This window comes from Caballeronia sp. GAFFF1, from assembly GCF_023630705.1.
Taxonomy (GTDB): domain Bacteria; phylum Pseudomonadota; class Gammaproteobacteria; order Burkholderiales; family Burkholderiaceae; genus Caballeronia.
The window spans coordinates 1-225,279 of sequence record NZ_JALQEM010000012.1; the positions used below are offsets into that span (position 1 = coordinate 1).

226 protein-coding genes and 5 tRNA genes are annotated in these 225,279 nt (G+C 64.6%); 138 read left to right on the forward strand and 93 right to left on the reverse strand.

The features are described 5' to 3' along the window. A partial coding sequence (locus NCR37_RS04965; RefSeq protein ID WP_250472034.1) for a hypothetical protein occupies positions 1-401 on the reverse strand: 401 nt, incomplete at its 3' end. 259 nt (positions 402-660) lie between these two features. Here NCR37_RS04965 and NCR37_RS04970 point away from each other — a divergent pair. Further along, complete coding sequence (locus tag NCR37_RS04970; RefSeq protein ID WP_250472035.1) at positions 661-879, forward strand: hypothetical protein; 219 nt, start codon at positions 661-663, stop codon at positions 877-879. Positions 880-980: 101 nt separating this feature from the next. Here NCR37_RS04970 and NCR37_RS04975 read toward each other — a convergent pair whose 3' ends face one another. Further along, positions 981-2,180 carry an amino acid aminotransferase gene (locus NCR37_RS04975; RefSeq protein WP_250472036.1) on the reverse strand — a complete coding sequence of 400 codons (1,200 nt, stop codon included), beginning with the start codon at positions 2,178-2,180 and terminating at the stop codon, positions 981-983. Positions 2,181-2,554: 374 nt separating this feature from the next. Between NCR37_RS04975 and uvrB the strand changes: the two genes are divergently transcribed. From uvrB to NCR37_RS05005, 6 genes are all read left to right on the forward strand, one after another. After that, the gene (gene uvrB, locus NCR37_RS04980) at positions 2,555-4,651 is read left to right on the forward strand and encodes an excinuclease ABC subunit UvrB (RefSeq protein ID WP_250472037.1); all 2,097 of its coding nucleotides are present in this window, start codon (positions 2,555-2,557) and stop codon (positions 4,649-4,651) included. 280 nt (positions 4,652-4,931) lie between these two features. Next, the gene (locus NCR37_RS04985; RefSeq protein ID WP_502800046.1) at positions 4,932-5,477 is read left to right on the forward strand and encodes an iron transporter; all 546 of its coding nucleotides are present in this window, start codon (positions 4,932-4,934) and stop codon (positions 5,475-5,477) included. Positions 5,478-5,554: 77 nt separating this feature from the next. Beyond that, on the forward strand, positions 5,555-5,884 hold the full coding sequence (locus NCR37_RS04990) for a cupredoxin domain-containing protein (protein WP_250472039.1): 330 nt from the start codon (positions 5,555-5,557) through the stop codon (positions 5,882-5,884). 72 nt (positions 5,885-5,956) lie between these two features. Then, positions 5,957-6,808: an FTR1 family iron permease gene (locus tag NCR37_RS04995; RefSeq protein WP_250472040.1), complete on the forward strand. Its 852-nt coding sequence runs from the start codon at positions 5,957-5,959 to the stop codon at positions 6,806-6,808. A 71-nt stretch (positions 6,809-6,879) separates the two neighbouring features. Further along, on the forward strand, positions 6,880-8,232 hold the full coding sequence (locus NCR37_RS05000; RefSeq protein ID WP_250472234.1) for a 4Fe-4S binding protein: 1,353 nt from the start codon (positions 6,880-6,882) through the stop codon (positions 8,230-8,232). A 24-nt stretch (positions 8,233-8,256) separates the two neighbouring features. Then, on the forward strand, positions 8,257-8,670 hold the full coding sequence (locus NCR37_RS05005) for a GlcG/HbpS family heme-binding protein (protein WP_250472041.1): 414 nt from the start codon (positions 8,257-8,259) through the stop codon (positions 8,668-8,670). 231 nt (positions 8,671-8,901) lie between these two features. Here the strand turns inward: NCR37_RS05005 and hemP are convergent, their stop codons facing one another. The 4 genes from hemP to NCR37_RS05025 form a co-directional block, all read right to left on the reverse strand. After that, entirely contained in the window at positions 8,902-9,147 is a 246-nt protein-coding gene (hemP, locus tag NCR37_RS05010; RefSeq protein ID WP_250472042.1) for a hemin uptake protein HemP, read from the reverse strand. A 125-nt stretch (positions 9,148-9,272) separates the two neighbouring features. Further along, positions 9,273-9,761: an SRPBCC family protein gene (locus NCR37_RS05015; RefSeq protein ID WP_244848375.1), complete on the reverse strand. Its 489-nt coding sequence runs from the start codon at positions 9,759-9,761 to the stop codon at positions 9,273-9,275. Positions 9,762-9,794: 33 nt separating this feature from the next. Further along, the gene (locus NCR37_RS05020) at positions 9,795-10,202 is read right to left on the reverse strand and encodes an OsmC family protein (protein WP_250472043.1); all 408 of its coding nucleotides are present in this window, start codon (positions 10,200-10,202) and stop codon (positions 9,795-9,797) included. Positions 10,203-10,352: 150 nt separating this feature from the next. Further along, a complete protein-coding gene (locus NCR37_RS05025; RefSeq protein ID WP_250472044.1) occupies positions 10,353-11,219 on the reverse strand; it encodes a pirin family protein in 867 nt (288 codons plus the stop codon). 166 nt (positions 11,220-11,385) lie between these two features. Here NCR37_RS05025 and NCR37_RS05030 point away from each other — a divergent pair, with 166 nt between their 5' ends. Further along, positions 11,386-12,348, forward strand: a complete 963-nt coding sequence (locus NCR37_RS05030) for a LysR family transcriptional regulator (RefSeq protein WP_250472045.1) — start codon at positions 11,386-11,388, stop codon at positions 12,346-12,348. A 323-nt stretch (positions 12,349-12,671) separates the two neighbouring features. Here the strand turns inward: NCR37_RS05030 and NCR37_RS05035 are convergent, their stop codons facing one another. The 9 genes from NCR37_RS05035 to NCR37_RS05075 form a co-directional block, all read right to left on the reverse strand. Further along, positions 12,672-13,094, reverse strand: a complete 423-nt coding sequence (locus tag NCR37_RS05035) for an ExbD/TolR family protein (protein WP_250472046.1) — start codon at positions 13,092-13,094, stop codon at positions 12,672-12,674. A gap of 12 nt (positions 13,095-13,106) precedes the next feature. After that, a complete protein-coding gene (locus NCR37_RS05040; RefSeq protein WP_250472047.1) occupies positions 13,107-13,853 on the reverse strand; it encodes a MotA/TolQ/ExbB proton channel family protein in 747 nt (248 codons plus the stop codon). A gap of 28 nt (positions 13,854-13,881) precedes the next feature. Then, positions 13,882-14,634 carry an energy transducer TonB gene (locus NCR37_RS05045; RefSeq protein WP_250472048.1) on the reverse strand — a complete coding sequence of 251 codons (753 nt, stop codon included), beginning with the start codon at positions 14,632-14,634 and terminating at the stop codon, positions 13,882-13,884. Positions 14,635-14,880: 246 nt separating this feature from the next. Next, positions 14,881-15,105 carry a (2Fe-2S)-binding protein gene (locus tag NCR37_RS05050; RefSeq protein WP_244848381.1) on the reverse strand — a complete coding sequence of 75 codons (225 nt, stop codon included), beginning with the start codon at positions 15,103-15,105 and terminating at the stop codon, positions 14,881-14,883. Positions 15,106-15,297: 192 nt separating this feature from the next. Continuing rightward, on the reverse strand, positions 15,298-16,152 hold the full coding sequence (murI, locus tag NCR37_RS05055) for a glutamate racemase (protein WP_250472049.1): 855 nt from the start codon (positions 16,150-16,152) through the stop codon (positions 15,298-15,300). A 13-nt stretch (positions 16,153-16,165) separates the two neighbouring features. Continuing rightward, complete coding sequence (bfr, locus tag NCR37_RS05060) at positions 16,166-16,639, reverse strand: bacterioferritin (RefSeq protein ID WP_244848383.1); 474 nt, start codon at positions 16,637-16,639, stop codon at positions 16,166-16,168. 211 nt (positions 16,640-16,850) lie between these two features. Continuing rightward, complete coding sequence (locus tag NCR37_RS05065; RefSeq protein WP_250472050.1) at positions 16,851-18,374, reverse strand: fumarate hydratase; 1,524 nt, start codon at positions 18,372-18,374, stop codon at positions 16,851-16,853. 47 nt (positions 18,375-18,421) lie between these two features. Then, positions 18,422-19,039, reverse strand: a complete 618-nt coding sequence (locus tag NCR37_RS05070; RefSeq protein WP_250472051.1) for a TIGR00645 family protein — start codon at positions 19,037-19,039, stop codon at positions 18,422-18,424. Positions 19,040-19,268: 229 nt separating this feature from the next. Then, positions 19,269-20,186 carry a DMT family transporter gene (locus tag NCR37_RS05075; protein WP_250472052.1) on the reverse strand — a complete coding sequence of 306 codons (918 nt, stop codon included), beginning with the start codon at positions 20,184-20,186 and terminating at the stop codon, positions 19,269-19,271. Positions 20,187-20,567: 381 nt separating this feature from the next. Between NCR37_RS05075 and acs the strand changes: the two genes are divergently transcribed. The 5 genes from acs (at position 20,568) to NCR37_RS05100 (ending at position 25,864) form a co-directional block, all read left to right on the forward strand. Continuing rightward, positions 20,568-22,550, forward strand: a complete 1,983-nt coding sequence (gene acs / locus NCR37_RS05080; protein ID WP_250472053.1) for an acetate--CoA ligase — start codon at positions 20,568-20,570, stop codon at positions 22,548-22,550. An 80-nt stretch (positions 22,551-22,630) separates the two neighbouring features. After that, positions 22,631-22,987 (forward strand): DUF4212 domain-containing protein, encoded by a 357-nt coding sequence (locus tag NCR37_RS05085; RefSeq protein ID WP_502800484.1) that lies wholly within the window; start codon positions 22,631-22,633, stop codon positions 22,985-22,987. Continuing rightward, positions 22,984-25,014, forward strand: coding sequence for a sodium:solute symporter family protein (locus NCR37_RS05090; protein WP_250472055.1), 2,031 nt, complete (start codon positions 22,984-22,986; stop codon positions 25,012-25,014). Before NCR37_RS05085 ends, NCR37_RS05090 begins: the two co-directional genes overlap by 4 nt. Positions 25,015-25,057: 43 nt before the next feature. Next, positions 25,058-25,147: transfer RNA gene (locus NCR37_RS05095), tRNA-Ser, on the forward strand. Between the two features lie 327 nt (positions 25,148-25,474). Continuing rightward, entirely contained in the window at positions 25,475-25,864 is a 390-nt protein-coding gene (locus tag NCR37_RS05100) for a DUF3597 domain-containing protein (protein WP_250472056.1), read from the forward strand. 265 nt (positions 25,865-26,129) lie between these two features. On the opposite strand, the gene NCR37_RS05105 is transcribed toward NCR37_RS05100, so the two are convergent. From NCR37_RS05105 to NCR37_RS05115, 3 genes are all read right to left on the reverse strand, one after another. Continuing rightward, a complete protein-coding gene (locus NCR37_RS05105; RefSeq protein WP_250472057.1) occupies positions 26,130-26,495 on the reverse strand; it encodes a hypothetical protein in 366 nt (121 codons plus the stop codon). 66 nt (positions 26,496-26,561) lie between these two features. Beyond that, on the reverse strand, positions 26,562-26,936 hold the full coding sequence (locus NCR37_RS05110) for a hypothetical protein (RefSeq protein ID WP_250472058.1): 375 nt from the start codon (positions 26,934-26,936) through the stop codon (positions 26,562-26,564). A 205-nt stretch (positions 26,937-27,141) separates the two neighbouring features. Beyond that, entirely contained in the window at positions 27,142-27,420 is a 279-nt protein-coding gene (locus NCR37_RS05115; RefSeq protein WP_250472059.1) for a hypothetical protein, read from the reverse strand. Between the two features lie 213 nt (positions 27,421-27,633). Here NCR37_RS05115 and NCR37_RS05120 point away from each other — a divergent pair, with 213 nt between their 5' ends. Both NCR37_RS05120 and NCR37_RS05125 read left to right on the forward strand, forming a co-directional pair. Then, positions 27,634-28,215 (forward strand): hypothetical protein, encoded by a 582-nt coding sequence (locus tag NCR37_RS05120; protein WP_250472060.1) that lies wholly within the window; start codon positions 27,634-27,636, stop codon positions 28,213-28,215. A gap of 272 nt (positions 28,216-28,487) precedes the next feature. Further along, on the forward strand, positions 28,488-29,225 hold the full coding sequence (locus NCR37_RS05125) for a DUF2968 domain-containing protein (RefSeq protein ID WP_250472061.1): 738 nt from the start codon (positions 28,488-28,490) through the stop codon (positions 29,223-29,225). A 27-nt stretch (positions 29,226-29,252) separates the two neighbouring features. Here the strand turns inward: NCR37_RS05125 and NCR37_RS05130 are convergent, their stop codons facing one another. Further along, positions 29,253-29,495, reverse strand: coding sequence for a hypothetical protein (locus tag NCR37_RS05130; RefSeq protein WP_350029048.1), 243 nt, complete (start codon positions 29,493-29,495; stop codon positions 29,253-29,255). 122 nt (positions 29,496-29,617) lie between these two features. On the opposite strand from NCR37_RS05130, the gene NCR37_RS05135 reads away from it, so the two are divergent. Beyond that, positions 29,618-29,863: a hypothetical protein gene (locus NCR37_RS05135; RefSeq protein ID WP_175940026.1), complete on the forward strand. Its 246-nt coding sequence runs from the start codon at positions 29,618-29,620 to the stop codon at positions 29,861-29,863. Positions 29,864-29,900: 37 nt separating this feature from the next. On the opposite strand, the gene NCR37_RS05140 is transcribed toward NCR37_RS05135, so the two are convergent. Then, a complete protein-coding gene (locus NCR37_RS05140) occupies positions 29,901-30,428 on the reverse strand; it encodes a PRC-barrel domain-containing protein (protein ID WP_250472062.1) in 528 nt (175 codons plus the stop codon). 173 nt (positions 30,429-30,601) lie between these two features. Here NCR37_RS05140 and NCR37_RS05145 point away from each other — a divergent pair, with 173 nt between their 5' ends. Continuing rightward, positions 30,602-31,330, forward strand: coding sequence for a ribonuclease HI family protein (locus NCR37_RS05145; protein WP_250472063.1), 729 nt, complete (start codon positions 30,602-30,604; stop codon positions 31,328-31,330). Between the two features lie 3 nt (positions 31,331-31,333). On the opposite strand, the gene NCR37_RS05150 is transcribed toward NCR37_RS05145, so the two are convergent. Next, the gene (locus tag NCR37_RS05150) at positions 31,334-32,077 is read right to left on the reverse strand and encodes an SDR family oxidoreductase (protein WP_250472064.1); all 744 of its coding nucleotides are present in this window, start codon (positions 32,075-32,077) and stop codon (positions 31,334-31,336) included. Between the two features lie 205 nt (positions 32,078-32,282). Here NCR37_RS05150 and NCR37_RS05155 point away from each other — a divergent pair, with 205 nt between their 5' ends. The 4 genes from NCR37_RS05155 to NCR37_RS05170 all read left to right on the forward strand — a co-directional run bounded on the left by NCR37_RS05155 (position 32,283) and on the right by NCR37_RS05170 (position 36,044). Further along, the gene (locus NCR37_RS05155) at positions 32,283-33,461 is read left to right on the forward strand and encodes a porin (RefSeq protein ID WP_250472065.1); all 1,179 of its coding nucleotides are present in this window, start codon (positions 32,283-32,285) and stop codon (positions 33,459-33,461) included. A 47-nt stretch (positions 33,462-33,508) separates the two neighbouring features. Next, positions 33,509-34,135 (forward strand): LysE family translocator, encoded by a 627-nt coding sequence (locus tag NCR37_RS05160; protein ID WP_250472066.1) that lies wholly within the window; start codon positions 33,509-33,511, stop codon positions 34,133-34,135. Between the two features lie 249 nt (positions 34,136-34,384). Further along, positions 34,385-35,911, forward strand: a complete 1,527-nt coding sequence (locus NCR37_RS05165; protein ID WP_250472067.1) for a peptide MFS transporter — start codon at positions 34,385-34,387, stop codon at positions 35,909-35,911. 56 nt (positions 35,912-35,967) lie between these two features. After that, a tRNA-Met gene (locus NCR37_RS05170) sits at positions 35,968-36,044 on the forward strand. Positions 36,045-36,523: 479 nt separating this feature from the next. Here the strand turns inward: NCR37_RS05170 and rpsU are convergent. From rpsU to NCR37_RS05190, 4 genes are all read right to left on the reverse strand, one after another. Further along, positions 36,524-36,736 carry a 30S ribosomal protein S21 gene (rpsU, locus tag NCR37_RS05175; RefSeq protein WP_006999077.1) on the reverse strand — a complete coding sequence of 71 codons (213 nt, stop codon included), beginning with the start codon at positions 36,734-36,736 and terminating at the stop codon, positions 36,524-36,526. Between the two features lie 175 nt (positions 36,737-36,911). Then, the gene (locus NCR37_RS05180) at positions 36,912-37,244 is read right to left on the reverse strand and encodes a 2Fe-2S iron-sulfur cluster-binding protein (RefSeq protein WP_502800485.1); all 333 of its coding nucleotides are present in this window, start codon (positions 37,242-37,244) and stop codon (positions 36,912-36,914) included. Further along, positions 37,241-37,834: an IMPACT family protein gene (locus NCR37_RS05185; protein WP_250472068.1), complete on the reverse strand. Its 594-nt coding sequence runs from the start codon at positions 37,832-37,834 to the stop codon at positions 37,241-37,243. Before NCR37_RS05185 ends, NCR37_RS05180 begins: the two co-directional genes overlap by 4 nt. Before the next feature lie 31 nt (positions 37,835-37,865). Continuing rightward, entirely contained in the window at positions 37,866-38,420 is a 555-nt protein-coding gene (locus NCR37_RS05190; RefSeq protein WP_502800486.1) for a GNAT family N-acetyltransferase, read from the reverse strand. A 294-nt stretch (positions 38,421-38,714) separates the two neighbouring features. Here NCR37_RS05190 and NCR37_RS05195 point away from each other — a divergent pair, with 294 nt between their 5' ends. The 13 genes from NCR37_RS05195 (at position 38,715) to NCR37_RS05255 (ending at position 52,705) form a co-directional block, all read left to right on the forward strand. Beyond that, on the forward strand, positions 38,715-40,307 hold the full coding sequence (locus NCR37_RS05195) for an EAL domain-containing protein (protein WP_250472070.1): 1,593 nt from the start codon (positions 38,715-38,717) through the stop codon (positions 40,305-40,307). Between the two features lie 12 nt (positions 40,308-40,319). Then, a complete protein-coding gene (locus NCR37_RS05200; protein ID WP_250472071.1) occupies positions 40,320-40,718 on the forward strand; it encodes a hypothetical protein in 399 nt (132 codons plus the stop codon). Between the two features lie 271 nt (positions 40,719-40,989). Then, positions 40,990-41,679, forward strand: a complete 690-nt coding sequence (locus NCR37_RS05205) for an ABC transporter permease (RefSeq protein WP_250472072.1) — start codon at positions 40,990-40,992, stop codon at positions 41,677-41,679. A gap of 11 nt (positions 41,680-41,690) precedes the next feature. Further along, positions 41,691-42,404 (forward strand): ABC transporter permease, encoded by a 714-nt coding sequence (locus NCR37_RS05210; protein ID WP_250472073.1) that lies wholly within the window; start codon positions 41,691-41,693, stop codon positions 42,402-42,404. Between the two features lie 33 nt (positions 42,405-42,437). After that, positions 42,438-43,253: an ABC transporter ATP-binding protein gene (locus NCR37_RS05215; protein ID WP_250472074.1), complete on the forward strand. Its 816-nt coding sequence runs from the start codon at positions 42,438-42,440 to the stop codon at positions 43,251-43,253. Between the two features lie 70 nt (positions 43,254-43,323). Beyond that, positions 43,324-44,292, forward strand: coding sequence for a GlxA family transcriptional regulator (locus tag NCR37_RS05220; protein WP_250472237.1), 969 nt, complete (start codon positions 43,324-43,326; stop codon positions 44,290-44,292). Between the two features lie 129 nt (positions 44,293-44,421). After that, complete coding sequence (locus tag NCR37_RS05225) at positions 44,422-45,651, forward strand: aspartate aminotransferase family protein (protein ID WP_250472075.1); 1,230 nt, start codon at positions 44,422-44,424, stop codon at positions 45,649-45,651. A gap of 34 nt (positions 45,652-45,685) precedes the next feature. Beyond that, positions 45,686-46,732: an arginine/ornithine succinyltransferase subunit alpha gene (gene aruF, locus NCR37_RS05230; protein WP_250472076.1), complete on the forward strand. Its 1,047-nt coding sequence runs from the start codon at positions 45,686-45,688 to the stop codon at positions 46,730-46,732. After that, positions 46,729-47,757, forward strand: coding sequence for an arginine N-succinyltransferase (astA, locus tag NCR37_RS05235; protein ID WP_250472077.1), 1,029 nt, complete (start codon positions 46,729-46,731; stop codon positions 47,755-47,757). Before aruF ends, astA begins: the two co-directional genes overlap by 4 nt. 12 nt (positions 47,758-47,769) lie before the next feature. Next, positions 47,770-49,242 carry a succinylglutamate-semialdehyde dehydrogenase gene (gene astD, locus NCR37_RS05240; protein WP_250472078.1) on the forward strand — a complete coding sequence of 491 codons (1,473 nt, stop codon included), beginning with the start codon at positions 47,770-47,772 and terminating at the stop codon, positions 49,240-49,242. A gap of 15 nt (positions 49,243-49,257) precedes the next feature. Continuing rightward, positions 49,258-50,634: an N-succinylarginine dihydrolase gene (gene astB / locus NCR37_RS05245; RefSeq protein WP_250472079.1), complete on the forward strand. Its 1,377-nt coding sequence runs from the start codon at positions 49,258-49,260 to the stop codon at positions 50,632-50,634. After that, positions 50,618-51,631 carry a succinylglutamate desuccinylase gene (gene astE, locus NCR37_RS05250; protein ID WP_250472080.1) on the forward strand — a complete coding sequence of 338 codons (1,014 nt, stop codon included), beginning with the start codon at positions 50,618-50,620 and terminating at the stop codon, positions 51,629-51,631. Before astB ends, astE begins: the two co-directional genes overlap by 17 nt. Before the next feature lie 261 nt (positions 51,632-51,892). After that, positions 51,893-52,705, forward strand: coding sequence for an ABC transporter substrate-binding protein (locus NCR37_RS05255; RefSeq protein ID WP_371826406.1), 813 nt, complete (start codon positions 51,893-51,895; stop codon positions 52,703-52,705). 64 nt (positions 52,706-52,769) lie between these two features. Here NCR37_RS05255 and NCR37_RS05260 read toward each other — a convergent pair whose 3' ends face one another. From NCR37_RS05260 to NCR37_RS05280, 5 genes are all read right to left on the reverse strand, one after another. Next, complete coding sequence (locus NCR37_RS05260; RefSeq protein ID WP_250472081.1) at positions 52,770-53,054, reverse strand: type II toxin-antitoxin system death-on-curing family toxin; 285 nt, start codon at positions 53,052-53,054, stop codon at positions 52,770-52,772. 328 nt (positions 53,055-53,382) lie between these two features. Further along, positions 53,383-54,246 (reverse strand): efflux RND transporter periplasmic adaptor subunit, encoded by an 864-nt coding sequence (locus tag NCR37_RS05265; protein ID WP_250472082.1) that lies wholly within the window; start codon positions 54,244-54,246, stop codon positions 53,383-53,385. Positions 54,247-54,295: 49 nt separating this feature from the next. After that, positions 54,296-54,496, reverse strand: a complete 201-nt coding sequence (locus NCR37_RS05270; protein ID WP_206467971.1) for a DUF1656 domain-containing protein — start codon at positions 54,494-54,496, stop codon at positions 54,296-54,298. Further along, a complete protein-coding gene (locus NCR37_RS05275) occupies positions 54,486-56,666 on the reverse strand; it encodes an FUSC family protein (RefSeq protein ID WP_250472083.1) in 2,181 nt (726 codons plus the stop codon). The genes NCR37_RS05270 and NCR37_RS05275 overlap by 11 nt, the downstream gene beginning before the upstream one ends. A gap of 11 nt (positions 56,667-56,677) precedes the next feature. Continuing rightward, entirely contained in the window at positions 56,678-58,147 is a 1,470-nt protein-coding gene (locus NCR37_RS05280; RefSeq protein WP_250472084.1) for an efflux transporter outer membrane subunit, read from the reverse strand. A gap of 252 nt (positions 58,148-58,399) precedes the next feature. On the opposite strand from NCR37_RS05280, the gene NCR37_RS05285 reads away from it, so the two are divergent. Both NCR37_RS05285 and NCR37_RS05290 read left to right on the forward strand, forming a co-directional pair. Further along, positions 58,400-59,338: a LysR family transcriptional regulator gene (locus NCR37_RS05285; protein ID WP_250472085.1), complete on the forward strand. Its 939-nt coding sequence runs from the start codon at positions 58,400-58,402 to the stop codon at positions 59,336-59,338. Between the two features lie 133 nt (positions 59,339-59,471). Further along, entirely contained in the window at positions 59,472-59,636 is a 165-nt protein-coding gene (locus NCR37_RS05290) for a hypothetical protein (RefSeq protein ID WP_250472086.1), read from the forward strand. Here NCR37_RS05290 and NCR37_RS05295 read toward each other — a convergent pair. From NCR37_RS05295 to wrbA, 5 genes are all read right to left on the reverse strand, one after another. Continuing rightward, positions 59,633-60,343, reverse strand: a complete 711-nt coding sequence (locus NCR37_RS05295; RefSeq protein WP_250472087.1) for an SOS response-associated peptidase — start codon at positions 60,341-60,343, stop codon at positions 59,633-59,635. The two genes, NCR37_RS05290 and NCR37_RS05295, sit on opposite strands and share 4 nt — an antisense overlap. 20 nt (positions 60,344-60,363) lie before the next feature. Then, positions 60,364-61,167 carry a metallophosphoesterase gene (locus NCR37_RS05300; RefSeq protein WP_250472088.1) on the reverse strand — a complete coding sequence of 268 codons (804 nt, stop codon included), beginning with the start codon at positions 61,165-61,167 and terminating at the stop codon, positions 60,364-60,366. Beyond that, positions 61,164-62,621: an FAD-binding oxidoreductase gene (locus NCR37_RS05305; protein WP_250472089.1), complete on the reverse strand. Its 1,458-nt coding sequence runs from the start codon at positions 62,619-62,621 to the stop codon at positions 61,164-61,166. The genes NCR37_RS05300 and NCR37_RS05305 overlap by 4 nt, the downstream gene beginning before the upstream one ends. A 164-nt stretch (positions 62,622-62,785) precedes the next feature. After that, positions 62,786-63,172: a DUF2069 domain-containing protein gene (locus tag NCR37_RS05310; RefSeq protein ID WP_250472090.1), complete on the reverse strand. Its 387-nt coding sequence runs from the start codon at positions 63,170-63,172 to the stop codon at positions 62,786-62,788. A gap of 7 nt (positions 63,173-63,179) precedes the next feature. Then, positions 63,180-63,797: an NAD(P)H:quinone oxidoreductase gene (gene wrbA / locus NCR37_RS05315; RefSeq protein ID WP_250472091.1), complete on the reverse strand. Its 618-nt coding sequence runs from the start codon at positions 63,795-63,797 to the stop codon at positions 63,180-63,182. Between the two features lie 119 nt (positions 63,798-63,916). Between wrbA and NCR37_RS05320 the strand changes: the two genes are divergently transcribed. Then, positions 63,917-65,224: a YihY family inner membrane protein gene (locus NCR37_RS05320; RefSeq protein WP_250472092.1), complete on the forward strand. Its 1,308-nt coding sequence runs from the start codon at positions 63,917-63,919 to the stop codon at positions 65,222-65,224. A 7-nt stretch (positions 65,225-65,231) separates the two neighbouring features. Here NCR37_RS05320 and NCR37_RS05325 read toward each other — a convergent pair whose 3' ends face one another. From NCR37_RS05325 to NCR37_RS05335, 3 genes are all read right to left on the reverse strand, one after another. Next, positions 65,232-65,552 (reverse strand): Mpo1-like protein, encoded by a 321-nt coding sequence (locus NCR37_RS05325; protein ID WP_175940062.1) that lies wholly within the window; start codon positions 65,550-65,552, stop codon positions 65,232-65,234. A gap of 96 nt (positions 65,553-65,648) precedes the next feature. Then, the gene (locus NCR37_RS05330; RefSeq protein ID WP_250472093.1) at positions 65,649-66,479 is read right to left on the reverse strand and encodes an alpha/beta fold hydrolase; all 831 of its coding nucleotides are present in this window, start codon (positions 66,477-66,479) and stop codon (positions 65,649-65,651) included. Further along, entirely contained in the window at positions 66,476-67,810 is a 1,335-nt protein-coding gene (locus tag NCR37_RS05335) for an O-acetylhomoserine aminocarboxypropyltransferase (protein WP_250472094.1), read from the reverse strand. The genes NCR37_RS05330 and NCR37_RS05335 overlap by 4 nt, the downstream gene beginning before the upstream one ends. 230 nt (positions 67,811-68,040) lie before the next feature. On the opposite strand from NCR37_RS05335, the gene NCR37_RS05340 reads away from it, so the two are divergent. The 3 genes from NCR37_RS05340 (at position 68,041) to aroC (ending at position 71,791) form a co-directional block, all read left to right on the forward strand. After that, positions 68,041-68,508, forward strand: coding sequence for a CBS domain-containing protein (locus NCR37_RS05340; RefSeq protein WP_175940065.1), 468 nt, complete (start codon positions 68,041-68,043; stop codon positions 68,506-68,508). A 157-nt stretch (positions 68,509-68,665) separates the two neighbouring features. Next, positions 68,666-70,618 carry an MFS transporter gene (locus NCR37_RS05345; protein ID WP_250472095.1) on the forward strand — a complete coding sequence of 651 codons (1,953 nt, stop codon included), beginning with the start codon at positions 68,666-68,668 and terminating at the stop codon, positions 70,616-70,618. Positions 70,619-70,684: 66 nt separating this feature from the next. After that, complete coding sequence (aroC, locus tag NCR37_RS05350; protein ID WP_250472096.1) at positions 70,685-71,791, forward strand: chorismate synthase; 1,107 nt, start codon at positions 70,685-70,687, stop codon at positions 71,789-71,791. A gap of 42 nt (positions 71,792-71,833) precedes the next feature. On the opposite strand, the gene NCR37_RS05355 is transcribed toward aroC, so the two are convergent. Beyond that, entirely contained in the window at positions 71,834-73,507 is a 1,674-nt protein-coding gene (locus tag NCR37_RS05355) for an electron transfer flavoprotein-ubiquinone oxidoreductase (RefSeq protein ID WP_250472097.1), read from the reverse strand. 213 nt (positions 73,508-73,720) lie between these two features. Here NCR37_RS05355 and NCR37_RS05360 point away from each other — a divergent pair, with 213 nt between their 5' ends. Both NCR37_RS05360 and NCR37_RS05365 read left to right on the forward strand, forming a co-directional pair. Next, entirely contained in the window at positions 73,721-74,494 is a 774-nt protein-coding gene (locus tag NCR37_RS05360) for an SDR family oxidoreductase (RefSeq protein WP_175940069.1), read from the forward strand. Positions 74,495-74,549: 55 nt separating this feature from the next. Next, positions 74,550-75,008 (forward strand): acyl-CoA thioesterase, encoded by a 459-nt coding sequence (locus tag NCR37_RS05365; RefSeq protein ID WP_250472098.1) that lies wholly within the window; start codon positions 74,550-74,552, stop codon positions 75,006-75,008. A 9-nt stretch (positions 75,009-75,017) separates the two neighbouring features. Here NCR37_RS05365 and NCR37_RS05370 read toward each other — a convergent pair whose 3' ends face one another. Further along, positions 75,018-75,563, reverse strand: a complete 546-nt coding sequence (locus NCR37_RS05370) for a LuxR C-terminal-related transcriptional regulator (protein WP_175940071.1) — start codon at positions 75,561-75,563, stop codon at positions 75,018-75,020. A gap of 187 nt (positions 75,564-75,750) precedes the next feature. Between NCR37_RS05370 and NCR37_RS05375 the strand changes: the two genes are divergently transcribed. The 15 genes from NCR37_RS05375 to NCR37_RS05445 all read left to right on the forward strand — a co-directional run bounded on the left by NCR37_RS05375 (position 75,751) and on the right by NCR37_RS05445 (position 90,036). Further along, complete coding sequence (locus NCR37_RS05375; protein ID WP_250472099.1) at positions 75,751-76,455, forward strand: CoA transferase subunit A; 705 nt, start codon at positions 75,751-75,753, stop codon at positions 76,453-76,455. A gap of 2 nt (positions 76,456-76,457) precedes the next feature. After that, positions 76,458-77,099 (forward strand): CoA transferase subunit B, encoded by a 642-nt coding sequence (locus NCR37_RS05380; RefSeq protein ID WP_250472100.1) that lies wholly within the window; start codon positions 76,458-76,460, stop codon positions 77,097-77,099. Between the two features lie 152 nt (positions 77,100-77,251). After that, positions 77,252-78,172 carry an alpha/beta fold hydrolase gene (locus NCR37_RS05385; RefSeq protein WP_250472101.1) on the forward strand — a complete coding sequence of 307 codons (921 nt, stop codon included), beginning with the start codon at positions 77,252-77,254 and terminating at the stop codon, positions 78,170-78,172. A 62-nt stretch (positions 78,173-78,234) separates the two neighbouring features. Further along, positions 78,235-78,588: a RidA family protein gene (locus tag NCR37_RS05390; RefSeq protein ID WP_175940075.1), complete on the forward strand. Its 354-nt coding sequence runs from the start codon at positions 78,235-78,237 to the stop codon at positions 78,586-78,588. A 35-nt stretch (positions 78,589-78,623) separates the two neighbouring features. After that, positions 78,624-80,846 (forward strand): RelA/SpoT family protein, encoded by a 2,223-nt coding sequence (locus NCR37_RS05395; protein WP_250472102.1) that lies wholly within the window; start codon positions 78,624-78,626, stop codon positions 80,844-80,846. 117 nt (positions 80,847-80,963) lie between these two features. Further along, a tRNA-Val gene (locus tag NCR37_RS05400) sits at positions 80,964-81,040 on the forward strand. 301 nt (positions 81,041-81,341) lie between these two features. Next, the gene (thrS, locus tag NCR37_RS05405; protein ID WP_250472103.1) at positions 81,342-83,249 is read left to right on the forward strand and encodes a threonine--tRNA ligase; all 1,908 of its coding nucleotides are present in this window, start codon (positions 81,342-81,344) and stop codon (positions 83,247-83,249) included. A 47-nt stretch (positions 83,250-83,296) separates the two neighbouring features. After that, entirely contained in the window at positions 83,297-83,824 is a 528-nt protein-coding gene (gene infC / locus NCR37_RS05410) for a translation initiation factor IF-3 (protein ID WP_175940639.1), read from the forward strand. A 241-nt stretch (positions 83,825-84,065) separates the two neighbouring features. Then, the gene (rpmI, locus tag NCR37_RS05415) at positions 84,066-84,263 is read left to right on the forward strand and encodes a 50S ribosomal protein L35 (RefSeq protein ID WP_004191477.1); all 198 of its coding nucleotides are present in this window, start codon (positions 84,066-84,068) and stop codon (positions 84,261-84,263) included. A gap of 25 nt (positions 84,264-84,288) precedes the next feature. Next, a complete protein-coding gene (gene rplT, locus NCR37_RS05420) occupies positions 84,289-84,648 on the forward strand; it encodes a 50S ribosomal protein L20 (protein ID WP_008350196.1) in 360 nt (119 codons plus the stop codon). Between the two features lie 215 nt (positions 84,649-84,863). Continuing rightward, positions 84,864-85,877, forward strand: coding sequence for a phenylalanine--tRNA ligase subunit alpha (gene pheS, locus NCR37_RS05425; protein ID WP_250472104.1), 1,014 nt, complete (start codon positions 84,864-84,866; stop codon positions 85,875-85,877). 77 nt (positions 85,878-85,954) lie between these two features. Continuing rightward, complete coding sequence (gene pheT, locus NCR37_RS05430) at positions 85,955-88,387, forward strand: phenylalanine--tRNA ligase subunit beta (RefSeq protein WP_250472105.1); 2,433 nt, start codon at positions 85,955-85,957, stop codon at positions 88,385-88,387. A 47-nt stretch (positions 88,388-88,434) separates the two neighbouring features. Then, complete coding sequence (locus tag NCR37_RS05435) at positions 88,435-88,842, forward strand: integration host factor subunit alpha (protein ID WP_159835930.1); 408 nt, start codon at positions 88,435-88,437, stop codon at positions 88,840-88,842. Positions 88,843-88,925: 83 nt separating this feature from the next. After that, positions 88,926-89,309 (forward strand): MerR family transcriptional regulator, encoded by a 384-nt coding sequence (locus NCR37_RS05440; protein WP_250472106.1) that lies wholly within the window; start codon positions 88,926-88,928, stop codon positions 89,307-89,309. A gap of 127 nt (positions 89,310-89,436) precedes the next feature. Continuing rightward, complete coding sequence (locus NCR37_RS05445; RefSeq protein WP_250472107.1) at positions 89,437-90,036, forward strand: short chain dehydrogenase; 600 nt, start codon at positions 89,437-89,439, stop codon at positions 90,034-90,036. 6 nt (positions 90,037-90,042) lie between these two features. Here the strand turns inward: NCR37_RS05445 and NCR37_RS05450 are convergent, their stop codons facing one another. The 6 genes from NCR37_RS05450 to NCR37_RS05475 all read right to left on the reverse strand — a co-directional run bounded on the left by NCR37_RS05450 (position 90,043) and on the right by NCR37_RS05475 (position 93,919). Next, positions 90,043-90,366: a hypothetical protein gene (locus NCR37_RS05450; protein ID WP_250472108.1), complete on the reverse strand. Its 324-nt coding sequence runs from the start codon at positions 90,364-90,366 to the stop codon at positions 90,043-90,045. 190 nt (positions 90,367-90,556) lie between these two features. Further along, positions 90,557-90,633: transfer RNA gene (locus NCR37_RS05455), tRNA-Pro, on the reverse strand. A 95-nt stretch (positions 90,634-90,728) separates the two neighbouring features. Continuing rightward, positions 90,729-91,184, reverse strand: coding sequence for a hypothetical protein (locus NCR37_RS05460; protein WP_250472109.1), 456 nt, complete (start codon positions 91,182-91,184; stop codon positions 90,729-90,731). Positions 91,185-91,221: 37 nt separating this feature from the next. After that, a complete protein-coding gene (locus NCR37_RS05465; RefSeq protein WP_250472110.1) occupies positions 91,222-92,112 on the reverse strand; it encodes a LysR family transcriptional regulator in 891 nt (296 codons plus the stop codon). 43 nt (positions 92,113-92,155) lie between these two features. Next, a complete protein-coding gene (locus NCR37_RS05470; protein ID WP_250472111.1) occupies positions 92,156-93,079 on the reverse strand; it encodes a LysR family transcriptional regulator in 924 nt (307 codons plus the stop codon). Between the two features lie 21 nt (positions 93,080-93,100). Further along, the gene (locus NCR37_RS05475; RefSeq protein ID WP_250472112.1) at positions 93,101-93,919 is read right to left on the reverse strand and encodes an IclR family transcriptional regulator; all 819 of its coding nucleotides are present in this window, start codon (positions 93,917-93,919) and stop codon (positions 93,101-93,103) included. A 219-nt stretch (positions 93,920-94,138) separates the two neighbouring features. On the opposite strand from NCR37_RS05475, the gene NCR37_RS05480 reads away from it, so the two are divergent. The 6 genes from NCR37_RS05480 to pcaC are packed head-to-tail and all read left to right on the forward strand — an operon-like array spanning position 94,139 to position 99,302. After that, positions 94,139-94,840 (forward strand): 3-oxoacid CoA-transferase subunit A, encoded by a 702-nt coding sequence (locus NCR37_RS05480; RefSeq protein WP_250472113.1) that lies wholly within the window; start codon positions 94,139-94,141, stop codon positions 94,838-94,840. 12 nt (positions 94,841-94,852) lie between these two features. Beyond that, a complete protein-coding gene (locus NCR37_RS05485) occupies positions 94,853-95,509 on the forward strand; it encodes a 3-oxoacid CoA-transferase subunit B (RefSeq protein ID WP_244848463.1) in 657 nt (218 codons plus the stop codon). A gap of 27 nt (positions 95,510-95,536) precedes the next feature. After that, positions 95,537-96,739: a 3-oxoadipyl-CoA thiolase gene (pcaF, locus tag NCR37_RS05490; protein ID WP_250472114.1), complete on the forward strand. Its 1,203-nt coding sequence runs from the start codon at positions 95,537-95,539 to the stop codon at positions 96,737-96,739. 4 nt (positions 96,740-96,743) lie between these two features. After that, positions 96,744-98,114 carry a 3-carboxy-cis,cis-muconate cycloisomerase gene (locus tag NCR37_RS05495; protein WP_250472115.1) on the forward strand — a complete coding sequence of 457 codons (1,371 nt, stop codon included), beginning with the start codon at positions 96,744-96,746 and terminating at the stop codon, positions 98,112-98,114. Positions 98,115-98,118: 4 nt separating this feature from the next. Then, entirely contained in the window at positions 98,119-98,913 is a 795-nt protein-coding gene (gene pcaD, locus NCR37_RS05500; protein ID WP_250472116.1) for a 3-oxoadipate enol-lactonase, read from the forward strand. Then, positions 98,910-99,302, forward strand: coding sequence for a 4-carboxymuconolactone decarboxylase (gene pcaC / locus NCR37_RS05505; RefSeq protein ID WP_250472117.1), 393 nt, complete (start codon positions 98,910-98,912; stop codon positions 99,300-99,302). The genes pcaD and pcaC overlap by 4 nt, the downstream gene beginning before the upstream one ends. A 55-nt stretch (positions 99,303-99,357) precedes the next feature. On the opposite strand, the gene NCR37_RS05510 is transcribed toward pcaC, so the two are convergent. Together NCR37_RS05510 and NCR37_RS05515 are read right to left on the reverse strand one after the other, a co-directional pair. Next, complete coding sequence (locus tag NCR37_RS05510) at positions 99,358-100,644, reverse strand: DUF3443 domain-containing protein (RefSeq protein WP_250472118.1); 1,287 nt, start codon at positions 100,642-100,644, stop codon at positions 99,358-99,360. A gap of 17 nt (positions 100,645-100,661) precedes the next feature. Continuing rightward, positions 100,662-101,120 (reverse strand): DUF2844 domain-containing protein, encoded by a 459-nt coding sequence (locus NCR37_RS05515; protein WP_250472119.1) that lies wholly within the window; start codon positions 101,118-101,120, stop codon positions 100,662-100,664. Between the two features lie 420 nt (positions 101,121-101,540). Between NCR37_RS05515 and bamC the strand changes: the two genes are divergently transcribed. Further along, positions 101,541-102,743, forward strand: a complete 1,203-nt coding sequence (bamC, locus tag NCR37_RS05520) for an NlpB/DapX family lipoprotein (RefSeq protein ID WP_250472120.1) — start codon at positions 101,541-101,543, stop codon at positions 102,741-102,743. A gap of 480 nt (positions 102,744-103,223) precedes the next feature. Then, a complete protein-coding gene (locus NCR37_RS05525; RefSeq protein WP_250472121.1) occupies positions 103,224-103,514 on the forward strand; it encodes a putative quinol monooxygenase in 291 nt (96 codons plus the stop codon). Between the two features lie 9 nt (positions 103,515-103,523). Here the strand turns inward: NCR37_RS05525 and NCR37_RS05530 are convergent, their stop codons facing one another. From NCR37_RS05530 to NCR37_RS05540, 3 genes are all read right to left on the reverse strand, one after another. Further along, positions 103,524-103,784, reverse strand: coding sequence for a DNA-binding protein (locus NCR37_RS05530; RefSeq protein WP_250472122.1), 261 nt, complete (start codon positions 103,782-103,784; stop codon positions 103,524-103,526). 153 nt (positions 103,785-103,937) lie between these two features. Next, on the reverse strand, positions 103,938-105,548 hold the full coding sequence (aceB, locus tag NCR37_RS05535) for a malate synthase A (protein WP_250472123.1): 1,611 nt from the start codon (positions 105,546-105,548) through the stop codon (positions 103,938-103,940). A 42-nt stretch (positions 105,549-105,590) separates the two neighbouring features. Further along, on the reverse strand, positions 105,591-106,400 hold the full coding sequence (locus NCR37_RS05540; protein WP_250472124.1) for a haloacid dehalogenase type II: 810 nt from the start codon (positions 106,398-106,400) through the stop codon (positions 105,591-105,593). A 140-nt stretch (positions 106,401-106,540) separates the two neighbouring features. Between NCR37_RS05540 and NCR37_RS05545 the strand changes: the two genes are divergently transcribed. Together NCR37_RS05545 and NCR37_RS05550 are read left to right on the forward strand one after the other, a co-directional pair. Beyond that, positions 106,541-107,455, forward strand: coding sequence for a LysR family transcriptional regulator (locus NCR37_RS05545; protein ID WP_250472125.1), 915 nt, complete (start codon positions 106,541-106,543; stop codon positions 107,453-107,455). Between the two features lie 103 nt (positions 107,456-107,558). Then, positions 107,559-107,993, forward strand: coding sequence for a universal stress protein (locus NCR37_RS05550; protein ID WP_159835955.1), 435 nt, complete (start codon positions 107,559-107,561; stop codon positions 107,991-107,993). A 101-nt stretch (positions 107,994-108,094) separates the two neighbouring features. Here NCR37_RS05550 and aceA read toward each other — a convergent pair whose 3' ends face one another. From aceA to NCR37_RS05565, 3 genes are all read right to left on the reverse strand, one after another. Continuing rightward, positions 108,095-109,402: an isocitrate lyase gene (aceA, locus tag NCR37_RS05555; RefSeq protein ID WP_175940102.1), complete on the reverse strand. Its 1,308-nt coding sequence runs from the start codon at positions 109,400-109,402 to the stop codon at positions 108,095-108,097. Between the two features lie 384 nt (positions 109,403-109,786). Beyond that, entirely contained in the window at positions 109,787-111,433 is a 1,647-nt protein-coding gene (locus NCR37_RS05560) for a DEAD/DEAH box helicase (RefSeq protein WP_250472126.1), read from the reverse strand. 436 nt (positions 111,434-111,869) lie between these two features. After that, the gene (locus tag NCR37_RS05565; RefSeq protein ID WP_250472127.1) at positions 111,870-112,139 is read right to left on the reverse strand and encodes an acyl-CoA-binding protein; all 270 of its coding nucleotides are present in this window, start codon (positions 112,137-112,139) and stop codon (positions 111,870-111,872) included. A 186-nt stretch (positions 112,140-112,325) separates the two neighbouring features. On the opposite strand from NCR37_RS05565, the gene tsaB reads away from it, so the two are divergent. From tsaB to NCR37_RS05585, 4 genes are read left to right on the forward strand one after another with little or no spacing between them, the layout of a single operon-like run. Beyond that, the gene (gene tsaB / locus NCR37_RS05570; protein ID WP_250472128.1) at positions 112,326-113,138 is read left to right on the forward strand and encodes a tRNA (adenosine(37)-N6)-threonylcarbamoyltransferase complex dimerization subunit type 1 TsaB; all 813 of its coding nucleotides are present in this window, start codon (positions 112,326-112,328) and stop codon (positions 113,136-113,138) included. Continuing rightward, positions 113,135-113,626, forward strand: a complete 492-nt coding sequence (gene rimI / locus NCR37_RS05575) for a ribosomal protein S18-alanine N-acetyltransferase (protein WP_250472129.1) — start codon at positions 113,135-113,137, stop codon at positions 113,624-113,626. Before tsaB ends, rimI begins: the two co-directional genes overlap by 4 nt. Next, a complete protein-coding gene (locus NCR37_RS05580; RefSeq protein ID WP_250472130.1) occupies positions 113,613-114,797 on the forward strand; it encodes a uracil-DNA glycosylase in 1,185 nt (394 codons plus the stop codon). Before rimI ends, NCR37_RS05580 begins: the two co-directional genes overlap by 14 nt. Next, a complete protein-coding gene (locus NCR37_RS05585) occupies positions 114,794-115,768 on the forward strand; it encodes a DUF1853 family protein (protein WP_250472131.1) in 975 nt (324 codons plus the stop codon). The genes NCR37_RS05580 and NCR37_RS05585 overlap by 4 nt, the downstream gene beginning before the upstream one ends. 136 nt (positions 115,769-115,904) lie before the next feature. Here NCR37_RS05585 and thiD read toward each other — a convergent pair whose 3' ends face one another. Genes thiD through lplT form a run of 4 tightly spaced genes read right to left on the reverse strand, consistent with a single transcriptional unit; the run spans position 115,905 to position 119,549 of the window. After that, complete coding sequence (gene thiD / locus NCR37_RS05590; protein ID WP_250472132.1) at positions 115,905-116,717, reverse strand: bifunctional hydroxymethylpyrimidine kinase/phosphomethylpyrimidine kinase; 813 nt, start codon at positions 116,715-116,717, stop codon at positions 115,905-115,907. Between the two features lie 8 nt (positions 116,718-116,725). Further along, positions 116,726-117,373, reverse strand: a complete 648-nt coding sequence (gene thiE / locus NCR37_RS05595; RefSeq protein ID WP_250472238.1) for a thiamine phosphate synthase — start codon at positions 117,371-117,373, stop codon at positions 116,726-116,728. A gap of 2 nt (positions 117,374-117,375) precedes the next feature. Then, a complete protein-coding gene (gene thiM / locus NCR37_RS05600) occupies positions 117,376-118,191 on the reverse strand; it encodes a hydroxyethylthiazole kinase (RefSeq protein ID WP_250472133.1) in 816 nt (271 codons plus the stop codon). A gap of 50 nt (positions 118,192-118,241) precedes the next feature. Next, positions 118,242-119,549 carry a lysophospholipid transporter LplT gene (lplT, locus tag NCR37_RS05605; protein ID WP_250472134.1) on the reverse strand — a complete coding sequence of 436 codons (1,308 nt, stop codon included), beginning with the start codon at positions 119,547-119,549 and terminating at the stop codon, positions 118,242-118,244. 290 nt (positions 119,550-119,839) lie between these two features. Between lplT and alr the strand changes: the two genes are divergently transcribed. The 3 genes from alr to NCR37_RS05620 all read left to right on the forward strand — a co-directional run bounded on the left by alr (position 119,840) and on the right by NCR37_RS05620 (position 122,765). Next, positions 119,840-120,910, forward strand: a complete 1,071-nt coding sequence (gene alr, locus NCR37_RS05610; RefSeq protein WP_250472135.1) for an alanine racemase — start codon at positions 119,840-119,842, stop codon at positions 120,908-120,910. Positions 120,911-120,954: 44 nt separating this feature from the next. After that, positions 120,955-122,343 (forward strand): DNA repair protein RadA, encoded by a 1,389-nt coding sequence (radA, locus tag NCR37_RS05615; protein WP_250472136.1) that lies wholly within the window; start codon positions 120,955-120,957, stop codon positions 122,341-122,343. A gap of 158 nt (positions 122,344-122,501) precedes the next feature. After that, on the forward strand, positions 122,502-122,765 hold the full coding sequence (locus tag NCR37_RS05620; RefSeq protein ID WP_241269851.1) for a DUF2866 domain-containing protein: 264 nt from the start codon (positions 122,502-122,504) through the stop codon (positions 122,763-122,765). Between the two features lie 161 nt (positions 122,766-122,926). Here NCR37_RS05620 and NCR37_RS05625 read toward each other — a convergent pair whose 3' ends face one another. After that, positions 122,927-123,958: a CaiB/BaiF CoA transferase family protein gene (locus NCR37_RS05625; protein ID WP_250472137.1), complete on the reverse strand. Its 1,032-nt coding sequence runs from the start codon at positions 123,956-123,958 to the stop codon at positions 122,927-122,929. Between the two features lie 21 nt (positions 123,959-123,979). Next, positions 123,980-125,926: an ATP-binding cassette domain-containing protein gene (locus tag NCR37_RS05630; RefSeq protein ID WP_250472138.1), complete on the reverse strand. Its 1,947-nt coding sequence runs from the start codon at positions 125,924-125,926 to the stop codon at positions 123,980-123,982. Between the two features lie 169 nt (positions 125,927-126,095). Here NCR37_RS05630 and NCR37_RS05635 point away from each other — a divergent pair, with 169 nt between their 5' ends. Next, positions 126,096-126,587, forward strand: coding sequence for a glutathione peroxidase (locus tag NCR37_RS05635; RefSeq protein WP_250472139.1), 492 nt, complete (start codon positions 126,096-126,098; stop codon positions 126,585-126,587). 5 nt (positions 126,588-126,592) lie between these two features. Here NCR37_RS05635 and cls read toward each other — a convergent pair whose 3' ends face one another. The 6 genes from cls to dapC form a co-directional block, all read right to left on the reverse strand. Next, positions 126,593-128,086, reverse strand: coding sequence for a cardiolipin synthase (gene cls, locus NCR37_RS05640; RefSeq protein WP_250472140.1), 1,494 nt, complete (start codon positions 128,084-128,086; stop codon positions 126,593-126,595). 122 nt (positions 128,087-128,208) lie between these two features. After that, positions 128,209-129,093, reverse strand: coding sequence for a 50S ribosomal protein L3 N(5)-glutamine methyltransferase (prmB, locus tag NCR37_RS05645; RefSeq protein ID WP_250472141.1), 885 nt, complete (start codon positions 129,091-129,093; stop codon positions 128,209-128,211). Between the two features lie 32 nt (positions 129,094-129,125). Then, entirely contained in the window at positions 129,126-130,265 is a 1,140-nt protein-coding gene (gene dapE, locus NCR37_RS05650) for a succinyl-diaminopimelate desuccinylase (RefSeq protein WP_250472142.1), read from the reverse strand. A 111-nt stretch (positions 130,266-130,376) separates the two neighbouring features. Beyond that, positions 130,377-130,748 (reverse strand): ArsC family reductase, encoded by a 372-nt coding sequence (locus NCR37_RS05655; RefSeq protein WP_250472143.1) that lies wholly within the window; start codon positions 130,746-130,748, stop codon positions 130,377-130,379. A 2-nt stretch (positions 130,749-130,750) separates the two neighbouring features. Continuing rightward, positions 130,751-131,578 carry a 2,3,4,5-tetrahydropyridine-2,6-dicarboxylate N-succinyltransferase gene (dapD, locus tag NCR37_RS05660; protein ID WP_244848491.1) on the reverse strand — a complete coding sequence of 276 codons (828 nt, stop codon included), beginning with the start codon at positions 131,576-131,578 and terminating at the stop codon, positions 130,751-130,753. A 49-nt stretch (positions 131,579-131,627) separates the two neighbouring features. Next, positions 131,628-132,854 carry a succinyldiaminopimelate transaminase gene (dapC, locus tag NCR37_RS05665; protein WP_250472144.1) on the reverse strand — a complete coding sequence of 409 codons (1,227 nt, stop codon included), beginning with the start codon at positions 132,852-132,854 and terminating at the stop codon, positions 131,628-131,630. 203 nt (positions 132,855-133,057) lie between these two features. Here dapC and NCR37_RS05670 point away from each other — a divergent pair, with 203 nt between their 5' ends. The 5 genes from NCR37_RS05670 to def all read left to right on the forward strand — a co-directional run bounded on the left by NCR37_RS05670 (position 133,058) and on the right by def (position 141,836). Further along, positions 133,058-134,014, forward strand: coding sequence for a DMT family transporter (locus NCR37_RS05670; RefSeq protein ID WP_250472145.1), 957 nt, complete (start codon positions 133,058-133,060; stop codon positions 134,012-134,014). Between the two features lie 123 nt (positions 134,015-134,137). Beyond that, on the forward strand, positions 134,138-137,653 hold the full coding sequence (gene smc / locus NCR37_RS05675) for a chromosome segregation protein SMC (protein WP_250472146.1): 3,516 nt from the start codon (positions 134,138-134,140) through the stop codon (positions 137,651-137,653). A 125-nt stretch (positions 137,654-137,778) separates the two neighbouring features. Further along, positions 137,779-139,047: a cell division protein ZipA C-terminal FtsZ-binding domain-containing protein gene (locus NCR37_RS05680; RefSeq protein WP_250472147.1), complete on the forward strand. Its 1,269-nt coding sequence runs from the start codon at positions 137,779-137,781 to the stop codon at positions 139,045-139,047. Between the two features lie 180 nt (positions 139,048-139,227). Next, positions 139,228-141,306, forward strand: coding sequence for an NAD-dependent DNA ligase LigA (gene ligA, locus NCR37_RS05685; RefSeq protein WP_250472148.1), 2,079 nt, complete (start codon positions 139,228-139,230; stop codon positions 141,304-141,306). Next, positions 141,303-141,836: a peptide deformylase gene (gene def, locus NCR37_RS05690; RefSeq protein ID WP_175940128.1), complete on the forward strand. Its 534-nt coding sequence runs from the start codon at positions 141,303-141,305 to the stop codon at positions 141,834-141,836. Before ligA ends, def begins: the two co-directional genes overlap by 4 nt. A 60-nt stretch (positions 141,837-141,896) precedes the next feature. Here def and NCR37_RS05695 read toward each other — a convergent pair whose 3' ends face one another. From NCR37_RS05695 to map, 5 genes are all read right to left on the reverse strand, one after another. Further along, entirely contained in the window at positions 141,897-142,133 is a 237-nt protein-coding gene (locus NCR37_RS05695) for a hypothetical protein (protein WP_250472149.1), read from the reverse strand. 216 nt (positions 142,134-142,349) lie between these two features. Further along, entirely contained in the window at positions 142,350-143,081 is a 732-nt protein-coding gene (locus NCR37_RS28500) for a pseudouridine synthase (protein WP_350029049.1), read from the reverse strand. Beyond that, positions 143,000-144,343, reverse strand: coding sequence for a hypothetical protein (locus NCR37_RS28505; protein WP_350029050.1), 1,344 nt, complete (start codon positions 144,341-144,343; stop codon positions 143,000-143,002). Before NCR37_RS28505 ends, NCR37_RS28500 begins: the two co-directional genes overlap by 82 nt. A gap of 244 nt (positions 144,344-144,587) precedes the next feature. Further along, positions 144,588-147,173: a [protein-PII] uridylyltransferase gene (locus NCR37_RS05705; RefSeq protein ID WP_250472151.1), complete on the reverse strand. Its 2,586-nt coding sequence runs from the start codon at positions 147,171-147,173 to the stop codon at positions 144,588-144,590. A gap of 89 nt (positions 147,174-147,262) precedes the next feature. Then, positions 147,263-148,072 (reverse strand): type I methionyl aminopeptidase, encoded by an 810-nt coding sequence (gene map / locus NCR37_RS05710; protein ID WP_250472152.1) that lies wholly within the window; start codon positions 148,070-148,072, stop codon positions 147,263-147,265. A 399-nt stretch (positions 148,073-148,471) separates the two neighbouring features. Between map and rpsB the strand changes: the two genes are divergently transcribed. The 16 genes from rpsB to NCR37_RS05790 all read left to right on the forward strand — a co-directional run bounded on the left by rpsB (position 148,472) and on the right by NCR37_RS05790 (position 164,404). Next, positions 148,472-149,224 carry a 30S ribosomal protein S2 gene (rpsB, locus tag NCR37_RS05715; protein WP_087043768.1) on the forward strand — a complete coding sequence of 251 codons (753 nt, stop codon included), beginning with the start codon at positions 148,472-148,474 and terminating at the stop codon, positions 149,222-149,224. A gap of 134 nt (positions 149,225-149,358) precedes the next feature. Continuing rightward, positions 149,359-150,240, forward strand: a complete 882-nt coding sequence (gene tsf / locus NCR37_RS05720) for a translation elongation factor Ts (protein ID WP_175940133.1) — start codon at positions 149,359-149,361, stop codon at positions 150,238-150,240. 250 nt (positions 150,241-150,490) lie between these two features. Beyond that, the gene (gene pyrH / locus NCR37_RS05725) at positions 150,491-151,204 is read left to right on the forward strand and encodes a UMP kinase (RefSeq protein ID WP_159835987.1); all 714 of its coding nucleotides are present in this window, start codon (positions 150,491-150,493) and stop codon (positions 151,202-151,204) included. A gap of 104 nt (positions 151,205-151,308) precedes the next feature. After that, positions 151,309-151,869, forward strand: coding sequence for a ribosome recycling factor (frr, locus tag NCR37_RS05730; RefSeq protein ID WP_159835988.1), 561 nt, complete (start codon positions 151,309-151,311; stop codon positions 151,867-151,869). An 84-nt stretch (positions 151,870-151,953) separates the two neighbouring features. Beyond that, the gene (gene uppS / locus NCR37_RS05735; RefSeq protein ID WP_250472153.1) at positions 151,954-152,736 is read left to right on the forward strand and encodes a polyprenyl diphosphate synthase; all 783 of its coding nucleotides are present in this window, start codon (positions 151,954-151,956) and stop codon (positions 152,734-152,736) included. Continuing rightward, complete coding sequence (locus tag NCR37_RS05740) at positions 152,730-153,542, forward strand: phosphatidate cytidylyltransferase (protein ID WP_250472154.1); 813 nt, start codon at positions 152,730-152,732, stop codon at positions 153,540-153,542. The genes uppS and NCR37_RS05740 overlap by 7 nt, the downstream gene beginning before the upstream one ends. A 19-nt stretch (positions 153,543-153,561) precedes the next feature. Further along, positions 153,562-154,779 carry a 1-deoxy-D-xylulose-5-phosphate reductoisomerase gene (locus NCR37_RS05745; RefSeq protein ID WP_248322102.1) on the forward strand — a complete coding sequence of 406 codons (1,218 nt, stop codon included), beginning with the start codon at positions 153,562-153,564 and terminating at the stop codon, positions 154,777-154,779. A gap of 7 nt (positions 154,780-154,786) precedes the next feature. After that, positions 154,787-156,169: an RIP metalloprotease RseP gene (gene rseP, locus NCR37_RS05750; protein ID WP_250472155.1), complete on the forward strand. Its 1,383-nt coding sequence runs from the start codon at positions 154,787-154,789 to the stop codon at positions 156,167-156,169. Between the two features lie 77 nt (positions 156,170-156,246). Then, positions 156,247-158,559: an outer membrane protein assembly factor BamA gene (gene bamA, locus NCR37_RS05755; protein WP_250472156.1), complete on the forward strand. Its 2,313-nt coding sequence runs from the start codon at positions 156,247-156,249 to the stop codon at positions 158,557-158,559. Positions 158,560-158,632: 73 nt separating this feature from the next. Further along, a complete protein-coding gene (locus NCR37_RS05760) occupies positions 158,633-159,172 on the forward strand; it encodes an OmpH/Skp family outer membrane protein (RefSeq protein ID WP_250472157.1) in 540 nt (179 codons plus the stop codon). A gap of 30 nt (positions 159,173-159,202) precedes the next feature. After that, complete coding sequence (lpxD, locus tag NCR37_RS05765; protein ID WP_250472239.1) at positions 159,203-160,294, forward strand: UDP-3-O-(3-hydroxymyristoyl)glucosamine N-acyltransferase; 1,092 nt, start codon at positions 159,203-159,205, stop codon at positions 160,292-160,294. 119 nt (positions 160,295-160,413) lie between these two features. Continuing rightward, on the forward strand, positions 160,414-160,878 hold the full coding sequence (fabZ, locus tag NCR37_RS05770) for a 3-hydroxyacyl-ACP dehydratase FabZ (protein ID WP_175940140.1): 465 nt from the start codon (positions 160,414-160,416) through the stop codon (positions 160,876-160,878). A gap of 57 nt (positions 160,879-160,935) precedes the next feature. Beyond that, a complete protein-coding gene (gene lpxA, locus NCR37_RS05775; protein WP_175940141.1) occupies positions 160,936-161,724 on the forward strand; it encodes an acyl-ACP--UDP-N-acetylglucosamine O-acyltransferase in 789 nt (262 codons plus the stop codon). 11 nt (positions 161,725-161,735) lie between these two features. Then, positions 161,736-162,902 carry a lipid-A-disaccharide synthase gene (lpxB, locus tag NCR37_RS05780; RefSeq protein WP_250472158.1) on the forward strand — a complete coding sequence of 389 codons (1,167 nt, stop codon included), beginning with the start codon at positions 161,736-161,738 and terminating at the stop codon, positions 162,900-162,902. Further along, positions 162,899-163,603, forward strand: coding sequence for a ribonuclease HII (gene rnhB / locus NCR37_RS05785; protein ID WP_250472159.1), 705 nt, complete (start codon positions 162,899-162,901; stop codon positions 163,601-163,603). Before lpxB ends, rnhB begins: the two co-directional genes overlap by 4 nt. Positions 163,604-163,627: 24 nt before the next feature. After that, complete coding sequence (locus NCR37_RS05790; RefSeq protein WP_250472160.1) at positions 163,628-164,404, forward strand: TrmH family RNA methyltransferase; 777 nt, start codon at positions 163,628-163,630, stop codon at positions 164,402-164,404. A 12-nt stretch (positions 164,405-164,416) separates the two neighbouring features. Here NCR37_RS05790 and ppsR read toward each other — a convergent pair whose 3' ends face one another. Then, positions 164,417-165,235 carry a posphoenolpyruvate synthetase regulatory kinase/phosphorylase PpsR gene (ppsR, locus tag NCR37_RS05795; protein ID WP_248322109.1) on the reverse strand — a complete coding sequence of 273 codons (819 nt, stop codon included), beginning with the start codon at positions 165,233-165,235 and terminating at the stop codon, positions 164,417-164,419. 440 nt (positions 165,236-165,675) lie between these two features. On the opposite strand from ppsR, the gene ppsA reads away from it, so the two are divergent. The 3 genes from ppsA (at position 165,676) to NCR37_RS05810 (ending at position 169,582) form a co-directional block, all read left to right on the forward strand. Next, complete coding sequence (gene ppsA, locus NCR37_RS05800; protein WP_250472161.1) at positions 165,676-168,093, forward strand: phosphoenolpyruvate synthase; 2,418 nt, start codon at positions 165,676-165,678, stop codon at positions 168,091-168,093. Between the two features lie 93 nt (positions 168,094-168,186). Beyond that, positions 168,187-168,615, forward strand: coding sequence for an NfeD family protein (locus tag NCR37_RS05805; protein ID WP_250472162.1), 429 nt, complete (start codon positions 168,187-168,189; stop codon positions 168,613-168,615). 40 nt (positions 168,616-168,655) lie between these two features. After that, on the forward strand, positions 168,656-169,582 hold the full coding sequence (locus NCR37_RS05810) for an SPFH domain-containing protein (protein ID WP_206468039.1): 927 nt from the start codon (positions 168,656-168,658) through the stop codon (positions 169,580-169,582). 50 nt (positions 169,583-169,632) lie between these two features. Here the strand turns inward: NCR37_RS05810 and smpB are convergent, their stop codons facing one another. Beyond that, entirely contained in the window at positions 169,633-170,082 is a 450-nt protein-coding gene (gene smpB, locus NCR37_RS05815) for an SsrA-binding protein SmpB (RefSeq protein WP_175940149.1), read from the reverse strand. 130 nt (positions 170,083-170,212) lie between these two features. Here smpB and NCR37_RS05820 point away from each other — a divergent pair, with 130 nt between their 5' ends. Then, positions 170,213-170,650 carry a type II toxin-antitoxin system RatA family toxin gene (locus tag NCR37_RS05820; protein ID WP_175940150.1) on the forward strand — a complete coding sequence of 146 codons (438 nt, stop codon included), beginning with the start codon at positions 170,213-170,215 and terminating at the stop codon, positions 170,648-170,650. After that, positions 170,647-170,976 (forward strand): RnfH family protein, encoded by a 330-nt coding sequence (locus NCR37_RS05825; protein ID WP_250472163.1) that lies wholly within the window; start codon positions 170,647-170,649, stop codon positions 170,974-170,976. Before NCR37_RS05820 ends, NCR37_RS05825 begins: the two co-directional genes overlap by 4 nt. Positions 170,977-170,988: 12 nt before the next feature. Here the strand turns inward: NCR37_RS05825 and NCR37_RS05830 are convergent, their stop codons facing one another. Then, complete coding sequence (locus tag NCR37_RS05830) at positions 170,989-171,963, reverse strand: DMT family transporter (RefSeq protein WP_250472164.1); 975 nt, start codon at positions 171,961-171,963, stop codon at positions 170,989-170,991. 195 nt (positions 171,964-172,158) lie between these two features. Here NCR37_RS05830 and guaB point away from each other — a divergent pair, with 195 nt between their 5' ends. From guaB to ltaE, 21 genes are all read left to right on the forward strand, one after another. Further along, complete coding sequence (guaB, locus tag NCR37_RS05835; RefSeq protein WP_159836006.1) at positions 172,159-173,619, forward strand: IMP dehydrogenase; 1,461 nt, start codon at positions 172,159-172,161, stop codon at positions 173,617-173,619. Between the two features lie 55 nt (positions 173,620-173,674). Next, on the forward strand, positions 173,675-174,505 hold the full coding sequence (locus NCR37_RS05840) for a hypothetical protein (RefSeq protein WP_250472165.1): 831 nt from the start codon (positions 173,675-173,677) through the stop codon (positions 174,503-174,505). 161 nt (positions 174,506-174,666) lie between these two features. After that, on the forward strand, positions 174,667-176,250 hold the full coding sequence (gene guaA, locus NCR37_RS05845; protein ID WP_250472166.1) for a glutamine-hydrolyzing GMP synthase: 1,584 nt from the start codon (positions 174,667-174,669) through the stop codon (positions 176,248-176,250). 35 nt (positions 176,251-176,285) lie between these two features. Next, a complete protein-coding gene (gene thpR, locus NCR37_RS05850) occupies positions 176,286-176,846 on the forward strand; it encodes an RNA 2',3'-cyclic phosphodiesterase (protein WP_250472167.1) in 561 nt (186 codons plus the stop codon). An 84-nt stretch (positions 176,847-176,930) separates the two neighbouring features. Beyond that, the gene (gene ddpX, locus NCR37_RS05855) at positions 176,931-177,494 is read left to right on the forward strand and encodes a D-alanyl-D-alanine dipeptidase (protein ID WP_250472168.1); all 564 of its coding nucleotides are present in this window, start codon (positions 176,931-176,933) and stop codon (positions 177,492-177,494) included. A 15-nt stretch (positions 177,495-177,509) separates the two neighbouring features. Further along, positions 177,510-179,099 (forward strand): ABC transporter substrate-binding protein, encoded by a 1,590-nt coding sequence (locus NCR37_RS05860; RefSeq protein ID WP_250472169.1) that lies wholly within the window; start codon positions 177,510-177,512, stop codon positions 179,097-179,099. Positions 179,100-179,103: 4 nt separating this feature from the next. After that, positions 179,104-180,174: an ABC transporter permease gene (locus NCR37_RS05865; protein WP_250472170.1), complete on the forward strand. Its 1,071-nt coding sequence runs from the start codon at positions 179,104-179,106 to the stop codon at positions 180,172-180,174. Between the two features lie 19 nt (positions 180,175-180,193). Continuing rightward, positions 180,194-181,132: a nickel transporter permease gene (nikC, locus tag NCR37_RS05870; protein WP_250472171.1), complete on the forward strand. Its 939-nt coding sequence runs from the start codon at positions 180,194-180,196 to the stop codon at positions 181,130-181,132. A 1-nt stretch (position 181,133) separates the two neighbouring features. Then, positions 181,134-182,003 carry an ABC transporter ATP-binding protein gene (locus NCR37_RS05875; protein WP_250472172.1) on the forward strand — a complete coding sequence of 290 codons (870 nt, stop codon included), beginning with the start codon at positions 181,134-181,136 and terminating at the stop codon, positions 182,001-182,003. Further along, positions 182,000-182,749 carry an ABC transporter ATP-binding protein gene (locus NCR37_RS05880; RefSeq protein ID WP_250472173.1) on the forward strand — a complete coding sequence of 250 codons (750 nt, stop codon included), beginning with the start codon at positions 182,000-182,002 and terminating at the stop codon, positions 182,747-182,749. Before NCR37_RS05875 ends, NCR37_RS05880 begins: the two co-directional genes overlap by 4 nt. A gap of 252 nt (positions 182,750-183,001) precedes the next feature. Beyond that, positions 183,002-183,400, forward strand: coding sequence for a DnaJ family domain-containing protein (locus NCR37_RS05885; RefSeq protein ID WP_159836014.1), 399 nt, complete (start codon positions 183,002-183,004; stop codon positions 183,398-183,400). After that, positions 183,397-183,996 carry a tRNA adenosine(34) deaminase TadA gene (gene tadA / locus NCR37_RS05890; protein ID WP_250472174.1) on the forward strand — a complete coding sequence of 200 codons (600 nt, stop codon included), beginning with the start codon at positions 183,397-183,399 and terminating at the stop codon, positions 183,994-183,996. Before NCR37_RS05885 ends, tadA begins: the two co-directional genes overlap by 4 nt. A gap of 2 nt (positions 183,997-183,998) precedes the next feature. Then, a complete protein-coding gene (gene ldcA, locus NCR37_RS05895) occupies positions 183,999-184,922 on the forward strand; it encodes a muramoyltetrapeptide carboxypeptidase (protein ID WP_250472240.1) in 924 nt (307 codons plus the stop codon). Positions 184,923-185,220: 298 nt separating this feature from the next. Continuing rightward, the gene (locus NCR37_RS05900; RefSeq protein WP_250472175.1) at positions 185,221-185,976 is read left to right on the forward strand and encodes a GntR family transcriptional regulator; all 756 of its coding nucleotides are present in this window, start codon (positions 185,221-185,223) and stop codon (positions 185,974-185,976) included. 324 nt (positions 185,977-186,300) lie between these two features. Continuing rightward, positions 186,301-187,803 carry an NCS1 family nucleobase:cation symporter-1 gene (locus tag NCR37_RS05905; RefSeq protein WP_250472176.1) on the forward strand — a complete coding sequence of 501 codons (1,503 nt, stop codon included), beginning with the start codon at positions 186,301-186,303 and terminating at the stop codon, positions 187,801-187,803. 69 nt (positions 187,804-187,872) lie between these two features. Next, complete coding sequence (locus NCR37_RS05910) at positions 187,873-188,607, forward strand: aspartate/glutamate racemase family protein (protein ID WP_250472177.1); 735 nt, start codon at positions 187,873-187,875, stop codon at positions 188,605-188,607. 135 nt (positions 188,608-188,742) lie between these two features. Continuing rightward, positions 188,743-189,699: an allantoinase PuuE gene (puuE, locus tag NCR37_RS05915; RefSeq protein WP_250472178.1), complete on the forward strand. Its 957-nt coding sequence runs from the start codon at positions 188,743-188,745 to the stop codon at positions 189,697-189,699. Further along, a complete protein-coding gene (uraD, locus tag NCR37_RS05920) occupies positions 189,696-190,217 on the forward strand; it encodes a 2-oxo-4-hydroxy-4-carboxy-5-ureidoimidazoline decarboxylase (RefSeq protein ID WP_250472179.1) in 522 nt (173 codons plus the stop codon). Before puuE ends, uraD begins: the two co-directional genes overlap by 4 nt. 34 nt (positions 190,218-190,251) lie before the next feature. After that, on the forward strand, positions 190,252-191,262 hold the full coding sequence (gene alc, locus NCR37_RS05925; RefSeq protein ID WP_175940172.1) for an allantoicase: 1,011 nt from the start codon (positions 190,252-190,254) through the stop codon (positions 191,260-191,262). Then, positions 191,262-191,762 (forward strand): ureidoglycolate lyase, encoded by a 501-nt coding sequence (locus tag NCR37_RS05930; RefSeq protein ID WP_250472241.1) that lies wholly within the window; start codon positions 191,262-191,264, stop codon positions 191,760-191,762. The genes alc and NCR37_RS05930 overlap by 1 nt, the downstream gene beginning before the upstream one ends. Before the next feature lie 117 nt (positions 191,763-191,879). Beyond that, a complete protein-coding gene (gene ltaE, locus NCR37_RS05935; protein ID WP_250472180.1) occupies positions 191,880-192,899 on the forward strand; it encodes a low-specificity L-threonine aldolase in 1,020 nt (339 codons plus the stop codon). Between the two features lie 56 nt (positions 192,900-192,955). Here the strand turns inward: ltaE and NCR37_RS05940 are convergent, their stop codons facing one another. After that, positions 192,956-194,149 carry a urate hydroxylase PuuD gene (locus NCR37_RS05940; RefSeq protein WP_250472181.1) on the reverse strand — a complete coding sequence of 398 codons (1,194 nt, stop codon included), beginning with the start codon at positions 194,147-194,149 and terminating at the stop codon, positions 192,956-192,958. Between the two features lie 76 nt (positions 194,150-194,225). Next, positions 194,226-194,579: a hydroxyisourate hydrolase gene (gene uraH / locus NCR37_RS05945; RefSeq protein ID WP_250472182.1), complete on the reverse strand. Its 354-nt coding sequence runs from the start codon at positions 194,577-194,579 to the stop codon at positions 194,226-194,228. A gap of 466 nt (positions 194,580-195,045) precedes the next feature. Between uraH and NCR37_RS05950 the strand changes: the two genes are divergently transcribed. Beyond that, entirely contained in the window at positions 195,046-196,416 is a 1,371-nt protein-coding gene (locus tag NCR37_RS05950) for an 8-oxoguanine deaminase (protein ID WP_250472183.1), read from the forward strand. A 213-nt stretch (positions 196,417-196,629) separates the two neighbouring features. Here NCR37_RS05950 and NCR37_RS05955 read toward each other — a convergent pair whose 3' ends face one another. Further along, entirely contained in the window at positions 196,630-197,562 is a 933-nt protein-coding gene (locus tag NCR37_RS05955; protein ID WP_175940178.1) for a LysR substrate-binding domain-containing protein, read from the reverse strand. A gap of 271 nt (positions 197,563-197,833) precedes the next feature. On the opposite strand from NCR37_RS05955, the gene NCR37_RS05960 reads away from it, so the two are divergent. The 4 genes from NCR37_RS05960 (at position 197,834) to NCR37_RS05975 (ending at position 202,743) form a co-directional block, all read left to right on the forward strand. Then, positions 197,834-199,405, forward strand: a complete 1,572-nt coding sequence (locus NCR37_RS05960) for an ABC transporter ATP-binding protein (RefSeq protein WP_250472184.1) — start codon at positions 197,834-197,836, stop codon at positions 199,403-199,405. 2 nt (positions 199,406-199,407) lie between these two features. Beyond that, positions 199,408-200,514 carry an ABC transporter permease gene (locus tag NCR37_RS05965; RefSeq protein WP_250472185.1) on the forward strand — a complete coding sequence of 369 codons (1,107 nt, stop codon included), beginning with the start codon at positions 199,408-199,410 and terminating at the stop codon, positions 200,512-200,514. 22 nt (positions 200,515-200,536) lie between these two features. Then, positions 200,537-201,466: an ABC transporter permease gene (locus NCR37_RS05970; protein ID WP_250472186.1), complete on the forward strand. Its 930-nt coding sequence runs from the start codon at positions 200,537-200,539 to the stop codon at positions 201,464-201,466. A gap of 191 nt (positions 201,467-201,657) precedes the next feature. Beyond that, positions 201,658-202,743, forward strand: a complete 1,086-nt coding sequence (locus tag NCR37_RS05975; RefSeq protein ID WP_250472187.1) for a BMP family ABC transporter substrate-binding protein — start codon at positions 201,658-201,660, stop codon at positions 202,741-202,743. A gap of 159 nt (positions 202,744-202,902) precedes the next feature. Here the strand turns inward: NCR37_RS05975 and NCR37_RS05980 are convergent, their stop codons facing one another. The 7 genes from NCR37_RS05980 to NCR37_RS06010 form a co-directional block, all read right to left on the reverse strand. Further along, on the reverse strand, positions 202,903-203,385 hold the full coding sequence (locus NCR37_RS05980) for an OmpA family protein (RefSeq protein ID WP_250472188.1): 483 nt from the start codon (positions 203,383-203,385) through the stop codon (positions 202,903-202,905). Between the two features lie 5 nt (positions 203,386-203,390). After that, positions 203,391-204,044, reverse strand: coding sequence for a M35 family metalloendopeptidase (locus tag NCR37_RS05985; RefSeq protein WP_250472190.1), 654 nt, complete (start codon positions 204,042-204,044; stop codon positions 203,391-203,393). Next, a complete protein-coding gene (locus tag NCR37_RS05990; protein WP_284506791.1) occupies positions 204,037-204,564 on the reverse strand; it encodes a PAAR domain-containing protein in 528 nt (175 codons plus the stop codon). The genes NCR37_RS05985 and NCR37_RS05990 overlap by 8 nt, the downstream gene beginning before the upstream one ends. A 615-nt stretch (positions 204,565-205,179) precedes the next feature. Next, positions 205,180-205,389, reverse strand: coding sequence for a dodecin (locus tag NCR37_RS05995; RefSeq protein ID WP_175940183.1), 210 nt, complete (start codon positions 205,387-205,389; stop codon positions 205,180-205,182). A 107-nt stretch (positions 205,390-205,496) separates the two neighbouring features. After that, positions 205,497-205,988, reverse strand: coding sequence for a hypothetical protein (locus NCR37_RS06000; protein WP_250472191.1), 492 nt, complete (start codon positions 205,986-205,988; stop codon positions 205,497-205,499). A 339-nt stretch (positions 205,989-206,327) separates the two neighbouring features. Beyond that, complete coding sequence (gene mscL / locus NCR37_RS06005) at positions 206,328-206,771, reverse strand: large conductance mechanosensitive channel protein MscL (protein ID WP_250472192.1); 444 nt, start codon at positions 206,769-206,771, stop codon at positions 206,328-206,330. A 223-nt stretch (positions 206,772-206,994) separates the two neighbouring features. After that, positions 206,995-208,380: a DUF2252 domain-containing protein gene (locus NCR37_RS06010; RefSeq protein WP_250472193.1), complete on the reverse strand. Its 1,386-nt coding sequence runs from the start codon at positions 208,378-208,380 to the stop codon at positions 206,995-206,997. A gap of 191 nt (positions 208,381-208,571) precedes the next feature. Between NCR37_RS06010 and glgX the strand changes: the two genes are divergently transcribed. Then, on the forward strand, positions 208,572-210,785 hold the full coding sequence (glgX, locus tag NCR37_RS06015; protein ID WP_250472194.1) for a glycogen debranching protein GlgX: 2,214 nt from the start codon (positions 208,572-208,574) through the stop codon (positions 210,783-210,785). A gap of 298 nt (positions 210,786-211,083) precedes the next feature. Here glgX and NCR37_RS06020 read toward each other — a convergent pair whose 3' ends face one another. The 3 genes from NCR37_RS06020 to NCR37_RS06030 all read right to left on the reverse strand — a co-directional run bounded on the left by NCR37_RS06020 (position 211,084) and on the right by NCR37_RS06030 (position 213,754). After that, positions 211,084-212,316: a tetratricopeptide repeat protein gene (locus NCR37_RS06020; protein WP_250472195.1), complete on the reverse strand. Its 1,233-nt coding sequence runs from the start codon at positions 212,314-212,316 to the stop codon at positions 211,084-211,086. A 122-nt stretch (positions 212,317-212,438) separates the two neighbouring features. Next, entirely contained in the window at positions 212,439-213,119 is a 681-nt protein-coding gene (locus NCR37_RS06025) for a PspA/IM30 family protein (protein WP_250472196.1), read from the reverse strand. Between the two features lie 224 nt (positions 213,120-213,343). Next, on the reverse strand, positions 213,344-213,754 hold the full coding sequence (locus tag NCR37_RS06030; RefSeq protein WP_250472197.1) for a plasmid mobilization protein: 411 nt from the start codon (positions 213,752-213,754) through the stop codon (positions 213,344-213,346). A gap of 543 nt (positions 213,755-214,297) precedes the next feature. Here NCR37_RS06030 and NCR37_RS06035 point away from each other — a divergent pair. After that, positions 214,298-216,859 (forward strand): penicillin-binding protein 1A, encoded by a 2,562-nt coding sequence (locus NCR37_RS06035; RefSeq protein WP_250472198.1) that lies wholly within the window; start codon positions 214,298-214,300, stop codon positions 216,857-216,859. A 64-nt stretch (positions 216,860-216,923) separates the two neighbouring features. On the opposite strand, the gene NCR37_RS06040 is transcribed toward NCR37_RS06035, so the two are convergent. The 3 genes from NCR37_RS06040 to NCR37_RS06050 form a co-directional block, all read right to left on the reverse strand. Then, positions 216,924-217,373, reverse strand: a complete 450-nt coding sequence (locus tag NCR37_RS06040) for a copper chaperone PCu(A)C (RefSeq protein ID WP_250472199.1) — start codon at positions 217,371-217,373, stop codon at positions 216,924-216,926. A 7-nt stretch (positions 217,374-217,380) separates the two neighbouring features. Then, the gene (locus NCR37_RS06045) at positions 217,381-217,743 is read right to left on the reverse strand and encodes a copper resistance protein CopC (RefSeq protein ID WP_250472202.1); all 363 of its coding nucleotides are present in this window, start codon (positions 217,741-217,743) and stop codon (positions 217,381-217,383) included. Positions 217,744-217,826: 83 nt separating this feature from the next. Further along, positions 217,827-218,189 (reverse strand): DUF2946 domain-containing protein, encoded by a 363-nt coding sequence (locus tag NCR37_RS06050; protein ID WP_250472203.1) that lies wholly within the window; start codon positions 218,187-218,189, stop codon positions 217,827-217,829. 228 nt (positions 218,190-218,417) lie between these two features. Between NCR37_RS06050 and NCR37_RS06055 the strand changes: the two genes are divergently transcribed. Together NCR37_RS06055 and NCR37_RS06060 are read left to right on the forward strand one after the other, a co-directional pair. After that, positions 218,418-218,494: transfer RNA gene (locus NCR37_RS06055), tRNA-Met, on the forward strand. 188 nt (positions 218,495-218,682) lie between these two features. Further along, positions 218,683-219,180, forward strand: a complete 498-nt coding sequence (locus NCR37_RS06060) for a heme-degrading domain-containing protein (protein ID WP_250472204.1) — start codon at positions 218,683-218,685, stop codon at positions 219,178-219,180. 70 nt (positions 219,181-219,250) lie between these two features. On the opposite strand, the gene NCR37_RS06065 is transcribed toward NCR37_RS06060, so the two are convergent. After that, positions 219,251-219,568: a hypothetical protein gene (locus NCR37_RS06065; protein WP_502800487.1), complete on the reverse strand. Its 318-nt coding sequence runs from the start codon at positions 219,566-219,568 to the stop codon at positions 219,251-219,253. Positions 219,569-219,894: 326 nt separating this feature from the next. On the opposite strand from NCR37_RS06065, the gene NCR37_RS06070 reads away from it, so the two are divergent. The 6 genes from NCR37_RS06070 to NCR37_RS06095 all read left to right on the forward strand — a co-directional run bounded on the left by NCR37_RS06070 (position 219,895) and on the right by NCR37_RS06095 (position 223,230). Next, on the forward strand, positions 219,895-220,167 hold the full coding sequence (locus NCR37_RS06070; RefSeq protein WP_250472206.1) for a hypothetical protein: 273 nt from the start codon (positions 219,895-219,897) through the stop codon (positions 220,165-220,167). Continuing rightward, positions 220,167-220,526: a hypothetical protein gene (locus NCR37_RS06075; RefSeq protein WP_250472207.1), complete on the forward strand. Its 360-nt coding sequence runs from the start codon at positions 220,167-220,169 to the stop codon at positions 220,524-220,526. The genes NCR37_RS06070 and NCR37_RS06075 overlap by 1 nt, the downstream gene beginning before the upstream one ends. 176 nt (positions 220,527-220,702) lie before the next feature. Next, on the forward strand, positions 220,703-220,990 hold the full coding sequence (locus NCR37_RS06080; protein ID WP_248322148.1) for a DUF1488 family protein: 288 nt from the start codon (positions 220,703-220,705) through the stop codon (positions 220,988-220,990). A gap of 200 nt (positions 220,991-221,190) precedes the next feature. Further along, positions 221,191-221,379 carry a hypothetical protein gene (locus NCR37_RS06085; RefSeq protein ID WP_250472208.1) on the forward strand — a complete coding sequence of 63 codons (189 nt, stop codon included), beginning with the start codon at positions 221,191-221,193 and terminating at the stop codon, positions 221,377-221,379. Between the two features lie 72 nt (positions 221,380-221,451). Then, positions 221,452-222,078 carry a TetR/AcrR family transcriptional regulator gene (locus NCR37_RS06090; RefSeq protein WP_250472209.1) on the forward strand — a complete coding sequence of 209 codons (627 nt, stop codon included), beginning with the start codon at positions 221,452-221,454 and terminating at the stop codon, positions 222,076-222,078. Between the two features lie 39 nt (positions 222,079-222,117). Further along, a complete protein-coding gene (locus NCR37_RS06095; protein WP_250472210.1) occupies positions 222,118-223,230 on the forward strand; it encodes an enoyl-CoA hydratase/isomerase family protein in 1,113 nt (370 codons plus the stop codon). A 41-nt stretch (positions 223,231-223,271) separates the two neighbouring features. On the opposite strand, the gene NCR37_RS06100 is transcribed toward NCR37_RS06095, so the two are convergent. After that, entirely contained in the window at positions 223,272-223,697 is a 426-nt protein-coding gene (locus NCR37_RS06100; protein WP_175940213.1) for a hypothetical protein, read from the reverse strand. A gap of 93 nt (positions 223,698-223,790) precedes the next feature. Continuing rightward, the gene (locus NCR37_RS06105) at positions 223,791-224,033 is read right to left on the reverse strand and encodes a hypothetical protein (protein WP_250472211.1); all 243 of its coding nucleotides are present in this window, start codon (positions 224,031-224,033) and stop codon (positions 223,791-223,793) included. Positions 224,034-224,176: 143 nt separating this feature from the next. Between NCR37_RS06105 and dusA the strand changes: the two genes are divergently transcribed. Then, complete coding sequence (gene dusA / locus NCR37_RS06110) at positions 224,177-225,181, forward strand: tRNA dihydrouridine(20/20a) synthase DusA (RefSeq protein ID WP_250472212.1); 1,005 nt, start codon at positions 224,177-224,179, stop codon at positions 225,179-225,181. Positions 225,182-225,279 lie beyond the last annotated feature (98 nt).

The window sequence follows — 225,279 nt, forward strand, 5'->3', positions numbered from 1 at the left end:
GCCTGCGGCAGCGGCGCGCCGCCCCCGCCATGCGGTGCGCCGCCCGCCTGGGGATTGCCACCGCCGCCGTGCTGGGGCGGACCGCCGGCCTGGCCCTCGTGACCCGGCGGCGGACCGCCGCGGTGGTGGCCGCCGTCATTCCATCCGCGCGGAGGGGCGTGGCGCCAGCCGGGGCCGTCGTCCCAGTAGCGTCCGGGGCCGGGGTAATAGCCGCCGCCGCCGTAATAGCCGCCCTGGACCACGACGCCGGGCTGCACCACCGGGCCGCCGTATCCGTAGGCATCGTAACCGGGCTCGCCGTACGGGGCGGGATAGCCACCGTACGTAGGACCATCGGGATAGGCTGCGCAGCCGCCGAGCAACAGCGCAGACGAGAAAACAAGCAATCCAGCGACTTTCATGACCGTTGAGTGTTTCGTTGCAAGCATGTTTCATGAGACATCAGCGCGACGCCAATGTCCCTAAGAACTTTGTAAGGTTTTATGACGGCCGTTGCACTTTTTCGCACACCGGAGCGTCAGGCCGGCGCCTTGCTTGTTGTCCTTTGCGCAACGGACTTTCGCTCATAGCCGGCTTTTTAAGAGATGGACGATTCCGTACTATTCGTAGCGTCGATAAGTGGGCGATCTGCCCGCTCCGGCATCCAATGAAGGTAGTCCCATGAGAAAGAGAATATCGACCTACTGGCCTCTCGCGGTGTTGGTACTCGCCGCGCTGACCGTTTGCATGCACGCGCAGGAGCGCGAGTCCGCCGCCGTCCGTCACAAGCAGCCGGGCGTCGCGAGCGTGAGCGCGGAGTTGGCCCGCGCCATTTCCTACGGTCTCGTCGAATCGGACGAAGCAGCGCCCGCTGTCGGCCCGGCCTCGCGCGCGCTCTGACCGCATCTGACTGCTCTGACCGTCCACGCGGCGCACAAAAAATGGCGTCTTTCATGCGAAAGACGCCATCTGTGTTTCTAGCGATCGCGCGATAACGCCGCTTACTTCAGCACGCTGGCCACCGCGTTGGCGACGACATCCAGATTGCGCGTGTTCAGCGCGGCCACGCAGATGCGGCCCGTGCTCACTGCATAGATGCCGAACTCTTCGCGCAGGCGGTCGACCTGAGCGGCGGTCAGCCCGGAGTAGGAGAACATGCCGCGCTGCTTGTCGACGAACGAAAAGTCACGGTCCACGCCCGCCGCCTTCAGACGTTGCACGAGGCCGTTGCGCATCGCGCGAATGCGCTCGCGCATCTCGCCGAGTTCCTGCTCCCACGTCGCGCGCAGTTCGGGCGATGCCAGCACGGCCGCGACGATCGAGCCGCCGTGCGTCGGCGGGTTCGAATAGTTGGTGCGGATCACGCGCTTCAGTTGCGACAGCACGCGCGCCGATTCTTCCTTGCTCGCGGTGATGATGCTCAACGCGCCGACGCGCTCGCCGTACAGCGAGAACGACTTCGAGAACGACGACGACACGAAGACGTTCAGTCCGGCCGCGGCGAAGAGGCGCACGGCGGCGGCATCCGCCTCGATGCTTTCGCCGAAACCCTGATAGGCAATGTCGAGGAACGGTACCAGATTGCGCGCCTTCACCACTTCCACGACCTGCGCCCACTGCGCGTCGGTCAGATCGACGCCCGTGGGGTTATGGCAGCACGCGTGCAGCACGACCATCGTGCCCGCCGCATAGCCGTTGAGCGCGGCCAGCATGCCTTCGAAGTTCACGCCGTGCGTCGCGGCGTCGTAGTACGGATAGTTGACGACCTCGAAGCCCGCGCCTTCGAACAGCGCGCGATGGTTTTCCCAGCTCGGATCGCTGATCGCGACGATCGCATTCGGGTTCATGCGTTTCAGGAAGTCCGCGCCGATCTTCAGCGCGCCCGTGCCGCCGAGCGCCTGCGCCGTGACGACGCGGCCGTCTGCGATCAGCGGCGAGTCCTTGCCGAGCAACAGCGATTGCACGGCGGCGTCATACGCGGCGATGCCGTCGATCGGCAAATAACCACGCGGCAGCGCAGCCTCGATGCGAGCTTTTTCCGCCTCGCGCACGGCGCGCAGCAGCGGAATCTTGCCTTCTTCATTCGTGTACACGCCGACGCCGAGATTGACTTTGGTCGGGCGCGGATCGGCGTTGAAGGCTTCGTTGAGGCCCAGAATCGGGTCGCGGGGGGCGAGTTCGACGGCAGAAAAAAGGGACATGATCTATCGGCAGTGTGGAAAGGACAGGCTGCGGCAAATGCGGACGGCGGTCGCGCGGTGACGAATGCGGCGCGTGGACGTCGACGGCGGTGCGCGGTTCAAAGAACGCTCACGTGCCGTTCAGTCCAGTCGCACATTGTATCCAATCCGTCGCATCTTTTCGGCGCGCAGTGGCGAGAACGCGCGTGCTTTTTACCGGTTCAGTCGCAAGGCGCCCGACGAGCGCGGAGAAAGCGCTTGAGTTCGCCCGGACGAGCCCAATGTGCCTTTTCATGCGCGTCATTCCGACGCCTTTTCGCACTCGTCCGGGCGCAGCGCCAGTTTTGCGGCAGCCGCTAGAATAGGTGTTTGTCCCGGCGAAGACTCCGTTTCCCATGTCCGATACCCTCATCGAAGCGCCCGACGCACTGGACGAGTCGAAGTTCGTCACCTTCGACGGCTCGCCGTTTCAGCTCTATCAACCGTATCCGCCCGCCGGCGACCAGCCCGCCGCGATTGCGACGCTCGTCGAAGGCGTCGAGGACGGCCTCTCGTTCCAGACGCTGCTCGGCGTCACGGGCTCGGGCAAGACCTTCACGATGGCCAATGTCATCGCGCGGCTCGGCCGGCCGGCCATCGTCTTCGCGCCGAACAAGACGCTCGCCGCGCAGTTGTATGCGGAGTTCCGCGAGTTCTTCCCGCGCAACGCGGTGGAGTACTTCGTCTCGTACTACGACTACTACCAGCCGGAAGCGTACGTGCCGCAGCGCGATCTTTTCATCGAGAAAGATTCGTCGATCAACGAGCACATCGAGCAGATGCGGCTCTCGGCCACCAAGAGCCTGCTGGAGCGGCGCGACGTGGTGATCGTCGCGACGGTGTCGGCGATCTACGGTATCGGTAATCCGTCTGAATATCACAGGATGATTCTGACGCTGCGCACGGGCGACAAGCTCGGCCAGCGGGACATCATCGCGCGGCTGATCGCGATGCAGTACAACCGCAACGAAGCGGACTTTCAGCGCGGCACGTTCCGCGTGCGCGGCGACACCATCGACATCTTTCCCGCGGAACATGCCGAAATGGCGGTGCGCGTCGAGCTTTTCGACGACGAGATCGAGGCGATGCAGCTCTTCGATCCGCTCACCGGCCGCGTGCGCAACAAGATTCCGCGCTTCACCGTGTATCCGTCGTCGCATTACGTGACGCCGCGCGACACCGTGATGCGCGCCATCGAGACGATCAAGGAAGAACTGCGCGACCGGCTGGAGTTTTTTCACCGCGAGGGCAAGCTCGTCGAGGCGCAGCGACTCGAACAGCGCACGCGTTTCGATCTGGAAATGCTTCAGGAGCTCGGATTCTGCAAGGGCATCGAGAACTACTCGCGGCACTTCTCGGGCGCCGCGCCCGGCGAGCCGCCGCCGACGCTCGTCGATTACTTGCCGCCCGACGCGCTGATGCTGCTGGACGAATCGCACGTGCTGATCGGCCAGTTGAACGGCATGTACAACGGCGACCGCGCACGCAAGGAGAACCTCGTCGATTACGGCTTTCGCATGCCGTCCGCGCTCGATAACCGGCCGCTCAAGTTCAACGAGTTCGAGCGCAAGATGCGTCAGGCGATTTTCGTTTCCGCGACGCCCGCCGACTACGAGCAGAAGAAGGCAGGGCAAGTCGCCGAGCAGCTCGTGCGCCCCACCGGCCTCGTCGATCCGGAAATCGAAGTGCGGCCCGCGCGCTCGCAGGTTGACGACGTGCTCTCGGAAATCAACGCGCGCGTGGCCGCAGGGGAGCGCGTGCTCGTCACCGTGCTGACCAAGCGCATGGCGGAACAGCTGACCGAATTCCTCTCGGATCACGGCGTGAAGGTGCGCTATCTGCATAGCGACATCGATACGGTGGAACGCGTCGAGATCATCCGCGATCTTCGGCTCGGCACCTTCGACGTGCTCGTCGGCATCAACTTGCTGCGCGAGGGGCTCGATATCCCCGAAGTGTCGCTCGTCGCGATTCTCGACGCCGACAAGGAAGGCTTCCTGCGCGCCGAGCGTTCGCTGATCCAGACCATCGGCCGCGCGGCGCGCAACGTGAACGGCAAGGCGATTCTCTATGCCGACAACATGACCGACTCGATGAAGCGCGCCATCGACGAAACCGAGCGGCGGCGCGCGAAGCAGATCGCGCATAACCAGGCGATGGGCATCACGCCGCGCGGCGTGGAAAAGCGCATCAAGGACATCATCGACGGCGTCTACAGCGCGGACGAAGCGCGCGCCGAGCTGAAGGAAGCGCAGGCGCGCGCCAAGTTCGAGGACATGAGCGAGAAGCAGATCGCGAAGGAAATCAAGCGCCTCGAAAAGCAGATGATGGATCACGCCAAGAACCTCGAATTCGAGAAGGCGGCGCAGACCCGCGACCAATTGGCGCTCCTGCGCCAGCGCGTGTTCGGCGCGAACGTGGGCGATCACGTAAGCGGAATCGACGGCAAATGAGCGACCGGGAAGGCGGCGAACTGGAATTCGCCGCCTTTCGGCACCGTCCGTGAAAGCCGGCCGACAGCCGAAAAGCCTTACCAGCGTTAGTCTCATTCACTCCGTCAAATTGTTCGCCGCATCAAACGATGCTAAACTGACAAACATTGAGAATGGTTCGCATTAACGTTACGCCGCCACCCGTCCGGGTCACGGAAAACAGAGATGCAGCCGTCTCGTGGCAAGGCCGCGCGAAGCAACGCCGCACGCGCCGACCGATAACAAGAAAGGAGTGTGTTTGATGGTTTCAACGTTGACGCGCGGCCTCGTCGCCGCCGCTGGTCTCACGGCGATGATGGCGGCCTCGGCTGCCGAATATCCGATCGGCAAGCAGCACATCGAAGGCGGCATGGAAACGGGGGCCGTCTATCTCCAGCCGATCACGATGGCGCCGGAAGGCATGATGCGCAAGGCGTCGGATTCGGACATCCATCTGGAAGCCGACATCCACGCGGTCAAGAACAATCCGACCGGTTTCGCGGAAGGCGACTGGATGCCGTACCTCAACGTCACGTACGAACTGAGCAAGGTCGGCACGACGCAGACGATCAAGGGCGACCTGATGCCGATGGTGGCGAGCGACGGCCCGCACTACGGCGACAACGTGAAGCTGTTCGGGCCGGGCAAGTATCACCTGAAGCTGCATATCGCGCCGCCGTCGGAGACCGGCCACATGGCGTTCGGCCGTCACACCGACAAGGAAACGGGCGTCGGCGCGTGGTTCAAGCCGTTCACGGTGGAGTACGACTTCCCGTTCGCGGGCATCGGCAAGAAGGGCGGCTACTAAGCAGTTTCAAGCAGTTCGCTCGATTTGCGCGCCTGGCGTTTCGGTGAAGCGGGCGCGTGCATCTTCGGGAAGAAAGAATGAACTCGAAAATTCAGGCAGTCGCGCTCGCGCTGTCCGTGATGGTCGGCACGGCGAGCGCGGCCGATCTGCCGACGTTCAAGCTGGAAATGAACGACGGCAAGCTCAACCCGGCGCGCATCGAGGTGCCGGCGGGACAGCGCATCAAGATCGAAGTGCATAACGTGGGCAAGGGCGCGGCCGAGTTCGAAAGCGTGCAGCTGCGTAAAGAGAAAGTGCTGGCGCCGGGCGCGGATTCGTTCGTGGTAATCGCGCCTCTCGATCCGGGCGAGTACAAGTTCTTCGACGATTTTCATCAGACGGCGCAAGGCGTGATCGTCGCAAAGTGATGATTGAGCCGCGCGGCGCTTCACGATAGGCATCGCGCGGCCGATAAAGCAGAACGGGCAGGGAGTTTCGATATGGGGCAGGTACTTTTCATCGTGTGGCGGGAAAGCGTCGAGGCGCTTCTCGTCGTCGGCATTCTGTACGCGTGGCTCAAGAACGGCGATCATCAGGCGCGTCGGGGCCTGCCTTATCTGTGGTTCGGCGTCGTGGCGGGATTGCTCGCGGCGGTCGGTCTCGGGGCAGCGTTGATCGGCTTCACCGAAGTGCTGTCCGGCAATGCTCAAGACTACTTTCAGACAGCGATGGTGCTCGTCGCGTGCGTGCTGATCGTGCAAATGGTGCTGTGGATGAAGCGCCACGGACGCACGCTCAAGCGCGACATGGAAACGTCGCTGCAAAAGACCACGCAGGACGGCCACTGGTGGGGCATCGCGCTGCTCGTGGCGCTCGCCATCGCGCGTGAAGGCAGCGAAACCGCCGTGTTCCTGTACGGCGTCGGCTTCGGGCAATCCGGGCACGTCGCGGCTTCGCAGTACGCAGCCATCATCATCGGATTTGGACTCGCGCTCCTGACCTTCTACGTGCTTCAGCTCGGCGGCAAGGTGTTCTCGTGGCGCGCATTCTTCCGCGTCACCGAAATCATGCTGCTGTTCCTCGCCGCGGGTCTGTTCGAGACAGGCGTCGACAAGCTGATCGACATGGAAGTGCTGCCCGTCATCGTCAATCAGATGTGGAACACGTCTGCGATTCTCGACGACTCCAGCACCTTCGGCTCGCTCGTCGCGACGCTCACGGGGTATCGCGCGCATCCGGCGGGCATGAACATCGTCGCGTATGCGGTGTACTGGATCGTCATCTATCTCCTGTTACGCCGCTCGAATAGCCAGATGGCGCAAAAACAGAAGGCGGCCGGACGCCCGGCATGAGCTCCTCGATGCAACAAAGCGTGCAGCCCGATACGCAGGCCCAGAGCCGGCTCCAGCAAGCCGGCCACTGGATGCAACGGCACGGCAGCGTGATCCGCGGAATTCAGTGGGTCGTCGTTGCCGTGTATGCGTTTCTGATCATCGTTCCGGCCGTGCTGCCGCTGCCCGACGGCTCCGCGCATCTCTGGAACAACCTGACGCTCGCGGCGCAGTTCGTGTTCTGGGGCATCTGGTGGCCGTTCGTGCTGCTGTCGATGGTCATGCTTGGCCGCGTGTGGTGCGGCGTGCTGTGTCCGGAAGGCGCGCTTACCGAATTCGCGAGCCGCTTCGGCCGCGGGCGCGCGATTCCGCACTGGATGCGCTGGGGCGGCTGGCCGTTCGTGGCGTTCGGACTCACGACCATCTACGGCCAGATGGTCAGCGTCTATCAATATCCGAAGGCCGTGCTGCTCGTGCTCGGCGGCTCGACGGTCGCGGCGATCATCATCGGCTTGCTGTACGGCCGGGAAAAGCGCGTGTGGTGCAAGTATCTGTGCCCGGTCAACGGCGTGTTCTCGCTGCTCGCGCGTCTTGCGCCGTTCCACTACAAGGTCAGCGAAGACGCGTGGCGCCGCTCGTACAAGCAGGGCGAACACGGCCATCGCGTCATTCCGATCAACTGCGCGCCGCTCGTGCCGCTGCGAAACATGAAGGGCGCCGCGGACTGCCATATGTGCGGGCGTTGCAGCGGCCATCGCGATGCGATCGCGCTGACGTGGCGCTCGCCCGCCGAGGAAGTCGTGAAGCTCGGCGACAAGGCGGCGAATCCGTGGGACACGGCGCTGATTCTCTACGGCCTGCTCGGCATTGCCATCGGCGCGTTCCACTGGACGGTGAGCACGTGGTTCGTCGATCTGAAGCAGTTTTTCGCGGGCTGGCTGATCGATCACAACATCCTCTGGCCGCTCGACACCAACGCGCCGTGGTTCCTGTTCACGCACTATCCGGATCAGAACGACGTCTTCTCGTGGCTCGACGGCACGATGGTCGTCGGCTACATCCTTGCGACGGCGCTCGTCTATGGCACGGCGCTGCTCGCGCTCATCGCAATGGGCGCGCGCATGCTCGGGAAGCTGAACGCGATGCGCGTGCATCATCTGACGCTCGCGCTGATTCCGATTGCGGGCGTCGGCGTGTTCCTCGGTCTTTCGGCGACCACGGTTTCGCTTCTGCGCGCCGAGCACGTGCCGTTGTGGTGGGTCGCGGACTTGCGGCTCGCGCTCCTGGCCATCGCGAATGTGTGGAGCGCGTGGCTCGCGTGGCGCGTGAGCGGGCGCTATGCGTCGACGCCTGGCCCCCGGCTCCTTTCGATGATATGGTTGATCGCGGCGCTGGCCGTGGTGGACAGCGCCTGGTACCTGATGTTCTGGGGCTTTTCCCGATAACGCCAGCACGCGAGGGCGCGCCAAGTGAGAACGAAACCCGCACTGACCGACGATGACGTGTTAGCCATGGCCGCCGCCGCCGAAGCGCACGCGAAGCATCACAACTGGAACGTGACCATCGCCATCGTCGATGACGGCGGGCATCTGCTGCATCTGCACCGGCTCGAAGGAGCGGGCGCGAGCACGGTGGAAATGGCGACGGGCAAGGCGCGCACGGCCGTGCTCGGCCGCCGCGAGACGAAGGTCTACGAAGACACCATCAAGCAGGGGCGTACCGCGTTCCTCTCCGCGCCGATGACGGCCATGCTCGAAGGCGGCGTGCCGATTTTCGTCGGCACGGATATCGTCGGAGCGGTCGGCGTCTCGGGCGTGAAGTCGGATCAGGATGCGCAGGTCGCGCGCGCGGGTATCGCGGCGCTGGGAATCGAGAACGTCTGAATCGACGGCCATCGCAGATAGAAAAACGGCGCGCTCTCGCAAGAGAGCGCGCCGTTTGTTTGAAGCGTTGGAGCGGCAAAAAAAACGGCTTCGCTGGCTATCGACGACTGGCTGGTGTTTGCACGAAGGGGTCTAAATTCTCGCGTGCAAGTCGTCCTTGCTGGCTAAGGCCAAACACCTCTTGGCGAGGTGGTCCCCACAATACCCGGTACGTCCTGCTGTTCTTTCGCGCTACTTCGTCAGGATGAGCTTGCCCAGACGCGTGGCGCGCAATTGATACGTTTCCCCGTTATGCACGATGGCGACATGACTGCGGCCTTGCAACAGCGCGTCGCTGCGCAGCGACCGTTCGCCGTTGGCATCGTTGGCCGAGACGCGCTCCGTCGTTTCTGCCGCAGTCTTCGGGCGGGTGATCGCCGCGTCGCGAGCAAGCGGGCGGCGCAGCCTGAGCGTGGAGGATCGCAGCGTGTCGGTCATGTTGTCGGTTGTAGGTGCCGTCGTTGATTCGATGGATCGATAGTAAATGATAACCATTCCTATTTGCAACTAAGGCTTTTCGATGGGAACGCGGCGTTCGATAGCCGCGCTTCATCCATCATGCGTCAATGCAGCGGACTTTCGCCCGTGCGCCCGTGCGCGTACTGACGAATGAGCCGCACGGTGTCGATATCCGACTCGCGATACGCCGATTTCACGATTTCCTGCGTCTGCCGCTCGTCGGGCGTGGAGTTCTCGCTCTCGGGCAGCGTCGTGCTGTAGGTAAAGCGCAGGAAAAGCTGCATGGCGTCGGGCTGCTCGATAGCCATCGTGAGCGAGCCGCCGACGTGTTCGGCAGTCGGCAGGATGTCGTAGCGCACGCTGTTATGCGGATCGAGCGTCACGCGGTCTCGCACCACGGCCTGACCATAGTGCAGCTCGCGCTCCATCACATCGCCTTCGCGGAAGAGGATCGCGCAGCTATCGAGGCCCAGCACGAAAAGCTGCGGCTGTTCCGCGCGCAGCACGAGGCCTTCCCACAGCTGCTCGCGCGTCAGTGAGTCGACGAGCGGGTTCGTCGGATCGTTAATCTGGATCAGGTGTTCGAAATTCAAGACGACGTTTCCTTGGACGTTCGTGACGCCCAGTCACACCGGTTCGGCGGGAATGAGCCCCGAGTCGATGCGAACGGCACCGACGAGAACCTTGTGCATCGGGCAGGCATTGGCAATTTGCAAGAGACGTTCCCGTTGCGTTTGGTCGAGCGGGCCGTCCAGCGAGATGCGGCGGTCGATCACGGTGCCGTCCGCCGAGGTGTTCATCGACAGTTCGACGCGCAGTGACGTGAGCGGCCAACCCTTGCGCTTCGCGTACATGCGCAGCGTGATGGACGTGCATGCGCCGAGGCTCGACAAGAGGAGCGACGAAGGCTGCGGCGCCGAATCGGCACCGCCGAGACTGGCCGGCTCGTCGGCGAACCACGTATGCGTGCCGTCTTCGAGGCGGGTTTCGTAATCGGCGCTGCCGATGGTGGCGGTCACGACGGGAGCGGACATGCGCGTTTCCTCGGATGTATCAATGACGAACGGACAGCGTGACGACAGACGAGCGCGAAAAAAACGGCGCCGGCCGAACGGTCATTGTGACGCAATGTACCCGTTCTTGCCGCGCCGTCGCGCATTATTTCAACACTACGATACGCCCGCTCAGTGCGTGATCGCGCCCATGCGGCCCGCCTGAAAGTCGATCACGGCCTGACGAATCTCGTCTTCCGTGTTCATCACGAACGGGCCATAGCGCACGACCGGCTCCTTCAGCGGCACGCCGCCGAACAGCAGCACTTCAGCGGGCTCGTCTCCTGCGGCGAGCGTGATCGTATCGGCGTCGTCGCGGAAGATGATCATCTGCTGCGCGCGCACCGGCTGGCGCTGCGGACCGTACAACGCGGTGCCCGACAGGCTGTACGCGAAGACGCGGAAATCGCGCGGCACGCGATGCTCGATAGTCGCGCCCGGTTGCAGCGAGAAGTGCTGATAAAGGATGGGCGTGCGCGTTTCAATCGCGGCCTTCACGCCGAGCGCTTCGCCCGCGATCACCTTCACGCGCACCTTGCCGTCCTCGCTCGTCGCCACAGGTATGCGCTCGGACGGGATCTCCTGATAATGCGGCGCGACCATCTTGTCGCGCTTGGGCAGGTTCACCCACAGTTGCAGCCCGTGCACGCGGCCGCCGCGCTGCGCGAACGCTTCGCCCGGCATTTCGCTATGCACGACGCCCGCGCCGGCGGTCATCCATTGCACGTCGCCCGGACGCAGCGTGCCGGAATGCCCGGCCGAATCCTTGTGGCCGAACTCGCCTTCGAGCATGTACGTCACCGTTTCGAAGCCGCGATGCGGGTGATCCGGCGCGCCTTTCGCCTCGCCCGGCGCGTAGTCGACCGGGCCCATCTCGTCGAGCAGCAGGAACGGATCGAAGTCCATCAGAAGGCGCGTCGGAAACGGGCGATGCACGACGAATCCGCCGCCTTCGACGGTGCGCATGGCAGGAATGATGCTCGAAATAGTGCGGCTCATGATGTTTGCCTCGCTTCGCCATTAGGGGAATAGCGATAAATGTGAAACACGAAGCTATTATATGAGCCGTATTTGTGGGTAAAAGACGCCGCAGCGCAATGGATTGTCCTGCTGCGATAAACAAACCGGCCTCGCGCCGGCGACAACAGCCAAAGCCGCACACGCCATGACATCCGACTCGCACGATCTCAACGATCTGATGTACTTCTCGCACGTAGTCGAACACGGCGGCTTTTCCGCAGCCGAGCGCGTGCTGGGCATTTCGAAGTCGCGGCTGTCGCGGCGCGTGTCGGAACTAGAGGCGTCGCTCGGAGTACGGCTCTTGCAGCGTTCCACGCGCAAGCTCGCGCTAACCGAAGCAGGACAACTCTTCTACCAGCATTGCCAGGCGATGCTCGCCGAGGCGCAGGCCGCCGTCAATGTCGTGCAGAGCCTGCGCAATTCGCCGCGCGGCACCGTGCGCGTGAGCGTGCCCGTGACCATCGCGCAGACGTTCCTTGCGGCCGTCATGCCCGACTTCATGCATCGCTACCCGGAAGTGCGCGTCGTGTTGCGCGTGACGAACCGCGTCGTGGATCTGTTCGAGGACGCCATCGACGTCGCGCTGCGCGTGCGCTCCGAGCCGCCCGCGAGCTCGAACGTCGTCGCGCGGCCGCTGTGGCGCACGCAGCAGATGCTCGTTGCCGCGCCCTCGCTGCTCAAGCCCAACGCGCCGCCGATGAGCGTCGCGGACCTCGCGCAGTACGACACGCTCGACATGCCATCGGCGGACGGGCGGCACGTGTATCGCCTCATCGCGCCCGACGGCACGCGTCACGAATTCGAGCACGAACCACGGCTCGTGACGGCCGACCTTTCGATGATTCGCGAAGCCGTAATGCGCGGCGTCGGCATCGCAGCGTTGCCCGAGATGATGTACGGCGCGCCGCTCCGAAGCGGGCAACTCTCGCCCGTGATGCCCGGCTGGACGTTTCCGACGCCGCAGCTTTACGCCGTGTTCCTGTCGCGGCAGGGCATGGTTCCGGCCATTCGCGCGTTCGTCGATTTTCTCGTCGAATGCATCGACGATGGCAAGCGCTTTCCGGGCGAGTGCCCGGTGATCGAGCCAGCCGAGCAGGAAACGGTTTAGCATCGCTTCAGACATTGAAGCACGCGCTTGCGATGCAGAGATTCAATCGCGCCAAATCTTGTACGGCAAAATCGGCGGCGTTATATTGGGATCTCTTTCGCTAAGGAGCTTCTTATGCGAAAACTGACGGCTACTTTGATAGTTAGCCTGATAGGGCTGATCGCGCTGTCCGTGTCGACCACGGCTGCCGCATGTGACGGTTCTGGCGGCTCAGGGTATTCGAGCCCGAAGTAATCGTCTCGCCCGAATGCGCCGAGTGCGCACGAAAAAAGGCCTTCATCTGACGATGAAGGCCTTTTACTTTGCTACATGCTTCCCGACATCTACTTCGCCGCCTTCGGCTGCGTCACGAAGCCGATTTTCGATAAGCCGCCCGCCTGCGCGGCGGACATCACATCGGCGACGCGCTCATACGATACCTTGCGATCCGCGCGCAGGTGCAATTCCGGCTGCGGCGCCTCTTTCGACGCCTGCGCGATGCGCGCGTCGAGCGCCGCGTCGTCGATCTTCTGGTCGTTCCAGAGAATCGTGCCGTCGGCCTGAATCGCGACCTCCACGTGCGCGGGCTTTTCGTCCTGCGGCTGGCTGCTCGCGTGCGGCAGGTCGATCTTCACCGCGTGATGCATCGCGGGAATGGTCACCAGAAAAATGATGAGGAGAACGAGCATGACGTCGACGAGCGGCGTCATGTTGATTTCGCTCATCATGCCGTCGTCTTCGTCGCCGGCGAATGGGCTCATGGCCATGCGAACCTCCGTTTAGCTCGCGCGCGTCGCAAGACGCAGGCTGTCGGATTGCGCAGCCGTCGCGCGCTTGGTCGACGACAGCTTCGAGCCCGTGACGAAGAACGCGTGCAGGCCGTGCGCGAAGCGGTTCAGCTTGGTCACGATGCTCTTGTTCGCGCGGGTGAGGGCGTTGTAGCCGAGCACCGCCGGTATCGCGACGAACAGGCCGAACGCGGTCATGATGAGCGATTCGCCGACCGGGCCCGCGACCTGATCGATCGACGTTTGCCCCGTCGCACCGATGGTCAGCAGCGCGTGATAAATGCCCCACACCGTGCCGAACAGTCCGACGAACGGCGACGTGCTGCCGATCGACGCCAGCACCGCGAGCCCCGCCTGCATCCGGCCGACGCTTTCGTCCATCACGTCCTTCAGGCAGCGCGTGATCCAGTCGGAGACATCCATGCGATCGTGCAGATGCGGCTGCGTCTGGTGATGATGGTCCGCCGCTTCCTGGCCGGCGAGCGCGAGCGCGAGGAACGGGTTGTCCGCTGCGCTCGACGACTGCGCGCCCAGTTTCTGGATGCCGTCGTTGAAATCGTCGGAATGCCAGAACGCCTGCTCTGCGTTCTTCGTCAGGCGCTTGAGCCGCACGACGTTCCACGCCTTCACGACGATCACCGTCCACGAGAGTACCGACATGATGACGAGCGCGAGCGCGATGCCGCGCGTCACGAAATCGCCCTGCGCCCAGACGTGCGCAATTCCGTAGTTTTGCATTGCTGTTTCCTTGTTTCCAAAAAACCGGTCAGTCGTTCAGGCTGAATACGAACGGGACGGTGGCCGTGGCGCGGATCGCCTCGCCATTTTCCTTGTAGGGTGTGCATGCGCTGGAACGAACGGCGTCGAGCGCGGCGTCGTCGAGGCGCGAGGAGCCGCTGCTTTTTTGCAGCGTTACGTTTTCGATCTTGCCCGACAGGCCGACTGTCAGCTTGACCAGCGCCGTGCCCGTCTCGCCCCGGCGGCGCGACATGGCAGGATAGTCCGGCTGCGCGATATTGCACGACAGGCGCGCGACGTTCTTCGGCGCGGCGAGGTCCATCGTTGGCTTTCCGATGGCGGGCGCGGCGGGCGCGGGCGCGGCAGGCGCGGGCGCGGGCGGCGGCGGAGCGGGGGGAGCCGGCGGCGTCGGCTCGGGCGCGGGCGGCGCAATCGGCGACGGCGCTGGCGTGACCGGCATCGGCGCGGGCTTCGGCTCGGCCTTGGGCTTGATTTTCGGCTGCGGCTTCGGCTGCGGGACGGGTTTCGGCGGCTGAGGCGTCGGCGGGGACTGGACGGCAACCGGCTGGGGCGCGGGCTGCGGGGTCTCGCTGATCAACTGCGCGGTGATCGCCTTGGCTTCGACGGGGCGCGGCGGCGCTTCGTGCCGCATCGTCAGCGCGACGCCGAGGAGCGCCGCATGGATCGCAAGCACCAGCGCGCACGCGGCCAGCAAGCGAGGATTGATGCTCAATGACGACGCAGGCGAAAAGGCGGCGGAAGACGTGGTCGGGGACTGCATTCTTAGCGTTATTCGAGAGTCTGCTTGCCTGACGGCTCATGACACTGACATCCCGAACATAAGCTGGCCCGAAAAGCGAAGGGCGAAGTCATCGACGAAATATCAGCAGCGAAATAAATAGCGTGGCCACGAAACCGATCAGCAATTCCATCGTTCTCTCCGGCACAGGACTGACGGCTTGCAGAAGGTACCCCGGTTGGCTTCGGCGCGGCGCAACCGGATGGCGCGGCCGGTGGCGCGGATGCGTCAGGCCGCCTGGCGTTCGTAGAAGGTGACCGGTGCTGCCTGCACGCCGCAATGCGAGGCGCAGACGCCGCTTTGCGCCATCACATCGCGCACGCTCTCTTCGCACTTCCCACAGCACATGGCGACGCCGAGTTCGAACTGGAGCTCGTCGAAGGTATCGACGCCCTCCGCGATGGCGGCGCGAATCTTTCTGTCGGACACTGACTTGCAGACACAGACGATCATGATTGTTCGCGATAGCTTCCGTTAATGCGAATTATTATCATTCAGTGTCGCGTCCTTGGCAAGCGAGGAGCGGGGATTTTTGTAACTGCGTGCGTGAGCGAGCCGGCTTTTCCAGCGGAGCCTTGCGTGGCGGGGCAATGCGGCGGCCTGCGACGCCGAGGCGAGCGAAGAACCCCTCGCGCGGTGTGGTGATTAAGCGGTCGGAATAACGACGTGCCGCACATCTGCCTGGATTTGCAGCAAGGAGGCGGCGAGTTGCCGCTGCGGTTCGCCGTCGGCGGTGGAGTAGAAAAGCGGGGTCGTCGACACCGAAGCATCAGCGTTTCGGAGTCCGCTCGCGTCGAGCAGACGTTCGAGCTGCCGCGCGACCGCGACGCTCGTATCGACGATATGCAGCCGCTCGCCTGCAATCTCGCGGATGGCGCGGTCGAGGAAAGGGTAGTGCGTGCAGCCGAGCACGAGGGTGTCGGCGCCTGCGTCGAGCATCGGTTTGAGATAGCTTTCGAGCAGCGCCATGAGTTCGGGCGATGACGTGTCGCACCGCTCCACCGCCTGCACCAGCCCGTGCCCCGGCTGGCAGATGAAGCGGCAATTGCCGGCATAGCGGTCCAGAAGCGACTGAAAGCGCGCGCTTCGCAGCGTCGCCTGCGTGGCCAGCACGCCGACCACGCCGGTTTTCGACACCGCCGCGGCCGGCTTCACGCCGGGCTCGACGCCGACGAGCGGAATCGCCAGCCGCTCGCGCACATGCGCGATGGATTGCGCGGTCGCCGTGTTGCATGCGACGACGAGCGCCTTCACGCCCTGTCCGACGAGCCATTCGCCAATGGCCGTGGTGCGCCCGGTGATGAATGTGTCGTCGCGCTCGCCGTAGGGCGCGTGCAGCGAGTCCGCCACGTAGATCAGCCGCTCGTGCGGCAACAGCGCGCGCACCGCGCGCAACACGGACAGACCGCCCAGACCGGAATCGAAGATGCCGACGGGCGCGTCTGCGCCGGCCGGCGCGCGTACGTTCGTGGCGGGGGAGGATGCGACGACAGCGGACATCGGTTGAAACGGCTTATTGCTCGCCCATCATGCTCTGCTGATAGTTCTGGATGCCGACCTTGTCGATCAGATCCAGTTGCGTTTCCAGCCAGTCGATGTGCTCTTCGGTGTCGTTCAGAATCTTGTCGAAGATATCGCGCGAAACGTAGTCCCGCACGGACTCGCAATACGCCATGGCTTCCTTGCAGGTGGACTGCGAAATCTGTTCGAGCTTCAGATCGCACTCGATGATTTCCTTGGTCTCTTCGCCGATCAGGAGCTTGTGCAGGTCCTGCAGGTTCGGCAAGCCGTCAAGCATGAACACGCGCTGGATCAGCCAGTCGGCATGCTTCATCTCGCCGATGGACTCGTCATATTCGTGCTTGTTCAACTGCTCGAGGCCCCAGTGCTTGTACATCCGGGCGTGGAGGAAGTATTGATTGATCGCGGTCAGTTCGTTCTTCAACTGCGCGTTCAGATATTCGATGACTTTCGCGTCGCCTTTCATGGGTGTCCTTGTTCCGGGCGTGTGAGCATGGGGGAAAGATAAACCTTGGGACTGGGGCCTGCCAAGGTTGAGAGGGAATTTTTTGTCGCGGCCGAGAATGAGAATGGAAGGCGCTATCGGCAAATGCGGCTTCCAAAGAAAAGCCGGGCGCGCGGCCCGGCTTTCCGACCGCGCCGCGCAGGTCATGCGCGATGCGGTCCGCGTCTCATGCTCACGCCGTCGCGACCGGAATCTTGCCGATCTTCGCCTGCCATTCGGCGGGGCCGGTCTTGTGAACCGACGTTCCGTTCGAATCGACCGCGACCGTGACCGGCATGTCCTTTACGTCGAACTCATAAATGGCTTCCATGCCGAGGTCTTCGAACGCGAGCACCTTAGCCTCGCGGATCGCCTTCGACACGAGGTACGCCGCGCCGCCGACCGCCATCAGATACGCGGCCTTGTGCTTCTTGATCGCCTCGATGGCGACCGGACCGCGCTCGGCCTTGCCGATCATCGAGATCAGGCCGGTCTGCGCAAGCATCATTTCCGTGAACTTGTCCATGCGCGTGGCTGTCGTCGGGCCTGCCGGACCCACCGCTTCGTCGCGCACCGGATCGACCGGGCCGACGTAATAGATCACGCGGTTCGTGAAATCGACCGGCAGCTTCTCACCCTTGGCGAGCATGTCGGCGATGCGCTTGTGCGCGGCGTCGCGGCCCGTCAGCATCTTGCCCGACAGCAAGAGCGTCTGGCCCGGCTTCCACGAGGCGACTTCTTCCGGCGTCAGCGTGTTGAGGTCGACGCGCTGGCTCGTCTCGGTGTTCGGCTGCCACGTGACCTTCGGCCACGCGTCGAGCGGCGGGGCGTCGAGCTTGGCGGCGCCCGAGCCGTCGAGCGTGAAGTGCGCGTGGCGGGTCGCCGCGCAGTTCGGGATGATCGCGATGGGCTTGCTCGCCGCATGCGTCGGCGCGGCCATGATCTTGACGTCGAGCACGGTCGACAAGCCACCGAGACCCTGCGCGCCGATACCGAGCGCGTTCACCTTCTCGTGCAATTCGACGCGCAGTTCTTCGATCCAGTCCTGCGGCCCGCGGGCGATGATGTCCTGAATGTCGATGGGGTCCATCAGCGATTCCTTCGCCATCACCATCGCCTTTTCAGCCGTGCCGCCGATGCCGATGCCGAGCATGCCCGGCGGGCACCAGCCGGCACCCATCGTCGGCACCGTCTTGAGCACCCAGTCGACGATCGAATCGGACGGATTGAGCATCGCGAACTTCGACTTGTTCTCCGAGCCGCCGCCCTTCGCCGCGACCTGAACATCGACCTTGTCGCCCGGCACGATCTCATAATGGATCACGGCCGGCGTGTTGTCCTTCGTGTTCTTGCGCGCGCCTTCGGGCGGGCTCACGATCGACGCGCGCAGCACGTTGTCGGGGTTCAGATAGCCGCGGCGCACGCCTTCGTTGATCATGTCGGTGACGCCCATCGTCGCGCCGTCCCATCGCACGTCCATGCCCACCTTCACGAACACCGTGACGATGCCCGTGTCCTGACAGATCGGGCGCTTTCCTTCGGCGCACATGCGGCTGTTGGTCAGGATCTGCGCGATGGCGTCCTTCGCGGCCGGGCTTTCCTCCAGCTCATAGGCGCGGCCGAGCGCCTGAATATAGTCGAGCGGATGGTAGTAGCTGATGTACTGCAGAGAATCGGCGATGCTCTGGATCAGGTCTTCTTGCTTGATGACGGTCATGGCTTGGGCTCTGGGGACGAAAGACTGCGTGCGTTCTCTTCGACGCTCTATTCGACTGCGCTGCGGGCTGTCGCGCTTCGGGGCGACGCGTTGATGTTCGTTGGGGCGACGCTGTGGAAATGCCGCGGATGCGTATGCGTGGTCAACCGGTCGACATAGGCCATGACGAGCGCGGACACGAGGAACGCGACGTGAATCACGACTTGCCACAGCACCGTATGGAACGTGTGCTGATCCGGATTGATGAAGGTCTTCAGCAGATGAATCGACGAGATGCTGATGAGCGCCATCGAGAGCTTCACTTTCAGCACGCCCGCATTGACGTGATCGAGCCACTCGGGCTCGTCGGGATGGCCTTCCACGCCGAGACGCGACACGAACGTTTCGTATCCGCCGACGATCACCATGATGAGCAGGTTCGAGATCATCACCACGTCGATCAGGCCGAGCACGACCAGCATGACGTTGGTTTCGTCGAGCGTCATCGCGTGCGTGACGAGATGCCAGACTTCCTTCAGGAACAGGACGACGTAGACGCCCTGCGCGATGATAAGTCCGAGATAGAGCGGTACCTGAAGCCAGCGGCTCATGAAGATGAATCTGGGCAGCGCCTTCATCGTGCCGGGGCGAGCGGGCGAGTCGGGGAAGTGCTTCTGAGCGGACATGGGCGGCGTGTCGGTCGGGCGGCGGAGAATAGGGGCGCTAAAGAGGGCGCTAAAAAGGTCGCACGGGCGGTGCCGCGGCGTTCCGCGGGCGCCAAGGGCGCGGCTCATGCGGGAAAGCCCGGTATTGTAGCGTGTCGCCGCGCGAGGCTGCCTGAACGCAGCGGCAAGCACTGTTGTGCCAATTGAATGGAATGCGCGCCTACGTGCCGCCACGTGCCGCCACGTGCCGCTACACGTTGCTTTCGCGGCTGCCACGCTCGTCACGCGGCGCGGGCGCGCGGCGCTTGAGGCTTGCGAGGACGATGCCCGCCATCACGCACGCGAGCGCGATGCCATGCGCGAGCGTCGGCCGCTCTCCGAGGAACGCGATGCCGTAGAGCGCCGCCGCGATCGGCAGGACGGCGGAGAATACGCCCGCGAGGCTGCCCGCGACGTGGCGTATGCCTTTCATCCAGAGCCAGAAGGAGAAGACGCTCGCCGAAAGCGCATACCATCCGACGAGCGCCCACGTCACCGCGTCGACGCCGCGCCATTCGAACGCGAGCGCGGTCGGCAGGCCGAGCGGCAACATCAGCAGAAAGCCTAAGCCGTGCGTGTACGCGCAGATGTCGATGGCGGGCAGCGTCTGCGTCAGCCGCCGCGACAAGATCACATAGAGCGATTCGCAGCAGACCGCGCCGACCACCATCAGATTGCCCGCGAGCGACCCGCCGCCGTGATCGCCGCCGCCGCTCTGGGCGACGTTGATGACGACGACGCCGACGACCGCCAGCGCGATCGAGGCGAACGCTCGTCCGCCCGGTTTTTCCTTGAGAAAGAGCCAGGCGAAGAGCGCGACGACGGCGGGCATGGTGCTCGTGATGACGCCCGCCGCGACCGCGCTCGTGCGCGCGACGCCGTTCAGCATCAGCAGCGTGAAGCCGAACGTGCCGAAGAGCGCCTGCAAGAAGAGGTTGATCCACTCGGCGCGCGCCACGCGCTTCATCTTCGACGGACGCAACAGCGGCCAGAGCACCGCCAGCGCGATGACGAAGCGCAGCAGCGCGAAGAGCGGCACCGGCACGAACGCGACGATCGACTTGCCGATGCCGACGTTGCTTCCGACAAGCAGCATCGACGCGATGAGATAGAGGGCGTAGCGATTCAAGCTGTGATTTCGGCGTCGAGCGCACGACAAGCGCGCGGCGAGTTCAGTTAGGATTGTGGGGACGCATTGTAGAAGCCGCGCCGACTCCGTGTATACCCCGTGCCGCAGCCGTCGGCCGCGTAAGAAGCGGGTAAGTTGCGCGGCATATCTTGATCTTCATGCAGGCTGCAATGAGTCGGCAAGCGCGTTTCGCAAACGGAGCGCGCTGGCAAGGTTGCAAGTGGCCGGTAATCCGCGAGACGGCGAACCGGTCGACAGGAGACAGGGTTCGGCGAGAACGCCCGCGCGCGTGACGCTTTCGAACCTCAATAACATGCGGCGTGCCCGCCTTAAGCGTCGAGCGCGCCGCCGGCTTTTGGAACACCATCGGAGGGGTTGTCGATGTCTGCGATCGAATCGGTTCTTCAGGAAAAACGTGTATTCCCGCCGTCAGCCAAGGCTTCGTCCGGCGCGACGATTTCGGGCATGGATGCGTACAAGGCGCTCGTCGCCGAAGCAGAGCGCGACTACGAAGGCTTCTGGGCGCGGCTCGCGCGGGAGACGCTCGCGTGGCACAAGCCGTTTTCGAACGTGCTCGACAAAAGCAACGCGCCGTTCTATACGTGGTTCGCGGACGGCGAACTGAACGCATCGTATAACTGCCTCGACCGGCATGTAGAAGCGGGGCGCGGCAACGAGAACGCGATCATCTTCGAAGCCGACGACGGCACCGTGACCAACGTCACGTATCAGGACCTGCTCGAACGCGTGTGCCGCCTCGCCAACGCGCTCAAGAAGCGCGGCGTGAAGAAGGGCGATCGCGTCGTGATCTATCTGCCGATGTCCGTCGAAGGCGTCGTTGCGATGCAGGCGTGCGCGCGCATCGGCGCGACCCATTCGGTGGTGTTCGGCGGCTTCTCGTCGAAGTCGCTGAACGAGCGGCTCGTCGATGTCGGCGCGGTTGCGCTCATCACCGCCGACGAGCAGATGCGCGGCGGCAAGGCGCTGCCGCTCAAGAGCATCGCCGACGAAGCACTTGCGGCGGGCGGCTGCGACGCGGTGAAAGACGTCATCGTGTATCGGCGCACGGGCGGCAAGATCGCGTGGAACGAAGGCCGCGACGTGTGGCTGCACGAGATCGTCGAGAACGAACCGGCGCAGTGCGAGCCCGAGTGGGTCGGCGCGGAGCATCCGCTTTTCATCCTGTACACGTCCGGCTCCACGGGCAAGCCGAAGGGCGTGCAGCACAGTACGGCCGGCTTGCTGCTGTGGGCCGCGCAGACGATGAAGTGGACCTTCGATATGAAGCCCGGCGACATCTTCTGGTGTACGGCCGACATCGGCTGGATCACGGGACACAGCTATATCGCCTATGGGCCGCTCGCGATCGGCGCGACGCAGATCATGTTCGAAGGCGTGCCGACGTATCCGAACGCGGGCCGCTTCTGGGACATGATCCAGCGTCACAAGGTCACCATCTTCTATACCGCGCCAACGGCCATCCGCTCGCTTATCAAGGCGTCGGAAGCGGACGCGAAGGTGCATCCGAAGAGCTACGATCTCTCGACGCTGCGCATTCTTGGCACGGTCGGCGAGCCGATCAATCCGGAAGCGTGGATGTGGTACCACGAGAACGTCGGCGGCGGGCAATGCCCGATTGTCGATACATGGTGGCAGACGGAAACCGGCGGCCACATGATCACGCCGCTGCCGGGCGCGACGCCGCTCGTGCCGGGATCGTGCACGCTGCCGCTGCCGGGCATCATGGCCGCGATCGTCGATGAAACCGGCCAGGACGTGCCGAACGGGCAGGGCGGCATTCTCGTCGTGAAGCGGCCGTGGCCGTCGATGCTGCGCAACGTCTGGGGCGATCCGAACCGCTACAAGACGAGCTACTTCCCCGAAGAACTCGGCGGCAAGCTGTATCTCGCCGGCGACGGCGCGGTGCGCGACAAGGAGACCGGCTACTTCACGATCATGGGCCGCATCGACGACGTGCTCAACGTGTCCGGCCATCGTCTTGGCACGATGGAGATCGAGTCGGCGCTCGTCGCGAATCCGATCGTCGCGGAAGCCGCAGTGGTCGGACGTCCCGACGACACGACGGGCGAAGCGGTGGTCGCGTTCGTCGTGCTCAAGCGCGCGCGTCCGGAGGGCGACGAAGCGAAGCAGGTCGCCAACGACTTGCGCGCGTGGGTCGCGAAGGAGATCGGGCCGATCGCGAAGCCGAAGGACATCCGCTTCGGCGAGAACTTGCCCAAGACGCGCTCGGGCAAGATCATGCGGCGTCTGTTGCGCTCGCTCGCGAAGGGCGAGGAGATTACGCAGGACGTGTCGACGCTTGAGAATCCCGCGATTCTTGATCAACTGGGCGAAGCGCGCTGAGCCTGCTGCAAGCGACCGCCGCCCGATAAGCGGCGGTCGATCCCAATTGCCGATGCCACGCGGTTTTGGTACATAACCGCATGGTCATGCCCGCCGATCCGCTCACTCCCACGCTTGCCCCGCCGCCGCGCGTATCGGCGGCCGCGGCGCGCGCGCATCGCGCGTACTGGCGCTTCAATGTCGCGCTGATCGCGGTGCTGCTTGCCGTCGGATTCGTCGTGTCGTTTTGCGTGCCGCTTTTCGCGGAGCGCCTGCAGCACGTGCGCATCGCCGGGTTTCCGCTGCCGTTCTTCTTCGGCGCGCAGGGCGCGATTCTCGTCTATGTGACGCTGATCGCCGTCTATATCGTGCTGATGCAAGTCGCGGATGCGCGGCTCGCGCGCGCGGTCGATGAAGCCAGCGCGGACGATGGCGAGCAGGACGACGCCCCGCGATGAGGCTCACCAACCGGCTCATCGTCACCTACGCGCTCTACACGCTCGGCTTTCTGCTGTTCATCTTCGTGATGGAGCGCATCGAGCGCACGGCCGGCGCGGGCATGTGGGTCGGCTATGTGTTCCTGTTCGTGCCGATCGCCGTGTATGCGGTCATCGGCCTGCTCTCGCGCACGTCCGATCTCGTCGAATACTACGTGGCCGGGCGGCGCGTGCCATCCGCGTTCAACGGCATGGCGACGGCGGCGGACTGGCTGTCGGCGGCGTCGTTCATCGGACTGGCCGGCTCCATCTACGCGAGCGGCTACGACGGCCTCGCCTACATGATGGGCTGGACCGGCGGCTACTGCCTCGTCGCGTTCTTGCTCGCGCCCTACGTGCGCAAACTCGCGCGCTACACGATTCCCGACTTTCTCGGCACGCGCTTTTCGAGCAACCTCGTGCGCGGACTCGCGGCCATCGCGGCCATCCTGTGCTCGTTCGTCTATCTGGTCGCGCAGATTCAGGGCATCGGACTAATCGCGTCGCGCTTCATCGGCATAGAGTTTTCGATCGGCATCTTCTGCGGGCTCGCGGGCATTCTCGTGTGCTCGTTTCTTGGCGGCATGCGAGCGGTCACGTGGACGCAGGTTGCCCAGTACATCATCCTGATCAGCGCGATGCTGATTCCGGTCTCGATGATCGCGCACCGCGACGGGCTCGGCTGGTTTCCGCAGTTCAACTATGGCCGCGTCATGGAGCGCGTCGAGACGCTCGAACGCGCGCTCGCCGTCTCGCCCGACGAAGCCCGCGCGCGCGCCGATCTGGCGCGTCAGGCGGCACGCGCCCAGGAACGCATCGATGCGCTGCCGCGATCGTTCTTCGACGAGCACGCGCGGCTTATCGCCGAGATCGCCGATTTACGCCGGCACAACGGCCCGCTGCGCGAAATCAGCGAACGCGAGCGCGAACTCGCGTCGTTTCCGCGCGATCCCGCCGATGCGCAGGCGAAGTGGTCGCGCGAACGCGATGCGTTGAGCGAACGCATTGACGCTCCCGTGCCGCTGACCGATGCGTTCGCGCCTTCCTCCGGCATGGCGGAGCAGGGCAGCGCGCGGGCGCACCGGTTAAACTTTCTCTCGCTCATCCTGTGCTTGTCGATCGGCACGGCGAGCTTGCCGCACATTCTCACGCGCTATAACACGACTACGTCCGTGGCATCGGCGCGGCGCTCAGTCGGCTGGACGCTCTTTTTTGTCGCGCTGTTCTATCTGACCGTGCCGGTGCTCGCCGTGCTGATCAAGCACGAGATTCTAACGGGGCTCGTCGGACATCGCTTCGCGGAGTTGCCGCAATGGGTCACGCAGTGGCGGCATATCGAGCCGTATCTGATCCGTATCGGCGACATCAACGGCGATGGCGTCGTGCGCTGGGCCGGCATTCAGATGCAGCCGGACATGGTGGTGCTCGCCGCGCCCGAGATTGCGGGCCTGCCTTACGTGATGTCCGGACTGATTGCGGCGGGCGCGCTCGCCGCGGCGCTTTCGACGGCCGATGGCCTGCTGCTTACCATCGCGAACGCGCTGTCGCACGACGTGTATTACTGCATGGTGGATCGCCGGGCAACGAGCCAGCGGCGCGTCACGATTTCGAAAATACTGCTGCTCGGTGTTGCGCTCTTCGCGTCGTACGTCGCGTCGCTCAATGCGGGGAACATTCTGTTTCTCGTAGGCGCGGCGTTTTCGCTGGCGGCGTCGAGTCTCTTTCCGGCGCTGGTGCTCGGCGTGTTCTGGAAGCGCACGACGCAGCGGGGCGTCGTCGCGGGGATGATCGCGGGGCTGATCGTGTGCGTGTACTACATCGTGTCGACGTATCCGTTCTTCACGCACCTGACAGGCTTCGGCGGGCCGCGCTGGTTCGGCATCGAGCCGATCAGCTCGGGCGTGTTCGGCGTGCCGGCCGGCTTCGCGGTGGCGATTGCGGTGAGTCTCTTCGACCGCAAGCCGGACGAGTACACGCGCGCGCTCGTCGACTACATTCGTCACCCGTAGGGGCTAGGCGGGCGGCGGGAACTTGGTATAATCGCAGTCTTCCGGAGAGATGGATGAGTGGTTTAAGTCGCACGCCTGGAAAGCGTGTATAGGGTAAAACCTATCGGGGGTTCGAATCCCCCTCTCTCCGCCAGAACGATTCCCGAATCCCGCACAGCCCATCGGCTTGCGGGATTTTTGCTTTTGTCGATGCTCGGCAAGGGCATGACGATCTCGCAAGCGTGGTCGCAACGGTCCCGGGAAAGAATCGCCTTCGTCATTCAGCGACGCGCACGCGCGTCCAGCATCAACGGGACTCCTAATCACCACTGCAACTATTCATCAAAATCCGCCCCGTTTTGTCCCAGCGAGTCAACTCACCGAAGCGCCCGGCGTTAAAGCCCCGGTAGCCATCGCCGCGTCTCGTCGCTGACCGGCAAGCGGCCGGCACTTCCGTAGCTAACTCGCAAAGGACACACACATGAGCATCTTCGGTGACATCGTAGGCAAGATCTTCCACAAAGCGAAACCCGCCGACCCGGCACCCGTCGCCGCGCCGGACCCGGCGCCGCAGGCAAGCGTCGAGGCCGCCGCCGCTCCCGCGCCACTGTCGGACATCGACGTTGCCGCCGTGATGGATCAACTGGCGAGCGAGAGCAGCCAGCAGCTGAACTGGCGCGTTTCTATCGTCGACATGATGAAGCTGCTCGACGTCGACAGCAGTCTCGATCATCGCAAGCAGCTCGCCACGGAGCTCAAGTACAGCGGCGACATGAACGATTCCGCGTCGATGAACATCTGGCTGCACAAGCAACTGATGCAGGCGCTCGCCGCGAACGGCGGCAAGTTGCCGGCCGATCTCATCGGCTAAACGCGCGCGCAAAAAAGAAAACCCGCGATCCAGCCGTTCATTGCTGGTCGCGGGTAAATTTTTGCGTTAATCGGTGATCGCGCTGTTGCCGTAATAGGGCGTCGCAAGAGATCGCCTACCTGAACGTCCGCGCCTCTGATAATGCGCAAACCGTCGCGCACATGGCAGGGCGGGCGATGTCAGAGCGCCTCCTGCGACACCGCGCAAGATTAACCGAGCGCGCGGAGGCGGAGAATCGGACGATTCGTGCTTTCTTGTTGCAGCATCAAAGATGGTTGCGTCTCGACCGAGGACGCGCGAACTCGGCGATCGGATCGTCGGCATAAGCGGCGATCGGATCCTTGTCGAACGGCGAAGCTGTCTGCGGCGTTTTCGGCCGACCCGGTTGGGCGGGCGCACGTGAGGCTGCGGCGCTCGGCGCGGCGGTCGCTTTCTCGCCGGCGCGCGGCGCCGCCTGCGAGCGCGTGACGTTCCCGCTTTCGATCCACTCTTCGGTGTACTTGGCAAGTGCGGGCGTGGTCAGCGTCAGAACCGTAAAGGGAAGCAGCAGAGCGAAGCAGGCTTTTCGTGCAAGCATGATGTTTGTTCTTGTCGTTTTCGATTTCCAAGCGCGATGCGGTGAAGGCCGCACGACATGAGGCGTGCGGCTCGATTCATCACCGATTGAATAGCGCGTTCGACGCGACGAACGCGTCGCTCAGTGCGCGATGACCATCTGTTCCGGCTGGTGGTTTTCGGCGTCGAAGTGCAGCGCGGAATTGGCTGCCTGCTCCTGCACGAGGAACTCGCGCGCGGCCTGGACGCCGCGGTCGTACGACGCGCGCGCGGTGTGCTCTTCCAGCGCCGAGATGAGCGGAATTTGTTCTTCGGCGACCGAGTGCAGAAGACTCAGAATGTCGCGGCGCATCGACTCGGGGTAAGAGCAGAAGTGCTCGAAGCCGCCGGGCGCCGCGACGATATTGACGAGCGACGTCAAAAGACGCGCACGGTTCAGGCAGTGCTCCTTGATGTGCATGGAGTGCGACAGCGTTGCGCGGCCATTCGCGTCGACGGAAATGTGCAGGTCTTTCATATGCGAGCCTCATTTGTGCAGAAGAATCTGGCATTTAATCGGCTCGCCGGACAAAATACAGCAGGACTATTCCTATTCGCGCAGTCGGCAACGATCCTTTACGTTTTACGTCGATGAGGCAGAGATTCGGCGCCCCAACCGGCGCGCAACGGCCCCGGTTCGCCGTCCGGCGTCGCTGCGCTTGCTTGGTAGAACGGCGGGCGCGTTATTGCTTCATCGTCCCGGTGGACTTGGAGCCGCGCGCCGGCGGTTGCGACGTGTCCGGCGACATGCCTTGCTCGCGCTTTTGCATTAGCGTGCCGCTTCCGGACGTGCCCGAAGGCGCGCCGCCCTGCGCCTCATCGTTGGCGCCGCCCGGCGAGGCGTTCTGTCCCTGCTGTGTTGGCGGGCGTTGATTCATCTGGTCGCGCGTCATGTCTTGCGCAAGGGAGGCGGTACTGGCAAGCGCGAGAAGGGCGCCTGCTATCGCTGCGGTCGCTTTCATGGCTGTCTCCTGGTTCGAGGCGCGAGGCGCGCCTTGCAAACGTCCCAGCATCGGCTGTGCCGCGCTCTACAGACGAAACATGCCGGTTATCTCAAAACCATCTACGATGAATATGGCGCTACCAAACAGATGCCGATTCATTACAATTCGCGCTCCAAACGAACTTGAGCCGCCCGGATTCGATTCAATGAGCCCAATGCAACGGAGTGTTTCATGTCGATCACACTGAACGATCTATTGGCATGGAGCGACAGCTTGCCCGATCGCAATAGCGACGAAGCGAAAATGCTCGACGCTCTCATCGAAAAACGCGAAAAGGAATTGAGATCGCGCATTGCCGATCTGATTGCCGCTGTAAGTCAGCAAGAAGACTGGAAACTGCATCGGTGCGCGGCGACGGCGCGGCGCATCGAACAGACTCCCACCGCGCATCTCGAGGCGGTTTATGACTATTTTCGGGATCGCAATGAAGGGCGCCTGCATTTCGAAGCGCCCGAGATTCTCGCCGATTCCTTCGTCGACGGTCAGGCCGGCCCTGACCGGCTGTGCGCGCCCGTCGTGACGAACGGCGATGCCAACTACGCCATTAGAGAAGGAACGCCGGCCGAGCCAATCGTCAATCTGTACGGGCGCATGAAGAATCTCGAATCGCGGCTCGCCGATACGCCCGGCATCGCGTGCGGCATTCAAGGCATCCGGATCATGCGAATGGTGGCGCTGATGTCGAAAGCTCGCTCGGCGCAACTCGCCAATTTGCGCATGAGCGGATTGCAGGCCGTTTACCGGCACATGTAATGATTTGTGCGCGCGAAACGAAAGACCGGGTTACGCACGATTTAGCGCATCGACATGCAGCCGATTATGTTTGCTTCCTGTGATTGATTGCATCTGAAAATCCCTCGCCTATACTGAATTTCGTCAGCCGAAAGTTCGTTCTTTTCGTATGGTCGCTTGTTCGTCATCCAGAATAATCAGCTCGAATATTCAGAATATGCGACAGGCATAACGCACCCTGGGTTCATCAGGGAACTTCAGAAACGCAGCCGTAAGTCAACTACGGAGTCATCGTGAAAAGCCTGCTCAGCAGACGCGGCACATTGCTCGATAACGCGCCGTCGTTCCTTCTCCGCCAGAAGGGAAGTGCTCCGGTCCGCTTCGCTGCGCAAAACAGGGCCGACGCACCGGAGTCGTCCGAAGAATCCGAACCCGCTGCGCCTTCCACCGCCACCCGCGTCACGCCGCTGCGCCCGGCCGGCGCGTCGGCGCCGTTCGCCACGCACGCTTTACAGGCGGCGCAGATCGCCGAAGTCGAGTGGCTGATCCAGCAATCGACGCTCGCCATTTTCCGGACATTTCAAAGTTTCGCGTATAGTGCGAGCCTGCTTTTCTATCCGCGCGATCTCACTTACTATGCCGTGCTCTATCATGAGGACGCCGTATGGCGTGTGCTGAAAGCGGGCGATATCGACGCCGCCGAGCCCGCATTCCGTCATTTCGTCGAGCAAGCCGTGCGGCTCGCGGAAGCAGAATTGCGGCGCGCGCACCTGCAGGCGCAAAACGAGCAGTTCGCACGGCTGATTGCCGAGTCCGAGGCGCAGGTCGAACGTTCCCGCGTGGATCTCCAGCGCGGCAGTACGCAGGACCAGGAAGTTGCGCTCAGGCAACAAGAGGTGCGCAAGGACCTTGCGCAACTGGAAGTGCGGCGCGTGGCCGCTCAGGCGCAACTGAACAAGCTGCAACGGCAAATGCACCAGCTTGCCGCGACCAGCAACGAAACGGTGCCACATCTGCCATCGGGGCGTTGAGGCAGAATCTCGGGCGCGCTCGCGCCGTCAAGCGTCGCTCCGCTCGTCCTTGTCGGCGTACGGAACGTGAGTCTGCGAAATGTAGCTGCTGAGCCCGCGACCGGCGCGGGCGCGCTGCTTCATTTGCTCGACGTGCGCGCGGCCCGAGTGGCGGTAGGTGTAGAGATACGTCCGCCCGTCGGCGAAGCGCACTCGAATGCCGTCGCGCAGAATCTCGTATGCCGACACGCCGGAATTGCCCGCGACGTTCCGATAGGGCTGCATAAGCATTTTCTCCGCTCGTTCTCGCCGCGGGGCGGGCGGGAAGCATTTAAACAAAGCCGGTACTAAAGAATTTCCGGTTCCGGCCGATATCGTTGTTATGTGTCAGCGGCCGGGGCCAGAAGGGTGTCATGGATAAAGATCAATTGCCGTTTCTCGATTCAAACGATCCGCACTTCCAGCACGCGCGCGCGCTGAGTCTGTCCGTAGGCGCGATCCGTCGCGCTCAGGGCAAGTGCAGCCCGAACGACTTCCCGGTCGGCTCGCTCGAATGGCATTTTGCGGTGGAAGAGTTCGCAACCGACGTCCTTCGCGTGCTCATGGGCGACGACGCGCAAGACGTCGACTTGCCGCTCGGCGAGCGTCCGCTCGACTGATTGCCGCGCATGCGTGCGCCGTCCGGCGTGCGTTTCGCTACAGCTTCACGCCGCCGGCTTCCGGCGCGTCGACGCCGCCGGGCGGAATCGCGCCGGTGTCGGTCACGTCGTTTGTGCCCGGCGCGCTGGGCCCGCTGGACCCGCTCGACCAGTACGGCTCGCGTCCATAGTGCTGATGCACCGAGCTGGCCCAGACGGGATCGGCCATCGACGGCCACGCGTCCTTGTCGAAACCCGGCGAATTGCGCACCTGATCGGCCGTCGCGGCCAGGCGAAAGCAGCGGTTGTCCGTGTCGAGCGTCAGCGCGCTCCAGGGCACGGCCAGCAGCTTGTCGCCGATGCCGAGAAAGCCGCCACTCGACAGCACCGCGTACGCCACGCGGCCGCTCGTCACGTCCAGCATGATTTCCTTGAGCGAGCCGACGTCGTGTCCGTCGCTGCTTAACACTGCGTTGCCATCCAGCGTGCTCGCCGCCATGACGTCGGGGCCGGGGCCGGCGGCTGTCGCGGCGCCCTTGCCGATGATCTTTACACCACCGGAAGATTCCTCCATCGGTCGGTTCATGATCTGCTCCTTGGCGTTTCCTGGATGTTCAGGCGTGTGTCTGGCTGACCGTTCCCCGTTGCCCGGTTTGTTGCGTCGATTCATGTTCGGGCTCCTCTCGATGAGCAATTCCCGCGCCCGTGCGCCCGCTGCGTTCTGCTAAGCTGCGGGCTCGTTCATCCTTCGTGCCGCCCATGATCGAATTCGAGGAACTGCTCGCCGTTGCCTACAAGAAGGAACGTCTGAAAAGCCGCCGGCTGGTGAAGAGCGCGGCGTTTTCGGAGCACGCGGCGCTTGTGATGACGCTGACGAAAGCGGCGGGCACGCAGTCCTTGAGGGAATTGGTCGATGCACGGCGCGCCGCGCACGCGAGAGCCGCTGACGCGCTGCGCCTGCGCAGGCTTGCGCGCGCGAGCCGTCCGCCGCGGCCGCCCGCGTCCGAGCCGCGACTGAGCGATGCCAGCGCGTGGACAGGCTGGTTCGACGGTTCCGCGCTGCCGAATCCGGGGCGCATCGGCATAGGCGCGGTGCTCAAGAGTCCGGAGGGCAACACGCTGCAAATCAGCGCGACGGCCGGACACGGCGACAGCAGCGTGGCCGAATATCTCGCGCTGACTGCGCTCCTTGAAGCGGCGCTGCGCGAAGGCGCCGCCAATCTGACGATCTATGGCGACAGCCGCGTCGTCATCGACGACGTTCGCGTGGGCGTATCGGGCGGCGAATCGGGCGGTGAATCGGGCGGCGAAGCAGGCGGCATCCGCTCGCTCGCGGATCACGCGGCGCGCGTGCGGGCGCTCATCGCGCAAATCGGCGAAGTCCGCCTGCAATGGATTCCGCGCGCCCGCAACGCGCACGCGGACCGGCTGTCGCGTGAGGCGCTCGCCGTCGCCGATGCGCCTGCGTGCGCGGTATCGGCGGCCTGACGGTCAGCCGAGTTCGCGGATATCGGCGGTCGGCGTGCTGCCGAAGGCATCACTCAGCAGGAAATCGACGAGCTTGCTTGCCGACTGCTCGGGCGTCGCGAGCTGGCCCTCGCGCTTGAGCGTGTCGAAGCGCTCCCGCAGCGGGAAACGCTCGAGCGCGGTGCCGCGAATCTCGGCTTGCATGTCCGTATCCACGACGCCCGGCGCGACGCTGCAAATGCGCAAGCCGCGATTGTCGTCCAGCGCCACCGCCCGCGCGTGATGGTCGAGCGCCGCCTTCGTCGCGCAGTAGATGCTCCAGCCGGGATACGCGTTGCGCGCCGCGCCGCTCGAAATATGGGCGACGCGCCGGTCCGCCGCGTGCGCGCTCGCGGCGGCGAAGGCAGCGGCAAGCATCAGCGGAGCCGCGACGTTCACGCTGACTGCGCGCGCGACCGCACCCGCATCCTGATCCGCGAGCGGCCCGACGGGCGCGAGCATCCCCGCATTGTTGACGAGCAGCACCCGATCGGCGCGCGCCAGGAAGCGACCCAGCGCGCCGTCCGCCAGACAGGCGCCGAGCGCGGACAGATCGGCGAGATCCAGCTCGGCTTCGTGCAGCCGGCCGGGATAGCGCGCGGCAAGCGCCGCATTGCGCTTGCGCGAGATCGCGAGAATCTCGGCGTCGCGCGAGAGCAGTGCGTCGGCGAGCGCCGCGCCGAGGCCGCGCGTGTGGCCGGTAACGATCGCGAGAGTGGTCTGTGGCATGGAGAGATCCGGTGGCATGAAGGGAGTCGATGTCTTTCGATTCTAGCGGCGCTCGCCTCAATAGCGCCGAAATGCCGACTTGGGAAGGGGCTCGCGCTCATCCGTTGGTAATGGGTCACATCCGTGCGCCGAGCGCTTTTTTACCTGACAAGATGCCCTGCAGAATCGACAATCGTCAGCCGCGAAACGAGTCTGGAGTTCTTTCATGCCCATCCGTCCAACCGCGCGCAAGGTCGCGCCCTCTGTCACCCGCGCCCGGCGTGCAGTTTCTCCCGCAGCCGCCCGGCCGAACTTCGTGGCTGCGCTCGCGGCGTGCATCGGATTCATCGGCGTGCCGGGCGCGGCATGGGCGCAAAGCTCCGTGCAACTTTACGGCGAGCTGGATGCGGGCCTAGCGTATGTCAGCAATGTCGGCGGGCATGCGCAATACCGGCTGACGACCGGCACCATCGACGGCAGCTATTGGGGGCTGCAAGGCAGCGAAGATCTGGGTGGCGGCGCGCGGGCGATCTTCCGGCTCGAGCGCGGCTACGCGGTGTCGACGGGGCAGGGCCTCAACGATCACCCGATGTACGTCGGCCTCGGCACCGACGCGCTCGGCACCCTTACGTTCGGCCGTCAGTACGACTCCATCCACGACTATTTCGCGCCCTTCACACTGACGGGCGGCACGGGCGGCACGGCCTTCGCGCATGTGCTCGACAACGACAACGCGAACAACTCGTTCCTCGCGGCCAACTCCGTCAAATACACGAGCGCGACGTACGGCGGCTTCAGCTTCGGCGGCCTCTACGCGTTCTCGAACGCGGCGGGCGGGTTCGCGAATAACCGCGCGTACAGCATCGGCGCGAACTACACGCTCGATTCGTTCAGCGCCGGGGCGGCCTATCTGCACAACGACGGACGCGGCAACACGACCGGCGGCGCGTACGACGCGCTCGCGCTCCCGGGCAACGCGCCGGGCGCCGTCATTGCGGCGAACGTGCAGCGGCAGAACACCTTCGGCGTCGCGATGAGCTACGGCATCGGCGACTTCCAGCTTGCCGGCGCGTTCTCCCGCTCGATCAATTCCGGCGTGAACGACGTGGATACCGGCGCCGCGCTGCCATCGCTCGCGCTCAATAACTACGAGATCAACGGCATCTACAAGCTGACGCCCGCGATTCTGCTCGCCGGCATGTACGTGTACACGAACGGCGGCGGCGCGCACTGGCACGAAGGCGCGTTGCAGGTGGACTATCTGTTGGGCAAGCGCACGGACGTGTATGTCGAGTCCATCTATCAGCGCGCGTCGTCGGACGCGCCTGCTGTCATCAACACGAACGACCCGTCGAGCGGCCGCAATCAGTTGATGTTCACAACAGGCATTCGCCACCGCTTCTGAATCTGGTAGTTTGGCGGGAATCCGTTGCTCGCCTCGAAGGGTGTCCCATGTCGATCCAGACGTTCTCGCTGTTCGTGCCCGCGTGTTTCGCCATCAACATGGCGTTCGGCCCGAACAACATGCTTTCGCTTTCGAACGGCGCGCGTCGGGGCGTGCGCATGTCTGTGCTTGCGTCGTTCGGACGGCTCGCCGCGTTCGCCGTCATGATCGCGATTGCCGGCTTGGGACTCGGCGCGTTGCTGCTCGCGTCCGAGACGCTTTTCACGGCGATCAAGCTCGTGGGCGCGGCTTACCTCGTGTGGATCGGCATCAAGCTGATCCGCTCGGGACCGCAAACCGTTACGGGCGAAGAGGGCGCGGGCGCTGCCGGACTCGCGCGGCTCACGAAGCAGGAGTTTCTCGTCGCCGCCGGCAATCCGAAAGCGATTCTCGTCTTCACTGCCTTCTTTCCGCAATTCGTCGACCGCAGCGCGTATGCGGCGAGCTTTGCGATTCTCGGCGCGATATTCCTGCTGTTCGAGCTTGTCGCAATCGTCATTTACGCGGCGCTCGGCGCGCGACTCGGTTCGCTTTCGCGCGGCGCTCGCGGGTTCAGGTGGTTCAATCGCGTGAGCGGCGCGTTGATGATCGGCTTCGGCGTGATGCTCGCGCTGGTGCGCCGTCCGGCGGCCTGACAACGCGCCTCGTCCGCGCGCCGGGATGTTTGTCATTTTTCTTTTCGCGATTTTCTCCGCTCGCACGTTTGAAAGCTCGGCGGCTTGATTCGGAATAAGTCGTTGCGGCTTATGCACGCCTTCTCGGTCGGCGATAAGCGATAATCACGTGCTTTTGCTTAGTGGCCGTCCGTTTTAGGACGAGTTCGTTTCAATCTTTTCGCATATTCGCAGGCGTCGTACCGCTTCTGTGGTTGAAGGAATGTCCCCATGAATAATCAATCGCCCGCCGTGTCGCAGACGCGCGCGTTTGCGACCGTCTTTCTGATCGAAATGTGGGAGCGTTTCGGTTATTACGGCATGGCCGCGCTGCTCGTGCTGTTCATGATCGATAAAGTCGGTTTTGCCGACGACTACGCCAATCTCACATGGGGCGCATTTTCCGCGCTCGTGTTCTCGGCGCCATCGATCGGCGGCTGGATCGGCGACAAGGTGCTCGGCGCCCGCCGCACGATGACCTTCGGCGCGATCGTGCTGTCGCTCGGTTACCTCATGCTCGCGCTGCCCTACGACGCGCTCGGCTTCATGTATGCGTCGCTCGGCGTGATCGTCGTGGGCAACGGGCTCTTCAAGTCGAACGCGGCGAATCTCGTGCGCCGCATCTACGAAGGCGACGAAGCGCGCATCGACAGCGCCTTCACCATCTATTACATGGCGGTGAATATCGGATCGACGTTCTCGATGCTCGCGACGCCGTGGATCAAGGACCACTGGGGCTGGCACGCGGCTTTCGCCGTATGCTGCGGCGGCATGGTGCTCGGACTCGTGAATTTCGCGCTGATGCACCGCACGCTTGCCCATGTAGGCTCCGCACCGGACGATCAGCCGATGCGCTGGGGCCGGTTTGTCGCGGTCGCGGCCGGCGGTGCCGTGCTCGCGGCGGCGACGGTGTTCATCCTCCAGCATCAGACGGTAGCGAGGGTCTGCGTCTGGGCCGCAGCGCTCGGCATTCTCGCGATCTTCGGCTATATGCTCGTGCGCTGCGACCGCAGTGAGCGGGCCGGCCTTTGGGCGGCGCTCATTCTGACGCTGCAAGTCATCTTGTTTTTCGTGTTCTATCAGCAGATGTCGACGTCGCTCACGCTGTTCGCGCTGCGCAATGTCGATCCTGCTTTCTCGGTTGCCGGCGTCCGTCTCTTCACCTGGAGCGCGGCGCAGTTTCAGGCGCTGAACCCGATCTGGATCATGATCTTGAGTCCGCTGCTCGCCGTCGCTTATGCGGGGCTCGCGAAGCGCGGCCGCGACGTGTCAGTGGCCGCGAAATATGCGTTCGGCTTCGTGGTGGTCGCGGTGGGCTTCTTCGTGTTCGGCCTGAGCGGACGCTACGCGGTAGAGGGCCGCGTGTCGTCGTGGTTCATGGTGGCGGGCTACGGCCTCTATTCACTGGGTGAATTGCTGGTGTCCGGACTCGGCCTTGCGATGATCGCGCGCTACGTGCCCGCCCGCATGGGCGGCTTCATGATGGGCGCGTATTTCGTGGCGACAGGGGTGTCGCAGTATCTGGGCACCGTCGTGGCGAATGTCGCACGCATGCCGCCGGGCCATCTCGATCCGCTTCAGTCCTTGCCGCTGTACACGCATCTTTTCGTGTCGCTCGGATGGCTGGCGACAGGCGGGGCGGCGATCGCGCTCGTGCTGTTGCCGCTGCTCGGCAGACTGTCGCGCGCGCATCATCGCGCGGCAGGCTCGGGTGCGAGCACCGATGCCGGGCGCATGACGCCGGTTTCGACGTCTTGAGCGAAAACCGTGTTTGACGACGCCCAGCGGTTCAGTCTATAATCTAATTCTTCAGACGCGGGGTGGAGCAGTCTGGCAGCTCGTCGGGCTCATAACCCGAAGGTCGTAGGTTCAAATCCTACCCCCGCAACCAGAATTCAAAATCGCGTTTCCGGCGGCCGTTGTATCAAGCCGCTTGGGGACGCTGTCTCAGTGGCGTTAGCGCCATTCAGGTTTTTCTAAATCGACGCGTCGTAACAAGGCAGTTGCGTTGCTTGTTATCCGTATATCGTCAAAGTCTCCACTGTTTCCATTCCGTCACTAGGCGAGTGCATACGTTCGTCGGCTCGACTGACTAAGTTCGTCTCAAGCCCTCGCTGCGCTGTGAACCAAACGACCACCCCAAACACGAAAAGCCTGCATGAGCACCAACTCATGCAGGCTTTCTGCGAATCCTTCGACCGTCATCCGACCGGGCGCACGCGCTAGACGTGCTATCAGCGAGCTTTCGCGTCCGGCGTTCTCAACGCCGCTTCCGCAAAACCGCGACCCGTTCGAATTCAGACCGCCGACCTACCACGCAATGCAAAAGACGAGGGCGTCACACCCACCGTCGATAGCTTTGCGCAGCGATCAATAAAACTTCTTCGGCAGTTGTGCGCGGCGGATCTGCTTGCGAAGACGAGCGACAGCAGCAGCTTTCTTGCGCTTGCGCTCAGTCGTCGGCTTTTCGTACGCCATGCGCGACTTGAGTTCTTGAATCAGGCCCGTGCGTTCGACGGTACGGCGAAAACGTCGCATGGCGACGTCGAAAGGCTCATTCTCTTTCAACAGTACTTTAGTCATTGAAATCTCGGTTGATCTGGCCCTGCCAGAATTTGGGGCAAAGCGCAATTGTACACTTTCTGAGAGGCGCGCTGCATCCTCTTTGCGCGAGAATCTGTGCGGCGCGGCTCGGGATTCACATCGTAGGTCGTTGAATCGAGACGACAAATCCTGACTAACCCGGCCTCGTGCTGGCTCAGAAGCCGCGAGAACGGCGCGGACGGTCTTCCGGCTCGCGCGGTCCCGCGTCCGGCTGATGGATGGTCACGTCCGAACGCGCGCGCGCCACGCACGGCAGAATCCAGCCGTCCGCCTTCTCCTCCGCCGTGAGCCCCGGCCACTCGATGCGATAGTCCACGTCGCCCGATTCCAGCCTGCACATGCATGTCCGGCACGTCCCGTTACGGCACGAGCGGGGCAGCGACAGCCCCGCGCGCCAAGCCGCGTCGAGCAGGGATTCGCCCGGCTGCACAGCGACGACATCGCCGCGCGGCGCGACGGTCATCGCGAAGACGCGCGGCTCGCTCACGGGCGCACCTCGACGTTCGCGCGCCCGTGCGTGAGATCGCGCAGTTCGGCGGCCGCCGATTCGCGCGCGGCGGCGGCCATGCGCGCGACGAGCCGCACTGTCATCCCATAGGCGCTGTCGACCAGCTCGGCTTCGTGCTGCTCGATCCAGCGGCGCACACGCGCTTCGTCGGCGTAGTCGATTTCGATGGCGAGCAGGCCGCGCTCGATGCGCTCGATGCGCTCGGCCGACTGCATCGCGGTGGCGATGGCGTCGGTGTACGCGCGCACGAGTCCGCCCGCGCCCAGCTTGATGCCGCCGTAGTAGCGCACGACCGCCGCCAGCACGCCGTCCACTTCGTGATGCCGGAGCACTTCGAGAATCGGGCGGCCCGCGGTGCCGGAGGGTTCGCCGTCGTCGGACATGCCCGACTGGCCGCCTGCCAGCAGCGCCCAGCACACATGCGTGGCCGTCGGATGCTCGGCGCGCAGGCGGCCGAGTTCCCGCATGGCGGCGTCGCGGCCGGAAACCGGAACGGCGAGCGCGATGAAGCGGCTCTTGCGCACGTCGATTTCGGCGCTGACGGTAGAGGCGAGCGTATAAGTGGGCAAGGCGGGCAGCGTCTACTAAAACAGAATGGAATCAGGCCGAGGCGCGAAGCGCGCGCTGCATGAGCACGGTATCGACCCATCGGCCGAACTTGAAGCCGACGTCGCGCAACACGCCGACATGCTCGAACCCGAGCCGCGCATGCAGCGCGATGGACCCGGCGTTGCCGCTGTTGCCGATCACCGCGATCATCTGTCGCCACGGGCCGCGCTCGCATCGCTCGACGAGCGCCGAAAGCAGCGCGAGCCCGATGCCGCGTCCGCCGAAGCCGTCGGCGACATAGACGGAATCTTCGATCGTATGCCGGTAAGCCGAGCGCGCGCGATACGTCGAGGCATACGCGTAACCCGCGATCTCGCCGTCGAGTTCCGCGACCAGATAGGGCAGGCCCGCCGCGCTGTGGCGCGCGCGCATCTCATCGGCCGTCGGCGGCGCCTCCTCGAAGGTCGCCAGCGCGTGGAGCACATAGTGCGCATAGATGCGCGCGATGGCGTCGAAGTCGCCGGACGCGGCGTCGCGAATGATGGGCGCTGGCGCGCCGCTCGATGTCATGGCGGGTTCTCGGATGGCGGTCGAAGCAGCCCGCATCGGCGGGCAGTGCAGCCGCGATTTTCGCACGGCGCGCCGGGACCGGGAAATCGCTTGCGGCCGTGCGCCAGCCCACTCAATGCGCGACTTTCTGGCTAAATAAGCGTTGAGTCGCGCGCTGGCCGCCCTCTACACTAAGGCGCCTGTCGACCGACCGGCGCATGCGCCTCGTGCGGCGTCCCGTTCCCCGCTTCCAGTGCAGCCGTCGCAACGCAGGCACGTCAGCGCGAAGAGCGCACGCGGCGCGGCAACGCGCCCGAGCGTCCTGCCTTGCGGCGCACGACCACAATACGAATGAACAAACCTGAACGCGGGGCGCTGGCGGCGCTCCTGATCGTCGTCGTGATGATCGCGGCGCTCGCGCCGGCGGGGATCGGCTTGACGCTTGCCGCCCGCAGCGAGCGGCAGGCGCGCGTCGAGCGGCTCGGCAAGCTGGCCGATGCCGCGCTCCTTCGGGCGGAGGACTTGACGCGGCGTCTGTCGGGCGCGCTGGGCGAAATCGGCAACGTGAGCGACGCGCCGTGCTCGACGAGCTACCTTCGGGCGCTGCGGCGCATCGCGCTCACGAGTGCGCCGCTGCGCGATGCGGGCGCCTACGACCGCGACGGCCGGTGGCAATGCTCGTCGTCGCTCGGCGCGGTGTCGGCGGGCGCGTCGGACAGTCTCGCCTTGCCGCCGCCCGACTGGCGTTCTCGCGATGGCGTGAGCGCGTGGTACGGGATGGCGCGGCTGCCCGGAGGCAAGGATTCGCTCGTGATGGGGCGCGGCGGCGTCTACATTGCCGCCGATCCGTCGCTCTACCTTGACGGCATCGACGCGAACATCGGACGCTCGCCGGAGGTCGCCGTCATCAACACCGAGGCGCGGCGCGTGATCGCCGGCACGCCGGCCACCGATGTGTCCGCGGTCCTCGCCGTTTATCGCAGCTCGCCGTCGCTGCTGGATTGCGCGTCGGTGGCCGTGCGCCGCTCGGCGACGATGCCGCTCGCGGTCGTCGTCAGCACGCCGCGCGAGACGTGGCGCACGCGCGCGCGCTCGCTGCCGTGGGAGTGGTTGCTCGCCGGGATCGCGACGGGCGTGCTGTGCGCGGGCTGGGCGGCCTATGTCATCGTGCGCAGGCTCTCGCCGCGCGGTCAGTTGCGCGACGCGGTGCGCCGCCACCAGTTCATCGTCGCTTATCAGCCGATCGTCGATCTCGCGACGCGCCAATGCGTCGGCGCCGAAGCGCTGGTGCGCTGGAAGCACCACGACCGCATCGTGCGGCCGGACCATTTCATTCCGCTCGCCGAGCATCGCGGGCTCATTCAGGCGATCACCGATCAGGTGCTCGACACCGTTCTGCTGGAACTGGGCGACTTTCTCAGGCGCTACGCCGACTATTACATTTCGGTGAACGTGTCCGCGCCGGACCTGACGACGCATCGCTTTGTCGGCGTGATCGGGCCCGCGCTCGCACGGCAGGGTGTCCCGCCGCAGCAGATCCGCATCGAGGCCACCGAGCGCGGCTTTCTCGACGCCGACGCGGCGAAAGAGGTCATCAGCGCGTTTCGGGCGGCGGGCCACGCCGTCTATCTGGACGATTTCGGCACCGGCTATTCCAGCCTGTCGCACTTGCAGACGTTTCGCGTGGACGGCCTGAAGATCGACAAGTCGTTCGTCGATACGGTCGGACAGGACGCGGCGTCGAGCAGCGTCGCTTCGCATATCATCGAGATGGCCGCGACGCTCGGCGTGCAAGTGATTGCCGAAGGCATCGAGCGCGAAGAGCAAGCGGCGTATCTGCATGCGCGCGGCGCGCAGTTCGGGCAGGGCTGGCTCTTTTCGCCGCCGCTCACGGCCGCCGAATTCATTCGCTACGCGGGCGCGACACGCTCGCTAATGCCCTAACCGGACGCCTTCATGGACGATCAAACCGCCGTTTCCTTTCTCCGCGATGTGCGACATCCGCTGCTCGCGCTGCATCGCGCGGTGCTCGCGCATTTGCGCCATGCGCACGAGGCCGAGTTCGGGCCGGTGTCGCCGGGCGAATTCCTGCAGATCGTGATCAACGGCAGCGCGTATCGCTGGCTTTCGCCGCTGTCGACGCTCATCGCCGCCCTCGACGACGTGCTCGACGACGACGAAGCCACGCCCGATGCGCGCGTCGGGCACGCGAAGGCGGTCATCGGGATGTTCCGCGCCGAAACGCGCGATCCCGTCTTCGCTGAACGCTTCCTCCCGCTTTTGCAAGCGAGCCCGGAGATCGCGGTCGCGAATGGCCACGTGGTGCAAGTCGTGCGGGGCGTGTCTGCGGGCTGACGGCGCCGCGTCCTTCGCTATCGAAAAAGCGACGCAAAAGCACGAATTCCGCACGACGCGCCCATGCGGGTTTCTACGGCTGTCGCGCGTGGGCGACGTTGCGGCGCGGGCGCATGAACCGCGCGCCGCGCCTGCGCACCGGATGCTGCATTGCAGCAAGCCGACGCCTTTTCTTTGAGCGATTGCTTTTCGCTTGCGACTATCCGCGCCAATCCGGGAGGCGCGCATCGGCAGGATCGCCGCCTCGTTCAGACGAAAACAGGAGGCGCTCATGTCGCTGTACGGCTTCGGCCCGCTGCTCTGGGCGGGCGCAAAGGAAACGCTCGCGCTCGCGCTGCTTTCGCTCGCGGTGTCGGTGTTGCTCGGACTGGCCGGCGCGTCGGCGAAGCTCTCGCGGCACGGACTCTTGCGCGGCATCGCGACCGCGTACACGACGCTCATCCGCTCCGTGCCCGATCTCGTGCTGATGCTGCTGCTGTTCTACAGCATCCAGATCGCGATCAACCACGTCACCGATGCGTTCGGCTGGAATCAATTCGATATCGATCCGTTTACGGCGGGCGTCCTCACGCTCGGCTTCATCTACGGCGCGTATTTCACCGAGACGTTTCGCGGCGCGTTTCTCGCGGTGCCGCGCGGGCAGCTGGAAGCGGGCAGCGCGTACGGCATGAGCGGCATGCGCGTGTTCGGCCGCATCCTGTTTCCGCAGATGATGCGCTTCGCGCTGCCGGGCATCGGCAACAACTGGCAAGTGCTCGTGAAGGCGACGGCGCTCGTGTCGATCATCGGCCTCGCGGATGTGGTGAAGGCCGCGCAGGATGCGGGTAAAAGCACGTTCAACATGTTCTTCTTCATTCTGATCGCCGCGCTCATCTATCTCGCGATCACCACGGCGTCGAACTTCGTGCTGATGGCACTGGAACAACGCTATTCGACGGGCGTGCGCCACGCCGATCTTTGAGGACAGAGACCATGATGTCGATCTTCGCTGAATACTGGCGTCCGTTTCTGTATTCCGACGGCATGCGCGCGTCGGGTCTTGTCGTGACGCTGTGGCTGCTCGCGGCGTCAATCGCCATCGGCTTCTGCGCGGCCGTGCCGCTCGCCTGCGCGCGGGTCTCGAAGCGCCGCTGGCTCTCGACGCCCGTGCGCCTCTACACGTACGTGTTCCGCGGCACGCCGCTCTACGTGCAACTGCTGCTGCTCTACACGGGCATGTACAGCCTGGAATTCGTGCGCACGCATTCCGTGCTCGAAGCGTTCTTTCGCAGCGGCTTCAACTGCGCGGTGCTCGCCTTCGCGCTGAACACCTGCGCCTACACGACTGAGATCTTCGCCGGCGCGATCCGCGCGATACCGCACGGCGAAGTGGAAGCCGCGCGCGCCTACGGCATGGGCACGTTCACCATGTATCGCCGCGTGATCCTGCCGTCCGCGCTGCGCCGCGCCTTGCCTTTGTACAGCAACGAAGTGATCCTGATGCTGCACGCGACCACCGTCGCGTTCACGGCGACGGTGCCGGACATCCTGAAGGTCGCCCGCGACGCAAATTCCGCGACGTATGAATCGTTCGGTTCGTTCGGCATCGCGGCGCTTTTGTATCTGGCGATTTCGTTCGTGCTCGTCGCGGCGTTTCGACGCGCGGAGCGCCGCTGGCTCGCGTATTTGCGCCCGTCGCGCGCCTGACGAGCGGTAAAATTCCAAGCCGTGCGGAGAATCATGTCATCACCCGAGGAGATTGCGTTGGAGCCGAAAGCCAAAGACGTCGCGACGAAGCTCGTCGCCGAGGACATTCACAAACGCTACGGCGACAACGAAGTGTTGAAGGGCGTGTCGCTCGCGGCGCGCGCGGGCGATGTCATCAGCATCATCGGCGCGAGCGGCTCGGGCAAGAGCACGTTCCTGCGCTGCATCAACTTCCTGGAAAAGCCGAACGCGGGGCAGATCGTCGTGGATGGCGAAGCCGTGCGCACGAAGACCGACCGCAACGGCGCTCTCGAAGTCGCCGATCACAAGCAGCTTCAGCGCGTGCGCACGAAGCTCGCGATGGTCTTTCAGCACTTCAATCTCTGGTCGCACATGACGGCCATCGAGAACGTGATGGAAGCGCCCATTCACGTGCTCGGCATCTCGAAGAAGGAAGCCGAGGAACGCGCGCGCGAGTATCTGGAGAAAGTGGGCCTGCCGCCGCGCGTGGAAAAGCAGTATCCGTCGCATCTTTCCGGCGGGCAGCAGCAGCGCGTCGCCATTGCCCGCGCGCTCGCCATGCACCCGGACGTCATGCTCTTCGACGAACCCACGTCCGCGCTCGACCCCGAACTCGTCGGCGAAGTGCTCAAGGTCATGCAGCGGCTCGCCGAAGAGGGCCGCACGATGATCGTCGTGACGCATGAAATGGGTTTCGCGCGCAACGTGTCGAATCACGTGATGTTTCTGCATCAGGGACGCACGGAAGAGGAAGGCGCGCCGTCCGAGGTGTTGAGCGCGCCGAAGAGCGAGCGCCTGAAGCAGTTCCTGTCGGGCAGTCTCAAGTAACGTGGCGAGTGCTTCGGGCCCGGCGCGCGGGCCGCTGCAAGTGGCGATCGTCGCGCTGCCGCCGGTATCGATGAGCGGCATCGCGCCCATCATCGACAGTCTCACGCTCGCCAACGAAATCGACGGGCATCGTCTCTACGACTGGCGCGTCTGTTCGTGGGATGGCCGTCCGGTGCCGCTTTCGGGCGGCGCGCAGCTTCCCGCCGACTGCGCCTTCAACGACGCCGTTCATTGCGACTGGCTGATCGTCGTTTCGGAACGCTATCAGCAGTTCGCCGACTACCGGCTCTTCCTCGCGAGCCTCGCGCGCGTCGCGCCGCGCACGCCGCTCGTCTCCGGCATCCATCACGGCGTCTGGTGGCTCGCGATGGCCGGACAGCTCGCGCAATATCGCGTGGCCGTGAACTGGGAGACGTACCAGCAGTTCACCGAGCAGTTCGAGCGGGCGATCGTCTCGCAGCAGATCTTCGAGATCGACCGCGACCGCGCGACCTGCGCCGGCGGCCAGGCGAGCATCGACTTCATGCTCGCGATGATCGCTCGCGATCACGGCCAGGATCTGGCGGAGCGTATCGCGGATTCGCTCGGCGTCGGCGCGTTGCGCGCGGGCACGGAGCGGCAGCGCATTCCGTTCGTGACCGCGCCGGGCGAGCGGCATCCGCGCCTGAACGACGCGCTGCAACTGATGGAAGCGAATATCGAAGATCCGCTGTCCACCGATGACATCGCGAATCTCGTCGGTATTTCGCGCAGGCAACTGGAGCGGCTCTTTCGTCAGTATCTCGGCGCGATGCCCTCGAAGTATTACCTCAATCTGCGTCTGACCAAGGCGCGCACGCAGTTGCAGCGCACGAGCAAGTCCGTCGTGCAGATCAGTCTCGCGTGCGGGTTTTCATCGGCGGCGCATTTTTCCAATGCATATCGTGACCGCTTCGGCGTGACGCCGCGCGAGGAGCGGCGCAACTGGATCGAAAAGCAGCGCGGCGCGCTCGACGAACCGCGCGGCGGGGCGTTGATCGAGCCGCCCGAGTCGCGTTGAATCGACACTTAACCGTAGCGTGAAAGCGCATGAAAGCATGTCGCGAACGCGCAAGACGGAACGCACGCAAGCGCCTAATATCGAAAGCATTGCAATACGACGCAGCAAGAACCCGTAGAGGAGTGGCACATGACCGACATCAATGTGAATCGCGGTACGTTCGACGAAGTAATGGTTCCAGTGTTTTCGCCCGCCAATTTTGTGCCGGACAGAGGCCGCGGCTCGCGCGTATGGGACACCGAAGGCCGCGATTACATCGACTTCGCCGGCGGCATCGCGGTGACGGCGCTGGGCCACGCCCATCCCGAACTCCTCAAGGTATTGCACGATCAAGGCGAGAAGCTCTGGCACATCGGCAACGGCTATACGAATGCGCCGGTATTGCGTCTCGCTAAACGCCTGACGAACCTGACTTTCGCCGATCGCGCGTTCTTCGCGAACTCGGGCGCCGAGGCCAACGAAGCGGCGTTGAAGCTCGCGCGCCGTTATGCCATCGACAAGTTCGGTCCCGAGAAGATCGAGATCATCTCGTTCACGCAGTCGTTTCATGGCCGCACGTTCTTCACGGTGAGCGTCGGCGGCCAGCCAAAGTACGCGGAAGGCTTCGGGCCGCAGCCGCAGGGCATCCGCCATCTGCCGTATAACGATCTCGCGCAGGCGCTCGCAGCCATCGGCGACAAGACGTGCGCGGTGATCGTCGAGCCGGTGCAGGGCGAAGGCGGCGTGCTGCCCGCCGATCCGGCGTTCCTGAAGGGCTTGCGCGAAGCGTGCGACAAACACGGCGCTTTGCTGATTTTCGACGAAGTACAGACGGGCGTCGGCCGCACGGGCACCTTCTACGCGTACATGCAATACGGCGTGACGCCCGACATTCTCACGACCGCGAAGGCGCTCGGCAACGGCTTTCCGATCGGCGCGATGCTGACCACGGATGACATCGCGCAGCACTTCAAGGTCGGCGTTCACGGCACGACGTACGGCGGCAATCCGCTCGGCGCGTCCATCGCGGAGAAGGTGGTCGAACTGATCAGCGATCCGAAATTGCTGGAAGGCGTCGGCGCGCGCAGCGAAGCAATCAAGGCGCATCTTGCGCGCATCAACGAGCGGTTCGGCCTGTTCAGGGAAATTCGCGGCCGCGGTCTCTTGATCGGCGCGGAACTCGCCGACGCCTACAAGGACCGCGCGAAGGACGTGCTCAACGCGGCGGCGGCCAACGGCGTCATCATGTTGATCGCCGGGCCGAACGTGCTGCGCTTCGCGCCGTCGCTCATCATGCCGATGGCCGATCTCGACGAAGGCTTCGCGCGCATCGAGAAGGCGATCGAGCAGGTCGTGGACGCGACGGCCGTCGCGCGCTGATTCATCGTTGACCAACGCTTTACAGGAAACGGCGATGCTATTCGTTCGTCCGGCAAGACTCTCCGATCTCGACGAGCTGGAGCGCATGGCGCGCTCGGCCGCGCCCGTGCTGCACTCGTTGCCGCGCGACCGGCGCGCGCTGGAAACGCGCGTCGCGCTCTCCGAAGATTCGTTCCGCGCCGAAGTCGATTTTCCGGGCGAGGAGTTCTATCTCTTCGTGCTGGAAGACGCGCGCACGGGCAAGCTTTACGGCACGTCGAGCATCGTCGCGTCGGCGGGCTATTCCGAGCCGTTCTATACGTTTCGCAACGACGCGCTTATCCACGCATCGCGCGAACTCAAGGTGAACCGCAAGATTCACGCGCTCACCATGTCGCACGAATTGACGGGCAAGAGCCGGCTCACGGGCTTTTACATCGATCCGTCGCTGCGCACGCCCGAGGGCGAAGCCACCGCGCATCTGCTTTCGCGCGCCCGCATGCTGTACATCGCGGCGAACCGCAAGCGTTTTTCGAGCGAAGTATTCTCGCTGATGCTCGGCGTCACGGACGACGCGGGCGTGTCGCCGTTCTGGGAAGCCGTCGGCCGCAAGTTCTTCGGGCGCGACTTCGAGCAGGTCGAACTGGAGTCGGGCGGACGCAGCCGCACGTTCATCGCGGAAGTCATGCCGACGTATCCGCTCTACGTGCCGCTTCTGCCAGGCGAGGCGCAGCGCGTGCTCGGCGAGCCGAACGCAAGCACGCTGCTCGCCTACGACATTCATCTCGAAGAAGGCTTCGAGCCGGACCGTTTCGTCGATATCTTCGACGCCGGCCCGGTGCTGACCCTCGCCGTGGACAAGAGCGCATCGGCGAGTTCGGGCGAACTGCGCGCGGTGCGCGAAGGCACGGACACGAAAGGCGCGGCGTTTCTCGTCGCGGCGGGCGGGGCGCATGAGTTCCGCTGCATCGTCGCGGAACTGACGGGCACGCGCTCAGATGGCGCGGCGTTGAGCGCCGATGCGTGCAGCGCGCTCGGCGTCGCGGAAAAAGACACGGTGCGCTGCGTGCCGCTGCATCAAGCCTCGGGAGAATTGCAATGATCGTCGTGCGCTGCGTGCAGCCGGGAGATGTCGACGCGCTCGTCGCGCTGGCGCTGGAAACGGGCCCGGGGCTCACCACGTTCAAGCCGGATCGCGCCGCGCTGGCCGCACGCGTCGAGCGGGCGCGGCGCACGCTCGCGGGCGAGGCCGAGCCGTTCGAAGCCGGCTACTTCTTCGTGATGGAAGACACCGCCACGGGCGACGTCGCGGGCGTGTGCGGCATCGAAACGGAAGTCGGGCTGGAGCAGCCGTTCTACAACTATCGCGTGTCGACGGTCGTGCATGCGAGCAAGGACATGGGCGTGTGGACGCGCATGTCGCTGCTCAACATCTCGCATGATCTCACGGGCTACTCGGAGGTTTGCTCGCTGTTTCTGAGCCCGCGTTATCGCACGGCGGGCGTGGGCGGATTGCTCTCGCGCTCGCGGTTCATGTTCATCGCGCAGTTCCGGGAGCGCTTTCCGCAGCGGCTGTGCGCGGAATTGCGCGGCCATTTCGACGAGAACGGCGAATCGCCTTTCTGGAACGCGGTCGGCTCGCACTTCTATCAGATCGACTTCAACGAAGCCGATTACCTGAGCTCCCACGGCAAGAAGTCGTTCCTCGCTGAACTGATGCCGCGCTATCCGGTGTATCTGGACTTGCTGCCGGAGTCCGCGCAGCAGACGGTCGGCGTCACGCACCGCGACACCGCGCCCGCGCGCAAGATGCTCGAAGCCGAAGGCCTGCGCTATGAAAACCACGTCGATATTTTCGATGCCGGTCCGGTGCTCGAATGTCACGTCGCGGACTTGCGCACGGTGCGCGAAAGCGTGCTCGCGACGGTGCGCATCGGCGAGCGCGACGCCACGCAAAGCGATGCGAAGAGCCTCGTGTCGAACACCTCGCTCGACGACTTCCGCTGCGGCGCAATCACCGGCGCGGTCGAAGACGGCACGTTCCTGCTGACCGCCGACGAAGCCGCCGCATTGCGCGTGAAAAACGGCGACACCGTGCGCGTGCTGACCTCGCCGCGCGCCAAATAATTGAGAGACGTCATGGATATCCGAAACCAGTTGTATATCGGCGGTGAATGGCAGGACGGGCAGGGCGCGTCGTTCGCGTCGCGCAATCCGGCAAGCGATGCAACCGTGTGGGAAGGCGCGAGCGCATCCGCCGACGACGTGGACCGCGCGGTGTCGTCGGCGCGGCGCGCGTTCGCATCGTGGTCCGGCGTGAGCTTCGACGAGCGCGTGGCCGTCGCGAAGCGTTTCGCGTCGCTTCTGAACGAGAACAAGGAATCGCTCGCGCACGCTATCGGCCGCGAAACCGGCAAGCCGCTGTGGGAAGCGCGGACCGAAGTGGCGTCGATGGCCGCAAAGGTCGATATCTCCGTGCAGGCCTATCACGAGCGCACCGGCGAGAAGCGCGCGCCGATGGCCGATGGCGTCGCGGTGCTGCGGCACCGGCCGCACGGCGTGGTCGCCGTGTTCGGGCCGTACAACTTTCCGGGGCACTTGCCGAACGGCCATATCGTGCCGGCGCTGATCGCGGGCAATGCGGTCGTGTTCAAGCCTTCGGAACTCGCGCCGGGCGTCGCGGCGGCCACCGTCGCACTGTGGATCGAAGCGGGGCTGCCCGCGGGCGTGCTCAATCTCGTGCAAGGCGAAAAGGACACGGGCATCGCGCTCGCCAATCACCGGCAGATCGACGGACTCTTCTTCACCGGCAGCTCGGATACCGGCACGCTCCTGCATCGCCAGTTCGGCGGGCGGCCGGAAATCGTGCTGGCGCTGGAAATGGGTGGCAACAATCCGCTCGTCGTCGCGCCGGTCGCGGACATTGACGCAGCCGTGCATCACACAATTCAATCCGCGTTTCTTTCGGCCGGTCAGCGTTGCACGTGCGCGCGCCGTCTTTTCGTTCCGGACGATGCGTTCGGCGAGCGTTTCCTGCAACGCTTCATGGAAGTGAGCGCGGGCATCCGCATCGGCGCCTACGACGACGAGCCGCAGCCGTTCATGGGCGCGGTCATCTCGGCGCGGGCGGCGGCACGGCTTGTCGCGGCCCAAACGCAGCTGATCGAAGCCGGCGCACGGCCCTTGCTTGCGATGCAGCAGCGCGCGGCGAATCTCGGTTTCGTCACGCCCGCGATTCTGGATGTGACCGACGCCCGCGACGTGCCCGACGAAGAGCACTTCGGCCCGATGGTGCAACTCACGCGCTACAAGAGCTTCGATGAAGCCATCGAGCGCGCGAACGACACGGCTTTCGGCCTCTCCGCCGGCCTGCTCGCCGACGACGAAGCCGCCTGGCGACACTTTCAGCGCACGATTCGCGCGGGCATCGTCAACTGGAACCGGCCGACCAACGGCGCGTCGTCGGCGGCGCCGTTCGGCGGCGTCGGGCGTTCGGGCAACCATCGGCCGAGCGCGTATTACGCAGCGGACTACTGCTCGTATCCGATGGCATCCGTGGAAAGCGCGCAATTGCAGATGCCCGCGAGCGTATCGCCGGGTCTCACGTTCTAAGCACCGGAATCCGACATGCAGGCACAGCAAGCCAATCAGACCCACGAAGCTCGCGCGGCGAGCGAAGCGAATTTCGACGGGCTCGTCGGGCCGACGCACAACTATGCGGGGCTGTCGTTCGGCAACGTGGCGTCGCGCAATAACGAGAAGTCGGTCGCGAATCCGAAGGCCGCCGCGAAGCAGGGCTTGCGCAAGATGAAGCGGCTCGCGGACCTGGGCTTTCATCAGGGCGTGCTGCCGCCGCTCGAACGTCCGTCGATCCGGCTGTTGAGAAGTCTCGGCTTCACCGGCTCGGACGCCGCCGTGATCGAGCGCGCCGCCCTCGATGCGCCGGAACTGCTGGCGGCCGCGAGCTCGGCATCCGCGATGTGGACCGCCAACGCCGCGACCGTGAGCCCGTCGCCCGATACCGCCGATGGCCGCGTCCACTTCACGCCCGCGAATCTCGCGGCGAAGCTGCATCGCGCGATCGAGCATGGCGAAACGCGCCGCTCGCTTGCCGCGATCTTCGCCGACGAAGCGCGCTTTCGCATTCATCATGCGCTGCCGGGCACGCCCGCGCTCGGCGACGAAGGCGCGGCTAATCACACGCGGTTCGCGCGTGAGTACGGCGAGAAGGGCGTCGAGTTCTTCGTGTATGGCCGCAGCGAATACGGCCAGGGGCCGCAGCCGCAGCGTTTCCCCGCGCGGCAGACGCTGGAGGCGAGCCGCGCCGTCGCGCGCCTGCACGGACTCTCAGACGCATCGACCGTATTCGCGCAGCAATCCCCCGATGTGATCGACGCCGGCGTGTTCCACAACGACGTCATCGCGGTCGGCAATCGCACGACGCTGTTCTGCCACGAGCGCGCGTTCGTGAGTCAGCACAAGGTCTACGACGAGCTCGCCGCGAAGCTGGCGCAACACGGCGCGACGTTCACGGCGCTCGAAGTGCCGCAGAGCGAAGTGAGCGTGGCCGATGCGGTGTCGTCATATTTGTTCAACAGCCAGCTGCTGTCGCGGGCGGACGGCACGCAAGTGCTCGTCGTGCCGCAGGAGTGTCGCGAGAACGAGCGCGTGGCGGCGTATCTGGATTCGCTCGCCGGTCGCGCGACGCCTATCGATGAAGTGCTCGTCTTCGATCTGCGCGAAAGCATGAAAAACGGCGGCGGCCCGGCGTGCTTGCGGCTGCGCGTCGTGCTGAACGAAGCGGAGCGCGCGGCTGTGAACCCCGGCGTGTGGATGAACGACGCGCTTTTCGCGCGCCTCGACGCGTGGATCGACACGCACTATCGCGATCGCCTTGCGCCCGCCGATCTCGCCGATCCGCAACTGCTGGATCAATCGCGCAGGGCGCTCGACGAACTGACGACGCTTCTCGGACTGGGCGCGATCTATGACTTCCAGCACTGAGCTTCTCGACGACTTTCTCGCCTTCTGTCTCTCGGGAAAGCAACCGCCGGTTGCGTCCGGCACCGCGGCATCCGGCGTGCGCTGGACGTGGCAGGGCGAAGGCGTCTTGCTGCTGGAACCCGCCGCCCAACCCGCGACGCATAGCGTGATTGCGTCTGCCGGCATTCACGGCGATGAAACCGCGCCGATCGAGATGCTGTCGCGCCTTGTCGCCGATATCGCGAGCGGGAAGGCCGCGCTCGCAGCCCGCGTGCTGGTGATTCTCGGCAACATCGGCGCAATGCGAGCGGGCGTTCGCTATGCCGACGACGATCTCAATCGCCTCTTCAGCGGCCGTCACGCGAGTTTGCCTGCGAGCGCGGAAGCGCCGCGCGCAGCCGAACTCGAACGCTCGGCGCGCGGCTTCTTCGAGGGCGTCGCGCATCCGAAGTGGCACATCGACATGCATACGGCCATTCGCGCGTCCGTCTTCGAGCAGTTCGCGCTGCTGCCGCACACCGGCGCGCCGCTTTCCCGCGCGATGTTCGACTGGCTGCGCGATGCGCGTCTGCAAGCGGTGCTGCTGCACCGGGAGAAGGGCAACACGTTCACGCATTTCACCGCCGAGCAGTGCGGCGCGCTCGCCTGCACGCTGGAACTAGGCAAGGTGCGGCCCTTCGGTCAGAACGATCTCGCGCGATTCGCGGCATCGGATGCGGCTTTGCGGCGGCTCGTCGCGGGCAGCGCGCCGGTTGAAGAGGCGCCGCTGCGCGTGTTCACCGTCGTCGCGCAAATCGACAAGCAGAGCGAAGCATTCGTGCTGAACGTCGCGGCCGATGTGCCGAATTTCACCGCGTTTCCGGCAGGCGCGGAGCTCGCGCGCGACGGCGACTACACCTATCGCGTGACGCATGCCGAAGAGCGCATCGTGTTTCCGAATCCCAAGGTGAAGCCGGGCCTGCGCGCGGGTCTGATGGTCGTCGATACCACCGGCGCGACGCTCGCATCGCTCGAATAGTCCCTCGTCATTGCGCCCCGGCTTGCATGGGCGCGACATCCGCTTGCCAGTTTTCGTCTCCGCTTTTGTCCGGGGCAGCCCGCGCCGCCGCGCAGGAGCGGCGTCGGGCGCGCGATACAATCGCGGCCCTGTCCATGATGCGTTGCATCAAAAACGCGCGCCTTGTTTGAGCGTTTTTATTGACGCCGCGATTCTGCATGGCCGGCGTTGTGCCGCATCGGACGACAGATCACGAAACACACTGGAAGGAGATCGCAGTAGATGAACTCGCAATGGATCAACCGCAAATTCGCCGCGCTCGCCGTGCTGGGCGCCATGACCGCCGCGGGCGCCGCGTCGCTGACCGCGCACGCCGCCGATAACATGAAGGAACTGCGCTTCGGCGTGGAGGCGTCGTACGCGCCGTTCGAATCGAAGACGCCGGCAGGCGAGCTGACGGGCTTCGATATCGACATCGGCAACGCGGTCTGCGCGAAGCTCAAGATGAAGTGCGTGTGGGTCGAGAACTCGTTCGACGGGCTGATTCCGGCCCTGGAGGCGCGCAAGTTCGACGGCATCAATTCGGACATGACGATCACCGACAAGCGCAAGCTCGCGATCGACTTCACCGATCCCATCTACACGATTCCGAACCAGCTGATCGCGAAGAAGGGCAGCGCGATTCTCCCGACGGTCGACGGCCTGAAGGGCAAGCGCGTCGGCGTGCTGCAGGGCTCGATTCAGGAGACGTACGCGAAGGCGAAGTGGGCGCCCGCGGGCATCGATGTCGAGTCGTATCAGGCGCAGGACCAGATTTACGCGGATCTCGCGTCGGGGCGCCTGGACGCGGCGTTTCAGGATGCCGAGGCGGCGTCGAAGGGCTTCCTGAAGCAGCCGCAGGGCGCGGGTTTCGCGTTCGCGGGCCCGGCGGTGAGCGACGACAAGCTGCTCGGCTCGGGCGTGGGCTTCGGCGTGCGCAAGAGCGACAAAGCGCTGAAGGACGCGCTCAACCGCGCGCTGAAGGAGCTGAAGGACGATGGCTCCATCGACCGGCTTGCCGCGAAGTACTTCGATGTGAAGGTGGTGTTGAAGTAACGGCGTGACGGTGGTGCGAAGCCCGCTTCCGGTCGTGGCCGGGGCGGGCTTTTTTGCGTCGATCTCACGAACACATGCAGACGACCGCCAGATAGTCCGCCAGTTCTTCGCGATCGATCTTTCCTTCGGCGACTTCGACCATCACTTCGACGAGATCGTCTTCGATATCCACGGTTGAAGCGAGGTCGAATCCCTGCACGCTCAAATACGCCAGCGCACAAACCAGCGCTGTACGTTTGTTTCCATCGTTGAAGACGTGGCCTCTTGCGATGGCCGCGGCATACATGGCAGCAATCCCGAAGGTATCGTCCAGTCCGGCGTAGTGCGCGTGATTTTCAACGCGAGCCAAAACCGCCTCTACGCCGCCGGGCCTGCCTGAGCGAAGCCGGGAAGGCCGCCTTCGTGCTCCAGAATGTCATCGTGCACCGTGATGACGTACTGCGCATCGAGCAACAACAGCGTTTGGCGAGCGCCTTGATCGCGACGTCGTGCGTTCGAATCACCTTCCGCACGGCTTGCATGACGCGTTCGCGCGCCTCAGGCGTGGACATGTCGATATTTCTGTCCGCGCGCGGTGCAATCTTGGCGCGGGGCGGGATCTCGTCGGCCAGCAATCGACCTATTCTTTTGGGTGCCATTTCGATGGGACTCGCGTTCATTCGGTTACGCCGAAGCCATCACATCGACGGCGCGATCACCACCGTGCACGTCGTTCCCGCCGCGAGCATGACGCCTTGCGGCACGTCGTCGATTCTCACGCGCACCGGCACGCGTTGCGCGAGCCGCACCCAGTTGAACGTCGGGTTCACGTCGGCGAGCAGTTCGCGGCTTTGCGGATTGTCGCGATCATAGATGCCGCGCGAAATGCTCTCGACATGCCCGGTCAGTTCGCCGCCGCTCATCAGGCGAATCTGCGCGCGGTCGCCCACGCGCACGTGCGGCAGCTTCGTTTCCTCGAAGTAGCCGTAGACCCAGAACGAATGACTATCGACGATGGCGAGCTTCGCCGCGCCCGCCGTCGCGTAGTCGCCGCGATACACGTTCAGGTTGGTCACGTAGCCGTCCACCGGCGAATACACCTTTGTGCGCTCGAGATTCAGCTTGGCCGCATCCAGCGCGGCCTGTGCCTGCTGAAGCTGCGCGGCCGCCGTCGATGCCGTCTGCATCGCGTTCTCCTGCGCTTCCTTCGAGACGACGAGGCTGTCCATGTCCGCGCGCCGCGCCGCGTCCGAGCGTCGCATGCGCAGTTCGGCGGCGCGCGCCGCGACGTTCGCCTCGGCCTGCTCGACCGCGATCCGGTAATGCGACGGATCGACCTCCATCAGCAGATCGCCTTTCTTCACGAACTGGTTGTCGCGCACGGGCATCTGCACGACCGCGCCCGAGACGTCCGGCGCGACGTTGACGACATCGGCGCGCACGCGCCCATCGCGCGTCCACGGCTCATCCATGTAATGCACCCAGAGCATGCGGCCGATGACGAGCGCGGCCGCGAAAATGACGATCGTCATGACGAAGCCGATGATTTTCCTGAGTACCATTATGCAACTCTCGTGAACGTGCGGAACGTGTGTGAGTAAATGACTGCTTTCAGCGATACACCGCGAGCCCGAGCGCGCCGCAGATGCAGACGAGCAGGCTCGCGCGGAACAGCGCCGGATGCCAGACCACGCGGTAAATGCCGGTCAGCGCGAGCGCGCGGTCGATCACCCATGTGATCAGCGCGCCGGCGACGAACAGAAGCAGGAGCGTCGGCACATAGGCTTCGAGAATCGCGGTGTCACGCGGCATGGGGCACTCCTTCGGGCGAATCTGAATCGGGCGTGGCGAACGGCGACTCGGGATCGAGCAGCGCGGTGCGAATGAAATGCAGATGACTCGCGATGCGTTGCAACCGATGCCGCTCCTCGCGCGGACGCTCCGACGCGGCGATGAGACGCTGCACTTCGGCGATGGCGGTTTCCGCGCAGCGCAGCGCGGCATCGAAGCGCGCCGTGTTGGGGCGATCGAAGAGACGCGCGACGGCATCGAGCGTGGCGTCGATCGCGCGCCGCCACGGCTGAGCCGCTGCATAGTCCGGGGCGTCGGACAGCGCGGCGATCTCCCGCCGCAAGTCGATGACCGCGCGGCCGACCTCCAGCACCGCGAAGAGCCATTGCAGCGCCTCGCGTTGCGGCGCGGGCCGGCCGGCGGCGAGCGCGTCGATCTGCGAGAGCACGTCGCGGGTGCGGCTTTCGAAGCGCGTCGCGACGTTCCGCAGGCGGCCGCGCCGCGCGAGCACGACTTCGCGGCGCAGGTCGGCGAGCAGCAGACGCCGCAGCCACGGCGCGTCGGTGGGCAGGATGATCGCGAACGCGACGGCCGAGACGATCATCGACAGCACGAGCGCGATCGCGTCGTTCATGAGGCCGGTCGGATCGTAGTGAACGAGGTTGTCCGGCCCCGCGAGAAAACAGAAGAAGATGCAATAGCCGATGCCCACGCCCGCCACCGCGCGCCGCGTGCTCAGGAACGTGCCGAGCAGGAGCGCGGGCACGAGCGCGACACACATCAGCACGAAGCCGTCCATGTGCGGGAAGGCGCCGAACACGACGATCATGCCGACCACCGCGGCGAGCGCCGTGCCGATGGCCATTTGCGCCGACATGAGCGTCGGGCGAGGCGAGGACGACGCGAGCGCGCAGACGGCCGCCGCGTTGAGCACCATCGTGCCGCCGCTCGGCCACACGGTGGCGATCCAGAACGCGCTGAGCACGAACATCACGATGGCGCCGCGCACGCCCGAGATCGCGGCGGCGACGAGGTTCGTCTTCGGCACGTAGCGCGCGGCCCAGCGCTCGCGTTCATGCGACGGCGAAGCCAGCGACGCGTACGTTTCGGCGTACGCGAGCATGTCGTCGACGAAGCGGTAGAGCAGTTCGGTCGCGGTGTCGAATTCGAGCGGCGCGAAGGCCGCGTCGCTCGCGATCGTCTCGCGCGCCGCGCGCACGCGCTTGGGCAGCGCGGCCTTGAACTCGCGCAAGCGGGCGGCGGCGTGGGCGGCCTCGGCGGCATTGCGCACGGGCTCGCCTGCGTCGAGCAAGAGCGGCGGCACTTCGTGGATGAACGGCGTCAGCGCCGCGATGGTCGTTGCGGAGGCACTGTCGCGCAGACGGTTCATCAACTGATGCAGCGCGTGAAAGCGCGTCGAGGCGGTCATGAATTCGCTATTGAGACGCGCGAGCCGCCCGCCGCGCCGCCGCGATTCCGGGTGCTCGAACACGGCCACACTGCGCGCCGCCTCCAAGCCGACGACATCGGCGACGAAGCCGAGATTCGCCCGCTCGACCTGCGCGCGCTCCATTTCGCCGGACATCGCGCGGCATACGTAATCGACGAATTGCGCGAAGCGGCGGCGCACCGTCGCGCGAATCTGTTCGCCCGCGTGCTGCGGAAAAACGAGCGCGCTCACCGTGCCCGCGCAGACGATGCCGAGCGTGACTTCGCCCACGCGCGTGAGCGCCGACAAGTACGCGCCGTCCGGATGCTGCGCGGCCGGAATGCCGATCAGCGCCGCCGTGTAGCCGGCGAGCACGAAGCCGTACGAGCGGAAATTGCGGTTGCGCGCCGCGCCCGCCGTGCAGATGCCGACCCACAGCGCCGTCGCCGACAGAAAGAGCACCGGCTGCTGCGCGAAGATGGCGATCAGCGCGAGCATCACGACGAGACCGACCATCGTGCCGCAAAAACGATAGAAGCTCTTCGCGAGCACCATGCCGCTTTGCGGCTGCATCACGACGAAGACCGTGGTCATCGCGGTGCGCGGCTGCTGCATGTCGAGGCGCATCGCGATCCAGAGCGCGAGCAGCGCCGCGAGCACCGCCTTGAAGATGTAGACCCACGCGAGGCCGTCGGTGCGCGCCCAGTCGGCGAGCGCGTCCATCGCGGATTGACGCGCGGGTTTGGCAGTGAAGGACGACATGCGCGTTTCCTCTACTTCTCGCCGGCCACGCGAGCGAACGGCCCGATGTGCTTCGACGGCGCGAGCTTCGCCGCGTCCGGTCCGTTCGCGGGATCGTCGATGCCGCCGCCGAGCGCGGCAGTGAGCGTCGCGTACGCGGCGAGCCGTTGCGCCCGCACGCGCGCTTCGCCGTCCTCTGCGCGCAGCAGTTGCGACTGCGCAATGAGCACGTTGACGTAATCGGTGAGGCCGCGCCTGTAGCCTTCGTTGGCGAGGTCGTAGTTCTTGCGCGCGGCGGCGACCGAGCGGCCCGACGTTTCGAGCTGCGTGTCGAGCGACTGCACGCGCACGACCTGATCGGCGATGTCCTTGAGCGCCGCGACGAGCGTCGCGTTGTAGTGATCGACCGCCTGATCGTATTGCGCCGACGCCGCGCCGAGTTGCGCGCGCAGCCGTCCGCCTTCGAAGATCGGCAGGGAGAGCGCCGGGCCGAACGCGTAGCCGGTCGCCTTGCTAGTGAGGAAACTCAACAGCGCGCCGCCCGCGAACATCTGCGTCACAGAAGCCGCCAGATTGATGTTCGGGTAGAACTGCGCCTTCGCGACGTCGATGCCGCGCGCCTGTGCCGCGACCATCCAGCGCGCCGCGACGATATCCGGCCGATGCCCGACGAGTTCTGCCGGCAACGAAGCGGGCAGCGGCAGCGGCGTCGCGAGCGACAGCGCCGGGCGCGTGAGCGCTTCGCCCGCGCCGGGGCCTTCGCCCGCGAGCGCGGCCAGTTGATGACGCGCGAGCTGAATCGCTTCCTTGTACAGATCCATCTGGCGCTCGTATTCGGGCAGCGGCGCTTCGGCCTGACTCACTTCGAGCTGCGTGCCGAGGCCGCCTTTCAGCCGCCGCCGCGCCAGTTCGGCAATGCGCGCCTGCTGGTCGTACGTTTGCTGCGCGATGTCGAGCAGCGCGAACGACTGCGAGAAGCCGACGTACGCGCGCACGACGTTCGTTTCGAGTTCGAGTTGCGCGGCCCGCGCATCGGCGGCCCGCACGTGGGCGACGTCGAGCGCGCGCTCGGCGGCGTGCTCGTCGCGGCCCCAAAGGTCGAGATCGTACGAGAGCGTGAGGCCGGCCGTGTTGTCCCAGGTGGTGGTGTCCGCGTAAGGGCCGGGGCCGTAGAACGCGTTGTCCGGCCATTTCTTGCGCGTGACGCTCATGTTGCCGTCCACATGCGGAAACAGCGCCGATCGCGCGACGCCCGCCTGTTCGCGCGCCTCGCGCACGCGCGCCGCGGCCATCGCCAGTGTCGGATTGCCGGCCGTCGCGCGGGCGATCCATGCGTCGAGTTGCGGGTCGCGGTAGGCGCGCCACCATTGCGCCTCGGGCCAGGCGGCGTCGGCCTCGGCGGCGCGCGAGGCCGCTTCTATCGCGTGGCCGGCATCGAGTGTCGAAGCGTCTTTCAGCGAGTCCTGCGGCGCGATGTTGCCCGTGCTTGCGCAGCCGGCCATCGTGAGTATTGTTGTAAGCAGCGCGGCGCAGCTTGCGCGTCTGAACCCCCGGCCTTGCACGTTCCGCTCCTCAACCGTAAAAAATCGACCAAGCGGTGATTATATTTTTGCAACGATCCGCGAATAACCGGCGCTCACGCAAAGAATTCTTGCAGGTCGTGAGAGAATGCGGACTTCTAGCCCATGCAACAATGCGCGGGCAGTCGCTCAGGTCTGACGAGGCGACAGGACAGTTCAGGGTCGAAAAACGATATGGACACGCTCCAAAACATGCGCGTATTCGTGCGCGTGGTCGAGGCGGGGAGCTTCACCGCCGCCGCGCAACATCTGAATACGACGACCGCATACGCGTCGCGGGCGGTGTCGGATCTGGAGGCGCATCTGCGCACGCGCCTGCTGAATCGCACGACGCGCCGCATTGCGTTGACCGAAGCGGGCGAGCGTTACCTGCAACGCTGCGAGCAAATCCTGGCGTATGTCGATCAGGCCGAAGCCGAGGCGAGCGACGCCCACGCGCGCCCGGCCGGCCGTCTGAAAGTGCATTCGATGACGAGCTTCGGCCAGCATTACGTCGTGCCGATGATCTCGCGCTACCAGGAGCGGCATCCGTCCGTGCAGGTCGATCTGACGCTCGCGCAGCGCATGCCGGACCTGCTCGACGAAGGCTACGACGTGTCGCTCGTGCTCGCCTCCGAACTGCCGGATTCGGGCCTCGTTTCCGCGCGGCTCGGCACGGTGTTCAGCATCGCGTGCGCGTCGCCGGCATATATCGAAAAGCACGGCGCACCGCACACCTTGGCCGATCTGGCGCACCACACCTGTCTGCATCTGATCACGCCGGTGTTTCCGCCCGGCCGATGGGTCTTCGACGGACCGAACGGGCAGGAAACCGTAACGCTCGGGCCATCCACTTTCACGGTGAACGTCGCCGAAGCGATGGTCGTCGCGATTCGCGAGAACATGGGAATCGGCGTGCTGCCGACGTCCTCCGCGCTGCCCGCGCTGCGCGCAGGGACGCTCGTGCGGGTGCTGCCGCAATACACGATGCAGGAGTTGCGGGTCTACGCGCTCTATCCGTCGCGCCAGTACCTGGACGCGAAGATCCGCACATGGGTCGAGTTCTTGCGCGAGGCGCTGCCGGCGACGCTCGCGGCCGACGATGAGTCGCTCAAAGAGTTCGTCGCGACGTGATGCGCCCGCCCGGGTCTTCGGTTACCGAATAAAGCGCGGTGCAACACTTGCTTACTCCCGGTTCGTCCGCAGCTTGGTAATGTCTGCACTAGTCTGGACTCCGCTCAACGCAACTTTTCCGGGAAAACGTCGAATGAGTACGCCTTTGTTGTTCGCCCTTGCCGCGCTGCTGGTGCTGGTCGCCGTGCCTGCCTCGCGCGATCTCTTTCAAGCAATGCGCGCCCAGTCCGAGCGTGAGGCCAAGCGGCGCCTCGTGCCGGTGCGGATCGACGACGAGCGTGACCGCTATCGTCGCTAAGCGGCGGCTTCCAGCGGCTCGATCAGGCGCGGTTCGTCGTTGACCGTGCGATTGACGTCGCTTGTCACGCGATGCCAGACGAAGTGCGCGGCCGGCACGCCATCGCTTTTCACGAGCGCGTGAAGATCGGCGGGCGTGGCCGTCGCGTCCAGCCAGCGCCGGCCCGCGGAGGGCGAGAAGACGAGCGGACGGCGATCGTGTACATCGACGAGGCCTTCGTCTGCCTTCGACGTCACGATCACGAAGCCCGCGCCCGGCGTCGCGGCGTCGCCATCGCGCACGATGCTCGTCAGCGCCGCGAGGAACATCGGCTCGCCGTCCGCGCGGCGAATGTAGTACGGCTGCTTGAACGGCTTGCCCGCGCGATCGCCCGGACGCGGTTCCACGCGCCATTCGAACCAGCCGTCCGCCGGCACGAGGATGCGCGCGTTGCGCCACAGGTCCCGGAAATACGCGCTCGTCGATGCGGTCTCGACGCGCGCGTTGATCGTCTGCGGCAGCTTCTTTTCCCGGGCCCACGGCGGGCAGTAGCCCCAATGCACCGCGCGGATGGTCTCGTCCGGATAGACCGCTAGCGGATGCGTGCCGGGCGACAGGTTATAGCCGGGGCGGCGGTCGGCGGCGTCCACGAGCACGAACGGGTTCTTAAGATGCAGGCGCTCGGCGTAGTGCATCGGCAGTCGGTACTGGCTGATTCGGCCGCACATGGCGTTCCTCCACTCCGGCGTCAGATTTCGACGACCTTGTCCCAGGCGAACTCCGGGTTCTCCCAACGCTGCGTGCGCTTGTCCAGGTAACCGCGCGGATTGCACACGACGCGCGCGCCGTTCACGGTGTAGTCGAACGCCGTATGCGTGTGGCCGTGAATCCAGAGCGCGACCGGCTCTCGTGCGAGTGCCGGCAAGTGATTGATGAAGCCCGCCGACACGATGTCCTCTGCATAGCGCGGCGCGAGGCTTTCGCGCAGCGGCGCGTGATGCGTGACGACGATGGTCTGCCCCGCGAACGGCTTCGCCAGTTCGCTTTCGAGCCACGCGCGCGCCTGCACGTGCAGCGCGAGCGAATCGTCCGGCGTGAAGGCGTGAGGTTCGCCGTCGGGTTCGGGCCAGGCCAGCTGGATCAATCCGCGATAGTCCAGCATCACCTTCGCGCACGCTTCCTTCGCTTTCTCGATTTCGTCCGCGCCCGACCCGAACAGGGCGAAGTCGGTCCAGAGCGTCGTGCCGAGCACGCGCCAGGCGCCCCTACGATCGACGAGCGCGGCGTTGTTCAGATAGTGCACGTTGTCGACGCTGCGCGCGGCGTCGTGCATCGCGGCTTCCATCGCGCCGAATTCGCCGTCGTAATACTCGTGATTGCCGGGCACATAGACGATGGGCACGCCGCTGTCGAAGTTCTCCGCTGCCCAGCGCAAGCCTTCCGCGTGATTGTGAATGTCGCCCGCGAGCACGACGAGATCGGCTTCAGCATACGGAATCGCGAGCGGCTCGTCGCATTCCAGATGCAGGTCCGACAGCACACGAATCTTCATGCGGTCTTCTCCTTGCCGGCTTCGGCATTCCAGCGCACGACCTTGCCGGGGTTCATCAGATTCTCGGGATCGAGCGCGGCCTTGATGGTTTGCATCAGCCGCACTTCGACCGGCGATTTCAGGCGCATGGCTTCGTCCACCTTCAGCTGCCCGAGCCCGTGCTCCGCGCTGACGCTCCCACGATGCTTGTGCACCTGCTCGTACACGAGGGCGTTGATCGGCGTCTGAAACTCGACGAGGAATGCCTTCTGATCGACGCCTTCGGGCGCCTGAACGTTGTAGTGCAGGTTGCCGTCGCCGAGATGCCCAAACGTGACCATGCGCGCGCCCGGCACGGCTTTCGCGATGATCGCATCCGTTTCGTCGATGAAGCGGCCGATGCTCGAAATGGGCACGGCGATGTCGTGCTTGATGTTGAGCCCTTCCTGCGCCTGCGCAAGCGGAATGTGCTCGCGCAAGTCCCAGAACGCCTGCGACTGCGCGAGGTTCTCGGCCACCACCGCGTTCTCGACGATGCCTTCTTCGATGGCTTGCTCCATCAGGCGTTCGAAGAGCGCGCGGGCGTGTTCGTCGCTTTCGCTATCGGACAACTCCAGGAGCACGGTCTGCCCGTGCGGCTCCCCGAACGGGTAGCGCAATTGCGGGAAGTGGCGCCCGACGAGGCGCATCGAGAAGTCGGACATCAGCTCGAAGCCGGTCAGAAGCGGGCCGGCGTGCTGCTGCGCCATCGCGAGAAAGTCGAGCGCGGCATGCGGCGAGGCCAGCCCGGCCAGCGCCGTGACTTGGGCGACCGGCGCGGGATGCAGCTTCATCACGGCCGCCGTGATGATGCCGAGCGTGCCTTCCGCGCCGATGAAGAGATCGCGCAGATCATAGCCGGTGTTGTCCTTGCGCAATCCGCGCAGGCCGTCCCAGATTTCGCCTTGCGGCGTCACCACTTCCAGACCGAGGCACAGCTCGCGCGTGTTGCCATAGCGCAGCACGCCGGTGCCGCCCGCGTTCGTCGACAGATTGCCGCCGATCGTGCAACTTCCTTCCGCCGCGAGGCTCAACGGAAAGAGACGCTGCGCGCTTTCGGCGCGCGCCTGAATCTCGGCGAGCACGACGCCCGCTTCGACGGTGATCGTATTGTTATGCGGGTCCACGCCGCGAATGCGGTTCAGCCGCTTGAGGCTGATGACGGCTTGCGCGCCGCTTGCATCCGGCGTCGCGCCGCCCGCAAGTCCCGTGTTGCCGCCTTGCGGCACGATCGCCACGCGATGCTCGCGCGCGAGCCGAACGATGCCGGCGACCTGTTCCGTGTCGGCGGGCAGCAGCACGGCGCAGGCGCTGCCGCGATAACGCTTGCGCCAGTCGACGCGATACGGCTCCGTGTCGTGGTCATCGGTGAGGACGTGCGACGCGCCGATCAGTTGAACGCAGGCGTCGATGAAAGTTGCGGCAGAAGGGGTCATGAGCGAAGGGAAGTGCTGATATTAAGCGACAGTATCGCGCAGGCGGGCGATTCGCGAAGCATCGGCCGAATGGCATAGGCACGCGCGTCGCATGTGCCTGCGGCCGTATTTCGTGCTACAAAGCCTCACAGCGAAAGCGCGGAGCGGCGCGACCGCAGGCAGGCCTAACGTTTCGCTGCACGCGCGGCGCGCTTGAACGGCGCGACATAGGCGATCGCGCAGACGAAGAATGCGAGCGCAAGCAGCGCTTCGAGCCACGCGAGCCGCGCCGACAAGCCTGCGTCGCTCATGCCGCGCACGATGCCTTCGGCGAGATACAGCAGCACGAGCATGCATGACCATTGCAGCGTGTAGACGTTGCGTTTCGCGACGCCCGGCAGCGCGCACGCGAGCGGCAGCGCCTTCAACGCGAGCGCCCACGCGCCGGGGCGCAGCGGGGCGAGCCACAACTCCCAGAGCAGCGTGAGCGCGATGAGCGCGGCGAGGCTCACGGTGGCGCCGAGCGCGAACGCGCCGTGGTTTCGGGTTTCGTCGACGGAAGGCGCGCGCATGGCCGGCTCAGTTCGTCTGCGCGCCGCGGACCAGGTCGCGCGCCGTGCGGGCAAGGCGCGCGCCGAGCGCGACGGCGAGCGCTTTTTCGTCGGCGGAGATGCCTTGCCGGCCGGCCTCGTCGCCGGTGCGCGCGTGATGCGATGCGCCGTACGGCGTGCCGCCGGTTTGCGTCGTCGTCAGCCGGGACTCGGTGTACGGAATGCCGACGATCATCATGCCGTGGTGCAAGAGCGGCAGCATCATCGAAAGCAGCGTGGTTTCCTGGCCGCCGTGGAGGCTGCCGGTCGATGTGAAGACGCTCGCGGGCTTGCCGGCGAGCGCGCCGGAGAGCCATTGCGGCGTGGTGCCGTCGAGGAAGTATTTGAGCGACGCGGCCATGTTGCCGAAGCGCGTCGGCGAGCCGAGCGCGAGGCCCGCGCACTCTTCGAGGTCGCGCAATTCCGCGTAGGGCGGGCCGTCTGCCGGAATGTCAGGCTGCGTCGCTTCGCAGACGGTGGAAACCGGCGGCACCGTACGCACGCGGGCCTGCATGCCGGGAACGCTGTCGACGCCCTGCGCGATCGCGAGCGCAAGCTCGCGCGTCGCGCCGTGGCGGCTGTAGTAAAGCACGAGGATGTCGTTCATATGAGCTTTTCGGTGAACGGCTATTATAGGGATTGGGTCGGCGCGCGTGGGCGAGGCGGTCAGGAATGGCTGGCTGTGCGCCAGGCAGGGCGACCCGACGAATGCATAGGAGAAAACGTTTGCAGCGTCTTTCAATCGATCTCGCAGCAGTCAAGCGCCTCGCCGGTTTCGTCGCGCGGCGCATCGGCGAGGATCGCGTCGCGCAAGTGGCGGGCAGTCTCACGTTCACGAGCGTGCTGTCGCTCGTGCCGCTCGCCACGGTCGCTTTCGCTTTGTTTACGGCGTTCCCGATCTTCGGGTCGTTTCAGGCTTCGTTGCAGGATTTCCTCGCGGATCACCTGATGCCCGCGCAGATCAATAGCCAGATTCTCGGATACCTGAACGAATTCGCGTCGAAGGCCAAAGGGCTCACGACCGTCGGGATGATCATCCTTCTGGTCACGTCCGTGATGACCATGATGACCGTCGAATCGGCATTCAACGTCATCTGGCGCGTGAAGAAGGCGCGCCCGCTCGCGCAGCGCGTGCTGGTCTACTGGTCGATCATCACGCTCGGCCCGATTCTCTTCGGCTGCAGCCTGTCGATTTCGTCCTACGTGTTCGCGCATTCGGTCGCGTACGCGGGCTCGCACAACCTGATGCCGCCCGTCGTCGAATGGCTGCTCACCGGCGTTTCATTGCCGCTCACGGTGTTCGGCTTCACGATCACCTACGTCTACATGCCGAATTGCAAGGTCGAGTGGCGCGATGCGGTCGTGGGCGGGCTGATCGCCGCTGTCGCGTTCGAGATCGGCAAGCGCGGCTTCGGGCTCTACGTGCGCAGCATTCCGACTTATACCGCCGTGTATGGCGCGTTCGCGTCGCTGCCCGTGTTTCTGCTGTGGGTGTATCTGTGCTGGATGATCGCGCTCGTCGGCGCGATGCTGACCTCGGCGCTGCCCGCTATCCGCATCGGGCAGTATCACCGGCGCGCGTTTCCGGGCAGCGACCTGCTGGACGCGCTCGAAATTCTCGCCCGGCTCGTCGAGGCTCGCGAGGAGGGCAAGCCCGGCTATACCGCGCTCGAATTGTCGAAGATGGTGCGCAGCGATCTCGATACGTCCACGCGCATCATCGCGCGGCTCGACACGCTCGGCTGGATCGGCCGGCTGGAGGACGCGCGACTGCCGCGCTACGTGATGATCGCGAATCCGAACCAGATCACGCTCACCATGCTGTTTCAGGAATTCGTCGTCGACCGCGAAGAACTGGACTACCAGTTGCGTCTGGATGCCACGCAGATCGAGCGCGACGCGCTCATCAACGCGCTGGAGAACGAGAAACTCGAAGCGACGCTGGGCTCGCTGATCGCGGCGCGCGCGAAGGAACTGCCGAATGCGCCGGTGCGCGAGACGCCGCGTTCGCCGATGCCGCAACAAACGGCATGAACGCCGCTCAAAGCGAAATCCGGCCGATGCAGATGTCCTTGAACATGACCCAGTCGCCCATCAGGCTATAGAGCGGATGGCGAAAGGTGGCCGGGCGGTTCTTTTCGAAGAAGAAATGTCCGATCCACGCAAAGCCGTAGCCGCAGACGACGGCCGCGGGAAGCCAGAGCCAGTCGCCGGTGGCGAGCGCCATCGCCAGGCATCCGATCACGCCCAGCGAGCCGATGAAATGCAGCCTGCGAGAGATTAGGTTGCGGTGCTCTTCGAGGTAATACGGATAGAACTCGGCGAAGCTCGCGAAGTGCTCCCCGTGTGCCGTGTGCGCCATGATGGCCTCCGTGTCGACGAGCCGCTACCGGGCGGGTATCTGATTCATCAGCAAGATTCATTCTGCGACCGGCGGCCCAAGCGCGCAAGCCGCGCTTCACTGGCCTTCGGCACACTCCAGCGCGAACGCGAACAGGGCATCGAGAACGGCGTCCGGCTGTTCCGACATCAGCGCGTGGCCGCCGTCCAGTTCGACCGTACGCACCTGCACGCCCGTTTTGCGCAGCGCATCGGTGAGCGCGCGGGCGGCGCGCGGCGGCGTCATCACATCGCGCTTGCCGCAGAGCACGGTGACGGGACAGCGCACGGACGCGGCGCGGTCGAGCGCCTCCGTATAACCGTTGCAGGCGCTGAAGTCCGTATGAAAGAGCTGCGCCTCGCCCAATGCGCTCACGCGCTCCATCAGCCGCTGATTCATGCCTTGCAGCCAGAAGCCGGGTGCGGGACTGGAAGGCTTCGCTGCAATCGTCGAATGCGACCACTGGTTCACCATGCCGATGGCCTGCGGCTCGCGCTCGCGGGCGGCGTCGAGCAAGGCGTCGGAGACGGTCATCGGGGCGGCGGTTGCAATCAGCGCGAGGCCGGCGGCGCGGTCGGGATAGCGCGCGGCGGCGTCGAGCGCGATCAGCGAGCCCATGCTGTGGCCGACGAGGATGGCCCGGCCCACGCCGGCGGCATCGAGCACGCCGATGACCCAGTCCGCGAGCCCGGCGATGTCGTGCCGCGCGGGACCGTCGCTGCGGCCGTGGCCGGGCAGGTCGAGCGCCAGCACGCCGAAGCCGTGATGCGCGAAGTAGCGCGTCTTCAGCGCCCACACGCTATGGTCGTGCTGCGCGCCGTGAATGAAGACGACGGCGGGGCGCGCCGCGTCGAAAGGCTTGCCGCCGGTGTAGGCGTAGGCGCGGCGGCCGTCGAGATCGAGCATCATGCGCGGCTCCCGAGCGGCGTCGCGTTCGCCTGATCGCCGCTATCGGCGGCCTTTTGCGCAGCCTTCAGCCCGCGCTTCAGATCGTCGATCAGATCGTCTGGATCTTCCAGCCCGATCGAAAGGCGAATCCGTCCCGGCCCGATGCCCGCGGCGACGAGCGCGGCCGCGTCCATGCGGAAATGCGTCGTGGAGGCGGGATGAATGACGAGCGAGCGCGCGTCGCCGACGTTCGCCAGATGCGAGAAAAGCGTCAGCGATTCGATGAACGCGCGGGCTGCCGGCACGCCGCCGCGCACGTCGAAGCTGAAGACGGCGCCCGCGCCGCGCGGCAGCAGACGCTTGGCAAGGGCATGATCGCGATGCGTCGGCAGTTCGGGATAGGCCACGCCTTCGACCGCCGGCGAACTCAGCAGGAATTCGATCACCTTGCGCGTATTCGCGACATGCCGGTCCATGCGCAACGGCAAGGTTTCGATGCCTTGAAGCAGTTGCCATGCGGCCTGCGGATGCAGACACGCGCCGAAGTCGCGCAGGCCCTCGCGCCGGGCGCGCAGCAGGAACGGCGCGACCGTGCTTTCCTCGGCGAAGACCATGCCGTGAAAGCCTTCGTAAGGCTCGGTGAATTCGGGGAAACGGCCGCTCGCGGCGAAGTCGAAGGTGCCGCCATCCGCCAGCACGCCGCCGATGGTGGTGCCGTGGCCGCCGAGAAACTTCGTCGCGGAGTGATAGACGAAATCCGCCCCGTGTTCGAACGGGCGCAGGAGGTAGGGCGTCGTAAACGTCGAATCGACGAGCAGCGGCGCGCCGTGCGCGTGCGCAATTTCCGCGACGCCTGCGATATCCAGCACGTCCAGACCCGGATTGCCGAGCGTCTCGCCGAAGAAAAGGCGCGTGTTCGGCAGGGCGGCGGCGCGCCACGCGTCGAGATCGTGCGGCGGCACGAACGTGGTTTCGATACCGAAGCGCCGCAGCGTGTAATGCAGCAGATTATGCGAGCCGCCGTACAGCGCGGCCGACGCGACGATATGCGCGCCCGCGCCCATCAGCGTGGCGATCGCCAGATGCAACGCCGCCTGACCGCTCGCCGTGCCGATGGCGCCGACGCCGTTCTCCAGCGCCGCGACACGTTCCTCGAAGACCGCGACCGTCGGATTCGAGATGCGCGAATAGACGTGCCCCGAGCGCTCCATGTTGAAGAGCGCGGCGGCGTGGTCGGTGTCGCGAAAGGAGAACGACGTGGTCTGATAGATGGGCGTCGCGCGTGCCCCGGTGGCGGGATCGGGCGCGGCGCCCGCGTGCAGCGCGAGCGTATCGAAGCGATTGGCGGGCATCGTCGGCGGCCGGCGCGGCGTGCGTCCGGCGAAAATGTCGGTCGGCCATCCTATCATCGCGGCGGCGCGCGCAAACCTAGGGCGAACGCCTGCCGCCGGGCCGCGAAGCCTTATCCGAAAGGCTAACGCGGGCGCCGTTCGCTTTCCTTTTGCGGGCCTTTCCGATAGCATCGACCCATGGTTTCACAAACGCTTCGGCATCTGAACAGGCATTTCGCAAGGAGAAAGTCATGCGAGTCAGCGACATTCTGAAGGTGAAGGGCAACGCGCTATTCACCGTTACGCCCGATACGCCGCTCTCCGACGCGATCAACGTCATGGCGGCGCACGACATCGGCTCGCTGGTCGTCATGGAGTACGGCGATCTGGTCGGCATGCTGACTTTCCGCGAAATCATCCTCACGCTGCGCGAGAACGGCGGCGGCGTCGGCACCACGACCATCCGCAAGGTCATGGACGACCATCCGCTCACCTGCACGCCGGAAACCGACGTGAACGAAATTCGCCGCATGATGCTGGAGCATCACGTGCGCTATCTGCCGGTCATGGAGAATCGCGCGCTGATGGGCGTCATCTCGTTCTACGACGTGGCGAAGGCCGTGGTCGAGGAGCAGGGTTTCGAGAATCGCATGTTGAAGGCGTATATCCGCGACTGGCCGGAAGAGCAGGGCCAGCAGGAGCAGCAGAACGTTCGGTGAAGTCAGGGCTCGATGCCGCGCGCATTGTCGTCGCGCGGCAGCCTGCAGTGGCTGAAGCCGAGATACCGAAGTAGCCGGAACATCGCAGCGCGCCGAAGGGCGCGTTTTTTTTCGTCCGGCGTTTGAGCACACAAAGACACAATCTGACCGATAACCCATGAGTGACAACCCGTTGAACGCAAAGAACGACGCGGGCCCGCGTGCTTCCCGCAAGTCGCCCGGCGCAGGCGAGAGTCAGTTTCGTCTGCTGCGCGAGCGCCGCTTCGCACCGTTCTTCTGGACGCAGTTTCTCGGGGCCATGAACGACAATGTCTTCAAGGTCGGCTTTACGTCGCTCGTGACGTTTCAGGCGGCGCGCTTTTCCGGCGTGGATCCGAAGACCGCGGCGTTTCTGATCTCCGCCATCTTCATCGTGCCGTTCGTGCTGTTCTCGGCCACTTCCGGACAGATCGCCGACAAGTACGACAAGGCCGCGCTCGCGCGTCTCGTAAAGAGCTTCGAGATCGTCGTGATGCTGATCGGCGGCGCGGGATTCCTGCTGCACAGCGCGCCGCTGCTGTACCTCTGCACCTTCCTGATGGGCGTGCATTCGACCGTATTCGGACCCGTGAAATACGCTTATCTGCCGCAGCATCTGAAAGGCACCGAACTCGTCGGCGGCAACGGCCTCGTGGAAATGGGCACGTTCGTCGCCATTCTCATCGGCACGATCATCGGCGGGGCCGCGGCGGGCGCGGCGGAGCACGGCGCGCTGTGGCTCGCGGCGGCGTGCCTCGCGTTCGCGATCGTCGGGCGCGTCGTGTCGGGCTTCGTGCCGAAATCGGAGGCGTCTCAGCGCGACCTGCGCATCAACTGGAATCCGGTGTCCGAGACGTGGCGCAATCTTAAACTCGCGCGGTCGGACCGAACCGTGTTTCTGAGCCTGCTCGGCATTTCGTGGCTGTGGTTCGTCGGCGCGACGTTTCTCACGTCCTTCTTCAATTTCGCGAAAGACGTGCTGTCCGCGAATCCCGATGTGGTGACGATTCTGCTCGCGACGTTTTCGCTCGGCATCGGCAGCGGGTCGCTGCTGTGCGAGCGGCTCTCGAAGCACCGCGTCGAAATCGGGCTGGTGCCGCTCGGGTCCATCGGGATCAGCGTGTTTGCGATCGACCTTTTCTTCGCGAGTCACCGCCTCGCGCCCGCCCCGCATCTGCTCAACGTCAGCGAATTTCTGCTCGTGCTGCGGCACTGGCGCATTCTCGCGGACCTGTTTCTCCTCGCGATGTTCGGCGGCTTCTACAGCGTGCCGCTCTACGCGCTCATTCAGGCGCGCAGCCAGCCGACGCACCGCGCGCGCATCATCGCCGCGAACAACATTCTCAATTCGTTCTTCATGATCGTCTCGGCGCTCATGGCGCTTGCGCTCACGTCGGTGGGCGTGGGCATTCCCGGTCTCTTTCTCGTAACGGCGCTGCTGAACGTGCTCGTCGCCGTGTATATCTACTCGCTCGTGCCCGAGTTTCTGCTGCGATTCATCGCGTGGATGCTGGTGCACACGTTCTATCGCATTCGCCTGGTCGACGCCGCGCGCATTCCGTCGCACGGCGCGGCGGTACTCGTGTGCAATCACGTCAGTTACGTGGATGCGGTCGTCATCATGGCCGAGAGTCCGCGGCCGATCCGCTTCGTGATGGATCACCGCATCTTTCGCACGCCGTTCATCGGCTGGCTGTTCCGTCATGTGAAGGCGATCCCGATCGCGCCTGCGCACGAGGACGCGGAACTGCTGGCGCGCGCGTATCAGTCATGCCAGCGGGCGCTCGAAGACGGCGATCTGATCTGCATTTTCCCCGAGGGGAAACTGACGCGTACCGGGGACATGAACCCGTTCAGGCACGGTATCTCGGAGATTTTGCGGCGGCATCCGGCGCCCGTCGTGCCGATGGCGCTGCGCGGGCTGTGGGGCAGCGTCTTCTCGCGCGATCAGAACGCGCAGTGGCCGCGTCCCATTCGGCGGGGCGTGATGACGCGTCTGACGCTGGCGGTGGGCGAGCCCATCGCGCCGGAAGACGCGACGCCGCAGCATTTGCAGGACCGCGTGACGGCGCTGCGCGGCGCGCGGCGATAGCGGTAGACGCCAGACGGCGCTGGCATAATAGCGTTCTTCCCCGACACTTCTCGCAGGTCGACGCTCATGTCCGGCAACACCCTTGGCACGCTCTTCACCGTCACGAATTTTGGCGAATCGCATGGACCGGCGATCGGCTGCGTGATCGACGGCTGCCCGCCGGGCATGGCGCTCACCGAAGCCGACATTCAGGTGGAACTGGACCGACGCCGTCCGGGCACGTCGCGCCACGTGACGCAGCGGCAGGAAGCCGATCAGGTCGAGATTCTTTCGGGCGTGTTCGAAGGCGTCACCACGGGCACGCCCATCGCGCTCCTGATCCGTAACACGGACCAGCGCAGCAAGGACTACGGCAACATTGCCGAGACGTTCCGTCCGGGTCACGCGGACTACACCTACTGGCAGAAGTACGGCGTGCGCGACTATCGCGGCGGCGGGCGGTCATCCGCGCGCCTGACTGCGCCGACGGTCGCGGCGGGCGCGGTTGCGAAGAAGTGGCTGCGCGAGAAGTTCGGCATCGAGACGCGCGGTTACATGAGCGCGCTCGGCGAAATTCCGATTCCGTTCGTCGACTGGAATCACGTGCGCGAGAATCCGTTCTTCGCGCCGAACGCGGATGTCCTGCCGCAGCTCGAAGCGTACATGGACGCACTGCGCCGCGATGGCGATTCGGTCGGCGCGCGCATCGAAGTGGTGGCGAGCGGCGTGCCCGTCGGACTCGGCGAACCGCTCTACGACCGGCTGGATGCCGACATCGCCCATGCAATGATGGGCATCAACGCTGTGAAGGGCGTGGAGATCGGCGCGGGATTCGCGAGCGTCGCGCAACGCGGCTCGCAGCACGGCGACGAGATGACGCCCGAAGGCTTCGCCACCAATCACGCGGGCGGCATCCTGGGCGGTATTTCGAGCGGGCAGGACATCACCGTGTCCATCGCGATCAAGCCGACGTCGAGCATCCGCACGCCGCGTCAGTCCGTCGACAAGAACGGCGCGCCCGCGACGGTCGAGACGTTCGGGCGCCATGATCCGTGCGTCGGCATCCGCGCGACGCCCATCGCGGAGGCGCTGCTCGCGCTGGTGCTGATGGACCACGCGCTGCGGCACCGCGCGCAATGCGGCGATGTGACCGTCGCCACGCCGAAGATTCCCGCGCACGTACCGGGCAAGTAACGCCGCATAAAAAGAGCGCCGGTCTGGAAACCGGCGCTCTCGTCACATGTTCGGATAGTTCGGCCCGCCGCCGCCCTCCGGCGTCACCCAGACGATATTCTGCGTCGGGTCCTTGATATCGCACGTTTTGCAGTGAACGCAGTTCTGCGCGTTGATCTGCAGCCGGTCGCTGCCGTCTTCCGATTTCACGAATTCGTAGACCGCTGCGGGGCAGTAGCGGCCTTCGGGACCGGCATACGTCCGCAAATTTACGTTGACCGGCACGCTCGGATCTTTCAGCGTCAGATGCGCTGGCTGATTTTCTTCGTGATTCGTGTTTGAGATAAACACGGACGAGAGGCGATCGAACGTGAGCTTGCCGTCAGGCTTCGGATACACGATCGGCTTGCACTGCGACGCCGGCTTCAGCATCTCATGATCCCAATGCTGATGATGCAGCGTCCACGGCACGTTGCCGCCCATCACTTTCTGCTCCAGCCCGACCATGAACGAGCCGAGGTACAGGCCCTTGCTCATCCACTGCTTGAAATTGCGCGCCCGGTAGAGCTCGGTCTTGAGCCAGGAGTTCTCGAATGCTTCCGGGTACGCGGTCAGTTCGTCGGCCTGACGTCCGGCCTGCACGGCGTCGAACGCGGCTTCGGCGGCCATCTTGCCGGTCTTGATCGCTGCGTGGCTGCCCTTGATTCGCGACGCGTTCAGGAAACCGGCGTCGTCGCCAGCGAGCGCGCCGCCCGGGAACGTGAGCTTCGGCAGCGACATTAGACCGCCCGCGGTGATCGCCCGCGCGCCGTAGGACAGGCGCTTGCCGCCTTCCAAAAATCCGCGGATCGACGGGTGCGTCTTGTAACGCTGGAATTCCTCGAACGGCGACAAATACGGATTCGAATACCCGAGCCCGACCACGAAGCCGACCACCACCTGATTGTTGTCCATGTGGTAGAGGAACGACCCGCCGTAGGTATCGGGTTCCAGCGGCCAGCCGGCCGTGTGAATCACGAGTCCCGGCTTGTGCTTGACCGGATCGATCTCCCACAATTCCTTGATGCCGATGCCGTATACCTGCGGATCGGCATTCTGATTGAGCTTGAACTTGTCGATAAGCTGGCGCCCGAGATGCCCGCGCGCGCCCTCGCAGAAGAGCGTGTACTTGGCGTGCAGTTCCATGCCGAGCTGGAAGTTGTCGGTCGGTTGGCCGTCTTTGCCGACGCCCATGTTGCCGGTAACGACGCCGCGCACCGAGCCGTCGTCGGCATAGAGCACTTCCGCTGCCGGAAAGCCGGGAAAAATTTCGACGCCGAGCGCTTCGGCCTGCTGCCCAAGCCAGCGCGTGACATTGCCCAGGCTCACGACGTAGTTGCCGTGATTCTTGAAGTTGTCGGGAAGCAGCCAGTTCGGGACCTGCTTCGCGCCGGTCGGCGACAGGAACAGGAACCGGTCTTCGGTCACTTCGACGTCGAGCGGCGCGCCCTGTTCCTTCCAGTCGGGGATAAGCTCCGTGAGGCCGCGCGGGTCCATCACCGCGCCCGAGAGAATGTGCGCGCCGACCTCCGAGCCTTTCTCCAGCACGCAGACGCCGATCTCGACGCCATTTTCCGCCGCCAGTTGCTTCAGGCGAATCGCAGCCGACAAACCCGCTGGGCCGCCGCCGACGATCACCACGTCGTATTCCATCGATTCGCGGGGACCGTATTGCTCGATAAGGCTCGCCGGGGTCATCAATGTTCCTCTCTACCGTTAGAATGGCCTTCCAAGATCGCGTATTGTCAGCGAACGTCAGGCGGGCTGCAACCGAAGGTGTCTTGATCTGCACGATCGTACTATTTTTCGTGATACCGTGGTATCGGTGTCTACGCCAAGTGGCGCGACCGCGCGCCTCGCGCTGCCCGCGTCCCTCGCAAGGCTGAATCAACCGTACAAGAAGGAAGCACAATGGGCCGTTCGATCAACCTGGAAGGCAAGGTCGCGCTGATTACCGGCGCGTCCAGTGGGCTCGGGAAGCGTTTCGCGCAGGTGCTGTCGCAGGCGGGCGCGAAAGTGGTGCTCGCGAGCCGCCGCGTCGAGCGGCTGAAGGAACTGCGCGCCGAAATCGAGGCGTCCGGGGGCGCCGCGCACGTCGTTTCGCTCGACGTCACGGACTACCTGAGCGTCAAAGCCGCCGTTGCGCACGCCGAGACGGAAGCCGGTACTATCGATATTCTCGTCAATAATTCGGGCGTCTCCACCACGCAGAAGCTGACCGACGTGACGCCGGCGGACTTCGAGTTCGTCTTCGGCACGAACGTGCGCGGCGCGTTCTTCGTCGCGCAGGAAGTGGCCAAGCGCATGATCATGCGCGGCAACGGCGCGGCCAAGCCCGCTTATCGCATCATCAACATCGCCTCCGTGGCGGGGCTGCGCGTGTTTCCGCAAATCGGCCTGTATTCCATGAGCAAGGCCGCCGTCGTGCAGATGACCAAGGCCATGGCAATGGAATGGGGCCGCCACGGCATCAACGTGAACGCGATCTGCCCCGGTTATATCGACACCGAGATCAATCATCACCACTGGAAGACCGAGCAGGGCCAGAAGCTCGTGTCGATGCTGCCGCGCCGGCGCGTCGGTGCGCCCGAAGACCTCGACGGCCTGTTGCTGCTGCTCGCGGCCGACGAATCGCAGTTCATGAACGGCTCGGTCATTTCGGCGGACGACGGTTTTTCACTATGAGCATCGCGCAGGCAAACGCCGCGCGGCGCGCTGTTTTCAGACACTGGAAGGTTGAATGAGCAACACCCATACGCCCACGAACGCGGACCCCGAATTTCACACGGTCTTCGAGATGTCCATGCCCATTCGCTGGGGCGACATGGACGCCTTCGGGCACGTCAATAACACGGTCTACTTCCGCTACATGGAGCAGGTCCGCATTTCCTGGTTCGAGCACATCGGCGCGGCGGGCGGCAACGGCGAGGGCCAGGGGCCCGTCATCGTGAATGCGTCGATGGAGTTTCTGAAGCAGCTGCATTATCCCGGCGACGTCATCGCGCGCATGTCGGTCGGCAAGCCGGGACGCAGCAGTTTCGATACGCGCTTCGAGCTGTATCGCGCCGATGCGCCAGGCACGCTGTACGCGCGGGGCGCGGCGAAGGTCGTGTGGGTGGACTACGCGGCAGGCAAGTCGGTGCCGATTCCCGACGTGCTGCGTCAGATGATCGAAACGGCGGCGCCGGTCGCATCCTGACCACGCGGGTCAGTTGCCGAGCAGCCGCTGCAGTAACTCGGTTGCGTTGCCGGTGTCGTATTTGCGCATGAGCCGCGCACGGTAGATATCCACGGTGCGCGGGCTGATATCGAGCACGCGGCCGATCTGCTTGCTGGTCTTTCCCGTGACGAGCTGCGCGGCGATCTCGCGTTCGCGCGGCGTCAGTTCGATGGCGACGCGCCGCGTCGCGCTCAGGTCCTCGAACGTCCAGACGCCCGCCGCATGCGGCGCGGCGCGGTCGAGCGCGCGGCCGGTCACGTGGCACCAGAACAGTTCGCCGTTCGCGCGTTTCATGATGCGGTCGTCGCTGTAGGTGCCGCGGCCGCTGATATGCGCCGCGATGCGCTCGCCGATGCGCGCGAATTCGTCCGGCGTCGGATAGAGCACCTCGAACGAGCAGCCGATGAGCGTCTCGCGGGTCGCGCCGAAAATCGCGCAGACCTCCTCGTTGCAGTCTTCGATGGTGCGCTCTCGCGACAACACCAGCCCGACGGGCGCAAGATGAAACGCGGTTTGATAGTCCAGTTCACGCATGTCGATTCCGGCGCCCGGCCGGCGTCGCAAGCAACGACGGGCGCGGGCAATGACTTATGTATTTTTGCGTATTGTGCAGGATGGACCGCGCAGCGTACCCTTTGGGCCAAATCAAAGCGCCGCAACACGGTGTCTGGCGGCGCGAAAACCGGTTCTCAGTCGGGTTCAACATGGAAGGGACAAACAGATGAACAAGGTCTATCCCAGCGCGAAAGCGGCGCTCGATGACATCGTCAAGGACGGGCAGACGTTCGCCGTCGGCGGATTCGGCTTGTGCGGCATTCCGGAGGCGCTGATCGCCGCGCTGCGCGATTCGGGCGTGAAGGACATCACGTGCATCAGCAACAACGCGGGCGTCGACGGATTCGGTCTCGGCCTGCTGCTGGAGACGCGCCAGATCAAGAAGATGATTTCGTCCTACGTGGGCGAGAACAAGGAATTCGAGCGGCAATATCTGGCCGGCGAGCTCGAACTGGAATTCACGCCGCAGGGCACGCTCGCCGAAAAGCTGCGCGCGGGCGGCGCGGGCATTCCGGCGTTTTTCACGAACACCGGCTACGGCACGATCATCGCGGAAGGCAAGGAAACGCGCCAGTTCGGCGAGAACCACTACGTGCTGGAGCATTCGCTGACGGCGGACGTCGGGCTCGTCAAGGCGTGGAAAGCCGACAAGTCGGGCAATCTGATCTATCGCCGCACGGCGCGCAACTTCAATCCGATGTGCGCGATGGCCGGCAAGATCACGGTCGCGGAAGTGGAAGAGATCGTGGAAGTCGGCGAACTCGATCCGGACGCGATCCACACGCCGGGCATTTTCGTGCAACGGCTCGTCCTGAATGCGCATCCGGAAAAGCGCATCGAACAACGCATCGTCCGCGCGAAAGGAGAATGACCATGGCTTGGACTCGTGACCAGATGGCCGCGCGTGCGGCGAAGGAATTGCAGGACGGCTTCTACGTAAACCTGGGCATCGGCTTGCCGACGCTCGTCGCGAACCACGTGCCGCCGGGCGTCGAAGTGTGGCTGCAATCGGAGAACGGGCTGCTCGGCATCGGGCCGTCGCCGACCGAGGAAGAAGTCGACGCCGATCTCATCAACGCGGGCAAGCAGACGGTGACGACGCTGCCGGGTTCGTCGATCTTTTCGTCGGCGGATTCGTTCGCGATGATTCGCGGCGGCCACATCAACCTCGCGATTCTCGGCGCGATGCAGATCAGCAAGAAGGGCGACCTCGCCAACTGGATGATCCCCGGCAAGATGATCAAGGGCATGGGCGGCGCGATGGATCTCGTCGCGGGCGTGAAGCGCGTCGTCGTGCTGATGGAACACGTGGCGAAGGGCGACCAGCACAAGATTCTCGAAGAGTGCACGCTGCCGCTGACGGGCGTGGGCGTCGTGGACCGCATCATTACCGATCTCGGCGTGATCGACGTGACCGATAACGGGCTGAAGCTGGTCGAACTCGCCGACGGCGTGACCGTCGAAGAGATTCAGCGCAAGACCGGCGCGCCGCTCGACGTCAGCAGCGCGCAGTAAGTTCGCAAAAGAACGCGGTTCTGAAGCGGGCGGGGCGGAAGGCTTCGCCCGCTTTGCTTTTGCGCCGCGCGAAGCATCGTCCGTTCGGCTAACTGCTCGGCGGCGCGCCGGACGCTTTAGAATCGTTCGGACATCTTCCACGAGGAATCTCCATGAGCGCATCCATCGTCGTCGAAGCATCGCATTCCACGCTCACCGCGCCGCGCCAGCGTTTTGTGCAGTGCGCGAGTCCGGCGGGGCTGCATCGCATGGCCTACACCGAGTGGGGCGATCCGGCCAATCCACGCGTGCTGCTGTGCGTGCATGGGCTGACGCGCTCGGGCCGCGACTTCGACAAGGTCGCGCAGGCGTTCGCGGCGGAGTATCGCGTGGTGTGTCCGGACGTAGTTGGCCGCGGCCTGTCGGACTGGCTCGCCGACTCGCGTTACTACGGTCTCGCGCAATACGTCGCCGACATGGTCACGCTGATCGCGCGGCTCAATGTGGAAACAGTCGACTGGTTCGGCACGTCGATGGGCGGGCTGATCGGCATGGTGCTCGGCGGATTGAAGAACACGCCGATCCGCAAGCTGCTCCTGAACGATGTCGGGCCGCATATCGAGCCGGTGGCGCTCGAGCGTATTCGCAGCTATCTCGGCAAGCCTGCGCGTTTTGCATCGCTCGACGAAGGCATCCGGCAGGCGGCGGCGCTCGCGGCGTCCTTCGGGCAGCTCACGGACGAGGAATGGGCGGGCATCAACGCGCCGCTCTTGCATGAGCGCGACGGCGCGTGGACGTTCCGCTACGACCCGGGCATCGCCGCGCCGTTTTCCGAGGCCACGGACGAACAGAACGCTGCGGGCGAAGCGTTTCTGTGGCATTCGTTCGCATCGATCGCGACGCCGGTGCTCGTGGTGCGCGGCGAAAGCTCAGACCTGCTGTCGCGCGAGACCGTCGCGCAGATGGTCGAGAAGGGGCAGGCGGTATCGAGCGTGGAAGTGCCCAACGCCGGCCATGCGCCCGCGTTTCTCGACAGCGATCAGATCGCCGTCGCGCGGCGCTTCTTTCTCGAAAACGAGGCCCGCGGGGCATAATATCGGGCTGAGCGCGTGACGCTCTGTCTCGTTTTTGAACTCATCACAGGACTGGATAACCCATGGCAGTTACTCGTCATCACGTCGGCGCGCGCCTTTCCGAGATCGCCATTCACAACGGCACCGTGTATCTCGCAGGCCAGATCGCGGAGGACACGGATCAGGACATCACCGGCCAGACGCGCGAAGTGCTGGGCCACATCGACCGTCTGCTCGAAGAGGCGAACAGCGACAAGTCGCACCTGTTGTCCGTGCAGATCTTCATCTCGGACATGGTGCATTTCGCCGGGATGAACGCCGTATGGGACGCTTGGGTCGCGCCGGGCCACACGCCGCCGCGCGCCACCGTCGAGGCGAAGCTCGCGAACCCGGCCTGCCTCGTCGAAGTCGTCGTGGTGGCTGCGCAGCGTAGCTGAACCGGTGAGCAGCACGGCCGTCGCGGCTTTACCGTATGACCGAGAGCACCGTCCCCGCTGACACGCTGCCCGAGCCGTCGTTCGACGACGCGCTCGCGTTCGTGCGCGAGCACGCAAAGGACGCGCGGCTCTCCACGGGCGAAATGCTGGCGGACCACGCCGCGGGCACCGCGCGCATCATGCAGACGCTCAACGTCGACCCGCATGCGGTCGCCGCCGCCGCGTTGTTCGCGCTCGCGCCGCATCTCGACCATCCCGAGACCTTGATTGCCGAACGCTTCGGGCCGGAAGTGCAGCGGCTCGTGAGCGACGTGCGCAAGCTCTTGCGCCTCGGCTCGGTCAGTTCCCGTGCGACGCTCGCCGCGTTGCCCGACAACACACGCGACGCGCAGGCGGCGCGGCGCGCGCAGGTCGAATCGCTGCGCAAGATGCTGCTCGCGTTCGCGCAGGATATTCGCGTCGTGCTCATCCGGCTCGCTTCGCGCCTGCAGACGCTGCGCTACCACGCCGCGAACAAGACCGAGCCGCCGCCCGAGGTGCCGCGCGAGACGCTCGACATCTATGCGCCGCTCGCCAACCGCCTCGGCATCTGGCAACTGAAGTGGGAGCTCGAAGACCTGTCGTTTCGCTTCGAGGATCCCGTCACGTACAAGCGCATCGCGAAGTTGCTCGACGAAAAGCGCATCGAGCGCGAATCGTATGTGACCGAGGCGATCGCGCAGCTGCAAAAGGAACTCGACACCGCGCACATCAAGGCCGAAGTGAGCGGCCGGCCGAAGCATATCTATAGCATCTGGAAGAAGATGCGCGGCAAGCATCTCGACTTCTCGGAACTGAACGACGTGCGCGCGTTCCGCGTGATCGTCGGCGATATCAAGGATTGCTACACGGTGCTCGGCATCGTGCATAACCTGTGGCAGCCGGTGCCGCGCGAATTCGACGATTACATCTCGCGGCCGAAGCCGAACGGCTACAAATCGCTGCATACGGTGGTCGTCGGCGACGACGGACGCGCATTCGAAGTGCAGATCCGCACGCACGAGATGCATCAGTTCGCCGAGTACGGCGTGGCCGCGCACTGGCGTTACAAGGAGGCCGGGGCGCGCGGCTACGCGGGCCAGGTCATGGCAAGCGAGAAGTACGACGAAAAGATTGCCTGGCTGCGTCAGCTTCTCGCGTGGAAAGACGACGTGGAGGGCGATCGTCCCGGCTGGCAGCATCTGCGCGACGCCACGCTCGACGACGACCACATCTACGTGCTGACGCCGCAGGCGCGCGTGATCGCGCTGCCGCACGGTTCGACGGCTGTCGATTTCGCGTACCACCTGCATAGCGAGCTCGGGCATCGCTGCCGGGGCGCGCGTGTCGATGGCGCGATGGTGCCGCTCAACACGCCGCTGCAGAACGGGCAGACGGTCGAGATCATCGCGGTGAAGGAGGGCGGACCGTCGCGCGACTGGCTCAATCCGCAGCTCGGCTATCTGCATAGCCCGCGCGCGCGGCAGAAAGTGCGCGCCTGGTTCAACGCGATCGACGCGGCTGAGAATGTCGCGCAGGGCCGCGCGATCGTCGAAAAGACCTTGCAGCGCGAAGGCAAGACGTCGGTCAATCTGGATCAGCTCGCGGCCAAGCTGGGCTTCAAGGCGCCCGAGGAGCTCTACGCGGTCGTCGCGAAGGACGAGTTCAGCCTTCGGAACATCGAGCAGGCGCTCTCGGATGCGCCGCCGCCCGAGCCGGAGCCGGAAGCGCCCGCGCAGTTCGAAAAGCGCAGCAGCGGGCAAAGCGTGGCGCACGGCGCGTCGACGGGCGTGCTGGTCGTCGGCGTCGATGCGTTGCTCACGCAGCTCGCGCGCTGCTGCCGTCCCGCGCCGCCCGATCCGATCGCCGGATTCGTCACGCGCGGCAAAGGCATGTCGATTCACCGCACCGACTGCGCGACGTTCCAGCGCATGGCGCATCGCTCGCCCGAGCGCGTGCTGCATACGACGTGGTCCGCCGAGGTGATGAACGGCCGCGGATCGTCGGTGTATCCGGTGGACCTCGCGGTGGAGTCGACGGACCGGCAGGGGCTGCTGCGCGATATCTCGGAAGTATTTGCGCGGGAGAAGATGAACGTGATCGGCGTGAAGAGCCAGAGCCGGCGGAACATCGCGTTCATGCAGTTCACGGTCGAGGTGTCGAACGCGGCGCAGATCCAGCGCGCGTGCACGCTGCTCGGCGAAGTTCCGGGCGTGATCCGCGCGTCGCGGCGTGCCTAGCGGGGCGCGCCTAGACTCATCGCGCGGAAAGTTAAACGGATCGGCGAATATTTTCGCGATTCATGTACAGAAACACTTGCCGAAATACGAAATGCTCCATATAATCTCACTTCTTTCAGGCTCGTAGCTCAGCTGGTTAGAGCACCACCTTGACATGGTGGGGGTCGTTGGTTCGAGTCCAATCGAGCCTACCAACGAAAACGAGACTTCGGCGAATCATCGGTTCACGGAGTTTCACTCCGCAAGAAGCGCGAAGGCGCAAAAGGCGAACAAAGAAATGGCACTTCGAACGTTGACCGAAGCATATTCGGAGCGACGCTAGTCGAGGACCTCTTTCGCCTTCTGCCCTTTTGTTTCGCGGTATGTGTGAAAAGTGAATGCGGCCCCTCGAAAGTGGGGCCGCATTTTTTTTGTCCCTCGGTTTCTGTTTCTCGACGCCGCGGGCCAGTGCTTATTCGAACTCGCTCGGCGTGCGCCGGCGTCCTGGAGAACGAAATGGTTTCGGTACGTTTGCCTGATGGGTCGGTCCGCCAATACGACCACCCGGTGACCGTCGCGGAAGTCGCGGCATCGATCGGCGCGGGCCTCGCCAAGGCGGCGCTCGCCGGCAAGCTGAACGGCGAGCTCGTCGATACGTCCTTCGTGATCGACCACGATTCTTCGCTCGCCATCGTCACCGACAAAGATCCAGAAGGCGTGGATGTCGTTCGCCATTCCACGGCGCACTTGCTCGCCTATGCGGTCAAGGACCTGTTTCCTGAAGCGCAGGTGACGATCGGGCCGGTCATCGACAACGGCTTTTACTACGACTTCTCGTACAGCCGTCCTTTCACGCCCGAAGACCTCGAGAAGATCGAGAAGCGCATGCAGGAAATCGCGAAGAAGGACGAACCGGTGTCGCGCCGCGTCGTCTCGCGCGACGAGGCGGTGGAGTACTTCAAGAGCATCGGCGAGCAGTACAAGGCCGAAATCATCTCGTCGATTCCGGAATCCGACGAGATTCGGCTCTACTCGCACGGCAACTTTATCGACCTGTGCCGTGGCCCGCACGTGCCGTCTACCGGCAAGCTCAAGGTTTTCAAGCTGATGAAGGTCGCCGGCGCGTACTGGCGCGGCGATTCGAAGAACGAGCAACTGCAGCGCATCTACGGTACTGCCTGGACCAAGAAGGAAGACCAGGACCAGTATCTCCACATGCTCGAGGAAGCGGAAAAGCGCGACCATCGCAAGCTCGGCAAGCAGCTCGACCTGTTCCACTTGCAGGACGAGGCGCCGGGCATGGTGTTCTGGCATCCGAAGGGCTGGTCGCTGTGGCAACAGGTCGAGCAGTACATGCGCCGCCGCGTGAACGAAGCCGGCTATCTGGAGATCAAGACTCCGATGGTCATGGACCGTTCGCTGTGGGAAGCGTCCGGTCACTGGCAAAACTATCGTGAAAACATGTTCACGACCGAATCGGAAAAGCGCGACTACGCGATCAAGCCGATGAACTGTCCGGGGCACGTGCAGGTGTTCAACCACGGCCTGCGCTCGTATCGCGATCTGCCGCTGCGCTACGCGGAGTTCGGCTCGTGCCATCGCAACGAACCGTCGGGCGCGCTGCACGGTCTCATGCGCGTGCGTGGCTTCGTTCAGGACGACGCGCACATCTTCTGCACCGAAGACCAGTTCATCGCCGAGTCGATTGCCTTCAACACGCTTGCCATGAGCGTGTACAAGGACTTCGGCTTCGAGCACATCGACATCAAGCTGTCGCTGCGTCCCGAGCAGCGCGCGGGCACCGACGAAACCTGGGATCGCGCGGAGCAGGGGCTGCGTGAAGCACTGACCGCCTGCGGTCTCAAGTGGGAAGAACTCGCGGGCGAGGGCGCGTTCTACGGACCGAAGATCGAGTATCACATCAAGGACGCGCTCGGCCGGTCCTGGCAGTGCGGCACGCTGCAGCTCGACATGGTGCTGCCGGAGCGTCTTGGCGCAGAGTACGTCGCGGAGGACAACAGCCGCCGCCGCCCGGTCATGCTTCACCGCGCGATCGTGGGTTCGATGGAGCGTTTCCTCGGCATCCTGATCGAGCACCATGCCGGTGCGATGCCGCCGTGGCTCGCGCCTGTGCAGGCAGTCGTGCTGAATATTGCCGAAAGTCAGGCCGAGTACGCGGCATCGCTCGTCCAATCGTTGCAAAAACAAGGGCTTAGAGTTGAGGCCGATTTGCGCAACGAGAAGATTAGCTATAAAATACGCGAGCACACGCTGCAAAAGGTCCCGTATTTGCTGGTTGTCGGGGACAAAGAGCGTGAAGCGCAAACCGTGGCCGTGCGTGCTCGTGGCGGTGTCGATCTCGGCGTCATGCCGGTCGGCGCATTCCTCGAACGTCTGCAGCAGGAAGTGCGGGCGTTCAAGTAAGTCACTCGCAGCGCGGCTAGTTTTTTCATCTTTAGAGGAAACGTAACATCGCTACTGATAAGTCGTCACATCGCATCAACGGTGAAATTACTGCACCGGAAGTGCGCTTGGTCGGAGTGGACAACGAGCCGCTCGGAATCGTGAAACTGGCCGAGGCGTTCCGTCAGTCGGAACAGCTCGACGTGGATCTCGTCGAAATTGCGCCGCAGGCCTCGCCGCCTGTCTGCCGTTTGATGGATTACGGCAAGTTCAAGTACTCGGAAGCGAAGAAGCAGCACGAGGCAAAGCTGAAACAGAAGATCGTGCAGGTGAAGGAAGTCAAATTCCGCCCCGGCACGGATGACGGTGACTACAACGTCAAGCTGCGCAACCTCACGCGCTTCCTCGAAGATGGCGACAAGACGAAAATCACGTTGCGTTTCCGTGGGCGCGAAATGGCGCACCAGGAAATCGGCATGCGCATGCTCGAACGCCTGAAGGCGGATCTGGACGAAGTCGGCCAGGTCGAGCAGATGCCGAAGATGGAAGGTCGCCAGATGATCATGGTGCTGGCGCCGAAGAAGAAGGCGAAGTAAGCACAGTAGTAAGCGATGGATCGCGCGCCGCCCGGTCTGCAGACAGGGCGGCCAGCGCGGCATCGCCAGCGGTTTCAGAAGCGTGCCGGTTCAGTGGCGCGGTTCATGAAAAGCGGCGGTCTATGAACGAGATCGTCCGCATACAAGTGGCGCGTGGGTTTCGAAGGGCGGGAAGGGATCTTGGCCGGTACGTGAAGATCAGCCGCACACCCATGACCATCTAATAAACTGGAGTAGTTTCATGCCGAAGATGAAGACCAAGAAGAGTGCTGCAAAGCGCTTCGTGGTGCGTCCGGGCGGTACCGTCAAGCGCGGTCAGGCCTTCAAGCGCCACATTCTTACCAAGAAAACCACCAAGAACAAACGCCATCTGCGTGGCGCCACGGCCGTTCATGATTCCGATCTGAACTCCGTCCGCGCAATGCTGCCGTTCGCCTAACCTCATCTAACTTAAGGAGAGCAACATGCCTCGAGTAAAACGTGGGGTTACCGCACGGGCCCGTCACAAGAAGATCATTCGTCTGGCCAAGGGTTACCGCGGCCGTCGCAATAACGTCTATCGCATCGCCAAGCAGGCGGTCATGCGCGCCGGGCAGTACGCCTACCGCGATCGCCGCAACAAGAAGCGTGTGTTCCGCGCACTGTGGATCACGCGTATCAACGCGGCGGTGCGTCAGCACGACATGACCTACAGCGTGTTCATCAACGGCCTGAAGAAGGCTTCGATCGAACTCGACCGCAAGGTGCTGGCTGACATGGCTGTGTTCGACAAGGCTGCTTTTGCTGCGATCGTCAAGCAGGTGAAAGCCGCCGTCGCAGCCTAATTGCGAAATTAGTACTGCGTGGTTTGCCTGAGCGTCGCCGTGTCGTAGACGGTTGCGCGAAGGCAGAAAACGGGGCTCTCACCGAGCCCCGTTTTTGTTGGCCGGACGGTTTTGCGCTTGACTTGGATTGTTGGCTTCCTTGGCTTTGTTTGCTGCCAGGGCACGCGCAAAACCGTAAATCAGACTGAACTTTCGACGTTGAAAAGATGGGATCAATGGATCTGGACCAGATTGTCGCCGACGCGAAAAGCGCCTTTGAACACGCCACCGATGCCACGACGCTCGAAAACGAGAAGGCCCGCTTTCTCGGCAAGTCCGGCGCGCTGACCGAACTGCTGAAGGGCTTGGGCAAGCTCGATCCGGAAGCGAAGAAAACCGAAGGCGCGCGCATCAATCTGGCCAAGCAGCAGGTCGAGGCCGCGCTCAATGCGCGCCGTCAGGCGCTGGCCGATGCACTGCTGAATCAGCGGCTCGCCGCCGAAGCGATCGACGTTACGCTTCCCGGGCGCGGCGCGAGCGTGGGCACGCTGCATCCGGTGATGCGCACGTGGGAACGCGTCGAGCAGATTTTCGGCTCGATCGGTTTCGACGTGGCCGATGGTCCCGAAATCGAGACCGACTGGTATAACTTCACCGCGTTGAATAGCCCGGAGAATCATCCGGCGCGTTCGATGCAGGACACGTTCTACGTCGATGGCAAGGACGCCGAAGGACGTCCGCTCCTGCTTCGCACCCACACGAGCCCGATGCAGGTGCGCTACGCGCGCATGAATAAGCCGCCGATCAAGGTGATCGTGCCGGGTCGCACGTATCGCGTGGACAGCGACGCCACGCATTCGCCGATGTTCAATCAGGTCGAAGGCCTGTGGATCGAGGAGAACATCAGCTTCGCGGACCTGAAGGGTGTCTACACCGATTTCCTCAAGAAGTTCTTTGAGCGCGACGACATTCTCGTGCGCTTCCGCCCGTCGTATTTTCCGTTCACGGAGCCGTCGGCCGAGATCGACATGATGTTCGAGCACGGCAAGAACGCGGGCAAATGGCTGGAAATCTCGGGCTCAGGTCAGGTGCACCCGACCGTCATCCGCAACATGGGTCTGGACCCGGAGCGGTATATCGGCTTCGCGTTCGGCAGCGGCCTCGAGCGTCTGACCATGCTGCGTTACGGCGTGCAGGACTTGCGCCTCTTCTTCGAGAACGATCTGCGTTTCCTGCGCCAGTTCGCCTGAAGCCGCACAGCCCGCGACGCCCGGTTTTCGCAGAAGCATCGGGCGAGAGACACCACCTCATTCGAACGTAGACACACATGCAATTCCCCGAATCATGGCTCCGTAGCTTCGTCGATCCCAAGCTCTCCACCGACGAACTCGCTCACGCGCTGACGATGGCCGGTCTCGAAGTCGAAGACCTGCGCCCGGTCGCGCCGCCGACCGCGAAGATCGTCGTCGGGCAAGTGCTGGAAGTGGCGAAGCATCCGAACGCGGACAAGCTCAACGTCTGTCAGGTCGATGCCGGCACGGGCGAGCAGTTGAACATCGTCTGTGGCGCGCCGAACGTGTCGCCGGGCATCAAGGTGCCGGTGGCATTGATCGGAGCGGTGTTGCCGCCGGTCGAAGCGGGCGGCGAGCCGTTCGCCATTAAGCCGACGAAGCTGCGCGGCATCGACAGCCAGGGCATGCTGTGCTCGGCGCGCGAACTGAAGCTGTCGGAAGACCACAGCGGTCTGCTTATTCTTCCGGCGGACGCGAAGGTCGGCGAGGACATTCGCGAAGCGTTGAACCTCGACGACACCGTCTTCGAAATCAAGCTCACGCCGAACAAGGCGGATTGCCTCTCGGTGTTCGGCGTCGCGCGCGAAACGGCGGCGATCACCGGGGCGCCGTTGAAGACGCTCGACATGCCGCCCGTCAAGACGACGCTCGACGAAAAGCTCCCGGTCAAGGTCCTGGCGCCGGACTTGTGCGGCCGCTTCTCCGGCCGCGTGATTCGCGGCGTGAACGCACGCGCGAAGACGCCGCAATGGATGGTCGAGCGTCTCGAACGCGCGGGCCAGCGCAGCATCTCCGCGCTCGTCGATATTTCGAACTACGTGATGCTCGAACTCGGCCGTCCGACGCACGTGTTCGATCTCGACAAGATTCACGGCGGCATCGAAGTGCGCTGGGGCAAGAAGGGCGAGTCGCTCAAGCTTCTGAACGGCAACACCGTCGAGCTGGATGAAACCGTCGGCGTGATCGCGGACGACGGCCAAGTCGAAAGTCTCGCGGGCATCATGGGCGGCGACAGCACGGCCGTCTCGCTGGATACCACGAACATCTATCTGGAAGCCGCGTTCTGGTGGCCCGACGCCATCCGCGGCCGGGCGCGCAAGTACAACTTCTCGACGGACGCGGCGCATCGCTTCGAGCGCGGCGTCGATTATTCGACGACGGTCGAGCACATCGAACGCATCTCGCAACTGATCCTCGATATTTGCGGCGGCCAAGCCGGTCCGGTCGACGATCAGATCCTCAACGTGCCCGAGCGTCGGCCGGTGACGATGCGCGTCGAGCGCGCGCATCGCATCATCGGCGTGCAGATCGGCGCGGAGGAGATCGCGCAGATTTTCTCGCGTCTGAATCTCGCGTTCGAACGTGACGGCGACACCTTCAAGGTGACGCCGCCGCCGTATCGCTTCGACATCGAGATCGAAGAGGACCTGATCGAGGAAGTCGCGCGCATCTACGGCTTCGAGAAGATTCCTGCGCGCCCGCCCGTGGCCGCGAGCGAGATGCGCCGCACGAACGAGACGGTGCGCTCCATTCACGTGCTGCGTCATGCCGTTGCCGCACGCGACTATTCAGAGACGGTCAACTTCAGCTTCGTGGACGCGGAGTGGGAGAAGGACTTCGCCGGCAACGACAATCCGGTCAGGCTCATCAACCCGATCGCGAGCCAGCTTTCGGTCATGCGCACGACGCTCTTCGGCAGTCTGATCGACGTGCTGCGCTACAACCTGAACCGCCGCGCAGACCGCATCCGCGTGTTCGAAGCAGGGCGCGTGTTTCTGCGTGATGCGTCGGTCAAAGCGGGCGAACTCACCGTGGAAGGCTTCGCGCAGCCGAAGCGCATCGGCGGTCTCGCATATGGTCCCGCGCTCGAAGAACAGTGGGGCGTGGCGTCGCGCCAAGTGGACTTCTTCGACGTGAAGGGCGATGTCGAAGCGCTGTTCGCGCCGGTCGTGCCGCGCTTCGTGAAGGCCGAACATCCGGCGCTGCATCCGGGACGCAGCGCGCGCATCGACATAGCTGGGCGCGCGGTCGGCTGGATCGGCGAATTGCATCCGCGCTGGATGCAGAAGTACGACCTGCCGCACGCGCCGATTCTCTTCGAAATCGACGCCGAAGCGCTCATGGAACGCGCGCTGCCGACGCCGTCCGAGGTATCGAAATTCCCGCCGGTGCGCCGCGATATCGCCGTCGTCGTGGATCAGAACGTGCCCGTGCAGGCACTTCTCGACGAGCTCGAAAACGCCCGTTCCGAGCCCGCCTGCAAGTACGTCACGCGGGTTGTGCTTTTCGACGAATTTCGTCCAAAATCAAACACTTCCGGTGGTTTGGGAGCGCATGAGAAAAGTCTTGCCTTCCGTGTAACGTTGCAAGATACTGGCGGCACGCTTCAGGACGAAACGGTCGACACGGCCATCAACACGCTGGTGGATCGCCTGGCTCGAGTACACGGCGCGCGGTTGCGCGGATAGCCTGCAGTTGGCCCCTCCGTCTCAATCGCATTTGCCGTTTTACCGATATGAACCAAATGAACTCGAGTGATTTCGAAGCCCTTCTTTCGGCGCAGCGTAGCGCCATGACCCGAGACAACACCACTTCGGGCGCGTTGTCGAATGACACGCCGACGCTCACCAAAGCCGAACTGGCGGAAATGCTGTTCGACCACGTCGGTCTGAACAAGCGCGAAGCGAAGGACATGGTCGAAGCGTTTTTCGAGGTCATCCGCGACGCGCTCGAAAGCGGCGACAGCGTCAAGCTGTCGGGCTTCGGCAACTTCCAGTTGCGCGACAAGCCGCAGCGTCCGGGACGCAATCCGAAGACTGGCGAAGCCATTCCCATCGCGGCGCGGCGGGTCGTCACGTTTCATGCTAGCCAGAAGCTGAAGGCGCTGGTCGAAACGGGAGCGGAGACGAGTCTGACTCGCTGACGCGTTTCTCGCGCCGAAGGGCGCATCCCGCTGTCCGACCGCCGCGCTTCATCGACATCACTCACCACGATGGTTGATCGACGATGGAAAAAGTCGTCTTGCCTCCGATCCCGGCCAAGCGTTATTTCACGATTGGCGAAGTCAGCGAGTTGTGCGGTGTCAAGCCGCACGTGCTGCGCTATTGGGAACAGGAGTTCACGCAGCTGAGGCCGGTCAAACGGCGCGGCAACCGCCGGTACTATCAGCATCACGAAGTCTTGCTGATCCGACGGATTCGCGAACTGCTTTACGAGCAGGGCTTCACGATCAACGGCGCGCGTAACCGGCTCGACGCGCAAGGACGCGCCAATGGCGACGATGCCATGTCCGCCGAGTCTTCCGGCGCGGGAGAGGCGCAGCAGCCGGCGGTCGACGTGGATCAGCTTCGCAAGGAGATCATGCAGGTGATCGATCTGCTCGGCGGGTGAGCGCCGGTCGCATGAACACCAAAAAGCCGCGATCGCGTATCGCGGCTTTTTCGTTTGCATCGAGCGTGCATCGCGGGCCGGCTGTACGATACCCGCGTATCTTTCTCGTTCTCTTCAGGGAGGCTTTATGCGAGTGTTGATCGTGGGCGCGACAGGATTGCTGGGCACGGAGATCGCGCGGATTCTGGCGCCCGAGCACGATGTCATAACGGCGAGCCGCAAGGGCTCGGATGTCGCCGTGGATTTGTCGGACAAGGCGAGCGTCGCGGCCATGTACTCGACGGTCGGCAACGTGGGCGCGGTGCTATGCGTCGGCGGAACGGCGAAGTTCGCGCCGCTCGACTCCCTTTCCGACGACGACTTTGCGTTCAGTCTCGCCAACAAGCTGATGGGACAGGTCAACCTCGTGCGCTGCGCGATCGGACATGTGGACGCGGGCGGCTGCATCACGCTGACGAGCGGCACGCTCGCTCAACAGCCGATGACCGGCAGCGCGGCCGTGAGTATCGTCAATGCGGGCGTCGAAGGATTCGCGCGTGCGGCGGCGCTGGAGTTGCAGGGCAAGATGCGGGTCAACGTAGTGAGTCCGGGATGGGTCGCGGAGACGCTTCAGTCGATGGGCAAGGACCCGTCCGGCGGCATCCCGGCCGCCGATGTGGCGCGGGCATACAAGCGCACGATCGACGAAGCGATGACCGGAGAAGTGCTGCTCGTCGCCAAAGGATGAGCGGCGTCAGCCCGGTGCGGCCTTGACGCTCTTTTCCGATCCCGCGACCGACCAATAGACGATGCTGGGCCCGATACCGCGCGGTGGGTATATGCGCCAGTCGTTCGCGCCGTGGTGAAAGAAACAGAGCGCGTAGAAGCCGCCGCGTATTGTGTCGGGCGCGCTTACACAGACATAGCGGCTGCCGCCGGGATAGATGCGGCCGAAGCGCGCCACGCGCGCACCACTTCGCGCATCAAACCTTCTGGCGATCTCACTGCGCAAAGAGGATGGGATGTAGTCGGGCTGGGCGCGCCTGTGATCGACAGGGGCGCAAGCGGACAGAGGCATTGCGGTGCCGCTCCTTATGTGTCAGTCGAACATTAGAGCTTAAGTGGCTGTTGCGCAAGTGAATTCTCGCGCGCCGCAGCGGTTTCGAGACACGCGCCTGACGCGGAACGTCGTCTTGGCCAAGCGAGGAAACCGGAGCCGAATTGAACAAAAGGCTCTCCGGCCAGAAGCCGGAGAGCCTTTTGGATTTTGGTCGGGGCGAGAGGATTTGAACCTCCGACCACCTGCACCCCATGCAGGTACGCTACCAGGCTGCGCTACGCCCCGAAAGAGCGAAAGTATATCAGAGCGAATCGGATAGTAGAACTGCTTCGGCTATTTTTACGGCAAACGTCGAAGAATCCACTTCTGCCGCTCATGCGTTACGACGCCGCGGCCGAACTGGCATCTGCTTCCACCATCTCCGGCATCTTCGCCTCCACGACGCGCGGCCTGGCGCTCCGTTGCCGCTGCCGGAACCGCAGCGCCAGCACCAGCGACACCGCACACGGAACGAGATAGCCGAGCACGCGCGCGCTCCACGCCGTGCGCGACCCGACGGCCTCGTACCGCGTATGCGCATGGAAGTCCGCGGACGCGAAGACCATCGTCAGAATGAAGTCGAGCACCATGGCCAGCACGCAAAAAGCGCAGTAGATCAGCGCGCCGTTCCAGACCGGTTTGCCGATGGCCGCGTTGGCCGTGCGGCACGCGAAGAGCACGGCGCCCAGCAGTAACAGATTGAAAAGCAACGGAACCCAGGGGAAGTCCATGTGCGGATGCCTCATGCGCTGAAGAGATCGGCAGTCCGCCAACCGGACGCCGGGCGCGATCTTCACACGCAGCCCCGTTTCGCTTGAATAAGAGTATTCCTAATCAGTTTGGCCGATCCGCCAGCGCCCCGGAGAGAAAGTCGATGAACGTGCGCACCTTCGTCGTCATGTATTTGCGGCTCGTGTACACCGCGTAGACGGCTGGCGCAAAGGCCGCGTAGCTCGGCAAGACGCGCACGAGCGCGCCCGACGCCAACTCCGCTTCGACGATCCACACCGGGAAATACGCGAGGCCGATGCCGGCTTTGACGAGTTGGAGCGCCATCGAAGTGTCGTTTGTTTTCAACACGGCTTGATTTTTGACGGTGAAAGCGCCGTCCGGACCGGAGAGCGTGACGGACTCGATGTTCGTATAAGTCGGCAGAACCATGCGATGCCGCGCGAGATCGTCGGGATGGCGAGGCTCGCCGTGACGTTCGAGATAAGCGCGCGAGGCGGCCAGCACGAACGGCATCGTGCACAGCGGCCGCACGATCAGCGAAGGCGACGGTTCCGACGTCGCGCGCAAAGCCATGTCGTAGCCTTCTTCGACGAGATCGACGAAGCGGTTCTCCAGCCGCAAGTCCACCAGCACGCCGGGGTAACGCGCCTGATACGCGACGAGCAGATCCGCGAACCGGCGATTCGCGAACCATCCCGGCGCCGTCACCTTCAGCACGCCCTTCGGCTCGGCGGTCTTTGCGCCGACCGCCGCCTCGGCCGCCTGCAATATGTCGAGCGCCTCGCGGGACTGCTCGTAATACACGCTGCCTGCTTCGGTCAGGCTCAGGTGCCGTGTCGTGCGGTTGAGCAGCCGCACGCCGAGTTGACGTTCGAGATTCGCGACATGCTTGCTCGTCATCGCCGTTGAAATGTCGAGGCGCTCGGCCGCCTTCACGAAGCTGCCGGCTTCGACCACTTCGCGAAACACGCGCAGGCTGGTGAGCGCATCCATCGTTAAGAATCCGCGGGGAAGGGAAAGCGCGATCTTAGCCGGATCACCTCGGCCATTCATCGAGCGCGTCGTTGAAGAGCGAGGCGACGACGCCGCGCAGCCATGTCGTGCGCGGATCGTTGTGATACTTGCGGTGCCAGTGCTGCTTAAGATCGAAGCGCGGCAACGGCAGCGGCGGCTCCGCGAGCGTGATCGACGCGTGCTCGGCGACATACGCGAAGCCGATCGCATGCGGCACCGTCGCGATCAGATCGGTGCGCGACAGGATGAACGGCAAGCTCATGAAGTGCGGCGTCTCCAGCACGGCGCGGCGCCGCACGCGCTCTTTGTCCAGATAATTCTCAAGGATCTCCTGGCTGCGTCCTTCCGCGCGCACGACCGCGTGACCGCATTCGACGAAGCGTTCCAGCGTGAGCGGCGCATTCGCGAACGGATGATCGCGCCGCATCAGGCAGATGAAGCGATGCGAGAAAAGCCGCTGCTGGAAGAAGTTGTTGCCGTGCAGGTCGGGAAAGTAACCGACGGCCAGATCGATGTCGCCGGACGCGAGCCCGCGCTCGACTTCGCCGTGCGATGCCGACACCGAGCGCAGATTCGCGTGCGGCGCTTCTTTCGCGAACGCCTGCAACAGACGCGGCAGAAACACGATCTCGCCGACATCCGAGAGCGCGATGGCGAACGTGTCGGTGCTGGAAGACGGATCGAAATGTTGCGTATCGAGCAGGCCGCGCTCGATGCGGCTCAGCGCCTCGCGCGCCGCGGGCACGAGCGCGAGCGCGCGCGGCGTCGGCTCCATGCCGCGCGACGTGCGCACGAACAGCGGATCGTTGAAGTATTCGCGCAGCCGCCCGAGCGCCGTCGACACGCGCGGCTGACTCACGCCGAGCCGCTCCGCTGCGCGGCTCACGTTGCGCGTTTCCTCGATGGCGACGAGAAACGGGATCAGGTTCAGGTCGAGGTCGTTCATGATGTGGACCGCAGGCCGCCGTCAGCCGCGTCGCGCGACCAGTTCGGAGACGCGTTGCGCCGCGCTTTGCAGCGGGGCGAGAAACGCCTTCACCATCTGCTTCGCGTTCTTGCGCTGCGCGTTGCCGCTGATATTGAGCGCCGCGATCACGCGGCCTTGCCGGTCGCGAATCGGCGCGGACATCGAAATCAGTCCTTCCTCCAGTTCCTGATCGACAATCGCCCAGCCCTGGCGGCGCACCAGCGCGATCGCGTCTTTCAACGCATTGCGGTCGGTGATCGTGTGCGGCGTTCTCGCGACGATGTCGCTGGCGTCGAGCACCGCGTCTAGCCGCGCCTCGTCGAGCGCGGAGAGCAGGACGCGGCCCATCGACGTGCAGAACGCGGGCAGACGGCTGCCGATGGACAGATTCTGCGTGATGATCTTGTGCGTCGGCACGCGCAGCACGTAGACGATTTCCGCGGCGTTCAACACGGCCGCCGAACAGCTTTCGTGAACCTGCTCGACGAGATCCTCCATGACCGGCTCGGCCAGATTCCAGAACGGCATCGACGTGAGATAGGCGAACCCGAGATCGAGAATCTTCGGCGTCAGTTGAAAGAGCCGGCCGTCGGCTTCCACGTAGCCGAGCGACTGCAACGTGAGCAGAATGCGCCGCGCGCCGGCCCGCGTGAGGCCCGTGGCGGCGGCGACATCGGTGAGCGTTTGCGCGGGGCGGCTCGCATTGAACGAACGGATCACGGCCAGGCCGCGCGCAAACGACTGCACGTAGGCGTCGCCGGGACGCGACGGCGCGTCTTGCACGTCGGTATCGAAAGAGGGCGTTGGAAGCTTGTTCATGACATTCTCGACGGCTCTGGCTCCGTACAAACCCGCGATTTACGCGGGTTTCGTTGACACTGCAACGAACGCGGGACTACCATTCGGTTGTTCGCTAAACGAATCGATGTTCGCATACCGAACACACTCATGCAAGCGTCATCGACGCGCAGGTAAACCCGAAGTTCGAAGCAGCGCGCAGTGTCTGCGCGCGCCGAACGGGACCGGAGAAGAACGGCAATGATCAACAAGATTTTCGAATCGCTCGCGTCCGCGGTGGCGGATGTTCACGACGGAGCGACCATCATGATCGGCGGATTCGGCACGGCGGGCATGCCGTCCGAACTGATCGACGCGCTCATCGAGCAGGGCGCGCGTGAGCTGACCATCGTGAACAACAACGCGGGCAACGGCGACACCGGGCTCGCTGCGCTCCTGAAGGCAAAGCGCGTGCGCAAGATCATCTGCTCGTTCCCCCGGCAGACGGATTCGCACGTCTTCGACGCCCTCTACCGCGCCGGCGAAATCGAGCTGGAACTCGTGCCGCAGGGCAATCTCGCGGAGCGCATTCGCGCGGCGGGCGCGGGCATCGGCGGCTTTTTCACGCCGACCGGCTACGGCACAAAACTCGCGCAAGGCAAGGAAACGCGCGAAATCGACGGCAGGCATTACGTGCTCGAATCGCCGCTGCACGCGGACTTCGCGCTCGTGAAGGCGTTCAAGGGCGACCGCTGGGGCAATCTGGTCTATCGTAAGACGGCGCGAAACTTCGGGCCGATCATGGCGAGCGCCGCCAAGACGGCCATCGTGCAGGTGTCGAAGGTCGTGCCGCTTGGCGAACTCGACCCGGAACACATCGTGACGCCCGGCATTTTCGTGCAGCGCGTCGTGGAAGTGCCGCAAGCGGTGCATGCCGCCGAACTCGCCGCCGAAGCCGCATAAAGGATAGATGCCATGAAGAAACTCACTCGTGACGAAATGGCGAAGCGCGTGGCCGCGGACATTCCCGAAGGCGCATATGTGAATCTGGGCATCGGCGTGCCGACGCTCGTCGCCAATCATCTCGCGGCGGACCGCGAAATCTTCCTGCACAGCGAGAACGGGCTGCTCGGCATGGGCCCCGCACCCGCGAAAGGCGAAGAAGACGACGAACTGATCAACGCCGGCAAACAGCACGTCACGCTGCTGACGGGCGGCGCGTTCTTCCATCACGCGGATTCGTTCGCGATGATGCGCGGCGGCCATCTCGACTTCTGCGTGCTCGGCGCGTTCCAGGTGTCGGCGAAAGGCGATCTCGCGAACTGGCACACCGGCGCGCCCGACGCGATTCCGGCGGTCGGCGGCGCAATGGACCTCGCCATCGGCGCAAAGCAGGTTTACGTGATGATGGAACTGCTGACAAAGCAGGGCGAAAGCAAGCTCGTGGCCGAGTGTTCCTATCCGGTGACGGGCGTGCAGTGCGTGGACCGGGTCTACACGGACCTCGCCGTGTTCGACGTGACGCCGGACGGCTTCGTCGTGCGCGAGATCGTCGACGGTCTGTCGTTCGAGGAATTGCAGAAGCTGGCCAACGTGCCGCTTCAGTACGCGCCCATTTCCGAGGCAGCCTGAGAAACCTATCTAGATTTGGAGCAAGCGATGAAAGATGCATTCGTATGTGACGCGATCCGCACGCCGTTCGGCCGCTACGCCGGCTCGCTGTCGTCGGTGCGCGCGGACGATCTGGGCGCCGTGCCGCTGCGCGCGCTGATGGAGCGCAACAAGGAAGTGGACTGGGAAGCGGTCGAGGAAGTCATCTACGGCTGCGCCAATCAGGCAGGCGAAGACAACCGCAACGTCGCGCGCATGTCCGCGCTGCTCGCGGGCCTGCCGGTGGGCGTGCCCGGCTCGACGGTGAACCGCCTCTGCGGTTCGGGCATGGACGCCATCGGCATTGCGGCGCGCGCCATCAAGTCGGGCGAGGCGGGGCTGCTCGTCGCGGGCGGCGTCGAAAGCATGAGCCGCGCGCCGTTCGTCATGGGCAAGGCGACGAGCGCGTTCTCGCGTCAGGCCGATATTTACGATACGACCATCGGCTGGCGTTTCGTCAATCCGCTGATGAAGAAGCAATACGGTGTCGATTCGATGCCGGAAACCGCCGAGAACGTCGCCGACGACTACAAGGTGAGCCGCGAAGATCAGGACGCGTTCGCGCTGCGCAGCCAGCAGAAGGCGGCGCGCGCTCAGAAGGACGGCTCGCTCGCGCAGGAGATTACGCCGGTCACGATCCCGCAGAAAAAGGGCGATGCCATCGTCGTCGATCGCGACGAGCATCCGCGCGAAACGAGCCTCGAAGCGCTGGCGAAGCTGAAGGGCGTCGTGCGGCCGGACGGCAGCGTGACGGCGGGTAACGCGTCGGGCGTGAACGACGGCGCCTGCGCGCTTCTGATCGCCGACGAAGACAGCGCGAAGCGCCACGGCCTGACGCCGCGCGCGCGCATTCTCGGTATGGCGACGGCCGGCGTGCCGCCGCGCGTCATGGGCATCGGGCCCGGGCCGGCGTCGCAAAAGCTGCTTGCGCGGCTCGGCATGACCATCGATCAGATGGACCTGATCGAGCTGAACGAAGCGTTCGCCTCGCAAGGGCTCGCGGTGCTGCGCATGCTCGGCGTCGGCGACGACGATCCGCGCGTCAATCCGAACGGCGGCGCGATCGCGCTCGGCCATCCGCTCGGCGCGAGCGGCGCGCGGCTCGTCACGGCGGCGACGTATCAGCTCGAACGCACCGGCGGCCGCTTCGCGCTGTGCACCATGTGCATCGGCGTGGGGCAGGGCATCGCGATGATCATCGAGCGCGTCTGACGACATGTTCGACTCCACCGGACGCCTGACCGACCTCATCTGCGGCAGCGAAGCGGCCAACGCGGTGTGGTCGCCGCGCGCCACCGTGCAGGCCATGCTCGATGTCGAAGCGGCGCTCGCGCGCGCGTCGGCAAGAGCGGGCGTGATTCCCGCGAGCGCCGTCGATGCGATCGTCGCCGCGTGCGACGCCGACAACATCGACGCTGCCGCGCTCATGTCGGGCGCGGCGGCGGGCGGGAATCTCGCGATTCCGCTCGTCAAGCAGCTCACCGCCGTCGTCAAGGCGCGCGACGCCGAAGCCGCGAAGTACGTGCATTGGGGCGCGACGAGCCAGGACATTATCGACACGGGCGTCGTGCTGCAGTTGCGCTCGGCGCTCGATCTCATCGACGCTGATCTCCAAGCGCTCGCCAATGCACTCGCGCATCAGGCGGAAAAGCACCGCGCGACGCCGATGATCGGCCGCACGTGGCTGCAACAAGCGCTGCCGATCACGATCGGCCTGAAGTTCGCGCAATGGCTGGACGCGGCGACGCGTCATCGCGCGCGTCTCGCCGATGTGCGCGCACGCGCGCTCGTGCTCCAGTTCGGCGGCGCGGCGGGCACGCTCGCGAGCCTGCGCGACAAGGCGCTCCCGACGGCGCGCGCGCTCGCCGACGATCTGCGCCTCGCGCTGCCCGCGCTGCCGTGGCACACGCAGCGCGATCGGATCGCGGAAGCGGCGTCCTTCTTCGGCATGCTGACCGGCACGCTCGGCAAGATCGCGCGGGACATTTCGCTCATGATGCAGACGGAGCTCGGCGAAGTGGCCGAGCCGTCGGCTGCGGGCAAGGGCGGCTCGTCGACGATGCCGCACAAGCGCAATCCGGTCGGCTGCGCGGCCGTGCTTACGGCGGCCACGCGCGCGCCGAACCTCGTCGCGACCATTTTCGCGGGCATGGTGCAGGAACACGAGCGCGCGCTGGGCGGCTGGCAAGCCGAGTGGGAAGCGTTGCCGGACCTCGCGCGGCTGACGGCGGGCGCGCTCGCCAACGTGAAGGACATCGTGCCGGGGCTCGAAGTGAACGACGGGCGGCTCGCGGCGAATCTGAACGCGACGAACGGCCTCGTGCTCGGCGAAGCCGTGATGCTTGCGCTCGGCGACGCCATCGGCCGGCTGGATGCGCACAAGCTGGTGGAAGGCGCGTCGAAGGCGGCGGTCGCAAGCGGTCAGTCGCTCTTCGACGTGCTCGCCGCGAACGAAACGGTCAGCGCCCATCTCTCGCAAGAGCGCCTGAAGGAACTGCTCGATCCGGCGAACTACGTCGGTCAGGCTCAGGCGTTCGTCGATGCCGCGCTCGCGCAGCATCGCCAGTATCCAGACACGGAGCAATAACAGCATGCCTTTCGCCGCTATCAATCAAACCCGGATTCACTACCGGATCGACGCCACGGCCGGCAACGACGCGCCGTGGCTCGTGCTCTCGAATTCGCTCGGCGCGGACGTGTCGATGTGGACGCCGCAGATCGAGGCGTTCGCGAAGCACTACCGCGTGCTGCGCTACGACACGCGCGGTCACGGCCATTCGGACGTGCCGCCCGGCCCGTACACCGTCGATCAACTGATCGGCGATGTGATCGCGCTGATGGATCATGTCGGCATCGAGCGTGCGAATTACTGCGGCCTCTCGATGGGCGGGCTCACCGGCATCGGGCTCGCTGCGCGTCATCCCGAGCGGTTCTCGCGCGTGGTGCTGTCCAACACGGCCGCGAAGATCGGCTCGGACGCCGTCTGGACGCCGCGCGCCGCGAAGGCGCGCGAGACCAACGGCATGGCCGCGCTCACCGACAGCGTCATCGCGCGCTGGTTCACGGAACCGTTCATCGAGCGGGAGCGGCTCGTGCTCGCCAATATTCGCGACGTGTTCCGCCATACGTCGGGCGACGGCTACGCGTCCAACTGCGAGGCGATCCGCGACGCCGACCTTCGCGAAGAGGCGAAGACCATCGCGCTGCCGGTGCTCGTGATCGCGGGCACGCACGACATGTCGACAACGGCCGAGCAGGGCCGCGAACTCGCGGGCGCCATCGGCGGATCGCGCTACGTCGAACTGGATGCCGCGCATCTGTCGAACATCGAGAAGCACGACGCCTACACGCACGCCGTGCTCGACTTCCTCGGAGAACAGCAATGACCGACGACGAACGCTACGAAGCCGGCATGAAGGTGCGCCGCGCGGTGCTGTCCGACGCGCACGTGGACCGGTCGCTCGCCAACCGCACCGAACTGACGACCGAATTCCAGAACTTCATCACGCGTTATGCGTGGGGCGAGATCTGGACGCGCGAAGGCCTGCCGCGCCACACGCGCAGTCTCATCACCATCGCGATGATGGTGGCGCTCAACCGCAGCGAAGAACTTGCGCTGCACCTGCGCGCCGCGAAAAACAACGGCGTGACGCAGGAGGAGATCAAGGAAGTGCTGATGCAGACCGCCGTCTACTGCGGCGTGCCTGCGGCGAACTCGGCGTTCCACCTCGCGCAGAAGATCTTCGAAGAGGAAGCGCGGTCGGGCGGGCAGTAGCCGGATCACCTTCCAAAAAGCCGTCCCCGCGATTCGGGAGACGGCTTTTGCGCTTCTAGAACGCGTAGTACGGCCCGTTGCCCGCTGGCGTCGCGCGGCCTTCGAGCGCGGTGAACACGCGTCGGCCGTAGAAGAACGGCAGGCCCCAGTCGAAGAAGCCGCTCGCGGGCCCCGCCAGATTGCTGAACGCGTTATTGCCGCTCGACAGAAGCGTCGTCGATTTAGCGACGGAAAACGACACGCCAGCCGATGCGCCGGTCGCGGAACTGAGCGTCGCGTTCAGCGATTGCGTCGTGCCCGGGCAGTACCAGACGCCGCACGACGTGAGCGTGGTCGAAGGGAAGAAGAGGCCGTTCGATCCGCTGTCGATGAAGCTCGAACCGTAGTCGCTGCCGCCGAAGTTCGTCGAGACGTAACCGGTGATGGAGTTGGATTTGAGCACCGTCGCCGAGCCCAACAAGTTATTCGCCTGCGATCCGATGCCGAAGGTCATCGTTCCCGCGACTGTGGACGCGCCTTCGGGCGGCACGGCCGGCAGTTCGATCAGCACGCCGTTGTTGTCGGTGGAAAAGCGCGCGACCGGATTCGTCACCTGCTGCGCGACCGCGACCGTGCTCGCCGAACACGCCGTCGACGTGCAGTTGTAGTACCAGCGCGGCATCGCGGATGCCGCGCAACCGCCGCCGCAATCGGCGGTAAACGGCCCAACGCCCAGAATGCCGTTGCCGCGCAGGTTCGACGCGGTGAGCATCGGCAGACCGGACTGGCTGCAATCCGTGGCGGCGGCGGGCACGGCGGAGTCCGCGATCAACTGAACGGAGATCGCGCTCGCCACCTGTCCGGCGAGCCGCACGTCGGCCTGACGGACCGAGCCCCACGTGTAGCCGGAGCCGAAGACCGCGCATTCCGCGACGGCCGAATTGGCCGCGTTGCCTCCGACGAGCGGCAGCGCAATGGACGGAGCGAGCGCGGACGCGAGCACCCGCAGCCCCTGCGATCCGGTATCGACCTGAATGTTGTCGATGGTCTGGCACGTGTTCGTGCCCGGCACGCACAGCGTGACGCTCGTTTGCAGCATGTTGCGCGTGCCGGTGACGGTTCGCGTGACCTGAATCGGCTGCACGTTGGGCGTCGTGGATTGCACGACGACGTTGCTCGCCGCGCCCGGTGAACTGGCGGCGACCGGGGCGCTTGCCGGTGCCGGCGTGCTCGCCGCCGTGGGCGCGCTCGCGGCCGATGGCGCGGGCGGCGAAGCGGTGGTGCTTCCCGAGCCGCCGCCGCATGCATGAAGCAGCACGCAAAGGCCGACCACGGGTAGACGAAAGAGCGTGCGGATAGTCATGGCAGGTCTCTCGCGCGTTATTGAATATCCGCCGCCGACACGCCCGCCGGCAAGGCGCTGGCGAGCCACGCGCGCCCGCTGAACTGGCGCAGACGGGTGCGATTCTCGACGATCAGGTTCCCGTCCGCGACGCGCGCCGTGTGCAGGCCGGCATCGCCCGCCGTCGCGCGCGCGCCCTCGCGAAAGCGCGGAAAGTACGCGCCGAGCAGCGCCTCGACGTTCGGCATCGCGGGTCCGCGCCACGACACGGCGTAGACGGTGCCAGCCGGATCGACGTATTCGCGTACCACGATCCCGTGTGCGTCGGTCGTCTCGCGATAGGTCAGCAGGCCGCTTTGCGCCCGGTGAACCACCGCGCCGTCCGAAGCGTCCGGCGCCCGTTTCGTGGCGCCGAGCTGCCCGTGGCAGGGCGCGCTGGCGCCGAGCGCGAGGCAAACCGCGGCGAGAAGGTACTGAGGATGTCTTATGTTTCGCATCGTTCTCTCGATTGGTATAGGAGCAGTCCTATTTTTGAAATCGAATTTTAAGATGAATGCGAAGGCGGGCGATATGGGAGCGAGACAGCCCGTACAAGCGGTGAAGAAAGGCGATTAGCGCCGCAGAAACAAGAGGTTGCGAAAACTGTCAGGGCGCATTGACGAATTGCGTGAGTGTCATAAATTGTCAAATGTGTGCCGGAGCGGTCTAATTAGTCATGGCGCTCGACGCAACCTTCGGGCGGCTTTTCCATGGACGGCGGTCCGCAATGCGATGCGTGCGCCGGACGGAGCGCAGCGACCGCCAAGCGCCCTCGACGGGCCGCTCACGCCTCTTTTTGCACGGGGCTGCGCCGGACCGGTAAAATGCTGGGTTGATCCACGGACGACCCCGTGGCGTAGCGGAAGGACTTTCCAGACATGACAGATTTTCGTGTAACGAAGCGGATGGCTGCGCTTTTCGCGGTGGCCGGAATCGTGGCGGGTTGCGGCACTTCTTCGCCCACCGCGATCAACTACAAGAGCGACCAACGCTCGAAGCAATCGTCGCTTGCCGTTCCGCCGAACCTTCTCGACGAAGCCGTCGACCAGCGGTCCCTGCCGCCGCAAGGCGGGCAGGCGTCGCTTTCGGATCTCCAGCAGGTTCAGAAAGTTGCGCCGAGCGCGCCCACGGTGGTGCCGCCGGTTTCCGGCATGCGCATCCAGCGCGACGGCGCACAGCGCTGGCTCGTCATCGACAGCAAATCGCCCGATCAGGTCTGGCCGCAAATCCGCCGCTTCTGGCAGGAGCAGGGCTTCCTGCTAGTCGTGGATTCGCGCGACAAGGGCGTGATGGAAACCGACTGGAACGAAACCCATCCGCAGATTTCCGACGGCCTCATCCGCGACACGCTCGCCAAAGCCACCGGCAACTCGTATGTGACGGCCGAGCGCAACAAGTACCGCACGCGTCTCGAAGCCGCATCGAACGGCGGCACGTACGTGTTCATCAGCCAGAAGGGCATGCGCGAGGCGCTGACCGGCGTGAACAACGACACGAGCCAGTGGCAGGCGCGTCCGAACGATCCCGCGCTCGAGAACGAATACCTGAAGCGGCTGATGTCTTCGCTCGCAATCGCTGATTCTCGCCAGGCGGCGGGTGTGGCGAGCGCAGGCGACACAGCCGCATCCGCGAACGCGCAGCCCGCGAAGGGCGGCGACAGCAAGGCGGCCGCCACGGCCGCGCAGAACGTCGCGAACGCCGGCAATAGCCCGATTCGCAACGAGACCGTGCCGCAGGCCGAGTCCGCGCAACTCACGTTGCCCGAAGCGTACGACCGCGCGTGGCTGCGCGTGGGCATGGCGCTCGACCGGGCGAACTTCACGGTGGACGACCGCGATCGGGCGCGCGGCGTCTACTTCGTGCGGTATGCCGACCCGAACGACAAGTCTGCGCGCGAGCAAGGCTTCTGGAGCCAGGTCTTCCACGGCCGCAAGGAAATCGCCGTGAAGCAGTATCAGGTCAACGTACGCGCCATTACCGAAGGCGAGACGCGCGTGGCAATCGTCGACGACAAAGGCCAGGTGGATTCATCTCCGCAAGCGCGGCAGATCATGGCGCTGCTGGCGGGTCAGATCAGCTGACTCGGCGTCTGAAGCGCACTGGTCGCTCGGTGCTAAGAAAACCGCTTCTTCACGAGGCGGTTTTTTTTCGCCACGCACAAAGGCGAATGGCAAACTCTAGCGCTGATTGCAAAGTGCGCCGCCAGACGAATAGCGTGCGAAGCAGACGCTTATATTGCGCAGAGGATTCTTTTCATCGCGCAATGTGCGCAATAGCTTATAAAAAAATGCCAGGGGACAGTACATTGCGTCCATGGCGTGAATGACACACCGCACCGCTCAAACCGGCAGCACAAGCCCGCAACAAGCCAACAGATAACGGCTCGCCGCACGCGAGCCCCGATGGCCCCGTCGCCTATCCTCGTAGGGCGACGGCTTTTGCCCGCGTTCCACCCGGAACGCGGGTTTTTTCTTTGCGCGATTAAATCGTTTTCGGCGCGTTTCACGACACGCGTTTATGCTTCGCTTTTAATCGTTCAGCGAAGACAGGAGAAAAAGCGTATGTCAGAAGTCGCCGTGGTCGCCATTTTTATCGCCAAGCCGGGAAAAGAAGAAGAGTTGCGGCAAGTGCTCGAAGCCAACGTCGAACCAACGCGCCAGGAACGCGGCGCGCTTCAGTACGATCTGCATCGCGACATCAAGGAGCCGCGCCGCTTTATCTTCGTCGAACGTTGGGAGAGCGAAGCCGCGCTCGCGGACCACGGCCAGACGCCGCACATTCAGGCGTTCAGAGCCAAGTCGCCGGAACTGTGCGAACACGGCGAAGTGCACGTCGCGAGCAAGCTGCTCTGAAGCCAGGCATCAGTGCGTTTCGTGCGGGACGTCGAGGATCAGGATGATGGTCCAGTCCGCTTCGCCGTCATGGTGATACTGACGTTCCGCCACGATAAACGGCTGTTGCTTGCCTGTCGGCCCGAGGAACAGTACATCGCCTTCCATCGGCAGGCATTCGACCGGCGGCAGCGCCAGAAACGCGTCTTTGTTGGCGTTGCGCGGCATCAGTTTCTCGATCTTGCGCGATGCCGCGTCCGTCCATTCGATATCGAGTTGGATATTGCTCATGCTGTCGTTCGCACCGGAGTGCGCTCCACGGTTGAATCGTTAAAAAAGACGATGCGCAATGTAGCACACGCCATGCGTTCCCCGTGATGTGCGAACGGCCCGCGGGCGTGAACCCGCGGGCCGTTTTTCATGCGGCGATAAGGGACGCGCGTTTCAGATTTCTTCGTACAGCGGCAACGTGAGAAATTCAGTGAACTGGTCGGACGTCGACATCGTTTCGAAGATCTTCGCGGCGCGCTCATACGGCTTCGTATCGCTGCTCGCGCCGCCGACGCTTTGCTTCACCTTCTCCAGTTCGTCGATGATGATCTCGCGCACCATCGCCGCCGTGACCTTGCGGCCGTCTTCGAGCTTGCCCTTCGGCGAGCGAATCCACTGCCACACTTGCGAGCGCGAAATCTCCGCCGTGGCGGCGTCCTCCATCAGATTGTGAATCGGCACGCAGCCATTGCCCGCGAGCCACGATCCGAGGTAATGGATGCCGACGTTCACGTTGTTGCGCAGGCCCGCTTCGGTGATCGGCGCTTCCGGGCGGAAATCGAGCAGATCGTGCGCGGTCACTTGCACATCGGGGCGCTGCTTGTCGATCTGGTTCGGCTTGTCGCCGAGCACCTTGACGAACTCTTCCATCGCGACCGGCACGAGCCCCGGGTGCGCGACCCAGCCGCCGTCGTAGCCGTCGGTGGCGTCGCGCGCCTTGTCGGAGCGCACGCCGCCCATCGCCTTGTCGTTCGCGGCGGGATCGTTCTTGATCGGAATCAAGGCGGACATGCCGCCGATGGCAGGCGCGTTGCGCTTGTGGCACGTCTTCAGCAATTCGAGTGCATAGGCGCGCATGAAGGGCACGGTCATCGTGATCTGCGAACGGTCCGCGAGGCAGAAGTTCGGATCGTTCTTGAACTTCTTGATGGCCGAAAAGATGTAGTCCCAGCGGCCGGCGTTCAGGCCGGAGCTATGTTCGCGCAGCTCGTAGAGAATCTCGTCCATTTCGAACGCGGCGAGAATCGTCTCCACGAGCACCGTCGCGCGGATCGTGCCGCGCGGAATGCCGACGCCTTCCTGCGCCGCGATAAAAATGTCGTTCCACAGACGCGCTTCGAGATGGCTTTCCATCTTCGGCAGATAGAAGTACGGGCCGCTGCCGCGAGCGATCAGTTCCTTCGCGTTGTGGAAGAGATAAAGCGCGAAGTCGAAGATGCCGCCCGACACGCGCTGGCCGTCGACGCTCACGTGCTTTTCGTCGAGATGCCAGCCGCGCGGACGCACGATCAGCGTCGCGATCTTGTCGTTGAGCGTGTACGACTTGCCGTTCTGCTCGAGCGTGATCGTCCGGCGCACGGCTTCTTTCAGGTTGATCTGGCCGACGATCTGGTTGTCCCACGCGGGCGCGTTCGAATCCTCGAAGTCGGTCATGTAGGAATCCGCGCCGGAGTTGAGCGCGTTGATGATCATCTTGCGCTCGACCGGGCCGGTTATTTCGACGCGCCGGCACTGCAGATCCTTCGGCAGCGGCGCGACGGTCCAGTCGCCTTCGCGGATCGCCTTCGTTTCTTCGAGAAATCCGGGGCGCTCGCCTGCGTCGAGGCGCTTGGTGCGCTCCACGCGCGCGGCGAGCAGTTCCTGACGGCGCGGCTCGAACCGGCGATGCAGCATCGCGACGAACGCGAGCGCCTCGGGCGTCAGAATGGCTTCGAAGCCGGGCTTGATCTCAGCCGAAATGGCCATGCCTTCCGGCAACGCGAGCGGGTTCGAAGGGTGCGTCATGTGTTTTCTCCTTGGTCGGTCAGACGGTTTTGCTTTTGGGTTCTACGGTTTTTGCGATGACGAGCGCTTTCGCGCGCCCGCGCGATCGGCGGCGAGGGGAATAGACTGCTGCGCGCAACCCCCTTCGATGAACGCGACGAGTTCGTTCATGCCGCGCCCCATCCCGCGCGGCGCGACGCCGAGTTCCTCGACCGGCAAGCTCGCGCGATCCAGCCAGAACGTGGTGTAGCCGAACCACGTCGCGCCGGCGATATCCCATCCGTTGGATGAGACGAACACGATCTCGCGCGCCGCCGCGCCGAACGCTTGCAGCCCGAGTTCATAGGCAGCGGCGGCCGGCTTGAACGCCCGCACGGGCTCGACCGACAACACGTGCTCGAAGAAGCCCGCCATGCCGGCGCTTTTGACGGCAATGTCGAGCATCGGCGGATTGCCGTTCGACAGAATCGCGAGCGGCAGACCGTGGCGTTCGCGCAGCGTTTTGAGCGCGGGCAGCGTGTCGGGAAATGCGGACAGGCAGGCGTATTCGTCCATCAGGCGCTTCTCGGCGGCGGCCGTGAGCGCGCCCGTCAGGCCGAGGCGCGCGGCTGCGTATCGCAGCGCGTCGATGGTGATGTCCCAGAACGGCGCGTAATGGCTGCCGGACGGATCGGCCAGGCTGCGTAGCTGCGTGTATTCGATCTGCTTCTGCCGCCAAAGCTGAGACAGCGCTTGCCCGTTGCCGGGAAAAAGCTGCTCGGCGGCAGCGACGACCGAATGGACATCGAAGAGCGTGCCGTAAGCGTCGAAGATGACTGCGCGGGGAAGCACAGATGAGGATGAGGACGATGCGTGTGTCGTTGTGGCCGACATAGCCGTGCGCTCCATGAAGAGGTCGGGGTCGATTTTATTGGTGATCGAACGGGTGGAAAAAGGCCGGCCAGATCACTTGATCTTTTACTTTTTCATGCCTAATCTGTGCGCCAATTCCCCGCATTGACGAGCAAAAGCGCATGGATCGGTTCAAGCAGCTAGAGACGTTCGCCTCCGTCGCGGCGAAAGGTAGTCTTTCGGCGGCGGCGCAGGCGGAAGGCATCGCGCCGGCCGTCATCGGCAGAAGGCTGGACGCGCTGGAGGAACGGCTCGGCGTGAAGCTGCTCGTGCGCACGACGCGCAAGATCACGCTCACGTTCGAAGGCTCCGCATTTCTCGAAGACTGTCAGCGCATCATCAACGACATGCAGAACGCGGAGGCAAGCGTGTCGGCGGGCGGCGTGAAGGCGAGCGGGCACGTGCGCGTGTCCGCGCCCGCGGGCTTCGGACGGCGCCACGTCGCGCCGCTCGTCGCGGCTTTCACGACGCTGCACCCGGACGTCTCCGTGAGCCTCGACCTGACGGACCGCATGATCGATCTCGTGAACGAAGGTTTCGATTGCGCGGTGCGGCTCGGCGAGTTGCCGGATTCGTCGCTGGTGTCGCTCAAGCTGGGCGAGAACCGGCGCGTCTGCGTGGCGTCGCCGGAGTATCTCCAGAAGCGCGGCAAGCCCGCCACGTTGAGCGCGCTCGCCGACCACAACTGCCTCGCGCTCGGCGCGTCCGCCAATCAGCAGCGCGGCTGGGTGTTTCAGCAGGACGGCAAGGTCGTGACGATCAAGGTGTCCGGCACGATGGAATGCTCGGACGGCGCCGTGCTCCATGAATGGTGTCTGGAAGGGCGCGGCCTCGCGTGGCGATCGTGGTGGGAAGTGGGCGCGGATATCGGCGCAGGAAGGCTCTTGAGCGTGCTCGACGATTTCGCCGCGCCGCCCATCGGCATTCACGCCGTATTCCCGCAGCGCCGGCACCTGCCGTTGCGGGTGCGGCTGTTTCTCGATCTTCTCAAGCATACCTATGCCGCTCCGGGGTACTGGGAAGCGCTCGTTTCGTAACGAGACTCGCTACGGATTCCTACTTATCGTTATCTCGACTGCATCGCCGCGCGGCCGCCTGACTACAATGAAAGCGTGCCCCGCCGTTTCGAAGGAGGACGCCATGTTCAAGCACATCCTTGTACCGACCGACGGCTCCGAGCTGTCGCAGAAAGCCATAGACGGCGCGATCGACCTCGCGCAGTCGGTTGGCGCGCGCATCACCGCTTACGCGTGTCTGCCGCAGTATCCGTACTCGCCGTTCGCGGATGTCGCCGTCGAGCCGCCCGACGACTTTCACGCCCGCGCCGAACGCGAGGCGCGCGAGCATCTGCGGGCCGTCGAGCGCGCGGCCGAGGAGGCGGGCGTGCCGTGCGACAGCGTGACGAGCATCGAGGCGGCACCGTATATCGGCATCATCGACGCGGCGGAGCAGAACGGCTGCGACGTCATCCTCATGGCATCGCACGGCCGTCGCGGGCTCGGAAGCCTGCTTATCGGCAGCGAAACGCAGCGCGTGCTGACGCACACGCGCATTCCGGTCATCGTGTACCGCTGATGTCGCGGCGGCCGACACGCACACCACGCGCGCCCGGCCGCCGCTTTCTTTGCCGCTCTCCCTGATTCAGCCTGCCCTAGGGCAATGCCGCTTTCGGTTGCTTAAGCTACTTTCTTGTCGAAGAACTGCTCGTCTTCGGTCGATCCGTGCAGCGCGGTCGTCGACGCTTCGCGTTCGACCGTCTGCGTGACGGCATCGAAGTAGCCCGTGCCCACTTCGCGCTGATGCTTGACCGCCGTGAAGCCCTTGTCGGCGGCGGCGAACTCGGCCTGCTGCAATTCGACGAACGCGCTCATCTGCGTGCGCGCATAGCCGTGCGCCAGGTTGAACATCGAGTAGTTCAGCGCGTGGAAGCCCGCGAGCGTGATGAACTGGAACTTGTAGCCCATCGCGCCGAGTTCGCGCTGGAACTTGGCGATGGTCGCGTCGTCGAGGTTCTTCTTCCAGTTGAACGACGGCGAGCAGTTGTACGACAGCAGCTTGCCGGGAAACTGCTTGTGGATGGCTTCGGCGAACTTCTTTGCGTATTCGAGGTCCGGCTTGCCCGTTTCGCACCAGACGAGATCGGCGTACGGCGCGTACGCGAGACCGCGCGAGACGGCCTGTTCGAGACCCGGTCGCGTGCGATAGAAGCCTTCCACGGTGCGCTCGCCGGTCAAGAACGGCTTGTCGTTTTCGTCGATGTCGGAGGTCACGAGATCGGCGGCTTCCGCGTCGGTGCGCGCGACGAGCAGCGTCGGCGTGCCGCAGACGTCGGCGGCGAGACGCGCTGCGACCAGTTTCGCGACGTTCTCGCGCGTCGGCACGAGCACCTTGCCGCCCATGTGCCCGCACTTCTTGACGGAGGCGAGCTGGTCCTCGAAGTGAACGCCCGCGGCTCCAGCTTCGATCATCGCCTTCATCAGTTCGAACGCGTTGAGCACGCCGCCGAAGCCGGCTTCCGCGTCTGCCACGATCGGCGCGAAGTAGTCGATATAGCCTTCATCGCCCGGGTTCTTACCTTCCGACCACTGGATCTGATCGGCGCGCGTGAACGTGTTGTTGATGCGCTTCACGACGAGCGGCACCGAATTGGCCGGATACAGCGACTGGTCCGGATACATTTCGCCCGCGATGTTGGCGTCGCCGGCTACTTGCCAGCCGGACAGGTAGATGGCCTTGAGGCCCGCCTTGACCTGCTGCATCGCCTGATTGCCGGTCAGCGCGCCGAGCGCATTGACGAACGGCTCTTCCTGAATGAGCGACCAGAGCTTCTCGGCGCCGCGTCGCGCAAGCGTGTGCTCGACCGGCACCGAGCCGCGCAGACGCACGACGTCCTCGGCCGAGTAGCCGCGCTTGATGCCTTTCCAGCGCGGATCGGTTTCCCACTGCTGATGGAGTTGCTGGGCTTGTTGTTGACGTGACGTCATGGCGTTTCTCCTTGAGATTGGGCTGTAAGACGAAACCGTTGTCGATGCTTGATCGCGTTGTGAGCAGTGACGCTGCGTTTTGCTCAACTCTTATATAAGAGTGTAGGCCCCTCGGTGGTCGATAAAAAGCCGTCGCAAGGAGTTTTGGTGCATCCAAATGTGCTTTTAGATCAATGACCTATAGTCTTCGTTTCATAATGCGCAATGTTCTTTCCCATGCTGCAATCGCCTTCGTTGTGCCGCGCAGCAGCGCTTTTGCGACGCAAAAAAACGTTGCGCATTATGAAATGCAAAAGGCGGGCGAAAAAAAACCGATGCGCGAGGCATCGGTTTTTCTGTCTTGCTGGCGAAAGTCGGCGTTATCGCGCCGTCCCTCCGCTTACATCAGTTGCCGCGGCGCGGTGCGCGCGGGCCGTCGTTGCGGCGCGCGCTGTAGCCGTCGCGCTGGCCGAAACCGCCTTCGCGGTTGCCGCCGCGATAGCCGCCGTCACGGTCGCCGCTACCGGCGTTGCTGCCGCGATAACCGCCTTCGCGATAGCCGCCTTCGCGCGAACCGGCGCCCGACTTGTTGCCGTAGCCGCTCGCGTTGGCCGCGCCGTAGCCGCGTCCGCCGCCATTGCCGCTGCCGAAGCGCCGGCCGCCGTTACCGCTGCCCGGACGGCCGCGGCCGCCGAAACCGCCCTTCGGCGGCGACTTGCGCGGCTCGAAGCCGACAACGACATTCACCGGCAGCGGCGCGTGCACGAAGCGCTCGATGCGCTTGAGCGCGCCCATTTCGGCGTGATGCACGAGGCTCACGGCCGTGCCGCTGCGTCCGGCGCGGCCCGTGCGGCCGATGCGGTGCACGTAGTCTTCGGCGAACTTCGGCAGGTCGTAGTTAAAGACGTGCGTGATGCCCGGAATGTCGATACCGCGCGCCGCGACATCCGTGGCCACCAGCACGCGCACGCGGCGCTCGCGCAGCGCGCGGATGGTGCGGTTGCGCGCGCCTTGCGGCAGGTCGCCGTGCAGCGCGGCGGATTCGAAGCCCGCGTCCGACAGACGATTTGCGATCAGATCGGCGTCGCTCTTCGTCGCCGTGAACACGATAGCCTGATCCAGCTCGGTATCGCGCAGCAGGTGATCGAGCAGGCGATCCTTGTGGTCGCGGTCGTCGACGTAATGCACGGTCTGCGCGATGTTGCTGCGCGCTTCCAGCTTCTGCACGATCTCGATGCGCTCGGGATCCTTCAGCAGGCGGCCGGTCAGCGACGCGATCTTGCCGTCGATGGTTGCCGAGAAGAGCAGCGTCTGACGCGTGGCCGGCGTGGCCGCGACGATCGTTTCGATGTCTTCGATGAAGCCCATGTCGAGCATGCGGTCGGCTTCGTCGAGCACGAGCATGTTGAGGTTCGACAGGTCGATGCGGCCGCGCTCAAGATGGTCGATCAGACGGCCCGGCGTCGCGACGAGGATTTCAGGGTTCTTCGCGAGCAGCATGAGTTGCTGGCCGTACGCGACGCCACCGAGAATGCTGACCGTGCGCAGGCGGCGCAGATGGCGCCCGTACGTGGTCGCGGCGGCGGACACTTGCATGGCGAGCTCGCGCGTCGGCGTGAGCACGAGCAGCTGCGGGCGCGCGATCGGCTGCGGACGGCGGCCGGGGCGCGCGTTCGGGTCGCGCGGCTGACGCGGCTGCTGCGCCTGGAGCTTTTCCAGTTGCGCGAATTTTTCGATGGCCGGCAGCATGAACGCCGCCGTCTTGCCGGAGCCGGTCGGGCTCGAAACGAGCAGATCGCGGCCGGCGAGCGCGGCGGGAATCGCGCGCTGCTGCACGGGCGTCGGCGACTGGTAGCCGGCGTCGGTCAATGCGGAAACGATATCGGCCGACAGACCGAGCGATTCGAAAGTGGGGCCGGCGGGCACTGCGGGAGCCGTTTCGGCCGAGGCAGCGGCCGGGGCTGCGGGTGCGGCCGTGTCGGCGGCCGGGGAAATGCCAAGCGTTTGTGCTGCGATGTTGTCCAACGGGCTGGGGGTGAAGCTCGAAGTCATGTCGATCCTTGAAACGGGAAATAAGGCGTCGGCGCCAATCGGCATACCCAGGTCGTTGGATTCAGCGAGCGAAGAAACAGCGAGCAAATCGAAAAACGGGGGCAACTCGCGCATACAGACGGCGAGCATCGTTGTTAGAAGCTGTATCGGATACGTCAGGGCGCTTAAGCACTGACGTCAGCCTGGTGCATGACGGGCCGCGAAATGAATAGCGCACAAACGATGCGCTACGGCCTGGCAGGGAAGGGACAGTTTCTAAACTGGATTGGAGCGAAACGCTACGAAGCACTCTGATACGGGGCACGGTGCCTTGCGGCGTGCGCCTCGTAATCAGCTGCATGACAAGAAGTATAGCGGAATTTGCTGCACCGCGCCACAGTTTGACGCATTCGCGCGCCATCGGAGGGCATCGAAGGCGCGCGGCAGATGTCGTCGGTCAGCCTGCCTCGCCGCGTTTGAGCGACTCGACGAGTTCGACGTAGCGCTCCTTGGCGGTATCGGCCGGCGTGCCTTTCAGCGCGGCCCATGCTTCGTGCTTGTATTTGCCGGCGATATCGGTGAAGCCGGGCGCATCGCCTTCTACGTCGCCGACGCTCGCCTGCTTGTACAGCGCGTAGAGACGCAGAAGCGTGAGATTGCCGGGGCGCTCGGGCAACTGCGTGACGTCGGCTTGCGCGCGGGCGAATTGCTGATCGAGGTCGGTCATGCGGGCGTCCTGTTCAATTTGAGATGCCGACGATCTTAGCAAGCGCAAGCGGGCCGTCTGTGGAGGCATCCTTCGAATCCGTTGCACGGCGAGCGGGCGCGTCATCGCGCGGAAAAGTCCGCGAACGCCTGCCGCATGTCACGCGAGCCGCAAAAGCCGGCGCAGTCCCGCATTACAATACGGCCTATGACACGCACCGTACTGCTCGCTCTCGATACTTCGACGGAATTCTGCTCCGTCGCGCTTTTGCTCGACGATCCCGCGGCCAAGCCGTCGTCCATTGCCGCGCCGGCTTACCTGATCGGGGATACGTCGGTGTGGTTCCGCCACGAAGCGACGGGCGCGGTGTCCAGCACGCGCCTTTTGCCGGCGGTGCGCGAGCTCCTCGACGAAGCAGGGCTCGCCCTCGCCGACTGCAACGCCATTGCCTTCGGCGCGGGGCCGGGGTCGTTCACCGGCCTGCGTACGGCGACCGGCGTCGCGCAAGGGCTCGCGTTCGGGCTGAATGTTCCGGTGGTGCCGGTGAGCACGCTGCTCGCCTGCGCGGAAGCGGCCAGGCTCAACGACGCGTCGTTGCCGGATCGCGTGCTCGTCGCGCTGGATGCGCGCATGGATGAGGTCTATTGGGCCGAGTACGAGCAGGAACCCGCGCCCGGCGACTGGCGCGAACTGCATGGCGCATCGCTCGATCGTCCCGACGCGCTGCCGCTTCCCGCGGTGCCGTTCGCGCTCGCGGGCAACGCGGCGGCGGCGTTCGGCGATCGCCTGCCCGCGCTCGCGGCCGCCGCGCATGTCGACCGCGATGCGCTGCCGCACGCGCTGCCGGTCGCGCTGCTCGGCTTGCGCGCGCTCAAGGCGGGACGCGCGGTCGCGCCGGAACTCGCCGCGCCGGACTATGTGCGCAACAAGGTCGCGCAGACGACGGCCGAGCGCACCGAAGCGCGCGCCGCTGCGGCGAAGGCCGGCGCGCAGTCTCCCGGCGCGGAGGCGCTTCGGTGAGCGGCGTGTTGCTCGCGGATCGGTATCTCACGCCGATGACCGAAGCGGACCTCGACGAAGTCGCCGCCGTCGAAAAGCTCGCCTACGAATTCCCGTGGAGCCGCGGCAACTTCCAGGACTCGCTGCGCAACGGCTACTACGGCGTGTGCCTGCGTCACGTGACCGGCACGCTCATCGGCTATTGCGTGCTGATGCCTGTGGTCGATGAAATGCATCTGCTGAATCTGTGCGTCGCGCCGTCCGCCCAACGCGCCGGCGCGGGCCTGACGCTGCTGCGCGAGGCCGTGCGCGTCGCGCGTGCCGAAAAGCTCGAAGGCATGCTGCTCGAAGTGCGGCCGTCGAATGCCCGCGCCATCCAGCTTTACGAGCGGTTCGGCTTCACGGCCATCGGGCGTCGCAAGAATTATTACCCCGCGCGGCATCGGTCGCGCGAGGACGCAATCGTCATGCGTCTGTCGTTCAAGGAGAGTGTGCATGGCGCTCGATGAATCGCTGATCGAGGAACTCGGGATCGGGTTCCTTTGGGTGAGGAGAAGGGCGGAGGCGAATGCCGCAGCCGAGCCGCTGCCGCAGCGCGTCTCCCGCGACGCTGCCGCCGATGCGGCGAAAGCGGCACCACAGGCCGATTCGGCAATTGCCGCGGCCCGCTCGCAAGCACCGATGCCGCCGATGGACGCCTCTCGCACAACGGCGCCGGATGCCGCGGATTCGTCGCTTCACGCCTCGCACGCTCAGGCGCCCGATGAAGCGGAAGCGGCACCCCGCCTGGAGCCGGCAATGGTCCCGAACCGCTTGCACGCGGAAAACACGACGCACCCCGCAGAGCCGGCACGGACCGCGAGCCGCTCTGATACTCCGACGCCGCCGCCGGACGCGTTTGCTCCCGTGTCTGCTCGCCACGCCGCATCCGCGAAAGCCCGCACCGAGCCGCAGTCCGAATTCGACGCGCAGCCCTCGGATTACCCACCGTTCGACGCCTACGACGACCTTCCCTGGACCGACGACGCGCCGTCGCCTGCAACGCCCGTCGCGCCCGCCGTGCCCGACGACGTCCGCACGCTCGACTGGACCGCGCTCGAAGATCGCGTCGCGGGTTGCGAGCTATGCCGCCTGTGCGAACGCCGGACGAACGCGGTGTTCGGCGTGGGCGACCGCGAAGCCGACTGGATGTTGATCGGCGAAGCGCCCGGGGAGAACGAGGACAAGCAAGGCGAGCCGTTCGTCGGACAGGCGGGCAAGCTGCTCGACAACATGCTGCACGCGCTCGGCCTTTCGCGCGAATCGAACGTCTATATCGCGAACGTCATCAAGTGCCGGCCGCCCGGCAACCGTAATCCGGAACTCGACGAAGTCGCGCGTTGCGAGCCGTATTTGCAGCGTCAGGTCGAACTCGTGAAGCCGAAGATCATCGTTGCACTCGGGCGTTTCGCGGCGCAAAGCCTGCTCAAGAGCGAGGCGAGCATCGCGGCGTTGCGCGGGCGCGTGCACGAGTATCGCGGCGTGCCGGTCGTCGTCACGTATCACCCGGCGTATCTGTTGCGCAGCCTGCCCGACAAGGCGAAGGCCTGGGCCGATCTGTGCCTCGCCCGCAAGACGCACGCCGAAGCGCTCGCCGCGCTCGGCGTCGAACCGGGAGCCGGGAAGGGCGCGCGCGGATGACCGGCCTGTCGCGCCTCGTCGATCGCTTCGGGGACGCGACGGTGCGTGATCTGGCGTGGCTGCTTTTCTCGCCCGATCTCCTGCGCGAGAGCGCGGCGGGCGCGCCGCTCGCGCAGCCGTTCGAATCGGCCGATGCGCGCGACGCCACGCTCGCGTGGCTCGCTGGGCTCGACGCCGCGCCGGACGCATTGCACGTGCGCTCGCGCAATCCCAAATCGACGCGCCTCGGCATCTACGCCGAAAGCCTGCTCGAATTCTTTCTGGCGCACGGGCCGGCCGCGCGGCTGATCGCGGCAAACGTGCCGCTGCGGCGTCAGCGCCGCACCATCGGAGAATGCGACTTTCTGCTGGAGACGGCGGCCGGCGCGCGGCTGCACTGGGAGCTGGCAGTGAAGTTCTATCTGCACATCGGCGATGGCGTCGCGCGCGCGGCGCGCTTGTCGGACTATGTCGGGCCCAATCTGCAGGATCGCTTCGATCTGAAGCACGCCCGGCTCTTGACGCATCAACTCGGCTTGACGTCGCGGGCGGAGTTCGCCGCGCTCGGGCTGGAGGGGCCGTGGCACCCGCAGTTGTTCATCAAGGGGCGGCTCTTCTATCACGATGAAGGCATCGCGCCCGCGCCGGAAGTGGGCGAAGCGCATGTGCGCGGATGGTGGCTGACGGCGACGGAATGGCGCCATCGGCATGGAGGGCATGACGCGCAGGAAGATCGCGCGTGGGTTGTGCAGCCGCGGCTTGCGTGGCTCGCGCCGCGCCGCCTGAACGCGCCGGATGCCGATACGTTGATCGACGAGGCCGCCGCCATTCACACGCGTCTTGCCGCCATCGCCGCGCCGACGATGGTCGCCGCCTACGTGCGCGACAGCGCGACCGGCTGGACCGAGGAATCGCGCGGCTTCATCGTCCCGGACGACTGGCCGGAGCGGGCGAGCGCGTTCGCTGCTTCCGGGCTTCCCGCGCCCGCGTGACTTTCCGACGCGTGACCGACGTTCGGCCGCGCGCTCGCTTCGGCGGTGGCGCTCGCCGGAGGCATCGCGCGGCTTCTTCTTTCCGGACGAGCAACGTGGCCGGGCGAAGCGCCCGCCGCTTCCTACGGCTGCCCGATTACCACCATCGATAAAAGTGATGCACCGGCCCGACGCCGCGGCCGACCTCTAGTCGCGCGCTCGCCTCGATGGCGCCGCTGAGATACCGCTTCGCCTCGGCGGTGGCGCTGGCAAGATCGCCGGTCCGAGGAATTAGCGCGGCAATCGCCGCCGACAGCGTGCAGCCGGTGCCGTGCGTGTTCTTTAGCGCGACGCGCGCGCCGGCAAGCCGCAGCGCGCCCGTCGTTTCGATCAGCCAGTCCGGACTATCCGCCGACGCCAGATGCCCGCCCTTCATCAGCACGGCGCGCGCGCCGGAGGCAAGCAGCGCCTCGCCCTGACGCACCATCGCGTCTTCGTCTGCGGCTGGCTGCGTGCCGAGCAACGCCGCCGCTTCCGGCAGATTCGGCGTGACGAGCGTGGCGAGCGGCAGCAGTTCGTCGCGCAGCGCGGCCACTGCTTCGGGCGCGAGCAGCGCGTGATTGCTCTTCGAAATCATCACGGTGTCGAGCACGACATGCGCCGGGCGATGCCGCCTGAGCGCGTCGGCTACCGCGCGCACGATGCCCGCATTGGCCAGCATCCCGATCTTCACTGCGTCGATGCGGATGTCGTCGAACACGGCATCGAGCTGCGCCGTGACGAACGCGGGCTCCGGCGCGTGGACAGCCGTGACGCCGCGCGTGTTCTGAGCGGTCAGCGCCGTAACGACGCTCGCGCCGTACGCGCCGAGCGCGGAAAACGCTTTGAGATCGGCCTGAATGCCCGCGCCGCCGCCCGAATCGGAACCGGCGACAGTGAGCACGTTGGGAATGGGATTAGTCGAAGACATGAGAAAAGTCAGGATGAAGCGCGACGGATGATCTCGCGCAGTCCGGCCGAGGCATCGCGCGGGTCGGCGGCCTTGCAAATCGCCGAAACGACCGCGAGTCCCGCCGGTTTCGCGCGCATGACGTCGGCCGCGTTGTGCGTCTGGATGCCGCCTATCGCCACGGTCGGCCAGCGCGAGCTTGCGCGCATCGCGGTCAGGCCGTCGATGCCGCAGGGCGCGGAGGCGTCGGTCTTGGTCGGCGTCGCGTAGACGGGTCCCGCTCCGACATAGTCGATCACGCCTTCCAGCCGGTGCGCATCCGCGACTTCCGCGAGATTCGACACCGACAGGCCGATCAGCGCATCCGGCCCGAGCAGCCGCCGCGCGACATCCGCGGGCAAATCGCGCTGGCCGACGTGAACACCGTCCGCGCCGGCTGCAAGCGCGACATCCAGGTGATCGTTGATGACGAGCGGAACGCCGCGCGCACGCGTCACCGGCAACAAGTCGAGCGCGAGCGCGAGCCACGCGCGCTTGTGCCACTCTGGCGCGCGCAGTTGCAGCAGCGTCACGCCGCCGTCCAGCGCCGCGCGGGCGACAGAAACGGCCGCATCGTGGCCGCCGCACTGCACCGGGTCGAGCACGAGATAGAGCGAGAGATCGAACGCGCGCCGCATGCTCACGATACGGTCACCTCGCGCAGCACGAGCGTCGCATCGAAGGCGGCCGAGTCCACGGACGCCAGGCGGTCCAGATACGCGACGGCGAAGCTGCCGGGCAGGGCGGCTTCGCGGGCGGCGAGTTCGCCGGCCACGGTCGAACAGGCGATCGCGGCGATCGTCGCCGCCCAATGTTCATCGCGCGACTGCGCCGCGCCGACGAACGCCGCGACCGTCGCCGAGAGCGCGCAGCCGACGCCGGTCACGCGCGTCATCAGTGGCGAGCCGTTCGAAAGCGCGATCACGCGGCGGCCATCGGTGATGTAGTCGGTCGCGCCGGTGACTGCGACGACGGCCTGCGTTTTGAGCGCGAGAATCTGCGCGGCGTCCAGCGCCGCGTCGGTGGCGGCGGTGCTGTCCACGCCGCGTCCGCTCGCTTCGCCGCCCGACAGGCTGATGATCTCGGACGCGTTGCCGCGGATCACGGCCGGCTTCGCGTCGAGCAATTCGAGCGCGAATTCGGTGCGGAACGCGAGCGTGCCGACTGCGACCGGATCTAGCACCCAGGGCGTGCCCGCGCTGTTGGCGGCATCGACGGCGGCGCGCATGGCGCGCATTTGCGGCACGTCGAGCGTGCCGAGGTTGACGAGGAGCGCATTGGCGAGCGGCGCGAACTGCGCGGCTTCTTCCCGCGCGACGACCATCGCCGGCGCCGCGCCGATGGCGAGCAGCACGTTCGCCGTGAAGTTGGTGACGACGAGGTTCGTCAGGCAGTGGACGAGCGGCGCGCGCTCGCGCACGCGCGTGACGAACGAAAAGAGATCGGCAGCAAGCATGATGAAGAAGAATTAGCCGATCGGCCGATGACCACAGCAAATCGGCAAGATCAGTGCCGCGCTTCGCCGATCAGCGCGACGGAATCGAACGCGCGCTGGTTTGCCTGATGGCGGCGCATGACGAAGTACATCATCAGACACACGAATGAGCCGAACATCACGATCACGAACTGGATTGGCATGTCGAGCCAGACGAGCACCGCGTACAGGCACAGCATGATGAGCACGGACAGGTTCTCGTTGAAGTTCTGCACGGCGATCGAATGGCCGGCGGACAGCAGCACGTGCCCGCGATGCTGCAGTAGCGCGTTCATCGGCACGACGAAAAAGCCCGACAGACCGCCGACGATCATCAGGAACAGATACGCAATCAGCAGATAGCCCGGGAAGTGCATTCGGCCGAAGTAGACGCCCCAATGCGCGGGAAAGAGATGCCGCGTGTAGAAGGCCATCAGCATGACGGCGAGCCCCATCGCGATGCCCACCGGCAGCACCGAGAGCGAACGCTTGAGCGGCACGCGCGCCGCCGCGAGCACCGCGCCGGCCGCCACGCCCACGGCGATCACCGCTTGCAGAATGGCCGCCTGCGAAAGCGTCATGCCGAGCGACACTTCGGCCCACTTGAGCACGATGAATTGCAGCGTCGCGCCCGCGCCCCAGAAGAGCGTCGTGACCGCGAGCGAAATCTGGCCGAGCTTGTCGCGCCAGAGCGTGAGAAAGCAGTCGGCGAAATCGGTGATGAGCTTGATGGGCCGGTGTTCCTGCTTTGGATAGCGCGCGCCGGTATCGGGAATGCGCAGGTTGAAGACGGCGGCGACCACGTACATCAGCATGATGACGAGCATCGCGGCTTCGGCGGGCGTACTGATCCGCGGTATGTGCAGCGTCAGCAAGTGACTCGCGATATGCGGGCTGATGAGCGCGCCGCCCATGACGGTGCCGAGAATGATCGAGCCGACCGTCGTGCCTTCGATCCAGCCGTTCGCCGCGACGAGCCGGTCGGGCGGCAGCAGTTCCGTGAGAATGCCGTACTTCGCGGGCGAATACGCCGCCGCGCCGAAGCCGACGATGCCATAGGCCAGAAGCGGATGCGCGCCGACCAGCATCGTGATGCAGCCGACCACCTTGATGGAATTGGTCACGAACATCACGCGCCCCTTCGGCCGCGAGTCCGCGAAAGCGCCGACGAACGCCGCCAGAACCACATAGGAGAGCACGAAGAACAGCTTGAGCAGCGGCGTCATCCAGTTCGGCGCGTGAAGGTCTTTCAGCAGTGCAATGGCAGCGATCAGTAGAGCGTTATCGGCCAGCGACGAGAAAAACTGCGCGGCCATGATGGTGTAAAAACCTTTTTTCATCTGATCCGAAGCTTTCCTCACTGCCGGGAATCCGCCCCCGACGCCGCCGCTGATACCGGTCGCGCGTTCGGGCTTATGCCGTTCGAAATGGGTTGTGCGCACGGCTTTATAACACGAAAATAGGCGCATTCTGACTAGCAGTAATCTCGATTACATGCGAGACAGTACGTTCGCACGTCGGTTTCGTCATAAGGTACTGATTCGCAACGTGTCTCGACCGGCGAACCGGCCGCTCGCGCCATTGGCGTATGCTTGCCTTTCCGCCTGAACCGCATTCCCGACCAAAACTCATGCCGCGCCCCCTTTCCGCAACGATTCACACCGCCGCTCTCGCCAACAACCTTGCCATTGCGCGCAAGTACGCGCCGAAATCCAAAATCTGGGCCGTCGTGAAGGCCAATGCGTATGGCCACGGACTTGCGCGAGCGTTCCCCGGACTTCGCGCAACGGACGGTTTCGGTCTTCTGGACCTCGAAGAAGCAGCGAAGTTGCGCGAACTCGGCTGGGCAGGCCCCATTTTGTTGCTCGAAGGCTTCTTCCGTCCGACCGATATCGACGTGATCGACCGTTATAGTCTGACCACGGCGATTCACTGCGACGAGCAGTTGCGCATGCTGGAGATGGCGCGGCTCTCGAAGCCGGTCAACATCCAGTTGAAGATGAATAGCGGCATGAACCGGCTCGGTTACACGCCGGAGCGGTTCCGCGCGGCGTGGGAGCGGGCGCGCGCCTGCCACGGCATCGGGCAGATCACGCTCATGACCCATTTTTCCGACGCCGACAGCAAACGCGGCATCGCGCATCAGCTGGAGGCGTTCGAGCGCGGCGCGGAAGGCATCGCGGGCGCGCGCAGCCTGTCGAACTCGGCGGCCGTTTTATGGCATCCGAACGCGCACTTCGACTGGGTGCGCCCGGGCATCATTCTCTACGGCGCGTCGCCGTCGGGCGTGACGGCCGATATCGCCGATACGGGCCTCAAACCTGCAATGACGCTCACATCCGAGTTGATCGCCGTGCAGACGGTGCAGCCGGGCGACAGCATCGGCTATGGCTCGACCTACACGGCGAACCGGCCGATGCGCATCGGCGTGGTCGCGTGCGGCTACGCGGACGGCTATCCGCGCATCGCGCCCGAAGGCACGCCGGTGATCGTCGATGGCGTGAGGACGGCGCTCGTCGGCCGCGTCTCGATGGACATGCTCACCGTCGATCTGACGCCGTGCCCGAGCGCGGGCATGGGTTCGCGCGTGGAATTGTGGGGCGCGAACCTGCCGATCGACGACGTGGCCCGCGCGTGCGGCACCATCGGCTACGAGCTGATGTGCGCGATCGCGCAGCGCGTGCCGGTCCGCGCGGAATGAACGCGCCGCATCGGGCGTTGGCAACGAATATCTAAAGGCAATACGTGGCAAAAGCAGCGAAGGCAAAGACGCTTTACATCTGTAGCGAGTGCGGCGGACAAGCGCCGAAGTGGACGGGACAGTGCGCGGCATGCGGGGCGTGGAACACGCTCGTGGAATCGGTGGAGCAGGCGCCGTCGGCGCATCGCTTTCAGGCGCTCGCCAAGAGTTCGCCGGTGCAGCGGCTCGCCGACATCGAAGCGGCCGACGTGCCGCGCTTTTCGACCGGCGTCGGCGAGTTCGACCGCGTGCTCGGCGGCGGTCTCGTGCCGGGCGGCGTGGTGCTGATCGGCGGCGATCCGGGCATCGGCAAATCGACGCTCCTGCTGCAATCGCTCGCCGAAATCGCGCGCGAGCGGCCGTCGCTCTACGTGAGCGGCGAGGAAAGCGGCGCGCAGATCGCGTTGCGCGCGCAGCGGCTCGGGCTGCTCGGCGGATCCGCGAGCGCGGCGGCGGACCTCGCGCTGCTCGCCGAAATTCAGCTGGAAAAGATTCAGGCGGCCATCGACGAGCAACGTCCGGAAGTCGCCGTCATCGATTCGATCCAGACGGTCTATTCCGAGGCGCTGACCTCCGCGCCGGGTTCCGTCGCGCAGGTCCGCGAATGCGCGGCGCAACTGACGCGCATCGCCAAGCAGACGGGCACGGCCATCATCATGGTCGGCCACGTGACCAAGGAAGGCAGTCTCGCGGGTCCGCGCGTGCTGGAGCATATCGTCGATACGGTGTTGTACTTCGAAGGCGACACGCATTCGTCCTTCCGGCTCGTGCGCGCGTTCAAGAACCGCTTCGGCGCGGTCAATGAGCTCGGCGTCTTCGCGATGACGGAGAAAGGCTTGCGCGGCGTGGCGAACCCGTCGGCGCTTTTCTTGTCGCAGCATGAGCAGAGCGTCGCGGGGTCGTGTGTGCTCGTCACGCAGGAAGGTTCGCGGCCGCTGCTCGTCGAAGTGCAGGCGCTCGTCGATACGGCGCATGTGCCCAATCCGCGCCGCCTCGCGGTCGGGCTGGAGCAGAACCGGCTCGCGCTGCTGCTCGCGGTCCTGCATCGCCATGCGGGCATCGCGTGTTTCGATCAGGACGTGTTCCTGAACGCCGTGGGCGGCGTGAAGATTACCGAACCCGCCGCCGATCTCGCGGTGCTGCTCGCGATTCACTCGTCGATGCGCAACAAGCCTCTGCCGAAGGGATTGATCACGTTCGGCGAAGTGGGGCTCGCGGGCGAAATCCGGCCGTCGCCGCGCGGGCAGGATCGCCTGAAGGAAGCGGCCAAGCTCGGCTTTTCCGTCGCGCTGATTCCGAAGGCGAACGCGCCGAAGCAGGCGGTGGACGGTCTCAAGGTGATCGCGGTCGATCGCATCGAAGAGGCCATCGACCGCGTGCGCGATATCGAGTGAACGGATCGGACCCTCGGTAACGGGCCGTAAGAAAAACGCGCGCCGCTGTAACCTGGCGCGGGCGCGGTTTTCATATCCTTTCGGGACCCAGGACCGGCGGATGAAGCCACCACGCGCCGCCGCGCCGAAGTGACTGGATGGATCGAGAGGATCACGCTTTGAAACATGTCAAAACAGCCCGGCCCGCCCCAGCATTCCACCTGCGCGGCTGCCGCGTCTCGGCGCCCCTGCAACAGCCGTTCGGCAGCGGATGCCGGATTGTCGAATGGATCGACGGCGAAGGGCAGATTTCGCGGCGCGTCGTGTCCGCGGATGTGACCGAGGCCGAAGTCGTCGCGACCATTCGCCGTCACGTCACGGGCCGCAAACACGTGCTCGTCGATGACGAGCGTCAGCCGCGCCAGACGTTGCCGCGACGCTAGTTTTCGCGGTCCCGAAAGAGTGGATGCATCGCGCTGCTTAGGCTGGTGTGAGCACCGGCGCGACGCAGCACGAAGTCGTCACCACCATTCGCCGTCACGTCAGGCCGCGGGCACGTGTTCTTGGACGACGAACGGCTGCCGCGCCAGACGTTGCGGCGACGCTAGTCTTCGCGGTCGCGAAAGAGCGGATGCACCGCAGCTTCCGCCGGCGCGAGCACCGGCGCGACGCAGCAATCGAGCGGTTCGAAGAGCGCCATCCATTCGTCGCGCGTGCGATCGCGGAAGCACGCGGCGAGATGTGCCGTGAGTTCCTTCGCGTCCGCGCCGCCGGTTGCCTGCCCGAGACTCCAGTGCCGCGCGGCCCACTCCGGGCGGCCGAGCGCGCCGCATAGCGTCTGCCAGAACTTCAGTTCAAGCGCGCCGACGGCCACGAACTTGTCGTCCGCCGTGCGATAGACGTTGTAGCACGGCACGCCGCCGTTGAGCAGGCCGGCTCCCGCGCGCGTGCCCGGCTCGTCCGCATTGGCGAGCGCGATGTGCGCCATCACGTTGTGGGCGTGAACGGCGTGCGTCATGGAGACGTCGACGAAGCGGCCTTCGCCGCCGCGCGCGACGTGCCAGAGCGCGGCCAGTATTTGCGTGACGGCCGCGAGCGCCCCGCCGAGCAGGTCTGCAAGCTGGAAGTTGGGCACGATGGGCGCGCCCCCGGCATCGGCAAGCTGATCCAGAACGCCCGCATACGCGATGTAGTTCAGATCGTGCCCCGCCTTGTCGGCGAACGGGCCTTCGCTGCCGAAGCCCGTGATCGCGCAGTAGACGAGCTTCGGGTTGACCTGCCGCAGTACGTCGTAGCCGACGCCGAGCCGCGTCATCACGGTCGGCCGGAAGCTCTCGACGAGCACGTCCGCATCCCTTGCGAGTCCGATCAATTCGGCACGCCCCGCTTCGGTCTTCAGATCGAGCGTCAGCGACCGCTTGCCGCGATTCACGATCCGATAGAAGGCGCTCGGGGCGCCGCTCGCGCGGTCGGCGTCGCTTTGCAGCATCGAGCGGGCGTAATCGCCTTCGCCCGGTGGCTCGATCTTTAACACGTCCGCGCCGAGTTCGGCGAGGCGCAGCGTGGCGACCGGACCGGGCAGAAGCCGCGTCAGATCGAGCACCCGAAGACCGGCGAGAGCGGGGGAGGTCGTCAAGTCGTCGGTCTCCGTGGAGGATTACGAGCTCAGTTGTTCGAGTTCCTCGTGCGCGTCGAGCCACTCCAGTTCGAGCGTCTCGAGCCGCGCGTTGACTTCGCCCTGACGGCGGATCGTATCGGTGAGCTTCGCCTTCAGCGCGGCGTCGTAGCTCGCGGGATCCGCGACGAACGCATCGAGCGTTGTTTTCTCCGCATTGAGCGCGTCCATTTCCTTCTCGATCTTCGCGATGCGCGATTGCAGCGGCTTGCGCAGATGCGACAGCTTTTGCCGCTCCTGCGCCTCCTGCCTGCGCTGTTCCTTGCGATTCGCCGCGCCGTCCGGCCCATTGCCGGCAGCGGAGGCGACGCCATTCGCTTCTTTCGCCGCCGCCCGCGTGTCGGCGGCATGTTGCAGGAGCCAGTCGCGGTAATCGTCGAGATCGCCGTCGAACGGGCTCAGCCGGTGCTTCGCCACCAGCATGAACGTGTCGGTGGTGGCGCGCAGCAGATGCCGGTCGTGCGACACGAGAATGAGCGTGCCTTCGAATTGCGCGAGCGCCATGGTCAGCGCGTGACGGGTTTCGAGATCGAGGTGGTTCGTCGGTTCGTCGAGCAGCAGCAGATTGGGCTTCTGCCAGATGATGAGCGCGAGCGCGAGCCGCGCCTTTTCGCCGCCGGAGAACGGCGCAATCTTCGCGGTGGCCATGTCGCCCGAGAAGTTGAAGCTGCCGAGAAAGTCGCGCAATTCCTGCTCGCGCGTGTCGGGCGCAAGGCGCGCGAGGTGAGCGAGCGCGGAGTCGTCCGGGCGCAGCGTTTCCAGTTGATGCTGCGCGAAATAGCCGATCTGCAAGCCCTTGCCTTGCCGCACGTGACCCGAGAGGGCGTCGAGCGTGCCGGCGAGCGTCTTGATGAGCGTGGACTTGCCCTGACCGTTCGCGCCGAGCAGACCGATGCGCTGCCCGTTCTGGATCGACAGCGTTACGCCTTCCACGATCGGAATCTCGGCGCCTTCGTCTGTCCTGTAGCCACAGCGCACGTCTTCCATCACCATCATCGGATTCGGCGCGGCATCCGGCGTGCGGAACTCGAACGTGAACGGCGAGCTCGCGTGCGCCGGCGCGATCAGTTCCATCTTTTCGAGCGCCTTCACGCGGCTTTGCGCCTGCTTCGCCTTGGTGGCCTTGGCCTTGAAGCGGTCGATGAAGCTCTGCAGATGCTGCACCGTCTTCTGCTGTTTCTCGTAGGCGCTTTGCTGCAACGCGAGCTGTTGGGCGCGCAGTACTTCGAACTGGCTGTAGTTACCGCCGTAACGCTTCATCTGCCGGTTTTCCAGATGCAGCGTGACGTTGCAGACCGCATCGAGAAACTCGCGGTCGTGCGAGATCACGACGAGCGTGCCCGGATAGCGGCCGAGCCAGTCTTCGAGCCAGACGATGGCGTCCAGGTCCAGGTGGTTGGTCGGTTCGTCGAGCAGCAGCAGGTCGGACGGACACATCAGCGCCTGCGCGAGGTTCAGCCGCATGCGCCAGCCGCCCGAGAAGCTCGCCACCGGCTCGCGCGTCTGTTCGAGCGTGAAGCCGAGCCCGAGCAGCAGCGTTTCCGCCCGAGCGGGCGCGGTGTAGCCGTCGGCATCGGCGAACGCGGCGTGGGCTTCGGCTTCAGCGGCGCCGTCGTGCGCCGCGGAGGCCGCCGCGATGCGCGCTTCGATGGCGCGCAACAGCGTGTCGCCGTCGAGCGTGTAGTCGAGCGCGGTGCGATCCACGGCGGGCGTTTCCTGCGCGACATGCGCGATGCGCCACGACGGCGGCATCGAGAAATCGCCGCCGTCTGCGTGCAACTCGCCGCGCAGCACGGAGAAGAGCGTGGATTTGCCCGCGCCGTTCGCGCCGACGAGACCGGCTTTCTCGCCCGGATTGAGCGTGAAGCTGGTCTCTTCGAAGAGCGGCTTGGTGCCGCGGGACAGGCTGAACTGGTTGAAGCGAATCACGTCGGAGGGCGGCGGCAGAGCGCGGACTGGAGGAAACCGCTATTTTAGACCGGGCGCGTACGCCGCAAGGGATCATCCGTTCGGCTAATGGCGGGCGAGCGCGGGGCGGAGTAGCATCGCCTGACTTTCACCCTTCAATGTTTCACCACTTCAACGCGCGGAGCACGGCATGAATTCGACTACCGACAGCATCTACGGCTTCACGGCAGAGCGGCTCGACGGCACGACCGTCAGCCTCGACACGTACCGCGGCAAGGTGCTGCTGATCGTGAACACCGCGAGCGAATGCGGTTTCACGCCGCAGTACAGGGGCCTGCAGGAGCTGTACACGCTGTACGCGGGGCGGGGCTTCGAGGTGCTCGGCTTTCCGTGCAACCAGTTCGGCAAGCAGGAGCCGGGCGACGCGGCGCAGATCGGCAGCTTCTGCGAGACGAACTATGGCGTCACTTTTCCGATGTTCGCGAAGATCGACGTCAATGGACCGAACGCGCATCCGCTCTTCAAGTATCTGACGGAGAAAGAGCCGGGCGTGCTCGGGCTGGAGGCGATCAAATGGAACTTCACGAAGTTCCTGATCGACCGCGACGGGAACATCGTGAAACGCTATGCGCCGATCACGAAGCCCGAGTCCATCGCGGACGACATCGAAAAGCTGCTCTGACGCGCTCAGAGAATCGGGGAGAAGAGCCGGGCGACGTGCATCGCCATGCGCCGCCAGAACGCGGCGCCGCGATAGTCGTTGCCGTCGATCTCATACGCATGCGCGAAGTCTACGAGCAGCATGCTCTCCACGTCGCGGGCGAAGTCGTGATCGACGGTCAGCACCGTGATCTCGAAGTTGAGCCGGAAGGAGCGGTTGTCGAGATTGGCGCTGCCGACCGACGCGGCGATGTCGTCGACGAGCACGACCTTCTGATGCAGAAATCCCGGCTTGTAGCGGAAGACCCGCACGCCCGCCTGCACGAGATCGTACGCGTACAGCCTGGACGCGGCGAACACCACGCGATGATCGCGCCGGCTCGGAATGAGAATGCGCACGTCCACGCCGCGCATCACGGCGAGTCTCAGCGCCGAGAACACGGCTTCGTCCGGAATCAGATACGGCGACGTAATCCAGATCCGCTCGCGCGCCGCGTTGATCGCCTCGACGAAGAAGAGCGAGCAGGTTTCCTGTTTGTCGGCGGGGCCGCTCGAGAGCACCATGCAATGCATGTTCTCGTCTGTATGCGACGCGGGGCCGAGCTCGGGCAGGCGCTGCGTGGCCCAGTACCAGTCTTCGGTGAACACGAACTGGATGCTGGCGATCGCCGGCCCGCGCACTTCGACATGCGTGTCGCGCCACGGCGAAAGCCGGGGATTGCCGCCGAGATACTCGACGCCCACATTGTGCCCGCCGACAAACGCGCGCTTGCCGTCGACGACCACGATCTTCCGATGATTGCGAAAGTTGATCTGGAAGCGGTGCACGAACTTGCGCTTGGTCGCGAACGGATGCGCCTCGACGCCGCCCGCGCGCAGCGCATGCACGTAGCGATGCGGCAGGTCGAAACTGCCGATGCTGTCGTAGAGGAAATAGACGCGCACGCCGGCTTTCGCTTTCGCGATGAGCGCGTCCTTCAGCATCTCGCCGAGCGCGTCGGCGCGCACGATGAAGAATTGCACGACGACGTACTGTTCGGCGGCTTCGATGGCTTCGAGGATCGCGGAAAACGTCGCGTCGCCGTTGACCAGCACGCGCACGGCGTTGCCGCGCAGAAACGGCATGCCGGAGAGCCGTTGCAGCGTGCGGATGGTCGGATTGCCGAGGTAGCGCGCGGGGCCGGTGTCGAGTTCGCCGCGCGCGCCGGAGGCGTCGAGCAGCGCCGTGCCTGGCGAAGCAGAGTCGCTGCGGTCGGTCGAATCCCACTCGGTCGGCTTTCTGCGGTTGCGCAGGATTTCGATTTCCAGCCGGCGCTCGTCGATATAACCGGCGAACTTGCTGCGCCCGAGAAAGAGATACGGAATGAGCGTGAGATACGGCATCGCGACGAGCGATACCGCCCACGCGACCGCGCCTTGCGAGGTGCGTGTATTGATGATGGCGTGCACGGCTGCGATCACGCCGAGCACATGCGCGGCCATCACGAGCGTGCCGACGTGGAGCCAGTCTGCTGCTTGCATAGATGCGTTCGGTTCGGAGCTCGATGCGCGCGGAGCGGCGCGAAGCCAGACGACGAACACCGCCGCGAGCCGCGGCGGCGATGCGTCATCTTACCGAACCTGACTTGCGTGGCGAATGCCGCTCAGGCGGGAAGGTCCGCTGCCTGAATCAGGAACACGTTGTCATCGCCGGCGCTGGTCGAGAGCCAGACGAGATCGAGCCCGCCGAGCGCGGCCTCGACGTTCGCCCGCTCGTTGCCGATCTCGACGACGAGCACGCCGTCTTCGGTCAGCCACTTGCCGGCATCGCGCACGATGCGCCGCACGACGTCCATGCCGTCCGTGCCGCCCGCGAGCGCGAGTTCGGGCTCGTGACGGTATTCCTCGGGCAGCGCCTGCATCGCGGTCGCGTTCACGTACGGCGGGTTGGTGATGATGACCTCGTAGCGGGCGGGCGAGAGCGGCGCGTACAGGTCGCCTTCATGCAGCGCGATGCGGTCCTGCAACCCGTAGTCGTCGACGTTGCGGCGCGCGACCGCGAGCGCATCGGCGGAAATGTCGACGGCATCGATATCTGCGTTCTCGAAGGCTTGCGCCGCGAGAATCGCGAGGCACCCCGAGCCGGTGCAGAGTTCGAGCACGCGCGTGACGTGGTCCGGATCGGGGACGTACGGTTGCAGCCCGTCCTGCAACAATTCGCCGATGAACGAGCGCGGCACGATCACGCGCTCGTCGACATAGAAACGATGGCCGTGCATCCACGCTTCCTGCGTAATGTACGCGGCCGGCACGCGTTCCTTGGCGCGGCGCTCGATTACCTGCATGACGGCATCGATTTCGGTGTCGAGCAGGCGGGCGTCCAAGAACGGTTCAAGCGTGTCGAGCGGCAAGTGCAGCGTATGCAAAATGAGATACGCTGCTTCGTCATAGGCGTTGGTCGAGCCGTGGCCGAACGAGAGGCCGGCTTCCGTGAAGCGCGAGACGCCGAAGCGCAGCAGGTCGCGGACGGTGGTGAAGGGTAGCGCCATCGAAGGCTCCTTGTTTTTTTACGGGTAAAAATTTATGCGATCAGTTCTTCGAGCACACGCCGGTAGACGTTTTTCAGCGGCTCGATGAAGCGCACGTCGACATGTTCGTCGATCTTGTGGATGCTGCCGTTCGGCGGCCCGAACTCGACGACCTGCTCGCAGATGCGAGCGATAAAGCGGCCATCGGACGTGCCGCCCGTGGTGGACAACTCGGGACGCACGCCGGTTTCGTCGTGGATGGCTTTTTCGAGCGCATTCGACAGCGCGCCGCGCGGCGTCAGAAACGGCAGGCCGCTCACGGTCCACGTGAGATCGTAGTCGAGCGCGTGTTTGTCGAGAATCGCGTGGACGCGGCTTTGCAGGCCTTCGACCGTGCTCGCCGTCGAGAAGCGGAAGTTGAACATCAGCTCGGCGTGGCCCGGAATGACATTCGTCGCGCCGGTGCCCGAGCGCAGGTTCGACACTTGCCAGGTGGTCGGCGGGAAATACTCGTTGCCGTCGTCCCAGCGTTGCGCGACGAGTTCGGCGAGCGCGGGCGCGAGCAGGTGAATCGGATTGCGCGCGAGATGCGGATAGGCGATATGCCCCTGCACGCCCTTGACGACGAGCTTGCCGGACATCGACCCGCGCCGCCCGTTCTTGACCATGTCGCCGAGCGTTTCGTTCGAGGTCGGCTCGCCGACGATGCAGTAATCGAGCCGCTCGCCGCGCGCCTTCAGCGCTTCGACCACCTTCACGGTGCCGTCGGTGGCGGGGCCTTCCTCGTCGCTCGTGATGAGCAGCGCGAGCGAGCCGCGATGCTGCGGACACTTCGCGATGAATTCTTCGCTCGACACGACGAACGCCGCGAGCGACGTCTTCATGTCCGCGGCGCCGCGCCCGTAGAGCTTGCCGTCGCGATGCGTCGGCGTGAAGGGCGGCGAAGTCCATTGATCGAGCGGGCCGGTCGGCACCACATCGGTATGTCCGGCGAACGCGAGCAGCTTGCCCGACGCGCCGTCCGTGCCGCGCTTCACGGCCCACAGATTCGTGACGCCGCCCGACTCGATGGTTTCGCATTCGAAGCCGACGGCGGACAGACGCTCGATCATCAGCGCCTGGCAATGGCGGTCGTCGGGCGTGACGGACGCGCGCCCGATCAGGGCTTCTGTAAGGGACAAGGTGCCGGACATGGTTTCAGCCTGCATTTCTTTCGACAGCGATAAAAAATGCCGGCGCGGGGCCGGCAAGCGGTTTGGCGTGATGCGACGGCGTGATGTTCGCAGCCATCCGTCGCCCGTCGGTCACGCGAACAGCGTCTCGTACTGCTCGGCCGAGAAACCGAGCGTCTTCACGCGGCCGTTGACCACGACGACCGGCCGCTTGATGATCGACGGCTTGTGGATCATCAGCGCGATTGCGCCCGAAGTCGTGTCGGCTTCCGCCTTGTGCACGTCCGAAAGACCGCGCCACGTCGTGCCGCGCTTGTTGATGAGCTGATCCAGCGGCACGTCCTTCAGCCAGTCCTGAACCAGCTTCTCGTTCACGCCGGCCTTCTTGAAGTCGTGAAACTCGAACGGCACGCCGTGCTCTTCCAGCCAGACGCGCGCTTTCTTCACGCTGTCGCAGTTGGGAATGCCGTACACGACCGTCATGGCATTGGAGCCGCGCGCCACGATCAGTCGCCTCGCAGCAGTTCGTTCAGGCCGACCTTCGCGCGAGTCTTCGCGTCGACCTTCTTCACGATCACCGCGCAATACAGGCTGTGCGAGCCGTCCTTCGAGGGCAGATTGCCCGCCACGACGACCGAGCCCGCCGGAATGCGGCCGTAGCTCACCTGACCGGTTTCGCGGTCATAGATCTTCGTGCTCTGGCCGAGGTAGACGCCCATCGAAATGACCGAGTTCTCCTCGACGATCACGCCTTCCACCACTTCCGAGCGCGCGCCGATGAAGCAGTTGTCCTCGATGATGACCGGGTTCGCCTGCAACGGCTCCAGCACGCCGCCGATGCCCACGCCGCCCGACAGGTGCACGTTCTTGCCGATCTGCGCGCACGAGCCGACGGTGGCCCACGTATCGACCATCGTCCCTTCGTCCACGTAAGCGCCGATGTTTGTGTACGACGGCATCAGCACCACGTTCTTCGCGATGAACGAGCCGCGGCGCGCGATGGCCGGCGGCACCACGCGAAAGCCGCCCGCTGCGAAGTCTTCGGCGGTGTAGTTCGCGAACTTCGAGGGCACCTTGTCGTAGAACTGGCTGTAGCCGCCTGCGGGCATCGGCACGTTGTCTTCGAGGCGGAACGACAGCAGCACGGCCTTCTTCAGCCATTGGTTCACGACCCAGTCGCCGTCGCGTTTTTCGGCGACGCGCAAGGCGCCGCGGTCCAGTTGCTCGATGGCGTGCGAGACGGCTTCGCGCACTTCCGCGGGCGCGGCTTTCGCCGACAGCTCGGCGCGGTTTTCCCAGGCGTTGTCGATGATGCTCTGAAGTTGTTCCGACATAGTGATATCAAGGATGGAGAGAGGGACCGGCAGCGCGTTTCAGGACCATTCAGGGCTTAAGCGTGCGGCAGAATTCGACGATGCGGCGGGCGCCTTCGATACATTCCTCGGTCCCGGCAACGAGCGCGATGCGCACGAACCCTTCGCCGGGATTCGTGCCATGCGCGGGACGAGCGAGATAGGAGCCCGGCAGAACCGTCACATTATAGTCGGCGTACAGGCGCGCGGCGAACTCGGTATCCGTGAGTCCGGTGCGCGAAACGTTCGCCCAGAGATAGAACGCGGCGTCGGGCAGACGCACGTCCAGCACCTCGGCGAGCATCGGCGTGACCGTGCGGAATTTGCTCGCGTAGAGCGCGCGGTTCTCGCGCACGTGCGCCTCGTCCTGCCATGCGGCGATGCTCGCGCGCTGAAACACGGTCGAGAGCGCCGCGCCGTGGTACGTGCGATACAAGAGGAAGCTTTTGAGCACCGAAGCGTCGCCGGCGACGAAGCCCGAGCGCATGCCCGGCACGTTCGATCGCTTCGAGAGGCTCGACAGCATGACGAGGCGCTCGAAGCCGCGGCCCAGCAGACGCGCGGCTTCGAGACCGCCGAGCGGCGGCTGTCCTTCGTCGAAGTAAATCTCGGAATAGCATTCGTCGGAGGCGATCACGAAGCCGTGCTTGTCCGACAGCGCGAAGAGTTCGCGCCAGTTGTCGAGCGTGAGCACCGCGCCCGTCGGGTTGCCGGGCGAGCAGACGTAGAGCAGTTGCGTGCGCGCCCAGATGTCGTCGGGGACGGCCGAGTAATCGCACGCGAAGTTGCGCGCGGGGTCGCTGTTGACGAAGTACGGTTCCGCGCCCGCGAGCAACGCGGCGCCTTCGTAGATTTGGTAGAACGGGTTCGGGCAGAGTACGATCGGCGGTTTCACGCCCGCGAGTTCCTGCGTGCTGCGGCTGTCGATCACCGTCTGCGCGAGCGCGAACAGGGCTTCGCGCGAGCCGGCAACGGGCAGCACTTCGGTGGCCGCGTCGATGGAAGCGAGCCCGTAGCGCGCCTTCACCCACGCCGCGATGGCTTCGCGCAGCGGCTCGCTGCCGAGCGTCGCCGGATAGGCGGCGAGGCCGCCGAGCGCGTCGATTACCGCGTCGCGGATGAGCGCAGGCGTCGCATGCTTCGGCTCGCCGATGCCGAAGCTGATCGGCGTGAATCCGGCGCGCGGCTCGATGCCCTTGAATAGCACGCGCAGCTTTTCGAAGGGGTACGGCTGGAGTTTCTGAAGAAGTGGATTCACGGCGTGTCGATTGAGCGATGAACGTCGGGCGGCGGCGAGGCGCCATGCGGCCGCAGCGATATACGTGGCGGCATAAGAAAGACATCAGAGAACGGGCGATTATACCGCGCGCTTTTGCGCTTCACGGCGCGCGGCGGCAAGGACGACAGACGCATGACACGTAGCGAAACCGTATCGAAACCCACGCGCAGAGGAGCGCCGCAATGACGCGCCGCCTGCACGACGCGCTGCCCACGCTCGCCATCATGATCGGCGCTTCCGTGTGGGGCTTCGTCTGGTATCCGATGCGCCTGCTCGCATCGATGGGACTCACCGGCACCGCTGCCAGCGCGACGACGAGCGGCGCCGCGTGTCTCTTCGTGCTGCTGCTCAAGCGCCGCTCGATCCGCACGGTGTCGTGGCACTGGCTGCTCGCGTGCCTCGGCTTGGCGGCGGGCGTGACGAGCGTAGGCTTCGTCTGGGGCGCGATCCACGGCCAGGTCATGCGCGTGCTGCTGCTTTTTTATCTGACGCCCGCGTGGACCGCCGTCTTCGCGCATTTCATCTTGCGCGACCGCTTGACGCGCGCCGACGCCGCGCTGTCGCTCTTGTCGCTCGCGGGCGCGGTCACCATGCTCTGGTCGCCCGAACTCGGCGTGCCGCTGCCTGCGAATCTCGCGGAATGGGCCGGGCTCATGGGCGGCATGGGCTTCGCGATGAGCAACGTGCTCGTCGTGAAGATCACGCGCGTCTTGCCGGGCATGAAGCCGGAGATGCGCACGGCGGTGATCTTCGGCGGCGCGGCGATCGTCGCGTCGGTCGCCACGTTGTTCGAGCCGATGCCCGCGCCTCCCGCCGCATCGCAGATGGGCACGGTCGCGTTCATCGTGATCGCGCTCGGCGTCGTGCTCGCGGTCAACAACGTGATCGTGCAGATCGGGCTCGCGCGCGTGCCGGCCAATCGCGCGTCCATCATCATGCTGTTCGAACTCGTGGTGACGGCGCTGTCGTCGTGGCTCCTCGCGAACGAGGTGCCGGGGCCGCGCGAATGGGCGGGCGGCGCGTGCATCGTGGCTGCGTGCGTGCTGTCGGCATGGGCGCACAGGCAGGGCCGCGAGGCATCGAAAAGCCCGCCGGACGCGGCCGAACCCGAAAAGAAATCGACACGCGCGATGGTATGATGGTGTCCGCTCGCGCCGCGGCAGGCGGCATCGAACGCGCATGAGACCCTCATCCGCGACCGGCCGCGCCGCGGCTTGTCTGCCGTTCATCCTCCGTCATTCACTTCAAACAGCGATATCGCCGTGCGTCTGACTTCGATCAAACTCGCTGGTTTCAAGTCCTTCGTCGATCCCACGCATTTCCAGGTTCCTGGCCAGCTGGTCGGCGTCGTCGGGCCGAATGGCTGCGGCAAGTCCAACATCATCGACGCCGTGCGCTGGGTGCTAGGCGAATCGCGCGCATCGGAATTGCGGGGCGAGTCGATGCAGGACGTCATCTTCAACGGATCCACCGCGCGCAAGCCGGGCAGCCGCGCGAGCGTCGAACTGATCTTCGATAACGCCGACGGCCGCGCCGCCGGTCAATGGAGCGCCTACGGCGAGATTGCCGTGAAGCGCGTGCTCACGCGCGACGGCACCTCCAGCTATTACATCAACAACCTGCCCGCGCGACGCCGCGACATTCAGGACATCTTTCTCGGCACGGGTCTCGGCCCGCGCGCTTACGCGATCATCGGACAAGGCATGATCGCGAGGATCATCGAGGCGAAGCCCGAAGACCTGCGCGTGTTCCTCGAAGAAGCCGCGGGCGTGTCGAAGTACAAGGAGCGGCGCCGGGAGACGGAGAATCGTCTGCACGATACGCGCGAAAATCTCACGCGCGTGGAAGACATCGTGCGCGAGTTGACAGCCAATCTGGAGAAGCTGGAAGCGCAGGCCATCGTCGCGACGAAATACAAGGCATTGCAGGCCGAGGGCGAAGAGAAGCAGCGTCTGCTGTGGCTCTTGCGCAAGAACGAAGCGGGCAACGAAGCCGAGCGCCAGCAGCGCGCCATTCGCGACGCACAGGTCGAACTGGAAGCGCAAACGGCGCGTCTGCGCGAAGTCGAAGCGCAACTGGAAACGCTGCGCGTCGCGCACTACAGCGCAAGCGACGCGATGCAGGGCGCACAGGGCGCGCTCTACGAAGCGAATGCCGAAGTGAGCCGGCTGGAAGCGGAGATCCGCTTTATCGTCGAGTCGCGCAATCGCGCGCAGGCGCAAATCGCCGCGCTCGCCGCGCAGCGCGAGCAATGGCAGATGCAGGCGCAAAAGGCGGGCGACGAAATCGAAACGGCGTCCGAAGCGTTGGCCGAGGGCGAAGAGAAGGCCGCGATTGCGCAAGAGAACGCCGCCGCGAAGCACGACGCGCTCCCCGCGCTCGAAGCCCGCTGGCGCGACGCGCAGGCGAAGCTGAACGAAGAGCGCGCGGGCATCGCGCGGGCGGAACAGGCGTTGAAGCTCGAAGCCGCGCATCAGCGCAACGCGGATCAGCAGCTTCAGCAATTGCAGCAGCGTCAGGAGCGCCTGAAGAACGAAGCCGGCGGCCTCGATGCCCCCGACGAAGCGCAACTCGAAGAACTGCGCATGCAGCTTGCCGAGAACGAAGAGATTCTGGCCGAAGCGCAGGCGCGTCTTGCCGATGCGCAGGAAACCGTGCCGCGTCTCGACGCCGAGCGCCGCGCCGCGCAAGAGCGCGTGCAGGCGGAAAGCGCCCAGATTCATCAGCTCGAAGCACGCCTTGCCGCGCTGAAAGCTTTGCAGGAGAGCGTGCAGACAGAAGGCAAGATCCAGCCGTGGCTCGACAAGCATGAACTCGGCGGACTGCCGCGTCTGTGGAAGAAGCTGCACGTCGAGGCGGGCTGGGAGCCGGCGCTCGAAGCCGTGCTGCGCGAGCGTCTCGCCGCGCTCGAAGTCTCGAATCTCGACTGGATCAAGGCTTTCGCGACCGACGCGCCGCCCGCCAAGCTCGCGTTTTTCGCGCCGCCTGTCGCGGGCAAGCCGCTCGACGCGCCGCAGGGTTTGCGGCCGCTGACTTCGCTTTTACGCATCGACGATCCGGGCATTCGTGCCGTGCTCAACGAATGGCTCGGCAACACGTTCATCGCTGACGACATTGCGCAGGCGCTTTCCATGCGCAATCAGTTGCCCGAAGGCGGCGCGTTCGTCGTGAAGGCGGGGCATACGGTGACGCGCGTGGGCGTGCAGCTCTACGCGTCGGATTCCGAGCAGTCGGGCATGCTGGCTCGCGCGCAGGAAATCGAGAATCTCGGGCGGCAAGTGCGCGCGCAGGCGCTGCTCGCGGACGAAGCAAAGGCCAATGCCGTGCGGGCGGACGCCGCTCACACGCAGGCCTCACAGCTTCTTGCGGACGCGCGTGCCGCCGCCGAGCGCGCCACGCAGCGCGTCCACGCGTTGCAGATGGACGTGCTCAAGCTCACGCAGGCGCACGAGCGTTACACCCAGCGCAGCACGCAGATCGGCGAGGAACTGGAAGAAATCGCCGCTCAAATCGACGAACAGCGCGCGTTGCGGGCCGAATCCGAAGCCGCGTTCGAAGAGCACGACGCCGAGATCGCGCAATTGCAGGCGCGCTTCGAAGACAACCAGCTTGCGTTCGAATCGCTCGACGAGTCGCTCACGAACGCGCGTCACGAACTGCGCGAACTGGAACGCGCGGCCAGCGACGCGAACTTCGCGGCGCGCGGTCTCGCGGCCAAGATCGAGGAATACAAGCGCAGCATCGACACGGCGCGCGAGCAGAGCGAACGCGTCGAAGGCGCGCTGGAAGACGCGCGGGCCGAACTCGAAACCATCAACGCGCAGACCGCGCAGACCGGCTTGCAGGACGCGCTCGAAGTGCGCGCGGCTCGCGAAGAGGCGCTGCACGCGGCGCGCATCGAACTGGACGATCTCACCGCGCGCCTGCGTCAGGCCGACGAGCAGCGTCTTCAGACCGAGCGGTCGCTTCAGCCGCTGCGCGACAAGATCAACGAGTTGCAGTTGAAGGAACAGGCCGCGCGCATCAGCGGCGAGCAGTACGTCGAGCAGTTGCAGGCGGCGGGCGTCGACGAAGCCGAGTTGCAGGCGAAGCTCACGCCCGACATGAAGCCGTCGTATCTGCAAGGCGAAGTCACCCGCCTGAACAACGCCGTCATCGCGCTCGGGCCGGTCAACATGGCCGCGCTCGAAGAACTCGCGGCGGCGACGGAGCGCAAGCACTTTCTCGACGCGCAATCGGCCGATCTGAACGACGCCATCGGCACGCTGGAAGACGCGATCCAGAAGATCGACCAGGAAACGCGCGCGTTGTTGCAAGGCACGTTCGACGAAGTGAACCGCCATTTCGGCGAACTGTTCCCGCGCCTCTTCGGCGGCGGGCAGGCGAAGCTCATCATGACCGGCGACGAAATTCTCGATGCCGGCGTGCAGGTCATGGCGCAGCCGCCCGGCAAGAAGAATTCGACGATTCACCTGCTTTCGGGCGGCGAAAAGGCGCTCACCGCGACGGCGCTCGTCTTCGCGATGTTCCAGCTCAATCCCGCGCCGTTCTGTCTGCTGGACGAAGTGGACGCGCCGCTCGACGACGCGAACACGGAACGCTTCGCCAACCTCGTGCGGGCCATGTCGAGCAAGACCCAATTCCTCTTCATCTCGCACAACAAGATCGCGATGGAGATGGCGCAGCAACTGATCGGCGTCACGATGCAGGAGCAGGGCGTGTCGCGCATCGTCGCGGTGGATATGGAATCCGCCGCGGGATTCGCGCAGAACGGCTGACCCGGTTTTTATGAATGAAGGCCGGACGCGGAGCCGGCAAGGCGCGCAGGCGCGGAGTGGCGTGCATCGGATGCGCGCGACAGATCGCGCGGCGCTTCGTAACTCAAAAGAATGATGGAGCGTGCATGGACGAGTTGACACTCGGATTGATCGGAGCGGGAGCTGTCGTGGTCGGCGGCGTGGTGGTGTACAACGCGTGGCAGAGCGCGAAAGTGCGGCGCAAGATGCCGCGCCCGATGCCCGACGAAGCCGCCGATGCGCTCGCGCGCCAGGAAACCGACGACGAGCAGCCGTTCATCGAGCCGGTGCGCCCGGCGCGACGCGAGCCTGTCGCGGGCGGCAACGGCGCCGACGAGGCGCAGCAGGACGCGCGTGTCGAGCCGAGCTTCGGCGGTGCGGCCGTATCGACCGAGCCTGCGGCGGTCACGCCTGCCGTCGCGCCGGCGGATACCCCCGTCGACCTGCAGGCGGAAGCGACCTCCGCGAACGGCATCGCCGATGAACCCGCGGTCGTCGAAGAAGACGAGCGCAGCGAGCCGGTCATGCCCGCCGCCACGACCATCTCTCAGACGCCGCCAGCTGTGGTCGACCGGCGCATCGACTGCGTCGTGCCGATCCGGCTCGCCGCGCCCGTGGCCGGCGACCGCGTGATTCCGCTTGCGCAGCGGCTGCGTCGCGCGGGCACGAAGCCCGTGACCATCGAAGGCAAGGCGGAAGGCGAGAGCACGTGGGAGCTGTTGCGCCACGGCGTGCGCTACGACGAACTACGCGCGGCCGCGCAACTCGCCAACCGCAGCGGTCCGCTGAACGAACTCGAGTTCTCGGAGTTCGTCACGGGCGTGCAGCGTCTGGCGGACGCCATCGACGGCGCGCCCGAATTCCCCGACATGATGGAAACCGTCGGCATGGCGCGCGAGCTCGACGCGTTCGCCGCCCAGTGTGACGCGCAGCTGTCCATCAACATTCTCTCCGACGGCGCGCCGTGGTCCGCGAACTACGTGCAGGCGGTGGCCTCGCAAGACGGCTTGCTGCTGTCGCGCGACGGCACGCGCTTCGTCAAGCTCGACGCGAAGCAGAACCCGGTGTTCATGCTCCAGTTCGGCGACACGAACTTCCTGCGCGACGACCTCACGTACAAGGGCGGCCAGATGATTACGCTGGTGCTGGACGTGCCCGTTGCCGACGAAGACATTCTGCCGTTCCGCCTGATGTGCGACTACGCGAAGTCGCTGTCCGAGCGCATCGGCGCGCGCGTGGTCGACGATCAGCGTCGCCCGCTGCCGGAATCGGCGCTGCTCGCCATCGAGAAGCAGTTGATGACGCTGTACGCGAAACTGGAGCAGGCGGGCATGCCGGCCGGTTCGCCCGCCACGCGCAGGTTGTTCAGCCAGTAAGCGCTTCGGTCGTAGCTGCATGTCGTGTCGCGATTGCGCCCCGCTCCGGGGCGCTTTCCGTTGGTACGCGCCGCCACATGCGCGAATGGCCTAGACCGTTCGGCCGATGCCGCGACGACCGTTCTTCTGAGACAATCGAACGGTCGGTTCAACTGACTCCTCTCAATCTCCGAAAGCCGCATGTCCGCAAAAACGAAAGCCGAATCCGCCGCCACCGCCAAGTCCCTCGCGTCCGTGCCGAGCGCCGACCGGCCGGAGGAGCGCGCCGCGTGGCTGCGCGCGGAACTGGAGCGCGCGAACTACGCGTACTACGTGCTCGACCAGCCGGATTTGCCCGACGCCGAATACGACACGCTGTTTAAGGAATTGCAGGGCATCGAGGCGGCGCATCCGGAACTGGTCACGCCGGATTCGCCGACGCAGCGCGTGGGCGGTCAGGTCGCCGAAGGCTTCGCGCCGGTCGTCCACGACGTGCCGATGCTGTCGCTCAACAACGGCTTCGCGGACGAAGACATCGCCGCGTTCGACAAACGCGTGTCCGACGCGCTTGGCCATGCGCCGGTGCAGTACGCGTGCGAGCTGAAATTCGACGGGTTGGCAATCTCCCTGCGCTACGACGACGGCCGCTTCGTGCAGGCGTCGACGCGCGGCGACGGCGCGACTGGCGAGGATGTGACGGCCAACGTGCGGACCATCCGCTCGATCCCGCTGACGCTGAAAGGCGCGAACGTGCCGAAGCGTCTCGACGTGCGCGGCGAAGTGCTGATGTTCAAGCGCGACTTCGACCGCCTGAACGCGCGGCAGCGCGACGCCGGACAGCGCGAGTTTGCGAATCCGCGCAACGCGGCGGCGGGCAGCCTGCGCCAGCTCGATCCGAAAATGACGGCGCAGCGGCCGTTGTCGTTTTTCGCTTACGGCATCGGCGTGCTCGAAGGCGCCGAGATGCCCGACACGCACGCGGCGCTCCTCGACTGGTACCGGGAAATGGGGCTGCCGGTCAACGCCGAGCGCGGCGTGGTCGAAGGCGCGGAAGGCTTGCTGGGTTTTTTCCGCAAGACCGGCGAGAAGCGCGAAAAGCTGCCGTACGACATCGACGGCGTCGTGTACAAGGTCAACCGGCGCGACGAGCAGGACAAGCTCGGCTTCGTCTCGCGCGCGCCGCGCTTTGCGCTCGCGCACAAGTTCCCGGCGCAGGAGGCCCTCACGCAACTCGTGGCCATCGACGTGCAGGTCGGCAGAACGGGCGCGATCACGCCGGTGGCGCGGCTCGCGCCGGTGTTCGTCGGCGGCGCGACGGTGACGAACGCGACGCTGCATAACGAGGACGAAGTGCGCCGCAAGGATATCCGCATCGGCGATACGGTGACCGTGCGCCGCGCGGGCGACGTGATTCCGGAAGTCGTCGGCGCGATTCTCGAACGCCGTCCTGCCGACGCTCGCGAGTTCGTCATGCCGACGGAATGCCCGGTGTGCGGCTCGAAGATCGAGCGCCTGCCGGACGAAGCCGTGGCGCGCTGCACGGGCGGGCTCTTCTGTCCGGCGCAGCGCAAGCAGGCGCTATGGCATTTCGCGCAGCGCCGCGCGCTCGACATCGACGGTCTTGGCGAGAAGATCATCGACCAGCTGGTCGAGCAGAACCTCGTGCGCACGCCTGCGGATCTGTTCAATCTCGGCTTTTCGACGCTCGCGGCGCTCGACCGTTTCGCCGACAAATCAGCGCAGAATCTGCTGGATTCGCTCGAAAAGGCGCGTCATACGACCCTGCCGCGTTTCATCTATGCGCTCGGCATCCGGCATGTCGGCGAATCGACGGCGAAGGATCTCGCGAAGCACTTCGGCTCGCTGGATCCGATCATGGCGGCATCGGTCGAACAGTTGTTGGAAGTCAATGATGTCGGGCCGGTCGTCGCTGAGGCGATTCACAACTTCTTCAGCGAAGCGCATAACCAGCACGTGATCGAGCAGTTGCGCGCCAAGGTGTCGTGGCCGGAAGGGCCGCCCGCGCCGAAAGCGCCGCAGGGGGCGCTCGCCGGCAAGACGGTTGTGCTGACGGGCACGCTGCCCACGCTCTCGCGCGAGGAAGCGAAGGAAATGCTGGAGGCGGCAGGCGCGAAAGTGGCCGGTTCCGTCTCGAAAAAGACCGACTACGTGGTGGCGGGCGCGGAGGCGGGCAGCAAGCTTGCCAAGGCGGAGGAACTCGGGGTTCCCGTCGTCGACGAAGACGGCATGAAGAAGCTATTGGAAGGAGTCACTCCATGATCCGGGAAATTCTCAAGATGGGCGATCCGCGTCTTTTGCGTATCGCGCAGCCTGTCGAACACTTCGACACGCCGGAACTGCACACGCTCGTGCAGGACATGTTCGACACGATGCGCGACGCGAACGGCGCGGGACTCGCCGCGCCGCAGATCGGTGTCGATCTGCAGGTGGTCATCTTCGGCTTCGGCCACAACGAGCGTTATCCGGACGCGCCGCCCGTGCCGGAGACGGTGCTCATCAATCCGATCATCACGCCCAACGGGCACGACATGGAGGAGGGCTGGGAAGGCTGTCTTTCGGTGCCGGGGCTGCGCGGCGCGGTGCAGCGGTTCTCGATGATCCGCTACCAGGGCTTCGATCAGTACGGCAACGCGATCGAACGGCTCGCGGAGGGCTTCCATGCGCGCGTCGTGCAGCACGAGTGCGATCATCTGATCGGCAAGCTGTATCCGATGCGCATCACCGACTTTTCGAAGTTCGGCTTCACCGAAGTGCTCTTTCCGGGCCTCGACCCGGCGCGCGACGACTGAGCCGGCCGATTCTCGCGCCGCCTAAGAAAAAACCCGCTTGGCGCAAGCGGGTTTTTTCGTTCAGGCCATCGTTTCAGGATCGCGCGTGGTGTCGGGTTGGCGAAAGAGCGCGACGTGCTTGGGATTGGCCGAGCCTTGCAGACGGCCGTCGGGCAGGCGCGCGAACACCATCTCTCCGATGCCGGGGCTCGTCACGACGACTTCATCGCGCAGGGCGAGCAGGGCTTCGAGCCGTCGTCGGCCGCTCACGATTTCAAGACCGGTTTCTGTCGCACGAACGATGATCTCAACTGACATGGCCATTTCTCCTTGAAGCGTTGATGCTGATTGCCGTTATTCCGATGCCCGTCCTCGACGCGTTGGGGCTGTCAAAAGTTCTCGGACATTCCGTATCTAACGGATATTTGACCGATTTTCTTTAGCCTAAATGTGAACAAAATAAAACGGCGCGATCGACAGGCGATCGCGCCGTTTTTGGACTTCGGATGTCGCGTTTTCGCGACGCGTGACGTATCAGAACGTCTCGTTGGGTGCGAGATATCGCCACTGACCGGGCGGCAGCGCCCCGAGCGTCACGCGTCCCATGCGAATACGTTTCAGGCCGACGACGTCCAGCCCGACGAGCTCGCACATGCGGCGGATCTGACGTTTCTTGCCTTCGCGCAGCACGAAGCGAAGCTGCTCGCCGTTTTGCCAGCTCACCTGCGCGGTCTTGAGCGGCACGCCGTCGAGTTCCAGACCGTGACGCAGCAGCGCGAGCTTTTCTGCGGGCAGGTGCTGCTCGACATCGACGGTATGCTCGCCGTAACGCACGCGCACGAGGTACTCCTTGTCCACCTCGGAGTGCCCGCCGATCAGCTGCTTTGCGATGCGGCCATCCTGCGTCAGAACAAGCAGACCGGTCGAGTCGATATCGAGACGGCCCGCCGGCGCGAGCGTGCGCAGATGTCCGGGCGAAAAACGAATTCCCGAGCGGTCTTCGTCCCACTGGTTCGACGGGTTGATGAGCGTGACGGCGGGTTCGTAGCCGTCTTCGGCCTGACCCGACACGTAGCCGACGGGCTTGTGCAACAGGATCGTCACGAGTTGCGACTGGGCGGAGCGGGCGGCGGGCAGGATTTCGATGTTCTGATCCGGCCGGATGCGCGAGCCGAGCGTGTCGATCACTTCGCCATCGACCAGCACCCAGCCCTTTTCGATCCATTCGTCGGCCTCGCGGCGCGAACACAGGCCCAGTTCGGACATGACTTTCGACAGGCGAACGAGGTTGTCGCCGTGGACATGGGATTTTTTGGGGGCGTCGGTCGGTGCTGAAGCTCCGTCGTTGGCTGCGAAGGCCGCTCGTGGAGCGTCGCCGCGCGTTTTCGACGGACGGCGGTCGTCGGTGCGGGAATCGTTTTTGCCGCGCGCTTCCGTCGGCCGACGCGGGCCGCGATCACCGGATGACGGGCGAGAATCTTCGCCGCGTGGTTTGAACGGGCGGCGGTCGTCGCTGCGGGAATCATCGCCGCGTAGTTCGGACGGGCGGCGTTCGTCGTTGCGGAAATCGCGATCGCCGCGTCCTTCGGCCGCTCGACGCGGGCCACGATCACCGAATGCCGGGCGCGAATCATCGCCGCGTGGCTTGAACGGGCGGCGTTCGTCGCTGCGGGAATCGCTGTCTCCGCGCGCTTCCGTCGGCCGACGCGGGCCACGATCACCGAATGCCGGGCGCGAATCATCGCCGCGTGGTTTAAACGGGCGGCGTTCGTCGCTGCGGGAATGTCGTTCGCCGTGTCCTTCGGCCGCTCGACGCGGGCCACGATCACCGAATGCCGGGCGCGAATCGTCGCCGCGTGGCTTGAACGGACGGCGGTCGTCGCTGCGGGAATCGCTGTCTCCGCGCGCTTCCGTCGGCCGACGCGGGCCACGATCACCGAATGCCGGGCGCGAATCATCGCCGCGTGGTTTATACGGGCGGCGTTCGTCGCTGCGGGAATCGCGATCGCCGCGCCCTTCGGCCGCTCGATGCGGGCCACGATCGCCGAAAGCCGGTCGGGAATCATCGCCGCGTGGTTTGAACGGGCGGCGTTCGTTGCTGCGCGAATCGCGATCACCGCGTCCTTCGGTCGCTCGACGCGGGCCGCGATCGCCGAAAGTCGAGCGCGAATCATCGCCGCGTGGTTTAAACGGGCGGCGTTCGTCGCTGCGGGAATCGCGATCGCCGCGCGCTTCAGTCGCTCGACGCGGACCACGATCGCCGAAAGCCGGTCGGGAATCATCGCCGCGCTGTTTGAACGGACGGCGTTCGTTGCTGCGGGAATCGCGGTCACCGCGCCCTTCGGCCGCTCGACGCGGACCACGATCGCCGAAAGCCGGTCGGGAATCATCGCCGCGCGGTTTGAAAGCACGCCGCTCGTCGGAACGCGAATCGCGGTCACCGCGTCCTTCAGTCGCCCGACGCGGACCACGATCGCGAACTCCCGCTGGCGACTCATCTCCGCGCGGTTTGAAAGCACGCCGCTCATCCCCGCGCGTATCGCGATCCCCAGCCGCATCACGCGGCTTGAAAGCACGCCGCTCGCCCGAGGCATCCGACCGCCCGGTCGACCCCGCCCGCGCATCGGCCGGCTTTCCGCGCTTGACCAGCGGCTTCTCGGGCGCGGCATCGCGCGCAGGCTTGCGCCCAGTGATCGATCCGGAACGAATCGGCGATCGCGTCGCCGACGTGGGACGCGGATGTTTGGCTGTCAGTTTGACGCGCATAAAGTCTCAGGCTGCGATCGCGCGCAGCAGTTCGGTTTCGACCTGGATTTGCGTGCGGTTCGACGACAGGCCTCGGCCATCGAGCAGGAACACGTCCTCGACGCGTTCGCCGAGCGTGTTGATGCGCGCCGCCTGCACGCCGATCCGGTGTTGCGCGAGCACGCGCGCGATCGAATAAAGAAGGCCCTGCCGGTCGTTCGCGGACACGGACAGGATGTAGTACTGGCCACGCTCGTCGGGGCGCAAATCCACGCGCGGCGTGACCGGGAAAGTGCGCACGAGCCGCGAGACGCGGCCTTTCGACGGCTCGGGCAGAATGCTTTCGTCCATCAGACGCGCGCTCAGTTGCTGCTCGACGAGATTCGCGATATCGCGATAGCTCCCGTCGTGATCCGGATGCGCGACGAGGAAGTTGTCGAGCGCGTAGCCGTGGCGCGTCGTCGTAATGCGCGCATCGAGCACGGAGAGGCCGTTCTTGTCGAAGTACGCGCAGATGCCGGCGAAGAGATCCGGCCGGTCGCGCAGATAGACGAGCACCTGCAGCGCCGCGCCGATCGGCGAGGGCCGCGCGCGCACGATCGGCGCGTCGCTTTCCACGTGCCGGTACAGCACGCGCGTCTGCCAGGCGATGTCCGCCGGATCGTGTCGCAGGAAATAGCCGACATCGAGCTGATCCCACAGCCTTTTTTCCGCGTGCTCGGGCACCGTTTCGAGGCGCAGGAGCGCAAGCGCGGCTTCTTTCCGGGACTTGAGTTCGGAATGCGTGTCCGGCCGCGCCCCGCCGAGCACGGCGAGCGTCGCGCGGTACAGGTCTTCGAGCAGCTTGCCTTTCCAGTTGTTCCAGACCTTCGGGCTCGTGCCGCGAATGTCCGCCACGGTCAGCAGATAGAGCGCGGTCAGACGCCGCTCCGTATTCACCACCGACGCGAATTGCTTGATGACTTCCGGATCGCTCGTATCCTGTTTCTGCGCGACATGGCTCATCGTCAGATGCTGCTGCACCAGCCACACGACGAGTTCCGTGTCGTCCGCGCTCATCTCGTGCTCGCGGCAAAAGCGGCGGGCATCCGCCATGCCGAGCGTCGAATGATCGCCGCCGCGGCCCTTCGCGATATCGTGAAACAGCGCCGCGACATAAAGCACCCACGGCCGCTCGAAGTTGCCCATCAGCTGACTGCAGAACGGGTATTCGTGCGCGTGCTCGGCAATGGCGAAGCGGCGCAGATTGCGCAGCACCATCAGGATGTGCTGATCGACCGTGTAGACGTGATAGAGGTCGTGCTGCATCTGGCCGACGATGCGCCGGAAGTTCAGCAGGTAGCGCCCGAGCACGCTCGTCTGGTTCATGAGTCGCAGCGCATGCGTGATGCCTTCGGGCTGCTTCAGGATCTCCATGAAAAGACGCCGGTTCTCCGGGTCGCGCCGCCAGTTGCGGTCCATGATTTCGCGCGCGTTGTAGATCGCACGCAACGTGCGCGCGGACAGGCCCTTGACGCCGCGCGTCTGCTCATAGAGCAGGAAGGCTTCGAGAATGGCGTGCGGTTCGCGTTCGAACACGTCGTCGCTGGCGATTTCGAGCATGCCTTGCTTCTCGACGAAACGCTCGGACAGCACGCGCGTGACCCCCGACGTCGACGGGAAAAGCTGCGCCTCGACGTTCTGGATCAGGATGGTGGCGAGCTGCGTGACGGCTTTGGCCGCCCAGTAGTAGCGGCGCATCAGCTGTTCGCTCGCGCGCTTGGCGGCGGTCGCCTCGAAGCCGAAGCTTTCGGCGAGCGGCGTCTGCAAATCGAATACGAGAATGTCTTGCCGGCGCTTGGCGATCACGTGCAGGCGGGCGCGCAGCGTCTTCAGGAAGGCTTCGTTGCGGCGCAGTTCGCGCGCCTCGCGCTCCGTGATGAGCTCGCGCGCATCCAGTTCGCGCCAGCTCGAGCCGAACCCCGCCGCCCGCGTGATCCAGAGAATCAGTTGCAGGTCGCGCAGCCCGCCCGGGCTTTCCTTGATGTTCGGCTCCAGGCTGTACGGCGTGTCCTGGAACTTGGCGTGACGCTGCCGCATTTCCAGCACCTTCGCCTGGAAGAAGGCGCGCGGATCGAGCGTTTCGCGATACCGTTCCGTGAAGCGGCTGAAGAGCGCCGCGTCGCCGCAAAGGCGCCGGGCTTCGAGCAGCGACGTCAGCACGGTCACGTCGTTGGCGGCTTCCGCGATGCATTGCTCGACCGAGCGCACGCTGCTGCCGATATCGAGCCCGAGATCCCACGCCATGCCGATAAACCGCTCGACGCGTTCGTTGAGATCGGCCTCCTCGGCCTGCGGCACGGCGTCCGGCAGCAACACGAGAATGTCGACGTCCGAGTAGGGCGCAAGCTCGCCGCGCCCGTAACCGCCGACCGCGACCAGCGTAGCGTTCGCGGGCATGTCGGATGCCGACCAGGCGCCTTTGAGCGCGTCGTCGGTGGCGCGGCCGAGCGCCTGCATCAACGAGTCGACATTCGATGCCGTCTCGAAGCGTTCGATGAGTGCCGCCTTCGCCGCCTTGTAGGCGGCGCGCAGCGTTTCGCAAGGCGAGGCGACGACGGCAGTGACGCTCATGGGACGGATCAGCGAGAGGTGAATGGAACGGCGGACGAGGGAACCGGAAGGCGGCTGGGCGCGGCGCGCGCAGCGCGTTAGCGCGCCACTCAGGCCGTCGCCGCGATCAGTTGCGACGGCGCCTGCGTGCCGGCAGACACCGTCAGCACTTCGTAGCCCGTCGGCGTGACGAGCACGGTGTGCTCCCATTGCGCCGACAGACTGCGGTCGCGCGTCTTGACCGTCCAATGGTCGGGCATCGTGCGGATGTCGCGCCGGCCGGCGTTGATCATCGGCTCGACGGTGAAGATCATGCCCGGCTGCAATTCGATGCCCGTGCCCGGTCGCCCGTAATGCAGCACTTGCGGCTCCTCGTGGAACACCGTGCCGATGCCGTGGCCGCAGTATTCGCGAACGACGCTGTAGCCCTGCGCCTCGGCGTGCTTCTGAATGGCGTGGCCGATGTCGCCCAGATGCGCGCCGGGGCGCACCTGATCGATGCCGAGCCACATGCAGTCGAAGGTGGTCTGCACCAGGCGCTTCGCGAGAATCGAACCCTCGCCGACGATGAACATGCGGCTCGTGTCGCCGAAATAGCCGTCCTTGATCACCGTGATGTCGATGTTCAGCGCGTCGCCGTTCTTCAGCACCTTCTCGCCGGGAATGCCGTGGCAGATCACGTCGTTGACGGAGATGCAGGTGGCCTTCGGATACGGCGGATAGCCGGGCGGCTGGTAGTTGAGCGGCGCGGGAACCGTGCCCTGTTCCTTCACCATGTATTCGTGGCAGAGGCGGTCGAGTTCTTCGGTGGTCACGCCGGGCACGATATGCGGCGTAATGAAATCGAGCACTTCGCTGGCGAGCCGGCAGGCGACGCGCATGTGCGCGATATCGTGTTCGTTTTTCAGCGTAATGGACATGACGGGCTCTGAATGCGCGGTTTGGCGGGAGGCGGGCGTGAGCCGCGAAGCCGGCATTATCGCACCTTAGGAAAGGCGCCGCAGCGCGATTCTGCGGCGCGCCGGGGCGCCGGCGCCGGTTTGCGCGCCGGTTTCGCGGGCCTTGGGCGGCTTGAGCGGTGTAATCGTCACATGCTATACTCATGGGCTAAGTCTTAGTCCACTTTCTTAGTCCAATCGGTGTGGCAAGGATTGGCGAGAATTGGCGAGACTTGGAAGCGTTCGCGGTTCACAAGCGGCGCTTTTTCGAAACTCAAGCCGGCGCACCCAGGGTGTCCGGCGTCTGGTCAGCGAGATGTCGCTCAAACCGGGCGCAGGATGCGGCAGCCGGCTTAAGACCCAACCCTCGCGGAGAATTTCATGGCAGTCACGATGCGTCAAATGCTGGAAGCCGGTGTCCACTTCGGTCACCAAACGCGCTTCTGGAACCCCAAGATGGCCCCGTACATCTTCGGTCATCGCAACAAGATTCACATCATCAACCTCGAAAAGACGCTGCCGCTCTACAACGACGCGCTGAAGTACGTGCGCCAGTTGGCAGCGAATCGCGGCACGATTCTTTTCGTCGGCACGAAGCGCCAGTCGCGCGACACCATCGCGCAGGAAGCCCAGCGCGCGGGCATGCCTTTCGTCAACGCCCGCTGGCTCGGCGGCATGCTGACGAACTTCAAGACGCTCAAAGTGTCCATCAAGCGCCTGAAGGACATGGAAGCAGCGGTCGAGTCGGGTGAAACCGAGCGCATGAGCAAGAAGGAAGCGCTTCTGTTCGAACGCGAAATCGCCAAGCTGCAAAAGTCGATTGGCGGCGTGAAGGACATGGGCGGCATTCCGGACGCGATCTTCGTGATCGACGTCGGCTACCACAAGATCGCCGTCACCGAAGCGAAGAAGCTCGGCATTCCGGTCATCGCCGTGGTCGACACGAACCACTCGCCGGAAGGCATCGACTACGTGATCCCGGGTAACGACGACGCGTCGAAGGCCGTGGCCCTGTACGCCGAAGGCGTCGCGGACGCGATCCTCGAAGGCCGCGCGAACGCCGTGAACGACGTCGTTCAGGCTGTGCGCAACGGCGAAGGCGACGAGTTCGTCGAGGTCAACGCAGAGGCGTAATCGAGCCCTGTGGCCGACAAAAAAGGGGGCTTTGCGAAAGGCCCCTTTTTTTTAGTCGGCGCGATGGTTGAACCAATCTTTGCCGTGGGCGCAGACGCCGGCGGCACGTATCAAACAGACTCAAGGAGCGAATGATGGCGGCAATTACCGCAAGCATGGTGGCAGAACTGCGCGCGAAGACCGATGCGCCGATGATGGAATGCAAGAAGGCGCTGACCGAAGCCGACGGCGACATGGCGCGCGCTGAAGAGCTGCTGCGCGTGAAGCTCGGCAACAAGGCGAGCAAGGCAGCATCGCGCGTGACGGCCGAAGGCATCGTCGTGGCGCACGTCGAAGGCGGCGTGGGCGCGCTCGTCGAGTTGAACTGCGAAACCGACTTCGTCGCGAAGAATGACGACTTCATGACGTTCGGCAAGGGCATCGCGGCGCTGGTCGCGAAGAGCAATCCGGCTGACGTGGCCGCGCTGTCGGCACTGCCGTACGAAAGCAACACGGTCGACGCCGTGCGTCTCGCGCTCGTCGGCAAGATCGGCGAAAACCTGTCGATCCGCCGCTTCGTGCGCTTCGAAACCACGAACAAGCTCGCGTCGTACCTGCACGGCACGCGCATTGGCGTGCTGGTCGAGTTCACTGGCGCGGACGAGCAAGTCGGCAAGGACGTGGCCATGCACGTCGCCGCAATGAAGCCGGTGTCGCTGTCGTCGGACGAAGTGCCGGCAGATCTGATCGCCAAGGAGCGCAGCATCGCCGAGCAGAAGGCCGCCGAGTCGGGCAAGCCGGCTGAGATCGTCGCGAAGATGGTCGACGGCAGCATCCAGAAGTATCTGAAGGAAGTGTCGCTGCTGAACCAGCCGTTCGTGAAAAACGACAAGCAGACCATCGAGCAGATGCTGAAGGCCGCCAACGCGTCGGTGCAGAAGTTCGCGCTGTTCGTCGTGGGCGAGGGCATCGAGAAGCGCCAGGACGACTTCGCGGCCGAAGTGGCGGCGCAAGTCGCGGCGGCCAAGCAGTCGTAAGCGGTATCCGCGGCGCCTGCGCTCAAATAGCGCGGCGCCGCGTCGAAGCGAGCACCCGCGGCGGATTGCATCACGCATCTGCCGCAAGCTTCAAGGCGTTCCGGTTCGCATTCGTGGCGGGCGCGGTAGGTTCGGGTTAACCCGTGCATGCCGCGCCCGTCAGTCCGATCCGGGCCGCTTGCGGTAACTATTGTTTCACCCCTACAGTTCTACGTTGTTGCAACCCTCCTCGGCGCGATCGGAACCTCATATGCCCACAGCCTACAAACGCGTACTCCTCAAACTCTCCGGCGAAGCCCTCATGGGCGACGATGCATTCGGCATCAATCGCGCAACAATCGAAAGGATGGTGGCGGACGTCGCTGAAGTGGTGCGGATGGGCACGCAACTGGCCGTCGTGATCGGCGGCGGCAACATCTTTCGCGGCGTCGCGGGCGGCGCGGCCGGCATGGACCGTGCGACGGCCGACTACATGGGCATGCTCGCCACGATGATGAACGCGCTCGCGCTGCAGGACGCCATGCGCCACGCGGGCATCGAGGCGCGCGTGCAGTCCGCGCTGCGCATGGATCAGGTGGTCGAGCCGTATATCCGCCCGCGCGCCATCCGCCAGCTCGAAGAAGGCAAGGTCGTGATTTTCGCGGCCGGCACGGGTAATCCGTTCTTCACGACGGACACGGCTGCCGCGTTGCGCGGCTCGGAAGTCGGCGCCGAAGTGGTGTTGAAGGCGACGAAGGTCGATGGCGTATACTCCGCCGACCCGAAGAAGGACCCGAGCGCGACGCGCTACAGCACGATCAGCTTCGACGAGGCGATCGGCCGCAATCTGCAGGTGATGGACGCCACGGCTTTCGCCCTGTGCCGCGACCAGAAACTGCCGATCCGCGTGTTTTCGATCACCAAGGCCGGCGCGCTCAAGCGCATCGTGCAAGGCGACGACGAAGGGACGCTCGTCCACGTGTAAACTCTCGCGTAATCGGGCGCCGCGCGCACCCCGGCGTGAACCGCGCCGGGTGAGGGCGAAGCGGGCGCCCGCATCGCCAGTAAACCCAGGTTTTGGAGGTTCAAATGAGTGTGGCTGACATCAAAAAGGGCGTCGATCAGAAGATGCAGCGATCGATCGAAGCATTCAAGGCCGATCTCGCCAAGATCCGCACGGGCCGCGCGCACACCGGCTTGCTGGATCACATCCAGGTCGATTACTACGGCTCGAACGTGCCCATCTCGCAAGTGGCGAACATGACGCTCGTCGACGCCCGCACGATCGGCGTGCAGCCGTGGGAAAAGAAGATGGTCGCCGTGGTCGAGAAGGCGATCCGCGAATCGGATCTCGGCCTGAATCCGGCCACGCAAGGCGACCTGATCCGCGTGCCGATGCCCGCGCTCACCGAAGAGCGCCGCCGCGAACTCACGAAGGTCGTGAAGAGCGAAGGCGAAACGGCGAAGATCGCGGTGCGCAACCTGCGCCGCGACGCGAACGAGCAGTTGAAGAAGCTCGTGAAAGACAAGGAAATCTCGGAAGACGACGAACGCCGCGCCAGTGACGACGTTCAGAAGCTCACCGACAAATTCGTGGCGGAAATCGACAAGCTCGTTCAGACGAAAGAAGCCGAAATCATGACGGTGTGAGGCCCTAGCCGGTCCTGCCAGCCTCGGGTGACGAAAAACCCAGGCTGGCTTTTCATTTCCCGTCGATTACAAGATTCAGCGGCCATGACCTATACCAGCTCTACCGTTCGCGTGCCCGATGTCGCGGCTGTCCCGCGCCACGTCGCGATCATCATGGACGGCAACGGCCGTTGGGCGACCGAGCGGCGCCTGCCGCGTGTCGCCGGTCATACGCGCGGCGTCGATGCGGTCCGCGCGACCGTCGAAAGCTGCGCCAAGCGCGGCGTCGAATTCGTCACGCTGTTCGCGTTCAGTTCCGAAAACTGGCGTCGTCCGACGGAAGAAGTGTCGTTCCTCATGCGGCTTTTCGTGACCGCGCTGGAACGCGAAATCGGCAAGCTGCACGCCAACGGCATTCGCCTGCGCGTCGTCGGCGACGTGGCGATGTTCGACGATCGTATCCGCGCGCTGATTCAGCGCGCCGAAACCAAGACCGCGCGCAACACGCGCCTCACGCTGACCATCGCGGCCAATTACGGCGGGCGCTGGGACATCATGCAGGCGACCAAGAAGCTCATCGCGCAATCGCTCGAACAGGGCTCGCCCGCCCGCGTGGACGACGAATCCTTCGCCGAGCATCTCGCCATGGCATACGCGCCGGAGCCCGACCTCTTCATCCGCACGGGCGGCGAGCAGCGCATCAGCAATTTCCTGCTGTGGCAGCTCGCGTACACCGAGTTCTATTTCACCGACACTTACTGGCCCGATTTCGACGCCGACGCGCTCGACCGCGCAATCGCGTCATACGGCGGCCGTGAGCGCCGTTTCGGGCGCACCAGCGCGCAACTCGCGTCCCAATCGCAGAAGGCCGACACCCTTTCATGCTAAAGACCCGTGTCATCACGGCAATCGTGCTGCTGGCGGTTCTGGTGCCGGTCACGCTGTTCGCGCCGATCGGCGCATTCGGCGCGCTGATCGGTTTCGTCGTCGTGTTCGCCGCGTGGGAGTGGGGACGCCTGCTGAGGCTCAACGGGGCAGGGCCCGTGGCGTACGCGCTGATCGCGGGGCTCGCGCTCATTTTCAGCACGTACCTCGGCGTCGCGCCGAAGGCGCTCTTCCAGATGGCGGCGATTTTCTGGGTGCTCGCGGGACCGTACGCGCTGTTGCGCAAGCCGGTTCTGGCAGGCGGCGCGTGGCGCGCGTTCCTGCTTTTCGCCGGAATCATCGTGTTCGTTGCGTGCTGGCATGCGGTCGTCGCGGCGCGCACCGTCGGCGTCGCGTTCGTGCTATCGCTTCTCCTAGTCGTCTGGCTGGCTGACATAGGCGCATACTTCGCCGGAAAAGCATTGGGCCGCCACAAGCTCGCGCCGTCCATCAGCCCGGGCAAGACGTGGGAAGGCACCATCGGCGGCTGGGCGGCCGTCATGGTGATCGGCTCGCTGGCGGCGGCCACCGGCGTCTATGCGCCGACCGTGTTCTCCGCTTTCGTCGGACATCTCGGCTGGGCGCGCGCGCTCGTCGCGCTCACCGTGCTGGTGGCGTTCAGCGTGGTCGGCGATTTGTTCGAATCGCTCCTGAAACGCCAGGCCGGCGTCAAGGACTCAAGCGGTCTGCTGCCGGGCCACGGCGGCGTGCTCGACCGCATCGATGCATTGTTGCCGGTATTGCCGATCGCATTGCTCATGCTCGGATAGATCGGCCAGAGAAGATTTCATGCAAAAACGTCTTACATTGCTCGGCTCCACGGGCTCGATCGGCGACAGCACGCTCGACGTCGTGGAGCGGCACCCGGACCGGTTCTCGGTCTACGCGCTCACCGCTCACCGTAACGGCGACAAACTCGTCGCGCAGTGCCTGCGTTTCCAGCCCGAAGTCGCGGTCGTGGGCGATGCGGAAACCGCCGCGCGCGTCGCCGCGGCGTTGCGCGCCGCCGGCAGCAAGACCGAAGTGACGTACGGTCCGGACGCGCTCGTCGACGTCGCCCGCGCCGCGCAGTGCGACACCGTGGTCGCGGCGATCGTCGGCGCGGCGGGTCTCGCGCCCACGCTGGCTGCCGCGCGCGCAGGCAAGCGCATTTTGCTCGCGAACAAGGAAGCGCTGGTCATGTCCGGCCAGATCTTCATGGACGCCGTGCGCGACAACGGCGCCGTGCTCTTGCCGGTCGACAGCGAGCACAACGCCGTGTTCCAGTGCCTGCCGCCCTGCGCGGACAACGAGGCGCGCTTGCACGGCGGCGTGTCGAAGATCATTCTCACGGCGTCCGGCGGTCCGTTCCGCACGCGCGAGCCTTCAACGCTCGTCGACGTCACGCCCGACGAAGCCTGCAAGCATCCGAACTGGGCGATGGGCCGCAAGATTTCCGTCGATTCCGCGACGATGATGAACAAGGGCCTCGAAGTCATCGAGGCGCACTGGCTCTTCGATCTTCCGGGCTCGCGCATCGAAGTGCTGATTCACCCGCAAAGCGTGATTCACTCGATGGTGTCGTACGCCGACGGCTCCGTGCTCGCGCAACTCGGCAATCCGGACATGCGCACGCCGATCGCGCATGCGCTCGCGTTTCCGGATCGCGTCGAGTCGGGCGTCGCGCCGCTGGATCTGGCGCAGATCGCGTCGCTGACTTTCGAGAAGCCAGACTTCGCGCGCTTTCCGTGTCTCGCGCTCGCCATCGACGCGCTCGAAGCCGGCGGCATCGCGAGCGCGGCGTTGAACGCGGCGAACGAGATCGCGGTCGAAGCGTTCCTCGCGCGGCGCATCGGCTTCATGTCAATCGGCGGCGTGGTCGAGCGGGTGCTGAGCGCCTTGCCGAATACGAGTGCCGCATCGCTCGACGACGTGCTCGCCGCCGATGCCAGCGCACGCCGTCTCGCGTCCCGTTTCGTCGCAGAGCTCACTGCGAGCGCGCCAGGCGCGGAACCCATCGCCCATTGAGGCCGTCATGAACTTCCTGACCGAAATCGTCGCCTTCGTCGTCGCGATTGGCGTGCTCGTCGTCGTCCACGAATTCGGTCACTACAGCGTCGCGCGACTATGCGGCGTGAAAGTGCTGCGGTTCTCGGTCGGTTTCGGCAAGCCGCTCGTGCGCTGGGTCAGCAAGAAGACGGGCGTCGAGTGGACGATCGCGGCGCTGCCGCTCGGCGGCTACGTGAAGATGCTGGACGAGCGCGAAACGGAAGACAGCATTCCGTCCGAGGATCTGCCGCGCGCCTTCAACCGGCAGCCGGTTATCAAGCGCATCGCGATCGTCGCCGCAGGACCGGTCGCGAATTTTCTGCTGGCGATTGCGCTCTTTTCGGCCGTGTTCGCGGGCGGCGTGACCGAACCGCAGGCAGTCGTGTCGACGCCCGCGCCCGCGACGGCCGCCGCACGCGCGGGCTTCGAGGGCGGCGAGAAGATCGTGTCGATGCGCGACGCCCAAGGCGGCGAGACTGAGCCGATCCGCTCGTGGTCCGACCTGCGCTGGAAGCTGCTCGACGCGTCGTTCGATCACCGGCGCGTCGTGCTGATGGCGAAGACGCACGACGGCATCTTCGACTTTCCGGTGAACGTCGCGGGCATCACGGACGCGGATGCCGAGCAGGATTTCATGGACAAGCTCGGGTTCACGCCGGGCGGCGGCACGCTGACGGTCGCGGGCGTGGAGCCGGGCAGCGCGGCGCAGAAGAGCGGTCTCGTCGCCGGCGACCGGCTGCGCGCGATCGACGGCCGTCCGGTCGACAACGCGACGAGCTTCATCGACTACGTGAAGGCGCACGGCGGCAAGCCCGTGACGCTGCAGATCGAGCGCGGCGCGGGCAGCGATGCAAAGCGCGCTTTCGTGCAGATCGTGCCCGACCTGAAGCGCGATGCGACGACGGGCAAGGACATCGGTCGCATCGGCGCGGCGCTCGCCAACCAGTTGCCGACCGTCGACGTGCGCTACGGTCCGCTCGAAAGTTTGCGTCTCGGCGTTAATCGGACCTGGGACATCAGCGTGTATTCGCTGCGCATGTTCGGCCGCATGATCGTCGGGCAGGCGTCGCTGAAAAACCTGTCCGGTCCGGTCACCATCGCGGATTACGCGGGCAAGAGCGCGCGGCTCGGTCTGACCGCGTTCGTGTCTTTCCTGGCGCTCGTCAGCATCAGCCTGGGTGTGTTGAACTTGTTACCGATTCCGGTTCTGGACGGTGGGCATCTGTTATATTATTTGGTTGAAGCCGTTACCGGCAAAGCCGTGTCCGATCGCTGGCAGCTGGTTCTGCAGCGGGCGGGGCTGGTCTGCATCGTCGCTCTGTCGGTGATCGCGCTCTTCAACGACCTGACTCGCCTGATCCGTTTCTGATCCACTTTGATAATTTCTGGCGGCGCTCCTCACGCGACCGCCGGAACGAATGCAGCTTTAAATACTGGGGAAGCACGTTGTTCAAACCTCATCGCTTTGTTCCTAAGTCGGCTGTGGCCGCGGCGCTCGCCGCAACGGGCATGGCGGCACACGCCACCACGCCGTTCGTCGTGCAGGATATCCGGATCGAAGGTCTCCAACGCATCGAGCCGGGCTCCGTATTCGCTTATCTGCCGATCAAGCAAGGCGACACGTTCACCGACGACAAGGCCTCCGAAGCGATTCGCGCGCTGTATGCAACCGGCTTCTTCAACGACGTACAGATCGCAACCGAAGGCAACGTGGTGGTCGTGCAGGTGCAGGAGCGGCCGGCCATTTCGAATATCGAATTCAGCGGTCTTCACGAGTTCGACAAGGACACCATCACCAAGGCGCTGCGCTCGGTCGGTCTGTCGCAGGGCCGCTCTTACGACAAGTCGCTGCTCGACAAGGCCGAGCAGGAACTGAAGCGCCAATACCTGACGCGCGGCTACTACGCGGCCGAAGTGACCACCACGGTGACGCCGGTGGACCGCAACCGCGTGTCCATCCTCTTCTCGGTGGCCGAAGGCCCGAGCGCGAAGATCCGCCAGATCAACTTCGTCGGCAACAAGGCTGTGAGCAGCGGCACGTTGCTGAGCGAAATGCAGCTATCCACGCCGAACTGGTTCTCCTGGTACACGAAGAGCGACCTGTACGCGAAGGAAAAGCTGACGGGCGACCTCGAGAACGTGCGTTCGTACTACCTGAATCACGGGTACCTCGAATTCAGCATCGACTCCACGCAGGTGTCGATCTCGCCCGACAAGAAGGACATGTACCTGACCATCGCGGTGCATGAGGGCGAGCCGTACAAGGTTGCAAGCGTCAAGCTCGCCGGCAATCTGCTCGACCGCGAGGCAGAACTCAACAAGCTCATCACCGTGAAGCCGGGCCAGCTGTTCTCGGCGGAAAAGCTGCAGGCAACGACCAAGGCGATCGTCGACAAGCTCGGCCAGTACGGCTACGCGTTCGCGCAGGTCAATGCGCAGCCGGAAATCGATCAGGCGCATCACACGGTCGCGCTCACGCTGCAAGTCGATCCGAGCCGCCGCGTCTATGTGCGCCGCGTGAATATCGTCGGCAACACGCGCACGCGCGACGAAGTCGTGCGCCGCGAAATGCGCCAGCTCGAAAGCTCGTGGTTCGATTCGAGCCGTCTCGCGCTGTCTAAGGACCGCGTGAATCGTCTCGGCTATTTCACCGACGTGGACGTCACCACGACGCCGGTAGAAGGCACGAACGACCAGGTGGATGTCGACGTCAAGGTGGCCGAAAAGCCGACCGGCGCGATCACGCTGGGCGCGGGCTTCTCGTCGACGGACAAGGTGGTGCTGTCTGCGGGCGTGTCGCAGGACAACGTGTTCGGTTCGGGCACGAGCCTCTCGGTCAACGTGAACACGGCCAAGACGTATCGCACGCTTACGGTCACGCAGGTCGATCCGTACTTCACCATCGACGGCATCAAGCGCATCACCGACGCGTACTACCGCACGTATCAGCCGCTGTACTACTCGACGGATTCGAGCTTCAAGATCGTGACGATGGGCGCGGACACGAAGTTCGGCATTCCGTTCTCGGAGCAGGACACGGTGTTCTTCGGCGTCGGCGCCGAGCAGAACACGATGGACGTGGACGCAACCACGCCGCAGTCGTACAAGAACTACGTCGCCGAGTTCGGCCGCGTGGTCAACAACTTCCCGCTCACGGTCGGCTGGTCGCGCGACAATCGAGACAGCGCGCTCGTGCCGAGCCGCGGCTACTACATCCAGTCGAACGCGGAATACGGCACGCCGCTCGGCAACACGACGTACGCGAAGTTCGACGCGCAGTTCCAGTACTACTACTCGTTTGCTCGCGGCTTCGTGCTCGGCTTCAACCTGCAAGGCGGTTACGGCAAGGGTCTCGACGGCCAGACGTTCCCGATCTTCAAGAACTACTACGCGGGTGGTATCGGTTCGGTGCGCGGCTACTCGCCGAGCTCGCTCGGTCCGCGCGACGCCACCACGAACGATCCGATCGGCGGCTCGCGCATGGCGGTCGGCAATATCGAGCTGACGTTCCCGCTGCCGGGCACGGGCTACGACCGCACGCTGCGAGTCTTCACGTTCCTCGACGCCGGTAACGTCTGGGGCGATCCGGGTCAGGGCGGCACGACGAGCGGCGCGAACGGTCTGCGTTACGGCTACGGCGTGGGTCTCGCGTGGATCTCGCCGATCGGCCCGCTCAAGTTGAGCCTCGGCTTCCCGCTGCAGAAACACACGGGCGACCAATACCAGAAGTTCCAGTTCCAGATCGGTACCGCCTTCTAAGAGACGGCCCGACATGAACGAACGGACACTTCATTCAAATCGACGCGACGTGAGGAACACTTTGCGAACCGGTATGCTTTCGAAACATGCGGCGCTGGCGCTGGCTTTGTCTCTGGTGTTCGGCCTCGGCGCCGTCGCGAAAGCGGACGCTCAGGAAGCGCGCATCGCAGCGGTCAATTCGGACCGCATCCTGCGCGAATCGTCGGCGGCGAAGGCCGCGCAGTCCAAGCTGGAGCAGGAATTCTCCAAGCGCGACAAGGCGCTGCAGGACATGGCGCAGCGGCTCAAGTCGATGTCGGACAACATCGACAAGAACGGCGCCTCGATGCCGGCCACCGACCGCGCCGCGCGTCAACGCGATCTCGCGCAGCTCGACGCGGACTTCCAGCGCAAGCAGCGCGAATTCCGCGAAGACCTGAACCAGCGCCGCAACGAGGAACTGGCGGCGGTGCTGGATCGCGCGAACAAGGTCATCAAGCAGATTGCCGAGCAGCAGCACTATGACCTGATCGTGCAGGAAGCGGTGTACGTGAGCCCGCGCATCGACATCACGGATCAGGTGCTGAAGGCCCTGGCGGCGACGAGCCAGAACGGCGGCGCGAGCCCGAACTGACGAGGAGTTTTCATAGGCATGGCATCAGGCATGGCGATCACGCTCGACGAACTGGTCAGGCGCTTTGGCGGCGAGGTGGTCGGCCAGGGCGCGCATCGCGTCGAGGGCCTTGCGCCGCTCGACAAGGCGGGGCCTGCGCAACTCGCGTTTCTCGCGAACCACAAGTACCTGCCGCAGGTCGAGACGACGCGCGCCGGCGCCGTGCTGATCTCCCGCGCGGATCTCGACAAACTGCCCGCGCCGCGCGAAGGCAGTAATTTCATCGTCACGCCGAATCCCTATGCTTATTTCGCTCGCGTCGCGCAGGCGTTTATCGAGCTGGCGTCGCCCAAGGCGGTGCCGGGCGTGCATCCGAGCGCATGGATCGACCCGGCCGCGAAAGTGGCCGCGAGCGCGGTCATCGGCCCGCACGTCACGGTGGAAGCAGGCGCGGTCGTCGGCGAGCGCGTGCGGCTGGACGCCGGCGTGTCCGTCGGTCAGGGCGTCACGCTCGCCGACGACGTGCATCTGTATCCCAACGTCACGGTCTACCATGGCTGCAAGCTCGGCGCGCGCGTGATCGTGCATGCGGGCGCGGTGATCGGCGCGGACGGCTTCGGTTTCGCGCCGGATTTCGTCGGCGAGGGCGAGGCGCGCACCGGAAGCTGGGTGAAGATTCCGCAGGTGGGCGCAGTCGATATTGGCGACGACGTGGAGATCGGCGCGAACACGACCATCGACCGCGGCGCCATGGCCGATACGGTCATCGAAGAGTGCGTGAAGATCGATAATCTCGTGCAGATCGGCCATAACTGCCGCATCGGCGCATACACGGTGATCGCGGGCTGCGCGGGCATCGCGGGCAGCACGAACATCGGGCGGCATTGCATGATCGGCGGCGCGGTGGGCATCGCGGGCCACGTGACGCTGGCGGATCATGTGATCGTCACCGCGCAGTCGGGCGTCTCCAAGTCGCTCACGCGGCCCGGCATGTACACGAGCGCATTTCCGGCCGTGAACCACGCCGACTGGAACAAGAGCGCCGCGCTCGTGCGCAATCTGGACAAGCTGCGCGATCGCATCAAGGCGCTGGAATCGGCGCTGAGCCAGCAGAAGGCAGGCGAGCAGGGCGACGAAGCATAACCGCAAGGCTGCCGGATGAGCGCGCAGGCGAGCACCGGCAACACAGTAAGATTCATCAAGCGGGCGCACGACGCCCGCAGTCAATTTCCGCGCAGGAGATGCGCGCGAGCAGAACCACCATGAGCACAGAAAAAATCAACCTCGACATCCATAAGATCCTCACGCTGCTGCCGCATCGGTACCCGATCCTGCTCGTGGACCGCGTGCTCGAACTGGAGCCGCACAAGAGCATCAAGGCGCTGAAGAACGTGTCGATCAACGAGCCGTATTTCCAGGGTCATTTCCCGACGCGGCCCGTGATGCCCGGCGTACTCATTCTCGAGGCGCTCGCGCAAACCGCGGCGTTGCTCACGTTCGCCGAAGAGCCGCACGACCCGACGACCACGCTCTACTACTTCGTCGGCATCGACGGTGCGCGCTTCAAGCGCGTGGTGGAGCCGGGCGATCAGCTGATCCTCAACGTCAACTTCGAGCGGTACATGCGGGGCATCTGGAAGTTCAAGGCGCGCGCCGAAGTGGACGGCGTGACGGCCGCCGAGGCGGAACTCATGTGCACCGTCAAAAACACGGACGCCGGCGCCTAACGGCAGCACAACGCGGCAGGACACAACGGCAGAAGACAGCATACAGAGGCGAGGCGCATGACCATCATTCACCCCACCGCGATCATCGAGCCAGGCGCGCAACTGGACGATTCGGTCGAAGTCGGACCGTACGCGGTCGTCGGCGCGCATGTCGTCATCGGCGCGGGCACGACGATCGGCTCGCATAGCGTGATCGAAGGTCACACGACCATCGGACGCGAGAACCGCATCGGGCATTACGCGTCCATCGGCGGACGGCCGCAGGACATGAAATACCGCGACGAGCCGACGCGTCTCGTAATCGGCGACCGCAACACCATCCGCGAATTCACCACGCTGCACACCGGCACGGTGCAGGACCGCGGCGTGACGTCGATCGGCGACGATTGCTGGATCATGGCGTACGTGCACGTCGGCCATGACTGCACGCTCGGCAACCACGTGATCATGTCGAGCAATGCGCAACTCGCCGGGCACGTGACGGTGGGCGATCACGCCATCGTCGGCGGCATGTCGGGCGTGCATCAGTTCGTGCGGATCGGCGCGCATTCGATGCTCGGCGGCGCGTCCGCGCTCGTGCAGGATGTGCCCCCGTTCGTCATCGCGGCCGGCAACAAGGCGGAGCCGCACGGCATCAACGTCGAAGGGCTGCGCCGTCGCGGCTTCACGCCGGACGCCATTTCGGCGCTGCGCCAGGCGTACCGCATCGTCTACAAGAGCGGCCTGTCGCTCGAGGAAGCCAAGGCGCAACTGAAGGAACTGGGCGCGGCAGGCGGCGACGGCGACGCGCCGGTCAAGGCGTTCACCGATTTCATCGCGGCGTCGCAGCGCGGCATCATCCGCTAACACGGCATCCGATGACGCTTATCACCACTGCGCCGCGTATCGCGATGGTCGCGGGCGAGCCGTCCGGCGACCTGCTCGCGGCCTCGCTGCTCAAAGGCTTGCAGGAACGGCTGCCGGCCGCCGCGCGCTATAGCGGCATCGGCGGCCCTCGCATGACGGCGGCCGGCTTCGAAGCGCACTGGCCGATGGACAAGCTGACCGTGCGCGGCTACGTCGAGGCGCTGCGGCATATTCCCGAGATTCTGGGCATTCGCAACGAGCTCAAGCGGCAGTTGCTGGCCGATCCTCCGTCGGTGTTCATCGGCGTGGATGCGCCGGACTTCAACTTCGGGCTCGAACAGCCGCTGCGCGAAGCCGGCATTCCGACCGTGCATTTCGTGTGTCCGTCGATCTGGGCGTGGCGCGGCGGGCGCATCAAGAAGATCGTGAAAGCCGTGGATCACATGCTCTGCGTGTTTCCGTTCGAAACGGCGCTACTGGCGAAATCGGGCGTCGCGGCAAGCTATGTCGGCCATCCGCTTGCCGATGAAATCCCGCTCGAACCGGACACGGCGGCCGCGCGGCGCGAGCTCGGCATCGCGGAAGGCGGTCCGGTCATCGCGGTACTGCCCGGTAGCCGCCGTTCGGAGATCGCGCTGATCGGCCCGACGTTTTTCGACGCCATGGAGCTGATGCAGCTTCGCGAGCCGGGCGTGCGTTTTCTGATGCCGGCGGCGAATCCGGCGCTGCGCGAGTTGCTGCAACCGTTGGTGGAGGCGCATCCGCATCTGTCGCTGACGATCACGGACGGCCGCGCGCAGACCGCAATGACCGCCGCCGATGCGATTCTCGTGAAAAGCGGCACGGTCACGCTCGAAGCGGCGCTCCTCAAAAAGCCGATGGTCATCTCGTACAAGGTGCCCTGGCTCACGGGCCAGATCATGAAGCGGCAGGGCTACCTGCCGTACGTGGGCTTGCCGAACATTCTCGCGGGCCGTTTCGTCGTGCCGGAGATCCTCCAGCATTTCGCGACGCCCGAAGCGCTCGCTGAGGCCACGCTGAAACAGTTGAACGACGACGCGAACCGCCGTACCCTGACCGAGATTTTCACCGAGATGCACATCGCGCTGCGCCAGAACACGTCGCAGCGGGCGGCCGACGCCGTGGCGCGAGTGCTCGACACGCGGAGGCCGCAATGAAGGCTGCGAACCGGTCGGCGCAACGCGGGCTCGACTTCAGCTCGCCGTTCGACATCGTCTGCGGTGTCGATGAAGCCGGGCGCGGCCCGCTCGCGGGGCCGGTCGTGGCCGCCGCAGTGATCTTCGATCCAGCGAAGCCGCGCATCAACGGGCTGGACGATTCGAAGGCCCTTTCCGCCAAGAGGCGCGAGGACCTTTACGAGAAGATCGTGGACCGCGCGCTTGCTTATTGCATCGCGTCGGCGAGCGTCGAGGAAATCGACACCATCAACATCCTTCACGCGTCGATGCTCGCGATGAAGCGCGCGGTCGAAGGCTTGTCCGTTGCGCCGACGCTCGTGAAAGTGGACGGCAATCGCTGCCCGGTGCTGTCGATACGCGCGGAAGCCGTGATCGGCGGCGATGCGCTCGTCAAGCAAATCTCGGCGGCGTCCATTCTCGCCAAGGTCACGCGCGACCGTCTGCTCTGCGAGCTGCACGAAGGGCATCCCATGTACGGCTTCAACGTGCACGCGGGCTACGGCACGCCGCAACATCTCGCCGCGCTGCGCGAACACGGGCCTTGCGAGCATCACCGGCGTTCGTTCGCGCCGGTGCGCGAGGCGCATCTTCGCTTCGGCTCGGTGCTGCCCGACATCGCGCCCGAAGTCATTCAGGCCACTGCCGCGCTCGACGCCGATTCCGAAGCGCATCCGTTCTGAGCGGCCTCGCCGTTCCATTCCAACGTGAAATCCGTCACTTCGCGGGACAACCCGCTTTACAAGCGCCTGAAGGCGCTCGCCGGCTCGACGGCGCAGCAACGCCGCAGCGGTCACGCGCTGCTCGAGGGTCTGCATCTCGCCACTGCTTATCTGGACACTGCGGGCCAGCCGGAGACGTGCGTCGTTACCGAAGGCGCGTTGACCCACGCGGAAGCCCGCGAGATCGTGGCGCGCATCGAGGAAAAGCGCGTGATCGTGTTGCCGGACGCGCTTTTCGGGCAGCTATCGAGCGTCGTGCACGGCGTGGGGATGTTGCTGCTCGTCGAGAAGATCGAAGCGGCGTTGCCCGAACGCGTCGGCGAGACGTGCGTGATCCTCGACGGCATTCAGGACGCGGGCAATGTGGGCTCGATTCTGCGCAGCGCGGCGGCGGCGGGCGTCGGGCGCGTGTTCTGCGGGCCGGGCACCGCGTACGCGTGGTCGTCGAAAGTGCTGCGCTCGGGCATGGGCGCGCACTTTCTGCTCGATATCTTCGAGGACGTCGAGCCGGCCGGACTTATCGCGCGGCTCGACGTGCCGGTGACGATCACGGATTCGCACGGCGCCGTCGCCATTTACGATTGCGATTTGTCGTCGCCCGTCGCGTGGGTCTTCGGCAACGAGGGCGCGGGCGTGTCGCAGGTGTGGCGCGATGCCGTGACGCATCGCGTGACCATTCCGCAGCCGGGCGGCATGGAATCGCTCAATGTCGCGGCTGCTGCGGCCATCTGCCTTTTCGAGCAGTGCCGCCAGCAGCGCTGAATCGACGGCTAGTCAATAGTACGAAGGCCGCTCGGGCTTGATTTCCTGAAGGATCGTCGTGGCGATTTCTTCGATCGACTTGTGCGTCGAGGACAGCCACTTGATGCCTTCGCGCTTCATCATGCTCTCGGCTTCGTTGATCTCATAGCGGCAGTTTTCCAGCGCGGCGTACTTACTGCCGGGCCGGCGCTCGTTGCGAATTTCCGCGAGGCGCTGCGGGTCGATAGACAGACCGAACATCTTGTCGCGGTGATCCAGAAGCGGCGTCGGCAGCTTGCCTCGTTCGAAGTCTTCCGGAATCAGCGGATAGTTCGCCGCCTTCACGCCGTACTGCATCGCGAGGTAGAGGCTCGTCGGCGTCTTGCCGCTGCGCGACACGCCGACCAGAATCACGTCCGCTTCGGTCAGATTGCGGTTGGACTGGCCGTCGTCGTGCGCGAGCGAGAAGTTGATCGCCTCGATGCGGTTCTTGTATTCCTCCGTGTCGGCGTTCTGATGGACGCGGCCCATCGCGTGCGTCGACTTGATTTCCAGTTCGTGTTCGAGCGGCTCGATGAACGTCTGGAACATGTCGAGCACGAGCGCGTTGCAGCGCTTGACGATCTCGTTCGATGCGCTGTCCACGAGCGTCGTGAACACGATCGGGCGGCGTCCGTCGAGCGACACGGCTTCGTTGATCTTCTCGACGGTGGCATGCGCCTTGTCGATGGAATCGACGAACGGCACGCGCACGAGCCGGAATTTCTGGTCGAACTGGGCGAGGATCGAATGCGCGAACGTTTCGGCGGTGATCCCGGTACCGTCGGAAACGATGAATACGGAAGGCGGCATCAGCGGTGAACCAGTGAGAACGAGTTGAAAACAGCACGCTGGAACCGGAGCGTGCGCAGTCAGGCGGCCTCGCCTGAGCGTGTGTTACATTGAGCGGCCCAAACGTGTGCGCAGGCGCACGAAGAGGCGTGAAAGACCTCGATTTTGCCGTGGATTTACTGTCCGTGCCCGGACAAATGCGAGAATCGGCACGGTAGAATAGCGGCAACCTGTTCGATAAGCAATTGCGTCGAGATTAAGCCTGATCTTCCTCAATTGACGGGTAGTTCGTGCGTTTTCACGCATTACTGCGCGATTTTCGGCAAGTCGGGGTGCGGTTCCCTCACCGCCGCGAAGGCTTATCAAACAGGTTGTACGAGATGCGCCGGAGCTTCCAATGAGCGCCGCCGCATGCGAGCCCACTCGTGCGATCGTGAATTCCATCCACCTTAGGGGCTTGTATGACCAACGCAGTCAATGTTGCGAACGATGTCGCAAAGGATCAGGCGTATGTAGTTCCATTCGAGCAGTTGCGAATGACCGACGTGGAAATTGTCGGTGGCAAGAATGCGTCGCTCGGCGAAATGATCAGCCAGCTTTCCGAAGCCGGCGTCAGCGTGCCGACGGGCTTTGCCACGACCGCGCTCGCATTCCGCGACTTCCTCCATCACAACGAACTGACGGAGCGCATCGCCAAACGTCTCGAGACGCTCGACGTCGACGATGTGAAGGCGCTTGCCGAGGCCGGCAAGGAAATCCGTCAGTGGATCGTCGACGCGCCGCTGCAGCCGCGTCTCGAAGACGAAATCCGCCGTCAATTCGAAGTCCTGCAAAAGAGCTCGCCCGAAGAACTGTCGTTCGCCGTGCGCTCGTCCGCCACGGCGGAAGACCTGCCCGACGCATCGTTCGCGGGGCAGCAGGAAAGCTATCTGAACGTGGTCGGCATCGAAGACGTGCTCGATCGCATGAAGCACGTTTTTGCGTCGCTGTATAACGACCGCGCCATTTCGTATCGCGTCCACAAGGGCTTCACGCACGCGGAAGTCGCGCTGTCGGCTGGCGTGCAGCGCATGGTGCGCTCGGACGTCGGCGCCGCGGGCGTCATGTTCACCATCGACACCGAGTCCGGCTTCAAGGACACGGTCTTCATCACGTCGAGCTACGGCCTCGGCGAAACCGTGGTGCAGGGCGCGGTGAATCCGGACGAGTTCCACGTCTTCAAGACCACGCTCGCGCAAAACAAGTATCCGATCATCCGCCGTTCCATCGGCTCCAAGCTCATCAAGATGGAGTTCACGCAGCCGGGCGAACCGGGCCGCGTGAAGACCGTGGACGTGCCGCACGAGCAGCGCAACCGCTTCTCGATTTCCGACGAAGACGTGATCGAACTCGCGAAGTACGCGGTCATCATCGAGAAGCACTATCAGCGTCCGATGGACATCGAGTGGGGCAAGGACGGCCGCGACGGCAAGCTGTTCATCCTCCAGGCGCGTCCCGAAACGGTGAAGAGCCAGGCGGCGGGCAAGGCCGAAATGCGCTTCAAGCTGAAGGGACAGTCGAACGTCATCGCCACCGGCCGCGCGATCGGCCAGAAGATCGGCGCGGGCCCCGTGCGCGTGATCTACGATCCGTCCGAAATGGAACGCGTGCAGCCGGGCGACGTGCTCGTCGCCGACATGACCGATCCCAACTGGGAGCCGGTAATGAAGCGCGCATCGGCCATCGTCACGAATCGCGGCGGGCGCACCTGCCACGCGGCGATCATCGCGCGCGAGCTGGGCGTGCCGGCGGTGGTCGGCTGCGGCGACGCGACCGACGTGCTGAAGGACGGCGCGCTCGTCACGGTGTCGTGCGCGGAAGGCGACGAAGGCAAGATCTACGACGGCCTGCTCGAAACGGAAGTGACCGAAGTGCAGCGCGGCGAGCTGCCGAAGATTCCGGTCAAGATCATGATGAACGTCGGCAATCCGCAGCTCGCGTTCGACTTCGCGCAGTTGCCGAATGCGGGCGTCGGCCTCGCGCGGCTCGAGTTCATCATCAACAACAACATCGGCGTGCATCCGAAGGCGATTCTGGAGTACCCGAACGTCGACGCCGATCTGAAGAAAGCGGTGGAAAGCGTCGCGCGTGGCCACGCATCGCCGCGCGCGTTCTACGTCGACAAGCTGACCGAAGGCATCGCCACGATCGCGGCGGCGTTCTATCCGAAGCCCGTCATCGTGCGCCTGTCGGACTTCAAGTCGAACGAGTACAAGAAGCTGATCGGCGGCTCGCGCTACGAGCCGGACGAAGAAAATCCGATGCTCGGTTTCCGTGGCGCGTCGCGTTATATCGCGGAAGACTTCGCCGAGGCATTCCACATGGAATGCATCGCGCTGAAGAAGGTCCGCGAGGAAATGGGTCTGGACAACGTCGAGATCATGGTGCCGTTCGTGCGCACGCTGAAGCAGGCGGAGCGCGTGGTCGGGCTGCTCGAAAAGTTCGGGCTCAAGCGCGGCGTGAACGGTCTCAAGCTCGTGATGATGTGCGAAGTGCCGAGCAACGCGATTCTCGCCGAGCAGTTCCTCGAATACTTCGACGGTTTCTCGATCGGCTCGAACGACCTGACGCAGCTGACGCTCGGTCTCGACCGTGACTCCGGCATGGAACTGCTCGCGGCCGACTTCGACGAGCGCGACGAAGCCGTGCAGTTCATGCTCAAGCGCGCCATCGAGACGTGCCTGAGACTGAACAAGTACGTGGGCATTTGCGGTCAGGGGCCGTCCGATCATCCGGATCTGGCCGAGTGGCTGGCGAAGCAGGGCATCGAATCGATGTCGCTGAACCCGGACACGATTATCGACACGTGGCAGAAGCTCGCGACCACATTGTCAAAATAAGTCGGTCACGCCTTTCCGGATGCTTTCGGGAAGGCGCTGCGTGCTATAAAAAACACCCCGGAGCTTCCGGGGTGTTTTCGTTTGGAGACTGGCATGGCGACCCATGAACTCATCTGGTGGATAGCAGCCGGCGCGCTCATCGTCACCGAGCTTTTCACCGGCACGTTCTATCTGTTGATGATCGCGCTCGGCATGATCGCGGGCGGCATCGCGTTCGCCGTCGGGCTTGCGTTGCATGTGCAACTCGGGTTCGCGGCGCTCGTCGCGTTGATCGCTGTGGCCGCGTTGCGGCGTTCGCGCTTCGGAAGCTGGAAGCGGCGCGACGCCTCGCGCGATGCCGCCGTGAACCTCGACATCGGCGCGACGCTGGAAGTGGCCGAATGGCACGACGGGCGGGCCCGCGCGATGTATCGCGGCGCGGAGTGGGACGTCGAACTGGCGCCGGGCGAATCGGAAAGCGCGCGCTGGTATCGCATCACTGCGCTCGACGGAAGCCGGCTCGTCGTCGCCGCCAAACGCTAGAGCACGCACACTCGCTGCATAAGAACTGAAGGAGTCACACATGACTATTGCCGTCGTCCTGCTCGTCATCGCCATTGTGATCGTGGTCAACACGGTCAAGATCGTTCCACAACAGCACGCGTGGGTGCTTGAGCGCCTCGGCCGCTATCACGCCACGCTCACGCCGGGGCTGAACATCGTGTTGCCGTTCGTCGATCGCATCGCGTACAAGCACGTGCTCAAGGAAATTCCGCTCGACGTGCCGAGCCAGGTCTGCATCACGCGCGACAACACGCAGCTTCAGGTGGACGGCGTGCTGTACTTCCAGGTCACCGACCCGATGAAGGCGTCGTACGGTTCGAGCAACTTCGTGCTCGCCATCACGCAGCTTTCGCAGACGACGCTGCGCTCGGTCATCGGCAAGCTGGAGCTGGACAAGACCTTCGAGGAGCGCGAGTACATCAATCACAGCATCGTGAATGCGCTCGACGAAGCCGCGTCCAACTGGGGCGTGAAGGTGCTGCGCTATGAAATCAAGGACCTGACGCCGCCGAAGGAGATTCTTCACGCGATGCAGGCGCAGATCACCGCCGAGCGCGAGAAGCGCGCGCTGATCGCGGCGTCGGAAGGGCGCAAGCAGGAGCAGATCAATCTGGCCTCGGGGGCGCGCGAAGCGGCCATTCAGAAGTCCGAGGGCGAACGCCAGGCGGCGATCAATCAGGCGCAGGGCGAGGCGTCGGCGATCCTCGCGGTGGCCGAGGCGAACGCGCAGGCCATCGAGAAGATCGGCGCCGCGATTCAGTCGGCGGGCGGCATGGACGCCGTGAACCTCAAGGTCGCGGAGCAGTATGTCGGCGCGTTCGCGAACATCGCGAAAACCGGCAACACGCTGATCGTGCCGGGCAATATGTCAGACATGAGTTCGATGATCGCGTCGGCGCTCGCCATCGTGAAGGGCGAGGGTGGCGGCGTCATCCGGAAGAGTTGATGCAAGAAGGGGCGCTTCGAAGCGCCCCTTGTTCTATGCAACCGTGAAGATCAACGCGCCGCCGTGCGCATCAAACGGGCGCGCTCGCGTTCCCAGTCGCGCTTCTTCTCGGTCTCGCGCTTGTCGTGCAGCTTCTTGCCCTTCGCCAGACCGATTTCGCACTTCACGCGGCCTTCCTTGTAGTGGAAGTTGAGCGGCACCAGCGTATGGCCGCGCTGCTCCACCTTGCCGATGAGTTTGTCGATCTGCTCGCGATGCAATAGCAGCTTGCGCGTGCGTACCGGGTCCAGATTGGCGAACTTCGACGCCTCGGGCAGCGGGCTGATGTGCGTGCCGATCAGGAACAGTTCGCCGTTCTTGATCACGACATAGCCTTCCTTGATCTGCCCGCGGCCTTCGCGCAGCGCCTTGACTTCCCAGCCCTCGAGCACGAGACCGGCCTCGTAGCGTTCTTCGATGAAGTAATCGAAGAAGGCTTTTCTGTTGTCAATGATGCTCATGAATGGAAAGTGCCCAACTCGTTTAAAATCACGATTTTAGCAGCGCGCCGCTTGACGCACGATGGGCAGATCCAGCTCATCGCTCAGGCCGCGCGCGCCGCCACCCGATCCAGTCACCCGCTGCGCCCTTATGGCCGACGTTCAGAAAACCGTATTGATCCGCCATTCGGCGGAAGAAATGTTCGACCTCGTCACCGATGTCGCCGACTACCCGAACTTCCTGCCGTGGTGCGGCGGCGTCGAGATCGGCCGCCAGGACGAGACCGGCATGGAAGCGAAGATCGACATCAATTTCAAGGGCATCAAGCAGCACTTCGCCACGCGTAACGTGCAAAAGCGGCCGACGAACATCGATATGGAGTTCCTGAGCGGCCCTTTCAAGAAGTTCACGGGCTACTGGCGCTTCACGCCGCTGCGCGCCGACGCCTGCAAGATCGAGTTCGCGCTGCACTACGAGTTCTCGAACCTGATTCTCGAGAAGATCATTGGGCCGGTGTTCAGCCATATCGCGAACACGTTCGTCGATTCGTTCGTGAAGCGCGCGGATCAGCGGTACGGCAAGAAATGAATCTGCATATCGATGTCTGCTACGGCCTGCCGGGCGGCAAGAGCTTCCTCACGCGCGTCGGCCTGCGCGACGGCGCGACCGTGCGCGAAGCCATCGAGGCGAGCGGCGTGCTCCGAGCGCATCCCGAGATCGATTTGACGACGCAGAAGGTCGGCGTGTTCGGCAAGCTCCAAGCGCTCAATGCCGCGCTCGCCGACTTTGATCGCGTGGAGATCTATCGGCCGCTGAAGGTCGATCCGAAGACCGCGCGCCAGCGCCGGGTCGACAAGGCGCGCAAGGCGGGATCGATCGAAGGGCGCAAATGGCAGTCGAAGGATTCGCGCTGAGCCAAGGCCGCATCAATGCGCGGGCGCTTCCTTCGATGCCGCCGCCGGCTCGACGGTATGTTGCCGCACCGACCAGCTCACGCCCGCCAGCAGCAGCACGATAGCCAGCATCTCCGGAGCGCGCGGCCAGCGGGCGTCGTAGACAAAGGCATAGAGCAGGGCGAAGAGCGTTTCGAACGCGATCATCTGCCCGGAGAGCGTGAGCGGCAGGCGTTTCGCCGCCGCGTTCCACAGCATGTTCCCGAGCCAGGAACCGCCGGTCGCCAGCGCGAAGCACACGATCCAGAACAGATGCCAGCGCGCGGCCGGCACGCTCGCCTGCACGACGCCGGCAGGCAACATCCAGACAACCGCCCCGAGGACCGCGCCGAGCACGCCGGTTACGATGCCCCACAGCACGGACCATTCGTTGCCGTCGAAGTGGCGGTTCGCCTGCAGATAGCGCGCGTTGACGACCGCATACCACGTCCACGACGCCAGCGCGCCGACCGCGCACGCGAGCCCGGCAAGGCGCGTGAGCACGCTATTCGCGCTCGCGTCGCCGGGATGCGTGAAGACGTCGCTGAACACGTCCAGATTGATGCACGCGATGCCCGCCAGCACCAGCAAGAGCGGCGCGGCGAGGCGCTTGAGGTCGACCGCGCCGTGATCGCGCCGGCCCGCCAGCGTCACCGTCACCGGAAGAATGCCGACGATCAGCGAAGACGGCGCCACGCCCACGAGTTGCACCGCGCTCGCGAGCAGCATGTAGTAGAGCAGATTCCCGACGAGCGCGAGTTTCACGAGCGCGATCGCATCGGCGCGCGTGAGCTTCGCGGCGAGCCGTCGCGCGAACGGCAGGGCGGCGGCCAGCGACACGACGCCATACATCACGTAGCGCCCGATGCTCAGCATGAGCGGCGAGAAGTCCGGCAACAGGCGCGGCGCGAGAAAAATAAAACCCCAGATGGCTCCCGCCAGCATTCCGCATACGACACCGCGCTGCATTGACCGACTCCGACTTGCACTCGAATGACGCGAAAGCGTAGCGCGGCGCACCGCCCGCGTCTTGTTCAAACGTGCACCGCTTGGCGCGCGGCCGAAGGCCCGGATTTTGCGTCGATCGGCCGTAACCTGCTGTTCGGGCAGTGAAAATGCGGGGAACTATCGGTATAATCTGCTTTTGCGCCCATAGGATTTGCCATGCGTCTGATCCAGAAAGCACTCACGTTCGATGACGTGCTCCTCGTGCCTGCGTTCTCCAGCGTTCTTCCGCGCGATACCAGCCTGAAATCCCAGCTGACTCGCAACATCTCCCTGAATATGCCCCTCGTGTCCGCCGCCATGGACACGGTCACCGAAGGCCGGCTCGCCATCGCCATGGCGCAGATGGGCGGCATCGGCATCGTTCACAAGAATCTCACCGCGAAGGAACAGGCGCGCGAAGTCGCAAAGGTCAAGCGCTTCGAGTCCGGCGTCGTGCGCGACCCGATCACCGTGCCGCCGCAAATGCGCGTACGCGATGTCATCGCGCTCACGCAGCAGCACGGCATCTCGGGCTTCCCGGTGGTGGAAGGCGCGCAACTCATCGGCATCGTCACCAACCGCGACCTGCGTTTCGAAGAGCGGCTGGACGAACCGGTGCGCAACATCATGACGCCGCGCGAGCGTCTCGTGACGGTCAAGGAAGGCACGTCGCTCGCCGAAGCGAAGGCGCTGATGCACAGCCATCGCCTGGAACGCGTGCTCGTGGTCAACGACGCGTTCGAACTGCGCGGCCTGATGACCGTGAAGGACATCACGAAGCAGACCGAGAACCCTGACGCCTGCAAGGACGAAGACGGCAAGCTGCGCGTGGGCGCGGCGGTCGGCGTAGGCCCGGACAACGAAGAGCGTGTCGATCTGCTCGCGCAGGCGGGCGTGGACGTGATCGTCGTCGATACGGCGCACGGCCATAGCCAGGGCGTGCTGGAGCGCGTGCGCTGGGTCAAGCAGAATTATCCGCGCGTGCAGGTGATCGGCGGCAACATCGCGACGGCGGCGGCGGCCAAGGCGCTCGTCGAGTACGGCGCGGACGCGGTGAAGGTCGGCATCGGTCCGGGCTCCATCTGCACGACGCGTATCGTCGCAGGCGTGGGCGTGCCGCAGATCACGGCTATCGCGAACGTGTCCGAGGCGCTGCGCGGCAGCGGCGTGCCGGTCATCGCGGACGGCGGCGTGCGCTTCTCGGGCGACGTCTCGAAGGCGCTCGCGGCGGGCGCGAACGTCGTGATGATGGGCAGCATGCTCGCCGGCACCGAAGAATCGCCGGGCGACGTGTTCCTGTTCCAGGGCCGTCAGTACAAGGCGTACCGCGGCATGGGCTCGGTCGGCGCGATGAAGGACGGCGCGGCGGATCGCTATTTCCAGGACAACTCGGCTAACATCGACAAGCTCGTGCCGGAAGGCATCGAAGGCCGCGTGGCCTACAAGGGCTCGGTCAACGCCATCCTGTTCCAGGTTGTCGGCGGCGTGCGCGCGAGCATGGGCTATTGCGGCTGCCGCACCATCGCGGAACTGCACGACAAGGCGGAATTCGTGCAGATCACGGCGGCGGGCATGCGCGAATCGCACGTGCATGACGTGCAGATCACCAAGGAAGCGCCGAACTATCACGTCGACTGACCGGCTTGCTCGCGCCGTCTCCCGGCTTTTGCGCCGATAACCTCGTGGACCGATCATGAAACCGTTGCTGCGCGTCGTGCTGGTCGTCAATGCCCTCATCTTTCTGGTGTTCGGCGTGCTGTTTCTGCTGACGCCGTGGGCGGGACTTTACGACGCGCTGCAACTGGACGCCATGCGAGTGGAACCGGCGTTCGCCGGGCAACTGCTCGGCATCGCGCTGATCGGTTTCGCGTGGCTGTCGCTGCACGCGGCCATCGACGGTGCACTCACCGCAGCCGCCGCCAGAGCCTCGGGCCATGTCGAATGGCTGTCGGGCATCGTCGTGCTGGTCTGGCTGCTCGGCCTGCGCACGCCTGAGGTCGACGGCTTCGGGCAGGTCGGCGCGGCGCTGATCGGCATCGTGTTGCTGGTGCTGGGGCTCGGCAGCGTGAGGCTCGCGGGCGCGGTGCGGCGGCGGGAACGCGCGGCACTGGCCGGCGCGGCGTCGGCGGAGCGGGCGGAAAAGAAGGCGGCGCAAAAGCGCGACGAAACGCGGCCACCTGCCACGACCGTCGTGCCGCCGTCGGATACGGCAACGCGTCCCGCGGCGCGCGCGCCCGAAGCCACTGCCATCGATCCCGTCACTGGCCGCGCCGTCGATCCGGCGGGGCGGCCGATCGATGCCGATACCGCGCCACCGGTTGCGCGCACGCGCACGGAAGCCGGCGTGGTCGATCCGGTCACGGGCCGCACCCTGGATGCGCAAACGGGCCGCGAGATCGACCCGGCCACCGGCAGGCGCATCGACCCGGTGATCGGCAGCGATATCGATCCGGCGACCGGACGGCGCGTGGACCCGCTGACGGGCCGCGTGGCGCCGGACCCTGCGAGCGGGGCGCCGCGCTGAGGCGCCCGCAGATGCGCGAACGCGAGTACGACGGCGCGCGCAGCAAGGAAACACAAGGACGGTCGGCCTTCGCGCCGGCCGTCGATTTATTCGCAGCCGGACCCGGCAGCACCGGGACCGGCTGCCCACACCATTCGTTCACTTAGCCTTTGGCCGCAGCCATGCACGACAAAATCCTGATTCTCGATTTCGGCTCCCAAGTCACCCAGCTGATCGCCCGGCGCATCCGCGAGTCGCACGTCTACTCGGAAATCCATCCGTACGACGTGGACGAGACGTTTATCCGCGAGTTCGCGCCGAAGGGCATCATCCTGTCGGGCGGCCCGAACTCGGTCACCGAGGCGAAGTCGCCGCGCGCCCCGCAGATCGTGTTCGATCTCGGCGTGCCGGTGCTCGGCATCTGCTACGGCATGCAGACCATGGCCGACCAGCTCGGCGGCAAGGTCGAGCTCGGCAAGGTGCGCGAGTTCGGCTACGCGGAAGTGCAGGCGCTCAACCATACGGGCTTTCTCGAAGGCATCGAAGACTTCAAGACCGCCGAAGGCGAGTCGATGCTCAAGGTCTGGATGAGCCACGGCGACAAGGTGGCCGACATGCCGGCCGGCTTCAAGCTGATGGCCTCGACGCCCGCGTGCCCGATCGCCGCGATGGCCGACGACGACCGCCGCTTCTACGGCGTACAGTGGCACCCGGAAGTCACGCACACGGTGCAGGGCCGCGCGATGCTCGACCGCTTCGTGCTCGAACTGTGCGGCGCGAAGGCCGACTGGGAGATGGGCCACTACATCGACGAAGCGGTCGCGAAGATTCGCGCGCAGGTCGGCGACGAGCACGTCATTCTCGGCTTGTCGGGCGGCGTGGATTCGTCGGTGGCGGCGGCGCTCCTGCATCGCGCGATCGGCAATCAGCTGACGTGCGTGTTCGTCGATCACGGCCTCTTGCGCGAGAACGAAGCCGAGCAGGTCATGTCGACGTTCGCGGACCATCTCGGCGTGAAGGTCATTCATGTGGATGCGAGCGAAGCGTTTCTCCACAAGCTTGCCGGCGTGACCGATCCGGAGGCGAAGCGCAAGATTATCGGCGCGGAGTTTATCGAAGTGTTCGACGCCGAATCGCACAAGCTCACCGACGCGAAATGGCTCGCGCAGGGCACCATTTACCCGGACGTGATCGAATCGGCGGGCAAGGGCAAGAAGGGCGCGCATACGATCAAGAGTCACCACAACGTCGGCGGGCTGCCCGAGACGCTGAAGCTGAAGCTGCTCGAACCGCTGCGCGAACTCTTCAAGGACGAAGTGCGCGAGCTCGGCGTGAAGCTGGGCCTGCCGCCCGCGATGGTGTATCGCCATCCGTTCCCCGGTCCCGGCCTCGGCGTGCGGATTCTCGGCGAAGTGAAGCGCGAGTTCGCCGATCTGCTGCGCCGCGCGGACGCCATTTTCATCGAGACGCTGCGCAATACCATCGACAAGGAAACCGGCAAGTCGTGGTACGAGCTGACGAGCCAGGCGTTCGCGGTGTTTCTGCCCGTAAAGAGCGTCGGCGTAATGGGCGATGGCCGCACCTACGATTACGTCGTCGCGCTGCGCGCCGTGCAGACGATGGACTTCATGACCGCGCACTGGGCGCATCTGCCGCACGAACTGCTCGGACATGTGAGCAACCGCATCATCAACGAAGTGCGCGGGATCAATCGGGTCGTGTATGACATCTCGGGCAAGCCGCCTGCGACGATCGAGTGGGAGTGATCGCGGCCGCGCAGCACTGAACGGGAGCCGGTCACTTGAACACCCCTCGCGCTGACCGCCCCACCGACTCCCTCTTCTTCGCGGTCTACCCCGATGCCGCCGCTGCCGCGCGCATCGGGGACCACGCGGTAAGCCTTCGCGCCGCGCACACCCTGAAGGCGCGGCCCATTCCCGCCGATCGCCTGCACATCACCCTGCATTACCTCGGCGCCTTCGCGGGCGTGCCGGCCGACACGCTCGCCGCAGCGCGCGCGGCGGCCTCATCGGTTCACATGCCGTCGTTCGACGTGACGCTCGACCGCGTCGAAACCTTCGCCACGCGCCGTCCGAAGCGGCCGCTCGTCATAGCGGGCGAGCCGGACGACGCCTTCTCCGCTTTCGTCGATCGACTCGACAAGTCGCTGCAATCGGTCGGCATCTTCGTCAAATCGCATCCGCGCTTCATCCCGCATGTGACGCTGCTTTACGACGAGCATCGCGTCGCGCGGCAAGCCGTCGAGCCGATCACGTGGACAGTGCGCGAGTTCGCGCTCGTGCGCAGTCTGCTCGGNCGCTCGGAGCATCAGGTCATCGAACGCTGGCTGCTCGACGCATAAGACACCGCACATTCGGAATAAACTGTTTCGCGGATTTTTCGTCCGGGTTATGGTTGAAGGGTTCGACCTAAGGATTCCGATTACATGACTCGATCCCGTCTGCTGCCCGTCACGCGCGAAACGCATCACGTCCAGATCGATCTCGTCTACGCGACCGATCGCAATCTCACCGGCAAGCCCATCTACAAGACGCAGCATTGCCTGCTGCTCGAACCCGCCGAAGCGGCGCTGCGCAAGGCGGTGACGATCGCGCAGAGCTTCGGCGCGACGCTGAAGATCTTCGACGCCTACCGCCCGCCGCAAGCGCAGGAAGTGCTGTGGAATTTCCTGCCCGATCCCACGTTCATCGCCGATCTCGGCCGCGGCTCGAATCACAGCCGCGGGACGGCGGTAGACCTGACGCTCGTCGATAGCGACGGCATCGAGTTCGACATGGGCACCGGCTTCGACGCGATGGTGCCGGAGTCCGGCCACTTTCACGCGGGTCTGCCGGCTCACGTGCAGCGCAATCGCACGCTCTTGCTCGGCGTGATGCACGGCGCGGGCTTCGCGCATATTCCGAGCGAATGGTGGCATTACGAGTTACCCGGATCGCGCGAGCTCGCGCTCATCGACAACGAAGAAAGCGGCCCCTTGCGGCTGATGTGAACGGGATAAACGACCATGAGACTGAGCGCACGAAAGGCCCTTGTCGCGATGACGCTGGCGTTGAGCTTTGCCTGTGCAGCGCACGCGGCGACGCCGAAAGACATGTTCGTCATGGCGACGCTGCTCGACGAATTCACCACGCTCGATCCGGGCGAAGTCTACGAACTCGTGCCGGAGGAATACGTTGCGAACACGTACGACCGGTTGGTGCGCGTCGATCTAAAGGACCCGTCGAAGTTCAACGGCGACGTCGCGCAATCGTGGACCGTCAGCCCGGACGGGCTCACGTTCACCTTCAAGATCCGCTCCGGCATCAAGTTCCATTCCGGCAATCCGCTCACGGCCGATGACGTCGCGTGGTCCATCCAGCGCACGGCGTTGCTCGACAAGGGCGCGGCGGCGGTGCTCGCGGGCATCGGCATCACGAAGGCCAACGCGCTACAAAACGTGAAGAAGATCGACGACAGCACGGTGTCCGTCACGACCGATCAACGCTACGCGCCGACTTTCGTGCTGAACGTGCTCGGCGCGTGGCCGGCGTCGGTGGTGGATCGCAAGCTGCTCGAATCGCACGCCAAAGGTAACGACTACGGCAACGACTGGCTCAAGACCAGCGAGGCCGGCTCGGGCGCGTACAAGCTCGTGAAGTGGACGGCGAACGACAGCATCGTGCTGCAACGTTTCGACGGCTATCGCCTGCCGCTCGCGATGAAGCGCATCGTGCTGCGCCATGTGACCGAGGCGGCGAGCCAGCGCCTGATGATCCAGAACGGCGATATCGACGTGGCGCGCGATCTCAGCCCCGACGACCTCGACACGCTCTCGAAGAACGGCGTCATCAAGGCGACGGCCGTGCCGCAGGCGACGCTCATGTATCTCGGCCTGAACAACAAGAATCAGTACTTGGCGAAGCCGGAAGTCTGGGAAGCGATGAAGTGGCTGATCGACTATCAGGGCATCCAGAAGAACGTGATCCGCACGACGTACAAGGTCCACGAAACGTTTCTGCCCGAAGGTTTTCTCGGCGCGCTCAACGAGAATCCGTATCACCAGGACGTCGCGAAGGCGAAGGCGCTGCTTGCCAAAGCCGGGCTCGCGGACGGCTTCACCGTGAAGATGGACGTGCGCAACGACTATCCGTACAGCGAAATTGCGCAGGCGGTGCAGGCGAATCTCGCGCTCGCCAACATCAAGGTGCAGCTCATTCCGAGCGACAACAAGCAGACGCTCGGCCGCTACCGGGCGCGCGCGCACGACATCTATATCGGCGAATGGTCGGCGGACTATATCGATCCGCACAGCAACGCGCAGGGCTTCGCGTGGAATCCGGACAACTCGGACGCGTCGAGCTTCAAGATGCTCGCGTGGCGCAATGCGTGGAATATTCCCGATCTGACGAAGGAAACCAACGCGGCGCTCGCGGAAAGCTCCACCACGAAGCGCGCGCAGATGTACGAGAAGATGCAGCGCGAGATGCTCGCGAAGTCGCCGTTCGTCATCATGTTCCAGAAGGTCTCACAAGTGGCGGCGCGTCCGGGCGTGACCGGTCTCGAAGTCGGGCCGATCAACGATCTCGTGTCGTATCGCAACCTGAAGAAGCAATGACGCGATGACGCCGCATCCGACCGTGCTCGACCGCCTGCGCGCCGCGAACGCGAATCGCGGCGGCGCGCGGATCGCGCTCGCGCTTCTGCGCTGGATCGCGATGCTCGCCGTCACGTTCACCGGCTTGCTCGCCATCACGTTCTTCATCGGGCGCAAGATCCCGATCGACCCGGTGCTCGCGATTCTTGGCGACCGCGCATCGGCGAGCGCGTATGCCGCGGCGCGCGTGCAGCTCGGGCTCGACAAGCCGCTCGTCGACCAATTCCTGATCTACGCCCGCGACGTGCTGCACGGAAACCTGGGCGTGTCGCTGCTGACGGCGAGTCCGGTCATCGACGATATCCGGCGCGTCTTTCCCGCGACGCTCGAGCTGGCGACGCTCTCGACCTTCATCGGCGTGATGATCGGCGTGCCGCTCGGCGTGATCGCAGCGGTGCGCCACAACCGCCTCGTGGATCACGTCGCGCGCGTGATCGGCCTCGCGGGCAGTTCGGTGCCGGTGTTCTGGCTCGCGCTGATGGGGCTGCTGCTCTTTTACGCGCGGCTGCATTGGGTGTCGGGACCGGGCCGCATCGACCCGCTGTACGACGGCATGGTCGATACGCGCACGGGCAGTCTCCTGATCGACGCGCTTATCGCCCGCGAGTGGGACGTGTTCGCCAACGCGTTTTCGCATATCGCGCTGCCGGCGGGCGTGCTGGCGTTCTATTCGATCGCGTATCTGTCGCGCATGACGCGCTCGTTCATGCTCGAACAACTGAGCCAGGAATATGTGACGACGGCGCGCGCGAAAGGCCTGCCCGAGCGCCGCGTGATCTGGCGCCATGCGTTCGGCAATATCGCGGTGCCGTTGCTCACGGTCATCGCGCTCGCGTACAGCTATTTGCTGGAAGGCTCGGTGCTGACCGAGATCGTGTTCGCGTGGCCGGGCATCGGCTCGTATCTGACGGGCGCGCTTCTGAACGCCGACATGAACGCGGTGCTCGGCAGCACGCTCGTGATCGGCGCGACGTTCATCGCGCTCAATCTGCTGACGGATGCGCTCTACCGCGTGTTCGATCCGCGCGCTCGCTGACAACGGAGACCTTTGCCGCATGCATTCGCCCGCCAAGCGCACGCCGATGAAACCCGCGCCGACTACGTGGCGCGCGTGGCTCTTGACCGACACGCCCGCGTCCCCGCGACAGGCCGCGCTCGGGCGCGCGTACCGGCGCTGGCGGCGGTTCTCGGGCAATCCGCTCAGCATGCTGGGCCTCGTCATCTTGATCGTGCTCGTCGTGGCGGCGGCCGTCGGGCCGCTCCTGGTCACGCAGGACCCGCTGCGGCAGGTGCTCGCCGATCGTCTGATGCCGCCGGGCGCGGCGCACTGGTTCGGCACGGATCAACTCGGCCGCGACATCCTGTCGAGACTCGTTCACGGCTCGCGTCTCACGCTATCCATCGCGATGCTCGTCGTCGTGCTTGTCGTGCCAATTGGACTCCTGATCGGCACGGTGGCGGGCTATTGCGGCGGCTTTGTCGATACCGTGCTCATGCGCCTGACCGATGTCGCGCTCGCGTTTCCGAAGATCGTGCTGGCGCTCGCGTTCGCGGCGGCGCTGGGGCCGGGCGTGCTGAATGCGGTCATCGCCATTTCCATCACCGCGTGGCCGCCTTACGCGCGGCTCGCGCGGGCCGAATCGCTGCGGCTCGCGCAGGCCGATTTCATTCACGCGGCGCGGCTCGCGGGCGCATCGCACACGCGCATTCTGCTGCGCTATATCGTGCCGCTGTGCTCGTCGTCGGTGATCGTGCGCGCGACGCTCGATATGGCGGGCATCATTCTCGCGGTCGCGGGGCTCGGCTTTCTTGGACTCGGTGCGCAGCCGCCGAGTCCGGAATGGGGCTACATGGTCGCCTCGGGCCGTAACGTGCTGCTCGACGCCTGGTGGGTCGCGACCATCCCCGGCCTCGCGATTCTCGCAGTCAGCCTCGCGTTCAATCTGCTCGGCGACGGGTTGCGCGATGTCTTCGATCCGCGTCATGGAGGCTGACATGGACGATGCGCTCGCTGAAATCGACGGTCTCGAAGTCGCCTTCGCCGGCCACGACGGCGTCGCGATGCCCGCGGTGCGCGGTGTCTCGCTGACGGTGCGGCGCGGCGAGCGGCTCGGCATCGTCGGGGAATCGGGCTCGGGGAAGTCGCTGACCGGCCGCGCGCTGCTCGGCCTCTTGCCGCCCGAAGCGCGATGGTCCGCGAAGGCTTTGCGCTTCGACGGCCAGGACCTGCTCGCGATGAAGCCGAGCGCGCGCCGGCGCCTCTGCGGCACGCAGATGAGCATGATCCTGCAAGATCCGAAGTACTCGCTCAATCCGGTGATGACGGTCGCCCAGCAGATGCGCGAAACCATCGCGCGTCAGGACGGCGGCTTGAGCCGGCGCGCGATGCGTGCGCGCATCGTGGATGCGCTCGCGGCCGTGCATATCCGCGATCCGGAGCGTGTGGCGGACGCGTATCCGCACGAGTTGTCAGGCGGCATGGGCCAGCGCGTGATGATCGCGATGATGGTGAGCGCGGGTCCGCGCCTTTTGATTGCCGACGAACCGACGAGCGCGCTCGACGTGCTCGTGTCGATGCAGGTGCTCGCCGTGCTCGACGAAATGATCGAGCGTCATCGCACGGGGCTCGTGTTCATCAGCCACGACTTGCCGCTCGTGATGTCGTTCTGCGATCGCGTCGCGGTGATGTACGGCGGGCGCGTCGTGGAAACCTGCGCGGCGCGTGAACTCGCCAACGCGCGGCATCCGTACACGCGCGGACTGCTTGCCGCGAGCCCGCCCTTGACCAATCCGCCCGACGAATTGCCGACGCTGCGCCGCGATCCGTCGTGGCTCGCGGAAACGATCGAGGAAGCCGCGCGATGATCGAGATCGACCACGCGCACATTCGCTTCAAGACCAAAACCGGCCATGTCGATGCGGTGCGCGACGTGTCGTTGCGCGTTGAGGATGGCGAAGTATTCGGTCTCGTCGGCGAGTCGGGCAGCGGCAAGTCGACGCTGCTGCGCGCGCTCGCGGGCCTCGTGCCGCTTGCCGGAGGCGGCATGCGCATCGACGGGCAGGCCGTTGCACATCGGCCGCAGCGCGACGTGCAGATGGTGTTTCAGGACCCGTACGGCTCGCTGCATCCGCGCTTCACCGTCGACCGCACATTGCGCGAGCCGCTCGCGATCAACGGCATCGGCAATCAGGACACGCGCATTCTCGACGCGCTCGCCGAAGTCGGCCTCGGGGCTGCGTTCCGCTTTCGCTATCCGCATCAGTTGTCGGGCGGGCAGCGGCAACGGGTGTCGATCGCTCGCGCGCTGATCGTCGAGCCGCGCGTGCTTCTGCTCGACGAGCCGACGTCCGCGCTCGATGTCTCCGTGCAGGCGGAAATCCTGAACCTGCTGCGGCGGCTGCATCGCGAGCGCAAGCTCACCATGATCCTCGTGAGCCACAATCTCGCGGTCGTGGGTTTCCTGTGTCAGCGCGTGGCCGTCATGCGCAACGGGGAAGTCGTCGAACAGCTCGGCGTCGAGGCGGTGAGGGCGCACGACGTCAAGCACGAGTACACGCGGCGGCTGCTCTTCGCGACGCAAGGCTACACGCGCGAGCCCGTGCGCTCGTAAGCACAGACGCCCGCCGCGCGGCAATCGATGTCGCGAAAACCCCGCATATCTTCTCTATACGGCCGACGCGCGCGAACGGCCGTGCGCCGCGCGAAGCAATCAGGGCCGCCGCTGATAGAATACGAGATGAATTGTCGAAGCCAGCCGAACCACGCGCGAGCGCGTTTTTTCCGGCGGGCTCCGACTTCACGCTAACCCCGCAAATCGTGACAGACCGCTTCGGCGTTATTCGAAAGCCGGTCGTAATCCCTGATGAAATTGCTAGATGCTCTGGTAGAACAGCGGATCAACGAAGCCGTGTCTCGCGGCGAGTTGAACAACTTGCCGGGCGCAGGCGCGCCGCTTCAGTTGGACGATGATCTTCTCGTTCCCGAGGAAGTGCGCGTCGCCAACCGTATTCTCAAGAATGCGGGTTTCGTCCCGCCTGCCGTCGAGCAGCTTCGCGCGCTGCGCGGCCTGCAGGACGAACTCGACAAAGTGACCGACCCTGCCGCCCGCTGCCGCATTCAGGTGAAGATGCTCGCGCTCGACATGGCGCTCGAATCGCTGCGCGGTGGCGGCTGCGTGCCGCACGAATATCGCCGGCGCATCGCGGAGCGGCTCTCCGAGCGCGTCGCGGCGCGCGGCGACACGGAGCCGGAGCAGCCTTGACGCTCACCGAGCCGCCGCCCGGCGCTTCTCCCGAGACACCAGAAGATACCGCTCCCGCCAGCGACCGCGATCGCCGCTTCATGGCGCTCGCGCAACGCGCCGCCGACGAAGCGCGCCGCGCGGGGGAAGTCCCGGTGGGCGCGGTCGTCGTACTCGGCGATGAAGTCATCGCCACGGGTTTCAATCATCCGATTCGCGGGCACGATCCGTCCGCTCACGCCGAAATGGTCGCGCTGCGGGCCGCGGCGCAGGCGCAGCGAAACTATCGGCTGCCCGGCTGCGAGCTCTATGTGACGCTGGAGCCGTGCCTGATGTGCGCGGGCGCGATCATGCACGCGCGCATCGCGCGGGTCGTGTACGGCGCGGCCGACCCGAAGACCGGCGCGTGCGGCAGCGTCGTCGATATGTTCGCGAACGAGCGGCTGAATCATCATACGGCCGTGACGGGAGGCGTGCTCGCCGACGAATGCGGCCACGCGCTCAAGAACTTCTTCGCCGAGCGCCGGCTTCTCGCGCGCGAAGAGCGCGCCGCGCGTCAAGCGCAAACACAATTGGCCGCGCGCCTCGACATCGATATCTCCACCAACACGAACTGAACATCGTGAAATCACGCACCATCGACCTCATCGCGCCTTCCGGCTATCCGCACGACCCCGCGGCTGTCGAGCGGGGCATCGGGCGTCTGCGGGCGCAGGGTCATCGGCTCGAAAATCTCGATGCGACGCGCCGGCGCTTTCAACGATTCGGCGGCACCGACAGCGAACGCGCCGCCGATCTGAACCGTCTCGCCGATCCGTCACGGCCGCTGCCCGATATCGTGCTGGCGGTGCGCGGCGGGTATGGCGCATCGCGCATTCTGCACGGCCTCGACTACGACGGCCTGCGACGGCTCGGCGACGAACCCGTGGCGCTCGTCGGCCACAGCGATTTCACGGCGATTCAGTGCGCGTTATACGCGCGTTCGGCGGTGAAGAGTTTCGGCGGTCCGATGTTCGCCGGAAACTTCGGCGCGGAGCAGCTGAGCGCATTCACCATGCACCACTTCTGGCAGGCGATTTCGCAGCCGAGCTTCACTGTGACGAGCCACACGCCGCAGCGCCAGTCCGTCGACGTGACCGGCATGTTGTGGGGCGGCAACCTCGCGATACTCGCCGCGCTCGTCGGCACGCCGTATCTGCCGCCTGTCGATGGCGGCATTCTCTTCATCGAAGATGTAAATGAGCATCCGTTTCGCATCGAGCGGATGATCTACCAGTTGCATCAGGCAGGCGTGCTTGGACGGCAGCAGGCGGTCATCATGGGTGAGTTCTCGGGCGGGCGCCTGTCCGACTACGACAACGGCTTCTCGCTCGACGCGGTGATCGAGCAGATGAGGGCGGCGACCGGCGTGCCGTTCGTGACCGGCTTGCAGTTCGGACACGTCGATAATCTGCTGACGCTGCCTTTTGGTGCGACTGCACACCTTGTCGCGAACGAGCGGGGTTTCACGCTGGCGCTGTCGGACTATCCGCATCTGGCCTAGGTTTGCGGCAGAGGGCACTTGCTGCGAGTGCCTTTTCGTTTGACTGCTTTTGCAACTAACGGTCTGTTCTACGCGTCACCATGGATCGCGATGCACCATTTATGAACCGCAGATTGTCGACAAAATCCGGTCGACAATGCCGACAAAAAGTAGCCTAATCGTCCTGAATGCCCGTCGGTTCTGGCTTGCAGGCAGACATCACCTCGCGCGACGCCACCCTTCACCGAGATTTTTTATTTTGAATTGTTGACAATCTTTATGTCGATTCTAAGATGGTCAACATGCAAGCGAGCACATCATGTCCGACCGTAAAACGAGTGCTGCATCGAACGCTTCCGCCGGTTCTCTGAACGGAGCCGTCGCAGCGAGCCCCGAGTCGATCGCCGAGAACATCCGCGCCGCGATCCTCGAACACCGGCTTGCTCCCGGCGCGAAGCTGACCGAAGCGCAGTTGTGCGAAGTGTTCGACGTGAAACGCGGCCCGGTGCGCCAGGCGCTGTCGCAACTGGCAAGCGAGCGGCTCGTCGATCTCGAACCGAATCGCGGCGCGTTTGTCGCAAGTCCGTCGCTGCAGGAAGTGCACGACGTATTCGAAATGCGACGCATCGTCGAGCTGGCTGTCGTCGAGCGCATCTGCAAAGGACACGGCACGCGGCGGCTGAAGTCGATTGGCGCGACCATCGGGCGCGAAAGGCGAGCGTTCGAGAACCGCGATTTCTCTGCGTGGATCCGGCTGTCGGGCGAGTTCCACACCGAACTGGCCGCGCTCACCGGCAACGCCGTGCTGTGCGATTGTCTGTCCGGACTGGTCGCGCGCTCGACGCTGATTTCGGCGCTGTATGAATCGCTCGGCAAGAGTTCGTGCTCTTTTGAAGATCACGAAGCGATCCTCGCCGCGCTCGATGCCGGCGACGCCGCAAAAGCCGCGGATCTGATGGCCCAACATCTGCGCGATGTCGAACTGAAGATGCTGGAGCGGCCGGCCCGTGGCGCGGTCGATCTGAAGGAAGTATTCGCAAGGCCGGGCGAACGCGAGAAGGCGTTCGGCGCGTAAGCAAGCCGTAGCACGAACACAAAAATGGAGACCGCGCCCGCGCGCATGCGGCGGGCGCGTAGCGAGACGCACGCGCGAAAGACCGCAGCAGGCGCCGCACTGAACGAGACGCTCATCGATGAGCGTGCAATGAAAAACGCCTGACGGCGAGCGAGATGGGCTGAAGCCCGCTCGCTCTCGGCACTACGCCGCAGGCGATGGAGCCAATCCGAAGAGTACCGCGCGAGCGTGGCGACGAGCCTGTTCGCGAAGGTATCCGACGACGCTTGATCCCAAGCAATTGCCGCTTTTTCATGACGCAAGCCGCCCATCCAAGGAGAGGTCATGGCTCAGTTCAGTGCAACGCCCGGCAGTTCAGCACTGCCGCCGTATGAAACCCCGTACGAATCTTCCGAGCACGATACCGGCGTGCCCGCCGGCTACAGCGATCGTCTGTACAACGAAGATCTCGCGCCGCTCAGGAATCAGACGTGGGGCGCGTACAACATCTTCGCGTTCTGGATGTCGGACGTGCATAGCGTCGGCGGCTATGTGTTCGCGGGCAGTCTCTTCGCGCTCGGGCTGACGAGCTGGCAGGTGCTCGTGTCGCTTCTGATCGGCATCGGGCTCGTGAATCTGCTGTGCAATCTCATCGCAAAGCCCAGTCAGGTGGCGGGCGTGCCATATCCGGTCGCGTGCCGCGCGACGTTCGGCGTGCTCGGCGCGAACATTCCCGCGGTCATTCGCGGGCTGATCGCCGTAGCGTGGTATGGCATCCAGACGTATCTGGCCTCCAGCGCGCTCGTGATCGTCGTGCTGAAGTTCGTGCCGTCGTTGATGCCTTATGCGGACGTGCATCGCTATGGTTTCGTCGGGCTGTCGGCGCTCGGCTGGGCCGGCTTCATGCTGCTGTGGGTGTTGCAGGCGGTCGTGTTCTGGCGCGGCATGGAGATGATCAAAAAGTTCATCGACTTCGCGGGCCCTGCGGTCTATGTCGTGATGTTCGCGCTCGCCGGATACATGGTGTGGCGCGCGGGCATTCGCAACATCGGGCTGAATCTCGGCGGCGTGAAGTATCACGGCATGGAAGTCGTGCCGGTGATGATCACCGCGATCTCGCTCGTCGTCTCGTATTTCTCCGGGCCGATGTTGAACTTCGGCGACTTCTCGCGCTATTGCAAGAGCTTTCGCAGCGTGAAGCGCGGCAATTTCTGGGGGCTGCCGGTCAACTTCCTCGCGTTCTCGCTCGTGACGGTCATCACGACCGCGGCCACGTTGCCCGTGTTCGGACAACTGATCACCGATCCGGTTGAAACGGTGGGCCGCATCGATCATCCGACGGCCGTCATTCTCGGCGCGCTGACGTTCACCATCGCGACGATCGGCATCAATATCGTGGCGAACTTCGTGTCGCCGGCGTTCGACTTCTCCAACGTCGCGCCGCGTCTCATCAGCTGGCGCATGGGCGGGATGATGGCCGCGACCGCGTCTATCTTCATCACGCCCTGGAACCTCTTCAACAATCCCGCCGTGATCCACTACACGCTGGACATTCTCGGCAGCTTTATCGGACCGTTGTACGGCGTGCTGATTCTCGACTTCTATCTCCTGAAGCGCGGCAAGCTCGCGGTGAACGACCTCTACACGACGTCCGACACCGGCAAGTACTGGTACACGAAGGGCGTGAATCGCCGCGCGGTCATGGCGCTCTTGCCCGCCGCAGTCATCGCGATTCTGTGCGTGATGCTGCCTTCGCTCGAAGGCGCCGCGAACTTCTCGTGGTTCATCGGCGCGGGGCTCGGGGCGTTGTTCTACTGGATGCTGGCGGATCGCAAGCACATGGCTTGAAGTGAAGGCAACCTGATCCGCCGCGACACGTCGCGGCGGACGGAAAGACGCAATAAGCAGGAGACAGCAATGCGCATCAAACTGATCAACCCGAACACCACGCAACGCATGACCGAGTCGATGGCCCGCTGCGCGCGTGAAGTCGCAGCGCCCGGCACGGAAATCGTCGCGGTCAGCCCGACGATGGGCCCGCCTTCCATCGAAGGTTATTACGACGAAGCCGTCGCCTCGCTCGGGCTGCTCGCCGAAGTGGAGGCGGGCGAGCGGCAGGGCTTCGACGGCTACGTGATCGCGTGTTTCGGCGACCCGGCGCTCTATGCCGCGCGCGAACTGGCGCGCGGGCCCGTGATCGGCATCGCGGAAGCGGCAATGCACGCGGCGAGCGTCATTGCGCCGGGCTTTTCCGTCGTGACGACGCTGCGGCGCACGTGCGGCATGGCATGGCATCTCGCCGAACGCTACGGCATGACGCGCTTCTGCAAGAACGTGCGTGCGACGGACGTCGCGGTGCTCGAACTCGACGAGCCCGGCTCGGCGGCGCGGCAGACGATCATCGACGAATGCCGGCGCGCGCTCGACGAGGACGGCTCGGACGCCATCGTGCTCGGCTGCGCGGGCATGGCGGAATTCTGCCGGGAAGTGGAAGACGCCATCGGCGCGCCGGTCGTGGAGGGCGTGACGGCGGCCGTCAAATGGGCCGAGGCGCTCATCGCGCTGAAGCTGAACACGGCCAAACGAGGCGACTTCGCGCGGCCGCTCGCGAAACGTTACGACGGCGTGCTGTCCGATTTCGGCCCGCGCTAGCCGCGTGAGAGTGTGAAATACATACCGGCGACGTGACCCGCAATATCTGCGCCGCTGTATGGGCGCGTCCGGGCGTTTTCGCTACACTGAATCGTCGACATTCCGTTGTTCAACGCCCCGATTCCTGACCCAGCCATGTCTCTCGATCCGAACTATCCACGCGACCTGATCGGCTACGGCCGCCATCCCGTGCAGGCGAACTGGCCGGGGCGTGCGCGCGTCGCCGTGCAATTCGTGCTCAATTACGAAGAAGGCGGCGAAAACTGCGTGCTGCACGGCGATCCCGGCTCCGAGCAGTTCTTGTCGGAGATCGTCGGCGCGGCGTCGTATCCGGCGCGTCACATGAGCATGGAGTCCATCTACGAATACGGCTCGCGCGCAGGCGTCTGGCGCATCTTGCGCGAGTTCGAGAAGCGCGGCTTGCCGCTTACCGTGTTCGGCGTCGGCATGGCGATGGAGCGGCATCCCGAGCTGTCGCGCGCGTTCGTGGAACTGGGGCATGAGATCGCCTGCCACGGGTATCGCTGGATTCACTACCAGGACATGTCGCCGGAGCGCGAAGCGGAGCATATGCGCCTCGGCATGGAAGCCATCGAGCGGGTGACGGGCGTGCGCCCGCTCGGCTGGTACACGGGCCGCGATAGTCCGAACACGCATCGGCTGGTGGCGGAATACGGCGGCTTCCTTTACGACTCCGATTACTACGGCGACGACCTGCCGTTCTGGATGGACGTCGAACTCGGCAGCGGCAAGACCACGCCGCAACTCATCGTGCCGTACACGCTCGACACCAACGACATGCGTTTCGCCACGCCGCAGGGCTTCAATACGGGCGACCATTTTTTCACCTACCTGCGCGACGCCTTCGACGTGCTCTACGAAGAAGGCGACGAAGCGCCGAAGATGCTGTCCATCGGCATGCACTGCCGGCTGCTCGGCCGTCCGGGGCGTTTTCGCGGGCTGCAAAGGTTTCTCGATCACATCGAAAAGCACGACCGCGTGTGGGTGACGCGGCGCGTCGATATCGCACGGCACTGGCGCGAACATTACCCTTACGATCAAACGCAGGCAGACAACGGGACGGCGGCATGAAGGCGATGCAAACCACACTCGAGAAACTCAACTCCATGCCCGCCGACGCGTTCGTGACCGTGCTCGCGGGCATCTTCGAGCATTCGCCGTGGGTCGCGGAGATCGCGGCCAAGAAGCGCCCGTTTTCGAGCGTCGACGAATTGCACGCGACGATGTCGCAGGCGGTGGAGGCGGCGGGCGAAGAGAAGCAACTCGCGCTCATTAACGCTCACCCGGAACTCGCAGGCAAGGCGGCGGTGCGCGGCGAACTGACGGCCGAATCGACTCGCGAGCAAAGCGGCGCCGGTCTCAATCTCTGCGCGCAGGAAGAATTCGACAAGCTCCAGGCGCTCAACACGGCGTATCGCGAGAAGTTCGGCTTCCCGTTCATTCTCGCGGTGCGCGGCTATGACCGTCACGGCATCATCGCGAACTTCGAGGCGCGCGTGAATCACGACCGCGCTCAAGAGCTTCGCACGAGTCTGGACCAGATTTACCGGATCGCGCGCTTCAGGCTCGACGACCTGATAGCGCAGTGAACCGCATTTCCCCGTATAGACAAGGACGAAGACAATGGCAATTCCGACACTCGATCCCAACGCGCCCGATTTTACGCGCCGCTATGTGAATCTCGCGGACCCGCGTCTGGGCGCGCAGGCGCTCGAGGCGAGCGACGATTTCTTCGCGCCGAAGGAACGCATGCTGAACCCCGAGCCGGCCGTGTTCATTCCCGGCAAATACGACGAACATGGCAAGTGGATGGACGGCTGGGAAACGCGACGCAAGCGCACGACCGGCTACGACTGGTGCATCGTCAAGCTGGCGCGGCCGGGCGTGATCAAGGGCATCGATCTGGATACGAGCCACTTCACCGGCAACTTCCCGCCGGCGGCGTCGATCGAGGGCGCGCATGTCGCCGACGGCGCGCCGAGCCAGTCCACGCAATGGACGGAAATCGTGCCGTCCACGACGCTGCAGGGCAACAGCCACCACTATCTGGACGTCGCATCGGCCGAGCCGTTCACGCACTTGCGCGTGAACATCTATCCGGACGGCGGCATCGCGCGGTTGCGCGTGTACGGTCAGCCGCAACTCGACTGGCGCAACGCGGATCGCAATGAACTGTTCGATCTCGCCGCGATGGAAAACGGCGCGTACATGGTCGGCACCAACAACCAGCACTTCGGTCTCGCGTCCACGCTTCTGATGCCGGGCCGCGGCGTCAACATGGGCGACGGCTGGGAAACGCGCCGCCGCCGCGAGCCGGGCAACGACTGGTGCATCGTCGCGCTCGCGCAGCCGGGCATCATCAAGAAGGTCGAAGTGGATACCGCTCACTTCAAGGGCAATTTCCCCGACCGCTGCTCGCTTCAGGCGGCGTATGTGAAAGGCGGCACCGACAGCTCGCTCGTCACGCAGGCCATGTTCTGGCCGGTGCTGCTTTCGGAACAGAAGCTGCAGATGGACAAGCAGCACTTCTTCGAGTCCGAACTCGCGGCGCTCGGGCCGGTCACGCACGTGCGCTTCAACATCTACCCGGACGGCGGCGTGTCGCGCCTGCGTCTTTTCGGAACGCTTGCATGATGAAGACGCTCGCGATCGAACCCTTGACGCGCGCGGCGTTCAGGCCTTTTGGCGATGTGATCGAGCTCGACGGCGCGAAGCAGATTCCAATCAACCTCGGCACGACGATCCGCTTTCACGATCTCTGCAAGGTCGATGTGACGGACGAGGGCGGCCGCACGCTCGTCAATCTCTTTCGCGGCCAGCCGCGCGTGCTGCCGTTCGAAGTGAAGATGATGGAGCGGCATCCGCTCGGCTCGCAGGCGTTCATTCCGCTCGACGAGCGGCCGTATCTCGTCGTCGTCGCGCCGGCGGGCGAACTCGACGAATCGAAGATTCGTGCGTTCGTTACGCGCGGCTGGCAGGGCGTGAACTACGCGAAAGGCGTCTGGCACCATCCGCTCATTGCGCTTGGGAAGGTCAGCGATTTCATCGTCGTCGATCGCGGTGGCGATGGCTTGAATCTGAACGAGCAGGACCTGAGAGAGTCGTTGTGGCTGACACAAGAGGCGCTGCGCTGAGTCGTCGCGCGTATTGCGCGTATCGCCCATGGCAGTCACGGAAAGACCGGCGCAGCATGGCCGGTCTTTTTTATTGCGCGCTACACTATTCCGCTCATCCCGACCAAGCGACTCACGATGCCAGCACGCCAGATCGACCTACGCAGCGATACCGTCACCCGCCCGAGCCAAGCGATGCTCGCCGCCATGTCAGCCGCCGAAGTCGGCGACGACGTCTGGGGCGACGATCCCACGGTGCTCAAGCTCCAGTCCACGCTCGCCGCGCGCACCGGCAAGGAAGCGGGCCTGTTCTTTCCGAGCGGCACGCAAAGCAACCTCGCCGCGTTGATGGCGCACTGCGCGCGCGGCGACGAGTACATCGTCGGGCAGGCGGCGCATACGTACAAGTACGAGGGCGGCGGGGCGGCGGTGCTCGGCAGCATTCAGCCGCAGCCAATCGAGAATGCGCCCGACGGTTCCTTGCCGCTCGACAAGATCGCGGCGGCGATCAAGCCCATTGACGATCACTTCGCGCGTTCGCGCCTGCTCGCGCTGGAGAACACCATCGGCGGCAAAGTGCTGCCTGCCGACTACGTGGCGCAGGCGACCAAGCTGGCCCGCGATCGCGGACTCTCGACGCATCTGGACGGCGCGCGCCTCTTCAACGCGGTGGTGGCGTCGGACCGGCCGGTGAGCGAGCTGTGCGCGCCGTTCGATACGGTTTCCATCTGCTTCTCGAAAGGCCTCGGCGCGCCGGTCGGTTCGGTGCTGGTCGGCAGCAAGGCGCTCGTGGATGTTGCGCACCGCTGGCGCAAGGTGCTCGGCGGCGGCATGCGGCAGGCGGGCGTGCTCGCGGCGGCGTGCCTTCATGCGCTCGATCATCACGTCGACGGCCTCGCGCAGGATCATGAGAACGCGGCGCGGCTCGCAGCGGGGCTCGCCGGCATCGACGGAATCGTGATTCAGTCGCAAGCCACCAACATGGTGTTCGCGCAGATTCCCGAAAAGCATTGCGCGCCGCTCGAAGCGTGGCTCAAGGAACGCGGCATTCTCACGCAGATGCTCTACGCATCGCGGTTCGTGACGCATCGCGATGTGTCGCGCGACGATATCGACACAGTCATCGACGCGGTCAAAGCCTACTTCGCCGCGCAATGAAAAAACGGCCCGAGCGGCAGAAGCCGATTCGGGCCGTCTCCCCTGGAGCACGACGCTTACTGCACCGCGCCTCCGTCAAACCATGCAGCAATCTTCTGACGCTCGGCATCCGTCATTTGCGTAACGTTGCCGAGCGGCATCGCTTTCAACGTCACCGCCTGCTGATGCACGCGCTGCGCGTTCTGGCGAATTTCGGCGGGCGTGTCGAGGAGAACGCCTGCCGGCGCGCTGCCCATCATCGTCGGATGCGCGGAGTGGCAGACCGCGCAACGCTGCTGAATGATCGGCTGAATGTCCGCGACCTTGATCGTCGGCGCACCCGCGGCGTGCGCGACCGGCACCGTCGGCGCGGGCATCGTCCAGGCGAACGCGCCGAGAACCAGTACGAGACCGGCAACCGGCATGTACCACAGCACCTGTCCGCGATGGCGCATCACGAAGAACTGACGGATCAGCGCGCCCGCCAGCATGATGAGCACGAGGATCACCCAGTTGTACTTGTGCGTGTAGGTCATCGCGTAGTGGTTCGACAGCATCGCGAAGACGACCGGCAGCGTGAAGTACGTGTTATGCACGGAACGTTGCTTGCCGCGCTTGCCGTAGATGGCGTTCGGCGTTTCGCCCTTGAGCATCGCCGCGACCATCTTGCGCTGTCCCGGAATGATGACGAAGAACACGTTTGCCGACATGATCGTCGCGATCATCGCGCCGGTGATCAGATACGCCGCGCGGCCCGAGAACACGTGGCACGCGACGAATGCCGCGATCAGCACGTAAATGCCCACGCAAATGCCGAGCAGCTTGTCGTTGTGGCCGAGCAGGCGGCACAGCGAATCGTAGACGATCCAGCCGGCCATCAGAAAGCCGAGCGCCGCCGACACCGCAACGACCGGGCCCATGTCGAGCACGTTCTTGTCGATCAGATACGTGCTCGGCGAGAGCAGATACAGCACGAAGAAGAGGCCGAAGCCGGACATCCATGTGGTGTAGGACGGCCAGAACGACCAGTGAAGGTTCTCCGGCATGTCTTGCGGCGCAACCGAATACTTCTGCATGTGATAGAAGCCGCCGCCGTGCACGTGCCAGAAGTCGCCGAACACGCCGCGCCGGCGCGCGTTCGGGTCCTGCGGCGGTTTCAGGCTGTTGTCGAGCGCGACGAAATAGAACGACTCGCCGATCCACGCGATCGCCACGATCACGTGCAGACAGCGCAAGACCAGATTCAGCCAGTCGGTGATAAAGCCTTCCATGAACTCCTCCACTACCGATTCGTTATGCGCACGCCGTCGATGCGCGGCATGCTGATCGCTCTGCTTGGCGCGGCCGTTAGCTGCCGCGATACGTGCTGTACGCCCACGGTGAAACGAGGAGCGGCACGTGATAATGCGCGGCGGCGTCCGCGATGCCGAAGCGCAGCACGACGCGATCGACGAAGCGCGGCTCGGGCACTGTCACGCCGAGCCCGGCGAAATAATCGCCTGCGTGAAAAACGAGTTCGTATTCGCCGGTTTCGAGTTCCGCGCCTTCGAGCAGCGGCGCATCGCAGCGGCCGTCGTCGTTGGTCAGGGTGGTCTTGATTGCGCGCCGGGTGTCGCCGGATAGCGCGAAGAGCTCGACTTGGATGTGCGCGCCGGGGCGGCCGTGCGCCGTGTCGAGGACGTGGGTGGTGAGCTTGCCCATTCGCATGTTCCTTGTGTTGTGCGATGTCCGGCTCGCGCATCGATCCGAAATCCGCACTGTGGGGAACCGTGCGGCGGCGGCGGATCGAGGCTCCACGTCAGTGGCTACATACCCGTCGGCGTTTCAGATGCGCGCCGTGTACAGCATTGTAGAAATTCGAGACGCGCTGTGCGTCCGCGATAGGAAAGATAATGCCGGGCGCATGAGCGCCGCCGCTCCCGCAAAGCCACGGCGCGCGGACAATCTGCACGGCTTTCGCTGCGATGCTACCTGCGCCAAAATTCGCAGATATATCGCCGGGCTGAAGTCGACTATGACGGCCCCGTGATTGCCGCCATGTTTTTGGCTGCCGACAGTGACACCGCGCGCAATTGAGCCGCGTCCCGAAGACGGCGTTCAACGCTGGGTAACCGGGGCTTTCACGGGTCCTCTTACCCTGATGCAACCCGTTCCCGGAGAACATTCGATGAATGCGACACCCCGCAGCCTGCTTGTCAAGAACGCCCACATGCTCGTCACGATGGACGCAGAGCGCCGCGAAATCGCCGATGGCGGCCTGTATATCGAAGGAAACCGCATCGTGGCGGTGGGGCCGACGAGCGAGCTTCCGAAGACCGCCGACGACGTGCTCGACATGCTCGGGCATCTCGTCATTCCCGGTCTCGTCAACACGCATCACCACATGTATCAGAGCCTGACGCGGGCGGTTCCGGCCGCGCAGAACGCCGAGCTTTTCGGCTGGCTCACGAACCTCTACAAGATCTGGGCGCATCTGACGCCCGAGATGATCTCCGTCTCCACGACGACCGCGATGGCCGAACTGCTGCTCTCCGGCTGCACGACATCGAGCGATCACCTGTACATCTATCCGAACGGCAGCCGGCTTGACGACAGCATCGCGGCGGCGCGCGAGATCGGCATGCGCTTTCATGCGGCCCGCGGCAGCATGAGCGTCGGCCAGAAAGACGGCGGGCTGCCGCCCGATTCCGTCGTGGAGAAGGAAGACGCGATCCTGAAGGACTCGCAGCGCCTCATCGAGGCGTATCACGACGAGGGCCGCTACGCGATGCTGCGCGTGGTCGTCGCGCCGTGCTCGCCGTTTTCGGTGAGCCGCGAGTTGATGCGCGATTCAGCGGCGCTGGCGCGTCAGTACGGCGTGTCGCTGCACACGCATCTGGCGGAGAACGTGAACGATGTCGCGTACAGCCGCGAGAAGTTCGGCATGACGCCCGCCGAATACGCCCAAGACCTGGGTTGGGTCGGCCACGACGTCTGGCACGCGCACTGTGTCCAGCTCGACAAACCGGGCATCGAGCTTTTCGCGCGCACCGGAACGGGCGTGGCGCACTGTCCGTGCTCGAACATGCGGCTCGCGTCCGGCATCGCGCCGATCCGCGCCATGCGCGACGCGGGCGTGCCGGTCGGGCTCGGCGTGGACGGCTCGGCATCGAACGATGGCGCTCAAATGGTCGCCGAAGTGCGGCAGGCGCTTTTGCTCCAGCGCGTCGGCTTCGGACCGGACGCCATGACCGCGCGCGAAGCGCTCGAAATCGCGACGCTCGGCGGGGCGAAAGTGCTGAACCGCGACGACATCGGCGCGCTCGCGCCCGGCATGGCGGCGGATTTCGTCTCGTTCGACCTGTCGCAGCCGGCGTTCGCGGGCGCGCTGCACGATCCGGTGGCGGCGCTCGTGTTCTGCGCGCCGTCGCAGGTCGCGACGAGCGTCATCGACGGAAAAGTGGTCGTGAAGGAAGGGCGGCTGACGACGGTGGATCTGCGCGCGGCGGTCGAGCGGCATAACACGCTGGCGGGCGAACTGGCGAACGCGGCGCACTGAAGGCGGGATGGGCGCCTCATGGCGAGGCGCGTGCCGTCGCAGGTCGCGACGAGCGTGATCGACGGGAAGTGATCGCGAAGAAAGGCGGCTGACGACGGCGAATCTGCGCACGGTCGTTGGACGGCATGCGCGCTGGCGCGCTAACTGGCGAACCCGGCGCACTGAAGCCGCGACGCGCGCCTCCGAGCAAAACGCAGACAGGGTTCGCTGGCGTCACGGCTGGTCGATCAGCGAGCGCGTCGCCTCGGCGACGAGACTGCGCAGCCAGCGCACTTCGTCGGAGTAGTGACACCGCTCATGCCAGAGCTGGTAATACTGCATGGGCGGGAAGTCGAGCGGCGCGGGCACCACCGCGAGCGGCAGAAACTTCGCGTAATGGGCGGCGAAAAGGCGCGTGGTCGTGAAGACGAGGTCCGACTTGATGAGCACGTAAGGCGCAAGATTGAAATAGGGCAGCGTAACGACGACATGGCGCTTCAGGCGTTCGCGCGCCAGATGCACGTCGATTGCTCCGCGCTGACCGACGGAATAGGGCGTCGGCGCGAGGTGCGGCGCGTTGAGGTATTGATCGAGCGTGAGTCCGCCCCGTTTGGCGAACGGATGCGTGTTGCTGACGAGACACACGATCTTGTCGACGAAGAGATTCGACAGATGCAGTTGCTCGGGCGGTTCCGGCCAGTTGCCGACGACGATATCGAGCTTGCCGTCTTCGAGCGCCAGTTCGTAATCGAACGCGGGGCCGAGCGAATGAAACTCGAGCGTCGCGTTCGGCGCGGCCTGCCGGAAACGCTCGACGACGGTCGGCACGAAGAGCACATTCAGATAGTCGGGACAGCCGATGCGATAGCACCGCACGGACGTCGAAGGGTCGAAGTTGTGCTGCTGGACCTTGATCCGCTCGATCTCGCGCAGCGCGTTCTGCGTCGGTTCGAGCAGGCGAAGGCCGTATTCAGTCGGCACCATGCCGGACTTGCCGCGCACGAGCAGCGGGTCGCCGGTGATGTCGCGCAGGCGGCGCAGCGCGGCGCTGATGGCGGGTTGCGACTGATTGAGCTTGACGGCCGCGCGGGTGACGCTGCGTTCCATCAGCAAGGTATGCAAGACGCGCAATAAGTACGTATCGATCGCCTCGCGTTGCTGACTCATGTTATCTCCACTATATGTTCTGGCTGATCGATGAAGGGGTACAACATATCATTTTTAATATGACATAGACTTTGCGTCAAGGTGTGGCTAACCCGCAAATGCTCGCTAGGCGGGGAGTCGCGCTAATTTTGAGTGATCGACTTAGCGTCTCGAATTCTGTAAATTCTGCCCGCGATATGAGTTCGTGCGACAACCGGTGTCTTGCGCTCGCTCTCGCGGTAATCCTTTCCAGCCCGGCCTGCTCGGTGGCCGGGCGCTTATTCAGAGCTCAATGGGCGACGCCATTCAAAAGTCGACAACGCCACCGCGCCTGGCGTTGTCCGGCATCAGCAAGCAGTACCCGTCCGTCAAGGCGAACGACGGCGTGAATCTCGTCGTCATGCCGGGCGAGATTCACGCGGTGCTCGGCGAAAACGGCGCGGGCAAGTCTACGCTGATGAAGATCATCTACGGCGCGGTGCGCCCGGACGAAGGCGAGATCCGCTGGCAGGGCGAGACCGTCGACATCGGCAGTCCGGCGGCGGCGCGCAAGCTCGGCATCGGCATGGTGTTTCAGCACTTCTCGCTGTTCGAGACGCTGACAGTCGCCGAAAACATCGCGCTCGCGCTCGACGAGAAGTTCGACATGAAGGCGCTCGCAAAGCGCATCCGCGACGTGTCGAAGGACTACGGGCTCGATGTCGATCCGCAGCGGCACGTTCATAGCCTCACGGTCGGCGAGCGGCAGCGCGTGGAAATCGTGCGCTGCCTGCTGCAGAACCCGCGGCTGCTCATCATGGACGAGCCGACATCCGTGCTCACGCCGCAGGCGGTGCAGAAGCTCTTCACGGTGCTGCGCCGGCTCGCGGCCGAAGGGTGCAGCATTCTCTACATCAGTCACAAGCTCGACGAAATTCAGGCGCTCTGCGAGAACGCCACGGTGATGCGCGGCGGCCGCGTGACCGGCAATGTCGATCCGCGCAAGGAAACGCACGCGTCGCTCGCGCAGTTGATGGTCGGCCATTCGCTGCCCGATTACACGCGCCGCGCCCACACGCCGGGCGATGCGTTGCTCGCGGTCAGGAATCTTTCGGTGGCGAGCCCTGACCCGTTCGGCACGTCGCTCCAGAACGTGTCGTTCGAGGTGCGCGCGGGCGAACTCTTCGGCATCGCGGGCGTGTCGGGTAATGGGCAGGCGGAACTGCTCGCGGCGCTTTCGGGCGAGATTCGCGATCGCCACGTCGCGGCCGATGCCGTGTCGATCTGCGGCACGTCCGCCGCGCGGCTCACGGCGGGCGCGCGGCGGCGGCTCGGCTTCGCGTTCGTGCCGGAAGAACGGCTCGGGCGCGGCGCGGTCCCGGCGATGTCGCTCGCGGAAAACGGCCTGCTGACCGCGCATCGGCAACAGATGGTGCGCGGCGGCTGGGTCCGCGCCGGCGCGGTGCGCGGCTTTGCCGATCGCTGCATTCAGGCCTTCGACGTGCGCTGCGGCGGTAGCGGCGCGCTCGCGCAGAGCCTGTCGGGCGGCAACTTGCAGAAGTTCATCGTCGGACGCGAGATTTTGCAGGCGCCGAAGGTGCTCGTCGTCGCGCAGCCGACCTGGGGCGTCGATGTCGGCGCGGCCGGCTTCATCCGCCAGCAACTGCTGGATCTTGCGTCACGCGGCGTCGCCATTCTCGTGATATCGGAAGAGCTCGAAGAACTGTTCGACATCTGCGACCGGCTCGCCGTGCTCGCGCGCGGCAAGCTCTCGCCGGTGCGCGCGACAGGCGAGACGAACGCCGAGGAAATCGGCCTCTTCATGGCAGGCTTGTTCGAGGGCAAGCGCGCGCCCGCGGCCGAACTCGATTCTTTGAGCAAATAAGCATGATCTTTCCCTATCGACTCGAAGCGCGCCCGACGCCCTCGCGCGCCATGCAGCTTGCGGTTCCGGTGGTGGCGGCCGTGGCGACGCTCGTCATCGGCTTCCTCATTTTCAGCGTCGTCGGCCAGGACCCGCTGCGCGCGATGCACGCGTTCTTCGTCGAGCCGCTCTCGACCGTGAACGGCTGGTCCGAGCTCGTGCTGAAGGCGTCGCCGCTATGCCTGATCGGGCTGGGGCTCGCGGTCGGCTATCGCGCGAACGTATGGAATATCGGCGCGGAAGGGCAGATGCTGCTCGGCGGCATCGTCGCGGGCGGCATCGCCATTCACGTCGGCGATGCGTCCGGCTGGTGGACGCTGCCGCTCATGGTGATCGGCGGCATCGCGGGCGGCATGCTGTGGGCCGCCATTCCGGCGCTGCTCAAGAGCCGCTTCAACACCAACGAGATTCTCACGAGCCTGATGCTCACGTACGTCGCGACGCAACTGCTGATCTATCTCGTGAGCGGCCCGTGGCGCGACCCGGAAGGCATGAACTTCCCGATTTCCGCGATGTTCGTCGACGACGCCTTGTTCCCGCGTCTCTACGGCGACTGGCACTGGAGCTTCCTGAAGGGCACGCGCATCAACGCGTCGGTGTTTCTGACGGTGATCGCGATTCCGCTCGTCTGGCTTTTCATGCGCAAGAGTTTCGCGGGCTTCCGGATGAACGTCGGCGGTCTCGCGCCGCTCGCCGCGCGCTACGCGGGCTTCTCGGACAAGAAGACCATCTGGACTTCACTGCTGCTTTCGGGCGGACTCGCGGGCCTCGCGGGCATGGGCGAAGTAGCGGGACCGATCGGGCAGCTTCAGGCCGGCTGGTCGCCGGGCTACGGCTTCACCGCGATCATCGTCGTGTTCGTCGGGCGGCTGCATCCGGTGGGAATCGTGCTCGCGAGTCTCTTGATGGCGCTGCTGTATCTCGGCGGCGAAGCGGTGCAGACATCGCTGCAATTGCCGCAGGCGCTCGCGGGCGTGTTCCAGGGGCTGCTGCTGTTTTGTCTCCTCGGCTGCGATCTGTTCGTGAATTACCGCATCAGGCGCAGGACCCCGGCGCACCGTGTTGCCTGAGACTGCATAAGAGAACTCGAAGATGGATATCAATCAAGCCAGCAATCTCGCATCGAGCGCGGTCATCGCGGCCATTCCGCTGATGTACGCGGGCGCGGGCGAACTCGTCGCGGAGAAATCCGGCGTGCTCAACCTGGGCGTCGAAGGCATGATGCTGATGGGCGCGGTCACGGGCTACGCGGTCACGTCGATCACGGGCAGTCCGTGGCTCGGCATTGTCGCGTCGGTGTTCGCGGGGCTCGCGATGGCGCTGCTCTTCGGCTTCCTCACCATCACCATGCTCGCCAATCAGGTCGCCACGGGCCTGTCGCTGACGATCTTCGGCATCGGATTCTCGGCGTACGTCGGCAAGCCGTACACGTCGGCGGCCGTGCGCGCGACCATCGACGTAGTGCCGATTCCCGGTCTTTCGTCGATTCCCGTTCTCGGCCCCGCGATCTTCTCGCTGACGCCGCTCGGCTATCTTGCCTTCTTCATGTTCGCGCTGATCGGCTGGTTTCTTTACAAGACCCGCGCGGGGCTCGTGCTGCGCTCGGTCGGCGAATCGCCGGCGGTGGCGCATTCGGTCGGTTTTCCGGTGGTCGGCGTGCGCTACGGCGCGACGCTTTTCGGCGGCGGCATGGCGGGCATCGCGGGCGGCTACTACTCGATCGTCTATCTGCATGTCTGGCAGGAGCAACTGACCTCAGGCCGCGGCTGGATCGCGCTCGCGCTCGTCGTCTTCGCGACGTGGCGGCCGGGGCGGCTCTTGATCGGCGCGCTGCTGTTCGGGGCGGTGATGGCGCTGCAGTTCTACGCGCAGGCCATCGGCGTGCCGGTGCCGACGCAGTTTCTCGCGATGCTGCCGTATATTGCGACCATCGTCGTGCTCGTGCTGATCTCGCGCAACCCGAACACGATCAAGCTCAACGCGCCTGCATCGCTCGGCAAGCCGTTTTTCGCGGCGAGTTGAAGCGTGTGGCGCGCCGGCGTTTTGCATTCACGGTACCGCATGCAAAGTGCCGCATTTAATCTGCGCGGTCGGTGTGTGTTGTTCCGCCACCGCACCGCGTGCGCCTGAGGTTCCGCCGCGTTTTTTGACCGACGAAACTTCAGGCGAACCGTTTTCCGTTTTGCATACAACATCCAAAGAGGAGCATCACGATGCAGAAAACCTGGCTGAAGGCGATCACGGCGACTGTCGCGCTGTCCGCGACGCTCGCCGCCGCGAGTGCGCAAGCGGCCGACGCCCCGGGCGTCGCCTTCGTCTATCTCGGCAATCCGGGCGATGCGGGCTGGACCTTCGCGCACGACGCCGGCAGCAAGGAAGCCGAAGCGAAGTTCGGCAACAAGATCAAGATCACGCGCGTGGAGAACGTGCCCGAATCCGCGGACTCGGAACGCGTGTTCCGCGATCTGGCTAACAAGGGCAACAAGGTCATCTTCGGCACGAGCTTCGGCTATCAGGACTTCCAGCTGAAGGTCGCGAAGGACTTTCCGGACACGATCTTCCTGACCGCGACGGGCTTCAAGAAGGCGAAGAACTTCGGCACGTACGACGTGCGCATGTATCAGGGCGCGTATCTCGCGGGCGTCGCGGCGGCCTATGTGACGAAGACGAATACGCTGGGCTTTGTCGCGTCGGTGCCGATTCCCGAAGTGGTCCGCAACATCAACGCGTACACTTTGGGCGCGCGTTCTGTGAATCCGAAGATCCATACGAAGGTCATCTGGATCAATAGCTGGTTCGATCCGGGCAAGGAAAAGCAGGCGGCCGAGACGCTGATCGGGCAGGGCGCGGACGTGCTGTTGCAGAACACCGATTCGAACGCGACGCTCAACACCGCGAACGAAAAGCATGTGCACGCGTTCGGCTGGGATTCGAACATGAAGAAGTTCGGCCCGGACGCGCATCTCGGCTCGGTGGTCGCGCACTGGGGCGTGTACTACAACGACGTGATCCAGAAGGTGCTCGACGGCAAATGGAAGAACGATCCGGTCTGGCTCGGCATCCCGCAGAAGGCCGTGGACCTCGAAGACCTGAACACGACCGCGATTCCCGCGAAGGCGGTGCAGTCAGTCGCCGCGAAGCGTGATGAACTGCATTCCGGCAAGTGGGACGTCTTCAGCGGTCCGATCAAGGATCAGTCCGGCGCAGAAAAGGTGCCGGCAGGCAAGACGCTGTCGGACCCGGAATTGCAGCGTATCAATTGGTATGTGGAGGGCGTGGACGGTTCGCTGCCGAAGTAAGGCGGAGGTGGTCATCACGCCGCTCAGAGGGACTTGGGAGGCCGCTCCGATTGCTACCGGAGCGGCTTTTTCTTGACCTGTGGATGGACTAAGACGAACCGCGCTTTGCTGTGCGATGTAACCGCTGAAGCGCGGCGGTGACGATGGAATGGCTCCGCCCTACTTGATGGCCCTGCTCATAGGCGTGACGCGCGGATCGTCGCAAAGCCGATCGCATCCACCGCGGCATATCGGCACCAACGTGACACCGATCTGATTCAGCGTCTGACTGCCGTCATCTGCTGCATCTGGTTTCCTAATGATTCTCTTGTTCAGCCAGATGTTTCCCTCCTTGATTCCAAGCTGAAGCAGATAGGACTCAATCGCCGACGCTCTTTGGCCGGCCAGGGCGTTTGGATTGCGCTCTTTCACATATCCCCCCGCGTACACGATCCCTCGGATGTCGACATCCGGCCATTGGCGCGCGGTAAGTACCATGTCGGCGATTCGGAGCCGGGCAGAATTGGGGATTTCCACGGAGTTGAGTGGCAGACTGCCTTCCATATCTTCCGAGATCGTGCATGCGTTCGCAGTGACTGCCGACCACATCGCGCACAGAAAAAGCGTTGCGCGGATTGTGCCGCGGAGCATTAATTTGGCCACGACTTCTAATCCTCGATTCCGACATAAGACGCCAGGCTGTCGGCGTTTCGTATTGCCTTATCCGCGTTTTCTTGCGCCGAGAACGACAAACCGACGCTCACGCCATACATTGCGTCGATGGAGTCGAACACGTCTGTGAAATGCGTACACTCGTGTATTAGCGTCAGCACCTGACAACCATGCCATAGTTGCGACCTTGGTGAGTTGCAGAAATGCGGATAGATGGCGATCATGCGCCTGGCTGTATCGGGTTTGCAGACAGCCGCATCCGTACTGCCATTATCTGGAAATATAGTGCATGTGATATTGCGTTGTTTCTGTGCGTCCCAGCGAATGATATTCTCCGGCTTCAGGTCGTCCATGGCGCTCAGAAGCTTCGGTAGTCCTGCTTGTAAAACGGCACGGGATACGTCATCGGAGCGACCTAGCCATTTCTTCACGCGGGCTTGGTCGCGTGCGTCCCACTTCGATACCGCCGCGATACGGGTTTGAATCAGGTCGAGAGCTTCGGCGCGCGATTTGATAATCGATTCCCTGAACTCCTTGTTGCTCATGTTTAAGCATATCGGCGTCGTATCCAGATCAATATGCACCTGCGACCCCGGCACCGCGTTAGTCTCCGCTGAGTCGTGAGCGACTGCATAATCGTTGTCAGACATTCTTATCCTCCCTTATCTCGAGGCGGAGCGTTTCGGGGGCGCTGGTCGTTAGTCGTTGCGTTCTTCCTTTACCGTCAGTAAGGCCACGCCAAATCTGACCCGACGACGAACTAATCTGGTAACTAACGCCTACGTGCGGTTGTCCCGTCGCGGCGTCGCGCAAGACATATTGCTCGTCGTAGGTGACGGGCGATGCTGTAACAGCGTTCCCCGTTTGGGTGATAAGGCCGACGTCATCGCCGTCATCGTAGAAACAGTTGGGATCGGGACTTGCCATCACCCGGTTTTGAGCGCACGGACACAAGACTAAGTCGCCCTCTAAAACGCCCGCTCGTCCCCGATAGCATCGCCGTGTCGCCGTACCGATGATCTTGAACGCGCCTCTGCACTTGCCGCATGTGGCTTCGTCGCCGTACAGCGCAAACGGCTTACCGTGGTCTGTCATATGAGTAGCTGAGCCGCCGAGGACTATCCCTCCCGTAGTGGTAGGACTGCCTTGTACCACGAGTGCTTTACGCATATGCACGGCTCCGGCCGTTGCGCAGTTGGTGAAAGTCACCGAGCCGCTCGTAGGTTGTCTCCGATCCGCTGCGATAACGGACAACGCCAGCGTCTCCGTCAAATGAACTTTCGCGATACCGCAGTTCAGGTTTCAACGTTGCGGTCCGCTTGTCGCACCGAATGCGCGAACGGGTCGGAATAGGAGGGCGGATAGTTGCTATTTGTCTGTTTCTCATTTGAATCCTTCACTCTTCTTGGGCGTGGAGCACGCCGCTCACGCTAGCTAAACGAGGAAGGAACGCAATCCGACGAATCTTATTCTTTTGTGAGCTTGAACCTACGGAGCGATGACATTGACGGGCCATCAAGGCTCGAGTGTTTGCCGCATGAAAAGACGACCTCACGGGGAGGCGCGCAATCGGAGCAGACATTCATAGCGCTACCGGACAGGCACTGATCCATTCGTCTGCGACGATGCCAAATGCGTCGCACTAACCGTGCTAACGGCAGCGCAAACGGTCTGCCTTCCAAAAAAAACGCCAGAAAGGAAAATGCCGTTCAGTCACCTGACTGAACGGCATTTTTCTTCGGCGCGGTTTTCACTTACGGCATGCAAAACGCCAACACTCGGCGCTCAGTCATCGATCCGCAGCCCAACCTTGATCGTCACCTGCCAATGCAGGACCTCGCCGTTCTCGATATGCCCGCGCGTCTCGGTCACTTCGAACCAGTGCATATTGCGCAAAGTCTTCGAGGCCTTGGCCAGCGCGACGCGCACGGCGTCGTCGCTCGATTGAGTCGAGGAGCCGGTGAGTTCGATCTGCTTATAGACGTGATCCGACATGCTGTTCTCCTTGTGGTGTGCCTGGACTGCGATCCAGCAAGGCGCGCGCCACGGCGCATCAAGGCCGCCGTGTCACGCAGGAGACATCGAATGCAAAATGCCGGCGTTCAACGCAGCGGACGCGAAGCGGCGTCGCCTGCATCCTGACGGCGCGCGCCGCGGCGTCTGCGAGCCGAAACGGTCGCACCGAATTCGCTCAGAATCTGCGTGCGGGCGCGGCTTGCGAACACAAGAAAGCCGAAGCCGTTCGCCTCATACCAGTAGCCGCCGTTCTCGAGTCCGTCGAGCGGCTGCTCCAGGGCATTCGTGATGGATTCGACGCAGCGCCGGTGCAGCTCGTCGATGGCTGGGTAGGGCGGCTGGGCGCCGCGCACGCTGCACAGAAGGACATCGAGTCCTGGCAGCGCATGGGCATACAGCACCGGTTCGTCCTGCGCGCGAGCGCGTGCAATCTTGGTATCGAGCTGGCCGAATGGCTTGAAATGCCTCAGCACGGCGAGAAACGACTCATCGCCATCAGCCTTCACGCGTCTACGCTTTTTCGGGAAGGACATAAAAACTCGCCTGAAAAAGAATTGCAAGAAACGCAGCGTCCTCATGCGGCCACTCCCGTCTTGCGTGCCGCACGTCGATCTTTTATAGCGCATCGATGTGATCGGGTCACGGTGATTCGGGCCTCCGGAACGCGCGATCGGCGAAATGGCCGACAGGCGTCAGAAGCGCACGAATCGTGCCGATGACCCGTTGGCGGCCCGCTGGCATCCCCTCGGCATTTCCTATGGGTATCTATCTGACATCTGTCTCAATAATAGTCCTGCTGTGAGCCGCGCGAACAGCCTTCGCGAAGAAAAAAAGCGCTCATGCTAACGAAAGGCGGATAGCGTGCCCTAAAGCGGGGCTCTCACGGCCCGCTCGTGGCGCTGGACGCACTCGCTTGTCTAGACGCGCGGCGTCTTTTTGAGTTCATCGCGGATTTCGCGCAGAAGCAGCACGTCTTCGGGCGGCGCGGCGGGCGCCGGCGCTTCCGTGGGCTTGCGCAGATTGTTGATGAACTTGACCATCAGAAAGATGATGAATGCCAGGATGATGAAGTTGATCAGCACGGTGATGAATGAACCGTAGCCGAACACCGCGACGCCCGCGGTTTGCAGATCTTTGTACGAATCGGGATTGCCTTTGAAGGTCGGCGGTATGTGACCGAGCCGGACGAAGAGATTCGAGAAATCGAGCCCGCCTGTCGCGAGCCCGACGACCGGCATGATCAAATCCTTGACGACGGAGTTCACGATAGTCGAGAACGCGCCCCCGATGATGACGCCGACTGCGAGGTCCATGACGTTGCCCTTGAGGGCGAAATTCTTGAATTCGTCGATCATGCTCATGCGGGAATTCCTCCTTTGCGAGTTCGAATGGATCGTTGTGAAGGTGCAGCGGCCGCAATCGCGCGCCGCTGCATCGAGCGCGAGCAGTACTACGCAAGCCGTGGATCTTGCTCGCAGGCAAGGCAATGATAGTCAATCCGGTGGCGCGTCGCGCGGCGCGTGACCGAGCGGACGACATGAGCGGACGACATGAGCGGACGACATGAGCGGACGACACCTACGGCTACGCGGCCTGAACGCGCCCCACGCTGATCGCCGCGCAAAAGGCCGCGTGATCCGCGACGGTCTGAGCGCCGTAGCGCTCGGCCCAGACCGCGTAGGCGGCGTCGAGCTTGTCTGATGCGCCGCAGTAACCCGCGATCAGCGCCGGGTCGCCGGTGCGCGCATGCGCGCGGGCGAGCAGCAGTCCGAGACACCACGCGCAAAAGTCGAAGGTGGCGCCATGCAGCCAGTCGACGGGAACGGAGCCGCGAATCTGCTTCATCTGGCGTACGTAGAAATCGCGCCCTGCGATGGTCGTCCAGCCGAGCAGCGCATCGGATGAGCTTTGCAGGAGCCGCTGACCATGCACGACGCGCCTGCCCTGATGCCGGAACGGCTCTTCGAGCGGCGGCACGAACGGCGCGGCGGCCGGCACGATGCCTTCCTTCACCTGCATGAAGATCGGATCGCCGAGCGCGCGGCCGATCAGCAGCACGAGATACGCACGCGTGCCGACGCTTCCGACGCCGACCACCCGATGCGCGACATCTACGACATCGTAGCGTTCGAGCATCATGCGCCACTCGCCCGCGATGGTCTGCAAATACGCCCTGAAGCCGTCGACGACGTGATTTTTCTCGGCGGCGTCGAGTTGCGTCAGGATCGGGGGATCGACCTTGAAGCGCCAGCTTTTGCCGGCCGGCTCCGCGACCTTGGCGAGCATCGTCGCGTGCGAGCGTTTCATCGCGCGTTCGACGGTGCGCTCGATCGTGGCTTTTTCGTCGGCGTCGAGATGCGTGGGCGCGTCGATGTGCAGCGCGCTTGCGTAAGACCGCATCTGCCACAAATCGTACGGGCTCACCTGGCGCAGTTCGTTCATCGTCGTGCGGTACGCCTCGCACGCGGACCGCACCGCGCGCTCCCGGCCTTGCATGTCCACGCTGTTTTCGCGGGCCGCGACGTTGATGCTCGCGGTCAGGCGCTTGAGATCCCATTCCCACGGGGCCACGATCGTCTCGTCGAAATCGTTCAGATCGAACACCACGTCCTGACGCGGCGTGCGAAAGAGGCCGAAGTTATTGATGTGCGCGTCGCCGTCGATCATCACGTTGTGCCCGATCGACGGCGATCTCGACAAATCCCACGCCATGACGGTTGCCGCGCCGCGCAGGAACGCGAACGGCGATTCGGCCATGCGCGACATGCGCAGCGGCACGAGCCGCTCCTGTCGTCCCGCGTTGACGGCGAGCACGCGCTCGACGGGATCGGGGCGGTCCGGCTCCGGCTGCCAGTTCGCGTGGGCTTCGAAAGGGATGGCGTCGCGCAGCGCGCGGCCGGCGGCGCGACTTTCGTCGGCGGTGCCGCTTGCTTGCGATGTCGTCGGGATGGAGCTGAAGCGCGTGGACAAACGTGCCTCCTTCGGCGAGCGAATGCTGCATGTGCGATGGACAGGCCAGCATACCGCAGATCGCGCGCGGTTTTGGAGGCGCTGCGAGGCCGACGCCGGGCACGCGCCTTGCTCTACCCAATCCGCTTAATGCCGTGCAATGCGGCACCCTTATCCCGACGCATCGCGCGTCATTCTCTGCCGATCATCTCATGCCGAATCAATTCCGCATTGCCGAAGGGTCCCCGTTTCCGCTTGGCGCCACGTGGGACGGAAACGGCGTCAACTTCGCCCTGTTTTCCGCGAACGCGACGAAAGTCGAACTGTGTCTCTTCGACGAGAAAGGCGAAAAGGAAACGCAGCGCATCGAGCTGCCGGAATATACCGACGAAGTCTGGCACGTCTATCTGCATGGCCTCGCGCCGGGCGCCGTGTACGGCTACCGCGTGCACGGACCTTACGAGCCGGAGAACGGGCATCGTTTCAATCCGAACAAGCTGCTGCTCGACCCGTACGCGAAGGCGCACGTCGGCGAGATGAAGTTCGACGCGGCGCTCTTCGGCTACACGCTCAACGCGGAAGGCGACGATCTGACCTTCGACGAACGCGACAGCGCGCCGTTCATGCAGAAATGCCAGGTGATCGACCAGAACTTCACGTGGACGCATGCGACGCGCGTGCGCGTGCCGTGGGAACACACGATCTTCTACGAGACGCACGTGCGCGGCTTCACGAAGCGCCACCCGGCGATTCCGGAAAACATGCGCGGGACCTTCGAAGGGCTCGGGCAGAAGGAAGTCGTCGATTACATCAAGAGCCTCGGCGTGACGTCCGTCGAGCTGCTGCCGATTCACGCGTTCGTGAACGACAGCTACCTTCTCGACAAGGGCCTGACGAACTACTGGGGCTATAACACCATCGGCTTCTTCGCGGCCGATCCGCGCTATTTCTCGCGCGGAGCGGGCGTCGTCGCGGAGTTCAAGGAGATGGTCGACCGCTTGCACGAAGCCGGCCTCGAAGTGATTCTCGACGTGGTCTACAACCACACCGCCGAGGGCAACGAGCGCGGGCCGACGCTGTCGTTCCGCGGCATCGACAACGCGTCGTACTACCGGCTGATGCCCGACCAGACGCGCTACTACATCAACGACACCGGCACCGGCAACACGCTCAATCTCTCGCATCCGCGCGTCTTGCAGATGGTCACCGACAGCCTGCGCTATTGGGTGACGGAGATGAACGTCGACGGCTTCCGTTTCGATCTCGCGACTATTCTCGGCCGGGAGCCGTATGGCTTTGACGAAGGCGGCGGCTTCCTCGACAGTTGCCGGCAAGACCCGATTCTCTCCAGCGTCAAGCTGATCGCGGAACCGTGGGACTGCGGTCCCGGCGGCTATCAGGTCGGCGGCTTCCCGCCGGGCTGGGCCGAATGGAACGACCGCTATCGCGATACCGTGCGCGCGTTCTGGAAGGGCGACGAGGGAGAATCGGCGGAACTGGCGACGCGCATGACCGCTTCAGGCGACAAGTTCAACAAGCGCGGGCGTCGTCCGTGGGCGAGCGTGAACTTCATCACCGCGCACGACGGCTTCACGCTCAACGATCTCGTCTCCTACAACGACAAGCACAACGAGGCGAACGGCGAAGACAACAAGGACGGTCATTCGGACAACAAATCGTGGAACTGCGGCGTCGAAGGCCCGACCGACGACCCGGAGATCCGCGCGCTGCGCGAGCGCCAGAAGCGCAATCTGCTCGCGACGCTCCTGTTCTCGCAAGGCACGCCGATGGTCCTCGCGGGCGATGAGTTCGGCCGCACGCAACAGGGCAACAATAACGCCTATTGTCAGGACAACGAGATCAGCTGGGTCGACTGGGAAGGCATCGACGACGACGGCCGGGCGCTGACCGAGTTCGTGCGCAAGCTGACGACGCTGCGTCACACGCTGCCGGTGCTGCGACGCCAGCGGTTCCTGACGGGCGAGGTCCGCGAGGATATGGACGTGGCCGACGTGAAATGGCTGAGTCCGACCGGCGACGCGCTCACGCCAGAGCAATGGGGCGACCCCGGCATGCGCTGCTTCGGTCTCGTGATCGACGGCCGCGCGCAAGCCACCGGCATCCGCAAGCCGGCCTCGGACGCGACGCTTCTCCTGATCGTGAACGCGTACCACGATGTCGTCGATTTCACGCTGCCGGATATTCCCGGCCCTGATCAGTGGAGCTGTCTGATCGACACGAACGCGCCGGTCCGCGAGGAACTGCCGCAGTTCGATTCGGGCGATGTCTATCAGGTCACGGGCCGTTCACTGCTGCTTTTCGCGCTTCAGGCGCGCGGGGCCACCAAACGCGTGTTCGAGCGGCTGGAAGAAGCGCTGACGGACGACGTGCCGCCGGAGCAGGGCGACACGCCGTCCGCCAGTTGACGCATGGGGTCCCGCCGATAGCGCGGGAGCTCATGCCGATTGGTTATCATGCGATCTTTGCAATCGCAAAAGGCGGCGCAAGCCGCCTTTTTTGTTTCTACGATGCCTTTCTCACGTTCCCTCCCACGCTACCTCGCATGATCCTGCACACGTTGTTGCGCGTGGCGACGTGGGATCAGCTCGAACGCATCTGGGAATTCGTCGTCGGCTTCTTCAAGTTTCTGTGGGCGCTGCTGCGTTTTCTGGGCGGCGGCTGAAGCGCGCTTAGACTTGCTTGCTTGTGGCTCGACAAAGCGGTTCAGGTGTCGCGCCAGTTGTCGTCGTTGCTGCCGAGATCGAGACCGCCTCCGCCGCCACTGCCGTCATCCCAGTCGTTCGACCCGTTGCCGAAGTCCACGCCGCCGCCGTTGCTGTTGCCGAAGTCCAGCCCGCCATTGTCGTTGCCGACGTCGCGGCGTTCGACCGGCACTTCGCGCTCGATCACGCGGTCGCGTCCGTGCGACATGGCTTCGCCAAGGAGCACGCCGGTCAACAGGCCGCCCATGCCGCCACCGAAGCCGCCGCCGCCTTGCTGGATGATGACGGGCGGCTGCTGCCCTTGTTGCAGCGGATACGGTCCCTGCTGCGGATACGGCGCCTGCGGTCCATAGGGCTGCTGGCCGCGCCCGAAGCGCTCGGCTTCCTGCGCGAACGGCGACTGCCCTTGCGCACTGGAATTCGCCGCATTCGCCGCATTTGGATCCGGCCGGCCTTCGGCGCGCGCCTTCAGGCTCGCCACCTGATTCTCCAGATCCTCGATGGCATAGGGCGGCACCGGGTTCTTCGCGTTCGAGAGCGACTCCACCATCTCGCGCAACTGCGTCTCCGCGCTCTCGACGTCGCGCAGAAGCGCCTCATGACCGGGCGCGGTCGACAGCCTCACGTCCAGCTTCAGCGTGCGCACATCGTTGAGCAACTCAGTCGCGCGTTTGAGCTGCGCGCGGCGGTCGTCTTCGCTGCGGCCGTCGTCACGGGCGCGGGCGCGTCGCAGGCCCCAGCGCAGCACCAGCGCAATCGCCGCGATCAGCACCGCGAGGCCGATCCACATGCCCATCGACGGCCCATGTTTCTGCGGCGCGGCGGCTTGCGCCGGATTGAACGGATTCAACGCGACTGAGCCGTTGGAGCCGCGATTGGTCGTCGCATTGGCGCGGTTCGCGTCGCTGCGGATGCGGGCCTCGGTGGACGCGAAGCGCGACGGGTCCGTGAAGCTCAGCGACGGATCGAGCGTCTTCGCTTGCTGCAAGTGGGAAAGCGCGTCGCTCGCGCGGCCTTCGCGGTCCAGCACCTGCGCGTACAGGTAGTGCGCGTGCGCGTTGTTCGGATGCGCGCCGAGCACTTCGCTCAACTGCGCGTCGGCTTTCTGCCAGTTGCCCTGCGTCATCGATTGCTCGACCTGCTGCGCGGTCGGCACGGCGGCCAGCGCGAGCGGCGAAGCGACCGACAGCGCAAGGGACATCGATAAGGCGAGAGCCGTCAAGGTCTTTTTCATGTGCGGGCCGGGCGTTGCGACGCCCGTCTCCATTCGAAGCTGCGATCGGTGATTGCCGAGACATCGCAAGGCGGATACCCGAAAGCGCATAGTCCGCGAAGCGACGGCGGCAGCCGCCGTAGTTACTGCGCCGGCGTATTTAGCTGCTTTTTCAGGGCTTCCAGACGGTCTTCCACCGAAGGGCCGCGATTGAGGGCCGCGAGCTTGTCATCGAGCGCCTTGCCGGACTTCTGGTCCGCCGAATTCAGACGCGCGTCGGAGCGGGCGTTCGCGAGCTGAACCTTGTCCTCCAGCTTCTGAAAATCTTCCGACAGATTTTTTCCGCCGATGCCGCCCAGCGCCGTCGCTGCCGTGTCCTTCGCCTGCGCGATTTGCTGCTTCGCCTGAAGGATGTTCGAGCGCGCGTTGAGATCGTTGCGGCGCTGGCGCATGTCGGCGATCTGCTGCTTCAGGTGATCGACCGAAGGCACGAGCGTTTGCAGTTCCGCCGCGAGCGCGTCGCGCTCCGTTTCGGCATTGGCTTGCGCCGCGAGCGCTTCGCGTGCGAGACCTTCGTCGCCGCCTTGCAGCGCGCGCTTGGCGCCGTCTTCGTACTTCTTCGCTTTCTCGGCGGCTGCGTCGCGCTTGCTTTGCTGCGTGGCGACCTGCGCCTCGATCTCGATCAGCGAGTTCTCCGCCTTCGCGATGCTGTCGTCCAGCTCGCGCACGATCTGGCGGGCGTCGCGCGAGGGATCCTGCATGGTGTCGGCGGCATCGTTCAGCAGACCTTTGACGGTGCGCGAGATGGAATCGAAAAGCGACATGTATGTATCTCCTGGATGAAAACCACGGACCACTCGACCGCGGCTGGCGCGCCGCGCATCGAATGTGAGGCGCCGCGCCCGGAATGCAAGCGCAAGCGCGCCGCTTTCACGCGCGGGTTTACCCGTTCATTAGAGCACGTCGCGACTTAATATGGACTTAAGCAAGGTGAAGGAATGTAACGGCTACGCAGACGTGCCGTGAAAAGAGAGGCGTGCGGCCGAGCCTAGCCGCCGAGCCGTTCGTCGCCGGTCAGCGAGGCGTCTTCGCCGGCGCTTTCGGTGTCGTCACGGCTGACGGGAACGCTCGCCGCCGCCACCGTCGATGCAGCCGCCGCCGCAGCCTGCGATCGCGCGATCTTGGCCGCGCCCGCGGCGGCTTCGCGCGCCTCGCGTGCCGCTGCCTTGGCGGCCACGCTGCGCAGCGCGACATCGAGCGGATCGGGGGCTTTCGGCGCGCGCAGACGGTCGACGATGCCCGCCACCTTGATCTGCTCGCTCGTCGCGTTGAAGTTGAGCACCGCCCGCCGCATGAGTTCGCTCACGCTGATGCCGAGGTCGTCCGCGGTCTTGCTGATGGCGAGCTTTTGCGCCGGGGTCACGAATACAACGATGCGTTCGGTAGGCTTGGTCGTCATGAGCGGCTCGCAGACAGTAAGGCGATTGCAAACATCGCATGCGCGGTCCCGGCGTCGGGATCGCTCACTTCGTTACCGCAGGTCGTTCGCCGGCGAAAAGCCCCGGCTATACATGTATCCATCATATCGGTTCGCGAGGCGGCTGTGCGTGCTCGCTGTTTCCCTGCGTCGCCGGAATGCGTGTCCTGGATATCCTATGAGCGTGCACGAAAAAACGCGTTCGATCAACGGCTTGGCTATTTTCTCATGAGGTTGTCCACAAGGCTCTCAACACTTTCTGTGGGTAAGCGCACGTTGTCTTTGGCCCGCTTCTTCGAGTCGGCCGGCGGCATTTGCTTACAAAAAATGCCCGCCCATTCTGTAGCGGGTCGCCCGAATTCTTTAAAATGTGCCGTTAGTCTTCGGTCGGACCGGCTCACGCATTCGCTCGCCGGTCGTTGACGTGCTTGTCTTCTTCCACGCGCGCTTTGATCCGCCGCCTGATCCGCTTCTTTCGATACGCCGCGCAGTGCGCGCTACACAGCGCGCCGAACCATCCCAGTCATGCCTATCATCAAACGCCCCGACTCTTCGAACTCATCGCGACACGACCGCGAACCGCGCTGGAACGATTCACGCAACGACTCGGGGACAGGCCGCGACGGCGGCGGTAGCGGCGGCAATGGCCGCAACGGCGGGAACGGCCGTAATGACCGGAGCGGCCGCAATGACCGCAGCGGCCGCGAGGGCGGCCGGTCGGTGTTCGCGCGCATCGCGCTGTGGTTCGCGGGTCTCGCGGCGGTGGCGGCTGTGGTCGGCGCGCTCATCGTGGGCTATGCGCTCGTCGTGATGGAGCCGAACCTGCCGTCGCTCAATGCGCTCATCGACTATCGGCCGAAGGTGCCGCTGCGTGTCTACACGGCAGATCACGTGCTGATCGGCGAATTCGGCGAAGAGCGGCGCAGCCTCGTGCGCTTTCAGGACATCCCGGACCAGATGAAAAAAGCGGTTCTCGCGATCGAAGACTACCGCTTCTACGCTCACGGCGGCGTCGATTTCGTCGGCATCCTGCGCGCGGGCGTGACCGACCTGATGCACGGCGGTGCATCGCAGGGCGCGAGCACGATCACCATGCAGGTGGCGCGCAACTTCTTTCTCTCCAGCGAAAAGACGTACACGCGCAAGGTCTACGAGATGCTGCTCGCGTACAAGATCGAGCGCGCGCTCACGAAGGACCAGATTCTGGAGCTGTACATGAACCAGATCTATCTGGGCGAGCGCGCATACGGTTTTTCGGCCGCGGCGCGCGTGTACTTCGGCAAGGACCTGAAGGACATCTCGCTCGCCGAAGCCGCGATGCTCGCGGGTCTTCCCAAGGCGCCGTCCGCGTACAACCCGGTCGTGAATCCGAAGCGCGCGAAGGTGCGCCAGCAGTACATCCTGAAGCGCATGCTGGACCTCAACTTCATCACGCGCGAACAGTATGAGCAGGCCGTCGCCGAGGAAATCCACACGAAGTCGGCGGGCACCGAGTACGGCGTGCATGCGGAATACGTCGCGGAAATGGTGCGGCAGATGATGTACGCGCAGTACAAGGAAGAGACCTACACGCGCGGCCTGACGGTGACGACGACCATCGATTCAGCCGATCAGGACGCCGCTTACCGCGCCGTGCGCAAAGGCGTGATGGACTACGAGCGGCGTCACGGCTATCGCGGGCCGGAAGGCAACATCGCGCTGCCGTCGGCGGCGGATGACCGCGCCGAAGCCATCGAAGACGCGCTCGTCGATCACCCGGACAATGGCGATCTCGTCGCGGCCGTGGTGACGGCGGCGAGCCCGAAGCAGGTGAGCGCGCAGTTCGTCGGCGGCGAAACGGCGACGATTTCCGGCGAAGGGCTGCGCTTCGTGGCAGCCGCTCTGCGCAGCAATGCGTCGAAGGCGCTCGCCATCCGCCCGGGGTCGATCATCCGCCTGACGAAGGACGCGAAGGACAACTGGCAGGTCACGCAGTTGCCGCAAGTGGAAGGCGCGCTCGTCTCCATGGTGCCGCAGGACGGCGCGATCCGCGCGCTCGTGGGCGGCTTCGACTTCAACAAGAACAAGTTCAATCACGTCACGCAGGCGTGGCGTCAGCCGGGTTCGAGCTTCAAGCCGTTCATCTACTCGGCGGCGCTCGACAAGGGTCTGGGACCGGCGACCATCATCAACGACGCGCCGCTGTACTTCCCGGCGCCCGCAGGCGGCGAGCCGTGGGAGCCGAAGGACGACGATCAGCCGGACGGCCCGATGTCCATGCGCACCGGCTTGCAGAAGTCGAAGAACCTCGTGTCGATTCGCATCCTGTCGTATATCGGCACGGGCTACGCGCAGGACTTCGTCACGCAGAAGTTCGGCTTCGACAAGGACAAGACGCCGCCGTATCTGCCGCTCGCGCTGGGGGCCGGGCTCGTCACGCCGTTGCAACTCAGCGGCGCGTATTCGGTGTTCGCGAACGGCGGCTATCGCATCAATCCGTATCTGATCGCGCAGGTCGCCGACGCGCGCGGCACCGTCATCTCGCGCGCCGATCCGCTGACCGCGGGCGCGAATGCGCCGCAGACGCTCGAACCGCGCAACGCGTACGTGATGAACAGCCTGCTCCACACGGTCGCGACTTCGGGTACGGGCTCGGGCACCAACGCGCTCAAGCGCAACGACTTGCAGGGCAAGACCGGCACGACCAACGACGCGAAGGACGGCTGGTTCGCGGGCTATCAGCATCAGCTCGTCGCGGTGGCGTGGATGGGCTACGACCAGCCGAAGTCGCTCGGCACGAAGGAGTTCGGCGCGCAGCTCGCGTTGCCGATCTGGGTCGAGTACATGGGACGAGCGCTGCGCGGCATCCCGCAACAGCAGATGGCAATGCCCGACGGCGTGACGACCGTCGACGGCGAACTGTTCTATGCGGACCGCACGCCGGGCGCGGGCTTCGTCGCGAGCATCGGTCTCGACAATACGAACCCGATGGCGGGCGATTCGACGACCGCGGGCGGCGTCGGCCCGGCGGGCATGCAGGCGCCGCCGGTGCCGCAGGTCACCACCGACGAGCGCAAGCAGATCATGGACATGTTCAACCGGCCTTAGTCGGCTTGCTTCGAAAAAAAACGCGCCGTGGCTGGCGCGTTTTTCTTTTGCCCTCGGCGGCGAGCTACTTGCCGACTGTGGCCGCGGATTTCACCGCGCATTCCACGTTGAGCGTGCTCTTGTCGGAGAAGGTGAGGGCGAGGGGAATCATCGAGCCGATCTTGAGCGGCTTGGCGGGCTGTTCCATCATCAGGTGATAGCCCTTCGGCGCGAATTCCAGCGAGCCGTGCGCGGGCACGTCGACCGTATCGACGGGCGCCATCGTTGCCGTGCCGCCCTTGTTCTCCGACTTGTGCATCATCGTCATGCCGAACGCGGGACTCGTCGCGGCGGTGAGCGTCGCGGGCGAACCGCCGTTGTTCGACACGACGAAGTAGCCCGACGACGGCAGACTCGGCGGCATCGCGCGGACCCAGCAATCATGCGCTTCGAGCGTGGCCGCGTGCGCGGCGCTGGCGAAGACGGCGAACGACGCGCATGCGAGCGCGCCCGAGAGGAATGTGTTCTTGTTCAAAGCGGCCTCACTTGACCGTGAAGTTATAGTGGCCTTGCGTGCGATGACCGTCGGCTGCGACCGCGGTCCATTGCACCGTATAAACGCCCGGCGCGAGATCGCCGAGGGCGACGCTCATGTGCTTCTTGTCGTTCGCATCGACGGCCGACTTCGCGGTGTTGACTTGCGTGCCGTGTGCGTCGGTGACGAGGAGCGAGCTGAAAGTCGGCTCGATGCGTTCACCGAACTCGATGGAGACTTCGTGCGGCGCGCTGACCGTCGCGCCGGGACCGGGTTGCTGAAGCTTCGGCAGCGCGTGAGCGAGCGCCAGTTGCGTGGAAGCGGCCAGCGCGAGGCCGAGCACGCTCCGCAATGCGGATTGGAACGTCATGGTGTGTCCTGTCGAAAACATGGTGTCGCGACGCGCCTTTCGCTTAGCAGGGAAGCGGATCACGCGTGCGGATGATGGGCGTCTCAGCCGATTGAGGGCGGCGCGCGAGGCTGGGCGTTAGCGAAGCGCCGAAGAGGTGAAGCGCTGTCGGTATCGGCTACCGAGAAAGCGTCGCGACGAAAGTTCGCGAAGGCAGTCGCGCGAACGAAGCTCGGCGGTGCCGGCGCGTGTCCGACGAAGCCGCAATAGCCGCAGGCGTCGAGCGCGCCGACGACGCTGTGGCCCGCACGGTGCGCCGGGTGAATGTCAGGCGTATCGATGCGCGACGCGCATATCGATGCGAGCAGCGCTTCGAACGGCTCGGCCTTCAGCGTCTGCGATACAACGGGCGCGAGCGAGAGAAGCAGCATCGCCCATACCGCCGCGATGCCGCCGATCTTTCTCATGATGCCGCGCCGCAAGGAATGCATGCCTGTTCCGAGCCGATGTTCGTAACTGCAATAACCGATGCCGCTGAACTGGCGATTATGCCATGCACGAAAGCGCGGCTTTCCTGATGCGCCCGGCGCGGGACGAGTCGAATCGACGCAGCGCGCGGGCATCGTATTGAACACTGATCGTCATGAACGATTGCTTTTCTATAAACGATGCCCTATAATCTTTTCTTCGACGGACGCGGGGTGGAGCAGTCTGGCAGCTCGTCGGGCTCATAACCCGAAGGTCGTAGGTTCAAATCCTACCCCCGCAACCACATTCAAGGGGTTACAGTGCTTCGGCCTGTAACCCCTTTCTGTTTTTCAGCCGTCATTCCACCCGTGGCAAGCACGGTTCAGTCTCTTCGAGCGTCAGTATTCCTATCGAAGCGGTCACCACGGCGCGCGCCCGTGTCAAAATCCTGCATTCGACAACAGACACCACGCTAACGAAGAGGCGCCGCTCATGGACATTCCGCACGACCTGCAAACCATCGCGCATCAGGAAAACACGCTCGTCTTTCCGCAGTTTCACGCCGATCAGGCGTGGCAAGTCGGGACGCAGTTGCGCGAGATGGCGCTGGCACGCGATGCTGCCGTGGTGATCGACGTGCGCACCTTCGGTCAACGGCTGTTCTTCGCCGCGGTCGATGGCACGAGCCCGGACAATGCGCGCTGGGCCGAGCGCAAATCGAAGACGGTGGAGCACTTTCGACGCAGCTCGTATGCCATTGGTCTCACGCTGCAACAGGCGGGCACCACGCTCGCCGACAAGTTCGGCCTCGATCCCGCGCAGTTCGCGTCGCACGGCGGCAGCTTCCCGATCCGCGTCGCGAGTGCCGGCGTCATCGGGTCAGTGACGGTGTCGGGCCTGCCGCAGCGCGGCGATCACCAGATGGTCGTCGAAGCGCTGTGCGCCGTGCTCGGCCACAGTTTCGCCGCTCTGTCTCTGGACCACAGCTAAAGGGTCGGCAACGCGGGGCGAACGCGGTCCGTCAGCGCGGGCGGTGTACCAGAGAAGTGGCCGGTTGCCTCTACTTGCACCGCACGATCATCGAACGGTTCTTCACGTTTGCCGAGATCACGTTGCTGATGCCGCCGCCGCTCGGCCCGCCTTCCTCGTTGTCCTTCGAGACGATGTCATAGCCCGTCGCGCCGCACGCCTTGCCTGCGAGCACATAGCAGCTCGCCCAGCTGGAGCCCGCGTCCGCGCCGCTGCAGTTGACGGCATAGCCTGTCTGGCCATCCGGCAAATTGATCAGCGACGCTTCGTTCGACGATGCGCACGCGCCGAGGCTCGCGACCAGTACGATGGCCGCGCCAATGCTCGCCGCGCGCCATGCTTTCGGCATCGTGCTTGCGCACGCCGGGAGTCGGCGCATCGGCCGATCGTTTCGATTCATCTTTTCCTCGTTGTGTTCGGAGCCGCCGTATTTTGGGATGAGCATTGTCCCATAGGCCGCTTACATGACGCCGGGCGCGCGGTCCCAAAGCAGTGCGGGCGCAATGCTTGCGGTGCATGAATCGACGAACTCGCATCGTCGATCACGGACCATGAGCCGTGAACTATTTCCCGGGCCGCGCGCCTTATGCTACTGGGGCATCGGTTGGATTTGCCGTCGAACGCATGATGAAGCGCGGCCGAACACATCCCGGAACACATACGGAGGCAATTGGAATGGTCGACAGAGTGACGGGCCCGTATCGAGGCTATTACATCAGCGCATCGGCGCGGCTCCTTCCGGCGCACGACGCGAAGACGGGTGACGCCGGCACGGCGATCTACGTCGGGTCCGTGAGTCTTGCCCAGAACGGGCCGGACGAACCGCGTCACTTCGAGGCGCTCGTCGATCTCGGTCCCGAGCAGCGCTTCGCCACTGAAGACGAAGCGCTCGCGAGCGTCGAGAAGGCGGCGCGCGATTACATCGACCGACTGCTGCAACCGACGTGATGCGCCCGATTCATCTTCGCCATGCGGTGCTCTACGATATCGCGAACTGCCTCGTCGATCTGTTTCCGATCGGCGCGGACATCATCGAGATCGGAGGCGGAGCCGACGTGGCGCCCGCGCTGTTCGTGAGCTGGCGCACGGGCGGGGTGGCGAATCATGCGGGCAATATCGGCTGGGGCGTGCATTACCGCTTCGACGCGCGGGTGCTGCGCGACTATCCGCCTTTGTCGGATGAAGCGCGGCAGCGCGTCTGCGAGCGCGTGCGCGACATGACGCGCTCGCTCGACTTCAACTACGCCGACCCGCTCGCGAGCTCGCTGCTCGTCGTCGACGTGGACGAAGACGTGCTTGATCTCTAAGGTGCCTGCGCGCGGCGCCGCTGGACCCCGCGGCGAGAGCGCGAGTACCATAGACCGCGAATCGATTCACGCGCACGCCAGCGAAGCGGTGCCGCGTGTCGCGTGCCGAACCGCCTGCGTCAACCTCATCGCGTGCGGATGCAAGCACTGCCCGCCGCCCGATCCATGAGAGTCTCATGAACATTCGTTTTCTTTCCGACGCGCCCGATTATCGCGATTCCAATCTCACGATCGAATTCGCCGCGCTCGTCGATGGCCGACGCGTGCCATGCGCGATTTCCGTCGAAGCGCTCGAAGACCACTTCGGCGCGAAGACTTTCGACAGTGCAGGCTGGATCGATGCGTTCGATGCAGGCCGCGCCCGCATCGAAGCGGTGGCGCGCGAACATTTGCAGGTCACTCAGGGCATGCCGGTGTTGTTGAAAAGCGGCCACTTTCCGCCGGGGCGCGTGATCGTCGAATAGCGACAGCGCGCGTAAGGGCTTCAAGCGTCCGACTAACCGTTTAGCCGCGCCTGAAGAGGCTGCACACGCTTTCCTGCGGCGCAGCAACGGAGTAAGATCCTGTCATTCTGCCGCTTGCGATGCGATTCGCACGGCATGTCATTTGCTCAAAAGTCTTTGCAAGCGTTGAGCAGCCATTATAAAAATCGCGCGGGGTCGTTATGTTTTATTCCTTTCTTCACGCGCTCGTCGAGTCCAATGCGCTGTGGCTCATCTGGGCGGCGGTCGGTGTCCTGATTCTGGGCTTTTGCATCGTGTTTTCGTCGGTCGTGCTCGGCGACTCGGAGGAGCCGCTTTATCGCGCGGCATCCGGATCTCGCCGCGACGACGACGGTCCGATGATCGTCTGACTGTCTCCGGTCCGCGAGTCCGACGGTTCGCGGCTCGTCTTCGAAAGCGCATCACAACGGGCGGAGCCGACCATGCCTCGTATGAGTGTCGACGACGCGCGCGCGCGCCAGTCACGACATAAGAAGCAGCAGCGCGACGCGCTGCGTGAGCGCATACTCGAAGTTTCGCGCGGCATTGTCAAAAGGGAAGGGCTCGCGTCGCTCTCGATGCGCAAGCTCGCGGAGGCGATCGATTACTCGCCTGCCGCGCTGTATCTGCATTTTCGGAATCGCGGCGAGATCGAGCGGGCGCTGCGCGAGGAAGGTCACGCGCAACTGCGCGCGGCGTTCGCGCCGCACGCGAGCATCGCCGATGCCGCTGCGCGCCTGAGAGCGATGGGCCTCGCCTATGTGCAGTTCGGACTCGACGAGCCGGAAACGTACCGCCTCATGTTCATGGACCATGCGAACGGCAACGGCGCAAACGCGGCGGAGGACAGCGCCGCCATGCTGTCGCTGATAGCGGACGCATTCCTCGAACTGCAGGCAGCGAAGCGGCTAAAGCTGCCGTCCGGCGCGGCTGCGGCTGCCTGCGCGCAGGCTTTCTGGGCGAACCTGCATGGCATCACCGCGCTACAATTGAACGGCGCGGCAAGCGCCGACGTCGCGGCGAGAGCACTCGTCGAGTTGTCGCTCGATGCGTGGCTCGCCGCCTGCTGAATGAAGTGACCGTACGAACCGTTTCGACTTCTCGACACGATGACCACCGAAGACATTCGTATTGACACCGCTAACGGCATCGGCTTCATTGCGCTCGATCGCCCGAAAGCGTTGAACGCGCTGACGCCCTCGATGCTGCACGCCATTGGCGAGGCGTTGCGCGCGTGGCGTCACGATCAGGCGATTCGCGCCGTAATCGTCTACAGCCCGCACGTGCGCGCGTTTTGCGCCGGCGGCGACATCCGTTTTCTCTATGAAGCCGCGAAGGCGGGCGACCGCGAATCGATCGACGCCTTTTTCACGGAAGAATACAAGCTCAACCACGCCATTTTCACGTTCCCGAAGCCGTATATCGCCGTGGTGAACGGCGTCGTGATGGGCGGCGGAATGGGCATTTCGCAGGGCGCGCATCATACGGGCGGACTGCGCATCGTCACGCAATCCACGAAGATGGCGATGCCGGAAACGCGCATCGGTCTCTTTCCGGATGTCGGCGTGAGCTGGTTTCTCGCCCGTGCGCCGGGCGCGATCGGCCGCTATCTCGCCGCCACCGGCGCGAGCATCGGCCCGGCGGATGCGCTCTATGCCCGCATGGCCGACGCGTATCTCGACGACGGCGCGCTGCCCGGCCTGATCGAATCGCTGCGTCATCAGCGTTTTCTGGATGGCGTCGCGATCGTGCGCTTTGTCGAAAACGAGACCACGAAGTACAAGGTCTCGCCGATCCCGGGTACGAGCGCGCTCGCCGAGGCGCGCACGCTCATCGACAAGCATTTTGCAGCCGGCAACGGCGCGGCCATTCTCGCTTCGCTGGAGCGGGACGCGGATGCATCCGGTAACGAATGGTTGCGCGCCACGGCGGCCGCATTGCGCGAGCGTTCGCCGCTGTCCGTGGATGTGTCGCTTCAGCAGGTTGACCGCGCGCGCTTTTCGACGATGGCCGAAACGCTGCGCCGCGACCTCGATCTCACGCGCTCCGTCTTCGAGCGGGGCGACGTGCTGGAAGGCATCCGGGCGCGCATCGTCGACAAGGACAATCAGCCGCAATGGAAAGTGGCGCGCGCTGAAGACGTGCGGCCCGATGATGTCGAGCGCATGTTCGACAGCGCCTGGACGCCGGCGACGCATCCGCTGCGGTCGTTGAAGGACTGATGGAGGCGGCCGCTCGTGGCCGCTTGCGCTTGTGCTTGCTTTCAGGCGGTCTCGCTGCCTGCCATGAAAGCGCGCATGAAGACCAGCGCGCCCCAGCCCCAGATAGCGTTTGCAATGAAGCCCGGCGCGAGGCGCGGCAGCATGTTGCCGCTCGGCCAGATGCCGCGCGCCGGATCGATCACGAACGCGCTGACCGCCGTCAGCACGATGCCGCCGAACACGAGCGCGCCGATCCACGGCGCGCGGTGTTCCGGCGCGACGCGCAACAGCCACGCCATCAATACGCCGAACACGGCGCTCCACAACGCATTGGCGATGAATTCCGGAATGCCGAGCGGCAGGAACGGCGCGGTCGAAAAGCCGGCGGCGTCGATCATTCCGGCTGCGTGCAGCAGCGCGAGCGTCGATTCGCGAAAAAAGAGGGCGGCGAGAAAACCGGAGACGAACGGCAGAATGAGTTTTTGCATTGGCTGGACCGCTGGCGGGCGAGAACGCGGTTCGCGCGAAAATCGGGACGAGCGCCATTATAGGGGCGCGCGCCCGCCAGCCGGAGCCGATGCCTACTTCGCGATGGCGTCGCTCGCGGGACTGTGATGCAGCATGCGGTCGCTGTTGGGCGGCGGGGCGGGGCGCTTGACCGGCATGTTGTCGGGATTGTCGGGGCGCGCGGCGCTCGTTGCCGGCGAGCCCGGCGCGCTGGGCGGCTTGACCATGGACGCGCCTTCGTCCGGTCGCGCGGTTTGCGCCTCTGCGGCGAACGCCGCGCACAGCAGCGCAGCGGCCGCGATCGATATCGTTTTCATGTCAGTCTCCGCGAGGCTCGACGCACGCGGGCGTCGCATGTTCGGTGTGACAGCCGGCGCGGGGAAAGATTCGGGATGCGCCCCGAGAACCGCCCTTTGCGCACTGCGGTAAAATCGCGGATTAGCTGAAACAGACGTCTGCCATGTCCGCCGCTTCGAAAACCAGCCCCCGCCGCGTGTCCGTCGCTCCCATGATGGACTGGACCGACCGCCATTGCCGCTCGCTGCATCGGATGGTGTCGCATCACGCGTGGCTTTACACCGAAATGGTCACGACGGGCGCGCTGCTCTACGGCGATGTCGCGCGTCATCTCGCGTTCACGCCGGCCGAGGCGCCTGTCGCGCTGCAACTGGGCGGCAGCGAACCGGCCGATCTCGCGAAGAGCGCGAAACTCGGCGAACAGTGGGGCTACGACGAGATCAACCTGAACTGCGGCTGCCCGTCGGAGCGCGTGCAGCGAGGTGCGTTCGGCGCATGCCTGATGAAGGAGCCCGAGCTCGTCGCGGACTGCGTGAAGGCCATGCGCGATGCGGTGTCGGTTCCGGTGACGGTCAAGCATCGCATCGGCGTCGACGCGGTCGAGGACTACGCGTTCGTGCGCGATTTCGTCGGCACGGTGGCGCAGGCGGGCTGCGAAGTGTTCATCGTCCATGCGCGCAATGCGATCCTGAAGGGCCTGAGCCCGAAGGAGAACCGCGAGATTCCGCCGCTCAAGTATGACTACGCGTACCGGTTGAAGCGCGACTTCCCGCATCTCGAGATCTCGATCAACGGCGGCATCACGACGCTCGACGAAGTGGAGGAGCACCTGAAGCATGTCGATGGCGTCATGCTCGGGCGCGAGGCATATCACAATCCTTATGTGCTCGCGGGCGTCGATGCGCGGTTCTACGGCGCGACGACGCCGGTGCCGGCGCGCGAAGAGATCGAAGCTCAGTTGATCGACTACGCGCGCGCCGAACTCGCGCGCGGCACGTATCTCGGCGCGGTGACGCGCCATGCGCTGGGTCTCTATCGCGGCGTCGCAGGCGCGCGCGGATGGCGGCGCACGCTGTCGGACAGCCGCCGGCTTGCGAAGGGCGACCTGAGCATCTTCGACGAGGCGCGCACCTACTTGCGTGAAGCGGCGGAAGCGGTCGAATCATAACGGCACGCGTTGATCGAAAAAGAATGCTCATCAGGGCTAGGCAAGCAAATACTTTGTTCGTATAATCTCGCTTCTCGATTGGCAGGCAATCTTGCTAA

Coding starts and splice junctions, on each gene's coding strand:
- NCR37_RS04970 (WP_250472035.1), top strand. CDS start 661: ATGAGAAAGAGAATATCGACCTACTGGCCTCTCGCGGTGTTGGTACTC.
- NCR37_RS04975 (WP_250472036.1), bottom strand. CDS start 2,180: ATGTCCCTTTTTTCTGCCGTCGAACTCGCCCCCCGCGACCCGATTCTG.
- uvrB (WP_250472037.1), top strand. CDS start 2,555: ATGTCCGATACCCTCATCGAAGCGCCCGACGCACTGGACGAGTCGAAG.
- NCR37_RS04985 (WP_502800046.1), top strand. CDS start 4,932: ATGGTTTCAACGTTGACGCGCGGCCTCGTCGCCGCCGCTGGTCTCACG.
- NCR37_RS04990 (WP_250472039.1), top strand. CDS start 5,555: ATGAACTCGAAAATTCAGGCAGTCGCGCTCGCGCTGTCCGTGATGGTC.
- NCR37_RS04995 (WP_250472040.1), top strand. CDS start 5,957: ATGGGGCAGGTACTTTTCATCGTGTGGCGGGAAAGCGTCGAGGCGCTT.
- NCR37_RS05000 (WP_250472234.1), top strand. CDS start 6,880: ATGCAACGGCACGGCAGCGTGATCCGCGGAATTCAGTGGGTCGTCGTT.
- hemP (WP_250472042.1), bottom strand. CDS start 9,147: ATGACCGACACGCTGCGATCCTCCACGCTCAGGCTGCGCCGCCCGCTT.
- NCR37_RS05020 (WP_250472043.1), bottom strand. CDS start 10,202: ATGTCCGCTCCCGTCGTGACCGCCACCATCGGCAGCGCCGATTACGAA.
- NCR37_RS05025 (WP_250472044.1), bottom strand. CDS start 11,219: ATGAGCCGCACTATTTCGAGCATCATTCCTGCCATGCGCACCGTCGAA.
- NCR37_RS05030 (WP_250472045.1), top strand. CDS start 11,386: ATGACATCCGACTCGCACGATCTCAACGATCTGATGTACTTCTCGCAC.
- NCR37_RS05035 (WP_250472046.1), bottom strand. CDS start 13,094: ATGGCCATGAGCCCATTCGCCGGCGACGAAGACGACGGCATGATGAGC.
- NCR37_RS05040 (WP_250472047.1), bottom strand. CDS start 13,853: ATGCAAAACTACGGAATTGCGCACGTCTGGGCGCAGGGCGATTTCGTG.
- NCR37_RS05045 (WP_250472048.1), bottom strand. CDS start 14,634: ATGCAGTCCCCGACCACGTCTTCCGCCGCCTTTTCGCCTGCGTCGTCA.
- NCR37_RS05050 (WP_244848381.1), bottom strand. CDS start 15,105: ATGATCGTCTGTGTCTGCAAGTCAGTGTCCGACAGAAAGATTCGCGCC.
- murI (WP_250472049.1), bottom strand. CDS start 16,152: ATGTCCGCTGTCGTCGCATCCTCCCCCGCCACGAACGTACGCGCGCCG.
- bfr (WP_244848383.1), bottom strand. CDS start 16,639: ATGAAAGGCGACGCGAAAGTCATCGAATATCTGAACGCGCAGTTGAAG.
- NCR37_RS05065 (WP_250472050.1), bottom strand. CDS start 18,374: ATGACCGTCATCAAGCAAGAAGACCTGATCCAGAGCATCGCCGATTCT.
- NCR37_RS05070 (WP_250472051.1), bottom strand. CDS start 19,039: ATGTCCGCTCAGAAGCACTTCCCCGACTCGCCCGCTCGCCCCGGCACG.
- acs (WP_250472053.1), top strand. CDS start 20,568: ATGTCTGCGATCGAATCGGTTCTTCAGGAAAAACGTGTATTCCCGCCG.
- NCR37_RS05085 (WP_502800484.1), top strand. CDS start 22,631: ATGGTCATGCCCGCCGATCCGCTCACTCCCACGCTTGCCCCGCCGCCG.
- NCR37_RS05090 (WP_250472055.1), top strand. CDS start 22,984: ATGAGGCTCACCAACCGGCTCATCGTCACCTACGCGCTCTACACGCTC.
- NCR37_RS05100 (WP_250472056.1), top strand. CDS start 25,475: ATGAGCATCTTCGGTGACATCGTAGGCAAGATCTTCCACAAAGCGAAA.
- NCR37_RS05110 (WP_250472058.1), bottom strand. CDS start 26,936: ATGAAAGACCTGCACATTTCCGTCGACGCGAATGGCCGCGCAACGCTG.
- NCR37_RS05115 (WP_250472059.1), bottom strand. CDS start 27,420: ATGAAAGCGACCGCAGCGATAGCAGGCGCCCTTCTCGCGCTTGCCAGT.
- NCR37_RS05120 (WP_250472060.1), top strand. CDS start 27,634: ATGTCGATCACACTGAACGATCTATTGGCATGGAGCGACAGCTTGCCC.
- NCR37_RS05130 (WP_350029048.1), bottom strand. CDS start 29,495: ATGCTTATGCAGCCCTATCGGAACGTCGCGGGCAATTCCGGCGTGTCG.
- NCR37_RS05135 (WP_175940026.1), top strand. CDS start 29,618: ATGGATAAAGATCAATTGCCGTTTCTCGATTCAAACGATCCGCACTTC.
- NCR37_RS05140 (WP_250472062.1), bottom strand. CDS start 30,428: ATGAACCGACCGATGGAGGAATCTTCCGGTGGTGTAAAGATCATCGGC.
- NCR37_RS05145 (WP_250472063.1), top strand. CDS start 30,602: ATGATCGAATTCGAGGAACTGCTCGCCGTTGCCTACAAGAAGGAACGT.
- NCR37_RS05150 (WP_250472064.1), bottom strand. CDS start 32,077: ATGCCACAGACCACTCTCGCGATCGTTACCGGCCACACGCGCGGCCTC.
- NCR37_RS05155 (WP_250472065.1), top strand. CDS start 32,283: ATGCCCATCCGTCCAACCGCGCGCAAGGTCGCGCCCTCTGTCACCCGC.
- NCR37_RS05160 (WP_250472066.1), top strand. CDS start 33,509: ATGTCGATCCAGACGTTCTCGCTGTTCGTGCCCGCGTGTTTCGCCATC.
- NCR37_RS05165 (WP_250472067.1), top strand. CDS start 34,385: ATGAATAATCAATCGCCCGCCGTGTCGCAGACGCGCGCGTTTGCGACC.
- rpsU (WP_006999077.1), bottom strand. CDS start 36,736: ATGACTAAAGTACTGTTGAAAGAGAATGAGCCTTTCGACGTCGCCATG.
- NCR37_RS05190 (WP_502800486.1), bottom strand. CDS start 38,420: ATGCGGGCTGCTTCGACCGCCATCCGAGAACCCGCCATGACATCGAGC.
- NCR37_RS05195 (WP_250472070.1), top strand. CDS start 38,715: ATGAACAAACCTGAACGCGGGGCGCTGGCGGCGCTCCTGATCGTCGTC.
- NCR37_RS05200 (WP_250472071.1), top strand. CDS start 40,320: ATGGACGATCAAACCGCCGTTTCCTTTCTCCGCGATGTGCGACATCCG.
- NCR37_RS05205 (WP_250472072.1), top strand. CDS start 40,990: ATGTCGCTGTACGGCTTCGGCCCGCTGCTCTGGGCGGGCGCAAAGGAA.
- NCR37_RS05210 (WP_250472073.1), top strand. CDS start 41,691: ATGATGTCGATCTTCGCTGAATACTGGCGTCCGTTTCTGTATTCCGAC.
- NCR37_RS05215 (WP_250472074.1), top strand. CDS start 42,438: ATGTCATCACCCGAGGAGATTGCGTTGGAGCCGAAAGCCAAAGACGTC.
- NCR37_RS05220 (WP_250472237.1), top strand. CDS start 43,324: ATGAGCGGCATCGCGCCCATCATCGACAGTCTCACGCTCGCCAACGAA.
- NCR37_RS05225 (WP_250472075.1), top strand. CDS start 44,422: ATGACCGACATCAATGTGAATCGCGGTACGTTCGACGAAGTAATGGTT.
- aruF (WP_250472076.1), top strand. CDS start 45,686: ATGCTATTCGTTCGTCCGGCAAGACTCTCCGATCTCGACGAGCTGGAG.
- astA (WP_250472077.1), top strand. CDS start 46,729: ATGATCGTCGTGCGCTGCGTGCAGCCGGGAGATGTCGACGCGCTCGTC.
- astD (WP_250472078.1), top strand. CDS start 47,770: ATGGATATCCGAAACCAGTTGTATATCGGCGGTGAATGGCAGGACGGG.
- astB (WP_250472079.1), top strand. CDS start 49,258: ATGCAGGCACAGCAAGCCAATCAGACCCACGAAGCTCGCGCGGCGAGC.
- astE (WP_250472080.1), top strand. CDS start 50,618: ATGACTTCCAGCACTGAGCTTCTCGACGACTTTCTCGCCTTCTGTCTC.
- NCR37_RS05255 (WP_371826406.1), top strand. CDS start 51,893: ATGAACTCGCAATGGATCAACCGCAAATTCGCCGCGCTCGCCGTGCTG.
- NCR37_RS05265 (WP_250472082.1), bottom strand. CDS start 54,246: ATGGTACTCAGGAAAATCATCGGCTTCGTCATGACGATCGTCATTTTC.
- NCR37_RS05270 (WP_206467971.1), bottom strand. CDS start 54,496: ATGCCGCGTGACACCGCGATTCTCGAAGCCTATGTGCCGACGCTCCTG.
- NCR37_RS05275 (WP_250472083.1), bottom strand. CDS start 56,666: ATGTCGTCCTTCACTGCCAAACCCGCGCGTCAATCCGCGATGGACGCG.
- NCR37_RS05280 (WP_250472084.1), bottom strand. CDS start 58,147: ATGGCCGGCTGCGCAAGCACGGGCAACATCGCGCCGCAGGACTCGCTG.
- NCR37_RS05285 (WP_250472085.1), top strand. CDS start 58,400: ATGGACACGCTCCAAAACATGCGCGTATTCGTGCGCGTGGTCGAGGCG.
- NCR37_RS05290 (WP_250472086.1), top strand. CDS start 59,472: ATGAGTACGCCTTTGTTGTTCGCCCTTGCCGCGCTGCTGGTGCTGGTC.
- NCR37_RS05295 (WP_250472087.1), bottom strand. CDS start 60,343: ATGTGCGGCCGAATCAGCCAGTACCGACTGCCGATGCACTACGCCGAG.
- NCR37_RS05300 (WP_250472088.1), bottom strand. CDS start 61,167: ATGAAGATTCGTGTGCTGTCGGACCTGCATCTGGAATGCGACGAGCCG.
- NCR37_RS05305 (WP_250472089.1), bottom strand. CDS start 62,621: ATGACCCCTTCTGCCGCAACTTTCATCGACGCCTGCGTTCAACTGATC.
- NCR37_RS05310 (WP_250472090.1), bottom strand. CDS start 63,172: ATGCGCGCGCCTTCCGTCGACGAAACCCGAAACCACGGCGCGTTCGCG.
- wrbA (WP_250472091.1), bottom strand. CDS start 63,797: ATGAACGACATCCTCGTGCTTTACTACAGCCGCCACGGCGCGACGCGC.
- NCR37_RS05325 (WP_175940062.1), bottom strand. CDS start 65,552: ATGGCGCACACGGCACACGGGGAGCACTTCGCGAGCTTCGCCGAGTTC.
- NCR37_RS05330 (WP_250472093.1), bottom strand. CDS start 66,479: ATGATGCTCGATCTCGACGGCCGCCGCGCCTACGCCTACACCGGCGGC.
- NCR37_RS05335 (WP_250472094.1), bottom strand. CDS start 67,810: ATGCCCGCCAATCGCTTCGATACGCTCGCGCTGCACGCGGGCGCCGCG.
- NCR37_RS05340 (WP_175940065.1), top strand. CDS start 68,041: ATGCGAGTCAGCGACATTCTGAAGGTGAAGGGCAACGCGCTATTCACC.
- NCR37_RS05345 (WP_250472095.1), top strand. CDS start 68,666: ATGAGTGACAACCCGTTGAACGCAAAGAACGACGCGGGCCCGCGTGCT.
- aroC (WP_250472096.1), top strand. CDS start 70,685: ATGTCCGGCAACACCCTTGGCACGCTCTTCACCGTCACGAATTTTGGC.
- NCR37_RS05355 (WP_250472097.1), bottom strand. CDS start 73,507: ATGACCCCGGCGAGCCTTATCGAGCAATACGGTCCCCGCGAATCGATG.
- NCR37_RS05360 (WP_175940069.1), top strand. CDS start 73,721: ATGGGCCGTTCGATCAACCTGGAAGGCAAGGTCGCGCTGATTACCGGC.
- NCR37_RS05365 (WP_250472098.1), top strand. CDS start 74,550: ATGAGCAACACCCATACGCCCACGAACGCGGACCCCGAATTTCACACG.
- NCR37_RS05370 (WP_175940071.1), bottom strand. CDS start 75,563: ATGCGTGAACTGGACTATCAAACCGCGTTTCATCTTGCGCCCGTCGGG.
- NCR37_RS05375 (WP_250472099.1), top strand. CDS start 75,751: ATGAACAAGGTCTATCCCAGCGCGAAAGCGGCGCTCGATGACATCGTC.
- NCR37_RS05380 (WP_250472100.1), top strand. CDS start 76,458: ATGGCTTGGACTCGTGACCAGATGGCCGCGCGTGCGGCGAAGGAATTG.
- NCR37_RS05385 (WP_250472101.1), top strand. CDS start 77,252: ATGAGCGCATCCATCGTCGTCGAAGCATCGCATTCCACGCTCACCGCG.
- NCR37_RS05390 (WP_175940075.1), top strand. CDS start 78,235: ATGGCAGTTACTCGTCATCACGTCGGCGCGCGCCTTTCCGAGATCGCC.
- NCR37_RS05395 (WP_250472102.1), top strand. CDS start 78,624: ATGACCGAGAGCACCGTCCCCGCTGACACGCTGCCCGAGCCGTCGTTC.
- thrS (WP_250472103.1), top strand. CDS start 81,342: ATGGTTTCGGTACGTTTGCCTGATGGGTCGGTCCGCCAATACGACCAC.
- rpmI (WP_004191477.1), top strand. CDS start 84,066: ATGCCGAAGATGAAGACCAAGAAGAGTGCTGCAAAGCGCTTCGTGGTG.
- rplT (WP_008350196.1), top strand. CDS start 84,289: ATGCCTCGAGTAAAACGTGGGGTTACCGCACGGGCCCGTCACAAGAAG.
- pheS (WP_250472104.1), top strand. CDS start 84,864: ATGGATCTGGACCAGATTGTCGCCGACGCGAAAAGCGCCTTTGAACAC.
- pheT (WP_250472105.1), top strand. CDS start 85,955: ATGCAATTCCCCGAATCATGGCTCCGTAGCTTCGTCGATCCCAAGCTC.
- NCR37_RS05435 (WP_159835930.1), top strand. CDS start 88,435: ATGAACCAAATGAACTCGAGTGATTTCGAAGCCCTTCTTTCGGCGCAG.
- NCR37_RS05440 (WP_250472106.1), top strand. CDS start 88,926: ATGGAAAAAGTCGTCTTGCCTCCGATCCCGGCCAAGCGTTATTTCACG.
- NCR37_RS05445 (WP_250472107.1), top strand. CDS start 89,437: ATGCGAGTGTTGATCGTGGGCGCGACAGGATTGCTGGGCACGGAGATC.
- NCR37_RS05450 (WP_250472108.1), bottom strand. CDS start 90,366: ATGCCTCTGTCCGCTTGCGCCCCTGTCGATCACAGGCGCGCCCAGCCC.
- NCR37_RS05465 (WP_250472110.1), bottom strand. CDS start 92,112: ATGGATGCGCTCACCAGCCTGCGCGTGTTTCGCGAAGTGGTCGAAGCC.
- NCR37_RS05470 (WP_250472111.1), bottom strand. CDS start 93,079: ATGAACGACCTCGACCTGAACCTGATCCCGTTTCTCGTCGCCATCGAG.
- NCR37_RS05475 (WP_250472112.1), bottom strand. CDS start 93,919: ATGAACAAGCTTCCAACGCCCTCTTTCGATACCGACGTGCAAGACGCG.
- NCR37_RS05480 (WP_250472113.1), top strand. CDS start 94,139: ATGATCAACAAGATTTTCGAATCGCTCGCGTCCGCGGTGGCGGATGTT.
- NCR37_RS05485 (WP_244848463.1), top strand. CDS start 94,853: ATGAAGAAACTCACTCGTGACGAAATGGCGAAGCGCGTGGCCGCGGAC.
- pcaF (WP_250472114.1), top strand. CDS start 95,537: ATGAAAGATGCATTCGTATGTGACGCGATCCGCACGCCGTTCGGCCGC.
- NCR37_RS05495 (WP_250472115.1), top strand. CDS start 96,744: ATGTTCGACTCCACCGGACGCCTGACCGACCTCATCTGCGGCAGCGAA.
- pcaD (WP_250472116.1), top strand. CDS start 98,119: ATGCCTTTCGCCGCTATCAATCAAACCCGGATTCACTACCGGATCGAC.
- pcaC (WP_250472117.1), top strand. CDS start 98,910: ATGACCGACGACGAACGCTACGAAGCCGGCATGAAGGTGCGCCGCGCG.
- NCR37_RS05510 (WP_250472118.1), bottom strand. CDS start 100,644: ATGACTATCCGCACGCTCTTTCGTCTACCCGTGGTCGGCCTTTGCGTG.
- NCR37_RS05515 (WP_250472119.1), bottom strand. CDS start 101,120: ATGCGAAACATAAGACATCCTCAGTACCTTCTCGCCGCGGTTTGCCTC.
- bamC (WP_250472120.1), top strand. CDS start 101,541: ATGACAGATTTTCGTGTAACGAAGCGGATGGCTGCGCTTTTCGCGGTG.
- NCR37_RS05525 (WP_250472121.1), top strand. CDS start 103,224: ATGTCAGAAGTCGCCGTGGTCGCCATTTTTATCGCCAAGCCGGGAAAA.
- NCR37_RS05530 (WP_250472122.1), bottom strand. CDS start 103,784: ATGAGCAATATCCAACTCGATATCGAATGGACGGACGCGGCATCGCGC.
- aceB (WP_250472123.1), bottom strand. CDS start 105,548: ATGACGCACCCTTCGAACCCGCTCGCGTTGCCGGAAGGCATGGCCATT.
- NCR37_RS05540 (WP_250472124.1), bottom strand. CDS start 106,400: ATGTCGGCCACAACGACACACGCATCGTCCTCATCCTCATCTGTGCTT.
- NCR37_RS05545 (WP_250472125.1), top strand. CDS start 106,541: ATGGATCGGTTCAAGCAGCTAGAGACGTTCGCCTCCGTCGCGGCGAAA.
- NCR37_RS05550 (WP_159835955.1), top strand. CDS start 107,559: ATGTTCAAGCACATCCTTGTACCGACCGACGGCTCCGAGCTGTCGCAG.
- aceA (WP_175940102.1), bottom strand. CDS start 109,402: ATGACGTCACGTCAACAACAAGCCCAGCAACTCCATCAGCAGTGGGAA.
- NCR37_RS05560 (WP_250472126.1), bottom strand. CDS start 111,433: ATGACTTCGAGCTTCACCCCCAGCCCGTTGGACAACATCGCAGCACAA.
- NCR37_RS05565 (WP_250472127.1), bottom strand. CDS start 112,139: ATGACCGACCTCGATCAGCAATTCGCCCGCGCGCAAGCCGACGTCACG.
- tsaB (WP_250472128.1), top strand. CDS start 112,326: ATGACACGCACCGTACTGCTCGCTCTCGATACTTCGACGGAATTCTGC.
- NCR37_RS05580 (WP_250472130.1), top strand. CDS start 113,613: ATGGCGCTCGATGAATCGCTGATCGAGGAACTCGGGATCGGGTTCCTT.
- NCR37_RS05585 (WP_250472131.1), top strand. CDS start 114,794: ATGACCGGCCTGTCGCGCCTCGTCGATCGCTTCGGGGACGCGACGGTG.
- thiD (WP_250472132.1), bottom strand. CDS start 116,717: ATGTCTTCGACTAATCCCATTCCCAACGTGCTCACTGTCGCCGGTTCC.
- thiE (WP_250472238.1), bottom strand. CDS start 117,373: ATGCGGCGCGCGTTCGATCTCTCGCTCTATCTCGTGCTCGACCCGGTG.
- thiM (WP_250472133.1), bottom strand. CDS start 118,191: ATGCTTGCTGCCGATCTCTTTTCGTTCGTCACGCGCGTGCGCGAGCGC.
- lplT (WP_250472134.1), bottom strand. CDS start 119,549: ATGAAAAAAGGTTTTTACACCATCATGGCCGCGCAGTTTTTCTCGTCG.
- alr (WP_250472135.1), top strand. CDS start 119,840: ATGCCGCGCCCCCTTTCCGCAACGATTCACACCGCCGCTCTCGCCAAC.
- NCR37_RS05635 (WP_250472139.1), top strand. CDS start 126,096: ATGAATTCGACTACCGACAGCATCTACGGCTTCACGGCAGAGCGGCTC.
- cls (WP_250472140.1), bottom strand. CDS start 128,086: ATGCAAGCAGCAGACTGGCTCCACGTCGGCACGCTCGTGATGGCCGCG.
- prmB (WP_250472141.1), bottom strand. CDS start 129,093: ATGGCGCTACCCTTCACCACCGTCCGCGACCTGCTGCGCTTCGGCGTC.
- dapE (WP_250472142.1), bottom strand. CDS start 130,265: ATGTCCGGCACCTTGTCCCTTACAGAAGCCCTGATCGGGCGCGCGTCC.
- dapD (WP_244848491.1), bottom strand. CDS start 131,578: ATGTCGGAACAACTTCAGAGCATCATCGACAACGCCTGGGAAAACCGC.
- NCR37_RS05670 (WP_250472145.1), top strand. CDS start 133,058: ATGACGCGCCGCCTGCACGACGCGCTGCCCACGCTCGCCATCATGATC.
- NCR37_RS05680 (WP_250472147.1), top strand. CDS start 137,779: ATGGACGAGTTGACACTCGGATTGATCGGAGCGGGAGCTGTCGTGGTC.
- ligA (WP_250472148.1), top strand. CDS start 139,228: ATGTCCGCAAAAACGAAAGCCGAATCCGCCGCCACCGCCAAGTCCCTC.
- def (WP_175940128.1), top strand. CDS start 141,303: ATGATCCGGGAAATTCTCAAGATGGGCGATCCGCGTCTTTTGCGTATC.
- NCR37_RS05695 (WP_250472149.1), bottom strand. CDS start 142,133: ATGTCAGTTGAGATCATCGTTCGTGCGACAGAAACCGGTCTTGAAATC.
- NCR37_RS28500 (WP_350029049.1), bottom strand. CDS start 143,081: ATGTCCGAACTGGGCCTGTGTTCGCGCCGCGAGGCCGACGAATGGATC.
- NCR37_RS28505 (WP_350029050.1), bottom strand. CDS start 144,343: ATGAGCGGCGTGCTTTCAAACCGCGCGGAGATGAGTCGCCAGCGGGAG.
- NCR37_RS05705 (WP_250472151.1), bottom strand. CDS start 147,173: ATGAGCGTCACTGCCGTCGTCGCCTCGCCTTGCGAAACGCTGCGCGCC.
- map (WP_250472152.1), bottom strand. CDS start 148,072: ATGTCCATTACGCTGAAAAACGAACACGATATCGCGCACATGCGCGTC.
- rpsB (WP_087043768.1), top strand. CDS start 148,472: ATGGCAGTCACGATGCGTCAAATGCTGGAAGCCGGTGTCCACTTCGGT.
- tsf (WP_175940133.1), top strand. CDS start 149,359: ATGGCGGCAATTACCGCAAGCATGGTGGCAGAACTGCGCGCGAAGACC.
- pyrH (WP_159835987.1), top strand. CDS start 150,491: ATGCCCACAGCCTACAAACGCGTACTCCTCAAACTCTCCGGCGAAGCC.
- frr (WP_159835988.1), top strand. CDS start 151,309: ATGAGTGTGGCTGACATCAAAAAGGGCGTCGATCAGAAGATGCAGCGA.
- uppS (WP_250472153.1), top strand. CDS start 151,954: ATGACCTATACCAGCTCTACCGTTCGCGTGCCCGATGTCGCGGCTGTC.
- NCR37_RS05740 (WP_250472154.1), top strand. CDS start 152,730: ATGCTAAAGACCCGTGTCATCACGGCAATCGTGCTGCTGGCGGTTCTG.
- NCR37_RS05745 (WP_248322102.1), top strand. CDS start 153,562: ATGCAAAAACGTCTTACATTGCTCGGCTCCACGGGCTCGATCGGCGAC.
- rseP (WP_250472155.1), top strand. CDS start 154,787: ATGAACTTCCTGACCGAAATCGTCGCCTTCGTCGTCGCGATTGGCGTG.
- NCR37_RS05760 (WP_250472157.1), top strand. CDS start 158,633: ATGCTTTCGAAACATGCGGCGCTGGCGCTGGCTTTGTCTCTGGTGTTC.
- lpxD (WP_250472239.1), top strand. CDS start 159,203: ATGGCGATCACGCTCGACGAACTGGTCAGGCGCTTTGGCGGCGAGGTG.
- fabZ (WP_175940140.1), top strand. CDS start 160,414: ATGAGCACAGAAAAAATCAACCTCGACATCCATAAGATCCTCACGCTG.
- lpxA (WP_175940141.1), top strand. CDS start 160,936: ATGACCATCATTCACCCCACCGCGATCATCGAGCCAGGCGCGCAACTG.
- lpxB (WP_250472158.1), top strand. CDS start 161,736: ATGACGCTTATCACCACTGCGCCGCGTATCGCGATGGTCGCGGGCGAG.
- rnhB (WP_250472159.1), top strand. CDS start 162,899: ATGAAGGCTGCGAACCGGTCGGCGCAACGCGGGCTCGACTTCAGCTCG.
- ppsR (WP_248322109.1), bottom strand. CDS start 165,235: ATGCCGCCTTCCGTATTCATCGTTTCCGACGGTACCGGGATCACCGCC.
- ppsA (WP_250472161.1), top strand. CDS start 165,676: ATGACCAACGCAGTCAATGTTGCGAACGATGTCGCAAAGGATCAGGCG.
- NCR37_RS05805 (WP_250472162.1), top strand. CDS start 168,187: ATGGCGACCCATGAACTCATCTGGTGGATAGCAGCCGGCGCGCTCATC.
- NCR37_RS05810 (WP_206468039.1), top strand. CDS start 168,656: ATGACTATTGCCGTCGTCCTGCTCGTCATCGCCATTGTGATCGTGGTC.
- smpB (WP_175940149.1), bottom strand. CDS start 170,082: ATGAGCATCATTGACAACAGAAAAGCCTTCTTCGATTACTTCATCGAA.
- NCR37_RS05820 (WP_175940150.1), top strand. CDS start 170,213: ATGGCCGACGTTCAGAAAACCGTATTGATCCGCCATTCGGCGGAAGAA.
- NCR37_RS05825 (WP_250472163.1), top strand. CDS start 170,647: ATGAATCTGCATATCGATGTCTGCTACGGCCTGCCGGGCGGCAAGAGC.
- NCR37_RS05830 (WP_250472164.1), bottom strand. CDS start 171,963: ATGCAGCGCGGTGTCGTATGCGGAATGCTGGCGGGAGCCATCTGGGGT.
- guaB (WP_159836006.1), top strand. CDS start 172,159: ATGCGTCTGATCCAGAAAGCACTCACGTTCGATGACGTGCTCCTCGTG.
- NCR37_RS05840 (WP_250472165.1), top strand. CDS start 173,675: ATGAAACCGTTGCTGCGCGTCGTGCTGGTCGTCAATGCCCTCATCTTT.
- guaA (WP_250472166.1), top strand. CDS start 174,667: ATGCACGACAAAATCCTGATTCTCGATTTCGGCTCCCAAGTCACCCAG.
- ddpX (WP_250472168.1), top strand. CDS start 176,931: ATGACTCGATCCCGTCTGCTGCCCGTCACGCGCGAAACGCATCACGTC.
- NCR37_RS05860 (WP_250472169.1), top strand. CDS start 177,510: ATGAGACTGAGCGCACGAAAGGCCCTTGTCGCGATGACGCTGGCGTTG.
- NCR37_RS05865 (WP_250472170.1), top strand. CDS start 179,104: ATGACGCCGCATCCGACCGTGCTCGACCGCCTGCGCGCCGCGAACGCG.
- nikC (WP_250472171.1), top strand. CDS start 180,194: ATGCATTCGCCCGCCAAGCGCACGCCGATGAAACCCGCGCCGACTACG.
- NCR37_RS05875 (WP_250472172.1), top strand. CDS start 181,134: ATGGACGATGCGCTCGCTGAAATCGACGGTCTCGAAGTCGCCTTCGCC.
- NCR37_RS05880 (WP_250472173.1), top strand. CDS start 182,000: ATGATCGAGATCGACCACGCGCACATTCGCTTCAAGACCAAAACCGGC.
- NCR37_RS05885 (WP_159836014.1), top strand. CDS start 183,002: ATGAAATTGCTAGATGCTCTGGTAGAACAGCGGATCAACGAAGCCGTG.
- NCR37_RS05900 (WP_250472175.1), top strand. CDS start 185,221: ATGTCCGACCGTAAAACGAGTGCTGCATCGAACGCTTCCGCCGGTTCT.
- NCR37_RS05905 (WP_250472176.1), top strand. CDS start 186,301: ATGGCTCAGTTCAGTGCAACGCCCGGCAGTTCAGCACTGCCGCCGTAT.
- NCR37_RS05910 (WP_250472177.1), top strand. CDS start 187,873: ATGCGCATCAAACTGATCAACCCGAACACCACGCAACGCATGACCGAG.
- puuE (WP_250472178.1), top strand. CDS start 188,743: ATGTCTCTCGATCCGAACTATCCACGCGACCTGATCGGCTACGGCCGC.
- uraD (WP_250472179.1), top strand. CDS start 189,696: ATGAAGGCGATGCAAACCACACTCGAGAAACTCAACTCCATGCCCGCC.
- alc (WP_175940172.1), top strand. CDS start 190,252: ATGGCAATTCCGACACTCGATCCCAACGCGCCCGATTTTACGCGCCGC.
- NCR37_RS05930 (WP_250472241.1), top strand. CDS start 191,262: ATGAAGACGCTCGCGATCGAACCCTTGACGCGCGCGGCGTTCAGGCCT.
- ltaE (WP_250472180.1), top strand. CDS start 191,880: ATGCCAGCACGCCAGATCGACCTACGCAGCGATACCGTCACCCGCCCG.
- NCR37_RS05940 (WP_250472181.1), bottom strand. CDS start 194,149: ATGGAAGGCTTTATCACCGACTGGCTGAATCTGGTCTTGCGCTGTCTG.
- uraH (WP_250472182.1), bottom strand. CDS start 194,579: ATGGGCAAGCTCACCACCCACGTCCTCGACACGGCGCACGGCCGCCCC.
- NCR37_RS05950 (WP_250472183.1), top strand. CDS start 195,046: ATGAATGCGACACCCCGCAGCCTGCTTGTCAAGAACGCCCACATGCTC.
- NCR37_RS05955 (WP_175940178.1), bottom strand. CDS start 197,562: ATGAGTCAGCAACGCGAGGCGATCGATACGTACTTATTGCGCGTCTTG.
- NCR37_RS05960 (WP_250472184.1), top strand. CDS start 197,834: ATGGGCGACGCCATTCAAAAGTCGACAACGCCACCGCGCCTGGCGTTG.
- NCR37_RS05965 (WP_250472185.1), top strand. CDS start 199,408: ATGATCTTTCCCTATCGACTCGAAGCGCGCCCGACGCCCTCGCGCGCC.
- NCR37_RS05970 (WP_250472186.1), top strand. CDS start 200,537: ATGGATATCAATCAAGCCAGCAATCTCGCATCGAGCGCGGTCATCGCG.
- NCR37_RS05975 (WP_250472187.1), top strand. CDS start 201,658: ATGCAGAAAACCTGGCTGAAGGCGATCACGGCGACTGTCGCGCTGTCC.
- NCR37_RS05985 (WP_250472190.1), bottom strand. CDS start 204,044: ATGTCTGACAACGATTATGCAGTCGCTCACGACTCAGCGGAGACTAAC.
- NCR37_RS05990 (WP_284506791.1), bottom strand. CDS start 204,564: ATGCGTAAAGCACTCGTGGTACAAGGCAGTCCTACCACTACGGGAGGG.
- NCR37_RS05995 (WP_175940183.1), bottom strand. CDS start 205,389: ATGTCGGATCACGTCTATAAGCAGATCGAACTCACCGGCTCCTCGACT.
- NCR37_RS06000 (WP_250472191.1), bottom strand. CDS start 205,988: ATGAGGACGCTGCGTTTCTTGCAATTCTTTTTCAGGCGAGTTTTTATG.
- mscL (WP_250472192.1), bottom strand. CDS start 206,771: ATGAGCATGATCGACGAATTCAAGAATTTCGCCCTCAAGGGCAACGTC.
- glgX (WP_250472194.1), top strand. CDS start 208,572: ATGCCGAATCAATTCCGCATTGCCGAAGGGTCCCCGTTTCCGCTTGGC.
- NCR37_RS06020 (WP_250472195.1), bottom strand. CDS start 212,316: ATGAAAAAGACCTTGACGGCTCTCGCCTTATCGATGTCCCTTGCGCTG.
- NCR37_RS06025 (WP_250472196.1), bottom strand. CDS start 213,119: ATGTCGCTTTTCGATTCCATCTCGCGCACCGTCAAAGGTCTGCTGAAC.
- NCR37_RS06030 (WP_250472197.1), bottom strand. CDS start 213,754: ATGACGACCAAGCCTACCGAACGCATCGTTGTATTCGTGACCCCGGCG.
- NCR37_RS06035 (WP_250472198.1), top strand. CDS start 214,298: ATGCCTATCATCAAACGCCCCGACTCTTCGAACTCATCGCGACACGAC.
- NCR37_RS06045 (WP_250472202.1), bottom strand. CDS start 217,743: ATGACGTTCCAATCCGCATTGCGGAGCGTGCTCGGCCTCGCGCTGGCC.
- NCR37_RS06050 (WP_250472203.1), bottom strand. CDS start 218,189: ATGAGAAAGATCGGCGGCATCGCGGCGGTATGGGCGATGCTGCTTCTC.
- NCR37_RS06060 (WP_250472204.1), top strand. CDS start 218,683: ATGGACATTCCGCACGACCTGCAAACCATCGCGCATCAGGAAAACACG.
- NCR37_RS06065 (WP_502800487.1), bottom strand. CDS start 219,568: ATGCCGAAAGCATGGCGCGCGGCGAGCATTGGCGCGGCCATCGTACTG.
- NCR37_RS06070 (WP_250472206.1), top strand. CDS start 219,895: ATGGTCGACAGAGTGACGGGCCCGTATCGAGGCTATTACATCAGCGCA.
- NCR37_RS06075 (WP_250472207.1), top strand. CDS start 220,167: ATGCGCCCGATTCATCTTCGCCATGCGGTGCTCTACGATATCGCGAAC.
- NCR37_RS06080 (WP_248322148.1), top strand. CDS start 220,703: ATGAACATTCGTTTTCTTTCCGACGCGCCCGATTATCGCGATTCCAAT.
- NCR37_RS06085 (WP_250472208.1), top strand. CDS start 221,191: ATGTTTTATTCCTTTCTTCACGCGCTCGTCGAGTCCAATGCGCTGTGG.
- NCR37_RS06090 (WP_250472209.1), top strand. CDS start 221,452: ATGCCTCGTATGAGTGTCGACGACGCGCGCGCGCGCCAGTCACGACAT.
- NCR37_RS06095 (WP_250472210.1), top strand. CDS start 222,118: ATGACCACCGAAGACATTCGTATTGACACCGCTAACGGCATCGGCTTC.
- NCR37_RS06100 (WP_175940213.1), bottom strand. CDS start 223,697: ATGCAAAAACTCATTCTGCCGTTCGTCTCCGGTTTTCTCGCCGCCCTC.
- NCR37_RS06105 (WP_250472211.1), bottom strand. CDS start 224,033: ATGAAAACGATATCGATCGCGGCCGCTGCGCTGCTGTGCGCGGCGTTC.
- dusA (WP_250472212.1), top strand. CDS start 224,177: ATGTCCGCCGCTTCGAAAACCAGCCCCCGCCGCGTGTCCGTCGCTCCC.